Origin of the sequence: Zobellia uliginosa (assembly GCF_900156625.1) — a bacterium.
GTDB lineage: Bacteria > Bacteroidota > Bacteroidia > Flavobacteriales > Flavobacteriaceae > Zobellia > Zobellia uliginosa.
This window is the reverse complement of sequence record NZ_FTOB01000004.1, coordinates 1-230,686: the sequence shown is the minus strand read 5'-3', so window position 1 is coordinate 230,686 and position 230,686 is coordinate 1. Positions and strand designations below refer to the sequence as shown.

The 230,686-nt window shown below is 43.8% G+C and carries 191 protein-coding genes and 3 tRNA genes (1 of these 194 cut by a window edge); 96 read left to right on the top strand and 98 right to left on the bottom strand.

Annotated features, from left to right (window positions below; translation table 11 throughout):
* From BW980_RS13525 to ruvB, 18 genes are all read right to left on the bottom strand, one after another.
* Positions 1-994 carry the 5' portion of an ABC transporter permease gene (locus tag BW980_RS13525; RefSeq protein WP_076455753.1) on the bottom strand. It extends 251 nt beyond the left edge of the window, so 994 of the gene's 1,245 nt are visible here — the first part of the coding sequence; its start codon is at positions 992-994; the stop codon falls past the left edge of the window.
* 98 nt (positions 995-1,092) lie between these two features.
* Positions 1,093-1,326: a hypothetical protein gene (locus BW980_RS13520; protein ID WP_076455752.1), complete on the bottom strand. Its 234-nt coding sequence runs from the start codon at positions 1,324-1,326 to the stop codon at positions 1,093-1,095.
* Between the two features lie 37 nt (positions 1,327-1,363).
* Complete coding sequence (locus BW980_RS13515) at positions 1,364-1,897, bottom strand: DUF420 domain-containing protein (RefSeq protein WP_076455751.1); 534 nt, start codon at positions 1,895-1,897, stop codon at positions 1,364-1,366.
* The gene (locus BW980_RS13510) at positions 1,898-2,620 is read right to left on the bottom strand and encodes an SCO family protein (protein ID WP_076455750.1); all 723 of its coding nucleotides are present in this window, start codon (positions 2,618-2,620) and stop codon (positions 1,898-1,900) included. It abuts the gene before it with no gap.
* 26 nt (positions 2,621-2,646) lie between these two features.
* Positions 2,647-3,282 carry a hypothetical protein gene (locus tag BW980_RS13505; protein WP_076456263.1) on the bottom strand — a complete coding sequence of 212 codons (636 nt, stop codon included), beginning with the start codon at positions 3,280-3,282 and terminating at the stop codon, positions 2,647-2,649.
* A gap of 104 nt (positions 3,283-3,386) precedes the next feature.
* The gene (locus tag BW980_RS13500; protein ID WP_076455749.1) at positions 3,387-3,770 is read right to left on the bottom strand and encodes a cytochrome C oxidase subunit IV family protein; all 384 of its coding nucleotides are present in this window, start codon (positions 3,768-3,770) and stop codon (positions 3,387-3,389) included.
* Positions 3,771-3,826: 56 nt separating this feature from the next.
* Positions 3,827-4,816 (bottom strand): cytochrome c oxidase subunit 3, encoded by a 990-nt coding sequence (locus BW980_RS13495; protein ID WP_076455748.1) that lies wholly within the window; start codon positions 4,814-4,816, stop codon positions 3,827-3,829.
* 96 nt (positions 4,817-4,912) lie between these two features.
* Positions 4,913-5,494, bottom strand: coding sequence for a cytochrome c oxidase subunit 3 (locus tag BW980_RS13490; RefSeq protein WP_076455747.1), 582 nt, complete (start codon positions 5,492-5,494; stop codon positions 4,913-4,915).
* Between the two features lie 4 nt (positions 5,495-5,498).
* On the bottom strand, positions 5,499-6,398 hold the full coding sequence (gene cyoE / locus BW980_RS13485) for a heme o synthase (protein ID WP_076455746.1): 900 nt from the start codon (positions 6,396-6,398) through the stop codon (positions 5,499-5,501).
* A gap of 173 nt (positions 6,399-6,571) precedes the next feature.
* Positions 6,572-7,276 (bottom strand): energy transducer TonB, encoded by a 705-nt coding sequence (locus BW980_RS13480; protein ID WP_013993733.1) that lies wholly within the window; start codon positions 7,274-7,276, stop codon positions 6,572-6,574.
* A gap of 53 nt (positions 7,277-7,329) precedes the next feature.
* The gene (locus BW980_RS13475) at positions 7,330-7,731 is read right to left on the bottom strand and encodes a VanZ family protein (protein ID WP_076455745.1); all 402 of its coding nucleotides are present in this window, start codon (positions 7,729-7,731) and stop codon (positions 7,330-7,332) included.
* Positions 7,724-8,104, bottom strand: a complete 381-nt coding sequence (gcvH, locus tag BW980_RS13470; protein ID WP_013993731.1) for a glycine cleavage system protein GcvH — start codon at positions 8,102-8,104, stop codon at positions 7,724-7,726. The genes BW980_RS13475 and gcvH overlap by 8 nt, the downstream gene beginning before the upstream one ends.
* Positions 8,105-8,249: 145 nt before the next feature.
* On the bottom strand, positions 8,250-15,425 hold the full coding sequence (sov, locus tag BW980_RS13465; RefSeq protein WP_076455744.1) for a T9SS outer membrane translocon Sov/SprA: 7,176 nt from the start codon (positions 15,423-15,425) through the stop codon (positions 8,250-8,252).
* A gap of 5 nt (positions 15,426-15,430) precedes the next feature.
* The gene (gene ruvA / locus BW980_RS13460) at positions 15,431-16,012 is read right to left on the bottom strand and encodes a Holliday junction branch migration protein RuvA (RefSeq protein ID WP_013993729.1); all 582 of its coding nucleotides are present in this window, start codon (positions 16,010-16,012) and stop codon (positions 15,431-15,433) included.
* A gap of 55 nt (positions 16,013-16,067) precedes the next feature.
* A complete protein-coding gene (locus BW980_RS13455; RefSeq protein WP_076455743.1) occupies positions 16,068-18,365 on the bottom strand; it encodes an NADP-dependent malic enzyme in 2,298 nt (765 codons plus the stop codon).
* Positions 18,366-18,478: 113 nt separating this feature from the next.
* Positions 18,479-19,804, bottom strand: a complete 1,326-nt coding sequence (locus BW980_RS13450; protein WP_076455742.1) for an MFS transporter — start codon at positions 19,802-19,804, stop codon at positions 18,479-18,481.
* A gap of 121 nt (positions 19,805-19,925) precedes the next feature.
* Positions 19,926-20,846 carry a tRNA epoxyqueuosine(34) reductase QueG gene (queG, locus tag BW980_RS13445; RefSeq protein WP_076455741.1) on the bottom strand — a complete coding sequence of 307 codons (921 nt, stop codon included), beginning with the start codon at positions 20,844-20,846 and terminating at the stop codon, positions 19,926-19,928.
* A 1-nt stretch (position 20,847) separates the two neighbouring features.
* Complete coding sequence (gene ruvB, locus BW980_RS13440) at positions 20,848-21,870, bottom strand: Holliday junction branch migration DNA helicase RuvB (protein WP_076455740.1); 1,023 nt, start codon at positions 21,868-21,870, stop codon at positions 20,848-20,850.
* Between the two features lie 119 nt (positions 21,871-21,989).
* Between ruvB and BW980_RS13435 the strand changes: the two genes are divergently transcribed.
* Positions 21,990-24,254, top strand: a complete 2,265-nt coding sequence (locus BW980_RS13435) for an acyl-CoA dehydrogenase family protein (RefSeq protein ID WP_076455739.1) — start codon at positions 21,990-21,992, stop codon at positions 24,252-24,254.
* Between the two features lie 21 nt (positions 24,255-24,275).
* Here the strand turns inward: BW980_RS13435 and BW980_RS13430 are convergent, their stop codons facing one another.
* The 9 genes from BW980_RS13430 to BW980_RS13390 form a co-directional block, all read right to left on the bottom strand.
* Entirely contained in the window at positions 24,276-25,097 is an 822-nt protein-coding gene (locus BW980_RS13430; protein WP_076455738.1) for a GIN domain-containing protein, read from the bottom strand.
* 156 nt (positions 25,098-25,253) lie between these two features.
* Positions 25,254-27,083 carry a cytochrome c oxidase subunit I gene (locus tag BW980_RS13425; RefSeq protein ID WP_076455737.1) on the bottom strand — a complete coding sequence of 610 codons (1,830 nt, stop codon included), beginning with the start codon at positions 27,081-27,083 and terminating at the stop codon, positions 25,254-25,256.
* 66 nt (positions 27,084-27,149) lie between these two features.
* Positions 27,150-28,262 carry a cytochrome c oxidase subunit II gene (locus BW980_RS13420; RefSeq protein ID WP_076455736.1) on the bottom strand — a complete coding sequence of 371 codons (1,113 nt, stop codon included), beginning with the start codon at positions 28,260-28,262 and terminating at the stop codon, positions 27,150-27,152.
* A 30-nt stretch (positions 28,263-28,292) separates the two neighbouring features.
* Positions 28,293-29,621, bottom strand: coding sequence for a quinol:cytochrome C oxidoreductase (locus tag BW980_RS13415; RefSeq protein WP_076455735.1), 1,329 nt, complete (start codon positions 29,619-29,621; stop codon positions 28,293-28,295).
* Between the two features lie 16 nt (positions 29,622-29,637).
* Complete coding sequence (locus tag BW980_RS13410; protein WP_076455734.1) at positions 29,638-30,198, bottom strand: c-type cytochrome; 561 nt, start codon at positions 30,196-30,198, stop codon at positions 29,638-29,640.
* 2 nt (positions 30,199-30,200) lie between these two features.
* Positions 30,201-30,731: a DUF3341 domain-containing protein gene (locus BW980_RS13405; protein WP_013993717.1), complete on the bottom strand. Its 531-nt coding sequence runs from the start codon at positions 30,729-30,731 to the stop codon at positions 30,201-30,203.
* 2 nt (positions 30,732-30,733) lie between these two features.
* Complete coding sequence (gene nrfD / locus BW980_RS13400) at positions 30,734-32,485, bottom strand: NrfD/PsrC family molybdoenzyme membrane anchor subunit (protein WP_076455733.1); 1,752 nt, start codon at positions 32,483-32,485, stop codon at positions 30,734-30,736.
* A gap of 33 nt (positions 32,486-32,518) precedes the next feature.
* Entirely contained in the window at positions 32,519-35,680 is a 3,162-nt protein-coding gene (locus tag BW980_RS13395; RefSeq protein ID WP_076455732.1) for a TAT-variant-translocated molybdopterin oxidoreductase, read from the bottom strand.
* A 34-nt stretch (positions 35,681-35,714) separates the two neighbouring features.
* The gene (locus BW980_RS13390; RefSeq protein WP_076455731.1) at positions 35,715-37,085 is read right to left on the bottom strand and encodes a c-type cytochrome; all 1,371 of its coding nucleotides are present in this window, start codon (positions 37,083-37,085) and stop codon (positions 35,715-35,717) included.
* 235 nt (positions 37,086-37,320) lie between these two features.
* Here BW980_RS13390 and BW980_RS13385 point away from each other — a divergent pair, with 235 nt between their 5' ends.
* Complete coding sequence (locus BW980_RS13385) at positions 37,321-37,692, top strand: SPOR domain-containing protein (protein ID WP_076455730.1); 372 nt, start codon at positions 37,321-37,323, stop codon at positions 37,690-37,692.
* Between the two features lie 59 nt (positions 37,693-37,751).
* Here the strand turns inward: BW980_RS13385 and infB are convergent, their stop codons facing one another.
* The 3 genes from infB to rimP all read right to left on the bottom strand — a co-directional run bounded on the left by infB (position 37,752) and on the right by rimP (position 42,431).
* Positions 37,752-40,598 carry a translation initiation factor IF-2 gene (gene infB / locus BW980_RS13380; RefSeq protein WP_076455729.1) on the bottom strand — a complete coding sequence of 949 codons (2,847 nt, stop codon included), beginning with the start codon at positions 40,596-40,598 and terminating at the stop codon, positions 37,752-37,754.
* A 122-nt stretch (positions 40,599-40,720) separates the two neighbouring features.
* Positions 40,721-41,953 carry a transcription termination factor NusA gene (gene nusA / locus BW980_RS13375; protein ID WP_076455728.1) on the bottom strand — a complete coding sequence of 411 codons (1,233 nt, stop codon included), beginning with the start codon at positions 41,951-41,953 and terminating at the stop codon, positions 40,721-40,723.
* A gap of 16 nt (positions 41,954-41,969) precedes the next feature.
* Positions 41,970-42,431: a ribosome assembly cofactor RimP gene (rimP, locus tag BW980_RS13370; RefSeq protein ID WP_076455727.1), complete on the bottom strand. Its 462-nt coding sequence runs from the start codon at positions 42,429-42,431 to the stop codon at positions 41,970-41,972.
* A 192-nt stretch (positions 42,432-42,623) separates the two neighbouring features.
* Here rimP and BW980_RS13365 point away from each other — a divergent pair, with 192 nt between their 5' ends.
* Positions 42,624-43,991 carry a cation:proton antiporter domain-containing protein gene (locus BW980_RS13365; protein WP_076455726.1) on the top strand — a complete coding sequence of 456 codons (1,368 nt, stop codon included), beginning with the start codon at positions 42,624-42,626 and terminating at the stop codon, positions 43,989-43,991.
* 47 nt (positions 43,992-44,038) lie between these two features.
* On the opposite strand, the gene BW980_RS13360 is transcribed toward BW980_RS13365, so the two are convergent.
* Positions 44,039-44,110, bottom strand: a tRNA-Gln gene (locus BW980_RS13360).
* Positions 44,111-44,408: 298 nt separating this feature from the next.
* Between BW980_RS13360 and BW980_RS13355 the strand changes: the two genes are divergently transcribed.
* Complete coding sequence (locus BW980_RS13355) at positions 44,409-47,795, top strand: glycosyltransferase family 117 protein (RefSeq protein ID WP_076455725.1); 3,387 nt, start codon at positions 44,409-44,411, stop codon at positions 47,793-47,795.
* Between the two features lie 130 nt (positions 47,796-47,925).
* On the opposite strand, the gene BW980_RS13350 is transcribed toward BW980_RS13355, so the two are convergent.
* From BW980_RS13350 to BW980_RS13340, 3 genes are all read right to left on the bottom strand, one after another.
* On the bottom strand, positions 47,926-48,222 hold the full coding sequence (locus tag BW980_RS13350; protein WP_013993707.1) for a thioredoxin family protein: 297 nt from the start codon (positions 48,220-48,222) through the stop codon (positions 47,926-47,928).
* Between the two features lie 96 nt (positions 48,223-48,318).
* A complete protein-coding gene (locus BW980_RS13345) occupies positions 48,319-49,542 on the bottom strand; it encodes a metallophosphoesterase (protein WP_076455724.1) in 1,224 nt (407 codons plus the stop codon).
* Between the two features lie 48 nt (positions 49,543-49,590).
* Positions 49,591-50,313, bottom strand: coding sequence for a copper homeostasis protein CutC (locus BW980_RS13340; protein WP_076456262.1), 723 nt, complete (start codon positions 50,311-50,313; stop codon positions 49,591-49,593).
* 63 nt (positions 50,314-50,376) lie between these two features.
* On the opposite strand from BW980_RS13340, the gene BW980_RS13335 reads away from it, so the two are divergent.
* The 7 genes from BW980_RS13335 to tsf all read left to right on the top strand — a co-directional run bounded on the left by BW980_RS13335 (position 50,377) and on the right by tsf (position 58,323).
* Positions 50,377-51,366 carry an isoaspartyl peptidase/L-asparaginase family protein gene (locus tag BW980_RS13335; RefSeq protein WP_076455723.1) on the top strand — a complete coding sequence of 330 codons (990 nt, stop codon included), beginning with the start codon at positions 50,377-50,379 and terminating at the stop codon, positions 51,364-51,366.
* 58 nt (positions 51,367-51,424) lie between these two features.
* Entirely contained in the window at positions 51,425-54,256 is a 2,832-nt protein-coding gene (gene polA / locus BW980_RS13330) for a DNA polymerase I (protein ID WP_076455722.1), read from the top strand.
* Positions 54,257-54,358: 102 nt separating this feature from the next.
* Positions 54,359-54,706 carry a T9SS type A sorting domain-containing protein gene (locus tag BW980_RS13325; protein WP_076455721.1) on the top strand — a complete coding sequence of 116 codons (348 nt, stop codon included), beginning with the start codon at positions 54,359-54,361 and terminating at the stop codon, positions 54,704-54,706.
* Between the two features lie 368 nt (positions 54,707-55,074).
* Complete coding sequence (gene rplM / locus BW980_RS13320; protein WP_076455720.1) at positions 55,075-55,530, top strand: 50S ribosomal protein L13; 456 nt, start codon at positions 55,075-55,077, stop codon at positions 55,528-55,530.
* The gene (gene rpsI, locus BW980_RS13315) at positions 55,530-55,916 is read left to right on the top strand and encodes a 30S ribosomal protein S9 (RefSeq protein WP_013993700.1); all 387 of its coding nucleotides are present in this window, start codon (positions 55,530-55,532) and stop codon (positions 55,914-55,916) included. The genes rplM and rpsI overlap by 1 nt, the downstream gene beginning before the upstream one ends.
* 258 nt (positions 55,917-56,174) lie before the next feature.
* A complete protein-coding gene (gene rpsB, locus BW980_RS13310; protein ID WP_076455719.1) occupies positions 56,175-57,248 on the top strand; it encodes a 30S ribosomal protein S2 in 1,074 nt (357 codons plus the stop codon).
* Positions 57,249-57,357: 109 nt separating this feature from the next.
* Positions 57,358-58,323 (top strand): translation elongation factor Ts, encoded by a 966-nt coding sequence (gene tsf, locus BW980_RS13305; RefSeq protein WP_076455718.1) that lies wholly within the window; start codon positions 57,358-57,360, stop codon positions 58,321-58,323.
* Positions 58,324-58,472: 149 nt separating this feature from the next.
* Here tsf and BW980_RS13300 read toward each other — a convergent pair whose 3' ends face one another.
* Entirely contained in the window at positions 58,473-60,341 is a 1,869-nt protein-coding gene (locus BW980_RS13300) for a M61 family metallopeptidase (protein WP_076455717.1), read from the bottom strand.
* Between the two features lie 180 nt (positions 60,342-60,521).
* Here BW980_RS13300 and pyrH point away from each other — a divergent pair, with 180 nt between their 5' ends.
* The 6 genes from pyrH (at position 60,522) to BW980_RS13270 (ending at position 67,987) form a co-directional block, all read left to right on the top strand.
* Complete coding sequence (gene pyrH, locus BW980_RS13295; RefSeq protein ID WP_013993696.1) at positions 60,522-61,229, top strand: UMP kinase; 708 nt, start codon at positions 60,522-60,524, stop codon at positions 61,227-61,229.
* 44 nt (positions 61,230-61,273) lie between these two features.
* On the top strand, positions 61,274-61,828 hold the full coding sequence (frr, locus tag BW980_RS13290) for a ribosome recycling factor (protein ID WP_076455716.1): 555 nt from the start codon (positions 61,274-61,276) through the stop codon (positions 61,826-61,828).
* Positions 61,829-61,964: 136 nt separating this feature from the next.
* Positions 61,965-64,361, top strand: coding sequence for an efflux RND transporter permease subunit (locus tag BW980_RS13285; RefSeq protein ID WP_076455715.1), 2,397 nt, complete (start codon positions 61,965-61,967; stop codon positions 64,359-64,361).
* A 78-nt stretch (positions 64,362-64,439) separates the two neighbouring features.
* On the top strand, positions 64,440-65,873 hold the full coding sequence (gene asnS / locus BW980_RS13280; RefSeq protein ID WP_076455714.1) for an asparagine--tRNA ligase: 1,434 nt from the start codon (positions 64,440-64,442) through the stop codon (positions 65,871-65,873).
* 48 nt (positions 65,874-65,921) lie between these two features.
* On the top strand, positions 65,922-67,382 hold the full coding sequence (gene rpoN, locus BW980_RS13275) for an RNA polymerase factor sigma-54 (RefSeq protein WP_076455713.1): 1,461 nt from the start codon (positions 65,922-65,924) through the stop codon (positions 67,380-67,382).
* Entirely contained in the window at positions 67,382-67,987 is a 606-nt protein-coding gene (locus tag BW980_RS13270; protein WP_076455712.1) for a hypothetical protein, read from the top strand. Before rpoN ends, BW980_RS13270 begins: the two co-directional genes overlap by 1 nt.
* Here the strand turns inward: BW980_RS13270 and BW980_RS13265 are convergent.
* The 8 genes from BW980_RS13265 to BW980_RS13230 form a co-directional block, all read right to left on the bottom strand.
* A complete protein-coding gene (locus tag BW980_RS13265) occupies positions 67,982-68,668 on the bottom strand; it encodes a porin family protein (protein WP_076455711.1) in 687 nt (228 codons plus the stop codon). The genes BW980_RS13270 and BW980_RS13265 overlap by 6 nt on opposite strands.
* Positions 68,669-68,750: 82 nt before the next feature.
* Entirely contained in the window at positions 68,751-69,233 is a 483-nt protein-coding gene (locus BW980_RS13260) for an ExbD/TolR family protein (RefSeq protein ID WP_013993689.1), read from the bottom strand.
* A gap of 21 nt (positions 69,234-69,254) precedes the next feature.
* Complete coding sequence (locus tag BW980_RS13255; RefSeq protein ID WP_076455710.1) at positions 69,255-69,881, bottom strand: ExbD/TolR family protein; 627 nt, start codon at positions 69,879-69,881, stop codon at positions 69,255-69,257.
* A 15-nt stretch (positions 69,882-69,896) separates the two neighbouring features.
* Positions 69,897-70,337: a hypothetical protein gene (locus BW980_RS13250; RefSeq protein WP_013993687.1), complete on the bottom strand. Its 441-nt coding sequence runs from the start codon at positions 70,335-70,337 to the stop codon at positions 69,897-69,899.
* Between the two features lie 25 nt (positions 70,338-70,362).
* On the bottom strand, positions 70,363-71,109 hold the full coding sequence (locus BW980_RS13245) for a MotA/TolQ/ExbB proton channel family protein (protein ID WP_013993686.1): 747 nt from the start codon (positions 71,107-71,109) through the stop codon (positions 70,363-70,365).
* Positions 71,110-71,359: 250 nt separating this feature from the next.
* A tRNA-Ser gene (locus BW980_RS13240) sits at positions 71,360-71,447 on the bottom strand.
* Between the two features lie 110 nt (positions 71,448-71,557).
* The gene (locus BW980_RS13235; RefSeq protein ID WP_076455709.1) at positions 71,558-72,589 is read right to left on the bottom strand and encodes an asparaginase; all 1,032 of its coding nucleotides are present in this window, start codon (positions 72,587-72,589) and stop codon (positions 71,558-71,560) included.
* Positions 72,590-72,620: 31 nt separating this feature from the next.
* The gene (locus BW980_RS13230) at positions 72,621-73,388 is read right to left on the bottom strand and encodes a TatD family hydrolase (RefSeq protein WP_076455708.1); all 768 of its coding nucleotides are present in this window, start codon (positions 73,386-73,388) and stop codon (positions 72,621-72,623) included.
* A gap of 37 nt (positions 73,389-73,425) precedes the next feature.
* On the opposite strand from BW980_RS13230, the gene BW980_RS13225 reads away from it, so the two are divergent.
* Positions 73,426-73,866 carry a retropepsin-like aspartic protease gene (locus BW980_RS13225; RefSeq protein ID WP_076455707.1) on the top strand — a complete coding sequence of 147 codons (441 nt, stop codon included), beginning with the start codon at positions 73,426-73,428 and terminating at the stop codon, positions 73,864-73,866.
* 93 nt (positions 73,867-73,959) lie between these two features.
* Here the strand turns inward: BW980_RS13225 and odhB are convergent, their stop codons facing one another.
* Together odhB and BW980_RS13215 are read right to left on the bottom strand one after the other, a co-directional pair.
* Positions 73,960-75,177: a 2-oxoglutarate dehydrogenase complex dihydrolipoyllysine-residue succinyltransferase gene (odhB, locus tag BW980_RS13220; protein ID WP_076455706.1), complete on the bottom strand. Its 1,218-nt coding sequence runs from the start codon at positions 75,175-75,177 to the stop codon at positions 73,960-73,962.
* Between the two features lie 48 nt (positions 75,178-75,225).
* Complete coding sequence (locus BW980_RS13215; RefSeq protein ID WP_076455705.1) at positions 75,226-78,039, bottom strand: 2-oxoglutarate dehydrogenase E1 component; 2,814 nt, start codon at positions 78,037-78,039, stop codon at positions 75,226-75,228.
* A gap of 97 nt (positions 78,040-78,136) precedes the next feature.
* Here BW980_RS13215 and BW980_RS13210 point away from each other — a divergent pair, with 97 nt between their 5' ends.
* On the top strand, positions 78,137-78,673 hold the full coding sequence (locus BW980_RS13210) for an alpha-ketoglutarate decarboxylase (protein WP_076456261.1): 537 nt from the start codon (positions 78,137-78,139) through the stop codon (positions 78,671-78,673).
* Here the strand turns inward: BW980_RS13210 and BW980_RS13205 are convergent.
* From BW980_RS13205 to BW980_RS13195, 3 genes are all read right to left on the bottom strand, one after another.
* Positions 78,670-79,023, bottom strand: a complete 354-nt coding sequence (locus tag BW980_RS13205) for a hypothetical protein (RefSeq protein WP_076455704.1) — start codon at positions 79,021-79,023, stop codon at positions 78,670-78,672. The two genes, BW980_RS13210 and BW980_RS13205, sit on opposite strands and share 4 nt — an antisense overlap.
* A 79-nt stretch (positions 79,024-79,102) precedes the next feature.
* Positions 79,103-80,119, bottom strand: coding sequence for a UDP-glucose 4-epimerase GalE (gene galE / locus BW980_RS13200; protein ID WP_076455703.1), 1,017 nt, complete (start codon positions 80,117-80,119; stop codon positions 79,103-79,105).
* 106 nt (positions 80,120-80,225) lie between these two features.
* The gene (locus BW980_RS13195; RefSeq protein ID WP_076455702.1) at positions 80,226-81,380 is read right to left on the bottom strand and encodes a DegT/DnrJ/EryC1/StrS family aminotransferase; all 1,155 of its coding nucleotides are present in this window, start codon (positions 81,378-81,380) and stop codon (positions 80,226-80,228) included.
* A gap of 91 nt (positions 81,381-81,471) precedes the next feature.
* On the opposite strand from BW980_RS13195, the gene BW980_RS13190 reads away from it, so the two are divergent.
* Together BW980_RS13190 and BW980_RS22930 are read left to right on the top strand one after the other, a co-directional pair.
* A complete protein-coding gene (locus BW980_RS13190; RefSeq protein ID WP_076455701.1) occupies positions 81,472-82,707 on the top strand; it encodes a 3-deoxy-D-manno-octulosonic acid transferase in 1,236 nt (411 codons plus the stop codon).
* Between the two features lie 220 nt (positions 82,708-82,927).
* Positions 82,928-83,056: a hypothetical protein gene (locus tag BW980_RS22930; RefSeq protein ID WP_262507931.1), complete on the top strand. Its 129-nt coding sequence runs from the start codon at positions 82,928-82,930 to the stop codon at positions 83,054-83,056.
* A 73-nt stretch (positions 83,057-83,129) separates the two neighbouring features.
* On the opposite strand, the gene BW980_RS13185 is transcribed toward BW980_RS22930, so the two are convergent.
* Together BW980_RS13185 and BW980_RS13180 are read right to left on the bottom strand one after the other, a co-directional pair.
* The gene (locus tag BW980_RS13185) at positions 83,130-84,473 is read right to left on the bottom strand and encodes a Gfo/Idh/MocA family protein (RefSeq protein WP_076455700.1); all 1,344 of its coding nucleotides are present in this window, start codon (positions 84,471-84,473) and stop codon (positions 83,130-83,132) included.
* Positions 84,474-84,482: 9 nt separating this feature from the next.
* Positions 84,483-85,334 carry a sugar phosphate isomerase/epimerase family protein gene (locus tag BW980_RS13180; protein WP_076455699.1) on the bottom strand — a complete coding sequence of 284 codons (852 nt, stop codon included), beginning with the start codon at positions 85,332-85,334 and terminating at the stop codon, positions 84,483-84,485.
* 445 nt (positions 85,335-85,779) lie between these two features.
* On the opposite strand from BW980_RS13180, the gene BW980_RS13175 reads away from it, so the two are divergent.
* Positions 85,780-86,973 (top strand): fumarylacetoacetate hydrolase family protein, encoded by a 1,194-nt coding sequence (locus BW980_RS13175; protein WP_076455698.1) that lies wholly within the window; start codon positions 85,780-85,782, stop codon positions 86,971-86,973.
* Positions 86,974-86,999: 26 nt separating this feature from the next.
* Here BW980_RS13175 and BW980_RS13170 read toward each other — a convergent pair whose 3' ends face one another.
* Positions 87,000-87,554, bottom strand: coding sequence for an RNA polymerase sigma factor (locus BW980_RS13170; protein ID WP_076455697.1), 555 nt, complete (start codon positions 87,552-87,554; stop codon positions 87,000-87,002).
* Between the two features lie 95 nt (positions 87,555-87,649).
* Here BW980_RS13170 and BW980_RS13165 point away from each other — a divergent pair, with 95 nt between their 5' ends.
* Positions 87,650-88,816, top strand: coding sequence for a FecR family protein (locus tag BW980_RS13165; RefSeq protein ID WP_076455696.1), 1,167 nt, complete (start codon positions 87,650-87,652; stop codon positions 88,814-88,816).
* Positions 88,817-88,862: 46 nt separating this feature from the next.
* The gene (locus BW980_RS13160; RefSeq protein WP_394333499.1) at positions 88,863-91,820 is read left to right on the top strand and encodes a TonB-dependent receptor domain-containing protein; all 2,958 of its coding nucleotides are present in this window, start codon (positions 88,863-88,865) and stop codon (positions 91,818-91,820) included.
* Between the two features lie 157 nt (positions 91,821-91,977).
* Here BW980_RS13160 and BW980_RS13155 read toward each other — a convergent pair whose 3' ends face one another.
* The 5 genes from BW980_RS13155 to BW980_RS13135 all read right to left on the bottom strand — a co-directional run bounded on the left by BW980_RS13155 (position 91,978) and on the right by BW980_RS13135 (position 96,545).
* Positions 91,978-92,451, bottom strand: a complete 474-nt coding sequence (locus BW980_RS13155; RefSeq protein ID WP_076455695.1) for a DUF4625 domain-containing protein — start codon at positions 92,449-92,451, stop codon at positions 91,978-91,980.
* 60 nt (positions 92,452-92,511) lie between these two features.
* Positions 92,512-93,288, bottom strand: coding sequence for a DUF4625 domain-containing protein (locus BW980_RS13150; protein ID WP_076456259.1), 777 nt, complete (start codon positions 93,286-93,288; stop codon positions 92,512-92,514).
* A 41-nt stretch (positions 93,289-93,329) separates the two neighbouring features.
* Positions 93,330-95,699 carry a TonB-dependent receptor gene (locus tag BW980_RS13145; protein WP_076455694.1) on the bottom strand — a complete coding sequence of 790 codons (2,370 nt, stop codon included), beginning with the start codon at positions 95,697-95,699 and terminating at the stop codon, positions 93,330-93,332.
* Positions 95,700-95,926: 227 nt separating this feature from the next.
* Positions 95,927-96,169, bottom strand: a complete 243-nt coding sequence (locus tag BW980_RS13140) for a hypothetical protein (protein ID WP_139327680.1) — start codon at positions 96,167-96,169, stop codon at positions 95,927-95,929.
* Between the two features lie 294 nt (positions 96,170-96,463).
* Positions 96,464-96,545 (bottom strand) — tRNA-Leu (locus tag BW980_RS13135).
* Positions 96,546-96,659: 114 nt separating this feature from the next.
* Between BW980_RS13135 and BW980_RS13130 the strand changes: the two genes are divergently transcribed.
* Positions 96,660-98,048, top strand: a complete 1,389-nt coding sequence (locus BW980_RS13130) for a dipeptidase (protein ID WP_076455692.1) — start codon at positions 96,660-96,662, stop codon at positions 98,046-98,048.
* A 40-nt stretch (positions 98,049-98,088) separates the two neighbouring features.
* On the opposite strand, the gene BW980_RS13125 is transcribed toward BW980_RS13130, so the two are convergent.
* Positions 98,089-98,667 (bottom strand): PhnA domain-containing protein, encoded by a 579-nt coding sequence (locus tag BW980_RS13125; RefSeq protein WP_076455691.1) that lies wholly within the window; start codon positions 98,665-98,667, stop codon positions 98,089-98,091.
* 291 nt (positions 98,668-98,958) lie between these two features.
* Between BW980_RS13125 and BW980_RS13120 the strand changes: the two genes are divergently transcribed.
* The 3 genes from BW980_RS13120 (at position 98,959) to BW980_RS13110 (ending at position 102,239) form a co-directional block, all read left to right on the top strand.
* Positions 98,959-99,324, top strand: a complete 366-nt coding sequence (locus tag BW980_RS13120; protein ID WP_076455690.1) for a BlaI/MecI/CopY family transcriptional regulator — start codon at positions 98,959-98,961, stop codon at positions 99,322-99,324.
* Between the two features lie 2 nt (positions 99,325-99,326).
* The gene (locus BW980_RS13115) at positions 99,327-101,012 is read left to right on the top strand and encodes a M56 family metallopeptidase (RefSeq protein ID WP_076455689.1); all 1,686 of its coding nucleotides are present in this window, start codon (positions 99,327-99,329) and stop codon (positions 101,010-101,012) included.
* Between the two features lie 126 nt (positions 101,013-101,138).
* Positions 101,139-102,239, top strand: a complete 1,101-nt coding sequence (locus BW980_RS13110; RefSeq protein WP_076455688.1) for a DUF4407 domain-containing protein — start codon at positions 101,139-101,141, stop codon at positions 102,237-102,239.
* A 10-nt stretch (positions 102,240-102,249) separates the two neighbouring features.
* On the opposite strand, the gene BW980_RS13105 is transcribed toward BW980_RS13110, so the two are convergent.
* The 15 genes from BW980_RS13105 to BW980_RS13035 form a co-directional block, all read right to left on the bottom strand.
* On the bottom strand, positions 102,250-102,594 hold the full coding sequence (locus BW980_RS13105) for a hypothetical protein (RefSeq protein WP_076456258.1): 345 nt from the start codon (positions 102,592-102,594) through the stop codon (positions 102,250-102,252).
* 250 nt (positions 102,595-102,844) lie between these two features.
* Positions 102,845-103,846, bottom strand: a complete 1,002-nt coding sequence (locus tag BW980_RS13100; protein ID WP_076455687.1) for a metal-dependent hydrolase — start codon at positions 103,844-103,846, stop codon at positions 102,845-102,847.
* Positions 103,847-103,870: 24 nt separating this feature from the next.
* Positions 103,871-105,643 (bottom strand): MutS-related protein, encoded by a 1,773-nt coding sequence (locus tag BW980_RS13095; RefSeq protein ID WP_076455686.1) that lies wholly within the window; start codon positions 105,641-105,643, stop codon positions 103,871-103,873.
* Positions 105,644-105,692: 49 nt separating this feature from the next.
* Positions 105,693-106,049, bottom strand: a complete 357-nt coding sequence (locus BW980_RS13090) for an MmcQ/YjbR family DNA-binding protein (protein WP_076455685.1) — start codon at positions 106,047-106,049, stop codon at positions 105,693-105,695.
* Positions 106,046-106,597, bottom strand: a complete 552-nt coding sequence (locus BW980_RS13085) for a GNAT family N-acetyltransferase (protein WP_076455684.1) — start codon at positions 106,595-106,597, stop codon at positions 106,046-106,048. The genes BW980_RS13090 and BW980_RS13085 overlap by 4 nt, the downstream gene beginning before the upstream one ends.
* A 4-nt stretch (positions 106,598-106,601) precedes the next feature.
* Complete coding sequence (locus BW980_RS13080; protein WP_317042197.1) at positions 106,602-106,928, bottom strand: Dabb family protein; 327 nt, start codon at positions 106,926-106,928, stop codon at positions 106,602-106,604.
* Positions 106,929-107,029: 101 nt separating this feature from the next.
* Positions 107,030-107,653 (bottom strand): DUF4230 domain-containing protein, encoded by a 624-nt coding sequence (locus BW980_RS13075; RefSeq protein WP_076455683.1) that lies wholly within the window; start codon positions 107,651-107,653, stop codon positions 107,030-107,032.
* A gap of 1 nt (position 107,654) precedes the next feature.
* Positions 107,655-108,005, bottom strand: coding sequence for a DUF4260 domain-containing protein (locus BW980_RS13070; RefSeq protein ID WP_076455682.1), 351 nt, complete (start codon positions 108,003-108,005; stop codon positions 107,655-107,657).
* Positions 108,002-108,754 (bottom strand): cyclase family protein, encoded by a 753-nt coding sequence (locus BW980_RS13065; protein ID WP_076455681.1) that lies wholly within the window; start codon positions 108,752-108,754, stop codon positions 108,002-108,004. The genes BW980_RS13070 and BW980_RS13065 overlap by 4 nt, the downstream gene beginning before the upstream one ends.
* A gap of 85 nt (positions 108,755-108,839) precedes the next feature.
* Positions 108,840-109,973: a radical SAM family heme chaperone HemW gene (gene hemW / locus BW980_RS13060; protein WP_076455680.1), complete on the bottom strand. Its 1,134-nt coding sequence runs from the start codon at positions 109,971-109,973 to the stop codon at positions 108,840-108,842.
* Between the two features lie 147 nt (positions 109,974-110,120).
* Positions 110,121-110,675, bottom strand: a complete 555-nt coding sequence (gene ruvC / locus BW980_RS13055) for a crossover junction endodeoxyribonuclease RuvC (protein ID WP_076455679.1) — start codon at positions 110,673-110,675, stop codon at positions 110,121-110,123.
* Positions 110,676-110,685: 10 nt separating this feature from the next.
* Positions 110,686-111,156 (bottom strand): hypothetical protein, encoded by a 471-nt coding sequence (locus BW980_RS13050; protein WP_076455678.1) that lies wholly within the window; start codon positions 111,154-111,156, stop codon positions 110,686-110,688.
* A gap of 128 nt (positions 111,157-111,284) precedes the next feature.
* Positions 111,285-112,424, bottom strand: a complete 1,140-nt coding sequence (locus BW980_RS13045; protein WP_175609894.1) for a tetratricopeptide repeat protein — start codon at positions 112,422-112,424, stop codon at positions 111,285-111,287.
* Position 112,425: 1 nt separating this feature from the next.
* On the bottom strand, positions 112,426-114,393 hold the full coding sequence (locus BW980_RS13040) for a M56 family metallopeptidase (RefSeq protein WP_175609893.1): 1,968 nt from the start codon (positions 114,391-114,393) through the stop codon (positions 112,426-112,428).
* A gap of 11 nt (positions 114,394-114,404) precedes the next feature.
* Positions 114,405-114,794, bottom strand: a complete 390-nt coding sequence (locus BW980_RS13035; RefSeq protein WP_076455675.1) for a BlaI/MecI/CopY family transcriptional regulator — start codon at positions 114,792-114,794, stop codon at positions 114,405-114,407.
* 211 nt (positions 114,795-115,005) lie between these two features.
* On the opposite strand from BW980_RS13035, the gene BW980_RS13030 reads away from it, so the two are divergent.
* Positions 115,006-115,515 (top strand): DUF456 domain-containing protein, encoded by a 510-nt coding sequence (locus BW980_RS13030; protein ID WP_076455674.1) that lies wholly within the window; start codon positions 115,006-115,008, stop codon positions 115,513-115,515.
* A 17-nt stretch (positions 115,516-115,532) separates the two neighbouring features.
* Positions 115,533-116,852 carry a serine hydrolase domain-containing protein gene (locus tag BW980_RS13025; protein ID WP_076455673.1) on the top strand — a complete coding sequence of 440 codons (1,320 nt, stop codon included), beginning with the start codon at positions 115,533-115,535 and terminating at the stop codon, positions 116,850-116,852.
* 14 nt (positions 116,853-116,866) lie between these two features.
* On the opposite strand, the gene BW980_RS13020 is transcribed toward BW980_RS13025, so the two are convergent.
* Both BW980_RS13020 and BW980_RS13015 read right to left on the bottom strand, forming a co-directional pair.
* Positions 116,867-117,421: a nitroreductase family protein gene (locus BW980_RS13020; RefSeq protein WP_076455672.1), complete on the bottom strand. Its 555-nt coding sequence runs from the start codon at positions 117,419-117,421 to the stop codon at positions 116,867-116,869.
* 43 nt (positions 117,422-117,464) lie between these two features.
* Positions 117,465-118,349, bottom strand: a complete 885-nt coding sequence (locus BW980_RS13015) for a LysR family transcriptional regulator (protein WP_076455671.1) — start codon at positions 118,347-118,349, stop codon at positions 117,465-117,467.
* Positions 118,350-118,429: 80 nt separating this feature from the next.
* Here BW980_RS13015 and hutH point away from each other — a divergent pair, with 80 nt between their 5' ends.
* Genes hutH through hutG form a run of 4 tightly spaced genes read left to right on the top strand, consistent with a single transcriptional unit; the run spans position 118,430 to position 124,277 of the window.
* Positions 118,430-120,010 carry a histidine ammonia-lyase gene (hutH, locus tag BW980_RS13010; RefSeq protein WP_076455670.1) on the top strand — a complete coding sequence of 527 codons (1,581 nt, stop codon included), beginning with the start codon at positions 118,430-118,432 and terminating at the stop codon, positions 120,008-120,010.
* A gap of 35 nt (positions 120,011-120,045) precedes the next feature.
* Positions 120,046-121,284, top strand: coding sequence for an imidazolonepropionase (hutI, locus tag BW980_RS13005; protein WP_076455669.1), 1,239 nt, complete (start codon positions 120,046-120,048; stop codon positions 121,282-121,284).
* A gap of 9 nt (positions 121,285-121,293) precedes the next feature.
* Positions 121,294-123,297: a urocanate hydratase gene (locus BW980_RS13000; protein ID WP_076455668.1), complete on the top strand. Its 2,004-nt coding sequence runs from the start codon at positions 121,294-121,296 to the stop codon at positions 123,295-123,297.
* Positions 123,298-123,299: 2 nt separating this feature from the next.
* Positions 123,300-124,277 (top strand): formimidoylglutamase, encoded by a 978-nt coding sequence (gene hutG / locus BW980_RS12995; RefSeq protein WP_076455667.1) that lies wholly within the window; start codon positions 123,300-123,302, stop codon positions 124,275-124,277.
* Here hutG and BW980_RS12990 read toward each other — a convergent pair.
* The gene (locus BW980_RS12990) at positions 124,256-125,413 is read right to left on the bottom strand and encodes a homogentisate 1,2-dioxygenase (RefSeq protein ID WP_076455666.1); all 1,158 of its coding nucleotides are present in this window, start codon (positions 125,411-125,413) and stop codon (positions 124,256-124,258) included. The genes hutG and BW980_RS12990 overlap by 22 nt on opposite strands.
* Before the next feature lie 279 nt (positions 125,414-125,692).
* Here BW980_RS12990 and BW980_RS22925 point away from each other — a divergent pair, with 279 nt between their 5' ends.
* Positions 125,693-125,818, top strand: coding sequence for a hypothetical protein (locus tag BW980_RS22925; protein ID WP_262508143.1), 126 nt, complete (start codon positions 125,693-125,695; stop codon positions 125,816-125,818).
* A 207-nt stretch (positions 125,819-126,025) separates the two neighbouring features.
* Here the strand turns inward: BW980_RS22925 and BW980_RS12980 are convergent, their stop codons facing one another.
* The 3 genes from BW980_RS12980 to BW980_RS12970 form a co-directional block, all read right to left on the bottom strand.
* Positions 126,026-127,303, bottom strand: a complete 1,278-nt coding sequence (locus tag BW980_RS12980) for an NAD(P)/FAD-dependent oxidoreductase (protein WP_076455664.1) — start codon at positions 127,301-127,303, stop codon at positions 126,026-126,028.
* Positions 127,304-127,461: 158 nt separating this feature from the next.
* On the bottom strand, positions 127,462-128,364 hold the full coding sequence (locus tag BW980_RS12975) for a universal stress protein (RefSeq protein WP_076455663.1): 903 nt from the start codon (positions 128,362-128,364) through the stop codon (positions 127,462-127,464).
* Between the two features lie 87 nt (positions 128,365-128,451).
* Positions 128,452-129,087 (bottom strand): Crp/Fnr family transcriptional regulator, encoded by a 636-nt coding sequence (locus BW980_RS12970; RefSeq protein WP_245800048.1) that lies wholly within the window; start codon positions 129,085-129,087, stop codon positions 128,452-128,454.
* 177 nt (positions 129,088-129,264) lie between these two features.
* Between BW980_RS12970 and BW980_RS12965 the strand changes: the two genes are divergently transcribed.
* The 17 genes from BW980_RS12965 to BW980_RS12885 all read left to right on the top strand — a co-directional run bounded on the left by BW980_RS12965 (position 129,265) and on the right by BW980_RS12885 (position 144,539).
* Positions 129,265-131,661: a heavy metal translocating P-type ATPase gene (locus tag BW980_RS12965; protein WP_076455661.1), complete on the top strand. Its 2,397-nt coding sequence runs from the start codon at positions 129,265-129,267 to the stop codon at positions 131,659-131,661.
* Between the two features lie 114 nt (positions 131,662-131,775).
* Positions 131,776-132,210 carry a DoxX family membrane protein gene (locus BW980_RS12960; protein ID WP_076455660.1) on the top strand — a complete coding sequence of 145 codons (435 nt, stop codon included), beginning with the start codon at positions 131,776-131,778 and terminating at the stop codon, positions 132,208-132,210.
* A gap of 200 nt (positions 132,211-132,410) precedes the next feature.
* Positions 132,411-132,620 carry a cbb3-type cytochrome oxidase assembly protein CcoS gene (gene ccoS, locus BW980_RS12955; RefSeq protein WP_076455659.1) on the top strand — a complete coding sequence of 70 codons (210 nt, stop codon included), beginning with the start codon at positions 132,411-132,413 and terminating at the stop codon, positions 132,618-132,620.
* Positions 132,621-132,622: 2 nt separating this feature from the next.
* Positions 132,623-134,827, top strand: a complete 2,205-nt coding sequence (ccoN, locus tag BW980_RS12950) for a cytochrome-c oxidase, cbb3-type subunit I (protein WP_076455658.1) — start codon at positions 132,623-132,625, stop codon at positions 134,825-134,827.
* A 5-nt stretch (positions 134,828-134,832) separates the two neighbouring features.
* Positions 134,833-135,024 carry a cytochrome cbb3 oxidase subunit CcoQ gene (locus BW980_RS12945; protein ID WP_013993612.1) on the top strand — a complete coding sequence of 64 codons (192 nt, stop codon included), beginning with the start codon at positions 134,833-134,835 and terminating at the stop codon, positions 135,022-135,024.
* Positions 135,021-135,974, top strand: a complete 954-nt coding sequence (locus BW980_RS12940; RefSeq protein ID WP_076455657.1) for a cbb3-type cytochrome c oxidase N-terminal domain-containing protein — start codon at positions 135,021-135,023, stop codon at positions 135,972-135,974. Before BW980_RS12945 ends, BW980_RS12940 begins: the two co-directional genes overlap by 4 nt.
* 45 nt (positions 135,975-136,019) lie before the next feature.
* The gene (gene ccoG, locus BW980_RS12935) at positions 136,020-137,438 is read left to right on the top strand and encodes a cytochrome c oxidase accessory protein CcoG (protein WP_076455656.1); all 1,419 of its coding nucleotides are present in this window, start codon (positions 136,020-136,022) and stop codon (positions 137,436-137,438) included.
* Positions 137,439-137,457: 19 nt separating this feature from the next.
* Complete coding sequence (locus tag BW980_RS12930; RefSeq protein WP_076455655.1) at positions 137,458-137,904, top strand: FixH family protein; 447 nt, start codon at positions 137,458-137,460, stop codon at positions 137,902-137,904.
* Positions 137,905-137,911: 7 nt separating this feature from the next.
* The gene (locus BW980_RS12925; protein WP_076455654.1) at positions 137,912-138,616 is read left to right on the top strand and encodes a sulfite exporter TauE/SafE family protein; all 705 of its coding nucleotides are present in this window, start codon (positions 137,912-137,914) and stop codon (positions 138,614-138,616) included.
* A gap of 27 nt (positions 138,617-138,643) precedes the next feature.
* On the top strand, positions 138,644-139,141 hold the full coding sequence (locus BW980_RS12920; protein ID WP_076455653.1) for a GTP-binding protein: 498 nt from the start codon (positions 138,644-138,646) through the stop codon (positions 139,139-139,141).
* Positions 139,142-139,197: 56 nt separating this feature from the next.
* Positions 139,198-140,652, top strand: a complete 1,455-nt coding sequence (locus BW980_RS12915) for a vanadium-dependent haloperoxidase (protein ID WP_076455652.1) — start codon at positions 139,198-139,200, stop codon at positions 140,650-140,652.
* A gap of 132 nt (positions 140,653-140,784) precedes the next feature.
* Positions 140,785-142,053 carry an acetyl-CoA hydrolase/transferase family protein gene (locus tag BW980_RS12910; protein ID WP_076455651.1) on the top strand — a complete coding sequence of 423 codons (1,269 nt, stop codon included), beginning with the start codon at positions 140,785-140,787 and terminating at the stop codon, positions 142,051-142,053.
* A gap of 24 nt (positions 142,054-142,077) precedes the next feature.
* Entirely contained in the window at positions 142,078-142,473 is a 396-nt protein-coding gene (locus BW980_RS12905) for a group III truncated hemoglobin (RefSeq protein WP_076455650.1), read from the top strand.
* Positions 142,474-142,553: 80 nt separating this feature from the next.
* Positions 142,554-142,988 (top strand): RrF2 family transcriptional regulator, encoded by a 435-nt coding sequence (locus tag BW980_RS12900; RefSeq protein ID WP_076455649.1) that lies wholly within the window; start codon positions 142,554-142,556, stop codon positions 142,986-142,988.
* A gap of 67 nt (positions 142,989-143,055) precedes the next feature.
* A complete protein-coding gene (gene ric, locus BW980_RS12895; RefSeq protein WP_076455648.1) occupies positions 143,056-143,775 on the top strand; it encodes an iron-sulfur cluster repair di-iron protein in 720 nt (239 codons plus the stop codon).
* 61 nt (positions 143,776-143,836) lie between these two features.
* Positions 143,837-144,184: a hypothetical protein gene (locus tag BW980_RS12890; RefSeq protein WP_076455647.1), complete on the top strand. Its 348-nt coding sequence runs from the start codon at positions 143,837-143,839 to the stop codon at positions 144,182-144,184.
* Between the two features lie 22 nt (positions 144,185-144,206).
* The gene (locus BW980_RS12885) at positions 144,207-144,539 is read left to right on the top strand and encodes a 2Fe-2S iron-sulfur cluster-binding family protein (protein ID WP_076455646.1); all 333 of its coding nucleotides are present in this window, start codon (positions 144,207-144,209) and stop codon (positions 144,537-144,539) included.
* A 15-nt stretch (positions 144,540-144,554) separates the two neighbouring features.
* Here the strand turns inward: BW980_RS12885 and BW980_RS12880 are convergent, their stop codons facing one another.
* From BW980_RS12880 to BW980_RS12840, 9 genes are all read right to left on the bottom strand, one after another.
* Positions 144,555-145,763, bottom strand: coding sequence for a hypothetical protein (locus BW980_RS12880; RefSeq protein ID WP_245800046.1), 1,209 nt, complete (start codon positions 145,761-145,763; stop codon positions 144,555-144,557).
* Between the two features lie 15 nt (positions 145,764-145,778).
* On the bottom strand, positions 145,779-146,561 hold the full coding sequence (locus BW980_RS12875; RefSeq protein WP_076455645.1) for an ABC transporter permease: 783 nt from the start codon (positions 146,559-146,561) through the stop codon (positions 145,779-145,781).
* A complete protein-coding gene (locus tag BW980_RS12870; RefSeq protein WP_076455644.1) occupies positions 146,554-147,264 on the bottom strand; it encodes an ABC transporter ATP-binding protein in 711 nt (236 codons plus the stop codon). Before BW980_RS12870 ends, BW980_RS12875 begins: the two co-directional genes overlap by 8 nt.
* Positions 147,261-148,499, bottom strand: a complete 1,239-nt coding sequence (locus BW980_RS12865; RefSeq protein WP_076456255.1) for a nitrous oxide reductase family maturation protein NosD — start codon at positions 148,497-148,499, stop codon at positions 147,261-147,263. Before BW980_RS12865 ends, BW980_RS12870 begins: the two co-directional genes overlap by 4 nt.
* A 243-nt stretch (positions 148,500-148,742) precedes the next feature.
* Positions 148,743-149,204: a pyridoxamine 5'-phosphate oxidase family protein gene (locus BW980_RS12860; RefSeq protein WP_076456254.1), complete on the bottom strand. Its 462-nt coding sequence runs from the start codon at positions 149,202-149,204 to the stop codon at positions 148,743-148,745.
* Between the two features lie 13 nt (positions 149,205-149,217).
* A complete protein-coding gene (locus BW980_RS12855; RefSeq protein WP_076455643.1) occupies positions 149,218-149,664 on the bottom strand; it encodes a nitrous oxide reductase accessory protein NosL in 447 nt (148 codons plus the stop codon).
* Positions 149,661-150,305, bottom strand: a complete 645-nt coding sequence (locus tag BW980_RS12850; RefSeq protein ID WP_076455642.1) for a hypothetical protein — start codon at positions 150,303-150,305, stop codon at positions 149,661-149,663. Before BW980_RS12850 ends, BW980_RS12855 begins: the two co-directional genes overlap by 4 nt.
* Before the next feature lie 114 nt (positions 150,306-150,419).
* Entirely contained in the window at positions 150,420-152,381 is a 1,962-nt protein-coding gene (nosZ, locus tag BW980_RS12845) for a Sec-dependent nitrous-oxide reductase (protein ID WP_076456253.1), read from the bottom strand.
* Positions 152,382-152,446: 65 nt separating this feature from the next.
* Positions 152,447-152,959 (bottom strand): c-type cytochrome, encoded by a 513-nt coding sequence (locus BW980_RS12840; RefSeq protein ID WP_076455641.1) that lies wholly within the window; start codon positions 152,957-152,959, stop codon positions 152,447-152,449.
* Positions 152,960-153,137: 178 nt separating this feature from the next.
* Between BW980_RS12840 and BW980_RS12835 the strand changes: the two genes are divergently transcribed.
* Positions 153,138-154,529 carry a Gfo/Idh/MocA family protein gene (locus BW980_RS12835; RefSeq protein WP_076455640.1) on the top strand — a complete coding sequence of 464 codons (1,392 nt, stop codon included), beginning with the start codon at positions 153,138-153,140 and terminating at the stop codon, positions 154,527-154,529.
* Positions 154,530-154,602: 73 nt separating this feature from the next.
* Here BW980_RS12835 and BW980_RS12830 read toward each other — a convergent pair whose 3' ends face one another.
* The 8 genes from BW980_RS12830 to BW980_RS12795 all read right to left on the bottom strand — a co-directional run bounded on the left by BW980_RS12830 (position 154,603) and on the right by BW980_RS12795 (position 164,915).
* Complete coding sequence (locus BW980_RS12830) at positions 154,603-155,424, bottom strand: universal stress protein (protein ID WP_076455639.1); 822 nt, start codon at positions 155,422-155,424, stop codon at positions 154,603-154,605.
* Between the two features lie 30 nt (positions 155,425-155,454).
* Positions 155,455-156,816, bottom strand: coding sequence for an oxygen-independent coproporphyrinogen III oxidase (hemN, locus tag BW980_RS12825; protein ID WP_076455638.1), 1,362 nt, complete (start codon positions 156,814-156,816; stop codon positions 155,455-155,457).
* 95 nt (positions 156,817-156,911) lie between these two features.
* Positions 156,912-157,121, bottom strand: coding sequence for a hypothetical protein (locus BW980_RS12820; protein WP_076455637.1), 210 nt, complete (start codon positions 157,119-157,121; stop codon positions 156,912-156,914).
* Between the two features lie 18 nt (positions 157,122-157,139).
* The gene (locus BW980_RS12815; RefSeq protein ID WP_076456252.1) at positions 157,140-157,640 is read right to left on the bottom strand and encodes a DinB family protein; all 501 of its coding nucleotides are present in this window, start codon (positions 157,638-157,640) and stop codon (positions 157,140-157,142) included.
* A 153-nt stretch (positions 157,641-157,793) separates the two neighbouring features.
* Positions 157,794-158,918: a glycerate kinase gene (locus BW980_RS12810; RefSeq protein WP_076455636.1), complete on the bottom strand. Its 1,125-nt coding sequence runs from the start codon at positions 158,916-158,918 to the stop codon at positions 157,794-157,796.
* A gap of 10 nt (positions 158,919-158,928) precedes the next feature.
* On the bottom strand, positions 158,929-160,533 hold the full coding sequence (locus BW980_RS12805; RefSeq protein WP_076455635.1) for a sodium:solute symporter family protein: 1,605 nt from the start codon (positions 160,531-160,533) through the stop codon (positions 158,929-158,931).
* A gap of 297 nt (positions 160,534-160,830) precedes the next feature.
* Positions 160,831-162,141, bottom strand: a complete 1,311-nt coding sequence (locus BW980_RS12800; RefSeq protein ID WP_076455634.1) for an amylo-alpha-1,6-glucosidase — start codon at positions 162,139-162,141, stop codon at positions 160,831-160,833.
* Between the two features lie 95 nt (positions 162,142-162,236).
* Positions 162,237-164,915 carry a TonB-dependent receptor gene (locus BW980_RS12795; RefSeq protein ID WP_076455633.1) on the bottom strand — a complete coding sequence of 893 codons (2,679 nt, stop codon included), beginning with the start codon at positions 164,913-164,915 and terminating at the stop codon, positions 162,237-162,239.
* A gap of 196 nt (positions 164,916-165,111) precedes the next feature.
* On the opposite strand from BW980_RS12795, the gene BW980_RS12790 reads away from it, so the two are divergent.
* From BW980_RS12790 to BW980_RS12650, 28 genes are all read left to right on the top strand, one after another.
* A complete protein-coding gene (locus BW980_RS12790) occupies positions 165,112-166,137 on the top strand; it encodes a LacI family DNA-binding transcriptional regulator (protein WP_076455632.1) in 1,026 nt (341 codons plus the stop codon).
* A 148-nt stretch (positions 166,138-166,285) separates the two neighbouring features.
* Positions 166,286-167,254: a helix-turn-helix transcriptional regulator gene (locus BW980_RS12785; protein ID WP_076455631.1), complete on the top strand. Its 969-nt coding sequence runs from the start codon at positions 166,286-166,288 to the stop codon at positions 167,252-167,254.
* A 199-nt stretch (positions 167,255-167,453) separates the two neighbouring features.
* Positions 167,454-168,344: a nucleotidyltransferase family protein gene (locus BW980_RS12780; RefSeq protein ID WP_013993578.1), complete on the top strand. Its 891-nt coding sequence runs from the start codon at positions 167,454-167,456 to the stop codon at positions 168,342-168,344.
* Entirely contained in the window at positions 168,329-169,411 is a 1,083-nt protein-coding gene (locus BW980_RS12775) for a phosphotransferase enzyme family protein (RefSeq protein ID WP_245800044.1), read from the top strand. The genes BW980_RS12780 and BW980_RS12775 overlap by 16 nt, the downstream gene beginning before the upstream one ends.
* A gap of 145 nt (positions 169,412-169,556) precedes the next feature.
* Complete coding sequence (locus BW980_RS12770) at positions 169,557-173,672, top strand: hybrid sensor histidine kinase/response regulator transcription factor (protein ID WP_076455629.1); 4,116 nt, start codon at positions 169,557-169,559, stop codon at positions 173,670-173,672.
* Between the two features lie 368 nt (positions 173,673-174,040).
* Positions 174,041-177,136, top strand: a complete 3,096-nt coding sequence (locus BW980_RS12765) for a SusC/RagA family TonB-linked outer membrane protein (protein ID WP_076455628.1) — start codon at positions 174,041-174,043, stop codon at positions 177,134-177,136.
* Between the two features lie 17 nt (positions 177,137-177,153).
* The gene (locus tag BW980_RS12760; protein WP_076455627.1) at positions 177,154-178,956 is read left to right on the top strand and encodes a RagB/SusD family nutrient uptake outer membrane protein; all 1,803 of its coding nucleotides are present in this window, start codon (positions 177,154-177,156) and stop codon (positions 178,954-178,956) included.
* Positions 178,957-178,984: 28 nt separating this feature from the next.
* Positions 178,985-179,449 (top strand): DUF5018-related domain-containing protein, encoded by a 465-nt coding sequence (locus BW980_RS12755; RefSeq protein WP_076455626.1) that lies wholly within the window; start codon positions 178,985-178,987, stop codon positions 179,447-179,449.
* A gap of 60 nt (positions 179,450-179,509) precedes the next feature.
* Complete coding sequence (locus BW980_RS12750; RefSeq protein ID WP_076455625.1) at positions 179,510-181,054, top strand: sulfatase family protein; 1,545 nt, start codon at positions 179,510-179,512, stop codon at positions 181,052-181,054.
* Positions 181,055-181,066: 12 nt separating this feature from the next.
* Positions 181,067-182,575: a sulfatase gene (locus tag BW980_RS12745; RefSeq protein ID WP_076456251.1), complete on the top strand. Its 1,509-nt coding sequence runs from the start codon at positions 181,067-181,069 to the stop codon at positions 182,573-182,575.
* Positions 182,576-182,607: 32 nt separating this feature from the next.
* Positions 182,608-184,173: a sulfatase-like hydrolase/transferase gene (locus BW980_RS12740; RefSeq protein WP_175609892.1), complete on the top strand. Its 1,566-nt coding sequence runs from the start codon at positions 182,608-182,610 to the stop codon at positions 184,171-184,173.
* A 17-nt stretch (positions 184,174-184,190) separates the two neighbouring features.
* Complete coding sequence (locus BW980_RS12735) at positions 184,191-184,943, top strand: GDSL-type esterase/lipase family protein (protein WP_083690478.1); 753 nt, start codon at positions 184,191-184,193, stop codon at positions 184,941-184,943.
* Between the two features lie 118 nt (positions 184,944-185,061).
* Positions 185,062-186,669 (top strand): glycoside hydrolase family protein, encoded by a 1,608-nt coding sequence (locus BW980_RS12730; protein ID WP_076456249.1) that lies wholly within the window; start codon positions 185,062-185,064, stop codon positions 186,667-186,669.
* Between the two features lie 7 nt (positions 186,670-186,676).
* Positions 186,677-188,119 (top strand): twin-arginine translocation signal domain-containing protein, encoded by a 1,443-nt coding sequence (locus BW980_RS12725; RefSeq protein ID WP_076455624.1) that lies wholly within the window; start codon positions 186,677-186,679, stop codon positions 188,117-188,119.
* 158 nt (positions 188,120-188,277) lie between these two features.
* Positions 188,278-189,801 carry a sulfatase family protein gene (locus tag BW980_RS12720; RefSeq protein WP_076455623.1) on the top strand — a complete coding sequence of 508 codons (1,524 nt, stop codon included), beginning with the start codon at positions 188,278-188,280 and terminating at the stop codon, positions 189,799-189,801.
* Positions 189,802-189,817: 16 nt separating this feature from the next.
* The gene (locus BW980_RS12715; RefSeq protein ID WP_245800043.1) at positions 189,818-191,320 is read left to right on the top strand and encodes an alpha-L-fucosidase; all 1,503 of its coding nucleotides are present in this window, start codon (positions 189,818-189,820) and stop codon (positions 191,318-191,320) included.
* A 34-nt stretch (positions 191,321-191,354) separates the two neighbouring features.
* Positions 191,355-193,067, top strand: coding sequence for a GMC oxidoreductase (locus BW980_RS12710; protein WP_076455622.1), 1,713 nt, complete (start codon positions 191,355-191,357; stop codon positions 193,065-193,067).
* Positions 193,067-193,630, top strand: a complete 564-nt coding sequence (locus BW980_RS12705; protein ID WP_076455621.1) for a gluconate 2-dehydrogenase subunit 3 family protein — start codon at positions 193,067-193,069, stop codon at positions 193,628-193,630. Before BW980_RS12710 ends, BW980_RS12705 begins: the two co-directional genes overlap by 1 nt.
* Before the next feature lie 50 nt (positions 193,631-193,680).
* Positions 193,681-194,601, top strand: coding sequence for a hydroxypyruvate isomerase family protein (locus BW980_RS12700; protein ID WP_076455620.1), 921 nt, complete (start codon positions 193,681-193,683; stop codon positions 194,599-194,601).
* Between the two features lie 208 nt (positions 194,602-194,809).
* A complete protein-coding gene (locus BW980_RS12695; protein ID WP_076456247.1) occupies positions 194,810-196,324 on the top strand; it encodes a sulfatase family protein in 1,515 nt (504 codons plus the stop codon).
* A 590-nt stretch (positions 196,325-196,914) separates the two neighbouring features.
* Positions 196,915-200,034 carry a SusC/RagA family TonB-linked outer membrane protein gene (locus tag BW980_RS12685; protein WP_083690477.1) on the top strand — a complete coding sequence of 1,040 codons (3,120 nt, stop codon included), beginning with the start codon at positions 196,915-196,917 and terminating at the stop codon, positions 200,032-200,034.
* Between the two features lie 16 nt (positions 200,035-200,050).
* A complete protein-coding gene (locus tag BW980_RS12680; RefSeq protein ID WP_076455617.1) occupies positions 200,051-201,589 on the top strand; it encodes a RagB/SusD family nutrient uptake outer membrane protein in 1,539 nt (512 codons plus the stop codon).
* Between the two features lie 179 nt (positions 201,590-201,768).
* The gene (locus tag BW980_RS12675) at positions 201,769-203,244 is read left to right on the top strand and encodes a sulfatase family protein (protein ID WP_076456246.1); all 1,476 of its coding nucleotides are present in this window, start codon (positions 201,769-201,771) and stop codon (positions 203,242-203,244) included.
* Between the two features lie 25 nt (positions 203,245-203,269).
* On the top strand, positions 203,270-205,075 hold the full coding sequence (locus tag BW980_RS12670; protein ID WP_076455616.1) for an alpha-1,3-galactosidase-related protein: 1,806 nt from the start codon (positions 203,270-203,272) through the stop codon (positions 205,073-205,075).
* The gene (locus BW980_RS12665; RefSeq protein ID WP_245800042.1) at positions 205,072-206,964 is read left to right on the top strand and encodes a right-handed parallel beta-helix repeat-containing protein; all 1,893 of its coding nucleotides are present in this window, start codon (positions 205,072-205,074) and stop codon (positions 206,962-206,964) included. The genes BW980_RS12670 and BW980_RS12665 overlap by 4 nt, the downstream gene beginning before the upstream one ends.
* 31 nt (positions 206,965-206,995) lie before the next feature.
* On the top strand, positions 206,996-209,122 hold the full coding sequence (locus BW980_RS12660; protein WP_076455615.1) for a sulfatase-like hydrolase/transferase: 2,127 nt from the start codon (positions 206,996-206,998) through the stop codon (positions 209,120-209,122).
* 16 nt (positions 209,123-209,138) lie between these two features.
* Complete coding sequence (locus BW980_RS12655; RefSeq protein ID WP_076455614.1) at positions 209,139-210,479, top strand: sulfatase; 1,341 nt, start codon at positions 209,139-209,141, stop codon at positions 210,477-210,479.
* A 16-nt stretch (positions 210,480-210,495) separates the two neighbouring features.
* The gene (locus BW980_RS12650; RefSeq protein ID WP_245800041.1) at positions 210,496-211,989 is read left to right on the top strand and encodes a sulfatase-like hydrolase/transferase; all 1,494 of its coding nucleotides are present in this window, start codon (positions 210,496-210,498) and stop codon (positions 211,987-211,989) included.
* A gap of 73 nt (positions 211,990-212,062) precedes the next feature.
* Here BW980_RS12650 and BW980_RS12645 read toward each other — a convergent pair whose 3' ends face one another.
* A complete protein-coding gene (locus tag BW980_RS12645; RefSeq protein ID WP_083690476.1) occupies positions 212,063-214,792 on the bottom strand; it encodes an outer membrane beta-barrel protein in 2,730 nt (909 codons plus the stop codon).
* Between the two features lie 299 nt (positions 214,793-215,091).
* On the opposite strand from BW980_RS12645, the gene BW980_RS12640 reads away from it, so the two are divergent.
* Genes BW980_RS12640 through BW980_RS12630 form a run of 3 tightly spaced genes read left to right on the top strand, consistent with a single transcriptional unit; the run spans position 215,092 to position 220,391 of the window.
* Positions 215,092-216,564 (top strand): arylsulfatase, encoded by a 1,473-nt coding sequence (locus BW980_RS12640; RefSeq protein WP_076455612.1) that lies wholly within the window; start codon positions 215,092-215,094, stop codon positions 216,562-216,564.
* Between the two features lie 40 nt (positions 216,565-216,604).
* Positions 216,605-218,878: a sulfatase-like hydrolase/transferase gene (locus BW980_RS12635; protein ID WP_076455611.1), complete on the top strand. Its 2,274-nt coding sequence runs from the start codon at positions 216,605-216,607 to the stop codon at positions 218,876-218,878.
* Positions 218,879-218,885: 7 nt separating this feature from the next.
* Complete coding sequence (locus BW980_RS12630; protein ID WP_083690475.1) at positions 218,886-220,391, top strand: sulfatase family protein; 1,506 nt, start codon at positions 218,886-218,888, stop codon at positions 220,389-220,391.
* Positions 220,392-220,415: 24 nt separating this feature from the next.
* Here the strand turns inward: BW980_RS12630 and BW980_RS12625 are convergent, their stop codons facing one another.
* Positions 220,416-221,174: a hypothetical protein gene (locus BW980_RS12625; RefSeq protein WP_076455610.1), complete on the bottom strand. Its 759-nt coding sequence runs from the start codon at positions 221,172-221,174 to the stop codon at positions 220,416-220,418.
* Between the two features lie 384 nt (positions 221,175-221,558).
* Here BW980_RS12625 and BW980_RS22595 point away from each other — a divergent pair, with 384 nt between their 5' ends.
* The 12 genes from BW980_RS22595 to BW980_RS22335 all read left to right on the top strand — a co-directional run bounded on the left by BW980_RS22595 (position 221,559) and on the right by BW980_RS22335 (position 229,493).
* Positions 221,559-221,714, top strand: coding sequence for a hypothetical protein (locus tag BW980_RS22595; protein ID WP_175609891.1), 156 nt, complete (start codon positions 221,559-221,561; stop codon positions 221,712-221,714).
* Positions 221,715-221,798: 84 nt separating this feature from the next.
* Positions 221,799-223,730: an ATP-binding protein gene (locus tag BW980_RS12620; RefSeq protein ID WP_076455609.1), complete on the top strand. Its 1,932-nt coding sequence runs from the start codon at positions 221,799-221,801 to the stop codon at positions 223,728-223,730.
* Positions 223,731-223,742: 12 nt separating this feature from the next.
* Positions 223,743-224,408, top strand: a complete 666-nt coding sequence (locus BW980_RS12615) for a helix-turn-helix domain-containing protein (protein ID WP_013993543.1) — start codon at positions 223,743-223,745, stop codon at positions 224,406-224,408.
* A gap of 107 nt (positions 224,409-224,515) precedes the next feature.
* Positions 224,516-224,719: a hypothetical protein gene (locus tag BW980_RS12610; protein WP_076455608.1), complete on the top strand. Its 204-nt coding sequence runs from the start codon at positions 224,516-224,518 to the stop codon at positions 224,717-224,719.
* Between the two features lie 260 nt (positions 224,720-224,979).
* The gene (locus BW980_RS22590; RefSeq protein WP_088696398.1) at positions 224,980-225,129 is read left to right on the top strand and encodes a hypothetical protein; all 150 of its coding nucleotides are present in this window, start codon (positions 224,980-224,982) and stop codon (positions 225,127-225,129) included.
* Positions 225,130-225,241: 112 nt separating this feature from the next.
* A complete protein-coding gene (locus tag BW980_RS12605; RefSeq protein WP_076455607.1) occupies positions 225,242-225,586 on the top strand; it encodes a hypothetical protein in 345 nt (114 codons plus the stop codon).
* Between the two features lies 1 nt (position 225,587).
* Entirely contained in the window at positions 225,588-225,812 is a 225-nt protein-coding gene (locus BW980_RS22340; protein ID WP_139327676.1) for a hypothetical protein, read from the top strand.
* On the top strand, positions 225,799-226,017 hold the full coding sequence (locus BW980_RS12600) for a hypothetical protein (protein WP_076455606.1): 219 nt from the start codon (positions 225,799-225,801) through the stop codon (positions 226,015-226,017). The genes BW980_RS22340 and BW980_RS12600 overlap by 14 nt, the downstream gene beginning before the upstream one ends.
* A gap of 358 nt (positions 226,018-226,375) precedes the next feature.
* A complete protein-coding gene (locus tag BW980_RS12595; RefSeq protein WP_076455605.1) occupies positions 226,376-226,780 on the top strand; it encodes a hypothetical protein in 405 nt (134 codons plus the stop codon).
* Between the two features lies 1 nt (position 226,781).
* A complete protein-coding gene (locus BW980_RS12590) occupies positions 226,782-228,044 on the top strand; it encodes an ECF transporter S component (protein ID WP_076455604.1) in 1,263 nt (420 codons plus the stop codon).
* A gap of 4 nt (positions 228,045-228,048) precedes the next feature.
* Complete coding sequence (locus BW980_RS12585; RefSeq protein WP_076455603.1) at positions 228,049-228,957, top strand: hypothetical protein; 909 nt, start codon at positions 228,049-228,051, stop codon at positions 228,955-228,957.
* Between the two features lie 2 nt (positions 228,958-228,959).
* Complete coding sequence (locus BW980_RS22335) at positions 228,960-229,493, top strand: DUF4236 domain-containing protein (protein ID WP_076455602.1); 534 nt, start codon at positions 228,960-228,962, stop codon at positions 229,491-229,493.
* Here the strand turns inward: BW980_RS22335 and BW980_RS12575 are convergent, their stop codons facing one another.
* A complete protein-coding gene (locus tag BW980_RS12575; RefSeq protein ID WP_076455601.1) occupies positions 229,494-230,306 on the bottom strand; it encodes an endonuclease/exonuclease/phosphatase family protein in 813 nt (270 codons plus the stop codon). It abuts the gene before it with no gap.
* Positions 230,307-230,686: the final 380 nt, after the last annotated feature.

Below are 230,686 nucleotides of genomic sequence, written 5' to 3'. Positions count from 1 at the left end.
CTATGGACCAAGGTTTGGCCCCCAATGCCTTTCTTATACCGATTTCCTTGGTACGCTCCCGTACCACGATCAGCATGATATTGCTCACGCCCACGACCCCGGCAATAATGGTACAGATGCCCACGAACCAGAAAAACAAGGCTATGTTATCGGTAAGACTATAATATCTTTTTGCCTCTTCCATAGCACTCCATACAAAAATGGCATTGGTATCATCGGGCGCAACGGTATGCGCTTTCTGCAAATAAGTCTGCAACTGGTTCTTAAACTTGATGGAACGGGCCACCGCCTCTTCAAAATTACCGGCCGGAGGCAAGGTATAGGCCAGATTGTTCAATCGGTCGCCCCCGTTAAAAACTTGCTGGGCCGTTGTCATCGGTATATAGATGCGTTCCTCTTCCCGGTCTTCCGTTTCATTAAAAACCCCGACGATTTTAAAGGGCAGCCCAGAAATTTTGATGAATTCACCTACCGGATTATCGACATCGGTAAAAACGTCATCGGCAATTTTCTTACCGATGACTGCGACTTTCGCCGTGCCCGTTTCGTCTTGGTAATTGAGAAACCTGCCCGCCGACATGTTTTCGTTCTCGATCATCTGGAATTGCCACGACACGCCTTGCACCTGATACACCAAGGCTTCATTGCCGTAGGTAACGGAAACGTTGCGAACAAAAATTCTGGGGGATTTAAATTGAATATCGTCTTCGAGGAGCCTAGCCGAAAACTCGTAATTGGCATTGGTCAACTGGATATTTCTTCCAGGATTCAAACCTTTATATTTCTTTGTGGTAGTACCGGGCCAAACCCAGACACTGGTTGCCGCATCTTGCTCAAACTCATGGGCTATACCATTACGGAAACCTTGACCAAAACCCAATAGAATGACCAATATAAAAATACCGGAAGCTACGGATAAGCCTGTGAGGAATGTTCGTAACTTGTTCTTACGAATAGTATCGAAAATTTCCTGCCACCTCTCGATGTCGAACATGTAGTTGATTTTGATTGATTGATGAATACGATTTATAATCGTACAACTACAAGACTAGAATTGAAGACCTTTGTTACAGCTTAGCTCAAAAAAAAATGTTAAACTTCCTCAGTGGCCCTGTTTTTCATCTTTCTATACACAAAGTAGAAAAGTCCCGCAACAAGAATATACGGTAGAGCCATAAGATAGACTATACCGTTGTTTATACCTTCCGCAGCCTTCATATCACCACTACTTTCAAGGGCGGCCCTACACATGGCACATTGGGCTTCAAGCGTATCGGGCAGCATGAGGCCGATCATTATCACGAATACAAACAAAGTCTTTTTCATTCTACTTTCTTCAAAAGTTAAATGCACCTCTCCCTAATCAAGCCGGATAATAAGGTGAAATCATTAGGTAAACCACTACACCGGTAATCGCCACATAGAGCCATATAGGAAAAGTAAGTTTAGCCCATTTTCTATGCTTTTCAAAATTTTTCAAATAGGCAAAAGCATAGGTTTTAAGCACTAAGGGTATGATAGCTATCGAAAGTACGATATGGGTTATCAATATAAAAAAATAGAGATACCGTACCGCTCCTTCCCCTCCATAAGAGGTAGATTCAGACGTCATGTGATAGGCTATGTACATCAACAAAAACAACACGGAAAGACCAATACAAGAGGTCATAATGTTTTGATGCAGTTCCCGTTTCCCACTTTTAATGGCCCAAACCGCAATCAATAACAAAACTGCGGTAAGTCCGTTTATCGAGGCGTATACAGGAGGGAGAAACCCAAGACGTTCCACATTTGGGATTTTGACCCCGAACAATATGGCCACCACAACGGGCACTATCACCGAAACAATGGTAATCAGTTTATTGAACTTTTTTTCCTGTAGCGCTGTCTGTTCCATCTATTCCGCCAATAATCGTTTAATATCTTCTTTTAGGGCTGAAATCTGTTCTTTCTCCCCATGTTCGTTCACTCCCTTTTTCTCGGTTATAGCCCCCCTGTAATATATAATAGGATTACCGAACTCGTCGGTTCTTGAACGCAGGTAACCTTCCTTATCGACCAATGCAAAAAGTCCAGAATGCTCAAAACCACCTGGGGCATCGGGCATTTCTGCCGCAAAGATGTTGAACCCGTTATTGGCCAGGTCATACACCTGCTCTTTGTCGCCCGTCATCAAGTGCCAATCTTTATCGTGTATACCATACTTTTTGGCATAGGCCTTTAACACCTGTGGGGTATCGTAATCAGGGGTAATTGAAAATGACGCTATACCAAAATTTTCGCTTGTCTTGAACTCCTCTTGCAAGACCACAAGGTTCTCGGTCATTACAGGACATATGGAAGGGCAGCTTGTAAAGAAAAACTCTACAACGAATACCTTTCCCTTGAAATCGGCATTAGACACCCTTATACTATCTTGATTGATAAAGTCAAAGGCAGGGACCTGTTTCTTCTTTCCGTTCAGCGTAATATAGGCCAGGGGTGCCTCCTTAGGTTTCACGTTCATACGATCGTTCTCCACAATGGTTCCTTTGGAAATTCGGTCAACAATCTTAGGAACGAAGATAATTCCAAACACCAGTATTACCAAAGACACCCAAACGTACGTATACTTTTTCATGTTCACTTAGAGATCAACGACCATTATTACTTTGCCCTATCGGCATTATTCTTTTTAAGCGCAAGACGGTATTCTGCCAATATAATTTTAATATCGTCTTCCATCTTGTTGTTCAACTCCGCTACCGAAGTTGAGTCAAAGCCGTATTTTGTACCATCGTCTTCGTCATTCTCCCTACCGCGCAGGTTCAAATCCTTATCTATGATAAAAACATAGGGGGTGCCTAAATTTTCATCGAGGCTTATATCGGTCTTCAGCGATGCGAAAAAATCGGTAATCTGGGCATCATCGGCAAAGACAAAGTTCCATTTTTTCATATCTACCAAGTGTCCCAATTCGCTCTCAAGCGAAGCTACCATATCTTCGGTACCCTTTGGAACGAGCATGACAAACTGAAAATCTTTGAATTTATAGAAGCGCTTGTAGATCTTTTGATTGAGGTTAAAGGCATTCCCCGCCTTGTTATCGAGGTTTTTTCCCAAAAAGCCCACTACGGTAATCTTATCTTTAAACGATACCTTGGCCGTTCCTATATGGGCCACATCATCAACGCCATTGGTCAATATGGGAAGCTTTCCGAAGTTATTAACGCCAGAGGCAAAGAAGAGGTATGCCACGATGGGCAATATGAACAATACGGTCAAGACTACAAACTTTTTCACCTGCATATACGAAGAACTTCAGACAATGAAATTAATACTTACAAAAATAAAAAAGACGGTCGTGAAACCGTCTTAGTATGCTGTTAATTTATAAAAATATTCGCTTAGAAATTCCACTGAATAAATCCATCCTTATACACGTTATAAACGTAGTCGGCCTCAAAAAGAAGAATGAAGACCAAATAGGCTACAAGGAAAATCGGAGTCCATACAATAGCCCTTCTCAAAGAACTTTTTTCATCTCTCAAGTGCATGAAATCCCATGCAATGTAGTAGGCTTTCACCAAGGTTAGAATAATGAATACCCAGTTGAGCAATTTCATCCCCAAAAAGTGTGAATGGGTCAAAACTCTTGGCTTAGCAATACCCAAGGCTACCTCTATAGCGGTAACGATAGACAAAAATATAAGTACGCCCCATATTTTTTGGGTATTGGACTTAAATTTTAGAAGCCCCCTGAAAATCTCTAGTTTGTGTGCGTGTGCCATTTTGTAATGTCAATTTCGTTAGATACCGTTTTACAACGGAAAAGCTATTGTTCTTGTTATACCAGATAGAAAAAGGTGAATACGAATACCCATACCAAATCCACAAAGTGCCAGTACAGTCCCACTTTTTCTACCATCTCATAATGCCCCCTGCGCTCATAAGTACCCAAGACCACATTAAAGAATATAATTACGTTGATTACCACCCCTGAGAAAACGTGGAACCCGTGAAATCCTGTTATAAAGAAAAAGAAATCTGCGAACAATCGGCTTCCGTACTCGTTACGGATCAGGTTTGCCCCTTCTACGACGTATTTACTATCTTTTATCTTTTTTAAGGATTCTTCCCTAGTAAGTAGTGTCTTATGACCTTCGTTCTCACCTTCCTGAACGATGGCTTCGGTACGAATAAGGATGTTCGGATGCGCTTTAAAACCTTCTACCACCTCATTTAAGGAATAGCTAGGCAAATAACCTTCATCAAAAAACCAAACCCCGTTCTTGCGCTCATGCTCGGTACGCTCGGTAGGAATGGTCTTAGCAAAATCCCTAATTGCAGCACGCTCACCGGTTTCGGCATTCACGAATTGCAGGATTCTACCACCATTGGTTTCTACCGCGCCATAATCACCTTTGATAAAAGTGCCCCATTCCCAAGCCTGAGAGCCTACGAATATAGCACCACCGATTATGGTCAAGAACATATACCATATCACGGCGTTCTTCTTCATTTTATGTCCGGCATCTACGGCCAATACCATAGTCACGGAAGACATAATCAAAACGAACGTCATAAACGCCACATAAATCATGGGGTAGTTCCCATGGAAGAAAGGAACGTGCGTAAACACCTCATCGGCAATAGGCCACGTTTCTATAAATTTAAATCTTGAAAAGCCGTAAGCGGCCAAAAATCCTGAAAATGTCAAAGCATCGGAAACGATAAAAAACCACATCATCATTTTTCCATATGATGCACCTAAGGGACTATTTCCGCCTCCCCACACGTTTTCTTCCGCCGTACCAGTTGTTATCGTTGAATCCATATTATTTGTAGTATGGTTAGATTTTGCACAAATTTATAGTTTTCTTATGTATCGTGAAAGTCGAATACTAATGAAAACCCACTTTATTTTAATTTATTATTCCACGAAATACATAAATGCCAGTAAATAAACCCATAAGAGGTCTAAAAAATGCCAAAACGTAGCTCCTAAATCTACCCCTAAGTATTCTTGAGGGGAATATTTTCCCTTAATTTGATTGTACAGCACCACCAATAATGAGATAATCCCCGCCGCAACATGCACAATATGCACCATGGCAATCAAAAAGACATATGATAATTTTATGTTACTTGTCGGGCCGGTAAAATAATATCCGGTAGCGATCATTTCCGAAAAACCATTGAACTGAAACACCACAAAAGCGATACCCAGCCCCAAAGTGACCAACAACCAGTTCGTACCCATTTTCGACTGCCCCATCTTTATGGCTTTTTTGGCCATTATATAGGTAAAACTGCTGGAGATAATGATCGCCGTACTGATAAAGAATGAATTCGGCAACAGCAGGTCACTGATCCAATCTTCACGCGAACTACTTACGATGTAGGCACTGGTCCACCCAGCAAATCCCATGAGCAGGCTAACAATACCGAACCACAGCATCATCTTCTTGGCCCTATCGTTCTTTTCCTTCCCCGTTCCTCTTGTTAAATCCATCTTATTAAATAAACTTATCTATTACGTAAACTACCTGCATTAGGGTTATATAGCTAACACTGGCCAACATTAATTTGCGGGCGGTAACGTTATCCCTCCGCTCATAGAGCAAAAAGGCAAAAACCAACATAACCATACCCATTAGAAATATAATTACCGCGGCCGGTATGGAAAGTTCCAACCTACCCGTAAAACCAAAAGCGGGCACCACTGAAATGACCAACATCCAAATGGTATACATTATAATCTGCAACGCGGTCCCCTTATCCTTTTTTCCGGTAGGAAGCATTTTAAAGCCCCCTCTTTTGTAGTCATCGTCAAGCATCCAGCCCAAGGCCCAGAAATGCGGAAACTGCCAAAAGAACTGTATCATGAACAAGGTTCCCGGCTCAATTCCGAATTCGTTCGTGGCGGCCACCCATCCCAACATAAAGGGAATGGCCCCAGGGAAAGCTCCAACAAAAACGGCCAAGGGTGTCTTGGTCTTCAAAGGCGTATAGCAACTTGTATAAAGAAATATGGAAATAGCGCCGAACATGGCCGTCTTAGGGTTCAATATATAAAGTGAAACCACCCCGAGAACGGTAAGCAAAATAGCGATGAACAAAGCCCTGTTAACAGACATCCTCCCCGAAGGTATGGGTCGGTTTCGGGTTCTTTTCATCAGGGCATCCAGATCTTTTTCAATAATCTGGTTGTACGCATTGGACGCACCTACCATACAATATCCACCGAAAGCCAATAACAACAACGAGACACCTTCTATTTGTTCGGCCCCGAGCAAGTAACCCGCCAAAGAAGAAAAAACCACGCTTATAGCAAGCCTAGCTTTCGTAATTTCTTTAAAATCGGCAATTGCCAGCGCCAAGGTAGGAGCCGTTGCCGTATTTACCGCAGTTTTCATTCATCTTTTTTCGAACGGCAAAGATAGCCTTCACCCTCTATTTTTGCAACCAATTGTACATCTTTATCTTATGTACGGCTACGATATTGAAACCACCCTGCCGCACGTAAAGGTAAAACACAAAAAAACCCGCCTAATTGTAGGCGGGTTTTTAAGTAAACATTGAATATATTTTATTGCAACTTAAAGGTAATAGGAATACTAAATGGAACCCTTACAGCCCTACCACGTTGCTTACCTGGTGTCATTTTAGGAAGCTTGCTGATAATACGTGCAGCTTCTTTCTCTAGGTTTTTGTCCGGACCACGCATTCTAACGTTACCGATGCTACCATCTTTTTGAATGGTGAACATTACACTAACCCTACCTTGAACACCCATTTCTTGAGCGATCTCTGGGTATCTAAAGTTTTTACTGATATGCTTTTGCATCATTTTCTGGAAACAGGCCCTTTTATCGGACTCACCTTCACAACCTGGAAAAATAGGCACATCTTCAATAACCGCAAAAGGCACATCAACATCTTCTACCTCTTCCTCAACGATTACATCCTCTACTTCGATAATCTCTTCTTCTTGACTGGTTTCAGTAGACTCGATTACAGTTTCCTCAACTTCTTCCTCATCTTCTACAACCTCAATTATTTCTGGAGCCGCTGGCGGTGGTGGTGGTGGAGGGGTCTTAATCTGCTCCGTCATAGGAACTTCTTCGTCCAATTCATCGTCAACATTCATTGAAATATCGTAGTCATTGGTTTTATCGTACGTTTTCCATTCTAACGCACCGTAGACCAATGCCATTGTAAGTGCCAGACCAATAACAAAATAGAGCCCGCTATTACGGCCTATATCTGCTTTCGGATTCTTTTTCGGTTCCATATATTTGAATTTTAATGTTTGCTAATTTAATTAAATATTCCTTTAACAAGCAACTAATTTTTCCATTTTAACCACCTTTCCCCTGAAAAAAGGGATTTTGCAATGAACGCCCCGGCAATTGCACCCACACTATTGGCCAATGCATCTAGAATATCGCCATGACGATCAGTTGTTAAACTGTACTGTAATACCTCAATAATTATACCATAAACAATAGCTACCACTGCAGCGTACCAAACCGATTTTTTAAGTGATGTATCGGCCTTGGTCCGTTCCCGAATAAAGAAAACACCCAAAAAGGCGGCCCCAAAATAAAAGCAAAAGTGAACGACCTTGTCGAAATTGGGTATATCGATGTCAACGCTGTCGCTATCCGAAAAAGAAACAAGGCTGGAAACGGTTACAAACACCATCCAGCCCAGTAATGCAATTGTATACTTATAGTTCTTAAGCACCTATAAGAGCCTTGTAGTCATCGGCAGACAAAAGTCCGTCTACCTCAGAAGCATCGCTAAATTTTATTTTCACCATCCAGCCACTTCCATAGGGGTCTGAATTTACGTTTTCCGGAGCATCTTCCAAAGCCTCATTGAACTCGACTATCTCTCCACTCAAAGGTTGAAATAGGTCGGAAACCGTTTTAACGGCCTCTACCGTACCGAACACCTCTTCCTTATCCAAGGTCTCATCAACGGTCTCCACTTCAACATAAACGATATCGCCAAGCTCGCTCTGGGCGAAATCGGTAATACCTACCGTTGCTATATCACCATCGATTTTGACCCATTCGTGATCCTTTGTGTACTTTAATTCTGCAGGTATGTTCATGATCTTATTTTTATGGAAGCAAATGTAAAGTTTTCTGAAGTAGTTTTCAAAAAAACGAGATGAAGTTGACAAGTAATTTTAGAAGGCTCCGCCAACACCTTTCAAACGGTTCCGGAAATCCCATCAAAATAAGAGCTTACCTTGTTTAGTTACCGAAATTATACCTTAAGGTAAAGCCGGTATTTATAGTAGTCTGCGGAAAAGCGGTAGAAACGGCAAACTGCGAGAACGAATGATCATAGAAGAACAAGGCGTTCAAGTTTTTACTCAATGCATAATCCGCAGTAAACTTGATCGACAGCAAGTTTTGACCCGAGGTAATCTGGTTATTGTCGATATCCAAGTTTCTTATAATCGTAATGTTGTCCCTCAAGGTAACATCCGCCTTTAAGTTCAAGTCTCCCTTTAAACGGGTCTTGTTCCCTCCTATGTTGGTCACGAACTTTACATCCTTAAAACGATAGCCTAGCCCTACGGTATATTCCTTACCGTTCATTTCGGTCATCAAATTATTGTCGAAACTAAGCGCCAAGGTTCTGCTGGTTCTCATTTCGGCCAAGATACTGACCGAGTTCTTCATTTCAAAATCAACACGCACCAAGGGGTTGAACTCATCGTTCAAGACCACGTTGTTCAGAATAAGGTCAGACATTCTATCCCCAGTCTCAGGGTCAAGGGTAGACGAGCCCTCATTTTCCAACTGGACTTTCTCGAGGTTGGTCTGAAATGAGTTGATACTATATGCCGCGCGATAGCCATGACTAAGTGAAAACCTTTGGAATTTCTTCTTGAACCACTTATTTCGCATCAGTCCTGTATACTTCAAATTCCAGTTAGGAATAGGAATCTGACGGAAGGCATCTAAGTTCACACGCTCCGCATCCTGCCCCGTATAGGCCGCAAAGAAAGCAGGCAACAACACATCTTGCTGCGTTTTACTGTACTTTTCAGGAAAACCTGTTTCTGGATTTATGTTTGCCACTTCTCCCCTATCCGCTACTAAGCGATTGGCGATGGTAATACGGTTTTGCTTGAACTGTTCAAAAGTCTTTGAATCGAACTCATCGCTTTTATTGAAAATCGTACCGATCATAACCGTAGAGATACTAAAATTACCGTAATCGTTCCCTAAAAGGTTATTGTACTCGAATTCACCGTTCGCATCTTTAGTAACACTAAAGTTCTCTTGATAGCTATTGGAAAACTGCCTATCGGCAGACAAGTCTATGGTCAAATCCTTAATAGGCTGTGCGGTGGCCGTAATGTTCAACTGTCGGTTTACATTCTGAACGAACTGTTCGTTAAACTCCCCAAAGTCCGTCAACCATCCTTTTCTTGCGGCATCGAACCGTACATCGGCCTGACTACCGAACACAAAACCGAAAGACGGTCTCAACGACCCTACGAAGCCGACCGACTGGGTATAGCCCGGCAGCACCTTACCCCTACTTTCATTATAGTTTACGTTCAAGCGTTTCACCATGGTGAGTACATCTACGGCCGTGTTGAACAGTCCACTACTTTTCTTTTTGGTCTTCTCGCCATCCGAAACAGGGTTGCCCGCCTTATCTTTTCGTACCGGGGCCTTACTGGCACTAGACTTCCCACTGCGTTTTTTAAGCCCTAGCATATCGTAGAACTTTTGCATGGTCAAATTGGCCGTAATATTATGCGTACTGGCATTCTGCACCGTATTGATGTCCCTGCCCGTTACTTCCTTCAATGCATCACCGCCACGTTGCCAATCAAAGTTACTGGTATAGCTGTATTGTGAATTTATAAAATCAAGCAATGGAATCTTACTGAAGGGAAGATCATAGTTGAGCTCCAACTGCTGGGCATGCCGGTTGGGTTCCCCTAAATCCCAAAAGCCATCCCACAACCCTAAGGTTTCATCAATAGCAGAGTTAGGGTCGGAAGGATCTTCAAAATAATTACGTACAATATGGTTGTTACTGGCAGTCATGTTCAAGCGCAACGACTTGGTAAGACTATAGTTGACCGCATATTGCCAATTGAACTGATAGTTCCTTTGTTGCAATGTCGGCAAATCTAATTTATCTACCCCTTCTTCAACAACATCCCTAAAACGCTGTTGGTTGAACTGTCGGTCTATATTGGAATTTACAGATACGCTTGTAGGCAGCAGGCTAAGGTTCAACTCCTTTAACCACCTCCAATACCGACTGGTAAACAACGAATCGTTCTTCATAAAAGGAGCCACCTCCACGGGTTTGAAGCTATGGTTGTACACAAAGCCCGCGGCAACGTTCTTATCTTCCAAGGCCGCTATTTCAAAATCCCTGTGATTGGTTTCGTTATAGGAGTAGTTGAACGTAAAGTTCTCGATATCGTAAAAATTGGCCTCGGCCTCTTCCCCCCTATCTTTACGCACCCCAATAAAGTTGATGCTTGTTCTTTTCGTATAATCTTCCGCCTGCTCTTCGATTGCATCCGGATCGTCGTCAACGGCAATTCTATCCTCGAGTTTTAAATCATCGTAAACCGGATCAAACTCAGGGGTTATCATCTGTTCCGACACCCCATAGTTAAACGGTATTTGAATACCCCATTTCTTAGGGAGCAATTGACCTATGTTTACGTTGGTCACCAAATCATAGGAAAGGGCATCTTCACGGGCACGCTCGTTCGGCATTTGATCAATGGCACCAAAACCGGAGGTACTTGTACTTCCCGTTGCAGAGATATTCGCAAAATCGGCAAAATTGGCATCAACGGCGGCCAAAGCGGCCCATCCACCCTCGTTATCCAATCCGGCCAAACGAAGCTCATTGAACCACACCTCAGCACGGGCCGGGAAATCGCTAATGTTTTTCACACCTACCATCATACTACGGATGCTTCCCAAAGAAGGGTTACCCTGAATACCGATACGCAATTGACCCGGTGTTCTCGGAGCAAATTCATTTACGGGAACCACTTCCCCATTGACCACTTCAAAATATCTGATCTCACTTAAATCCGTTCCGGCAATCCAAACCGACTTCACTTTGTTCAAGTCCGCCAACAGAATTTCCATTTGGTTGTTATCGGGCCAAACCGCGGATTCAGAACTAGCCCCAAAAGGTGTAAACTCCAAGGGAATTTCCAACTGATAGAAGTTTTCCGAGAAATCGGTTCCTATCCTAAGAAAACCGACCAAAGGTTCTTCCACATTATAAGTATCCGTTTCCAAGATCTTTTCGGCATGAATGAACATTTTCAGCTTCTCGTACTGACGTATATCTATATCAAGGTTCTTGAACACCCCTCGCGAATCCCTAGGCTCAAGGTTTTCGACCACAAAAGAAAGCGACTGCTCGTTTTGCTGAATGATCGTATTATTATTGTTCAATTGCTCACGACGTACCCCAGGAGGCAAGACATAGGGAATAGGACTCCTATTCTCATTTTCCTGAATGTTAACCGCATTTACGTCTAAGGTAGTAGCATCATCCGTTGCATCGGGATCGTCCTTATCGAGCGACTTTACATAGGTACGCCAATCACCGCGCACCAAATCAAGGGTGGCAAAACGCAAAAGCACATCGCTGGAAAAGCCGGTCATATACATACGCAATGAGCTGATCGACCTAAAATCGTTGATCCCACCAACGGCCGCCGTAAAGTCACTTAACGGAATCTTATATTGGATCCACCTTGTACGCACCGTACTTCCATTCGGAATCCTATTACCTGAAAGCACCAATGAATCGCGAATATCGGTAACGTATTTATCGTTGATGGTCGTATTGGGCTTGATCGGGATGCGATATTCGTAATAGCTGTTCACCGTGTTCATGGTCAGGTCACGGTCCATATCCTCAACATCGGGCAAAGTGGTCGACCCTCTATTATCGTTGGTTACCTGTACCGGTGAGTTGCCCTGTGGGTTATTAAAGTTCAAATAGCGATTTAGTATACTTCCGTCGCGCTGCAAGAAATATTCGTAATTATCCAAGGCGGGATCCTCAGGGTTTTCATTGCCGTAAATAGCCGCTTCGGCCGTATCGTCCAAACCGTCAAAACCAACATCTTGTTGAGCACGGCTCCCTTCATTCACATCAAATGCATAGACCAAGGCCTGGGTTGCCGGAACAGGACCCCAAACAGGATTTTCAGGCTTAACACTTCCCTCACCGTTTATCGGCAATCCGTTTTCATATTGCTTTAGCCCATCAGCCAAAATATCTTCGGAAATGGTACCAAGGTTGAACACCAGCTCACCTTCGCTTGTTGCCGTACCGTCAAGATAAGGATCCATAACCCAAAACTGAACAAACTCCACATTGGCCTGCTCAAAGTTCGTGCTGCTCAACGAACGCATAATACCACCCCATTTATCGTTGGGCGATTCGGTCTGGAAATTCGGGTTGGCATTATAAGGCCCCTTCATTTCAGGGTAGTAGGCCAAGTCAAGTGTAGTCTGCTGACGCGTCTGCCCCTGTGCCTGTTCTACTTTAGGAAATACCTCATCGATATATATTCTTCGCGTGGCATTGGTAGAAATATCGTTATCACTTATACTCGAAGGCCTTTGGTTGGTATAGAAAATGGGATCTATAGTATACCATGCCATTTTCGCCCTATTGAAACCGGTTTCCAAACCTTTTTGGGTAGGCGAGTCTAAAAATTCAACTGGCGTACTGGCAAGGGTCCACCCCAAGGAGGAACGAATATCGATCAATGCCTGAGCTCCCTCGAAATCGTCTAAATAGGTCGTGGTTTCCCCTTCAAAATCGGCATTTTTAGGCGAATTCGGTTTTAACCAGGCCACTTCACCCCGAACCGAAAGGTTTGATGGCACATCGGTATCTATATTAGGAAGCTTATTGACCAGTCGGGTCAGGAAGGGAACCTCGGTAGAAAAGTTTCCATTGATCCCGAATACAGTATTGTTTACCGGCTCGACTCCAAAATTGGACTTTTGTGTCAAGGGGCGTTCGTTCAGGTTCAACAAAGTTGCGCCCAGCACAAAATTCTTATTAAACTGGTGCTCGACGTTGACCCCGGTAAACCGACGTGTTTGCTGCCCAAATACGGCGTTGTTCTCTACGGAAATATTAATAGGGGTATTGGAAGCCTCGAGACTTGGATCTAGAATCTGTACCGTACCCGCCTGATAATTCACGGTGTAATCGATACCCTCTTGCAATTGCCTTCCTCCAGCGGTAACCCGAACCGAGCCCCTTGGCACATTGAAGGCTCCAATGGGTATACCATTGCTTCCCTCCGACTTATATTTTCCCTTTAAAATAAATTTATCCTTTTCAGGGTTCTGTAAGGCTGCTGATTTCGTCAGCTCGTACATATCCCTAAAAACATATTTCTTCTGATTCTCGTTATAGGAGTTTTCAGCACTATAATCACCCCCACCCAAACGGTTGAACAAGTATTCCCCGAAAGGTTCAACCTTTGTAAAGATTATTTGTCCGTTCTCGGTATCCACCGTTATACCCGGTACAAAATCGAAAAAACCATCACCTCCGGGTTGTATATCATTGTAGACATTAAGCCTATCGAAATTAAATATCTCCAGCAGTATACGTTCCTGTAAAGGCTTTCCCCCATCCGTTTGGTTCGGAAAATCCTCTACTGGCGTAATATAGTTTCGTGGCGTCGGGTTTGAATAAAGAATATTCATCTTAAAATCTTCTTGGCTCAACCTAAAGGCGCCCGTAGCGTAGATGTTCTTCATCATCAAATCCCAAATAGGATCCGAAACATTGGTAATATTACTTTTAAGTAGTTTTAAAACCAGTGTATTGTTATTGATCACGGGATTATCTACGGCCCCTGAAATCGAAGTGGCATCTAGCCCCCCGTTGGCGAACTCACCCACTTGATACACTTGGCCGTTGTATGTATATTGAAAGGCCACCGCCAAAACCTCATCATTGCTCAAACGTTGGTTCAAGGAAATATACCCTAGCTGGGCGTTAAATTGAAAATCCCTTCCCTGCTCCAGTTTCCGTGCATTTTCCAGATAGGCGTAATCAAAACCCTGGTTCGGCTGGTATCCGGCTATATTGAAGCCTTGTTCTACGGTAGACACATCGCGAATACTTGAGGTAAGCGCTCCACCCTGACCTATAAGGCTGGGATCGTAATTATTCGCGTTGTTACGCGGCAATTGGTTCGGTTGACCCGATGGATTGGATTTAAAGAATTGCGTCGGGGCATTTTGTGAAATTCGGGTTTTCGCCTCTCCGGCCACCAAGGGGTCGTACTCCCCTAAATCTTGTATACCGACAACATTACGGACATTCAATGTTTGCTGGCTTCTATTGGTAACCCAAACCTCTAAACGCGTAATCTGGACCTGGCTCTTGATATATGGGTAATTGGCCAAGGCCGCATCGTAGTTATCCCTAAAATATTGGGCCAAAAAGAAATGTTTGTCTTCGTCGTACTGTAAGGCCGAAACCGAAAAATCGTTAACGGTACCACCACCTTGGGCCACTACGGTATTGTTTTGTGAACGTTGTTCGGAAAATACCGCGGTCACCATGGTCTTACCGAACTGCAGCTGTGTCTTAACCCCGAAAAGGCTCTGGGCCCCGGTAATCAACGAGCTATTCAACGGCATATTCACATTACCCACCTCAATAGACCGGATGATATCATCTTCGGTGGGCGTATAGTCTAATTTTACAATGTTCTGGAAATCGAAAGTAGCCTCGGTATCGTAGTTTGCCGTTACCTGTAATCGCTCCCCTATTTTACCTAGCATACTCAAACTGATACGCTGATCAAAATCAAAGGATAGATTGGTACGGTTTCGTGGGGATAAGGAAGGGTTATCGTTTTTCTGCCAGATAACCCCAAGGTCCATGGCCACGGAACCCTGTGGAATAACCTCTATGGTGTTGCCTCCAAAAACGGATTGAAAGAAGTTATTATTGACATAAAAGTTGGGCAGTAAGTTTTTCCGAGCCTCTTCACTACCTTCCTTTTTACCCGCGAAGGCATCTGATTTTTCCTTAAAATAATCTTTGATACCCTCTTGGCGCACCAGCTCGTAATACTGGTCAGGAGTTAAAATTACCGGATACCCAATATCAAAGTCACCTACCTTTTCGGAATAGATGTACATATTCAAATTGGGATCGTACTCGTATTTACTCACAATACTTTCAGGATTTTCCATTTTGAGTTTACCCAAAGAAAAACCCGTCTTTACGGAATCCACCTGCTGCTCTTCCTTATCTTCATTTTCGGTTTCCTGGGCATAGGTTATTCCCGTTGAAACAATCAAAAATGAAAATAGGAGAGTAAGCTTAAATATTGATTTAAGAAATAGTTTGGCCCCTGTTTTCAAACTTGTTATAAATTTTTAAGCGCAAGTTTAATTATGTTCTCTACGCTGAGCGAGGGGTCTTGGGCAAGTACTTTATCAACTACCTTTTCGGCGGATCTTCTTACAAAGCCAAGAACCTCTAAAGCAGATAACGCTTCTTCTTTATTTGTATTGTTCGCAGCAGCGGAAACTTCACCTATATCATACACTTTTAGAATCTTATCGCGTAGGTCGAGAATTACGCGTTGGGCCGTTTTGGCCCCAATACCTTTTATCGATTGAATCGTGGCGACGTCCCCATTGGCGATGGCATCCCTAATTTGAGCGGGCTCCAACGACGACAACATGGTCCGTGCGGTACTGGACCCTATACCTGAAACCGAAAGTAAAAGCCGGAAAATTTCGCGTTCCGATCTTTCGGCAAATCCAAACAAGGTGTGAGAATCTTCTTTCACCTGAAGATGGGTGAACAAACTTATACTCTCAGAGTCGCCTACCTTGGCAAAGGTATTGAGCGAAATATTGACAAAATAACCCACCCCTGCACATTCAATTACTACATAGGTCGGGTTTTTCTCCACAAGTTTTCCTCTAAGATGCGTGATCATGTTCGGGTGGTTTTGGGGTTATTTTTGTCCGGCCATTACAGCCGGACCATAGTTATTATTTGGCCTGAGCCTTGGCCTTTCTTCTTTTTTCCCGTTCTTGGGCATCAATAACGGCAACCGCGGTCATATTCACCATCTCATCTACACTTGCCCCTAATTGAAGTATATGGACCGACCTTCTCAGCCCGACCATGATCGGACCAATACTATCCGCCTGGTTTAATTCCTTCAATAATTTATACGTTATGTTCGCCGCTTCTAGATTAGGAAAAATCAAAGTATTGACTTTTTTACCTGCAAGTTTAGAAAACGGAAACTGACTTTGGAGCAACTCTTTGTTCAAGGCGAAATCGGTTTGGATCTCACCATCTACCACAAGGTCAGGATTACTTTCGTGCAAAATACGAACGGCCTCCCTAACCTTTTTGGCATGGGGATGGCTCGATGAGCCAAAGTTGGCGTAAGACAAGAGGGCCAATACAGGTTCAAAACCAAAGGTAGAAGCTACATTGGCCGCGTTCTGGGCTATTTCGGCAATCTCTTCGGCATTTGGATCAATATTGATAGAGGTATCGGCCAAAAACAACGGCCCCCTATCGGTAATCATAATATTGACTGTCGACACCTTTTTCACATTCGACGCCCGACCAATAACTTCAAAAATTGGTTTCACCACTGTTGGATAGGCCCTTGAATAGCCAGAAATCATTCCGTCCGCATCACCCTCGAGCACCATCATAGCCCCGAAATAGTTACGCTCACGCATTCTTATTTTAGCACTGTAAAGAGTAGTACCACTGCGCTTTCTACTTTCCCAAAATTTGGTAGCATAACGTATGTGCTTTTCATCAAATTCCTTCGACGTAGGATCAACGATTTCAATATCGGCATCAAAATCCAATTCCTTTTTCAGCTCGAGGATAATCTCTTTTCTTCCTAAAAGAATAGGTTCGGCAATACCTTCTTCGTGAACGATCTGAGCTGCCTTAAGCACATCAAGATGATCGGCTTCGGCAAAGACGATACGCTTTTTATTCATTTTAGCACGGTTGTGCAACAAACGCACCACCTTATTATCATTCCCTGATCGCTGCAAAAGTTCCTCTCGGTAACGATCCCAATCTTCAATAGGGTTTTTGGCCACACCACTATCCATTGCCGCTTTGGCCACGGCCGGTGGAATCTCTGAGATCAGACGTTGATCGAAAGGTTTAGGTATTATATATTCTTTACCAAAAGTCAGCCTGGTTTCCCCATAGGCAATGTTCACCTGCTCAGGTACCGGCTGTTTGGTCAATTCGGCCAAGGCCTTAACGGCGGCCATTTTCATCTCTTCGTTAATGGTCGTGGCACGCACATCCAAGGCTCCCCTAAAAATAAAAGGAAATCCGAGCACGTTGTTCACCTGGTTCGGGTGGTCTGAACGTCCCGTAGCCATGATAATATCTTTACGTGTCTTGACGGCCAGGTCGTAATCTACCTCTGGATCAGGGTTCGCCATAGCAAACACGATAGGGTTTTCGGCCATTGATTCTAACATCTCGGCAGTAACGATATTTGCAATGGAAAGACCGACGAACACATCGGCATCGACCATAGCTTCGGCAAGCGTATCTATTTTTCTATCGGTCGCAAATTCCTTCTTGGAAGCGGATAGGTTCTCGGCATCTTTTCTAATGACCCCCTTACTGTCTAACATGACAATATTTTCGGCTTTGGCCCCGAAAGCCTTGTACAGTTTGGTACAGGATACTGCGGCAGCGCCGGCCCCACTGATAACGATGCGTGCCTCCTCTATTTTCTTTTCCGATAATTCAAGGGCGTTCAACAAGGCGGCGGCAGAAATGATGGCCGTACCATGTTGGTCATCGTGCATTACCGGAATATCTAGTTCTTCTTTTAGCCTACGCTCTATTTCAAAAGCTTCAGGAGCTTTGATATCCTCTAAATTGATTCCTCCAAAAGTAGGGGCAATCATTTTAACGGTCTCTACGAATTTATCTACATCTTCCGTATCAACTTCAATATCTATACCATCGATATCGGCAAAAATCTTGAACAACAAACCTTTCCCTTCCATAACGGGCTTTGACGCTTCGGGTCCAATATTTCCCAGCCCCAAGACGGCCGTACCGTTCGAGATAATGGCTACAAGATTCCCTTTTGAGGTATATTTATAGGCGTTATCCTTGTCCTTTGCAATTTCAAGACAAGGTTCTGCCACACCCGGTGAGTAGGCCAAGGCCAAATCACGTTGGGTGCTATAAGGTTTTGTAGGAACGATTTTTATTTTACCAGGCTGTGGTTTAGCGTGATAGATCAACGCTTCCCTTCTCTGCTTTTGATTGCCCATAGGATTATTCTGTTTTAAGGAGACAAATTTAAGGGTATTCTTCGGATATGTATAGCCCGTTAAGCGTATAAATTTCTACGAATCACCCCTATTAAAGAGGAAAAACATCTCAACTAGCCCATTTTTTCTTCCCTCTCGCCCTTTACGTTCAAGCGCAAAGAAAACACAGCGGCAAGTACGAAGAACACACCAGCGAACAAAATGGCATTAACCGCATTACCGCCTAAAAGGCTTTTAAAAATAGGCCCGAAAGTAAGGGTTTCTATCCCCATGGGAATAACGATCATCATATTCAAAATGCCCATATAAACCCCACGTCTATCTTGCGGTACGATTTTAGACACCATGGTATAAGGGATACCCATCATTGCCGCCCAGCCGATACCAAAAAACACCATGGGAAACAAAACGTATATGGGGTCGGATATATACGGAATGGCAAACAGTGCCAAACCGGTACCCAACAAACTGGCCGCATAGACCTTTTTACTTCCGATTTTAAGGACCAAGGGTACCAAGGCCAAGGCCACGACCATGGTAGATATATTGTAGGTAGTACTCATTTTTGCCGATTGGGCCGCAGCCGCGGAAAGATCGAACCCCATGGTATGCATAAACAAAGGGGTTATAAACTGCCAATACACAAAAAGCGCATACCATTGAAAAAGATAAACTATGGAAAGCTTCCACATAAAAGGAGGCATTTCTTTGATTGCCTTTGATATTTCCACGAAAGGCATATTGAAACGCTGAGCGAAGGACAGCGCATTATGCTCCTTTATTTCCTTCATTTCATTTTCCGTTGGCGGAATCTCCGGCGTTTTCAATACGGACCAAAGAATAGTGGCCACCGATAAAAAGGCCCCTATAAAAAAGGAATAGTACAACCATTTGGGAATAGACCCCGCCACATCGGCAACGTCGCCGCCCCCAAACCAATCTTGAAACAAGAAAATAGAAGCATTCGCCAAAACAATACCCGCCCCCACGAACAGACTTTGCATTTGATACCCAAGGCTCAACTGCTTTTCGGGGAGCTTATCGCCTACAAAAGCACGATAGGGCTCCATGGCCATATTGTTCCCCACATCTAAAATCCATAGTAGGCCAACGGCAAACCATAAGGCGGGACTCAGCGGAAACGCGAATAAGCACAGACTGCCAATAATGGCCCCGATCAAGAAAAATGGCTTTCTACGACCGAAACGGGGAGACCACGTCTTATCCGATATGGCCCCGATAATAGGCTGTATGACCAGACCCGTAACCGGACCCGCTATATTCAAAATGGGCAACATATCTTCAGACGCCCCCAAGAACAAAAAAACAGGATTGATAGCGGTTTGCTGTAGGCCAAAACTGAACTGAATGCCCAAAAAGCCCACGTTCATATTAAAAATCTGCCAAAAACTTAAGCTTGGTTTTTTTATCAAGTGCATTACAAGGAGGTTTGGTGCTAAAACTACCTAACAAGATAACACAATATATCTTCGGCCCGAAAGAACTTTCACGGAATTTTCAAAAGTTGGCCAACTCTAACGTTTGAGAACTACCTCCCTATTATTTTAAAAAATTGATATTTCGTTGTAAACCAGAAAATTTAGCCCGCTTGACCGCCGATTTTTGAAACACCTTTCGAAATACGTCTTCGGTAATCTCTTGCCAATCTTTTTTTGTCATGGACAATAGCTCGGGATGGGGGTCGAACAGCGGTTCTTGGTGGGGTTTGGAAAAACGGTTCCATGGACACACATCTTGGCACACATCACAACCGAAGGCCCAATCGTCGAACTGGCCCTTAACCTCGGTCGGAATTTCATTTTTTAGCTCAATAGTGAAGTATGAAATACATTTACTGCCATCGACCACATAGGGCTCAACAATAGCTTCCGTTGGGCATGCATCGATACAGGCGGTACAGGTTCCGCAGTGATCCGTAACCCGGTGGTCATATTCCAAATCGACATCTACGATAAGTTCGGCTATAAAATAAAACGAACCTACACGTTGGGTGAGCAGATTGCTGTGCTTACCGATCCACCCCAAACCACTTTTTGCGGCCCATGCCTTATCGAGTACCGGTGCCGAATCTACAAAGGCCCTACCCCCGACTTCACCAATATGCTCCGACATAAAATTCTGCAGTTCGCGCAATTTCGATTTAATGACGTGGTGGTAATCTTGCCCATAGGCGTACTTCGATATTTTGTATGTATCTTCTTTTTGCGTTTCCTTGGGATAGTAGTTAAGCAGTAAGGAAATAACGGACTTGGCGCCATCTACCAGCAAACGCGGATCCAATCGCTTATCGAAATGATTGGCCATGTACGACATTTCACCGTGCATATTCTTATTCAGCCAACTTTCAAGTCTCGGAGCCTCTTCCTCTAAAAAATCGGCTTTGGAAATACCACATGACAAAAAACCGAGGCGTTTGGCTTCGGTTTTTATGAGTTCGGAATATTTCGCCTTGGAGTCCATATTAAAACAACCCGGGCTGCACTCCTCCTTTAAGCTTCCCCAAGTGTTTATAGGCCAAATCGGTAACTTCACGTCCACGTGGGGTACGCATGATAAAGCCTTGTTGTATTAAAAAAGGTTCGTATACTTCCTCAATGGTTTCAGCACTTTCCGAAACTGCGGTAGCCAAGGTTGTAATTCCCACCGGACCACCTTTAAACTTATCAATGATGGTGGAAAGAATTTTATTGTCCATTTCATCCAATCCATGGGCATCGACATTCAATGCTTTTAGGCTGAACTTAGAAATCTCCATATCTATCTTACCGTTCCCTTTAATCTGGGCAAAATCGCGTACACGACGGAGCAAGGCATTGCAGATTCTGGGCGTCCCCCTACTTCTGCCCGCAATCTCTATGGCAGCCTCCTGACTAATAGGCACCTTTAATATTTCGGCACTACGCTCTACAATGGTAGAGAGCAACTCGGTGGAATAATACTGTAAGCGGCTCTGGATACCGAATCGGGCACGCATAGGCGAGGTCAATAGTCCCGAACGGGTAGTTGCCCCTATCAAGGTGAAGGGATTTAGGTTTATTTGAACCGACCGGGCGTTGGGGCCCGTTTCGATCATAATATCTATTTTGTAATCTTCCATGGCCGAGTAGAGGTACTCCTCCACAATAGGGCTCAACCGATGGATCTCATCGATAAAAAGCACATCGCGCTCCTCGAGATTCGTAAGCAGGCCGGCCAGGTCACCGGGTTTGTCGAGCACTGGGCCTGAGGTAATTTTTATTCCCACCCCCAATTCATTTGCCAGAATATGCGCCAAAGTCGTTTTTCCAAGTCCCGGAGGACCGTGAAACAAGGTGTGGTCCAATGCCTCACCCCTTTGATTGGCCGCTTCAACAAAAACCTTTAAATTTTCCAAGACCTGTTCTTGCCCCGTAAAATCGTCAAAACTTATGGGGCGCAAGGCTCTTTCTATATCAAATTCCTCTGGGGTAAAATTCTCCCCTACGGGGTCTAGGTACTCGTTCATATCAAAACAAAGATAATGGAAAAAGAAACAAGCCCACTATACTTTACAAGGCGAATACATCGTTTTCCTAATGGTCGGATTCCATCTTACCGTGAAAATAATTTTCGTAATTTCATTCTATGCAAGACTCCACTTACTCCTCAGAAATACTCCAGTACATTCCCTTTTTCTATGTCATCTGGTCCGACGACTTGCTCACGGCATCCGAAATCGACGTGGTACAGAATGCTATAGATGCAGACAACTCCCTATCGGAGAAGAGTCGCGCGCAGTTGTTCACATGGCTTAACACCAATAATCCACCAGCCAATTCAGAACTAAAAAAATGGAAACGGACGATTTCGAACTCCTCCGTAAAATTGGTCGAAAGCGAAACCTACCCCCTAACCTCCCTTAGTCAAAAAATAGTATGTCACTACAAGGAAGAGTGCCCATTTAACGACCAACTGAAACACATTGAAATACAATTGGGCATCCAACCCAACCATTACAACCATCTCTTTGATGTGGAAGTAGTGCACAAATCTACTTCGGATTTCTACAGTGCCGATGCCATCGATACTATCTTAAAGGGAAAACACAGCACGGTAGTCGATAACTTTAGAAAGACCTTGACCGAACCTATTTTTAAATGGGAAGTACATCGTGACAAGGAGAAATTCAGGGAAACCGTCTTGAACCAAGTGAAATTTTTGGCGAAAAAGGGCTATGGGGCCATGGCGTACCCGGAAGCCTACGGAGGCACCGGTGACATGGAAGGCTATGCCTATATGTTCGAAAACATGATGTTCGCCGACGGTAGTCTATCTATCAAATTCGGTGTTCAATTCGGACTCTTCGGCGGGAGTATACAAAAACTAGGCACTAAAAAACATCACGACCAATACCTTACAAAGACAGGAAAGACCGAACTCTTAGGGTGCTTTGCCATGACGGAAACGGGACACGGGTCCAATGTCCGTGGAATAAAAACCACGGCAACCTACAATAAGGCGACCGACGAGATCGTAATCCATACCCCTGGCAAGAACGACAACAAAGAGTATATTGGCAATGCCCTGCAGTCCAAAATGGCCACGGTATTCGCCCAACTCATAGTTGAGGGAAAAAACGAAGGCGTACACGCCATTCTGGTCCCGCTTAGAAACAAGGAGCACGAACTTCTGCCCGGGGTAACCGTGGAGGATAACGGATACAAACTAGGTCTCAACGGGGTAGACAATGGTAAAATATGGTTTGACCAAGTTGCCGTACCAAGGGAGAACTTACTCAATAAATATGGAGACATCAAGGAAGACGGCTCTTACTATTCCGAAATCAAAAATCCGAACAAGCGCTTCTTTACCATGCTCGGCACCTTGGTAGGGGGAAGAATTTGTGTTGCACGAGCAGGACTCGGAGGGGCGAAATTCGCCCTGGCCATAGCTATCAAACACGCCTTAAAAAGAAGACAGTTCAATGACAGCGTTAAAATACAGGAAGACCTGTTAATGGATTACCCCACCCACCAATTACGACTTACGCCTTCGGTAGCAAGCGCCTATGTATATCACGTGACCCTTGATAAGATGATGCAGCTCTATTGCGACCCATCAGAACCGGACAAAAGAAAGGTAGAGACCCAAGTCGCAGGCTTAAAATCGATTATCACCTGGTACGCCAACGACACCATTCAAGAGTGTCGGGAAGCCTGTGGAGGAAAAGGCTATCTTCTTGAAAACCGCATCGCCGACCTAAAAGGCGACGTGGATATCTTCACCACTTTTGAAGGCGACAACACCGTTCTTCTTTTATTGGCGGCAAAAGGGGTATTATCCGATTTCAAATCGGAGTTCAATAGCGCAGGATTTTCGGCCGTACTAAAAATATTGGGCATGCAGATCAACGACAAGCTAACGACCATTAACCCGATATACTCCAACAAGGTAGACAAAGATCACTTGTACAATCCGAAGTTTCACAAACACGCCTTGGAATATCGCACAAGACGGCTGACCTACACCTTGGCCATGCGCATCCGCGACTACATAAAACAAGGGGTACCCTCCTATCAAGCCTTCCTTAAAGTGCAGACCCACCTTTTGGCATTGGGTAAGGCCTACAGCAATGAATTGGCCTATAGCACCTTCATTGATTTTACCCAAGACATCGAAGACGACAAAAACCGTACACTCTTTCAGAAGCTAGGCACGCTCCACGCACTTTATACAATCAGGCAGGATGCGGAATGGTACTTGGAACAAGGTTATATCGGTGGAACGAAATCAAAGGCCATACGGCAGCGCGTAGAGCGACTATGCTCCGAACTAAGACCCCATATCGGCGTGTTGGTCGACAGCTTTGGTATACCCGAGCACTGTATGACGGCACCCATTACCCAGTAGAAAAGTATTCTTAGTAATGGTTTACTTTTCCTTATGCAATTCAGAAGTGTCAAGAAAATCGATAATTTCGACCTTTCCTTCACCGAACAGGTAGGTCTTGGCATTGCCGCTAGAAGACAGTTGAATGTTTCGGGTGGGCCGCACTTCGGCCGAAGCCGATTCCTCTATGGTCAAATAAATAGATTCCGCCTCCAACTTCTCGCCCTTCAACTTAGAGTTCTCAAGAAGATTGGCATATACCTCAATGGCCGTTCCTTCAAGAATGGCGCTGGCGTTTTTATACATTTTGATATTGTTCAGATGGGTATTTGCATAAATCTCCACATCGACCCTATCCTTTAGCACTAGGTTCATTTCCCTTCCTGCAATATTGAAATCTCCCGAACTATTCCCTTCCATATTGATATTGAGGATTTCGGCATCGGCGTTTAAGTTGAGCTTTGCCGATTCATGCATATCTACGTAAAGGTCCTTTGAGTTGATGGCCCCGTCCATATCTATCTTTCCATCATACATGGTAATCCCCTCAAGATAAATATAATCGACCGTGATTTCAAGTTTCTTCTTTCTTGTAATATTGTAAAAGGAGCTGATCTGCAAAACACTGTCGATCACCCTAAACCTCAAAACATCGATAAGGTTGTCATCGGCGACAATGGACACTCCTTCTTCAGTTGCATCGTGAAGCTTGATTTCAAGTCCGTCACGCAATTCTATCGCATGAAAAGGGGGTAGGCCCTGGTAGACCTCAATAACACTTTTGTTCCCCTTTATTTTAGGCTTACGTTGGGAGAAACCTTGACAAACGAAAAGAACAACAAATAGAAAAACCAGATCCTTCATCCTAAAACATCATTATTACAGGCAATTAAAAAGAAATAGAATTTTGAAGTGCCCGCAGATTTCAATATCAAAAGTAGTGTAAATGTTAAATATAAGAGTCAAAAAAAATGCCTAACTATAAAAGTTAGGCATTGTACATTTGAGTTAGTCCAGCAATTAGTGCTGAAGTTCTTCTTCATCCTCTTGAAGCGGTACGGTCTGCGGGATAAAATCCTGTCCCGGAATAATGTACTCGCCGTTCTCGTCGACCTTACTATAATCATAGGCCCAACGGTGAACTTCAGGAATGGCACCTGGCCAGTTCCCATGAATGTGTTTCTGTGGAGCGGTCCATTCCAAGGAAGTAGCCCTCCAAGGGTTTTTAGGACCGACCTTACCGTAGAATATACTTCTCACAAAGTTGAATACGAATATAAGTTGTGCCGATGCCGTGATGATGGCGAACACGGTCATCAATACTTGAATATCGGTCAATTCATCGAACATCGGGAAAGCTGTGTTTTCGTAATAACGCCTAGGTACACCGGCCATACCGACAAAATGCATCGGGAAAAATATACCATAGGAACCAACAGCCGTAATCCAAAAATGAACGTAGCCTAGGTTCTTGTTCATCATCTTACCTTCGAACATAATCGGGAACCAGTGGTAAATACCGGCAAACATACCATAAAGCGCAGATATCCCCATTACCAAGTGAAAGTGGGCAATTACGAAATAGGTATCGTGAACGTTGATATCAAGCGTACTATCACCCAAGATAATACCGGTAAGACCCCCAGTAATAAAGGTAGAGACCATACCGATTGAAAACAGCATTGCCGGATTCAACTGAAGGTTACCCTTCCAAAGCGTAGTAATCCAGTTAAAGGCTTTTACCGCAGACGGAATAGCGATCAACAAGGTAGTAAAGGTAAATACCGACCCAAGGAATGGGTTCATCCCGGAAATAAACATATGGTGCCCCCAAACAATGGTCGACAAGAAAGCAATGGCCAAAATAGAGGCAATCATCGCACGGTAACCGAAAATCGGTTTCCTAGCATTTACCGCCATAACTTCGGATACAATACCCATCGCAGGTAAGATTACGATATACACCTCGGGGTGGCCCAAGAACCAGAAAAGGTGTTCGTACAATACAGGCGATCCACCCTGATAGTGCAATACCTCACCTTGTATAAATATATCGGACAAGAAGAAGGACGTACCAAAACTTCGATCCATGATCAATAGCAATGCAGCCGATAACAATACCGGGAAGGAAACAATACCAATAATAGCCGTTACAAAAAATGCCCAAATCGTAAGTGGAAGTCTGGTCATAGACATTCCCTTGGTACGAAGGTTAATTACGGTTACCACATAATTCAAAGACCCTATAAGTGAAGAAGCAATAAATATTGCCATTGCCACCAACCAAAGTGTCATACCCATACCAGAACCTGGTTGAGCCATGGGCAAAGCACTTAAGGGAGGATAGATTGTCCATCCTGCCGCAGCCGGACCCGCTTCCAAAAACAAGGAAGCCAACATTATAATACATGAAACGAAAAACATCCAAAAGGATAGCATATTCATGAAACCTGATGCCATATCCCTTGCCCCAATCTGCAATGGGATAAGCAAGTTACTAAAGGTACCACTCAAACCCTGTGTAAGTACAAAGAATACCATTAAGGTACCGTGTATGGTTACCAAGGCAAGATATACATCGGCATCCATAACACCTTCAGGTGCCCATTTACCCAAAAAAGCTTCGAAAACCGAAAAGGATTCACCCGGCCAAGCCAATTGCATCCGGAACAAAAGAGACATTGCAATACCTATTGCCCCCATAACGAATACACCAAGAATCAAATATTGTTTAGAGATCATTTTATGATCCTGACTAAATATATATTTGGTTACAAAGGTTTGTTTGTGGTGATGCTCATGATCGTCATGTGCATGATCATCAACCTGTGCATTTGCAGTAACAGACATATTTGTTATTCTTTAATTATAAAATTTTCCTTTTCTAACTAGCAAGTACGCCTTCCGTAGAAAGACCTAGTGACTCGCCGTAGCCGTTTCAAGTTTACCAAAATCGTTTGCAGAACCCGCATCGGCCTGCCCCATTACGTTTTGACCGAAAGTTTTTTGCTCGGCGATCCAAGCGTCATACTCTTCTTGGGTCTCAACGATAATTTTCATTTGCATGTTGTAATGCGATTTTCCACAAATCTTGTTACAAAGTAAGACATAATCAAATTCCCAAGGGTCGGAATTGTCTTCACCTTTCGCGGCTCTCTCAGCCCTGATTTCGTTAGTACGCTTTACCTTAGCTGCAACATCGGGATTCTGACGCATTTCCTCTGTTGTGTAAATAGGCGTAAAAGAGAACTCGGTAATCATACCGGGCACACAGTTCATTTGCGCCCTAAAGTGAGGCATATAAGCGGAATGCAACACATCTTGTGAGCGCATTTTGAAGTTTACCTTTCTACCCACGGGCAAGTGCAATTCCTTTACAATGATATCATCGGCAGCATAAGTGTCCGATTCATCCAAACCAAGTACATTGGCCTTATTGATATCGATCATTCTAACGTTGGCCTTTCCTAAGACATTATCGTCACCAGCGTACCTGGCCGTCCAGTTAAACTGTTGTGCATAAAGCTCCACAACGATAGGATCATCCTCGTCATTGACATCCATAATATTGGTCCATGTATACAATCCCCAAAGGATAAGACCTGCCAATACGATTACCGGAATTATAGTCCATATAAACTCCAAACGGTCGTTATCGGCAAAGAAAAGTGCCTTTCTCCCTTTCACCCCTCGGTATTTGTATCCGAAATAATGAAGCAAAGCCTGGGTCAAGGTCTGTACGATGAAAATGATCACCATAGACACCAACATTAGGGAGTCGTAATCGCTACCGTGTTCGGATGCCGCTTCCGGTAGTAAGTATTTACCATAATTCCAAAAGCTGAAAATGGTTATACCATAGATAAAGATAAGAAACGCAAACAGTAGATATCCGTTCGTCTTGTTATCTGAATCGTTAGCTATTTGAGAATTTTCGGCCTTGAGCTGAGACAGTTCGAAAATCTTCGTCATCTGCCAAATCGCTATTGCCACAAGGGCCAAAACCACTAAAGTCAATAATGTAGTCATCGTACGTTCTACTATTATACGTTAAAATTACTAATAATGAAAATGCCTGCTTTCTTCTATAAACGGATTTCGCTTCGGTTGTAAAGGCGCACTGCTCAAGGCACGGAAAACCCAGAAAATAAAGGCTCCAGCAAAGAATAGTATCGATCCTATCTCAGGAATACCAATAAACCATTGATCACCCACCGTAGATGGCATTATCATATTAAAGATATCCATATAGTGCCCTGCCAAAATAACGATACCCGTCAGAACCACAAACCAGTTCAGACGTTTGTAATCACTATTCATCAAGAGCAATACCGGAAATAAAAAGTTCATAGCGACCATTCCGAAAAATGGCAATCTGTAATCGGCAATTCGAGTTACGTAATAAGTAACTTCTTCAGGAATATTGGAATACCAAATCAACATAAACTGAGAGAACCAAAGATAAGTCCAGAAAATACTGATACCGAACATAAACTTTGCCAAATCATGAATATGGCTATCATTAACATCTGGCAGATATCCCTTCGACTTCAAGTATATGGTTATCATAGCGATTACCGTAATACCCGACACGAACATACTGGCGAACACATACCATCCAAAAAGTGTACTAAACCAGTGTGGATCAACACTCATGATCCAATCCCAAGACATGATAGACTCAGAAACCAAATAGAACACCAAGAAAGCAGCAGACCATCTAAAGTTCAATTTAAAGTTTGAATTATCGTCAGATTCATCTTGTCTAAGCGAAAGTTTCCTAGAGTACTCTCTATAGAATATCCATCCTCCTAAGAATATAGCGGCACGAATCAAGAAGAAAGTAGGGTTCAAATACCCTGATTTTCCTTGTAAAAGGTGATCATGCGCCACCACTTCGGGATCCATCCAAACAAATAGGTGGTTCATGTGCAAAACGGAAAGTACCAATATTACAAATACAATTATACCACCAGGCACCAAATAGGCCGTAATTCCTTCCATCACACGAAATAACAGTGGCGACCAACCCGCTTGGGCCGCTCGTTGAATGGCATAGAAGGCCAATACTCCCAATGCGATCATAAAGAAAAAGAATGCCGCAACGTAAAGCGCCGCCCATGGCTTGTTCCTTAATTGGTGAAAAACATGCTCGTCATGCGAGGCGTCGTGCGCTTCTGCCGCTTCACCATGCGCATCGGCAGCCACCGCGGCATGTGCGTCCGCAGCACCATGAGCATCACCGTGTCCGTCACCATGACTGGCAACAATAGCTTTTGCTTCTTCAACGGTACTCGGTGCCGAAATGAATCCGATTGCAATACCAAGTATTCCAAGCGCCATTAAAACAAAGGAACCGATCTTTAATTTGTTTGAAAACGTATACATATCCCTTTTCTAAGTATTATTTCGTTAAGTCTTGTTTCAATTTCATCACGTACTCCGAAACCTGCCACATCTCCTTGGTATCCAATTGGGATGCATAAGACCCCATTGAGTTCAAACCGTACTGAATTGTATGGTAAGCCGTACCTACAGTAATGTTACGTGCCTCATCGGCGTAACTCGGTACCCCTAGAATCTTTTCTCTTTTTACCAATGTACCCTGACCGTCGCCCTTGTCACCATGACAAATCGCACAATAAATGGTATACAACTCGGCACCAACCGCCAAATCAGATTCAATGTTCAATGAATCTAGAGGACTCTTTTGTACCCTGGCCAACTCCTTCCCTTCCGGTGTGTTTTCGTAACCATAAGGAATCCATCCCCGCGAAATCGTATTTGCAGGAGGCACCATGGCCTCTTGCCCGTTTGGCAGAAAATCGACTTCCCCATAGGCTTCATAGCCTACCGGTTCGTACATATTAGGCATATACTGATAGTTGGGACTGTTCTTATCGGCACAAGCCGTAACGCACAGTAGCAACCCGAAAACAATTCCTATTTTGCTAAAACTGTTCATATTTAATGACTGTTTTTTTCCACTATATTTATTTCGACTGCCCCTGTATCCAACAACAGATCTCTCAATTCTTTTTCGTTATCGTGTATATCGATCTCCATTAAAAAATGGTCATCGGTAGTACGCGGATCAGGATTTTCAGCGTCTTTAAAAGGCCACAATCGGCTTCTTAGGTAAAACGTGATAACCATTAAGTGAGCCGCAAAGAATACGGTAAGCTCGAACATAATCGGTACAAAGGCCGGCATATTCTCTAAGTAGCTAAAACTAGGCTTACCTCCAATATCTTGGGGCCAATCTTCGATCATAATGTAATTCATCATCAAAGTTGCCACTGTCAAACCAACACAACCGTAAAGAAACGATGTAATGGCTATACGCGTAGGAGCAAGCCCCATAGCCTTGTCTAAACCGTGAACCGGAAATGGGCAATATACCTCTTCAATGTGATGCTTGGCTGCTTTTACCTTCTTAACGGCAAGCATTAGCACATCATCATCGTCATAATATGCGTGTATCGCTTTAGATGCCATAATTACTGTTTCTTGTTATTTAATAATTTTGCCTGTCCGGCCCAATCGTCTCGTTGTGCCCTACCTGGGAAAGATTCGGTAATTGAATCTAACAAATCGTATTCCTTAGCCGTCATTCTTGCCACCTGGGCAAAAGTAAAGATACCGATTTCATTAAGGGTAGCTTCCATTTGAGGTCCAACACCCTTAATTTGCTTAAGGTCGTCAGCCGTTTCCTTGGTCGCATCGAAAGTACCGATAGTACTCAAAAGTTCGGATACGCTCTCACTAGCATCTTTTTGAGGAACAACATCTCCCATCAACACATCATCCGTAATAACAGCTTCCTTTATTGTAGAGGCATCCATCTTTTTTATCTGATACAAGGGCTTACCAGCATCCCTAAGATCTTTATAACGTTGGCCCGAAGATTTCAAAATCGATTTTACTTCAGCCTGTGCAATTACAGGGAAGGTTCTAGCATAAAGCAGGAACAATACAAAGAAGAACCCAATAGTACCTACGAAGATACCTATATCGACAAAGGTAGGAGAGAACATCGTCCAAGATGATGGAAGGTAATCCCTATGTAAAGAGGTAACGATGATCACGAAACGTTCGAACCACATACCTATGTTCACGACAATAGATATAAAGAAAGAGAACATGATACTGGTACGTAATTTTTTGAACCACATGAACTGTGGAGAGAACACATTACAAGTCATCATTGACCAGTAAGCCCACCAGTAAGGTCCCGTAGCCCTGTTCAAGAAGGCATATTGTTCGTACTCCACACCTGAATACCAAGCCATAAACAGCTCCGTAATATAGGCACAGCCCACGATAGAACCTGTAATCATGATTACGATGTTCATCAACTCAATGTGCTGAACGGTTATATAAGCTTCTAGATGACACACTTTACGCATAATGATCAAAAGCGTGTTCACCATGGCAAATCCAGAGAAGATAGCCCCTGCCACAAAGTATGGAGGGAAAATCGTCGTATGCCATCCAGGAATCACCGAAGTAGCAAAGTCAAAGGATACAATAGTGTGCACGGAAAGTACAAGTGGTGTTGCCAAACCGGCCAATACCAAAGACACCTCTTCAAAACGTTGCCAGTCTTTTGCTCGACCGCTCCATCCGAAACTCAATAAGCTGTATATTTTCTTTTGGAAAGGAAGTACCGCCCTATCACGTATCATGGCAAAATCGGGAAGCAAACCGGTCCACCAGAAAACCAAGGATACAGAAAGGTAAGTAGAGATCGCGAATACATCCCAAAGCAAGGGAGAATTAAAGTTCACCCAAAGCGAACCGAATTGGTTCGGAATAGGCAATACCCAGTACGCCAACCAAGGACGCCCCATGTGTATGATCGGGAAAAGTCCCGCTTGTACCACCGAGAAGATGGTCATAGCCTCCGCAGAGCGGTTAATGGCCATTCTCCACTTTTGACGGAACAATAAAAGTACCGCGGATATCAAGGTACCGGCGTGACCGATACCTACCCACCATACAAAGTTTGTAATATCCCAAGCCCAGTTAACGGTCTTGTTCAATCCCCATGTTCCAATACCTGTTGATACGGTATAAATGATACAACCTACACCCCATAGGAATGCTACCAAGGCAATGGAAAACACAATCCACCAATGCTTATTGGCCCTTCCTTCTACAGGAGCAGAGATGTCCACACTAACATCGTGGTAACCTTTATCCCCGACAACTAAGGGCTTTCGAATAGGTGCTTCGTAATGCGACGCCATAAAATTCTGTTATAGTTGTTTACTTAAATACGATTATGCTTCGTTTGTGTTTCTGACCTTAACATGGTAGAACACATTTGGTTTTGTTCCCACATGCTCCAATAAATGGTACATGCGGTCGCTCTCGGCCAATTTGGCAACTTTACTTTCCTTGTCATTGACATCACCGAAAACGATAGCCCCAGTACTACAGGCAGACGAACAGGCCGTTTGAAACTCGCCGTCTTTTACTAGACGACCATCTCTCTTGGCATCTAAAATGGTTTTTTGTGTTTTTTGGATACACATCGAACATTTTTCGATAACCCCTCTTGAACGAACGTTTACATCTGGGTTCAATACCATTTTACCCAAATCATTGTTCATGTGGTAATCGAACTCATCATTGTTGTTATACAAGAACCAGTTGAACCTTCTTACTTTATACGGACAGTTGTTGGCACAGTATCTTGTACCTACACAACGGTTATACGCCATGTGATTCTGACCTTGACGGCTATGTGATGTTGCAGCAACCGGACATACCGTTTCACAAGGTGCATGGTTACAATGCTGACACATTACAGGCTGAAAGGCCACTTGTGGATTGGCCGCTGGGTGCTCCAACTCACCAAAACCACCCAAAGAACCATTATCTCCGGAAAGACCGTCGAAATTATCCTTTTTGGTATTGTCGTCCTCAAAGGTATCCTCCGAAGAATAATATCTATCGATACGCAACCAGTGCATATCCCTACTTTTCCGCACTTCTTCCTTACCAACTACGGGAACATTGTTCTCTGCATGACAAGCAATAACACAGGCACCACAACCGGTACACGCATTAAGGTCAATGGACATATTGAAATGGTGACCGATAGAACGATCAAAACTATCCCACAAATCCACGGAAGTAGCAGGAACCTCTTTATGGTCTAACGATACCACCGGCTGAACATTCCACTCCGAATGATCCTTGGTGTTGAATATCTCCAAGGTGGTCTCTTTAATGATATCACCCCTACCCATTAAGGTTTTATGCAACTGAATACAAGCGAACTCATGCGTACCAGAAGCTTTTTCTATAGTAGCCGACTGAACGCTCTTAAAATCTTGATACAAGGGATAAGCGTTTACACCGGTCTGCATTTCAGACTTCATACCTACCTTTCTTCCATAACCAAAAGAAAGTCCGATCGAACCTACCGCCTGACCAGGCTGTATAATTACAGGAACATTGCTTACCGTAACACCGTTGACCGTAATATTGGCATAGCTACCATCAAGGCCACCGTTGGCCACATGATAGTTTTCAAAGCCCAATCGTTCGGCATCGGCCTTGGAAACCGTTACATAGTTATCCCAGGAAACCCTTGTTATAGGATCAGGGAACTCTTGCAACCATGGGTTGTTAGCCTGATGACCGGCACCCATTCCCGTTTTTGAATAAAGCTCCAATTCCATACCCCCGCCACTTGTAGCGTTGGCCAAACCATTAATCGCCGCAGTGATTGAAACACTGGAAGCAACAACTTCCTCGGCCTCACTCGCATCGACAATTTCCTTATCTTCTTCCGAAGTGGCCTCATCCTGGGGATCAGCATCGTCACCTGCCGCAAAAGCGACGGCAGCACCCGAATACACACCATCATGAAGCGCTTTATTCCAATCGTTCCCAGCCAATATTGAATTTGACCAAGTCTCCTTAATATAATCGTAATAACTTTTATCACTACCCAACCAGTTCAACAAGGCCGTTTGAAACTGTCTTGTATCGAACAACTCTTGAATAGTAGGCTGCATTAAACTATAATGCCCTTTTTTCACCTGAACATCACCCCACGACTCAAGGAAGTGATTCGCGGCAGCAGTGTACTGCATGACCTCGGTAGTTTCGTTCCAATTGGTAGAAAAAGCAACTGAAAGCCCCACTTTCTCAACACCCTCCTTAAAATCGGCGGCGTTGGGCAAGGTATACATTGGATTGACCCCATCGGTTATCAAAGCACCCACCTTACCGGCCTTCATGTCGGCAATCAACTTCTGAACCGATTTCACGTTACCCTGTCTTACATAACGGGGCGACTTCGCATCAAAAGCCTTACTTCCCAACATTTCGTTGATGGCCAAAACAACGGTCTGTGCATTTATATCATCAAGCCCCGTAACCACTACGGCACCATTTTTATTCTTAGCTATCTGCGCGGCAACATCCTTTATAGCCTTCAACACCCCTTTCGAAAGCTCACCACCAACACTGCTACCGTTCAATTCGGCATACAACTTGGCCAAGGCGATTTTTTGCTGCATTGGAGTCAAAGGAACACGCTTATCGGCATTGGCCCCACTCAAGGTCATGTTCGCTTCAAACTGTACGTGACGCGACATCTTGCCCTTCTTGGGAATTCTACCCTTGGCATAACCCGAATCATAACCACCTCCTTGCCAATCTCCCAAGAAATCCGCTCCGAAGGAAACAATAAAATCTGCCTTTTCAAAATCGTAATCGGCCAATGCACGCTCGCCATATCTCGCCTCGAAAGCACTGGCTGCGGCATCTTCGGCTACGGCATCGTAAACCACATGGTTCACATTGCCGAACTCGGCCTTCATATCGGCTATCAACCTATCGGTAGACGGACTGGCATATGTCTGGGTCAACAAAGCGATTTGCTGCCCCGAACCTTTAAGACTGCCCAACTTGGCTTTTACCGCCGCATCAAGCACCGACCATTCCACAGGCTCGCCATTGGCCATTGGACCCTGCAAACGCGTACTATCGTACAACGAAAGTACAGACGCCTGTACCCTGGCATTGGCAGAACCCGCAACCTTGGCATCTTTATTATTCTCAACCTTTATTGGTCGGCCTTCCCGAGTCTTTACAAGAATACTTGCAAAATCAAAACCATCCGCTATGGTAGTAGCATAGTAGTTCGCAACACCAGGAATAATATTCTCCGGTTGAACCACATAAGGAATGGATTTATGAACAGGACCCTCACAAGCCGCCAATGTGGCCGCTGCCGTACTAAAACCAACGTATTTAAGGAAATCCCTTCTATTGGTAGATGTAGCGGACAAACCTTCTTTATCACCCAAAAAATCATCTACGGGAATTTGCTCAACAAATTCGTTCTGTCTTAGCGTCTCAACAATGGAATCGTTCGGATTTAACTCCGCTTCGTTTTTCCAGTATTTTTTGTTTGATGCCATACGTTTTTATGTAATTAGCTACTTTCTAGTTCGATTAATAGTGACACTTTCCACATTCCAGACCACCCATTTGAGCAGCGGTCAACTTATCCACCCCATACTTCTTGGAAAGTTCGGCATGAATTTTTTCATAGTAAGCATTCCCTTCTACCTTGATATCGGTCTCACGGTGACAGTTCACACACCAACCCATGGTCAATGGCGAATACTGATACATAACCTCCATCTCCTCAACCGGTCCGTGACATTGCTGACACTCAATACCCGCAACACTCACGTGCTGAGAATGGTTAAAGTAAGCAAAATCAGGCAAGTTGTGGATACGCACCCATTTTACAGGCTGACTTTCCCCGGTATACTTTTGATTTTCTTCATCCCAACCAACGGCAGCATAAAGCTTCTTAATCTCTTTATTATAGTCGATACCATACTCCCTTTTACCTTCTTCCAAGGTTTCATCGGCCACTTGATAAATCGACTTATGACAGTTCATACAAACATTCAAGGACGGAATTCCGGAAGTTTTGGAAACCCTAGCGGAAGAATGACAATACTTACATTCTATTTTATTATCACCGGCATGAATACGGTGCGAGTAATGAATAGGCTGAACCGGGGCATAACCCTGATCAACACCCACCTGCATCATCCACCCATAGGCAAAATAAGCACTCCCCAATAACAAGAAGACAACGGTCACCAAAACCAAAAATTGATTTTTAGCAAAGGCCTTCCAAAGCGGAAGTCTTTTTGCCGACTCTTCCTGACTCAAGTCTACACCATTTGCCTCAGCGATCCTTCTTAGCGTTTTGTTCACCAAGAACAGCATCACCACCAACAAGCCAAACACCAAGGCCAAGGCAGCAAGCACCAGCTCATTCGAAACCCCATCACCGGAAGAACCGCTACCCGAACCGGAAGCTTCCCCAGCAGCTGCGGCAGCAGGAGCAGCCGTTTTCGGCGGAGCGGCAGTATATGCCAAAATATTATCGATATCCTCATTCGACAAAGTCGGAAAAGGAGTCATTGCAGCTTGATTGTACTCATTGTACACCTTATTGGCATACGCATCCCCGGAAGCAATCAAGCCCGGACTGTTTTTAATCCAACTGTAAAGCCATTCACGATCCAGACCTTCATCGTCCGACAACCTTGACTCAACATTAGCCAAAGCAGGACCGGTCATTTTTCGAGTTAACGAGTGACATGCAGCACAATTCTGATTGAACAGCGCTTTACCTTTCGCCGGATCCCCAGAGGAATCTCCCGAATCCGCAACCTCGGCAGAAGCCCCCTCAGCGGAACCTCCATCTTGAGCGAATATAGAAACGGAAAATAACAGGAATACAATTAGAGATACACCTAAAACCTTAGAAATCGAATGGCGGTACGGAACCTTTTTCATATGAATCTTATTTCTATCGAGATCTTGGCACGATAATTTCAGTTGCAAGGAACGACACCTTGTTTTTATCAGTGCTAAAATTGATGGCAAAAATACGTAATACACTTTATTCTTTAAATGTTAGCGGATTGATAATTTCTAATTTATAATAGTTCTAAATAAATAGGGAACGCTTTCTATGCCCCTTAATAATTTACTTTTGTATAAAATATTAAAACCCAATTATTTCACGACAATGAAAACATTTTTCACCCTTAGCCTCAGCATAGCATCATTAGTGATTGGCCACGCACAACAGGGCCAAGTTCACATAGAACAAGACCAAAAAATCACCGATCTCATAGAAATTTACAAGACTTCAAACGAAAGTTCGGACTATTACCGCATTCAAGTCGGCTTTGGCTCTTATAATAAAGCCCAAAACATTCAAGCGAAAGTGGAACAAGATTTTCCCGACCTTCCCTCTAAAATCGACTTTGACTCCCCCACCTACCGCGTAAGGGTCGGAAGGTTCGCCAACAAATTAGACGCCGAGCGCAAATTTCGCGAGGTACGGCAAAAATATCCCGATGCCATGTTATTAAAACCAAAAAAATCGACCCGTTAGGTCGATTTTTTTTATTCTTACTATTATCCCGCAGGCCACAGAGACCTACTATAAATAACTTATTTCGTCTTAAGCTTCTTCTTAACAGCTACCTCCCGGAAGGCCTCTACGATATCCCCTTCCTTGATATCGTTGTAATTCTTCACCTGAAGACCACAATCGTATCCTTTGGAAACTTCCTTGACATCGTCTTTAAAACGTTTCAATGAAGACAGCTCTCCAGTAAAGACTACCACACCATCACGTATCAAACGTATACCGGCGTTACGGAAAATCTTACCGTTGGTAACCATACAACCTGCAATGGTACCGACTTTAGAGATCTTAAAGGTCTCCCGTATCTCGGCCGTACCGGTAATCTCCTCCTTGATTTCCGGAGACAACATACCCTCCATCGCATCCTTAAGGTCATTGATCGCATCATATATAATGGAGTACATCCTGATATCGATCTCTTCCTTTTCAGCAACATCCCTTGCATTACCCATCGGCCTTACATTAAACCCGATAATGATTGCATCGGATGCAGAAGCCAACAACACATCAGATTCGGTAATGGCACCTACACCTTTATGAATGATATTCACTTGAATTTCCTCAGTAGACAATTTCTGGAAAGAGTCGGTCAATGCTTCAACAGAACCATCCACATCACCTTTAAGAATGATGTTCAACTCTTTAAAGTCGCCCAATGCGATACGTCTTCCGATTTCATCAAGGGTAATATGCCTTTGCGTTCTAACGGATTGCTCACGCTGTAATTGCGAACGCTTGGTAGCAATTTGTTTTGCTTCCCTTTCATCTTCAAGTACATTGAACTTATCACCGGCCTGTGGCGCACCATCAAGACCCAATATGGATATCGGCGTAGCGGGACCTGCAGTTTTCACGATATTCCCTCGCTCATCTTGCATAGCCTTGACCTTACCGCTATTTGTACCGGCAAGCACATAGTCACCTATCTTAAGCGTACCACCTTGCACCAAGATCGTAGATACATATCCACGCCCTTTATCCAAGAAGGCCTCTACAACGGTACCATTGGCCATCTTGTTCGGATTGGCCTTAAGCTCTAACAGTTCGGCTTCAAGCAAGACTTTCTCTAAAAGCTCTTTTACACCTTCACCTGTTTTTGCCGATATGTCATGTGATTGTATCTTACCCCCCCAGTCTTCGACCAAAAGGTTCATTTGAGCCAATCCTTCTTTAATCTTATCAGGGTTCGCCGTAGGCCTATCGATTTTGTTAATAGCAAAAACTATAGGAACACCGGCCGCTTGGGCGTGGCTTATTGCCTCCTTGGTCTGGGGCATAATATCATCGTCCGCCGCAATAACGATTACCGCTATATCGGTAACCTGCGCACCCCTGGCCCGCATCGCCGTAAAGGCTTCGTGACCCGGAGTATCCAAGAAGGTGATTTTTTGACCATCTCCCAACGTAACACCATAAGCACCGATATGCTGGGTAATCCCACCACTTTCGCCTGCGATCACATTGGCCTCCCTAACATAATCCAACAACGAGGTTTTACCGTGATCCACGTGACCCATAACGGTTACGATAGGCGCTCTTGGCTCAAGATCTTCAGGCGCATCGGCCTCAATTTCTATAGACTCCTCCAATTCCGCAGTCACAAACTCGACCTCATAACCGAACTCGTCAGCTACGATAGACAAGGTTTCCGCATCTAGACGTTGGTTCATGGTTACCATGATACCCAAAGACATACATGCCGATATAATTTCAGTGGTAGACACCTCCATCATGGTAGCGCCCTCACCAACGGTTACAAACTCGGTAACCTTCAGCACCTTACTTTCCAGTTCTTGTTGCTCAAGATCCTTCTCGGTCTGCTGACGGTGTTGATCCCTCTTATCCCTTCTATATTTGGCACCTTTGCCCTTCTTCGATTTACCCTGTAACTTCTCAAGGGTCTCTCGAATCTGTTTTTGCACATCTTCTTCGGTAGGCTCTACCTTAGGAGCACCATAACGCGGGTTACCACCGCCACCGCCTTTTCTAGCGGCTGGGCCCGTACCTCTTTGTCTAGGCGCGTTCCCCGTATTACCGCCTGAATTATTACTTACAATACGTTTTCTCCTCTTCTTACGGTCATTGCCCGCATCGGAACCTGTTTTAGGCTCTTCTTTTTTCTTTTTGGGCTTATTGAACTGCGAAAGGTCAATTTTGGCCGTAATCTTAGGACCGGTAAGCTTCTTGTACTTCGTAGCCAGCACACCGTCATCCTTAGGAGCTTCGGCCTCTGTCTTCTCAGCAGCCTCCTCCTTTTCCGGTTTGGCCTCAACCTTCGGCCCTTCCTTAGGAGTTTCTTTCTCCTCTACCTTTTCCGGTTTCTTCTCCTCTACTTTCTCAACCACCTTTTCAGCCGGCTTCTCCTCTACCTTTTTAGGTTCTTTTGGGCTCTCCACCTGTGGTTTCACTTCTTCGACCACAGCTTTCTCCTCAACCTTCGGCTCTTCCTTCTTAGCAACTGGAGCTGGAGTCGGGGCCGGCGCTTCCTTGGCTTTCTTTCCGCCCTCCAAATCGATTTTACCAATCGTTTTAGGGCCTTGAAGTTCCACCTTGCCAACCAAAGTCTTTTCTGCGGCAGCTGCACGTTTTTCACGGGCCAAACGTCGTTCCTCTTGCTCTTGCTCTAATTGCAATCGCAGGGCCTCCTTTTCTTTACGCTTTTCTTCACCGACTTCCTTAGAGGCAACTTTCTTGCTCTTATCGGTCTGAAATTCCTGTTGAAGCACTTCATAGACCTCGTCAGAAATCTTCGTTGTCGGCCGTGCATCTATTTCATGCCCTTTCGAGGCAAGAAAATCCACAGCCCTATCCAAAGAAATATTAAACTCTTTGAGGACTTTGTTAAGCCTTATTTTTGCAATGTCTGCCATAAATACTTTCTCCTAATTCTCTTTAATCCTTGCTAATATACAGAACCTTGGCCGGGTTTCACAAACCAATACAGAAGCAGAATTTTCCGCTAAAGTATTAAAAACCCCCGATTAGTTCATAGCTATTCTTCCAATTCTTCCCGAAGAATGCGTACAACTTCCGAAATTGTTTCCTCTTCGAGGTCGGTACGCTTAACAAGATCTTCAACATCTTGCTCCAATATACTACGAGCCGTATCCAATCCTATTTTCTTAAATTCTTCTATAATCCACGCGTCGATTTCATCGGTAAACTCGGTCAATTCCACATCTTCCTCGACACCTTCCCTAAATACATCTATCTCATAACCAGTCAACTGACCTGCGAGACGAATATTATGTCCACCCCTACCAATAGCCTTTGACACCTCTTCAGGCCTCAAGTATACTTGGGCGGTCATCTTCTCGTCGTTCAACTTCACAGAAGACACCCTTGCCGGGCTCAACGCCCTAGTTACCATCAACTGAGGGTTGGCCGTCCAGTTGATCACATCGATATTTTCGTTACCCAACTCACGAACTATGCCATGAATTCTCGAACCCTTCATACCCACACAGGCACCTACAGGATCGATACGGTCATCATACGAATCAACGGCAACCTTTGCCTTTTCCCCAGGAATACGAACCGCTTTTTTAATGGTAATAAGTCCGTCGTACACCTCTGGAATTTCCTGAAAAAACAATTGTTCCAAGAACTTAGGGGAGCTCCTGGACATTATGATCGTAGGCTTGCTTCCTTTCAACTCCACACTTTCGATCACACCGCGTACATTATCTCCTTTTCTAAAAAAGTCGGAAGGTATCTGCCTATCTTTTGGCAAAATAATCTCATTTCCTTCATCATCCAACAAAATAATGGCCTTATGACGAATATGATGGACCTCGGCGGTGTAAATTTCACCTTCTAAGTCCTTAAACTGCTTGTAAATAGTAGTATTATCATGCTCGTGTATCTTGGATATCAAGTTTTGACGCAGTGCCAAAATAGCCCTCCTACCCAAGTCTATCAACTTTACCTCTTCGGAAACATCTTCACCGACTTCAAAGTCAGGCTCGATCTTACGCGCTTCGGAAAGGGATATCTCTTCGTTAGGCTCTTCAACCTCCCCATCTTCGACTACTACACGATTTCTCCATATTTCCAAATCGCCTTTGTCTGGATTGATAATGATATCGAAATTGTCATCAGAGCCAAATTTCTTCTTGAGGGCACTTCGAAATACATCTTCCAAAATGGCCATCAACGTTACCCTATCTATGAATTTATCGTCTTTAAATTCCGAAAAAGACTCAATCAGTGCAATATTTTCCATTACGCTACTATTACCATTAAAATTTTAAAATGACTTTTGCTTCCTTGATGTCAGAAAAATTGATTTCCTCTTTTTTCTGAACTGTAACTTTCCCTTTTCCAATGGGTTTGGGTTCCCGTGCCTTCCATTCCAGCACAATACCTTCATCGGTAGTTCCGGTTAAATTTCCTTCAAAGGTCTCCACCTCGGTTCTCACCATAAGCTTTCGACCTATATTCTTAGTATACTGCCGTGGCATCACTATCGGCGATGCCGCACCGGCCGAAGCGACCTCCAATGAAAAATCATATTCATCGCGATCTAAATTATGTTCTATTGCACGACTAATTTTCATACAGTCTTGCACCGTTACACCTTCATCACCATCCAAAACCACTTTTATATGGTTATCGGCAGACATCGAAAAATCGATTAAAAATAACGTGTCATCCGCTGCCAGCGCATCGTCTAAAAGTGCCTTGACCTTGTCCTTCAACATAACATTTAGAAATAAAAAAGAGGACCAAATTGTCCCCTCATGAATACTTTTATATCCTTTCAGTGATGCAAATATACGATTTTTTTATTTCCGACAATATTGCTTTCACTTAAAGAGTTTTATATCACAGTTATTCATATAAAATTAACAATTTTACAATAGATTCAAAACACCCAACCCAATCAACAGCCCATGGAAATCTTATCTTCTTACAACATGATCATTGGAGCCTCGGCCATTGTGATCATATCATTCTGGTTTAACGGCATCTCAAAAAAGACCAACATCCCCTCCGTACTCATGCTGATCGTCTTAGGCGTCCTCTTACAATTCGGACTAAAACACCTAATGGGCACCGAGATCAATTTTGAAAAGAACCTACGCGGAACCCTCGAAATTATCGGAACCGTAGGCCTGATCATGATCGTGCTCGAAGCCGCGCTAGAGCTCGAACTAAAGAAAGAAAAACTGATACCCATTCTAAAATCTATGGCCATTGCCCTGATCGGCCTGGTCGCCTCTGCATGGGTAGCGGCCCTTGTACTCTATCAATTCATCGACGGCATGAGCATGCAATCGGCCTGGCTCTATGCCACACCACTATCGATATTATCGAGCGCCATAATCATACCCAGCGTAAGCGGACTTCGGGAAGACAAAAAGGAATTCCATATTTACGAAAGCACCTTTTCCGACATTCTAGGAATCATGATGTTCTACTTCTTGACCGGAACCTTAGACCCCGAAACCGATACGGGCGCCCTTGCCTTCGGCGGAAACATCGTTCTTACCATTGTCATTGCCATCGTTGCCAGCTATGCCCTAGTACTTATTTTTCAAAAAATAAAAAGCCAGGCCAAGCAATTTTTATTGATCGCCGTACTCTTATTGCTGTACGCCATCGGAAAGAAGATGCACCTGTCTTCCTTGATCATTATTTTAGTATTCGGATTGGTCATAGCCAATGTCAAGCTCTTTTTTCCGGGTAAGACCGCTATTTTTCTCGAAAAGGAAAAAATGCAGCAGATTTACCACGAGCTACACATCATCACCCTCGAGACCGCTTTTGTCGTTCGCACCTTTTTCTTTGTCATCTTCGGCATAACCATTGTGCTTTCTTCACTCTTAAGCATCAACGTCGCCCTAGTCAGCGTATTGATCATCATCTCCATCTACGCCATTCGATACGGCATGCTAAGACTTTTTATCGGCAAGGACATCTTTCCACAGGTTTTTATCGCCCCACGCGGATTGATTACCATTTTACTCTTCTACGCCATCCCTAAAAAAGCAGAAGTGGCCGGTTTTGAATCGGGCATCCTACTCTTTGTGATCATAGCCACCAGCCTGATCATGACCTGGGCCATGATTCGCGATAAAAAGAAAATGGGCACCATGCTAGACGAAATAGACGAAGAGATGCTGGCCCGCAACGAGGCCGAAGACGAACTCAACGGACTTCAAAACGAATCCCTTGAAACGAAAACCCCAGAAGAACACACGTTTGAAACCCCTTACGACAAAAAAGACCCACCAGATTACGGGAACGAAGCGGTTTAACACAAAAAAAAACCGATACTTTGCAGTATCGGGTTTTTCAATTTTAGTTGGCCTACTAGGACTCGAACCTAGAACGACTGGACCAAAACCAGCTGTGTTGCCAATTACACCATAGGCCATTACCGTAATTGTCACTGAAACAAGTTCAGCATTTGAGCGTGCAAATTTAAAACAAAGTTTGGTTTGCACAAACATTTTCTACTACAATAATTCAAAATCTACACAACTTACAGATTTTCAACACCATAAAATCTACAATTTGGTACATTTTTATAAACACAAGACTTGCCCGCAAAGCCTTGACGACGAAGAAATTCGTATTCCTCCTACAAATTGCTTGTTAAAGGTTTATCAAAAATGCCCTTGCATATGTATATTAATTAGTAAATTCGCCACATTGGTTAAACCACGTAGTACATGTTTTCAAAGAACTTCGAAAAATGGGACAATCTTCTTGGATGGTCCGTCTTTTTTATAGCCCTTATCACTTATGCCATTACCGTTGAACCCACAAACAGCTTTTGGGATGCCGGTGAATACATAGCCACTTCGGCCAAACTGCAGGTCGGTCACCCCCCAGGGGCACCGCTGTTACAAATGATCGGCGCATTTTTCGCCATGTTCGCCATCGAACCCGATCAGGTGGCCCGTATGGTAAACTATGTTTCGGGCGTATCGAGCGCCTTCACCATTCTTTTTATGTTTTGGACGATTACCAATCTCACCCAAAAACTTATAAAAGGAAAGGACGATGTCATTACCAACAGTAAGGCCATTGCCATTTTTGGTAGCGGTATCGTGGGCTCACTGGCCTTTACCTATTCCGATAGTTTCTGGTTCAATGCCGTAGAGACCGAGGTATACTCCACCGCGAGTTTACTCATGGCCCTCTTGTTATGGCTCGGATTGAAATGGACCGACGACCTTCAAAACCCTAGGGGCAATAAGTGGCTCGTTCTTATTTCCTTCGTTGTCGGACTTACGTTCGGCGTACAGTTCATGGGCTTTTTGGCCATACCTTCCATAGGACTCCTATACTACTTCAAGACCTACGAAAAGACGACCGTAAAAAACTTTTTAGTGGCAAATATAGCCGTGATTGCAGTATTAATGCTAGTGTACAAGTTTTCCCTGACCTACGTTTTAAAACTTTTCGGCTGGAGCGAAGTCTTTTTTATCAACACTATCGGCCTTCCTTTTAATTCGGGCACCATAATCATGGGGCTTATTTTTATTGCCGCATTCTACTTCGGATTGCGCTATACCCGACAAAACAATTATAAAACGGCAAACACCATCGTGCTTTGCCTAATGTTTCTCTTTTTAGGTTTCTCATCATGGATGATGCTTCCTATCCGTGCGAACGCCAGGGTGGTCATCAACGAGAACAATCCTGAAGACGCCCGTGCCCTATTGGCCTACTACAACAGGGAGCAATATCCCGGGGTAGACAGCCCTTTTTTCGGAACCTACTATTCCAACACCTTTGGTGATGGCGGTGAAGACCAAGACGAAGCCCCCAAATACGAAAAAGACGAAAAACTGGGCAAGTACGTTATCGTAAACCACTACAAAGGTGCGGTACCTGGCGACGACCCCAAACACATTGGCTTCCTCCCCCGTATGTGGAGCGGCCAACATGCCGAAAATTACATGCGCTATTTCGGTCCTTTGGATTTTAAATTGAAACAATCCAACGAAGAACTGAGACAGGCGGCCACCCAAGTAAAGGAGGGGTTTGCCAAAGGCGAAATTGACGCCGAGCAATACATTGGCTTCCTAAGAAGGTTTGGCGACTACCTTGAAGTACAGCCCCCATCGATCTGGCAGAACATCGTTTACATGGTAGAGTTTCAGTTTGGCTATATGTACTGGAGGTATTTTATGTGGAACTTCGCCGGTAAAAACAACGATGTACAAGGCCGCTATAACGGCAATGGCGAATGGCTAAGCGGCATCGACCTGGTTGACAGCGCGCGCTTGGGAAGCCAAAACAACCTGCCCGACGAAGTAAAAAACAACAAAGCCAGAAACACTTATTTTTTATTGCCGCTGATACTGGGTATTGTGGGCATTCTATTTCAGATCAGCAAGAACCCTAAACAATTCTGGGTCTTACTCGTTTTCTTTTTATTCACGGGTCTGGCCATTCAGTTTTACACCAACCCCTACATTTTCCAACCCCGTGAACGTGATTATTCGCTAGTAGGCTCTTTTTATATTTTCGGAATATGGATAGGCTTGGGGGTTTACGGTCTTTTTGACGAAATAAAAAAATACCTGGCCCCAAAAATACTGGCCCCGGCCATAACCATAGTCTGTCTTTTGGCCGTTCCGACGGTAATGGCCGTACAAAACTGGAACGACCACGACCGATCTAATCGGTATACGGCAAATTCATCCGCTAAGGCTTATTTAGACTCCTGCCAAAAAGATGCGGGCGCCATACTCTTTACCATTGGTGATAACGACACCTTTCCATTGTGGTACGCCCAAGAAATCGAAGGGTATCGCACCGATGTACGTATTGTATGTACCAGCCTTTTTGAAACGGATTGGTATATTGACCAAATGAAAAGAAAGGCCTATGAGAGCGAGGCCATACCCTCACAGATTTCCCACGACAAATACCGATGGGGGTCGCGTGACGTTCTGTACTACCAAACGGTAGACCCGCTTTTCAACAAAAAGATATCGGAAAGCCGATGGTCTATTCAAGATTTCATCAAATGGGTAGATAGCGACAACCCGCAAACCAAACTAAAATATATCTTAGAAAGGCAAGAGAACATAGATTTAGACGCCTATTCGGAAAGCAGCCAGAACATTGTTTACTACCCTACGAACAAGCTTCGCATACCGGTAAACAAGAAAAATGTTTTAGAGACCGGCTTGGTCAAAGAAAAAGACTCGGCCCTTATCGTTGATTATATCGATATCGAGTTGCCCAAGAGCGCCATTACCAAAAAGAGCATGATGATGCTTGACATCATTGCCAATAACGACTGGAAGCGCCCGATTTACTTTTCAGGAGGAAGTTTTGACGATGCCGAATTTATTTGGATGAAAGACTACTTACAGCTTGATGGTATGGCCTATAAGTTGGTTCCCATAGAAACAAAGCGAAAGAATTCTTTTGAAATGGGAAGGATAGACTCCGACCTAATGTACGAAGTGGTGACCAACTGGGACTGGGGCAACTCAGGAAGCCCTGACATCTATCACGATCCCCAGACCCGGATCCAAGGCCTATCGTATCGAAGTAACCTGGCAAGGTTAGTGGAACAATTGCTGAAAGAGGAAAAAATAGAAAAGGCGAAAAACATTATCGACATTACCATGAAAAACCTCCCTGTGGAGTATTTCGGGTACTACACCTTTGTTGAACCTTTCGTTGATGGCTATTACAAAGTTGGCGAAACCAACAAAGCCAGGGAGCTTTTCGGAAAATTGAAATACATCTACCAAGACCGCTTGGATTATTATGCCGGCATACCCTTGGATGAGCAGTATAAAAAGATAGATGAAATAATAGGTGACATGGAAGGTTACCGCAGAAACATCGACATCTTGATCGGTAACAACGACCGTGAAATGGCCGAAAAGGAAACCTTGATCTTCAATGAATACATTGAAAAATTCGAACATTTCTATAAAAACAGCCTATTGGAGGAAGACGAACTAGAACCAGGACAGAACCCCGACCTGAAAGACAGCACCCCTATCTCCGACACAACCGCCAAGGATGCGGTAAACGGGGCAGAAACCATAAAAGACACAGTGCTGATACCCGAAACCAATTAATGCGTTTTATATCACTAAAAAAGCCGGTGCGAACAATGTTCACACCGGCTTTTTCCATTTCCGCCATCGACAGAATACCTTAGAGTTTCCTAAGCTGAATTTCAGCAAAACAACACACTATATATAACTTCTATACGTATTCTTTTAGAATACCGATAAGCGTATTGGCATCTTGTTCACCACTTTGGCGCCATACCATTTCGCCCTTTTTGTAAATCATCAAGGTAGGAAGGCCTTTAACACGAAGTGCCTGGGCAAGCTCCTTGTTCTTGTCCACATCGATCTTTATGACCTTTCCCTTATCACCCAAAGCAGCCGCAACATCGCGCAGAACGGCGTGCATGGTATTCGATTGCTCGTTCCAGTCCGCATAAAAATCCAAAAGAACAGGGATTTTCAAATCTATAAGTTCACCAAACTTTGACATACGTTGTTATTGGGTTAGGATCCAAAAGTAAGAAAAAATGTTAAATAGCCACCTATAGCCCAAATTTTATAGACTTTACGCGGCGTTAAAATCGTGTTAAGCCCTCTTTTTAAGTGTAATTACGGTTATTTCCGGCCAGATACCAACCCTTCCAGGATAGCCTAAAAAGCCAAAACCCCGGTTTACATTAATGTATTGGCCCAGCTCGTTATAGATGCCCGCCCAGTACTTGTAACGCCATTTTACCGGGCTCCACTTGACCCAACCGGGAATTTCAATCCCGAACTGCATACCATGGGTATGACCACTCAAAGTAAGGTGATAATGGTAATCATCATGAAGGACCACATCTTCCCAGTGCGAAGGATCATGGCTCATCAAGATCTTAAAGTCCTCTTGATTCACATTGGCCACGGCCTTTTTAAGGTCACCAGCCTTTTTAAATCCGCCACGCCCCCAGTTCTCGACACCGACCAAGGCAATTTTGTCTTCGCCTTTTTGCAAATATCGATTTTCGTTGAGCAATAGATCAAAGCCCATATCGCGCTGTAGGGCCTTAAGGTCTTCTAAATTTTTATGTTTAGCCTCTTCGGTTTCCCAATCTACATAATCCCCGTAATCATGATTTCCCAAAACCGAAAACTTACCATCGGTAGCCTCAAGGGTCGAAAACAGGTCTGACCAAGGAAGCATTTCCTCGGCCTTATTATTGACCATATCCCCCGTAAACAAAATCACATCGCTCTTTTGCTTGTTGATTAGGTCTATGGCATATTCTATTTTTTCCCTATTGTCAAAACTACCACTATGCACATCGGATATTTGGGTAATCTGATACCCATCAAAGGCTTCCGGCAAATCGTCGAACTCTAAATTATACTTCAGCACCTTAAAATTATACTTACCCTTGTACATCCCGTAAAGCAGGGCCCCAAATGGAATTGCCGCCAGCCCAAGCCCTATCATACTCAAAAACTTCCGGCGTTCCGGCAAGGTAAATTCTTTCGACCGACCCGAAAACTTGAAGTAGACACTGGAGAAAAACCGAAAGATATCCTCCGAGAAAAGAAATAAAATGGTGACCAACTGAAAAGACAACACAGTGAGCAAGAAGCCAAAAGCGTAACTTTTTGACCGACTCAAGACCCTACCTTCTTCTTCCCCCAAGGTAAACTGATAAACAAAATTGCCCAATACCAGTACGGCGACCGTTATAAACAGATAGTATACCCAAGGGTATCGGGTTACGGTTTTCAGAGCCTGCAAAGTGTATAGGCCCATTACAATATAAACGACAATAAATATGATCCAACGTAGCATAGCCGCAAAGATATTTCAATCTAACGCCAAGATCGCCCCATTTAGTTTTTATTTAACCCTATTTACAACATCTTCTATAGTATTAGGGTCGGTAAGGGCTATTTCCGTATCGCTTAAAAAGGAGGCCGAGTTCATAGAAACCCTGTCCGATTCGGGCAAGGTCCTGAAAAATTTGGTTCCCGATAAATGCACGGCTTTAAAGCCCTCGGCCATAAAGGTTTCAACATTGGTCGGCTTCACCCCTCCACCAGGCATAAGAACACACTTCGACCCATCTTTTAGGAGAGCTTTCAGCAAGGCCATTCCCTCAACGGCCGATTGCCGCTGCCCCGAAGTCAACACATAGTCCACCCCCAAAGATTGAAGCTGTCCGAAGGCTTCCAAAGGATTCCGAACCCAATCGAAGGCACGGTGAAAGGTAAACTTCAAGTTTCCGGAAGCCTCTATCAGTTGTTTTGTCCGATCCAGATCCAAGGAAAAATCCGTTTTTAAAACCCCTGAAACAATTCCATCAAACCCCAGCTCCACACAAAGGGCAATATCCTCTTTCATGATTTCCAGGTCATCGGAAGTATAAGTAAAATCACCGCTACGGGGACGCACCAAGACATGAACGGGAATTGAAATATTTTCGCGAACCGATTTTAACAGACCGTAGGAAGGGGTAATCCCCCCGACCGCAAGTTCGGAACAAAGTTCGATTCTATCCGCCCCTGCCCTTTGGGCGTTTAGCGCAGATTGCAATGAATTGGCACAGACTTCTACTAGCATTTTACTTATATTTAATGCCCAAACGTTTTTTAAAACTACGCCTAAAATAGAAATCCTTAGACCATGCAAAGAAGAAACTTCCTAAAAAAATCTACCGCGGCTACCGCCGGACTGATTTCAGGTCCCCTATTGGCTTCCCCACAAAATATCACCAGCCCGACCACCGAAAAAAATCATAAGCCGGTAAGGCCTATCGTTATATGTACCTGGAATTTTCTCAATGCATCCTCAAAAGCATGGGAAGTCTTAAAAGAGGGCGGCCCTTCTTTAGATGCCGTTACCCAAGGCGTAATGGTAGAGGAAAACGACACGAGCAACCAGACCGTTGGGGTGGGCGGCAGACCCGACCGCGACGGAAACGTAAGCCTTGACGCCTGTATCATGGACAAGGACGGCAACTGTGGCGCCGTACTGGCCCTACAGAACATTGCCAACCCGATCCTAGTAGCCCGCAAGGTCATGGAGGAAACGCCACATGTGATGCTTGCCGGAAAAGGCGCCGAACAATTCGCCTATGGGATGGGGTTCAAAAAAACCAATCTCCTTACCGAGAAATCAAAACAAGAATGGCTGGAATGGAAGAAGACCTCACAATACAAACCTATCATAAACATTGAAAACCACGATACCATCGGCATGTTGGCCATTGACAAGAAGGGTGATATTTCAGGAGCCTGCACCACCAGCGGCATGGGATATAAAATGGCGGGACGCGTAGGCGATTCCCCAATTATAGGGGCTGGACTTTTTGTCGACAACGAAATTGGGGGCGCCACAGCAACCGGAATGGGTGAAGAAGTCGTACGTACCGTAGGCAGCTTTCTCATTGTTGAATTGATGCGCCAGGGGAAGTCGCCGCAAGAAGCCTGTGAAGAAGGGGTAAAACGCATTATGGCCAAAAACAAAGGTAGGGACGATTTTCAAATCGGGTTTATCGCCATCAATAAAAAGGGCGAAACAGGCAGCTATTGTATTCACCCAGGCTTTACCTTTCGGTCGTATTCGGAAGAAGGACATGTTAATAATCCGTCGGAAAGCTATATCAAATCGTAAAACATTAAAAAGAAATCAAAAACTTGATTAGCTTTGAAATCTTTTGAAAAACTATAAAATGCCAGAACAGAAACGACTCTTCCTTTTAGACGCCTACGCACTAATCTTTCGAGGTTATTATGCCCTTATAAAAAACCCGAGAATCAATTCCAAAGGCATGGACACCTCTGCCATTATGGGGTTCATGAATTCGCTTTTTGACGTAATCAAACGTGAAAAACCCGATCACTTGGCCGTTTGCTTCGATAAGGGAGGAAGTGCCGAACGCACCGAATTATTTCCTGAATACAAGGCCAACCGCGACGAAACGCCAGACGCCATAAAAATAGCCATCCCCTATATACAGAACATCCTTAAGGCCATGCATATTCCTTCGGTAGTCCTCGAAGGCTGGGAAGCCGATGACATTATAGGCACCTTGGCAAAACAAGCCGAAAAAGAAGACTACAAAGTATTCATGGTCACGCCCGACAAAGATTTTGGCCAGTTGGTCTCCGAAAATATATTCATGTACCGCCCTGCCCGAATGGGCAACGGAATCGAAATATGGGGCATTCCAGAAATACAGAAACGTTTCGGCGTTGAACGCCCCGAACAAGTCATCGACTACCTTGGTATGATGGGCGATGCTAGTGACAACATTCCCGGCTTGCCCGGCGTAGGCGATAAAACCGCAAAGAAATTTATCGAACAGTTCGGGTCTATGGAAGAGCTATTGGCCAATACCGATAAATTAAAAGGCAAAATGAAAGAGCGGGTCGAAGCCAATAAAGAACTAGGCTTACTCTCTAAAAAACTCGCGACCATATGCACCGATTGCGACGTAACCTTCAACGCGGAAGACTATGAACTTTCGGTACCCGACAGCGAGAAGGTACAGGAAATTTTTGAAGAACTAGAGTTTAGAAGGCTCAAAGACCAATTCATAAAAATATTTTCGGGCGAAGCGGAAACACCGACCCAAGTTAGCGGTACCGATACCGGTAAAAAACAATCCTCGTCGGCCGGAAGCGGTCAGTTCTCACTCTTCGGTGGCGACGGGGCCTCACCCGCAACCATAAAAGACAGCTCAAGCCGCAAGACCATAAAAGACGTATCGCACGTCTACCAAAGTGTAACACCGGGCATGGCCATGAAGCTCTTTATGCAAAACCTGATGAAACAGTCCTCGGTATGCTTTGACACCGAAACCACATCCTTAAATCCACTTGAGGCCCAACTTGTAGGCATTGCTTTTTCTTGGGAAGCCACCAAAGGGTATTACATTCCCTTTCCCGAAGACAAAGAGGAAGCCCAAGAGCTCATTGAAATACTTCGGCCTTTCTTTGAATCGGAGAACATTGAAAAAATAGGCCAGAACCTAAAATACGACATCAAGGTACTCGATAAATACCATATTAAGGTACGTGGCACTTTTTTCGACACCATGTTGGCCCACTACCTTATCAACCCCGATATGCGCCATAATATGGACGTGCTTTCGGAAACCTATTTGAACTACACCCCTATTTCAATCACCGAGCTTATAGGCAAAAAAGGAAAGAACCAATTGAATATGCGCGATGTGCCGCTGGAAAAACAAACGGAGTACGCGGTAGAAGATGCCGACATCACCTTTCAATTGGCAGAACACTTCAGACCCGAACTGGCCGAGGCAAAAACAGATGTACTTTTTAAAGACATCGAAATTCCCCTATTACGTGTTTTAGCGGATATGGAACTGGAAGGTATCAGACTTGACGAAAAGTTTCTGAATTCCCTTTCCGAAGACCTGAACAACGACATCAAGGCCCTTGAGGAAAAAATCTACCAAGATGCAGGCGAAGAGTTCAACATAGGCTCGCCCAAGCAACTTGGGGAAATACTGTTCAGCAAAATGAAGCTGGTCGACAAGCCCAAAAAGACCAAGACGGGACAGTTCTCCACCTCGGAGGACGTATTATCGTACCTGGCCAAAGACCATGAAATCATAAGGAACGTATTGGAGTATCGCGGATTGGCCAAGCTAAAAAGCACCTATGTCGACGCCTTGCCCGAGCAGGTCGAGCCTTCCACCGGAAGGATCCATACCGACTACATGCAAACCGTAGCCGCAACCGGCCGCTTGAGCAGCAATAACCCGAATTTACAGAACATTCCCATTCGTACCGAAAGGGGACGTCAAGTACGTAAGGCTTTTGTGCCCCGCAATGAAAACTATATTTTATTGGCGGCGGATTACTCTCAAATCGAATTACGCATCATTGCCGCCCTAAGTGAAGAGACCACTATGATCGAGGCCTTTAAAAATGGCGAAGACATTCACGCCTCTACCGCTTCCAAAGTTTTTAACGTACCTATCGAAGAGGTTACCCGCGAACAAAGAAGCAACGCCAAGACCGTAAACTTCGGAATCATTTACGGGGTTTCGGCCTTCGGACTGAGCAACCAAACAGATCTATCGCGTTCGGAAGCCAAAGAACTGATCGACACCTATTACAAGACCTACCCAAAGCTTCGCAACTATATGGGCGAACAGGTCGATTTCGCCCGTGAAAACGGTTACGTACAAACTGTCTTGGGCCGCCGCCGTTACCTAAAGGACATCAACGGAAGCAATCAAGTGGTTCGTGGAGCCGCAGAGCGAAATGCCGTTAACGCCCCCATCCAAGGGAGTGCTGCCGACATTATAAAAATAGCGATGATCAACATCCATAGAAAGCTGACCGAAGGTGACTACAAATCTAAAATGCTGTTACAAGTACATGATGAATTGGTATTCGACATCTTTAAACCCGAATTGGACGAATTGAAATCGCTTATCAAATCGGAGATGGAAAACGCTTACAAACTCTCGGTGCCCTTAGACGTAGAAGTCGGGATCGGACAAGATTGGCTGGAGGCGCATTGACATACAAATCCATCCTTTTCACAACATTTTTTGGATTAAAGGCTTTTTCATAATTACTTTTACAATCCCATTCCACCCGAAACCGGGCCTAGCAACGTTCACATGAAAACCTTCGTATCTTTTATTTGCCTTCTTTTTTTTATCTGCACCGCCCAAGCACAGGACAGTACAGAAAATAATGGGCGCGAAAATACCAGCATTACTTCAACAAAAAAAGTAAAGGTCTTCCCGAACCCCGCCAGTAATGTTGTAAACATACTAGGATTAGAAAACACGGCCAAGGCACACATCTCTATAATGGACATCTATGGCAATACGGTCCTGAAATACGAATGGGAAATCAGGCGCAACGCCATCAACATCCCCATACCCTCTTTAGATTCCGGCGTATACATGGTCACCGTGAATTCAAAAGAACAAAAGGTACGCGTCAAATTCTACAAACAGTAGCCACCGAAACCACCCCTACAACAAACCTTATTCTAACTACCCACGCTTTCCCAATACCCGCTTTCGAATAGGCTTTGCAAGCCTAACAACCGTATTCAGAATTGCAAATTCCGAAGCAAAAAATTTCCCGCTAAAGTTCGGCATACACAAAACAACGGATCACCCCATGCTTTCCCCAAGAGTTACCTTCCCCCTCACTTTGCCTTTAAAGCTGAACCATTATTTTTATTTAAATTTGGCCCAAGAAATTGAAAAAGAGTATTTTTAACTAAAAATAATCGTAAATCACCACTTGTTTTTCAATAGAATTAGTGTACATTTGCAGCCCGTTTGACGGGATTGAAGTGTTTAATTAAAAAGTAACCGTAGTGGATACATTGAGTTATAAGACCGTTTCTGCCAATAAGACGACTGTTGACAAACAGTGGCTGTTAGTTGATGCAGAAGGAGAGACTTTAGGCCGATTGGCTTCTAAAGTTGCCAAAATGCTTAGAGGAAAACATAAGCCAAATTTCACGCCCCACGTTGATTGTGGCGATAACGTTATTGTTATCAATGCAGAAAAAATCGACATGACCGGTAACAAATGGGAAGACAAAACCTATTTGCGTTACACAGGTTACCCTGGTGGTCAGCGTGCAACTAGCGCAAAAGAACTTTTGGCCAAGAAACCTGGGCATATCGTTGAAAAAGCGGTTAAAGGCATGCTTCCCAAGAACAGATTGGGTGCCGACCTTTTCAGAAACCTTAAGGTTTTTGTAGGTCCTGAGCACAACCATGAAGCTCAAAAACCACAGGTTATCAACTTAAAAGAATTCAAGTAATGGAAATCATTCATAAAATCGGTAGAAGAAAGACAGCGGTTGCCCGTGTATATGTTTCAGAAGGAAAAGGAAACATTACCGTTAACCAGAGAGATCTTAACGATTATTTTCCAACAGCTACTCTTCAGTACAAAGTAAAGCAACCTTTTGCCCTTACCGAAAACGAAGATGCTTACGACGTAAACGTAAACGTTTACGGGGGTGGCATTACCGGTCAAGCCGAAGCTATCCGTTTGGCTCTTTCAAGAGCTATCTGTGAAGTAGATGCCGAAAACAGATTGGTTCTTAAGCCAGAAGGCTTATTGACCCGTGACCCGAGAATGGTTGAGCGTAAGAAATTCGGTCAGAAGAAAGCTCGTAAGAAATTCCAGTTCTCTAAACGTTAAGAGTACAATTTTATTGATACCCACCCATCGGTGGGTATCACTTTTATATTTTTTCTTTAATCAAAGTTCATTGAAAGTTCGCATCGAGCGAATAAATTAAAAACTATTTTCCGTTTAGGGAATAGTTATTCGGGAGACCCGAGAACACCTCATGTTCAAAGGCACCGTTAGTTTAGCATCTAAATGCTTGAGGCTTGTCGATTATATCGGTATACCACTTGGGCATTGCCTATTCAAAAGAACGTAAACTAAATTCAAATGGCGAAAGTCGAAGTAAAACAATTATTGGAAGCTGGTGTGCATTTTGGCCACCTTACACGAAAGTGGAACCCTAACATGGCGCCCTACATCTACATGGAGCGTAACGGTATCCACGTTATCAACCTTTACAAAACCGTTGCAAAATTAGACGAGGCCAACGAAGCCCTTAAGAAAATTGCAGCATCTGGACGAAAAATTCTTTTCGTAGCCACAAAAAAACAAGCAAAGGACATCGTTGCCGAAAAAGTAGCGAACGTAAACATGCCCTACATCACAGAAAGATGGCCCGGTGGTATGTTGACCAATTTCGTTACCATCCGTAAGGCGGTAAAGAAAATGGCATCTATCGACCGTATGAAAAAAGACGGAACGTTTATGACCTTGTCTAAAAAAGAACGTCTTCAAGTAGACCGTCTTCGTGCCAAATTAGAAAAGAACTTAGGTTCTATTTCCGACATGACCCGTCTACCTGGTGCCTTGTTTATCATCGATACTATGCGTGAGCACATTGCGGTGAAGGAAGCCCAAAAATTGAACATCCCTATTTTTGCAATGGTGGATACCAACTCAGACCCAAGAGATGTCGATTATTTGATTCCATCTAATGATGACGCCTCAAAATCTATCGATATTATCATGACGCAAGTAACCAATGCTATCGCAGAAGGTTTGGCCGAACGTAAATCGGAGAAACAAGCAGACAAAGAAGGTGCTGAAGAAACCAAAAAAGAGCAGCCTAAAAAAGCTGCCGCAGAAGCCCCTAAAACCGAAGCTCCAGTAGTTGAAGCCCCAGCTGCCGCTACAGAAGCCCCAGCAGAGGCCGTTGACCTTACCAAAATAGAAGGTGTTGGCCCAAAAGCCGCAGAAGCTTTGGTAAACGCCGGTTTTGATTCTTACGCTAAATTAGCCGAAGGTGACCCGGAAAAAATCAAGGAAATCTTGAACGAGGCCAGCTCTAGAATGGCTCATTTAGACCCTACCTCATGGCCAAAGCAAGCTAAAATGGCTGCCGATGGTAAATGGGACGAGCTAAAAGAATGGCAAGACAGCGTTAAAGGAGGGGTAGAATAGATTTCTTTCCTTACTTATATAGCAAACGAAATAATAACATAACATTTGCTTTAAGATAGAGTCGTAAAATGACTCTATCTTGGAGACAAATTGAAAAATAGAACACAAAATGGCAAAAATTACAGCCGCAGAAGTAAACAAATTAAGAAAAGCTACCGGCGCAGGGATGATGGACTGCAAAAATGCTTTGGTCGAAGCTGAAGGAGATTTTGACAAAGCAATTGAAGTTCTTCGTAAAAAAGGACAGAAAGTAGCCGCAAAAAGATCTGACAGAGAGTCATCTGAAGGCGCTGCAGTTTCCAAATTGAATGCCGACCAAACCGTTGGTGTTGCAATCGTATTAGGTTGCGAAACTGATTTTGTCGGAAAAAACGAAAACTTCCTAGCTTTAGCAAACCAAATTGCCGATATAGCTTTGAACTGTGATTCCAAAGAAGCTCTTTTAGATGCTGATTTCGGAGGAATGACCGTTGCTGACAAATTAATTGAGCAAACCGGGGTTATCGGTGAGAAATTGGAAATCACCGCTTTCGAAAAGCTAGAGGCCCCTTACGTTGGAACCTACGTTCACATTAACAAGATTGCCGCTTTAGTCGGCCTTTCTTCTAGAGTAGATTCTGCCGAAGTCCTTGCAAAAGACCTTTCTATGCAAATCGCTTCAATGGGTGCAACAACTTTGTCTTACAAAGATTTTGACCCCGCATTCGTTGCTGCCGAAACAGAAGCCAGAATCGCCGTTATCGAAAAAGACAACGAAGAACTTGGCCGTTTAGGAAAGACGCTTAAAAACGTTCCTAAATACATTTCAATGGCTCAATTAACCGACGAAGTTTTAGCCCAAGCCGAAGAAGATGCGAAAGCACAATTGAAAGCCGAAGGCAAGCCAGAGCAAATTTGGGACAAAATTCTTCCTGGTAAAATGGAAAGATTTATTTCCGATAACACAACTTTGGACCAAGAACAATGTTTATTGGACCAAAACTTCATCAAAGATGAGAAAATCAACGTTGCAAAATACGTTGCTTCTTACGGCGATGTATCCGTTACCGGATTCAAACGTGCTACAGTAGGATAACCCTATATTCAACACATAAAGAAAAACCGCACTAGCTTAACCGTTAGTGCGGTTTTCTTTTTTAACACATACTAGCTTTTAGGTATTTCAAATAAAAAAACCGTGACACCTTTTAACGTCACGGTTTTTTACACTTTAAATGTAACGGTCTAACCTTTCAACCAGGCTTGACGCAATTCCAAAACTTCGTCAGATACATTTTCAACGGGAACTATGGTTTCTACATTTACGGTAGGCACACCAACCTTTCCTTCCAACAATACCTCTTTGCCGTCGCGGTCGACCACCATACTGATTTCGGTATCGGGAGACCAACCAAAACTCTTTCCAATAATGGGCCGAATCGACTCCAAGGTTATCGTAGTTCCGTTAATTTCCTTGATGACATCACCTCCTTCGGCGCCCAGCCCCTTAAAGAAGCTATTCAATTGAATGCCCTTTCGAACAAAAACCACACTCTCATTGCCTTGTTCTACATCTATAAAGGGGTTATCACCATCTAGAAAATAACCGGTTTCCTGCTCAATTAGATCGGCCGACAATCCTACCATACCCAAATAAGAATTGTAATCAATGGGCGTATTGCCAATGACATAGGTATCAAAGAAAGTCCGTATTTCAGGATAGGTCATGGCCACGATTTCATCAATCAGCTTATCATCTTCAAAAGGCGTGTCGTTCCCGTACTTTTTAGAAAGTTCTTGCATCAACCAAAGCACCCCTTTTTCCCCATTGCTCAATTGACGTAACCGAATATCGAGAACCATATTTATTAAGGCTCCTTTTTCATAAACATTGGCATAGTTCTTTTTATAGGGGTCAACCAAAATATTCTTACTCATCTCGGTAAAAGACATGGCATCATCATATGACTTAGAGTTATTGATCTTATCCATCATCCGTTGATAGAACTCCCCTTCATCAATGAGCCCTTGTTGTATTTGAAAAAGATTGGCGAAGTATTCGGTCGTCCCTTCATACATCCACAAGTGTTGTGACATTTTTGGATCGTTAAAATCAAAATACTGCACCTCTTCCGAATGTACGTTCAAAGGAGTAACTATATGAAAAAACTCATGTGAAACCACATCGACCATAGCCTGCTCCAAACGTTCTTTCGGCATGGCTTCGGGCAACACGACCACCGTTGACGTATGATGCTCTAGGGCACCAAAACCGGAAGCATCGTCAGCTTCCATAGTAGACAAATACAGCAGTATGTTGTAAACTTTGGTTCCATCTACATCGCCCAAGAACGTCTTTTGTGCCCCCATCATTTTTTCCATGCGGTCTTTTAAACTTAAGGCCGAATAGATTCCCGATGGCGAATACACACTTAGAGTGACCGTTATACCATTGACCTCAAAGGTTTCGGTATTGGGCTTTGCGTAAAGGATAGGATTATCGATAACATCAAAATACCTGCTTGCCGTAAAGACATCGACATTCGACATTGGCACCTCCGGTACTTTAGGCTTTAATGAGGTGGTAGGCTTTAAAGCTTCCGGCCTAACGACGGACAATTCATAAGGCACTTCTTTCAATCCCCCGAAATACCCAACAAAACCATGAAGGTTGAGCATAAAGGTCTTTCCGGCAATGATATTTGTTCCCGAAGGGGAAAAAACCTTGTCCTTCACTTCGCCTTCCGTATCATAGGTATCGTTGACCCAATACGTCACTTTATCCAGGTTCTTCCCATTGGAAACCTTCCATGTATTGTCGTCCAACTTAGAAAAAGCCAACTCCTTTCCCTCATAATCCAAGGCCTTGAACCCTTCGATATACTGACCGTAATTGTCCGTACTATACGTACCGGGCACCGTTTTAGGAATATAAAACAAAACTTCATCCGTGGTAAAAGCACCAGCATCGACCGTTACGGCAACTTTATCGTCAACCACATTTTTAAGGTCTAATTTGGCCAAGACCGGGACCTTGTCTGCCGTCAACACTGCCTTGGTCGATCCACAGGCGGTCAAAAGCACGGCAAATGCGAGTAATCCTATTTTTCTCATTGTATCTATTTAAACACTTTATTGTAAGTAATCCCTCTAATTTTTAAAGGGTTACAAGATTATAAAATTTAACAGAATACCGCATCATTATTAGGAAATAATTAAGGTTCGCTTAATCTGCACCTTCAAAAACAAACCCTAAGATTTTTTGATTATTTTTGCCCCAACGAAATACTAGCCATGCAATACAAAAGAATACTCTTAAAACTCAGCGGTGAAGCCTTAATGGGCGAAAAGCAATACGGAATAGACTCAAAACGTCTAGCGGAATATGCCGAGGAAATTAAAGAGGTAGCCGAAAAAGGTATAGAAGTAGCCATCGTAATCGGCGGGGGAAACATTTTTAGGGGATTAACAGGTGCCGCAACCGGTATGGACCGCGTACAGGGCGACCATATGGGCATGTTGGCCACCGTGATCAACAGCTTGGCCCTACAGAGCGCCCTTGAAACCATAGGCGTACAGACCAGGGTACAATCGGCCATTCAGATCAACGAGGTCGCCGAACCCTTTATCAGAAGACGGGCCATGCGACATCTTGAAAAGGGACGTGTTGTCATTTTTGGAGGAGGAACGGGAAACCCCTATTTCACTACCGATTCCGCTGCGGTTCTTCGAGCCATTGAAATCGAGGCCGATGTCATTTTAAAGGGTACGCGCGTAGACGGAATCTACACCTCCGACCCCGAAAAGGACAAAAACGCCACAAAATTCGATTCGATCTCTTTTGCAGACGTTCTTCTTAAAGGCCTAAAAGTTATGGACACCACCGCTTTTACGCTAAGCCAAGAGAACGAACTGCCCATCGTTGTTTTCGACATGAACAAAAAAGGGAACTTGAAAAAACTGGTTGAAGGTGAAAACATCGGTACGGTCGTAAATCTTTAAAACAGGTCTACTATATATTTGCACCGTTATATTATATTTGAATTATGAACGAAGAGATACAGTTTATACTTGATTCCGCAAAGGAGAATATGGATGCCGCAATGAGGCATTTGGAGAAAGAATTTATAAAAATACGTGCAGGAAAGGCTAGTCCGGCCATGCTTTCTTCCGTGATGGTCGAATATTACGGCTCGCAGACCCCCCTATCACAAGTAGCCAATATCAATACGCCCGACGGACGTACCCTATCGGTACAGCCTTGGGAAAAGAACATGCTCCATGAGATAGAAAAAGCCATCATGAACTCAAACTTAGGCTTTAACCCTATGAACAACGGTGATTTTGTAATCATCAACGTTCCTCCGCTGACCGAAGAGCGTCGTATTCAGCTGACCAAACAAGCCAAAGCCGAGGCCGAAGATGCCAAGGTAGGTATACGTAGCGCCCGCCAAGATGCCAATAAGGAAATTCGGGATTTAGACATTTCCGAAGATTTACAAAAAAACGCAGAAGTAGACGTTCAGGCCCTTACCGACAAATACATTAAAAAAGTAGACGCCTTTTTGACCGTAAAAGAAGCGGAAATCATGAAGGTCTAATTCTATAACCTTTTATATAAAAATGAAAAAAGCAGCCCTAGGGTTGCTTTTTTCATTTACAGATACGTTAATAAAATATTACATTTTAGGTACACTCCCGATCATTCTATACCTTTGCGCTCGGTAAAATTGAACGATGGCAGCGAAACTTAAACAAGGTTTTTGGGAAAAGACAGCGAGTATAATTCTCCGTAATCGCATTTTAATACTTATTCTAATCATTGCTTTCACCGTCTTTATGGGCATGCAGTGGAAGAATATGCGCTTTAGCAACACCCAGGCCAACCTATTGCCCGACCACCATCCGGTCAACCTTGAATACCGTGCATTTCTAAAAAAATTCGGTGAAGAAGGCAATGCCGTAGTTTTTGCCATTCACGATTCCTCTCTTTTTACCCCAGACAAAATCAATAGATGGAATAAATTCAGTAAGCAGCTTGCCGCTTTTCCCGAGGTTGATTTTGTGCTTTCTCTCGACAATCTTCAAGAACTCAAAAAGGACAACGAAAACCAAAAGTTCGTACTTGAACCCCTTATTCGTTCGCAAATAAAGTCGAAACAGGAAATAGATAGCATAAAGAACCATCTTTTCAACGACCTTCCTTTTTACGACAATTTGCTTTTCAACAAAGAAAGTGGAACGGTAAGAACCGTTGTCAACTTAGACAAGGACATCATCAACACTACGGTCCGTAAAGATTTTATTTTAGAGGACCTGACCCATTTGGTGGAAAAATTCGAAGAGGAAACCGGCCTCGACGTACGTGTATCGGGCATGCCCTACATACGTACCATGAACTCGCAGAACATCATAGATGAGATCGGCAAATTCATTCTGGCCGCCCTTGGGGTCACCTCCTTGATTTTCTTTTTCTTTTTTAGAAGTTTTAGGGCCACCCTAATTTCAATGTGCGTGGTGATCATCGGAGTGATGTGGGCCTTTGGCATTTTAGGCCTCTTACAGTACGAAATAACCGTGCTTACCGCCTTGATCCCGCCTTTGATCATCGTTATCGGTATACCTAACTGTATTTTCTTGATTAACAAGTACCAGCAGGAAGTAAAGAAACATGGCAACCAGGCCCTTTCACTTCAAAGGGTAATTTCCAAAATCGGGAATGCCACCTTGATGACGAATATGACGACGGCTTCCGGTTTTGCCACCTTTATCATTACCGATAGCAAACTGCTCAAGGAATTCGGAATCGTAGCTTCGATCAATATCATTGGTATTTTTATTCTTTCCTTATTGATCATTCCTATCATCTATAGTTTCTTATCCCTTCCCAAGACAAGGCACCTTAAGCATCTCAACAAGAAATGGATCGATGCCTTTGTCAACTGGATGGAACGCATTGTAAGAAACCACAGGATTTCGGTTTATATCGTATCTATTATTCTTTTAGTAGCCAGTATCATCGGCATCTATCAGATCCAGATATCGGGGAGCCCTATCGAAGACATGCCCAAAAATGCGCAATTCTTTAAGGACATCCGCTTCTTCGAGCAAGAGTTCGACGGTATTATGCCCGTAGAAATTGTCATCGATACCAAAAAACCCAAGGGGGTTTTAAAGCCGGCCAACCTCAAACGAATGGACCAATTAAGCGATGTGATCATGGAGATTCCTGAACTATCGCAACCCATCTCGGTCGTTAACCTGGTAAAATATTCGAAGCAAGCCTTTTACAACGGTATCCCAAAATACTACCAATTGCCCACTTCGCAAGAGAACAACTTTATCATGAAAGTGGCGCAAAACTCCGGAGGCAACGGCAACCTGCTCAAGAACTTCGTCGACAGCACTGGTCAAACGGCGCGTATCACCACCTTCATGCAAGACGTAAAGACCGATCGCATGGAGCAAATTGAAGAAAGGTTGAACGAGAACATCAACAAGTTCTTCCCACCTGACCGCTACAACGTTTACATGACCGGTAGCGCCCTTTTGTTCTTAAAGGGTACCAAATATCTCGTAAAGAATTTAGTACTCTCATTGGCCTTCGCCATATTCTTGATAGCCCTTTTTATGGCCTATCTCTTCCGTTCGTTCCGAATGATCGTCATTTCATTGATCCCGAACCTATTGCCCTTGGTAATTACCGCGGGAGTCATGGGCTTTGTAGGCGTACCCATAAAACCGTCTACCATACTGGTATTCAGTATCGCTTTCGGAATATCGGTTGACGACACCATTCACTTCTTGGCCAAATACCGTCAAGAACTGATAGCGAACAGATGGCACATCCGAAAATCGGTCTATGCCGCCTTGCGCGAAACAGGGGTTAGCATGTTCTATACCTCCATTGTGCTTTTCTTCGGATTCTCGGTATTCATCATTTCAAATTTTGGGGGCACCGTAGCCCTTGGAGCCCTCGTTTCGGCCACCTTGATGTTCGCCATGCTGGCCAACCTGATTTTGTTGCCTTCGCTTTTGTTGTCTTTAGAGCGAAATATTGCGAGTAAAAAAATCTTAAAAAAGCCACAAATCAATATTCTACCGCAAGGTGAAGACGAGAACCCTAAAAAATGAGGTTGATTTAACCCCTCATTAGCACGGATTCTTTTGTCCAAAAACTTATCTTTGCCCTTCAATTTTCAAGTGACTCAAATGAAATCGTACAGCGTAAAAGAACTGCTTTCGGAAAATTATTTATTACAAGAGGTAACCGTCAACGGATGGGTCAAAACCTTCAGAAGTAATCGTTTCATAGCTTTGAACGACGGATCCACCATCAACAATATCCAGTGTGTTGTCGATTTTGAATCATTTGACGAGAGTCTTCTAAAGCAAATCAATACGGGTGCTGCCCTTAAAATATCAGGGACCCTTGTAGAAAGCCAAGGCAGGGGACAAAGCGTAGAGATCCAAGTAAAAGACCTAAAGGTCCACGGCGGCGCCGATCCGGAGACCTACCCTATCCAACCCAAAAAACACTCTTTGGAGTTTTTGCGCGAAAAGGCGCATCTACGTATACGCACCAACACGTTCGCTGCGGTAATGCGCGTACGCTCGGCCCTATCTTTTGCCATTCACCAATATTTTCAACAAAACGGCTTTTATTACTTTCACGCACCGATCATAACCGGATCCGATGCCGAAGGCGCCGGTGAAATGTTCAAGGTAAGCACATTGGACGACAAAAATCCACCCCTAGACGAGGATGGAAACGTAAACTATAAAGAAGATTTCTTCGGAAAAGAGACCAACTTAACGGTTTCCGGCCAATTGGAAGCCGAAACCTATGCCATGGCCTTGGGCAAGGTCTACACCTTCGGCCCTACTTTCCGTGCAGAAAACAGTAACACATCAAGGCACTTGGCCGAATTTTGGATGATAGAGCCCGAAATGGCCTTCTTTGACCTAGACGCCAACATGGATCTCGCCGAAGACTTCATAAAAAGCGTTATCAAATACGTTCTTGACAATTGCCAAGACGACCTACAGTTTCTTGAAAAACGTTTATTAGACGAAGAGAAAACCAAACCACAGGCCGAACGCAGTGAGATGGCCTTAATCGAAAAGCTCAAGTTCGTTGCCGAGAACAATTTTATGCGCGTATCGTATACAGAGGCCATCGATATCTTGAGAAACAGCAAACCGAACAAAAAGAAAAAATTCCAATACCCCATTAACGAATGGGGAGCGGACCTACAGAGTGAACACGAACGCTTTTTAGTGGAAAAACATTTTAAATGCCCCGTCATCTTGTTCGATTATCCGGCAAAGATCAAAGCTTTCTACATGCGTCTCAACGAAGACGGAAAGACGGTTCGTGCCATGGACATCCTATTCCCGGGCATAGGTGAAATCGTAGGTGGATCTCAACGTGAAGAACGCCTTGACGTCCTGAAAGAAAAGATGGCGTCACTGGGCATTGACGAAGAAGAACTATGGTGGTACCTAGACTTGAGAAAATTCGGTAGTGCGGTGCATAGTGGTTTCGGCCTAGGATTTGAACGCTTGGTGCTGTTCGCTACGGGCATGGGCAACATTAGGGACGTAATTCCTTTTCCAAGAACACCGCAGAATGCAGAATTTTAGCAAGAATTCGCTAACTTAGAAGGCAGGCAAAACGAATTTTAGACCCCAATGCTAAAACAACACTTACAGTTCAAATTATCGCAAAAGCTATCTCCCCAGCAGATACAGCTTATGAAGTTGATTCAATTGCCTACACAGGCCTTTGAGCAACGTCTTAAACAAGAATTGGAAGAAAACCCTGCATTGGAAGGAGGCAAAGAGGAATCGGACTCCATTGACGACGAATTTGCCGACACTTACGAAAACGACGAGGCCGACAGTGAGATCATATCCACCGAAGACATCAACATCGACGATTACCTAAGCGACGACGAAATACCCGACTACAGAACAAAGGCCAACAACTATAGTGCCGATGACGAAGAAAAGAACGTCCCCTACGCGGCGGGCACTTCGTTCAATCAGTACTTACTGAGCCAAATGAACACCGTATATCTTAGTGATGACGAGTGGAGCATTGCCGAATTTCTTGTCGGTAGCGTAGACGAAAGCGGTTATATCAGAAGACCGCTCTCAGACATAACCGACGACCTAGCGTTTACCCAAAACATATACACCGACGAAGAAACGGTAGAACGGGTATTGAAAATTGTTCAAAAACTCGACCCCCCAGGGGTTGGCGCACGTTCATTGGAAGAATGCCTCATCATTCAACTCAAGAGAAAAGAAAGCTCGCCAAGTATTGAACTGGCGATTACCATTCTCGAAAAGTCGTTTGAACAGTTTACCAAAAAGCACTACAAAAAGCTTATTCAGAAATACAATATTTCAGAAGAGCAGCTTAGGGAAGCCATTAGTGAGATCGAAAAGCTAAACCCAAAGCCCGGCGGCTCCTATTCAGGAAACAACCGCATGGTGGAGCATGTTGTCCCGGATTTCTCCATCCGGATCGTAGACGGTGAACTAGAACTTAGCCTGAACGGAAGAAACGCCCCGGAACTTCACGTATCGAGGGAGTACAGCAATATGCTAAAGGGATATAAAGACGCCAAGAAGAAGTCCAAATCCCAGAAAGACACCGTTATGTTCATCAAGCAAAAGCTCGATGCGGCAAAATGGTTTATTGATGCCATTCGACAACGTCAACAGACCTTGTTCATCACCATGAATGCCATAATGCAGTACCAGTCGGAATACTTTCTTACGGGTGACGAACGGAACCTGAGACCCATGATTCTAAAGGATATTGCCGACGAAATAGAAATGGACGTCTCTACCGTATCGCGCGTAGCCAACAGCAAGTATGTTGACACCCCTTACGGCACCAAACTCATTAAGGAATTCTTTTCCGAATCGATGAAAAACGACCAAGGGGAAGACGTATCTACCAAGGAAATAAAGAAAATCCTTGAAACGGTCATTGGGGAAGAATCGAAGAAAAAACCCCTTACCGACGATAAATTGGCAGCGCTGCTTAAAGAAAAAGGGTATCCGATTGCCCGGCGAACCGTTGCCAAGTACAGGGAACAACTCGACATTCCGGTAGCTAGGCTGCGCAAACAGATTTAATGAAGGTCCTTTTAAAAGCCATATCCTATATTTTCCACCCTTTATTCATACCGGTGGCAGGTACGGTAGCCTATTTTCTCATTACGCCGAAATACACACCCCTGAGCGCTCAAGGCGCCTTCTTTTTCCCCATTTTCGTACTCACGGTAATCATTCCGATAATCACGTATTTTATATTGAGAAACCTCGGTCTGGCCAGTAGTGTTTTTATGAGCGACCTGAAAGAACGCAAATACCCCATGTACGTTCACATCATACTATTGCTCTTTGTCATATATAAAATCATCCCCCACTCCAACATCGTAGAGCTCTATTTCTACTTTGTAGGTCTTGTCATAGCCGCATTGACGGCATTGACCCTTTTATTCTTCAAAACAAAGATAAGCATGCACCTTATGGGTATGGGTAGCCTGGTCATGTTCTTGACCAGCCTTAGCATTCACTTTGAGGTGAACATCACATTGGCCATCAGTATCGCCACACTACTCACCGGTTTAGTGGCGACCTCTAGATTATACCTAAACGCGCACACCCCAATAGAACTTGTTCTAGGTTTTTTTATTGGGCTTCTGTCCCAACTACTGACGATACGTTTTTGGTTATAGGATATAGAAGATAAGTCCTATTCTAAGCGGCTTCGAATTCAAACTTTCGTCACCCAAAACTACCCCATCATTAAAGAGGCCGTTCAATGCGTAATACGCATGCAGATTGAAGGTATTATACCCAAAATTTAAGGTAATACCATAATGAAAATCCCTGATATCATTATTGTAAAAGGAGACTTTAGGAGTATCATTCGGCACGAGTTTAGATCTACCACCGAATACATAACCGAATTTCACTCCCGCATATACACGCCAGAACTTATACTCCGAAGGCGTAGAGTTACGCCACCTCACCTCTAACGGTATCTCCAACATATGGGTCTCGACTTTATTTCGTTTAAAACCATCGCCTATCACACTATAGACCACACCATCGGCCGTCTCGCTTGCCAAAAGGTTACTATAATACGAATAAACGCCATATCCTAGGCCAATTCCAAGCGCGGTAGTTCTACTATGATTAAAGGGAATATCCTTTATAAAACCCGCTTGTAAGCCGTAAGAAAGGTTGCGTTGGCTTACACTCTCAGGCTGGGCCACAAGAAAGTTATAGGTAATACCAATATAAAACTGATCTTCGAGATATCGTTCATCGGAAACTACAGAATCATTGACCGCCTGCGCCGTTACGTTTGCACAGCACAAAAACATCAGCACATAAAAACAAGGCTTCATCATGGGGTCAAAAATAAGCAAATAAAAAACGCTTCGGAAAAGAATCCGAAGCGTTCATATATTCTAACTATAGTTTGAAAAAATACTATTGTAAATTGTTGAAGGCATCACCATCATAAGTCGTATAGTTGACTTTAAGGGCATTAACCTTTCGCAATTCTTGTTTAATATCGGAAATGAGTCCCATATTAGCATTCTTATCTACCTTCAAAGCAGTAGTCAATACATTCTGCAATTCTTGAGGCTTTTTAGCTCTTTCCTGCAAAATATAGTCCCCTACTTCATTAGGCGATGAGAACTTATCGTTCAATTGAATTCTTGCCTCTTCACCGAACTGAGCCTTATACTGAGAAGTTGGTTCCCCAACGTAAATGTATATAACCCTATCTTTCTTTTCCAGTTTCTTGGTCTCACTGGCGTTTGGCAGAGTATTCTCTACTTTCAAGGTATTGTCTTTCATCACCGTTACGGTCATGAAGAAAAATAAAAGCATAAATACAATATCAGGTAACGATGCAGTGTTTACAGCTGGTAAACCGGCGTCTTTTTTCTTTGCAAACTTTGACATATATTTTGTTTTAAGCTCTTATTAATTACTTGAATCGGTCTCCGCCTCGGACAACTTCTGTGGAAACAATTCCTGAATCCGCTTCACCTTCTCTTTAAGATCCTCTTTTCTACTAGATTCGGTTTCTGGATTAAGGTACTCCGCTTCCATATCGGTAAAGTCCCTTTTATAAAGACGTTGTGCCTCACGGTTACGCAACTCATTATACGCCCCTACCAATTCGTTTTGAACTGTTATGTAGGTACCATACTTTGTTTCACGGTCGTTTTTAAGAGATATAATCGCCTTAGTAGGGTTATCCGATGAATCGGATAATCTTTTGCCTTTACAGTAGCTACAGTAGTCAGGAGAGCCCGATGGCGCGCCACCGTTATCGAGAAAAGCGATCGCTTTTTCTCTCAAACTTTTGATATCGGTAAGCTCGTCTTCGACTAACAGTTGACCGTTACGGTTAATGTTGACCGTAAAGATATTCTTCTCCTTAATGATTGGCGGTGCTTCGGTAGGTGGCTCTATAGGTGGCAACATACGATCCAAACCTGCATCCGTTTCAATGGTCGTGGTGACCAAGAAAAATATAAGCAGTAAGAATGCTATGTCTGCCATGGAACCGGCGTTTACCTCTGGTGGTGCTCCTCTTCTTGGCATAGTTTTATCTTTTAATTATTTTATCATCTTTCTCACACCGCCCCAAAGCATAGCTCCTACGGCTACAAGGGTCAATATGAAAAACACATTTATACCAGCTCCGATCTGCTTGATTTCAGACTCATTGGTAGACACACCTCTATCAGCCATTTCCTGAATATTGACATCAGTACCACTGGCCATTACATAGCCGATACCGATTACCAAAAGAAAACCTACGACTACGAAAAGGGATTTCTTTAAGCTAGCAGGATTCGAAAATAGATTCTTAAGGGCGAACACAACGCTGGACACTATGGCTATTCCCAATAGCAACCACGTAATCATGAACATCGCGTTAAGCGCTCCGTTATTGATCGCTTCGGAAGCAGGCATTTCAGACTCTGGAAGCATGAACCACAAGGCAGCGCCTATCAAGCCCACAACGACCAATATAATCTTTATTATTTTGTGCATAATTTAAGGTATTAAGTTGTGCGACTTATTTTTTGTGATCCACCAACATATCTATCAAAACGATAGAAGAATCTTCCATATCATTAACGATGCTATCGATTTTAGCAATGATGTAGTTATAGAAAATCTGAAGGATAATAGCAGTAATAAGACCAAATACAGTTGTCAATAACGCTACCTGGATATCACCTGCAATAAGGGATGCACTCAAGTTACCAACAGCACTAATTTTCTGGAAGGCCTGAATCATACCGATTACCGTACCCATGAAACCAAGCATAGGCGCAACAGCGATAAACAAAGACAACCAAGAAACGTTTTTCTCCAATTGACCCATTTGAACGCCACCGTAAGCAACAACAGCTTTTTCAGCGGATTCAATACTCTCTCCAGCCCTATCCAAACCTTGGTAATAAATAGAAGCAACAGGACCTTTTGTGTTTCTACAAACTTCTTTTGCAGCCTCAACACCTCCGGATGCCAAAGCATCTTCAACTTGTTGTCTAAGTTTAGCGGTGTTTGTAGTTGCCATATTCAAATAGATGATTCTTTCGATGGCCACGGCCAAACCAAGAATCAAACACAAAAGAACAATACCCATGAAGCCGGCACCACCTTGTATAAACATTTCTTTCAATACTTGGGTAAAACCTGCTTCAGCTTCGGCAGGGGCATCTTGTAGCATTGTTGCTGCAGTAGCCATTGCATTAACAGTATTTGTACTCATTACAAACAACCCGCCCACGGCTAGGATAGAGGATAATTTTTTCATTTGTTCAAACTTAAATTAGTTATTTAATAGGGTTAAAGATAAAAAAAAATCACAATAAAAAAAGTAAAACTTCGTTGCATCGGGGAAGTAGGGCCAAATACAGCACAAGACATCCTAATAGGCCTTTCGCACTATTATAGCGACTTGATAGGACCAAGCGCAGACTTCCATTTTACATACAGAAACTAAACTTACAAAATTTCCAGTCTAAACTATTCTATTCTATACTGAAAATTCCTTTTTGTTCTCGCAGAGAGGAAGGGATTCGAACCCTCGATACACTTTTGGTGTATACACACTTTCCAGGCGTGCGCCTTCGACCACTCGGCCACCTCTCTAAATCTAACCCGCCCCGTCCATTTCAAATAAAAAACAGACCAGACAAGATCACCCTTTTTAAGGGGTGCCCAAATAACAAAAAAAATATTAGTTGAAGAAATTAAAATTGCTAATTTTCTTCGATTTCACCGCGCAGGGAGGTCTCGAATATCGATTTGAACAATTTCGGGGAAACATTACAGCCCAACAGATACATCAGCTTGGCCACGGCCGCCTCGGTCGTAATGTCTTTACCATTAATTACTTGCAGCTCTTCCAACTGCTTACTCGTTTCATAGCGCCCCATTGAAACACTTCCCCCAGAGCACTGGGTAACATTTACAATATGAATATTTTTTTCTTTCGCCTCCCTTAAAATATCGATTACCCAAGCTTCCGTTGGGGCATTTCCGGCACCATAAGTCTCCAAAACCAATGCTTTCAAGCCCGGAATACACACTACACTTTGCAAAACGAGCGGCCCAATACCGGGAAACAACTTCAAAATCGCGACATTTTGATCCATTTCCTTGTGTACCGTAAACTTTTTTCGCCCCCTATTTCGCAAAAGATATTCTTCACTCACCTTCAAAAACACCCCAGATTCGATCAACTCGGGATAATTTAACGAGGCAAAAGCCTGAAAATGCTCGGCATTTATTTTAGTGGTTCGGTTGGCCCGATACAGCTTATATTCAAAATAAAGTCCGACTTCCTGAACCACAGGTTTATTTTTCTTTCGCAAGGCGGCAATCTGAATAGAGGTTATCAGGTTCTCCTTGGCATCCGTTCTTAAATCGCCAATAGGCAATTGAGAGCCTGTAAAAATCACGGGTTTCCCCAAATTTTCAAGCATAAAACTTAAGGCCGAAGCCGTATAACTCATAGTATCGCTACCGTGCAACACTACAAAACCATCATGCGAATCATAATGTTCCTCGATCAAGGTAGCGATCTGCACCCAATGCGACGGATTCATATTCGAGGAATCGATCGGCCCCTTAAAAGAAACCGAGTCGACATGACAATCAAGTTGTTTGATTTCCGGGATACTCTCCAGTAATTTATCAAAATTAAAAGCCCTTAACGCCCCGGAAGCATAATCTTTCACCATACCAATGGTACCCCCGGTATATATCAATAGGATGCTACTTTGTTTCATCGACCAACAATTTTTATATTCAAGTAACTTCTCAAACCCCAAAGACACGCTTCGAATTTTCCGTAGTAAGCTCGGCCACCGTCTCAGTAGGAAGCCCATACAAGTCGGCAAGCTTCTCGACCACCTGCATCAAATAGGCACTCTCATTTCTTTTTCCACGATAAGGAACCGGTGCCAAATAGGGCGAATCGGTCTCCAGTACGATGTTTTTTAATGGAATCTCGGCCAAAAAGGTATCGATCTTTCCGTTCTTAAAGGTCACGACCCCACCAATCCCGAGCATCATATTATAACCAATGGCTTTTTGCGCCTGTTCCAAATTCCCGGTAAAACAGTGAAAAACACCGTAGAGTCCGTCGTCCTTTTCACTTTCAAGCACTTCAAAAACCTCATCGAAGGCATCCCGACAATGGATAACTATGGGCAGTTTATATTTTTTGGCCAATTGTATTTGCGTACGAAAGGCCTCTTGCTGTTCCTTGAGAAAAGTTTTATCCCAATACAGGTCCATCCCTATTTCACCGACTGCATAAAACTTTCGCTGGGCCAACATTTCCCCAACATGCCGTAATTCCTCCTTATAGCTTTCCTTTACATGTGTAGGATGGAGCCCCATCATCAAAAAAATATTTTCAGGATGTGACTTCTCCAACTCAAACATGGCCTCGGTATACGTAGAATCGATAGCGGGTATAAAAAACCGTTTAACACCTAGCGCCATGGCCTTTTCAATAACAGCCTCCCTATCTTCATCGAAGGCTTCACTGTATAAATGTGTATGGGTATCCGTTAGTATCATGCTGCAAAAATAGCCTTATCTTTGACAAAAAGAATACATGTCTTCCCTGAAAAGATTTCTTCGGAAAAAAAACTACACCCCGACCACCCTAAAACTTACAAACACCGACCACTTTGAAATATCGGCCAAAATAAACGGTATTTCAGGAAGGTTCATCCTCGACACCGGCGCCTCGAACACCTGCATCGACATAGACAAGATAAGCCGATTCGGACTAGCATCCGAGACTTCGGAAGTAAAAGCGGCCGGAGCCGGGGCCACCAACATGGAGACCCTTATCTCTTCAAAAAATAAAATCGAAATAGGCCAATGGAAAAAGAAAAACCTAAAAATCGTACTCTTTGACCTCGTACATGTTAACGAAGCCCTAAGCGCACAAAACGCATTACCCGTAGACGGTATTATCGGGGCCGACGTCTTAAAACAGGGCAAAGCCATTATCGACTATGAAAAATACTGCGTTTATTTAAGAAAATAGTCATCCCTAGCCGGGCCTTTCAAAACTTCGCATAAAAAAAGCCCCGAAAATGTATATCATCTTCGGGGCCATATCATATAAAGAGCCGTATTCCTACATCTCCAAAGCTTTCTTTACATTACCATCCATCAACAATTCCTCAGGACTCTCCAAGGCTTCCTTGATCGCTACCAAAAATCCTACGGACTCCTTACCGTCAATGATACGGTGATCATATGACAAGGCAACGTACATTATGGGAGCAATGGCTATCCCCCCATCCCTTACGATAGGTCTTTCCACAATGTTGTGCATTCCTAAAATAGCACTTTGTGGCGGGTTGATGATCGGAGTCGACAACATTGAACCAAAAACACCACCATTGGTTATCGTAAACGTACCACCGGTCATTTCATCAACCGTAATCTCACCCTCGCGAGCACGGATGGCCAATCTTTTTACTTCTGCCTCAATACCCCTGAATGTAAGGTTCTCCGCATTCCTGACAACAGGAACCATCAATCCCTTAGGCCCAGAGACCGCAATACTGATATCACAGAAATCGTAAGTGATCATTTCCTTTCCGTCTATCATAGAATTCACGGCCGGATACATTTGTAACGCACGAACCACTGCTTTGGTAAAGAAGGACATAAAGCCCAAACCTACGCCGTGTTTACTTTTGAAGTCTTCCTTATATTGTTTTCTAAGTTCGAAAATAGGCGACATATCAACCTCGTTAAAGGTGGTAAGCATAGCCGTTTCGTTCTTGGCGGACACCAAACGTTCAGCGACCTTTCTACGCAACATAGATAATTTAGAACGACTCTCGCCCCTATTTCCACCTGTTGGGCTACCCATTGAAGGCACGGCCTTGACCGCATCATCCTTGGTTATACGACCATCTTTTCCACTACCTTTTATTGCGGAAGCGTCTATACCTTTTTCACTTAATATCTTTTTAGCAGCGGGCGAAGCCACTCCAGAAGCATAGGTTTCCTTGGCCTGAGCCGGTTGTGGAGCCTTAGCCTCCTCTTGCTTCGGCTGCTCTTTTTTCGGTTCACTTACTTCTTTCTCCGCACCTTCAGGCTTGGCCGCATCGGTATCTATCAAACAAACCACTTCACCAACGGCAACAGCATCACCAACTTCAGCCTTAAGGGTAATTACCCCGCTCGCTTCGGCCGGAAGCTCTAAAGTCGCCTTATCGGAATCTACTTCGGCAATGGCTTGGTCTTTTTCAACGTAATCGCCATCTTCTACCAACCATTCCGCTATTTCAACTTCGGTGATAGATTCGCCCGGAGATGGGACTTTCATTTCTAATATCATGCTATTCTTATTTGCTATGTTATCTAAACTATTTGAACAACCTTTTTCTTACCCCTTGCTTGGCTTGGGCATTGGTTTTGACATATTATCCTTGCTCTTATCGAACACATAATCTATCACTTGCTGATGTCTCATTTTGGAACGAACGGCACTACCCGCTGCTGGCGAAGCATAGAATCTTCTAGAAGCCACCCTGAATTTGTCGGAATCGCTAAAATGCATCATCATATGACTCCAGGCCCCCATGTTTCTAGGCTCTTCTTGGGCCCAGACCAAATCATCGGCCTTCTTATATTTCGCTATCACCTCTTTCATTCTTTCCGATGGCAAGGGAAACAACTGCTCCACACGAACCAAGGCCACATCATCCCTTCCCTGTTCTTCCTTGGCCGCAAGCAAGTCATAATAAAACTTACCCGTACAGAATACCAAGGTCTTCACCTTATCTACGCTGGCCGTAGCATCATCGATTACTTCCTGAAAATAACCCGAAGCCAATTCATCTACCGTAGACACCGCCTTTGGGTGACGCAACAGACTTTTGGGCGTAAAGACAATCAAAGGTTTTCTGAAATTGACCTTCATTTGCCTTCTTAAGATATGGAACATTTGGGCCGGGGTAGACACATCGGCTATATACATATTATCACGGGCACAAAGCTGCAAATATCGCTCCATACGGGCGGAAGAATGCTCTGCTCCCTGCCCCTCATATCCATGGGGAAGCAACATTACCAATCCGTTCTGCAACTTCCACTTATCTTCGGCCGCCGAAATGTATTGGTCGATCATGATTTGGGCGCCGTTGCTAAAATCTCCAAACTGCGCCTCCCAAATGGTCAACGTATTCGGGCTCGCCATGGCATATCCGTAATCAAAACCAACCACGCCGTATTCCGAAAGTAAGGAGTTGTAGATTTGAAATTTAGCTTGCTTTTCCCCAATATGGTTCAACAGCATCACTTCCTCCTCGCTCTCTTCAACCTTCATTACGGCATGTCTGTGCGAAAAGGTACCGCGCTCAACATCTTGACCTGACATACGAACCGCGTAGCCTTCTTTCAACAAGGTACCATAGGCCAATAATTCACCCATAGCCCAGTCTAACCTATCGGTTTCGAAGAACATTTTTTTACGATCGCGCACCAGTTTTTCAACCTTTCTCAAGAACTTCTTGTCGGAAGGAAGTTCTGTGAGTACCTTGGCAATTTTAGTCAGTTCCTTTTTATCGAAAGTCGTATCGACACGCTCCATCATCTCCCACTCCCGAACATTGGCAAAGCCTTTCCATTCATCGGCCATAAACGGGGTAATCTCCGTTTTATCCTCTTTACGCGAATCTTCAAGTTCCTCTTCCAAGGAAGCTTTGTACTCTTCTTCAAGACCTTTGACAAAATCGGCTTCTATAACCCCTTCCTCAAGCAATCTCTCCGCATAAATATCACGCGGATTTTGATGTTTGGCAATGGCCTTGTATAACTTGGGTTGGGTAAAACGAGGCTCATCACCTTCATTATGCCCATATTTTCTATACCCTAATAAATCGATAAATACATCCCTATTGAAACGCATACGGTACTCCAAAGCGAACAAAGACGCATGTACCACAGCTTCGGCATCATCGGAATTTACGTGCAACACAGGGCACAAGGTTACCTTACCCACGTCGGTACAATAGGTAGAACTACGTGCATCAAGGTAGTTCGTCGTAAAACCGATTTGATTATTGACCACGATATGTATGGTACCATTGGTTTTATAGCCATCAAGATTGGCCATTTGCACCACTTCGTACACTAGGCCTTGACCTGCAATAGCCGCGTCACCGTGTACCACTATAGGAAGTACTTTTGAAAAATCGTCAGGAAAATGGGCATCTTGCTTGGCCCGTGTTATACCTTCTACAACCGCACCCACGGTTTCCAAATGCGATGGATTGGGCGCAATATTCATTTTTATTCGATTACCGTTATCGGTCTTGCGTTCCGATGTCCACCCTAAATGATATTTTACATCACCGTCAAAGATTTCCTGCTCGTAATCCTTACCGTCAAATTCACTAAAAATATCCTTGGCGGCCTTTCCGAAAATATTGGTAAGCACGTTAAGTCGACCCCTGTGGGCCATACCCATAACAAACTGCTCTACGCCCAATTCGGCGGCCCGCTCCACAACGGCATCGAGTGCCGGTATCAACGATTCGTTCCCTTCCAATGAAAAGCGTTTTTGCCCAACGTACTTGGTATGCAAAAAGCTTTCAAAAGAGACGGCTTGGTTCAATTTCTTTAAGATGCGACGCTTGTGCTCCGCATTGAATTTCGGATGGTTATCGTTAACATTGAGCCAGTTCTGGATCCATTCGACGCGCTCTGGCTTTCGAATATACATATACTCCACTCCTATGGCATCACAATAAATACGCTTCAGGTGCTCAATAATCCCCCTCAAGCTGTTCGCACCGATACCGATGATTTCACCTGCACTGAAGACCGTATCCAAATCGGCCGGTGAGAGTCCGAAATTCTCGAGATCAAGGCTCGGCTCATATTGTCTTCGCTCGCGAACCGGATTCGTTTTGGTAAATAAATGCCCCCTGCTTCGATAGCCGTCTATCAGGCGAATCACCTGAAACTCCTTTTGCAAGGACTCCGGCATTTGTTGCACCACGCCGTTCTCTCCCGCTTTCGCGGTCATTAGACTTTCCACGTCCAACTCATCAAGAGCTGTTTCGGTTCCAAAATCAAAACCTTGAAAAAAGGCGCGCCAACTTGGCTCTACGCTATCGGGGTTCTTGAGGTATTTATCGTATAAATCCGCAAAAAAAGAGGTATGCGCGGTATTTAGAAAGGAATATTTGTCCATAGAAGATTCTCTGTCATGCAAATAAATGGGTACAAAAATACAATATTTCCTATTTCTGGAACGTATCTTAGTATGCAATATTGAAAAATTAAAGATAATGATTAAAAAACTTTTTAAGACCCCAAAAAATACTTTTTTAGGGCTATTTCTTATAGTTTTCGCAATAAGCGGTTCCGCACAAAACACGAATACACCTACGAATTTCTGGAATAATGTTCGATTTGGTGGAGGATTAGGTCTCGGATTTACGAACGGAGGCTTTAATGCATCGGTATCACCGAGTGCCATTTATCAGTTCAACGAGCAATTTGCCAGCGGGGTGAGCCTAACGTTCAACTATGCTAAATTCGACTCCAATCACCGCTATGCTTACGGCGGAAGCATTTTATCACTCTACAACCCCATTCCCTTTTTACAGATTTCGGCCGAGCTGGAGCAACTTCGCATCAATCAGAACATATCGTATAACGGACTCCCCACGGTCAGCGAAAACTATTGGTCGCCTGGCCTGTTTCTAGGGCTCGGCTATACGGACCAAAACTTTACGATAGGCATACGGTACGATGTGCTGTACGACGACAACAAAAGTATTTATGCGAGTGCCTGGCTACCCTTTGTACGGGTGTATTTCTAGGAGTATTTCGCTTTGAGCCATACCTTTTGCAGTTCTCTTTTCAACACTAAAAAAGAAACTTGGTCGGCCACCTCTACCGCATCGGTAACTTTAATTTCCTTAAAGGCCTTTTCGGGCACATCAATGATGTACAAAAGATTCAGATACTCCGAAAAGCGCTCCATAATCAGATAATATACCTTCTCACGCAACACTGTCACCAAATCGTTCGGGGAAATCCCTTGAAACAGATCTACATGAACATTGGCAAGACTAAAATCCTTTTCCAATTGGGCCACCAACTTGCCGTACAACTGTTGGACCTCTGCATTTTGAAGGAGGTCTTTACTATCGTCAAAATTTAAAACCATGAATTATTTACGTTCCCAATTTGGGTTTTGGTTCGACCTTGACTCCTAAAAAAATGCAAAATCTCGTCTAAACCGTATATCAGCCCCTTATTTTTTGCTCCCAGTCCCAAGCGGACTTCATAGCCTCATCCAAGGTATACTCGGCCTTCCAACCCAAAACTTCATTGGCTTTTTTCGTGTCCGCATAGGCAGAGACCACATCACCGGGACGTCGGTCGACAATTTTATAGTTCAATTTTTTTCCGGATACGCGTTCAAAACTATGAATGACCTCTAATACCGAGCTGCCTTTTCCGGTCCCCAAATTAAAGACCTCGTAGTTCTCTTCGTTTTTCCCTTCCAACAGTCGCTGCAACGCCTGAACGTGGGCCTTGGCCAAATCCACCACATAGATATAGTCACGAATACAGGTGCCGTCTTCCGTAGGATAATCATCGCCAAAAACCGACAACTGCTCCCTCAGACCTACCCCGGTCTGGGTTATGAAGGGCACTAAGTTTTGAGGTACCCCTATCGGCAATTCCCCGATATGACCGCTCGGATGCGCCCCCATAGGATTAAAATACCGCAAAGCGATAGCGTTCAACCCTTGGGTGACCGCACAGGTATCACGAATAATCTCTTCACCTATCTGCTTGGTATTGCCATATGGCGATTCCGCAGGCTTGACAGGAGCGGTTTCACTGATCGGCATCTTGTCGGCCTGACCGTAAACGGTGCACGACGAACTAAAAATAAAGTTCGACGTATTCTTTTTTGAAAGTTCTTTCAACAAATACACCAAGGTGCCGATATTGTTCTCATAGTACAACAACGGTTTCTCCACACTCTCGCCCACCGCCTTGGACGCGGCAAAATGAATAACCCCTTCTATATCTTGGTACTTCTTAAAAAAAGCTTCTACTTTCGACTTTTCCTTTAGGTCAATTTTTTCGAACAAGGGCATTTTTCCCGTAATGGAAGTAATTCCCTCCAACACCTTTTCCGACGAATTTGAACAATCATCGATTACAACCACCTCAAAACCCTTGTCCTGAAGTTCCACAACAGTGTGAGACCCAATAAAACCGAGTCCTCCGGTCACTAATATCTTCATATCTTTAGCTTTTCCACATTCTTAGTACCGCAAGAATGCAATTGTATTATTTATAGTTATTGCTTGGTCGGGACGCCCAATGAAGGGCACAAAAATACGACCTTGCCTATCCGTTCACAAACTCTAATACCGTTTTTGTAATAAAATTTATTTGCTCATCATCTAATTCGGTATGCATCGGCAAGGAAATAACCTCTTTTACCAACTGGTTGGTTACCGTAAAATCAGCTTCGTTATAACGCTCATCCGCATAGGCTTTTTGTCGGTGTAACGGGATAGGATAATACACGCCACAAGGAATATCGTTCTCCGCCAAATGCTTCACAAGTTCGTCGCGTTTGCCATTGGTGATTCGTAAGGTATACTGATGGAAAACATGACAACTGCAATCATCACATATTTCCTTTTCACACTTGACCGTTTGGGGCGTTACTATATTCGGCTGCCCCTTAAAGGCCTGGTTATAACTTCGGGCCGCTGCCCTCCTTCGATCGCAATACCCATCCAATTTCGGCAATTTCGCCCTTAAGACGGCCGCCTGAATGGAATCTAATCGAGAGTTAACCCCTACCACATCATGATGGTACCTTTCGTACATACCGTGATTTACGATACCCCTTAGGGTATGCGCAAGTTCATCATCATTGGTAAAAATGGCACCGCCATCACCATAGGCCCCTAAATTCTTTGAAGGAAAAAAGGAGGTAGCCCCCACATGGCCAATCGTACCGGCCTTCTGCTTCCTACCGTCGTCAAAAATATAATCGGCCCCTATAGCCTGTGCGTTATCCTCTATAACAAAAAGGTTGTGTTTCTCGGCCAATTGCATAATGGCATCCATATTGGCGCATTGCCCGAATAGATGTACTGGCACTATAGCCTTTGTTTTTGGGGTAATTGCCTTTTCTACGGCCTCTATATTGATATTGAACGAATCCATATCGACATCGACCAAGACCGGGGTCAATTGCAAAAGTGCGATAACCTCTACCGTTGCCGCAAATGTAAAATCTGCCGTAATTACCTCATCGCCCGGCTTAAGACCTAGGCCCATCATCGCTATTTGCAAGGCATCGGTACCGTTGGCACAAGGGATAACGTGTTTTACCCCCAGATAGTCTTCCAACTCTTTTTGAAAGGACCGTACTTCCGGACCGTTTATAAAAGCGGAAGTTTCCATAATGGTAGCAATAGCCGAATTAACTTGTTCCTTTATCCCCTTGTATTGGCCGCCCAAGTCGACCATTTGAATTTTTCTCATCGTGATGAATTAAATAGATCACAGCAAAAATACGAAACCAAGCAGTACTATTTTCTGTAAAGAAGCGTAATTTAGCCCAAAATATCGATCAGTGCGCGGCATCTATAATGTGATTGTTCAGATTTCTTGGTACATCTTGAAAGTCTTGTCCCTTTTCAGTTCAAAGCTCAAGCTGTTCGTTGACGGCCGAAAGCAATCTTTTGAGGTGCTCGGCAACGCCATTTCGAAGGAAGACAACACCCTATGGGTCCATGCCGCCTCCTTGGGCGAGTACGAACAAGGGCTTCCTATTATCGAAAGGCTCAAAACCGAATATCCGTCGCACAAAATCGTACTTACGTTTTTCTCTCCGTCCGGATACGAAGTAAAGAAGAACACAACAGCGGCCGATGTCGTAGCCTACCTTCCCATGGATACGGCAAAAAATGCCACACGCTTTGTAGAGGCGGTACATCCTGACCTAGCCATTTTTATCAAGTACGAGGTTTGGCCCAATTATATGTATGCCCTGGAAGGCAAAAAGGTTCCATCTATATTGATTTCCGCCCTATTCAAAAAAAACCAGGCCTATTTTAAGGCCTACGGTGGATTTATGAGAAATACCCTCAAAAAATTCTCGTATTATTTCGTTCAGGACGAAAATTCAAAAACACTACTACAATCTATTGGGATCACCCGTGTTACCATTAGCGGGGATACCCGTCTAGACCGTGTTTCGGAAATATTAGACCGAGACAATAGCTTAGACTTCATGGAGGCCTTCAAAAGCGACAAGCTTTGTTTTGTAGCCGGAAGCACATGGCCGGAAGACGAAGCCATATTGATCGACCACATCAACAACGCCCCAAAAAACCTCAAATACGTTTTGGCGCCCCATACCATTAAAAAGGACAAGATCCTAGGGCTGGCCGGAGCATTCACAAAAAAGACCACACTCTACTCCAACATTGCCGACAACAACTTACGTGATTACGATGTACTGATCATTGACCACATCGGATTATTGACCAAAATATATAGTTACGCCGATATGGCATACGTCGGGGGCGGTTTTTCCACCGGATTGCACAACACCTTGGAACCTGCCGTTTTCGGTATTCCCGTCATCATCGGCCCAAATTATGAAGGATTCAAGGAAGCCGAAGACCTGGTAAAACAAAAAGGCATCTACCCGATCAAAGACCAATGGACCTTCGGCGAGTTACTCAAAAAGCTGCTCGACAACACCGAACTACGCAAACAAACGGGACAGATAAATGCCTCTTACATCTCGAAGAACAAAGGGGCCAGCGTAGAGATTATGGATCATATCCGTAAATTATTGTAAAAAGCAACTTTCTACTTCGGCCCTACCGACGCTATTGCCCATCAGCAAAAAAAACGGCAAGCATCAATATTGCCCCCTCTCCCCACAGTTGTGTTCTTTGTCGATTTTTTCAACACTTCAACTAACGAACATACTAAAAAACAGCCCATTAACTCAAAAAATTCGCGATAAACGGGCTTTATATATATAAATTTCTTAAATTTAAGAAAACCTATAACAAATGGAACGAGAACTAACAACCGGGGTAAAATTGCTCAATGGATTTCTCCGCATCATGATCGCCTGCTTGGTGTTTATCCTTTTAGCCATACCTGTGGCCTTTATTTTAGATTTGATAGGAATTCTATAGCATAGAAGAATCTTTCTTTCATCATAAAACATAAAAAAGCCCCTTAATAGGGGCCTTTTGTCTTTTGTGAACCTTAGAGCGTGGGTTCCCAACCTTCTTCATATTCGCGTTTCCACCAATCTTTCATGACTTTCTCATTGTTGAGTACCTTTCCGGTAGCCGGATCGATTTTCAAGGTTTCCCCAGCATCTTGGGCCATGTTGCCCAAATGACAAAGCATAGTCGATACGCTAGCATCCTTTATATCGGAATGCAAGGATTTATCTTGACGAATCGCCTCAAAGAAGTTACCGATATGGTTGGCATCAAGGTCACCGGCGCCTTGGGTATTTACCGTAGTACTTTGCTTGCCCGCTTCCTTTTCCTCTTTAATAAGCTCACCGTTCAGGTCGAACAATTTATACCCACCACGGCTAAGGGTTATAATCCCTTTACTTCCGTAGATAGTAGCTCCCCTACCCGGTTGGTTCGGTACGATTTTACCACGGCTATGTCCCGTCCAGGTTATAAACTTGTCCCCTGAATACTTGTAGGTGACCTGTTGGTTGTCTACAAATTCCCAATCATCGTCGTAAGCGTATTTCCCCCCAAAGGAAGTTACACTATCAGGAAGGTCTACCCCAAGGGCCCATCGGCAGATGTCAATTTCATGCGTACCATTATTATGGACCTCTCCGGTACCCCAAGTCTTGAACCAATGCCAGTTGTACGGATGTATATTATCCCTGTAATTTTCCCTAGGTGCAGGCCCCTGCCATAAGTCCCAATCCAATGTTTTGGGCACCGTGATCTGCTTGCCCTTACCGATAGAGCCTCTATTGTTCGAATAATAGGCCTCTCCTTTGAACACCTCTCCGATAATACCTTCGCGGATTTCCTTTACGGCCAATATAGACGTTTGGGCAGAACGCTGCTGGTTGCCCATCTGTACTTTTTTCCCGTATTTTTTTTGGGCGGCGACCAACATTTGGTTCTCATAGGGGTTGTGGCTACACGGCTTTTCCACATACACATGTTTACCCGCCTGTAAGGCCATAATAGCCATAGGTGCATGCCAATGTTCCGGAGTCGCGATAAAAACCGCATCGACCTTTTTATTGCTTAAGACCTTTCTAAAATCTTTTTTGACCTTTGGCACATAGCCAATATTTTTTTTACACCATATATTATGCTCCTCTAAAATAACATCATCAACATCACAACTAAAGAGCACCTTGGCATTGGGATCCTTATTGATGGCCATAAAATGTGCCTTGGCCCTACTACGCACCCCGATGACCGCACAATTGATACGATCGTTGGCACCTAAAATTCTTGAATAACTTTCCGCCGACATAGCATTTATGCTTCCTCCAAAGGCCAAGCCTGCTGCACCCACGGATGCTTTTTTAATAAAATTTCTTCTGTCTGAACTCATTTCTATATATTATAATGTTGATAATATTCCTTTTACATAGCCTATAGACTCCATCATACCAGGCAATGGGTCATCTCCTTCGGCCTCATATTCCAAGGCTAGGGTTCCTTGATACCCTAGTTTTAACACTGTCTTTAAAAAGGCGGGAAAATCGATAACCCCCCGGCCAATAATACAGGTTTGCCCATCATGCTCGGAGGCCGTTACATCCTTCAAATGGATATCAAAGACCCGATCAAAAAACTGGGTAAGGTCTTGGGAAGGATCACGCTTTATACGTTGCGTATGCCCGATATCTATACAGAGCCCCATACGCTTATCCCTATCCTTAATTTTGACATAGGCACTTTCGGCACTCGGATACACCTTATCGCCCGGGCCGTGATTATGGATGGCGAGTTTAATATCGTAAGACTTTACCTTTTCTTCTACGTAATCCAATAAATCGTGGCTCGGCACCCCGACAATCATATCCAACTCGGCGGTTTTAGCGTATTCGAAGGCCTGATCCACTTCCGCCTCGGTCTTCATATAGACGACCCCGGCCCCGTATAAAACAACACCTTTCTTCTTACACTGGGCCACGGCTTCCCTTATCGTGTGCGCACCCGAATCTAGCGGAAGATGCATGCTCTTAAAGGTGATCCGATTCAAACCGCACCGCAAAGTCATATCCAAGGCCTTTTCCCTTGTAAATTCCCTAAGGGTATATGAAGCCACCCCTAATTTGAGCTCGGCTTTCATATTTACCGTAGTTTCTTCCGCCATGGCGGCATGCGACATTTCAGGAAAGGACAAGGCCCCGATACCCAAAACCCCGGCCGATGTACGTTTTAAAAAATTTCTTCTGTTTGCTTTCATTTCCCTATATAATCAAATGTCTTTTATTTTTCTTTTTATACAAACCGGGACCGTCTCTTTACGCTCGCAACATCTATTCCTTTCATCATCCTAGACCAGCTATAATTCGCTTTAATCCATAAAACCAAAGCGTCTTTTGGCCCTAAACCCTTACGTCCGAAATGAGAACATTGAAATTTCAAGGGTCAAGCCCCTTAAAAATACCCGTAAATAAAAAGCAACCAAGGTCTTCGGTTCAAATCTATTCTTTTGGCTCGATTTTAATTTTTCAATGACCGAAACCTAAAATTGCGATAACCGCATAAATCTAACAAAATATATACTGTTTTCATCCCTATTCCTTAAAATAAGTGTAACCTTAACACAGAAAAGCGTCAGATACTGACACCACAAACATCTAAACCCCCTTTGAATACGTATTTTAAATGACCACCAATATTGCAAAATGAATTATATCGATTTAAACCGCCTCATACCGGATTTAGCGGAAACAGGCACATGGATAGGCAGGTGTATGGTACCGGCACAAAATGCGTACAAAGGCATAGCCGGACCTCACGTGGTGATGGCCCGTAAGGGAAAAATTTACGACCTATCGGCCCATTTCAACTCCACAAGTGAGCTATTCAACTGTAAGAACCCGGTTTCCCGCTTAAAAGCCTTAAGCGATTTACCGGAGCTAGGCAGCCTGAAAGATGCGTTGAAAAACGCCCTATACTTCAATCGGAATCCACTACTCCCCTACATCATAGCACCAAACGATATACAAGCCATAAAGGCCTGTGGCGTAACTTTTATCAAAAGCTTGCTCGAGAGGGTCATTGAAGAAAAAGCAAAAGGCGATGCCTTAGTAGCGAACGACATACGTCAAACCATTTACGACACCTTGGGCAACGACTTGAGCAAGGTTACCCCTGGTTCACCGGAGACCGAAAAGCTTAAGGAAGAATTACAGAAAAAAGGCCTATGGTCGCAATACCTGGAAGTGGGCATCGGCAAGGATGCCGAGGTTTTCACCAAGGCCCAACCCTTGTCTGCCGTTGGTTTCGGAGCGGAGATAGGCGTATTAAAGAGTTCCAAATGGAACAATCCGGAACCTGAAATCGTGCTCGCCGTATCCGCCTCGGGAAAAATCGTCGGGGCTACGCTAGGCAACGACGTAAACCTTCGCGATTACGAAGGTCGCAGCGCCCTATTGCTCGGTGAGGCGAAAGACCAAAATGGATCTTGTGCCATTGGCCCCTTGTTTCGCTTGTTCGATGAGACTTTTTCCCTAGATGACGTAAAGGATTGCGATGTAATGTTTTCTATGAAGGGAAAGGACAATTTCGCCACTTCCGGAAGCAATAAGATGAAAGAGATTAGCCGAAGTCCTGAAAATTTAGTGGCCCAGGTCATAGGAAAAAACCATCAATACCCAGACGGGCTCGTGCTTTTCTTAGGTACTATGTTCGCCCCTACGGAAGACCGCAATGGAAAAGGTTTGGGTTTCACCCACAAAAAGGGAGATCAAGTCAACATCTCTTCTTCGCATTTGGGCACACTCATCAATTGGGTGAACACTTGTGACCAAATACCAAAGTGGGAATTCGGCATTGGTGCTTTTACGAACTATATTGTAAAACGGAATTTAAAATAGTACTAAGTCGACCGACCGTATGATTCTCACCCGAAAAAGCTTGACGTCCACAACAATACGATTGTGGCATGTTCCCTTATAAAATGAAGGGCCTTAGACATTTGGTTTTCAACCGTTTTAACGGAAATACCCATATCTAAGGCTATTTCTTTGTACTTCTTTTGCTCTATTTTATTCTGCACGAACACTTCCTTACAACGTGGCGGCAACTTGGAAATGAGAACGTTTAAATTTTCGATTTTCACATCGACCTTGTCGCGCTCAAAAGCAGTGTCGGCTATAACTTCCCATTTGATCTTATCCAAGGCATCAAAATCTATTTTCTGCACACGTAGATGCTGCAAAAACTGATGATAACAACATTTGAACAAATAGTTCTTGACCGATCCCGAAATGTATAGTTTGGCCCTTTTCTCCCAAAGATTAACGAAAGTATCTTGAACAATATCTTCCGCCAGGTGTCGGTTGTTACACATTTTAAAAATGTAATTGCACAACCATTCATAGTATTCCAAAAACAAATACCGGTATGCTTCGGCATTGCCGTTCCGCATTTTTTCTACCAGTTTTCGCTCATTCATTTTCAATGGTATTCATTCAAATTTAAATAAAAATCATACATCCATAGGGGTTTTTTATCAATTATGCATCTTTAAGTTAAAAGGTGTAAATATTCATGAATTACCACGAATTAATTTCCAAATGGCTAAAAGGAAGCATCTCTACCGATGAGCGCCAACACTTACAAGCTTGGGTTCATGAGAGTGATGCCAACATGGACCTGTTTAAAAAGTACATTCGAGAGTGGCAGCACCCCCAAAGTCCGAATTTTGACCCACAAACCGGCTTTGCTGGTTTCAAGGCAAAAATTTCGGGCAAAAAACGAAAAAGAAAACGCCTAGTTTCCGCCTTACCCTATGCCGTTGTATTGCTTATCCTTATAGTTTTAGGAATTCAAATAACAGGTTCCCAATCGAACCAAACCGAACCGACAACTTCCCAGACACCAACAAGAGACACCCCAAAAGAAAAGATAACCCTCACCTTGGCCGACGGAAGTACGCAAATCCTTAGCGGCGATGGCAATGAAATATTAACCGACGCCAAAGGAAATATAATAGCCGATAAAGACACCGACGTATTGAGCTTCAATGCATCTCAAGATCAAGACCAAAATTCCATTGCCTATAATGAAATCTACATTCCACATGGCCAAACATTTAGACTTCGGTTGTCCGATGGTACCAAAGTGTGGCTGAACGCCGGCACAAAATTAAAATTCCCTTCCAACCTCAACGGCGAGGCCCTTAAGGCAAGAACCGTCTTTCTAGATGGCGAAGCTTATTTTGATGTGACCAAGAACGAGGAAAAACCATTTTTGGTCCTCACCCAAAATGTAGCCGTAAAAGTGTTGGGCACACAATTCAATCTTTCTTCTTACGATACTGATGAAAACATAGCCACTACACTAATCGAGGGCAAGGTCAGTATGTTTGAATCCGACAGTCCTGATAACGAAATAGAACTGAGCCCTAGTTTTCAGGCAAAATACAAAAAAACCGAAAGCAGCTTTAGTAAGGTGAAAGTCGATACCGAACAGTTTACCGCATGGATGCATAACAAACTGATAATCGACAACCTTAAATTTTCGGAAATCTTGACCAAGCTTGAAAGGCTTCATCAGGTAAAATTCCTGAACAAGGCGGAACATTTGAACAACGAGGTGTTTAAGGGGGAATTCGAGAACGAAACCATAGAGGCCGTACTTAACACCATTTCGCTAAGTACTCCTTTTAATTACACCAGAAACCAAAACCTTATAACGATAGAAAGCAAAAGCTAACAGGCTTTAAAAACAACTATTACTAACAATCAAATACTTTATGATCATGAAAAAAGACCTTGAACACAGCGCCTTGGCCACAAGGCGATTTAAACAGATTAACCTAAAAATAATGTTGAACCTACTTTCCGTCTTTTTTATCGTCTTTCAAGCGAGTGCCCGTACGGGCTCGTCTACGACGATAGAGCTCGACTACGAAAATGTACCGCTTAAACGTATCTTAAAAGACATAAAGGCACAAACAAATTACCGCTTCTTTTACAACGTAAAGGAAATAGACGACACCAAGAAAATTTCGTTTCGTGCCCATAACGAGGCCATAGACCAAGTACTGAAAAAACTGGCCCAAAAAGCCGCTTTCAACTTTGAAATAAACGGAAAACAGATTGTTTTGACCAAAATGTCAAAGCGTACCCACCCTCCACAAGAAAGAGAGATTAAGGGTACCGTAAAAGACGAAGACGGCAATCCGCTCTCGGGCGCCAGTATCGTCATCAAAGGTACCACCACAGGTGCCCAAACCGATTTTGACGGAAACTTTACCCTAAGCCTAGCCGATGACTCGGCCATTATAATCGTTTCGTATATAGGCTTTGAAACAAAGGAAATCAGTGTTGGCAACCAAAGTTCACTAGATATAATTCTAAAGGAAGCTGCCGCGCAATTAGACAACGTAGTCATTGTGGGCTCAAGAAACCCCAATAGAACTTCTACGGAAACCGCAACGGCAGTGGATGTCATTCCCATGGCAGACGTGGTTTCAAAAACCGGTAAAATAGAAGTTAACCAATTGCTACAGTATGCTGCGCCATCGTTCAATGCCAACAAGCAATCAGGTTCCGATGGGGCCGACCATATTGACCCCGCTTCCTTACGCGGACTTGGCCCAGACCAGACCTTGGTCTTGATCAACGGAAAAAGAAGGCACCAATCTTCATTGATCAATGTATTCGGTACCCGCGGTAGAGGTAACACAGGTACAGACCTTAATGCCATTCCCGCTTCGGCCATCAAAAGAATCGAAATATTAAGGGACGGAGCCTCGGCACAATACGGTTCCGACGCCATTGCCGGCGTAATTAACATCGTCTTAAAAGACCGAACCGACGAACTTTCGGGCTCCATCAGCTACGGCGCTTACAACACCAATGCCCAAGGCGATTTTCCCGATGGAACACCTAATACCGACGGCAACCGCCTAGACACGGAAAGAGATGGAAACGCGATTGGCGAGGACCAGAGCTTTGACGGGGGCTCCATAAAGTTCGCCGCCAACTACGGGGTTAAGATCGGTGAAGAAGGTTATGCCAACTTTACTACCGAATACATCGCCAAAAACAAAATACTAAGACCTGGTTTTGATTTTAGGAGAGGATTTGGAGAGGCTGCCATAGATGGATTTAATTTTTTTGGAAACGTAAGTATTCCTGTTTCGGAAAATACCGAATTTTACGCTTTTGGAGGTCGAAACTATAGAGACACCGATGCCTTTGCCTTTACCCGTAACAACCCTACGGAACGAAACGTAGTCAGTATTTACCCTAATGGCTTTACCCCACGTATCACATCTAATATTATTGACAATTCCGTGTCGGCCGGAATACGGACAGAAATGGAAAACGGCTGGAACGTAGATATAAGCAACACCTTCGGAAAAAACTTATTCCATTACTTCATTAAAGGTTCGTTGAACGCCTCCCTTGAGGAAACATCACCTGTCGATTTCGACGCAGGCGGACATAGCCTTAGCCAAAACGTTACGAATTTGGACATCTCTAAATTCTACGAAGATATTATGGAAGGTATGAACCTAGCCTTTGGTGCGGAGTACAAGACCGAAAATTTCGAAATTTTTGCCGGTGAGGCTACCTCGTATGGCACTTTTGATATGGACGGCGCTTTGATTACCAACCCGGCCACCCAGACCATACCTACAGACCCAATTACCGGTAACCAAAGACCAGGTGGTTCTCAAGGTTTCCCAGGGTACAGTCCGGATAACGAAATAGACCGTAGCCGAAGTAACGTTTCACTTTACGGAGATTTAGAATTGGATGTAACTGAGAAATTCTTGGTCAGCGGTGCTGCCCGTTTTGAATATTTTAGTGATTTTGGAAGCACTACCAATGGTAAGTTAGCAGCTAGATATAAAGCTACCGAAAACTTCAATATTAGAGGTTCCGTAAGTTCTGGTTTTAGAGCACCATCGCTTGCTCAAATTTACTACAACCTTAAGTTTACCAATTTTATTGGTGGCGTAGCTTCGGAGTCATTACTGTCACCAAATAATAGCCCTGTTACGGCTTCTTTCGGTATCGGTCCTTTAAAAGAAGAAAAAGCTTTTAATGCAGCTCTTGGGTTTACTGCAAAAGCAGGAAACTTTACGGCCACCATAGACGGGTATTATATCAATATAAAAGACCGTATTGTATTGACCGGTGATTTCCCTGCTCCACAGATTGAAAATGTAAATTCCGCTCAGTTTTTCGTAAATGGCGTGGACACTAAAACCTCAGGTTTGGATGTAATTCTATCGTACAAAAATAGCCTTTCCGAAGACAGTTCGTTCAGTGCCACCTTTTTGGCGAACTTTAATGACATGAAGATTGACAATGTAAATAACGGAAGTTTAGATGAAAGCACATTCTTTGGAGAAAGAGATAAAGCTTTCTTGTTAGCGTCTGCACCTGACAGCAAATTAAACCTAAACCTTACCTATGATAAAAGTTGGTTTGATGCTGCTTTAAGCTTTACTCGCTTTAGCGAAATAGAGTTAGTAGATTATGGCGCAGCCATTGATCATTACGATGCTAAAATTGTTACTGATTTAAATTTTGGTTTTGAACTTTCTGAAAGCCTAAAGTTGAATGTTGGCAGCAACAACCTTTTCAATGTTTACCCTGACCAACAAGATGCAGATTCTGATTCAGGCGGATATTGGGATGCCGTTCAAATGGGTTTTGCCGGGGCTTTCTATTATGCCAGACTTGGTTTTACTTTCTAAGGTAAATCACTGATTATAGATTATTAGCTATATAGTAAAGGCTACTCAACAAAAAGCTGAGTAGCCTTTTTTCTATCATCGTTTTACAATTTAAACGGCCTGTCTCTTCTTACACTTTTGAAATAACCTTTATCGATAAAAGACAGAAATCAAAAAATCACTCTACAATCTTGACATCTACCGCAGTCCTGCCCTGCCACCCCGTAACATCGGTAACCGAGTAGGAACAGTGGTAATCACCGGTATCCACATCTTGGGGTATGGTCAATTCAATAGTGATCTCATAGGAGGTTTTATTGGATCCAATAGCATAATTTTCCATAAAAATCATAGGATTTTCAGCCTCTTTTTTGGCGCTAAGCACACATTCGACACCTTGATCGTCATGGGTGTGGTGGTCAAAATTATGGTGCACATTTAAACTATAGGAAGCCAACCCTACATTATCGCTTACCAAGGCCTTAAAAACATAGGTCTCTCCCCGCTTAAGCTCGGAGCATGATTGTGGAAATCCCCCGACCAAACTAATAGATGGCTTTTCGTCGTCTACATCGGTATCATCCCCGTTTGAGCAGGAGGCCAAAAACAAGAGGCACAGGGCAGACAGAAAAACATATTTTATTGATTTCATAAAATGATTTTTGAATTAAAAATTGGCCACCAAGGGATAACCGCCTGGTAGCCTTAAGTACTAAGGGGCGACTACATCAATATGCTCGTCGTAATCAAAAGTGTTTCCCTCTTCATCGGTAATGGTAAACTTAATATGGTACTCACCTACGGGAGCGCTTACCGGTACATCGATATGTTCGTGAAATTCCACATCGGTCTCCTCATGGTATTTTTCACCATAATTGAATTCACCGTCCCACTCTACTTCCCCATCGCCTACGGTGAGTCCGTGGGCATGCACATCGACCATAAGTTCGTGAATCCCGTGAATCGCACTTATCTGAAATTCGACATGGAAATCTTCCCCTCGCACTACGGACTCATCCATGGAAAAATCGCTTATGGCGATTACATCCAAAATTTGCAAATGGGCTTCCGCCTCGGTACTGTTTCCCATCTCGTCGGTAACGGTTAAGACTATATGGTATTCCCCGGCAGGAATATCCGTAGGCACATCAATATGCTCGTGAAAAGTTGGGTTTTTAACGAGATACGTGGCATCGGTATAGTTTTGTTCAAAATGCCATTCCACTTCGCCCTCTGCAGGCGTCACATCATCAGAATGAATATCGACCGAAATACTTTTTACCACAGCCTCGGCCGTTATAGCGGCCTCCAAGTGTATATCGGAGCCCTTATACGCCACGCGATCAGTCGAGTGTTCACTTCCTGCTCCGTATTCAAAATCGGAAATTACGGGAGCCGCTAGGCCGGGGTTTTCATCATCGCTGCTACAAGCGCTAAAAAATAGGATCAAGGATGCGAAAAAGATTGATAATTTAAAATTTGCTTTCATTTTACTTTTGCTTTGGGTGTTATACTTCATTTGATTAATTATTAAAAAGGAATTGTTATTGATAGCGATATGTTTCTACCGGCCTCTGGCACATCTATAAGCCTGTAAAAACTGGTATGGTCGTAGTATTCGGTATGGAATACATTGTTGAGTTTTACCCGCAATCGGGTAGGCCTCTCGAAGCCGGGCAAGTTCAACTTGGCCGTGGCGGAAAGGTTCAAAACCTGGTAGCCATCGGTGCGTTCCTCGGGAGGGACAATTTTATTTTGTTCGGCCGTAACCCGCAGATCCGCATTAAGGGAAGGCTCGGTCAGAAAGCCCAAATCGTTAAACCGATAATTAACAGAGAACAAGGCAGATAGCGGTGGGGAAAAAGGAAGGGTGAAATTTTTCTTCGGTCCACTGGTCTGTCTCGAGTAGACGTACTCAAGCGAAGCATCGGCACTTAAGGAAGCATTAAGGTCTACGCCTGCACTAAGTTCGCCCCCATAACGGACCACCTTACTTTGCACATATTCATAAACCTGTAGCGACTCGTTGTAACCGGAAGTAGGGTTGAGATAAATAAAATTTCCGAAAAAATTCAAAAAGGGACTTACACCTATGCGATAAGCCCCTCCCTTATGTTCAATATCCGCATCGATTTGGTACGATTGCTCGGGGTCGAGGTCTATATTCCCCTTTTCATAGCGGTACATGTGATAATTGACACCATCGGAAGCAAGTTCGTTCGGCAAGGGCATTCTAAAACTCTTGCCCAGATTCAACTTGTAGGTTGTCTTGCTGCTATGATAGCTCAGGCCTACCGAACCATTGACACTGTTAAAGTCCATGCTCCTTTCCTGCGACCGTTGCATGTACACGTAAGACGTGGTACCATCGGCATTATTGACCGTAGACGGAAACCAATCGCGATACCCTTGGGTGTCCATATGGCCCCAATCGTAGCGTATCCCTCCCTGTAGGTGGAAATTCGTATTAAGCTTATAATGGTCAAATACATATACCCCTACATTGTAGCGTTCGTATTCGGGAATCAAAAAACCCCAGCCGCCAATGTTGTTATTTTGCATCTCACCGTTGAGCCCGAACACGAAACTATGTGCTTCATTGGGCTTATAAGTGGTTTTAGCGTTCAAGGAAAGGGTATTTTTGCTAAATATCCGCTCCCTACTATCGGCTGGCTTGGGCATATAGCCGTGGGGCACCGGCTCGGAATGCTCTTCCCTTTGGTTGTTCTGAAAGCCGAAATCGAGCTGTACGATATGCTTATCCTTAAAAAAAGTGGTGTTGTTAACGACCTTGAAATGGTTCACTTGGTGAAAGGGCAAATCTACATCGCGGCTCGACCCGTCATAATCGATGGCGGAGGTTCTCACCTCTAGGCCATGGGCATTGGCGAAGAATCCATTCTTGGCGAAAACATTGCTAAAAAAGGTTTCCGATTTAATGTCATCTCTGAGATAGCCCAGACTGAAGCTTACATTGGCCTCTTGCCCCGCCGTATTCCTCAAGTGATTATCGTTCAGGTCAAAAATATAGCTCTCATACCGAATTTCATCGGTTGGCACCTTGTAATCCCCGTAGTCCCTCAAGGTGAGTCTCCCGCGGTAAAACCAAGTCTCTTTTCGCCCTTGAACTCCCGTTGAGACTCCCAAGAGGTCGTTATTGGTTTCACCTAACAGGTTCACTTCCCCTTCAAAAGTGTGGGGTATTGGCACACTGGGCGGCTCAATATCCACTACCCCCGAAATAGCATCGGATCCATACAAAAGGGAGGCCGGCCCCTTTATGATATGAACGTTCTCTATACCATACTGGTCGATTTCAAGTCCGTGATCATTGCCCCACTGCTGCGCCTCGTGTTTTACCCCGTTCTGAACCACGCTAACACGGTTAAAACCGAGCCCCCTGATAACCGGCTTTGATTGTCCCGAACCAATGGAAATGGTGCTTACCCCGGGGATTTTCTTAAGGGTTTGCATAAGGCTATTCTCCCTGTTCCCCTCCAAATACGCCTTTGAAACCGCCACGGAAATTGTCGCCAACTCCTGTGCCTTGCGCCCATCCGTTGTTGCGGAAAGCTCAATTCCTTCTAAGTTCGTCACGGCTTCTTGAAGCCTTATTACCCAATGTCTATGGCTACCGTCAACCTCGATTTCAAGGTGCTGTTGTCCATAAGCGATATGACTTATGGTAAAGGTGTATTTTCCTTTGGGGACATCGGAAATTTTAAACTCGCCGTTGTCGTTGGAAATGGCAAAAAAGGGTTTACTGAGGATGTTTACATCCTTGATCGGTTTCAAGGTATGCCCGTCCAACACCACACCTTCGATATCAAAAGTGCTTTGTGCGTGGGCCACCGAACATAGGCTAAAACAAAGCCACATACCCAATAATCTGTACATCATACTGACTGCTAAAAAACTAAAAAAATTGAGAGAACCAGAACGCGGAAACACGCCCTTTTACAGCTGTACACCACTAGTGTCCAAACAGATACACCTCACAAAAACGAAGCATACCGACCACGGATTACCGTAGCAAACCACATATAAACCGACTCAGGATGGGACAAAAACCCACTCAAAACCTATCACCTACGTGGTGTTAGAACTTTAGAAATGTACAGGAAAGATTATAGCCTAAACGGAGGAGGCCTAGAAAAGAGTTGATCGGAATCTAATGTACCGCTAACCACAAAGGTATATATGGTATCGGATCCTTGAAGGGGAATTTCCTCAAAATTGTCTACCTTAAAATCCGCTACATCCGGAGCAATAGCCGGAACTAGATTATGTGCGGTAGTCAAATCACAAACCGTACAATAAACGGCATGGTCTTTATCTTCAGAATGAGACAACACGTGCAGACCTGCCATTTTCACAGAAAGGAAAAGAACAAGTAAGAAATACGAGCTGATATGTTTTACATGGCCCTGAAGCATTTGCGGCAAACTTACTAAAATAATGCCAATGGGGTGTTAATTTACACTTAAAGGAGCTGTTAAACCCGACAAAGCAACCTTATCGTCGATCGACTCCCCGAGGCTCCGCTCGGGACAGGCTTCTCGCCTCTCCTTACTCTTTCACTCCCCCAAACATCGTCCACAAAAAAAGCCCCTCAGTTTCCTGAAGGGCTTCCCGAGGCCATACTCGGGACAGGATTCTTGCTGTACAGGCGGAGAGACTCGAACTCTCACACCTTGCGGCACTAGATCCTAAGTCTAGCGTGTCTACCAATTCCACCACGCCTGCATTTCCAATATCAAATTGGGATGCAAATATAATGCAAAATTTTAATTCTCTAAATTTTCCTTCATATAAAAACGTTCTTTTTCGTATTTTTAAATTACACTCTAAATTTGCTCCATGCAAAACGTACAAGATTACATTCAAAAAAATAAGCAAAGGTTCTTAGATGAACTCATACAACTACTACGCATTCCTTCGGTCAGCGCCGACTCCGCCTTCTCCCAAGATGTTATCGACACATCTGAAGCGGTAAAGACCGCACTAGAAAATGCAGGTTGCGATACCGTAGAAATTTGTGAAACGGATGGCTACCCCATCGTCTACGGAGAAAAGACGATAGACCCAAACCTTCCCACGGTTTTAGTGTACGGCCATTACGACGTACAACCCCCCGACCCGGTGGAGCTATGGAACTCCCCACCCTTTGAACCGGTCATCAAAGAAACCGAAACCCACCCCGAAGGGGCCATATTCGCCCGTGGCGCCTGTGATGACAAAGGACAAATGTACATGCACGTAAAGGCATTGGAATTTATGGTCAAGACCGGCCAATTGCCCTGTAACGTAAAATTCATGATCGAAGGTGAAGAAGAGGTAGGCAGTAACAACTTGGGGGTTTTTGTGGCCAATAACCGCGAAAAACTGGCCAACGATATCATCCTGATTTCCGATACCGGAATGATTGCCAACGATGTACCGAGCATCACTACGGGACTACGGGGCCTTAGCTATGTAGAAGTAGAGGTAACCGGACCTAATCGGGACTTACATTCAGGACTCTACGGTGGTGCCGTTGCCAATCCCATAAACGCGCTTACCAAAATGATCGCCTCCCTCCATGACGAGAACAACCATATTACCATTCCCGGATTTTACGACAAGGTAGAAGAACTCTCCCAAGAAGAACGGGCAGAAATGGCCAAGGCCCCGTTTAGCCTTAAAGCCTATCAAAAAGCACTCGACATTGCATCCGTTGACGGAGAAAAAGGCTATAGCACCAATGAGCGCAACAGCATACGTCCTACATTGGACGTAAACGGAATTTGGGGCGGCTACACTGGCGAAGGTGCAAAAACGGTAATAGCCAGCAAGGCCTATGCCAAGATATCCATGCGTTTGGTACCCCACCAAGATTGGCAAGAAATCACCCAATTGTTCAAGACCCACTTTGAAAGTATCGCCCCCAAAGGCGTTACCGTAAAAGTAACCCCCCATCACGGCGGACAAGGCTATGTTACCCCAATTGACACTATAGCCTACCAAGCGGCATCAAAGGCCTACGAAACTACCTTCGGCAAAAAACCGATCCCGCAACGTAGCGGGGGCAGTATTCCCATTGTAGCCCTATTCGAAAAAGAATTGAACAGCAAAACCATTCTTATGGGCTTCGGGCTCGATAGTGACGCTATCCACTCGCCCAACGAACATTTCGGGGTTTGGAACTATCTAAAGGGTATTGAGACCATACCCTATTTCTACCACTACTTCACGGAAATGAAGCGGTAAAAGAAAAAAGGGAATCGATACTAGACCGATTCCCTTTTTTTTATGTCTTCTTTACGTATTTCGTAATGATCACTATCTGTTGGCCATCGACCTTGCCCTCTATATATTCGGCATTCTCGCGGTCCAATGAAATTCGGCGTACCGCCGTACCTTGTTTGGCTACCATACTCGAGCCTTTTACCTTCAAGTCTTTTACAAGCACCACGTTGTCACCGTTTTCCAAGATAACACCGTTGACATCGCGGTGAATGATTTTCTCGCTTTCCGCAAGACCTTCACCCGTGGCCTTGGCCCACTCCAAGGCTTGGTCTTCCATATACATCATATCGAGCAGGTCTTTGGGCCAGCCCTCTTCCTTCAAACGCGAAAGCATACGCCAGGCCACAACCTTTACGGCATCGTGCTCGCTCCACATGCTATCGTTCAAACAACGCCAGTGGTTGGCATCGGTAGTATCGGGATTTTCAATTTGTCCCGTACAGGTCGCACAGGCCAAAATGCTGCCATCGATTCCTCCTGTAGAAACCGGAGGCACCTCATACACATTCAGTTCGTCAGTGGCCCCACATAGTTCACAGGCATTGCCACTCCTCTTTTTCAATTCTTCAAGTACACTCATAATTGTTAAATATTCGCCAAATTTAACGGTTTCAACCTTAACAAGACATAAACGACCTACACTTTTATAACAGAAATTTTAACAAGGGCGTTCCCCGTAACAAAACGGGGCCGGGCTATACGTTTCAAGTACGCTTCGCCAAAAGCGAATGCGGGCTTTCCACTCCTATCCCTAACGCAAACGAACACCAAATAAGCCCTAATCACAAAAAAAATAAGCACCCCTAGTTACTCTACATTTGTAGAATTTAAATTTTTATTCTATGTTTGTAGAACACAAAGAAGATGCAGCATGAAATTATCGAAAGCAGAAGAAGAACTAATGAACCTCTTATGGAAGCAAAAAAAGGCCTTGATGAAAGACCTTTTGGAAGCCTACCCAGAGCCCAAACCGGCAACAACGACCATTGCCACCCTTCTCAAGCGCATGACGGACAAAGGCTTTGTAGCCTATAACAGTTTAGGACGCTCTCGCGAATACTATCCCCTGGTCAAAAAAAAGGATTATTTCTCAAAGCACGTAAACGGACTCATCAAGAATTTTTTCAATGATAGCCCTGGTCAGTTCGCTTCTTTTTTTACCCAAGAAACCGACTTGAGCAAAGAAGAGTTGGAAGATCTACGCAAACTGATAGACAACGAAATTAAAAAGCGATAGCCATGGTAGTATTCCTTCTAAAATCATCTGCCTGTTTGGCCATTTTTATGGCCTTTTACAAGCTACTACTAGAAACCCAGCCAATGCACGGCTTTAAGCGCCTATACCTTGCTGTGGCCCTCTTGCTGTCGTTCACCATCCCCTCTATTACCTTTGTTGAATATGTTGAGGCCGCACCGCTCACGGTAGAGGCACCTAAGCTCCAAGCTTCCCTTGCCCCGGCAACCCAAACGGCCACCTCCTTTGATGTCGACTATATACTCTGGGCCCTCTACATTTTAGGGGTGTTGGTTCTTTCAATTCGATTTTTGAAAAATTTGGGTCGAATCCTCATCAATATTCGAAACAATCCCAAACTGAGAATGCAATCCTTCATCAATGTGTTGCTGCAAGATGTCACGACTCCGCATACCTTTTTCAATTACATTTTCTTGAACAAACAAAAATATATAGCCAAAGAAATTCCTGAAGAGGTATTACTTCACGAAGCGACACATGCGAAACAAAAACACAGTCTCGATATTCTTTTTGTAGAGGTATTGCAAATCGTCCTTTGGTTCAATCCGCTGATATACATCATAAAAAGCTGGATCAAACTAAACCACGAATTTCTGGCCGACCGCGCCGTTCTAAACCAAGGAACCCCCACCCCCACATATCAAAATATACTTTTAGCGTTTGCCTCATCAACAAACCTTAAAGATAATCAGTCGAGTTTGGCTAACGCCATCAATTATTCATCAATCAAAAAACGTTTTACAGTCATGAAAAAAACAAGCTCAAAAAAATCGGTGGTCTTAAGAAGTGTCGCCGTAGTGCCCTTAATTACCATGCTCCTATTTAGCTTTAGTGAACAGATAAAATTGCCTAAAGAAACATCAGCTGTACAGGCCTATCAAAGCGAAGCCAAAAAGCAAGAAGTGAAACGCTATAATGCGCTGGCCAAAAAATACAATGCCATCCCTAAAGAGAAAAGAAATATAGCTTTAGAAGATTTAAAGACCCTAGAACTTATCTATGGTAAAATGTCAAAAAAACAGCGGAACGAAGCACAACCCTTTCCCGAATGCCAAAACAGCCAAACCCATAACCATGGCGCATGCGCGGAAGAAATAGCCGAATACAATGCATTGGCCAAAAAATACAATAAAATGCTGGCCAAGGGGAAAAGCATACGTATCTTAAAAGCGGACGTGGACCGTATGGTGTATCTATATGCCGAAATGACCACAAAACAACGTGCCAGCGTACAGCCCTTTCCCGAGTTGCCGGAACCACCTACCCCACCGGCCCCACCAGAGGAGACCATCATTATGCCCGTAAACAAAACCGAAGTTGCGGCTTTTGAAAAACGTATAGAGGAGATTATTGAAAATCAAGAAATCTATGATGACGTCAGTATGATAGAACACCTAAACCTCCACATCGGTGAAATCACCCCCAATCTTGTTCCCAATACATTTATACAGGCTATACCTAATCCGCCCGAACCACAGTCCCCTTTAGAGCATGTACGGACACTGGCGGACAAAAATGCGGTATTCTACCTAGACGAAAAGGAAATCAGCTATAAAAAAGCGATTCGATTGCTTGAGGAAAATAAAAGCATCAATATCGATTTGCGCTACAGTACGAACCGGCGGCCCAAGGTCAAGTTATCGGTAAAACCAATAGTAATTACCCCCTAAACTCAACCAAGCCAAGTCTTAAAGCCTTCTAAATAGAAGGCTTTTTTTGTAACAAAAAACGTAACTTACCTACTATTCATCATCAATCGCCCCATTTATGGGAATCATCAAAAAAAATCGAACATCATGGTACAACAATTTTTTATCCTCTGCTCGGGGGCCGACACCTCCATTCTAAAAACCTGTTCTAATGGCGAACAGAACAAATACGCCGGTATTGGCGCCACCGTATTCTTTACGGCCCTTATGGCCTTTATTGCCAGCAGTTATGCCCTCTACACCGTTTTTGACAACGTATACACCTCCGTTTTCTTTGGTTTGATATGGGGACTCCTCATTTTCAATCTGGATCGTTTCATTGTATCGACCATCAAAAAGCGGAACAGTTTCGGCAACGAACTCTTACAGGCTACCCCACGTATTGCATTGGCGGTTATCATAGCCGTGGTCATCTCAAAGCCCTTGGAAATGAAAATTTTCGAAAAGGAAATCAATCAAGTCTTATTGGAGCAAAAGAACGAAATGACCTTGGCCAACAAAAATCAACTCGCCCTGCAGTATACCCCGGCCATTGAAAAACTCAATGCCGATATCACCCAATTAAAGAACGAAATCGCTCGTAAAACCGCAGAAACCGACGCCTTATACGACACCTATATCAGCGAGGCCGAAGGTACCGCCGGCACCCTAAAACTAGGGAAAGGCCCGGTTTATGAAGAAAAGCGCCAAAAACACGACGCGGCCCTGGCCGAACTTCAGCAATTAAAAGAGAACAACAAGCAGAAAATCAGCGCCATCGAAAATCAGATTAAAACTTTAAATGCAGAGTATTCCGATGGGGTTAAAAACTCACAGCCCGTAATCGATGGCTTTGACGGGCTCATGGCCCGCATCAATGCCCTGAACGAGCTGCCATGGCGGCCTTCCTTTTTTATCTTCCTATTGTTTTTGGCCATTGAAACCTCGCCCATTATAGCCAAATTATTGGCCTCCAAGGGCCCGTACGACATAAAACTCGAAGACGAGGAGCATATGGTACACACCTGGGCACAACAAAAAATACAGCAACGCAATGAAATTTTAGCAACCGATGTTGCCCTTAACGAAAAAATATATAGTGAAATAAAACGCGAAGAAACCGTCTACACCTATAAAAAGAGGAAGGCGGAAGAGCTGTTCATACTTCAGGCCGATGCCTTTAAAGACCTCCAGGCCAAACAACTTTGAGCCATTTTTTTTAGATAAACTCCAAGAAGACGTTTATTTTTTTCAACACTTCTTTAAAGTCGTCGTCAAAGACCGTATCCCCTGAGTGTAATCTTTCTTTGTGTTCTTCGGCAAAGAGAAAGGTTTTCTCCATACCCAGAATACTGATCTTGTATTTCAGCTTGTGAACAATCTCGGCAGCGGCCCTAGGCTCGCCTAGCTTGATATGGTACAAATATTTGCCCAGATCCCATGAAAATTCGGATTTCAATAAGGAAATAAATTTTTGTTCAAAATCTAAATCCCTCGCACCTATGAGGTTTTCCACATAGTTCAAACTTGGTCTCTCTAACTTATAGCCCTCAAAATGCTCCATAAAATCTACCACGTTTTAGCACAATCATCCTTTTCCTATTATATTTAAAGGTAAGGATTATACTATCGCCATTTTTTTGTTTGTTGTGAAACCTTAAAAAAATTGAGTTATCGTTTTAAAAAAAGATGTTAGCTCAAAAAAATCTAACATCATTACTGCTATTACGACAGAACCCTTTTTTTATTGTTCAGAAACTACTTTTTAACTCACCTTTATGGTTTCAGCGAAATGAAGTGGGTACCGACCTTTGCTAATTTCCCCAAATTCGTAGCCATAGCGCACCTAGCAAACGCTTGGCATCTTTTCTATATTTGGGTTTTTCATAAACACTTAGCCCCTTATCGGTCGGGATTAGCTCATAAGTAAAGGCAAACCGACTTTCTTTGGGATCTAGACTTATCAGTCCGAATCGAAGATCGTTAAAATAGAGTCTGTCTTCTTTTTTATTTATGGTGTACCACCCTTCGGTCACCTTGATGAGCCGTTCTATCTTTTCGTCGGACCTTAAGTCTCCCAAAAGTTGATGGTTCTTAGCATAGGACCTGAACACGATTTCCTTGGTATCGAAAAAAGAATACTCTCCTATTAAATACGCATCACCGGCATCTACATTGGCCGACCATAAGATGGTGTTGAACGGAGTAGGACGGGTATCTAACTTCTCGTAGGCGATGCCCTGTGCCTCCAAACTATAGGAGAACTGACGATAAGCTACCCATTTCAAGATCAAGGTCGTTACCAAATAGGCCGTACTGACCGTTAGCCCCAACCAGTTGTACCTTTTTCTTTTCGGCGATGTCTTCTTCTGGCGCATGGCCATAATCAGAAACACTATAAAGGGAAGGGTATACAAGGGGTCGATAACAAATATATTCTGAAAGGCCAATCGCATCTCAAAGGGCCAAAACAATTGTGTGCCCCAGGTAGTGAACGCATCGAGGACCGGATGCGTAAACAAGCCCCAGAACATTAACCAACTCCAATCTCTGAAGCTTGCCGGGCCCTTGCGTTCTATTTTTGAAATAAGCCAACCGAAAATGGGCGCAAAAAGGATGGAAAAGAATATAGAGTGACTGAAGCCACGGTGTATTTCGGTAGCGGTAACGGTATCAAAAAAGAAACGCGCCATCACATCCAAATCAGGAATGGTACCCGCAATGGCCCCATAGAGCATGGCCTTATTCCCTACTTTCTTCCCTAAAACCGCTTCTCCAACGGCCGCACCTAAAACTATTTGAGTCAACGAATCCATGTACTGGCAGCTTTAATAAAGTTCCTATTCTACAATTTGCATCTTCTTCAATAGAAAAGAGGCGTTCATGTTCTGGCAGATCCCGTCTTTGAACTTATAGTCAAAGTGAAGCTCATCGTCAATGATTTCCGCATCAAAATAATGGTTCTCTACCTGTGGCAGCTCATGGGCCACCTCACAAAGGCTTAAATCATGGGTGGCGATTATTCCCGTTGACTTCGAAGCCACCAATCGTTCTACGAACTTACGGCTACCTTCGGCCTTATCGGTACTATTGGTGCCTTTTAGAATTTCATCCAAGACAATAAAATAGCGGTCGTTTTGAATTTCGTCCACAATAAATTTCAGGCGTTTCAACTCCGAAAAGAAATACGACTCGTCATCGGTCAACGAATCGGTGGTACGCATACTCGTAATCAATTTTATAGGCGAGTACTCGACTTTTTGGGCACAAAGCGGAAGCCCTACATTGGCCATTACAATTTGCAATGACACGGTACGCAAAAAGGTACTCTTGCCGGCCATATTGGCTCCGGTAACGATAAAGAACTGTTCGCGATCTATCTTAAAATCGTTCAACACACTCTTCTCCGGGTTCAACAAAGGATGTCCGGCCCCTTCCGACCGTAAGACCACGGCCCCATCATTAATCGCCGGGTAATGGTAGTCCGGATGGTTAAAGGCAAAATTCCCCAGACTGTTGTACGCATCGAAATAGGCTATGGCGTCAAACCATTTTTCTACAAAATTACCGTGGGCGGCGATCCATTTCTCTATTTCATAACAGTGGGTCAACGTACGCAGCATAAAGCCATTGGCCAAAAAGAGGTAGATCACGTTGTTGTTTTTGTCGAGACTGTTGAGCTGTTTCGAGAATTGGGCAATGATCAAGGAGGTCTTTTCCCGTTCATGAAGTACATCGCCTTTTAAATCCTTTAAATACTCGGAAGTAAACTCGGTATTTTCGATTAAGGTCAGCAACTTGTTGTACTGCTGAAAAGTACTCTGCACTTTTGAAGCATCGGAACCGAGTTTCGTAATTTTCTTCGTATATACCCCTGTAATGCCCATACCTACCACAAGCCACAAGATCAAGGCCGACTCAGGAGCCAGATCGGCAAAATACAGTCCGAACAACAACGCCGATACCCCTGAAAAGACCATGGGCAGGTAACGCATGATTTTCGGTACGAAAGCCGTATAGTCGGCCAGCCATTTGACAATGGCATCGGTCTTTCCCTCTGTTCTGGTAAGTGAAGCTATGGCCGAAAAATTCTGTCGCCATTCGGGCATTTGGGCCAATTCCTTAATCGCCTCCTGCTTCTGTTCAATCCCTTCAATTTCATTGGCCTTGAACAAAGCCGCAAAAGTCTCGGCTCCCTGCTTTAGGGCGGTGCGGTTGGCATACTGAAAAAAAGAGCCCCTTCCGAACAGATCAATATCTTGACTGAAATAATGCAAGGGATCCTTGAATTCTTCCCCTTGTGGCAAATCGTAAAATCGGCGATCCAATACATCGAGTTCCGTTTCATTGATGCGCAACAAGGCCATCAGCCTATCACGCTGATATTGCAGTCCCGCATGCCTCGTCACTAGAAAAAGGAAAAGCACGATCGTTACCAAAATCACGCCCATAACCCATTTGGAATCGCCAAAAAACCAATAGATGGCGAAGCCCGCCACACCGAATATGGCCAAGCGCAACATACTTGAGGCGAAGAGCTTTTTCTTAATTTTCGCCAATTCTTTGGAGTATTTTTCAATTTCACCACGGTAAAAAGAATTCAATTGCTGCATAGTATCCTACAAGGATTTATATAAAATTATTGGGGTAGCCGTTTTTTTTTTAAAGGGCATCGTACTCCGCCTTAAGCTTTTTGGTGAATTTGGAAATGACCAATGCATATGAATGATCTATAAGTTCGGTTATGAGTTGGGGAGGAAGGCTTTCCAACAGAAGCGTATTCCAATGCACCTTGCTCATATGATAGCCCGGTATAATACGACCATCATATGCTTCCCTGAGGGCAATGGCACGCTCGGGGTCACATTTCAGGTTGACCTGAGACGGTAGCCGCTCTAACGCACACAGGGCGAACATCTTCCCCATAACCTTGAACACCAAGGTTTTTTCATCAAAAGGAAATGCTTCGGTAACGCCTTTTTTGGCAATGCAATAGTCACGAAACTGTTCTATATTCATTTTACCCCATTCTTATTCGAAGATGTTATCACCAACGATTTTATCTCCGGCCAATGATACCTGACTTTCATAATAGGCCTATCGCCAATATCGCACCCTTCCACGGTTTCCATTTCCTCTCCTCCACAGGCCTTGTAAAAAGCATGTGCCGCTTCATTCTGCCGCAACACCCACAGGAAGAGTCCTGATTTCGGATATTGACCAGAGCAAATACCGGCCACGCGAGACATCAATTGCCTACCCACACCCTTGCCCTGTACTTCCCTAGAGACGTGCAGATTGTCAAGCAAGGTTCCGAATAGAGGGTCGTAATCCATAAAGGCACAGGCAAAACCCCTTATCTTCCCTTTATACTCCGCTACCAGAACGACCTGGCCCTCAAAAGGGTCGCGAAGTCTATCGGCCCAAACCTCTTGTCGGTCGTTTAAGGCCTCTCCATCCAAATAACGGTCGCTAAATGCACCTCGATAGTTTTCTTGCCAGCTCTTGGCATGCAATTGCGCAATGGCCAAGGCATCATCGGCCACGGCAGGCCTATAGACCATCATACCTTTATTGTACGCCCATTGAATCGTAAACGATTACCTTGGCCCATAGGTGGCTCGACTCCTCAATAAACACCTTGTGAGGCGCCTCGTCTTGGTACTTTTGCTGGGCTTCGGCCGATTCAAAAGTTACGATCAAGGAATAGGTAAAAGATCCATCTACCACATCACGGCTAGCTTTGGGCGGCCTGCCTATAAAGCTGGTTTTCGCATAGGCCGAATTATCCAAAAACTTCTGTAAGGATTTTTCAAATGCGGCACGGTCTTCTTGGTTATCGGGATTTTTGAACCAGAAGAATACGGTATGGGCAAAATGGGGATCAAACTCTCTCATGTCATTCTTTGTTTGGCCATTAGCGGTAATGGCAAGGGTTAAAAATAATATTACTGTAGTAAACGTTCTCATAATCATTGTATTTATATAAACCATTTAAGCTAGTCTTCGAGCATTTCTTTTTGCTTCTCGGTAATTTTCAAAGCCGTGTAATCAAGTTTCCAACCAATGGTCTCCACTATATTCTCGATCAACAATACGGCCTGAATGGCTTCCTTTTTGGCCGTTTCCATCAATCCGCTTTGCGGGATCTTCTCTCGGATATGTTGTTTGGCTTCTTTGTTCAATAAGGTCAGGTCTTCCGAAGAAAAGAAATTGAACACCCCGCTCTGAATATCGTAAAACTGGATATCGGGCTCGATCGACAAGATTTCCGGCTCTGGAAAATGGGTCAGTATGATCCGCTTGTTCTCCTCATCGGCCTTGATCTTTATTTTTTTCAGGTCATATCCGATATGGGCCTTGGCATTGATGACCAACAGGGCTTTTTTCTTGCTGCTCACTAAGCTCATAAACCGTTCCTTGATATTCTCATAACGGTAGATTTCGGCAAAATCGCCTTCGACCGAAACCAGCTTGCACACGCGCTGTATCTTATCTACAAGTACCGTAGATTGGTGCTTGGTGACCTCTTTCTTCTTTTTCTGCCTCAAAAAGGAATATACCCAGTACATGAGAATAGCACCTAATATCAGGCCTAAGAAGGTATCGAAAATATTATCCATGTTATTTTCCTATTTCCCCCAAGTGGGTAAATTTAAATCCTTTGTCGTACTTCAGGCCGTAACCGAAAACACGATCCATTGCAGCATGCGAAAATAAGATAATCCCTATCAACTGCAATATCGGTTCTGAAATATACGCCCCAATTATATAGATCACAAGGGCAATGCCCTTATGATGGAACAGATTGTAGGTAAAGGCCCCTGCCTTGTTTCCCAAAAGATAGCCGAGCATACCAATATCAGGGGTCAACAATAAAGCCAAAAACCACCACCAAGCATAGGGCAAGAGGCTAAACAGATAAATGCCGAAGAGGAACATGAAGAATTCCTCAACCTTCAAGAGTCTTTTCATTTTTTAATAATTTCATAAAGTACCGGCCTACTGGGGCTAGCGTCGTTCTCAAAAGGCGCCACCTGTAGGTCTAATATGTAAGAGCCATCTCCTACGGAGTTGGGCACATAAATAAATTCCGTTATGGTAGCATTCTTGCGAAGTTTACCATTAAAGTTCCAAAATGCCTTATGGGCGACCAAGGCCCCATTGTCTTTTTCCTTATCTACGGAAGGAAGGTCTACCAGCAAATGCCCGACTCCCTTTTCCACCAAAAATTCGGCCGCTTCCTGCGTAAGATAAGGCGGATTCGAATGCGAGTACTGCCTAGACTTCTTCTGACTCAAATTGGGCAAGGTACGGATGACCAAGGCTTCCCTCTTTTTATTGCCCAAAGCGTATTTTAGCTGCTTTTTTGAAATCACAAAATCGCCATCAAGCATTTCTGGGGCAATGGTAATCACTTCGGCCAAAAAGAAATATTGCTTTAGGTTCTTATTGACGGAATGAAACTCGTCCGTGATATGCCCGACACATTCGGTATGGGTACCATGGGCATGGGGATTGAAGGCAATATCGTTAAAATTAATCGATGCCCCCTCAGACACCTTACCCACAAAACCATCTTCTTCATGTGCCCTAATTTCAGGCGGCGCAACGTACCAGGCAGTTACGTTTTCACTCCCCCCTTTTATAGCGATGGAAATATCCAAGGGCTTGCTAAGGTCTATCGGGTAATTCTTTGTTCTATATTTTATTGTGGCAATCATAAAATGTGTTGAGTTTTAAGGACATCCATAAGCTACGGAAACTCAAAAGGCACTATTTTTCCTTTTCAATGCCATATGCCGACACCTACCCCAAATTTACCATAAAAAGGTCAGATGCGAGGCCGTCTGCCAAAAAACGCCCTTTTTTGGTAGTCAACAAGGTGTCTCCCGCAATATGGAGCAATTCGTCCCTCAGGTGTTTTTCGGCCTGCATCAATGCATACTCACGATAGTTCTCACCAAAATCGGACGCTATCCTTGAAAGCGACACCCCCCAAATGGTACGTAGGCCGGTCATTACATATTCGTTATAGGTATCGGTAACCGACAGGGTCTCCGTCTCCATAGGAAGCTCCCCTTTTTCGATAGCCCTTAGGTATTTCGGATTATTATTGATGTTCCACCCCCTACGCACACCATCATAAGAATGGGCCGAGGGACCTATACCCAAGTATTTTTTCTGTTGCCAATAGGCCGTGTTGTTTTTTGAAAAATAGCCCGGCTTCCCGAAATTGGAGATTTCGTAGCTCTCAAACCCGGCAGCCTCCAAGGTCTCCGATAAAATATAAAAATGCGCCTGCGCCACCTCATCATCTACATTTTTGACCAAGCCTTTTTTTATAAAACTAGCAAGGGCCGTTTGTGGCTCAACGGTGAGGGCATAACTCGAAATATGGGGAATACCAAAGGAAAGGGCTTTGTCGATATTATGCTTCCAACGTTCATTGTCCATATCCGGAACGCCGTAAATCAAATCGATAGAAATATTATCGAAATAGGCGGTTGCCTCCCTTATGCAATTCTCCGCTTCACTGGCATTATGTGCCCGGTTCATCAGTTTTAAATCTTCTTCAAAAAAGGACTGTATTCCAATACTTAAACGATTGACAGGACTCTTAGCAAGGGCCATTATCTTCCCCGTCGACAAATCATCCGGGTTGGCCTCCAAGGTGATTTCAGGATCCCCTGCAACTTTATAATTGTCGTAAACCGAATCAATAATGGATTGTATTTCCTCGGTTTCCAAGACGCTCGGCGTTCCTCCTCCAAAATAAATAGTCTCCACCACCTCATCGTTGAACTCGTCTTTACGCAAGCGCAGTTCTTTCCGCAAAGCCGCAACCATTGCCCCTTTCTTTCCCATGGAGGTCGAAAAATGGAAGTCGCAATAATGACAGGCCTGTTTGCAAAAAGGGATGTGGATATAGATTCCGCTCATGTTTTTTTGGGGTAATTGGTGTTAAGTATACAGTATTAAGTATTTAGCTCTTAAGGCTTTGGGCTATTGTCTTTTTTTGGATGTAGGGAAATAAGGTTTAACGTTCACCGAGTGTTCTTTACCTCATACCCCGCAACATAATTCCCCCTACTTCTTCACCCTAGAACTATTCTGTTTAACAAATGCGTCCCAACCAGAGTAGCTCTTACCGACCTCTACCCTGCCTTCGTTGTAAAAGTGACAAACGGCAGCGGCAAGGCCGTCGGTGCTATCCAAATTCTTGGGCAAGGTTTTTAATCCCAGTAGACTTTGGAGCATTTTGGCCACTTGTTCCTTACTGGCATTACCATTCCCGGTGATGGCCATTTTTATTTTCTTCGGCAAATATTCCGTTATGGGAATTTCACGTGAGAGTCCCGCAGCCATGGCCACACCTTGGGCGCGCCCCAGTTTGAGCATCGACTGTACGTTTTTGCCAAAGAAAGGTGCCTCTATGGCGATTTCATCAGGGTGATACGTGTCTATAAGTTCTATGGTGCGTTCAAAAATGAGCTTTAGTTTTACGTAGTGGTCATTATATTTTTGAAGGAGCAGTTCGTTCATTTGAATGAACTCCATTTTTTTTCCTACTACCTTTATAAGACCGAAGCCCATAATGGTAGTACCTGGGTCAATACCGAGTATAATTTTTTCCGTAGCCAAATGATTTGTTTTATTGCAGTACTATAGGAATTCTAAATTTTGCCCTAACGGGAATACCTCTTTTTAATGCGGGCTCAATTTTGGGCAAACGGTTCAAACATTTTGTAATCTGTTCGTCAAAACCCGGAAGCTGATCGTCGGTAATACCGCCCTTATCGATTTCCAAAAGTGAAATGGCCCCTGAAACTTCCATCAAAAAGTCGACAAAAATAGTATCGTTGACGGCTTCTTCCACCACAAAATCCGATTCTTCCAAAGTTTCTGAGAAGTGCTTCAACAAAGTCGTCATAAAACATTGTTTCTGCTCTTGTTTAGAAGCCGTTTCGTCACAATCGGCGAAAAGAGGGTATTGGTCCACATCTTCCCAGTCGATACCCAATATCTCTTTGTTTACCAATTCTTGGGTTTTCTTCTCCCTTGAAGCCGACCAATTACACGCGGTCAGCACGAATAGAAAGCATAAAAATGTAAGGTTTCGCATTGCCCTGAATTCTAGGCGGAAATTACGATTTTTTAGGGAGGTTTACGCTATGAATAGCGATTCTCAAAGGGAAAACACCTAAAAAATGGATCTTAGCAGCAAAAAAGCAATCTAGAAAACGAGGGGGATTATTTCACATCGTAATGAATTTCCTCCTTTAATTCAGAAATACGCTTGTTTACCATTTTGGACATATAGTCATTTTTATCACCAAATCTCTCGTCAAAGTTTTCATAATACGTTAATTTGATTTTAGGGTCTTTGTAATACTGATCCGCCACTGTACAAACATTGTGATAGACCAGTGCATCATCCGGGTCTTCTTGATGTGCTAATTTGTAGTATTTCAAAGCCGTTTTTATATCGCCTTTACTTCTTGCGATTCCTGCCAGGGCTACATATTCCTTCAACAAAAATGGTTTTTGAACCGCTATGGACCCTTTGATGTAATATTGGGCACTATCTATCTGCCGGTCTTTCCGAAATACCTGACCTAAATTATAATAGGCATCGGCATTTTCATCGTTCAGTTCCAAGACCTTTTTATAGTTGGCTTTTGCCTTTTCAAACTCCCAATCCTTAAAGTAACAATAACCTAATTTCTCGTAGATGTACTCTTTGTGCTCGCCCAACTCTATAAGCCTTTCAAAATAAGGAGATGCCTTGACATACTCATCGTTGTTATAATAGGCCAGTGCTTTTAAGTTTATCAGTGCGACGTCGTTTTCGTAGAAGCCAAGGCCTTTATCGATAAAAGTTAAGGCCGAGTCTTTTTCTCTCTGGCTCACATAATATTTCCCTAATTGAAACAGACTTCTTAAATGTGTACTATCAATTACCACTGCATTTTTGTAAGACACCAGACCACGCTCGGTCTTTTTTTCTTCACGAAAGGTCTCTCCCAAATAAAAATGATACTCAGGGTTGTTACTTGCAGCATGCGTCAGTTCTAAGAATAGGGCCTCCGCATTCGTAAAGTCTTTTGTTTTCAGACAGAGCTTTCCCAGTTCAAATTTTGCAATTTGAAGCCTTGCATCTTGAGACAGCACATTCTGATACTGTGCAATTGCTTTTTCATAATTGCCAATAGCGTTATAGGCCCTGGCAATTTGCAAGGTAGAAGCAACGGAAGCATTTTCGGCATAATGGTTTATTGCCCTTAGGTAGTTACCGGTGGCATAGAGACTATCGGCCACCGGCGATGTGACCGCTTGGGCTTCTGATGTAATATAGATTACCATCAAAAAAATACGAATTATGACTCTCAAGCTATCTAAGTTTAAAGGTGATAGGAACTGAATATGGTACATTTACATTTTTACCCTTATGTTTACCCGGGGACATTTTAGGTAATTTAGAAATAATACGTTCCGCTTCCTCTTCGAAAGATTTATCCGGGCCTCTTGTAGAAATATGAGTAATGTTTCCTGAGGTATCCATTAGGAAAATTACCAGAACCCTACCTTGAATCCCTCTTTCTTGTGCATCCTGCGGATACCTGAAATTCTTGGAAATATGCCGATTTACACTTTTCTGAAAACAGTCTTGTATATTATCCGCATTTTCACAACCCGGAAAAACAGGGGGAATTTCTACTTCTTTAAATGCCACGGAATTCCCATAAGCTATTTGGGCCTCAGCGGATAATTTAGCTATTTCTTCCTTTTGCATTTGCGCATAAATATCGTCAGTACTAGACGGACTAAACCCTGCCTGTTCTAATTTAAAACTGATAGGAATTGAAAATGGAACTTTGACTGTTTTACCCTCGAAAGAACCCGGTGTCATACGCGGCAATTTTTTAATAATACGAACCGCTTCATTTTCTAATAATTCATGGGGACCTCTTTTGCGAATATCAGTAATTAAACCATCTTCGTTTATGGTAAACATAATACTCACCCTACCTTGAATGCCTTGCCTCTGAGCCTCTTCCGGATATTTAAAATACTTGCCAATATGTTCCTGCATATTTTGTTGAAAACAAGCTTTTAAATCATTTTCATTTTCACAACCCGGAAAAACAGGAACCTCGTGGGCATAAGCAAAAGGCACTAGATTTTCTTCTCTATAAATCTTTTTCCAATCGTACGGTTCGCCTGCAGAAGGTATAAAGTTTTTAAATAATTTTGCTCGCCCGTTTGTATTATTTATGGTCATTTTAGCCCGAATTGGTTCGTTGTTAATTCCCGAAACAAATACGTCCTCCTTTGTACTTTCGAACTTCAATGAATTTTGGGAATCTTCTACCTTTAAGCTCCAGGCTTCTTCGGAATCGGCTAGAGACTTCAATCTTGCATACACCTTAGTTTCCTCTTCTTCAGAGAGATTATCTACGCTACTTACGGTTATGATATTTTCATTAACCTCCAGACTATTTTCATCATCGTTTTCGCACGAAGTATAAAACAACATCCCCAAAATCAAGGGCAACAATGCCAAATACTTTAATTTGAAAACCGATTTTGATTGTGATTTTTGTAACATGACGATTCGTTTTTTGATTAATGATGATTTAAAAAAATGATTGATGAACGATATATTTTGAGTTTGAAATACTTGGGAAAGCAACAATTGGTATTGCTCGTTTTTATTGTTTTTCGCAACTTTTGCATCGGCGATGAACTCGTGCAATTCCGATATTCTATTTTGGTAAACGTAGACTAGAGGGTTGAACCAACCTATTATCCGCATGAGCTCAAAAAAGAGCAAATCCCAAGAATGGCCTTGTTTTATATGAACCAATTCATGGTCGATAATATTGGTGTAATCCGTTTTTGAAACCTTATCCCCAATAAAAATTGATTTAAAGAAGGAGAAAGCCATGTTGCTATTGGGAATCAATATTTGTGTAAACTCCTTGAAACTAATCCGGTCTCCTTTTATGCTCAAAAGGTACAGCTGGCGCAGCTTATACGCCAACAGCAATGTAGCTACCAGTGCTCCTGATACAAATAATACCGTTTGCCATGAAATGTCTATTCCGGTAGGCTCCCGAGCTCCAACTACAAGGGCATTATTTACCCCCCAAAGTTGCTCGCCATATTCAATATAGGGCTGTTCTACTGTGGTTTTAAAAGCGTCTATTTTTATAAAAGGCAGCACTAAAGACAACAAAAATGTACCCAAAAGATAAAAGCGGTTCCATTGAAAAAAGGTCTCCCGTTTTAGCAGGGCATCATAAATCACAAGAAAAACCAATTGAAAAGCCATGCTCTCCAGAATATACTGTATCATCAGCGTCAGTTTTATTTATTCTTTTTATTTATCCCTTCCGGCCTGGAAGCCTTTTTAATATCCTGCATTATAGATTCCAATTCAGAAAGACTCATATCGTTCTTCTTCATAAAAAAAGAGACCATACTTTTAAAGGAACCCTGAAAATACCCGTCCACCAGCTTATTGATACTCTGGTTGCTGTAATCCGACTTTTTTACGATAGGAAAGTAGAGATAGCCCTTCCCCTCCTTTTCATGGCCCACAAAGCCCTTTCCCTCTAAAATCCGTACTATCGTAGATACCGTATTATATGCCGGTTTGGGCTCGGGCAAGCGTTCAATAATGGCCGCAACATTACACTTTTCCAACTCCCATAACCGTTGCATCACCTCTTCTTCCGCCTTTGTTAATTGCTTCATTTAACTAAGTATTTAGTTTAACATTAAAACAAATATAACTAAAATTTTAGTTCAAACTATTTTTTTAGTTCAAAAAAAAATAAATCGGTTTTACGCACCATCAAAAGTGCTAACACACTAACAGTCAGGCCTCCCTTTAAAAGTAACAGGAGAGCCCACCGAAAAGATGTAACAAAATGTACTTATCTTCGTCAAACAGCAAATTGATAAAATGGACATTGTACTGCTTGTTTTAGGTTTCATTTTGATGTTCGTGGGAATTTTGGGCAGCTTCTTGCCCGTACTCCCAGGACCTCCGATCAGCTGGGTGGGACTACTATTGCTACACCTCACCAAGGCCGTTCCCCAAGACTGGTTATTTTTAGGTATTACGGCGGCCCTCGCCCTAATGGTATTTGCCCTAGACTACGTAATACCCGCCATAGGGACAAAAAAATTCGGTGGAACCAGGGCAGGGGTTATCGGCACTACCTTGGGACTATTGGTCGCGCTTTTCTTCCCAATTTTAGGTCCTCTTGGCATTATTGTTTGGCCATTTGTGGGGGCCTTGGTAGGGGAATTATTGAATAAAGCCGATGGAAAAACGGCCACCAAAGCCGCTTTTGGATCGTTCTTGGGTTTCTTGACCGGTACCTTTATGAAATTCTTGATTGCCATAATCTATCTCGGACTCTTTCTATCGACGGCCTGGAATTACCGTTTAGAGCTATTTTCGTTTTAAAACCAAAACCCATCCCCATGAAAAGAACAACATTCACATCGGTACTGCTTTTACTGATGGGGCTTTCTGTCTTTTGCCAAGAATCCAATTTCAATAAGCTTGACAGTCTTTTTAACCATTTAGAAAGCCATGATCGTTTCATGGGAAGCCTTGCCCTTTCAGAAAACGGAAAGACGATATACAGTAGATCCATCGGTTATGCAGATATTGATGCCCAACAAGAAATTGACGAAAAAACGAAATTCAGAATTGGGTCCATTACCAAAATGTTTACTTCTGTACTTACTTTTATGGCCATTGAGGAAGGAAAAATATCCCTGGACCAACCTATAGCCGACTTTTTTCCTAACATTAAAAACGCCACCAGTATTACTATTGGTAATTTGCTTAATCACCGAAGCGGTATTGCCAATGTTACCAGCAGACCAGATTACCTTCTATGGAATACGCAACCCAAAACAAGACAGCAACTACTGGAACTTATAGAACAAGGGGGTAGTGTTTTTGAACCTAATAGCAAAGGAGAATACAGCAACTCCAATTATCAGCTATTGACTTTTATTCTGGAAGACGTTCTAAAGGACAGTTACGCCAATCTTATTAAAACAAAAATAACCGAGCCCCTGCAGTTAAAAAATACATATATGGGGAGCCCCATAGACCCCAACAACCATGAGGCCTTTTCATATAATTATGATACCCGATGGAACAAATCTTTTGAAACCCATATGTCCATTCCAATAGGAGCCGGAGCCATCGTCTCTACTCCTACCGACCTTAATACTTTTTCCACCGCTCTACATGAGGGGAAACTTATTACCAACAAAAGTCTAAAACAAATGAAGACTTTTGAAGATGGTTACGGTATGGGATTGTTTGAAATGCCTTATTTCAATAAAAAAGGATTTGGACACAATGGTGGTATAGACGGCTTTACTTCTCAACTAGCTACATTTCCCAAGGACCATATTTCCGTGGCACTCATATCTAACGGAACCCGTTATAGCAATAATGATATTCTTATTGCTGTTTTAGCGGCATATTATGACAAGTCTTTTAACATACCCCATTTCGAAACCATTGAGGTTACAGCAGAAGACTTAGAAAAATATCTAGGCATTTATGGAAGCAAACAACTCCACTTGAAACTTACTATTACCGAAAACGAAGGAAACCTAACAGCACAGGCTACCGGTCAGCCCTCATTTCCGTTGGAAGCGGTAGAAGAGCATGCCTTTGAGTTTCACCAAGCAGGCGTACGCCTGGAATTCAATCCAAAAGAAAATACCATGCTACTAAAACAAGGAGGAAACACTTATATGTACACCAGGGAATAAGCTTTAGACAGGCCTTAATCCATCCAAACTACCTTATCCGCAATGGGACTCCGCTGTCCTTCAGGAATTTCCTCATCGGAATAGCCCATATAGAAAAAGCCCAAACAGGCTTCACCCTCGTTCATTTCAAAAAAATCGTTCATATGCTTTACCAGTCCCGGTGAGCTCCAATAGCAGCCAATACCCATTTCCGTACAGCAGAGCCACATATTTTGAACGGCCATTGCGGTAGCGGCGACTTCTTCCCATTCGGGAATACTTTGGGCGGGATCCCTTTGCATACAGATAGCGATAATTGCGCCCGCACGCTTCGGGTTTTCAATCAGTTTTTTGGCTTTGAACTCCTTCGGGTTGGGATCGTTTTCCAGATATTTCAAGGAAAGGAAAAGTCCCAATTTCTCTTGAGACTCCCCCTGTAAAACCCGAAACCTCCATGGTTCGGTTTTTTTGTGGGTAGGGGCCCAATTGGCCGCTTCCAATATTTTTTCGATATCGGCCTTGGCAATAGGCTTATTATTATACTGCGCTGGAAAAACCGAGCGTCTGTTTTTTATAAGGTCAAAAATCATAGCTTCTTTTTTGAGGTACAAATCTATGAATTTGTTATTACTGTTATCCCAAAATCAAATCCATGCAGTTTTTTAAGACAGGATTTCTATTATCGGATTTCCAAATAACGGAAAGCACCGCTCTTTGGGGGATTTGCTTTAGCTCAATGAACTTTATTTTCATCTTAAAACCATACTGCAAAGACGTTGGCACTATGGAAACACCCAAATTATTTTCTACCAATTTAAAAATGGTCTGCGCATGAACCGACTTATGGGAAACTTTTGGACTAAAACCGGAATCCTCGCAAATACTCACTACAGTATCATAATACAAAGGACTGTATTCCTGTGCAAAAAGAATAAAACTCTCTTCTTTCAATTGCCCCATTTTCTTGAAATTTTCAGCGCTTAACGCATGATTTTCAGGAAGCACTACAGAGAAACTATCCTCTTTTACCGGCATAATTTCAATTCCTTTAGGTACCCGGGCCAAGCGTACAAAACCAATATCTAATTTATCTTTTAAAAGCGCGTCGACCTGGGCACGATTTGAAAGTTCCTCAAGACTCGTTTTTATTCCCGAATATGATTCTTTTAATTGTAACAAGAATTTCGGGATTACTTCTTGCATTGCAGAACCCAAAAATCCAATTCTTACTTCACCTAGATGTCCCTCTCCAATTGTTCTTGATTGCTTTTGGATTAGTTCTAAGTGATTAAGGATAAACTCTACCTCTTCTTTTAAATACATACCCGCCGGAGTCAGCTTCACTTTTTTCTTATCCCGCACAAAAAGTGGTGTATCCAAGATTTCTTCCATTTGTTTGATTTGCCTGCTCAAACCAGGTTGGGAAATAAAAAGTTTTTCCGCTGCCTTTCTAAAATGCAACTCTTTTGCCACAGCTAGGAAATAATTGAAATGACGCAACTCTAATTGATAACTCATGGTTATTGACTATTGACTATAATGGTATCACTGATCATCAAAATTACTCTTTAATTTTATAATCCATAAAAAATAGAAGCATGGCGACTACAAAAAAGACCTTTTGTTTTGGCGAAGATTGGCTAACCGCCGGCATAGCAATTTCAATAGCAGCGGGTAAAACGGAAATGAAACTGACCTCTTCCACTAGAGAGAAAGTCAAAGCAAGCTGGAAAACAGTTCAGAACATTGTTGAAAAAGGCCATCCGGTTTATGGTATCAACACCGGTTTTGGTCCACTATGCACAACAAAAATATCAAAGGAGGATACCAAAATTTTACAAAATAATATTTTGCAAAGCCATAGTGTCGGGGTGGGCGATACCATTGATATGGAAATTGCCAAACTCATGATGATTTTAAAAGTGCAATCGTTAGCTAAAGGATATTCCGGTATTGCAGAATCTACCTTGGAACGTATAATATGGCATATAGAAAACGATGCTATACCTGTAGTGCCTTCCCAAGGCTCTGTCGGGGCCTCGGGTGATTTAGCCCCGCTTTCGCATCTTTTCTTACCTTTAATAGGACTAGGAAAGGTTCACTTTAAAGGTGAAGAAATAGCAGCCGCCACCTTATTGAAAAAAGTAGGGTTAACGCCTCTGAATTTGGGGCCCAAAGAAGGATTGGCCCTAATCAACGGTACTCAATTCATAGCGGCACATGCGGTTAAAGTAGTGCAAAAATTACAAGGCTGCTTAGCCCAAGCCGATGTCATTGGGGCAATGATGATCGAAGGACTTCAAGGCTCCGTCAAACCTTTCTTTAATGAACTTCATGCGCTAAGACCGTACAAAGGGAACATTCATGTTGCCAAACGCATAAAACGATTACTAAAAGGTTCCGAAATATTAGAGGACCATATTGACTGTGAACGGGTTCAAGACCCATATTCCCTACGTTGCATTCCACAAGTACATGGCGCATCTAGAAATGCATGGCTGCACCTTAAAGAGTTGACCGAAATAGAATTGAATTCCGTCACCGACAACCCACTGATTATCAACGAAAAATTAACCATTAGTGGAGGAAACTTTCACGGTCAACCCTTAGCAATGGCTTTAGATTATGTTTGTCTTGCTGCTTCAGAAATAGGAAATATTTCGGATCGCAGAATTTATTTGGCACTTAAAGGCAACAGCCCTGGGGTACCAAAGCTTTTAATGGAAGACACCGGAATAAATTCCGGTTATATGATATTGCAATATACTACCGCTGCCTTGGCTAGTGAAAATAAGGGACTTTGTTTTCCTTCAAGCGCCGATAGCATTCCCACTTCCTTAGGCCAGGAAGACCATGTAAGCATGGGCTCTATTGGGGGAAGGAAGGCTCTTCAGGTCATTGGCAATATAGAAAAGATTCTGGCCATTGAACTTTTGACGGCGGCACAGGCTTTCGAATTTCGAAAACCCTTGAAGTCAGGAATTTTTTTGGATGAAATCCATAAAGAAATTAGAAAAAAAGTGGCTTTTGCCGAAAAGGATAGGGTATTTGCCGACGACATTCAAAAGGGAATTGAAATGATTAAAAACCAGACTATTATTAAAGCAATAGATAAAGTCAAAAAGGAAAAGAATCTCAAATTTGAAATACCTTTCTCAGAGGAATTCGAAACTTACTAAATAGTGTATCCCTACAATATCACAAAATTACAATTATGAAATTAATAGGTCCGTTTAAACAGCTTATCCCTATGACAGGGCTATCAATAAAAGGTCCGCTTTCAGATGATGATATTCTGGTCATGGAAGATGTCGGAATTTTGATCGAAGGAACCAGAATAAAGTCTATCGGTAAATTCAATGAACTCAAAATTGCTTATTGCAAAGTAGAAGTTCACGAATTAAAAGGTGACCACATAGGACTGCCCGGTATTATAGATGCGCATACCCACATTTGTTTTGGCGGCTCACGGGCCGCTGACTATGCTATGCGAAATGCCGGTAAAACATACTTGGAAATCGCCAAAGCCGGTGGCGGAATTTGGGATACGGTAACCCAAACCAGAAAAAGTAGCCAAGACCAACTGATAAAAACAACAATGAAACGGGCCCATCGGCATTTAAAAAACGGAACTACCACTATTGAGGTAAAAAGTGGCTACGGGTTATCTGTTGTCGAAGAATTGAAGATGCTAAGGGCAATTCAGAAAGCAAATGACCAAACTCCGGCCGATTTAATTTCGACTTGTCTGGCAGCACATATGTTTCCTAAAGATTTTGAAGGAAGCCCAGAAGATTACTTAGAGCTAATTAGCTCTACCCTGTTCCCTATTTTAAAGGAAGAACACTTAACGAACCGCATTGATGCCTTTGTAGAAGAAAGTGCCTTTTCTGAGCAACAGATCGCACCGTATTTGAAAAAGGCAAAAGCAATGGGGTTTGACATTACCGTTCACGCGGATCAATTTTCAACGAACGGAAGTAAGGTTGCCGTTGATGTTGGGGCAATCAGTGCCGATCATTTAGAAGCGAGTACCCAAACCGAAATAAATCTTTTGGCCCAAAGTGATATCATTTCAACAGCATTACCCGGGGCCTCATTGGGATTAGGTTGCAATTTCACTCCGGCCAGAAAGATTTTAGATGCTGGTGGTGCCTTGGCCATTGCAAGTGACCACAACCCAGGTTCTGCCCCAATGGGCGATTTATTGACTCAAGCCGCTATTCTTGGATCATTTGAAAAATTATCCAATGCCGAGGTTTTAGCGGGAATTACTTTTCGTGCCGCCGCAGCGTTAAATCTGCAGGATAGAGGCCAATTAAAAGAAGGACTCTTAGCAGATGTCCTTCTCTTTCACTCAAGTGATTACAGAGAAATATTATATCACCAAGGAAGCTTTAAGCCTTGCGTGGTCTATAAGAATGGTGAAAAGGTTTATGACAAACATCAATAAGCATTACGTATGAACTTTAAAGAACAAATACTTCAAGGTATTCCGAAAAAGCTTCCTGCCAAAAAGGAATATTCGTTCGACGCCAATCGAGCCCCTAAACGAAAAGAGATATTATCCCTAAAAGAAAAAAAACTGGCAATCCGCAATGCGCTTCGATATTTTCCGGCTGCATGGCATTCAGAACTATCTACAGAGTTTGCTAAAGAACTCAAGGCCCACGGACGCATCTATATGTTTCGTTTTAAGCCTGCCTATAAACTCTATGCCAGACCTATTAACGAATACCCCTATAAATCACGGCAGGCGGCAGGTATCATGTTGATGATCCAGAACAATCTTGACCCTGCCGTGGCCCAACATCCTGAAGAATTAATTACCTACGGTGGTAATGGTGCCGTTTTTCAGAATTGGGCGCAATACCTGTTAACCATGCAGTACCTGGCTTCAATGACCGATGAGCAAACCTTGCATATCTATTCCGGACACCCTATGGGCTTATTCCCTTCTTCTAAGGAAGCACCAAGGGTAGTGGTTACCAATGGTATGATGATTCCTAACTATTCAAAACCTGACGATTGGGAAAAATACAATGCCTTAGGGGTTACCCAATACGGACAAATGACGGCTGGTTCATACATGTATATTGGCCCACAGGGAATCGTTCACGGTACTACAATAACGGTAATGAACGCGTTTAGAAAAGTTTTAAAAAAAGACGAAACATGCGCAGGAAAAATATTCTTGACAGCAGGCTTGGGCGGTATGAGCGGCGCACAACCAAAAGCAGGAAATATCGCCGGATGTATTACCATTTGCGCAGAAGTCAACCCGGCTGCAGCAAAAAAGAGGTATTCTCAAGGTTGGGTCGATTTACTTATTGATGATATGGACGATCTTGTCTCTCGCACAAAAGAAGCTATCGACAAAAAGGAAATCGTATCCTTGGCATTCATCGGAAACGTGGTAGAGGTATGGGAACGTTTTTATTCCGAGAATATATACATCCATTTAGGTTCCGACCAAACCTCATTGCACAACCCTTCGGCTGGCGGATATTATCCTGTTGATTTAAGTTTTGAAGAATCAAATGAACTGATGGTCGAAAATCCTGAAGAATTTAAAAACTACGTTCGGAAATCCCTTAGAAGACATGCATCTGCCATAAATAAACATACCGCAAAAGGCACCTATTTCTTTGATTACGGAAATGCTTTTCTTTTAGAGTGTTCACGCGCCAACGCCGATGTGATGGCCGAAAACCAAATTGATTTTAAATACCCATCCTATGTACAAGATATTTTAGGCCCTATGTGTTTTGACTATGGTTTTGGGCCGTTTCGCTGGGTGTGCACTTCTGGAAACCCCAAAGATTTAAAAAAGACAGACGCAATTGCCCTTCAGGTCATGAAGGATATAAAAACCAATGCTCCCAATGAAATTCAACAACAGTTGCAGGATAATATAAAATGGATAGAAGAAGCCGAACAAAACAAATTGGTCGTTGGATCCCAAGCAAGAATACTCTATGCCGATGCCGAGGGAAGAACAAAAATTGCCGAAGCTTTTAACCAGGCCATCAATTCTGGTGAGATTTCCCACCCCATTATCCTAGGGCGTGACCATCACGATGTAAGTGGAACGGATTCTCCTTTTAGAGAAACCAGCAACATCTATGATGGCAGTAAGTTTACTGCAGATATGGCTATTCATAATGTCATTGGCGATAGCTTTAGGGGCGCCACTTGGGTCTCAATTCATAATGGTGGGGGCGTAGGCTGGGGAGAAGTCATCAACGGCGGGTTCGGTATGTTATTAGATGGGTCTGCCGAAGCTTCCAAAAAACTCAAAAACATGCTTTTCTACGATGTTAACAACGGCATCTCACGAAGAAGTTGGGCTCGAAACGATGAGGCCATATTTGCCATAAAGAGGGAAATGGAAAGAACTCCTGAACTCAAGGTTACTTTGCCTAATTTAGTGGAAAGCGATGTATTAGAAAATCTTTTCGATTAACCATGGTAAACTATCAGAAACCCGAAACTGCAATTTGGACCGGAAGAAAATCGGGGCAACAATTATATCTTCACGAAAAAGTGCAGTGCATAGATTTAAACGAAAGTAGCTTAGATTCCAACGCCAAAAGTTTTGCACTTTTGGGATACGCCTGTAATGAAGGTGTTAAAAGAAATCTGGGAAGAATTGGTGCTTTTGATGGTCCGGATGTAATTCGGACCCAATTAGGCAAGATGCCCAATCATTTGGGCTCCGAAACAAAGCTCCTTGATATAGGTTCTGTTCAATGCCTTCAAGAGGATATGGAAGCAGCCCAAGAAGACCTATCTGAAAAAGTAAAGCTTATCTTGCAAAGTAAAGCCTTGCCCGTTCTTCTTGGAGGCGGGCACGATATGGCATACGCGCACTACAACGGAATCAAAAAATACTTAGGGAAAAATACCCCCATAGGTATCATAAACTTTGATGCCCACTTTGATTTACGTTCCACTGAAAATGGAAATAACTCAGGCACGCCTTTTTATCAAATAGCAGAAGATTGCAAAAAAGACAATGCTCCTTTTCACTATTTATGCCTAGGCATCCGAAAGGATGCAAATGACAAAGTATTGTTTCAAACTGCCAGAGACTTAGGGGTGAGCTACATTGAAAACATCGTTTTTTCAATGAACGAATTTAAAAAGGTTACACGCACACTTTTAGATTTTATCAAAAAAGTAGACCATATTTATGTAACCATAGACCTTGATGGTTTTTCTTCAGCTTACGCACCAGGAGTTAGCGCTCCTTCCCCCATGGGTTTTACGCCGAAAATGGTTCTTGAAACTTTAAAATTGATTATAGGTTCAAATAAAATGATTTCCATTGATATAGCGGAAATGAATCCAAAATATGATATTGACAATCACACCGCTAAATTAGCGGCCTCTTTAATTCACTTTGTTCTCGATGCTAAAAATTACTCCAACCAGCTTTGGTAATACTTACCGTCATCGATATCCATGGCCTGCTGGGTCAGCTTTAGCGGTTTAAAGGTATCGATCATGACCGCAAGTTCCTCCGTTTTGCTTTTCCCTATACTCGCTTCGTAAGTACCTGGGTGCGGACCATGCGGAATACCCGCCGGGTGTAGGGAAATATACCCTTCATCAATCCCCTTCCTACTCATAAAATCACCATCCACATAATAGAGCACCTCATCGGAATCTATATTGGAATGGTTATACGGTGCCGGTATGGCCTGTGGGTGATAATCGTACAACCTCGGGCAGAAGGAGCACACCACAAAGGCGCTTGTCTCAAAGGTTTGGTGCACTGGGGGCGGTTGGTGAACGCGACCTGTAATGGGTTCGAAATTATGAATGGAAAAGCCATAGGGAAAATTGTAACCGTCCCAACCGACCACATCAAACGGATGGGTGGCATATACCAAATGGTGCAGCTGCCCTTGTTTTTTCACTTTCATCAAAAACTCTCCCTTTTCATCAAAGGTCTGCAGGTTCTGTGGCAGCTTAAAATCGCGCTCGCAAAATGGCGAATGCTCTAAGTGCTGGCCGAACCAATTCCGGTATCTTTTAGGGGTGTATATAGGGTGATAGCTTTCCGTAAGCAACAAGCGATTATCTTCTGTATCAAATTCAATTTGATAGATCATCCCTCTGGGAATCATAAGGTAGTCGCCATATTCAAAAGGAATCTCCCCTAAAAAGGTCTTTAAGGTACCCGAACCCCTATGTACGAACAACAGCTCATCGGCATCGGTATTCTTATAAAAATAATCCGTGACCGACTTTCTGGGGGCGGCGAGCCCCACATGCACATCTGAATTGAAAAGTACCGTCTTTCGGCTCTGTAGATAATCATCTTCAGGCTTTATCTCGAAGCCCTTTAGCAATCTCGATTTTATATTGTATTCTACGGCGGCCCTTGGAGCAATATCCAAGGTTTTACCGACTTCCTTTACCTGTGTAGGCCTATGCAAGTGATAGAGTAAAGAAGACATTCCATCAAACCCAATGGTTCCGAACAATTGTTCGTAATGCAAGCTACCATCGTCTTTTTTGAAGATGGTATGTCGTTTTTGCGGAAACTTTCCGAGCTTATGATATAACGGCATATGTTCTGCGTTTATAAATGTACTCCTAAAATTAGTGCTTTTTTAGCGATATCGCATATTTGCCCTTCCATAAAAACGGATGGAATTATTTTTCATATAAGAAATCCTTAAAATGGAAAAAACGTTTTAATAATGTATTTCAGCGATAAAAAGAGCGCATTTCGTCGTAAGTTTGACCTGTCGTTAAGCTCATAAAATTGAGTGGCATAATCCAGAGGACCATAAATTTGAATCTGGCTTAAAGTACACATAGAAGTTTAAACCTTAGCACCTCGTATCATGGAAAGAACACATCATCAGGTAAAAGCGGAAAGAGCCAAAAAGGCATGGATGCTCATCCAAAACCAAACGACTTCCAAGCAAAACAAACAGGCATCGTTAGAGCGCCAATTGCAAAAAATCTAAAGTTACCCTTCCTAAAATTCTCCCTTCGCCAAAACAGGTCGACTGCCATGTCCGACGTGTTTTCAAATTACCGAAGGGGGCAAACAAAAAAAGCCTTCCAACAAGGAAAGCCTTTCATTGGCCCAAACCTATTCAGGTTCTGGGTCACAACACAACAGCGCAAAGATACTAAAGCATTTGAATTAATTGCAATTTGCCGGCCACAAACTAAGCCTTAGGCTTGAAGCGTCTCATAATAAGCCGCGCAGCCTTATCGTAGTTAATGTAGTTGTAGGCCCAGTTAAAAAATACTACCACCTTATTTCTAAAACCTACCAAGGCCATTAGGTGAACGAACATCCAAATAAACCATGCAAAGAAGCCGGCGAACTTTAGCTTCTTAATATCGGCAACCGCCTTATTTCGGCCAATGGTGGCCATGGTTCCCTTATCGCGATAAGTGAAGGGCTTCAATTCTTTTCCCTGTAGCATGCGCCCTAGGTTATCGGCCAACAACTCCCCTTGTTGAATGGCGGGTTGCGCCACTTGGGGATGTCCTTTAGGGAAGTCTTCGGTTTCCATATAGGCAATATCACCAATGGCAAAAACAGTATCATAGCCCTCAACTTGGTTGAACCGGTTTACCTTATAGCGGTTCAACCGTTCCACAAGTACATGGGTGGCAAAACCTTCAATGGCGGCCCCGGTAACCCCTGCCGTCCAAATAAAATTCTTGGTGTTTAAGGTTGTGCCATCCTTTAGGGTAAGTCGCTCCCCGTCATAATCACTGGCAATCACGTTTAAATGAACACGTACACCGAGGGCCTTCAAAAATTCGGCCGCCCTTTTGGAAGCATTCTCGCTCATTGGGGGCAACACCCTTGGGCCACCCTCAAATAGGTTGATTTCCATTTCATCTACGTTGAGATGCCTGTAATCTTTAGGAAAAACATTGTTCTTCAATTCGGCAAATGCACCGGCCAACTCTACTCCCGTAGGACCTGCGCCCACAATACAAAAATTCAACAAAGCCTTGCGTTCAACCGGATCAAGGCAGTCATCGGCCTTTTCAAAATTCTGTAGCATAAGGCTCCTGATATCAAGCGCCTGGGGAACGGTCTTCATGGGCATGGCGTACCGGGCTATATTCTGGTTGCCAAAGAAATTGGTCTTTGTTCCTGTGGCCAAGACCAAATAATCGTAACCTAGGTTTCCTATATCGGTAAAAACGGTCTGCCCATCAGGATCGATGCGTTGCACCGAAGCCATCCTAAAATAAAAATTATCGAGTTCCTTCAAGACCTTTCGAAGCGGGTATGCAATGGAATCAGGTTCCAAGCCACTGGTAGAAACCTGATATAGAAGTGGCTGAAAGGTATGGTAGTTATGGCGGTCGATCAAGACCACCTGTAAATCAACTTCTTTTAGATTTTTTGCCAGTGATATTCCGGCAAAGCCGCCTCCAATTATCACTATTCGTTTTTGACCAGTATCGGGAAGGTTCATGTCATAATTTTGTACAAAATTAAGAAGAACCAATGCTGCGGGGCATGCGATTAGGAGAAATATAACAGATAATTTTGACCCAATAAAAAAACTGCCCTTTCAAGCAGTTTTGTGTTTTATTTCTAGACCAAGGCCTAATTGACCATGGCTCCAATTTACTAGGAAACGGAAAGGCCTTCCTCGTTTTGGTTTGTCGATTTTTTGTTACACATTCCCAGTTCGGGTATGACCAATAGGGGTATCTGTGTGTGAAATGCCATTTTCTTTACAACAGGTTCCCTTGTAATTTTTTCCATATAGCTATGCTGATAATTAAGCATGGCCAACAGGTGTATGTCCAGTTCATTACTAAAGACCTCCAAGGTTTTTGATACCGAGTTCAGTTCCGATACGGTATGAACATAATGCTCCACATTTTTCAAATACTTTCTAAGCATGTCTAAATTGAATTTCTGCAGTTCGCTCAAGGCATGTATCCCTTGTTGTACATGTACGATACGGATGACCGCACCAAAGGCCCGGCTCATATCGAGCAGGGGCTCGAGTTCAGATTCGGTATAGAATCTATTGAAATCCGTAGCAAAGGCAATTTCATTGGGGCGGACAAAGGGAAAGGATTCAGGCACGGCCAATACCGGGCAATTATTGACCGACTTTATGATCCGTACGGTATTGCTGCCCATAAAGACCTCTTCTAGGCCCGAGGCTCCTTTGGTTCCTGTCACCACCAGATCGATTTCCTTATCTTCTATGGTTTCCTTGACCTCATCGACCAACATGCTGAACGACGATATCACCTGAAAACTATGCTTTGGGTTGTTGAATTGGGCCTTGATACGCGATATGACCTTGGCCAGGCCCGATTCCGAAATTTCCTTGGCCGTATCTTCCAACATATTTCCTTCGAGGGCGGCCGCCATAAAACGACTGTGGGCTATGTGCGGGGTATAGGTATTCAACACGTAAAAAGTACAGGCCTCGTTGGCAAAAAGCTCTATGGCGTAGCATACGGCATTCCACGCATTTTCTGAAAAATCGGTTGGCAACAATATATTCTTCATCTACTTTTTTATTGAAATCTTCAAGGGTAAAAGTAGATGCAAAGCCATAGGTAAACTATGACATATGTCAGTTTTGGAATGTCCGGTTTAGAATCTTTCGGCGAGTTCCAAGAGTTTACGTTCGTCGAGCACCCCTATTTTTTTTCCGGAAGTTTTGATCAAGCCCTTCTTCTTGAACTCCGAAATAATCCGGATACATGATTCGGTAGCGGTTCCTACCACATTTGAATAATCTTCACGAGAGAGCACTAAGTTCAAGAAACCATCGGTATCGTCCCCATAGTTTTTTCTAAGGTATAAAAAGGCCTCGGCCATTCGCTGCTTTACCGTTTTTTGAGACATGTTTACGATAACGTCATCAGCTTCCTTTAGATCGTGAGCCATATGCCGCAAGACCTCAACCGCAAAGTTCGGGTTTTGATCGAGCGTATTGGAAATTACATCCTTTGGTATAAAACAGACCTCCATATCACTTACCGCGATTGCGCTCAAATTGGTGACTTCTTCGGCAATCACGGCACGTTGGCCCATTACCTCCCCCTTACTGGCCAGTTTAACGATCTGGTCTTTTCCGTTCGCACTTAGTTTCGACAGTTTTGAAACCCCGGTCCTTACGCAAAAAACCCCATTAAGCTGCTCGCCCTCCTGAAATAGTGCCTCGCCTTTTTTAAGTTTTTTGGAAACCTTGGAATCGGATACTTTCTTTAATTCCTCCTTGCTCATCGCACGTAACGAATTAAATTGTCGTATTATACAATTTTCACATCTGCTGCTCATACACCATTAATTATACCTGACTATGCAAAGATAACCTTCACCGACCGTGTTAAACCTGATAATTGTCATATTTTTTAACACCTACCTTTTGCATCTTTGCAAATAGGTATTAGCAAGTGTAACATGAAATCTAACAACTGTTTCCATTGCGGCGACGACTGTGGCAATAACCCAATCGCACTAGACGATAAAAATTTTTGCTGCCACGGTTGCAAGACCGTGTACGAAATATTATCGGGCCATGACCTCGATTATTATTACGACTTGCAATCTGCGGCCGGGGCATCCCCGAAATCAATTGATGGAAGATACGATTTTTTAGATTCAACTCCAATCGCAGAAAAACTTATTGAGTTCAATGACGGCAACTTACAGATCGTCAACCTTTATATCCCACATATTCACTGTAGCTCGTGTATCTGGGTTCTTGAAAACCTGAACAAGCTAAACCATTATATCAAGAGCACCCAAGTAAATTTCCCCAAAAAGACGGTACGCATTACATATAGCAGTTCCGATATTTCACTAAAGGAAGTCGTGGTGCTACTGGCCCGTATCGGTTATGAGCCCTATATCTCCCTAGATGATTTCGACAAAAAGAAGAAAAGTGCCGACCGTAGCCTTATCTACAAACTTGGGGTAGCAGGTTTTGCCTTTGGCAATGTGATGTTCCTGTCGTTTCCCGACTATTTTGACCTATCGTCAAGCAATGCATCCGGCGGCGAATACTGGCTCAACAAATACGAACCGGTCTTTCATTGGCTTATATTCTTGTTTTCGCTACCGGTACTTCTTTATGCCGGCAGGGATTATTTTATTTCGGCCTACAAAGGCATCCGTAGTAAAATGTTGAATATTGACGTACCCATTGCCCTTGGAATCTTCGTGCTCTTTGTTCGCAGCACCCTGGATATTGTCTTTGATTGGGGAAGCGGTTTTTTCGATTCGCTTACGGGATTGGTTTTCTTCTTGCTCTTAGGAAAGTTCTTTCAGCAAAAGACCTATTCCTTCCTTTCCTTCGAACGTGACTACAAATCGTATTTCCCTATTGCCATAACCCGCATCACCAAAGACGGCAAGGAAGAAACCGCCCAAGTACACGATATCGAAAGAGGCGACCGCCTACTGATCCGAAGCGAAGAGCTGATTCCCGTTGACGGCATCCTCATTAAAGGACAGGCTCGTATCGACTATAGCTTTGTTACGGGCGAATCGGAACCGGTAAAAAAAGAATCTGGGGAGAAAGTCTTTGCCGGCGGAAAACAACTACAAGGTGCCATAGAGATGGAAGCCTTAAAATCAGTCTCACAAAGTTACCTCACCCAATTGTGGAGCAATTCCGTTTTTCAGGAAGACAAGGCCAGTACGTTTCAGACCCTGACCGACAGTATCGGCCGAAGGTTTACCATAGCCGTGCTCAGCATTGCCTCTTTATCGGCCATTTTCTGGCTCTATTTTGACCCGAGCAAGGCCCTGAACGTCTTTACCGCGGTCTTGATCATTGCCTGCCCATGCGCCATTGCCCTTTCGTCACCCTTTACCCTTGGCAACATGCTCCGAATCTTCGGCCGTAAGAAATTTTATTTAAAAGACACACAAACCATTGAGCAATTGGCCCAAATAGATACGGCTATTTTTGATAAAACAGGTACGATAACCACTGCCCAAAAGAGCACGGCCACCTATGAGGGCATGCCCCTTACGGAAGCCGAGGCCTCCCTATTAAAGAATACCCTAAGGGGGTCGAACCACCCCTTGAGCCGATCACTCTACAACCTATTGGCCGAAGAGAATATCGTTACCCTTGACGAATACGAAGAACACATCGGCAAAGGCGTAGAAGGAACTAAGGACAACGAGCACATTAAAGCGGGATCGGCCGACTTTGTAGGTAACGGAAAAACTACGGATGCCCTTACCACGGCGGTTCATATCAGCAGCAACGACACCTATAAGGGCAAGTATATCTTTCACAATGAATACCGAGAAGGGGTTTCCCAGGTATTCGAAAAAATGTCTAAAAATTTTAATGTAGCCGTACTCTCGGGCGACAACGAAGGTGAAAAGCAGCGCCTTGAAAAATTGTTGCCAAAGCTCACCCCCTTGTATTTTGGCCAAAAACCACAGGATAAGCTCGAATTTATTAAATCCCTACAAGAACAGGGCAAAAAAGTACTGATGGTAGGTGACGGACTTAACGATGCCGGTGCCTTGGCCCAAGCCGAAGTAGGCCTTGCCATTTCTGAGAACATCAATGTATTTTCACCTGCCAGTGATGGCATTATGGATGCCAGCAAATTTAAACAGTTGCACCAATACATCCAGGCCTCTAAAAAAGCCATGAAGGTCATAAAAATGAGTTTTATCCTATCTTTGACCTATAACCTAATTGGACTTTATTTTGCGGTTACAGGGCAATTAGAGCCGGTTATTGCGGCCATCTTAATGCCCCTAAGCTCCATTAGCGTCGTGGCATTTACCACGGTAGCCACTAATTTTATAGGCAGAAATATTGACTGATGTTGTAAGTTATAACGTTCAAATTTGCAACTTCATCGTGAAAAATCTAGACGGATCCGTTTAAAAAGTTAGGTTTGCAAAACCAACAATCCACCAAACTCGTTTTAAGTATAAATGCCAACTTTCAATACCTCTTCGATTTTAAACCATTTTAAAAAAATCTCTTTCCTTCAGATATCGATAGCCATTGTATATCTCTGGTTCGGAGTACTTAAATTCTTCAACGATGTAAGTCCAGCCGAAGAATTGGCCAAAGAAACCATTACATCATTGACCTTTGGCCTTATCCCCCCGAATGTTTCAATTGTACTTCTAGCCCTTTTGGAAGTCGGTATCGGCACATTCCTGCTTTTCGATTTATTCAGGAAGCAGACCGTTATCGTGACCTTATTGCATATGGTCTGTACCTTTTCGACCTTGTTGCTTCTAAACGAGGCCTCTTTCACTTTCAGCCCATTCGCCCCTACATTGCTCGGCCAATATGTTATCAAGAATTTGATTATCGTTGCTGCATTAGTTTCTATCTATCAGGGCGCCAAAAAGGCTTAAGATTTCAAACCTAGGCCCATTTACTCTTTACCTATATCTTTTCAAATATTTTTTTTCAGTAATACGATTATTTTATCTTTTTATAAATCAAATGTTTACATATGATAATTAAGAAACTTTAAGAGAATCGTCAAAACCTGATATAAGTCATATTTAATCGGGTACACACGCCGTAGTTTTACGGCATAATTCAGGTAGGTATGAGTGTTATTTATGTGTTATTGGCCATCAGCGTTCTAGTTGCGGTCTTATTTTTCATTGCATTTATCGTTTCGGTAAAGAGCGGTCAGTACGATGATTCGTATACCCCATCGGTACGTATGCTTTTTGAAGATGAGCTGGTAAAGAAGCAAAAAGATGTCTCCACCAAGAAAAACAAAGAAAAAATCCAACTAAATAAACAGGTATAATTATGGAAGTACAGCAGTTTTATTACGATAACAAAATCGTGAAAAATTTCCTCTATGCAACCATGTTCTGGGGTATTGTGGGTATGTCCGTAGGCTTATTGCTAGCCTTTATGTTCATGTTTCCCAACTTGACCGACGGAATATCATGGTTAAGTTTTGGCCGTTTGCGCCCATTACACACCAATGCGGTGATTTTCGCATTTGTAGGAAATGCTATTTTCGCGGGGGTCTATTACTCAACGCAACGATTGCTCAAGGCCCGTATGTACAGTGACTTCTTGAGTAAATTCAATTTTTGGGGCTGGCAGGCCATAATTGTATCGGCAGCCATAACCTTGCCATTAGGATACACCAGCACCAAAGAATACGCCGAACTTGAATGGCCCATAGATATCGCCATTACCTTGGTATGGGTGGCATTTGGTGCCAACCTTATCGGTACCATGCTCAAAAGGAGACAACGTCACCTTTACGTGGCCATTTGGTTTTATCTGGCAACCTTCGTTACCGTAGCCGTTCTACATATTTTCAACAATCTGGAACTTCCTGTTAGTGCCTTAAAAAGTTATTCGGTCTATGCGGGCGTTCAAGATGCCTTGGTGCAGTGGTGGTACGGACATAATGCGGTGGCCTTCTTCTTGACCACACCATTTTTGGGCCTTATGTACTACTACGTTCCAAAAGCCGCGAACCGACCGGTATACTCGTATAGATTATCTATAGTCCACTTTTGGTCTTTGATCTTTATTTACATCTGGGCCGGACCTCACCATTTATTGTATTCCGCATTACCTGATTGGGCACAAAACCTAGGGGTTGCGTTTTCCATCATGCTTTTGGCCCCTTCTTGGGGAGGTATGATCAACGGACTTTTAACCTTGCGTGGTGCTTGGGACAAGGTTCGTACCGATCCCGTCTTAAAATTTATGGTGGTAGCGATTACCGGTTATGGTATGGCCACTTTTGAAGGCCCTATGCTTTCACTTAAAAACGTAAATGCCATTGCACACTTTAGCGACTGGATCATTGCCCATGTACACGTAGGGGCCTTGGCCTGGAACGGTTTCTTGACCTTTGGTATGATCTACTGGTTGGTACCTAAAATGACCAAGAACAAATTGTTCTCGACCAGTTTGGCAAACTTCCACTTTTGGATCGGTACCTTGGGTATCATTCTATATACCTTACCCATGTACGTGGCCGGATTTACCCAAGCCTTGATGTGGAAAGACTTCAACCCAGACGGCACCTTGGTTTACGGTAACTTCTTAGAGACCGTACACGAAATCATGCCGATGTACTGGATGCGTGCCATTGGTGGAACCCTATATATCACAGGTGCCTGTGTAATGATCTATAACGTGGTCAGAACTATACGTTCCGGTAGTACCATAGAAGACGAATTGGCCGAAGCCGCTGCCTTGACCCGCGTTTCAAAGCACAGAACCGCTGGAGAAACCTTCCATACTTGGTTGGAGCGCAAGCCTATTCAGTTGACCATTTTGGCCACTGTAGCCATTTTGATCGGGGGTATTATCCAGATCGTACCTACACTTTTGGTAAAATCGAACATTCCTACCATAACCAGTGTAAAACCCTATACACCTTTAGAATTGGAAGGCCGTGACCTCTATATCCGTGAAGGCTGTGTAAGTTGCCACTCGCAAATGGTACGTCCTTTCAGAAGTGAGGTAGAGCGTTATGGTGAATACGCAAAGGCAGGTGAATTCGTGTACGACCACCCCTTCCTTTGGGGAAGTAAACGTACCGGTCCCGATTTGCTCAGGGTAGGCGGTAAATATTCCGACAACTGGCACTTGAACCACATGTACGACCCACAAAGTACCTCTTCAGGCTCTATCATGCCCTCATATTCATGGCTAGTGCGCAACAAGCACGACCGCAGTGATATACAGAAAAAAATGAAAGCCATGGTCACCCTAGGGGTACCCTATACCGAAGAGGAAATAGCAAACGCCGATGCCCTTATGGATGCACAGGCAGAACAAATCGAGAAAAACCTGTATACGGATCCCGATTTTGCCAAGAACTATGAGGCCGATAAAGCCAATGCCGCAGAAAACGGCGAAGAGTTCATAGAAATGAGAGACCGAGAAATCGTAGCCTTAATCGCCTACCTACAAAGGTTAGGAACCGATATCAAGGTCAAGGAAACCGGTGAAATATTATCTGACAACAAAAACTAAAGATCATGCTCAAATTTGTAAAAGGTTACATGGAAAGTATCGATGGCGTAGCAACCTACCCCATGATATCGTTACTTATCTTCTTTGTGTTTTTCACATTGTTGTTCTGGTGGGTCTTCACCGCCTCGAAATCGTACATAAAAGAAGTGAGCGAATTGCCCTTGGAAGAAGATAACCAACAAAACCTAGAATTATGAAAAATACATCGACTTGGTGGATTAAAATACCATTGATTTTCTTTTTAATATTTGGCCTGACGGAATTCTTCGTTGATTCAGGAGAGATCCCGGCCTTTATAAAATACCCGATGGTACAGGTGTTTCTCGTATTCATCCTGTTCTTACTTATCGTTATAGCGATAATTACCAGGGCTATTGAAAACGTAATGTTCCAAACGCTTTCTAAAGAAGGCCAAGAGCGCTATATAGCCGCCAAGAGCAAATCGTTCCAATGGGAATGGGGCCAAAGGGTCTACCAAAAATTACTTGGTTCAAAACCCATTGAAAAAGAGGAAGAAATCATTCTTGACCACAATTACGACGGTATTCGCGAACTAGACAACAATCTTCCGCCGTGGTGGGTATATCTTTTCTATGCCTCCATTGTCTTTGCCGTAGTCTATTTGGCACGCTTTCACGTGTTCAACGACTATAACCAAGATCAAGAATACGAGCAAGAGGTGGCCGCTGCGCAATTAGAGATCGAAGCCTACAAAAAAACCGCTAAGGGACTTGTAGATGCCAATACGGTAGAGCTACTTACCGATGCAGGCGATCTTAAAGCCGGACAGACCATTTTTGAGAGCAACTGTATTGCCTGTCATATGGCCGATGGCGGTGGTGGTATCGGACCGAACCTTACCGACCAACACTGGATTTTGGGTGGAGGCATCAAAAACGTTTTCCATACCATTTCAGAAGGTGGACGTGACGGCAAGGGTATGATTGCCTGGAAACAGACCTTAAAACCAGCGGAAATCGCCCAGGTGGCCAGCTACGTACTAAGCTTTCAAGGTACAACACCGGCCAATCCGAAACCCGCCGAAGGTGATTTATGGGTAGACCCCAACGCTACGGAACAGCCAGCACCGGCACAAGAAAACAGTACCGAACAAGTCATCGACTCCACTTCGGTAACCGTGAACTGAATATTGCGGGACCAAGGCCCCGAAAGCTGATAAAGCGAACATAAAATGGCACAAGACCAAGACAATTTCAGAGATTCAATAGGCACCATTAAAGAGGATGGAAAACGCGCATGGGTTTTTCCCAAAAAGCCCAGTGGCAAATTTTACCAATATCGTAAATATGTCAGTTATGTTCTTCTGACCTTCTTGATCGCCTCCCCCTTTATAAAGGTGAATGGCAACCAATTCTTGATGTTCAACGTACTCGAAAGACGGTTCAACATCTTCGGTTTTCCATTCTACCCCCAAGATTTTCATCTCTTTGTTATTTCGATGATTATCGGGGTGGTCTTTATTGCGCTCTTTACCGTGGCCTTTGGTCGCATTTTTTGCGGATGGATGTGCCCACAGACCATTTTTATGGAGATGGTCTTCCGAAGGATCGAGTATTGGATCGACGGAGACAGAGGAGCGCAAATGCGACTCGACCGACAACCTTGGAATGCCGAAAAAATCAGGAAACGCACCCTCAAATGGTTTATCTTTTTTATCATATCGTTCATTATAGCCAATGTCTTTCTGGCTTACCTTATCGGAAGTGACCGTTTGATACAATACATTACCGACGGACCGACCGAGCACCTGAGTACCATGTTGTCCCTATTGATATTCACCGCCGTCTTTTATTTTGTATTCGCGTGGTTTAGGGAACAGGTATGTATTATCGCCTGCCCTTACGGCCGTATGCAAGGGGTGTTGCTCGACAACAAATCTATAGTAGTGGCCTATGATCACAAGAGGGGTGAAGCCGAGAACGGAAGAAAAAAATGGCGTAAGAACGAAGACCGGGAGGCTTTGGGCCATGGCGATTGTATCGACTGTTTTCAATGTGTGAACGTTTGCCCCACAGGAATAGACATCAGAAACGGAACCCAATTGGAATGCGTGAATTGTACGGCCTGTATCGACGAATGCGATACGATTATGGAAAAGGTAAACCTGCCCAAAGGCTTGATCCGTTATGCCAGTGAAGACGAAATCACAAAAAAGGAGAAGTTTAAATTTACGCCCCGTTTAAAAGGGTATACGGCCGTATTGGTCATTTTGACCGGTGTGCTTATCGGTATGATGTTCTTGAGAAATGACCTTGAAGCCAATATTTTGCGGTTGCCCGGTCAACTTTACGAACACAAGGAAGGTAATATTATCAGCAACGTATATACCTATAAGCTCTTGAACAAAACAACCAAATCGGTCGACAACGTGAATTTTAAATTGATGTCGCACGAAGGCCATATCAAACTGGTCCGTAACGAGCATTTTTCCGTACCGCCAGAAGCCTTGGCTGAAGGCACCCTGTTCATTGAAATCAAGGCCTCGGCCCTGAGCGGTGATAAAAACAACCTAAAAATTGGGGTGTACAGTGATGATAAATTGATAGAAACCACAACGGCCCGCTTTTTGGCCCCGCGTAGTTATAAATAGGATTAAAAAAAGGAAAATCATGAAAATAAATTGGGGTACGGGTATCGTAATAGCTTTTATTGGCTTCATCAGTTTTATACTGTTCTTCGTGATACGAATGACCACGAGCCACAATGCCAACCATGATTTGGTAACCGAAGAGTATTACAAGGCCGAACTAAGCTATCAAAAAGAAATCGACGCGGAACAAAATGCCCTTAACGCTAGCGAACAAATAGAATTAAAAAAATCGCCTGACGGATTACTGGTTATTTTCCCTGAAGGATATGACAATACGAACGTATCAGGCAATGTGTCCCTATACAGACCATCCAATAAGCACTTGGATTTCAACTTACCTTTAAGTTTATCCAATTCACATTTGCTCATACCTGACAAACGCCTGTTGGATGGTCGCTGGGACATAACTATATCTTGGAAACACCAAGGCAAGGATTTTATGCACAAGGAAAGTATAACCTTTTAAAAAGACTATGATTTTATCTGCCGTCGTTTTAGGTCTTATGGGAAGCTTGCACTGCGTGGGTATGTGCGGTCCTATAGCCTTTATGCTTCCGGTAGATCGGTCCAATGAATTTAAAAAATTCGGACAGATATTCATTTATCACTTGGGCCGTCTTATGGCCTACGGTATTATTGGGGTGGTGTTCGGTCTTCTCGGCAAAGGACTTTCCATTTTCGGGATGCAGCAGAAACTTTCCATCATCATTGGGGTTTTAATGATCTTGGTCATCTTGATTCCCTATAAAACTTTCAACAAATACAATCTATCGAAACCTATTTACAAAATGGTTTCAAAAGTCAAGAACCGATTGGGAAAGGAGCTCAAGAAAAAATCGCCCGACACCTTCCTGACCATAGGCTTCCTTAACGGATTTTTACCATGCGGCCTGGTCTATATGGCACTCTTTGGGGCCATCGCCATGGGAAATGCCGTACAGGGCGGTCTTTATATGGTATTGTTCGGTTTAGGCACCCTGCCCTTAATGACCGTCGCCATATATTTTAGTGGCCTATTGAAAGGCGGTATACGTCAGAAAATACGCAAGGCCATTCCGGTTTTTGTTGTCATCATCGGTTTACTATTTATTCTTAGGGGCCTAGGCCTGGGCATCCCGTATGTATCGCCAGCACCCATCACGGAAATGGCTTCAAGTGCTATAGAGTGCCAAAACTAACGGCCACGGCCACCAAACATCTCGCTTATGAAACCCTTACCCAACGAAATTGTACTTCGCCCGAGGTTTCAATGGAATGTGCCCGGAGCTAAAGAAGAAATACTTCAAAAATTCGAAACGGCAGAGCACCCTCCTTTTTTGGTAAAGCGCCTAGACGAACATGTATTTATCAAGTTTAACGCCCAAAACAATCATTTTTGGTCGCCCCAATTACATCTGCAAATTGAAGATGTAGACACCACCAATAGCCACCTATATGGCATATTCGGTCCTAATCCTACCTTATGGACCTTCTTCATGTTCATACACTTCACCATAGCCTGTCTTTTCATTATTTTTGGCATTTGGGCCTATTCAAGTGCCTCCTTGAACAAACCCTATCACATTCAGATGGGTCTTATGGGCTTCTTGATCATTCTATGGTTCGTTCTCTATTTTTTTGGGAGGAGTGGCAAGCAAAAAGGGAAACCACAAATGCAAGAATTACAAACATTTACAAGAAAAATTCTTGAGCAAGAAGCCTAGAATTTTTATAGTCTTCCTTATATTTAACGGCTACAAATAACCTAACAACCAATAAAATGAAGCATATTTTAACCTTGGCCCTTACGTTGGGGCTACTATATTCCGGTGTCGGCTTTGCCCAGAAAAACCAAGAAGAACCAAGAGGAACGGAGAATGTTGCCTACCGATGGGGAAAAATGGCCTTAGATGCCACGGCCTCCGATACGGAAAGGTTCAAGCCACGCCCCACCATAACCTCACGCTATCTAGGCTTGATCTTTGTTTCCATTTTTGACGCCTGGTCTCGTTATGACGAAAGTGCCATACCCGTTTATTTGAACGGCGTAGACCGCAGGCCCGCCAATGAGCGTAACCTCAAGAACAAAGAAATCGCCATTAGTTATGCCGCCTTCGGGGCAATGAAGGAGTACTACTATTCAGACACCGAGATGTTCAGAAAGCTAATGACCGACCTGGGGCTTGACCCCGACAATACCTCATTGGACCCGACCACACCCGAAGGCGTTGGCAATTTGGCCGCCAAGGCCACCATTGAGGCCAGAAAAAATGACGGTAGTAACCAATATGGAGAAGCTGAGGGATCAAACGGCGAACCCTATTCGGACTACACTAATTATAGCCCCGTAAATACGGCGGACGAGAACACCGATATCAACAGATGGCAACCCAAGTATTTCTCTGATGGAAAAGGTGGACAATATGCCCCTGGCTGCCTTACCCCTTATTGGCAAAAAGTAAAGCCCATTGCATTAACCTCGGCCGACCAATTTAGACCCGGACCACCGCCCTTGGTAGGGTCCGAACAATTGAAAAAAGAAGTCAAAGAAGTGGTCGATTTGCAGGCCAATCTTTCCGACGAAGAAAAAGCTTTGGTAGAGTTTATGAGAGACGGGCCCCAATCGGTACAACAAGCGGGCCACTGGCTGAAGTTCGCACAAGATGTTTCCCGAAGAGACAACCATACCCTAGACGAAGATGTGAAAATGTATTTCTTGACCGAGATTACGGCTATGGACGCCTTTATTGCTTCATGGGACTCCAAAATGTTCTATGATTACGCAAGACCCTATGCCTTGGTACACGAATATTACAAAGACAAGACCATAAAGGCCTGGGGCGGCCCCGGCAAAGGCGTTATTAAAATGAAAGGACAGGAATGGCGTCCCTATTCCCCAGATATCTTTCTATGCCCTCCCTTCCCTAGCTACACTTCCGGACACAGTACCATTAGCGGGGGCTGCGCCGAAGTACTGCGCCTTTTTACGGGAAGTGAACATTTTGGCGAATCCGTAGAACTCGTAGCGGGCTCTATGACCGAACTCGACTCCGTCCATTATGGAAAAACCGTAACCATACACTTCCCAACATTTACCGAAACCGCAAATATGGCCGGTATGTCAAGGGTCATGGGAGGCTACCACATACAGGCCGATAATGTAGCGGGCTTACAATTGGGGCGTGATGTTGCTTCCCAAGCCTGGAAATTCTACAACAAACACTTGGGCCAATAGAAAATTGAACGTATAAAGAAAAAAGGGGAAGCTCTCACGCTTCCCTTTTTTTATGCTATTTTTTAAAACATGATAATGTTCATATTTTAAAGAAGCCCTATTCTTGATATTTGCATAACAAAACCGACCATTATGAAAATTGTTTCAAAGGAAGAAGCCGTATCGACAATAAAATCAGGAGACCGCGTATTTTTACAGGGGGCAGCAATGACGCCCAATACGCTTATAGACGCTTTATGCGACAGACATAAGGAATTAAAAGACGTTGAAATCGTTTCGATACACACCGAAGGCGAGGCAAAATACGCACGTGAACCCTACAACAAGAGCTTTAGAATGAATAGCTGTTTTGTGGGCGGTAATGTAAGAAACGTGGTCAACAGTACCCAAGGTGATTATATTCCAATTTTTTTGAGTGAGATCCACCTTTTGTTCAGACAGGGCATTTTACCCATTGACGTAGCCATAGTACAGGTTTCGCCGCCAGACCGACACGGGTATTGTTCTTTGGGTGTCTCGGTAGATGTGGCCCTTCCGGCCATTCAGGTCGCCAAAAAGGTCATTGCCCAAATCAACCCCTCGGTACCCAGAACGCATGGAGACGGTATTATCCATATAAAAAATATTGACTGCGCCATTGAAATCGACAGTCCGATCCACGCCCACGACATTGTTTCCATATCTCCCGTAGAGGCAAAAATAGGTAAAAACGTGGCCGGCCTTATCGAAGACGGTGCCACCCTGCAAATGGGTATTGGAAGTATACCTAATGCCGTATTGAGCAATCTGGGCAACCACAAACGCCTTGGCATCCATACCGAAATGTTTTCCGACGGTATACTACCCTTGATCGAACAAGGTGTAGTCACCGGGGAAGACAAACAGATCAAGACCGGAAAGATCGTTACTTGCTTTGCCGTGGGGTCGCAAAAACTATACGACTTTGTAGATGACAATCCCTCGGTACATTTTAAGGAAGCCGCCTATACCAACGATACGGCCATCATAAGAAGAAACCCAAAAGTAACGGCCATAAACAGTGCCATTGAAATAGACCTCACCGGTCAAATCTGTGCCGACACCATCGGCAGTCGCCAATACTCGGGGGTCGGGGGCCAAATGGATTTCATTCGCGGTGCGTCGCTTTCAAAAGGCGGCAAACCTATTTTCGCCATGCCCTCACTTACGGCAAAAGGCGTTTCCAAAATTACGCCCTTTCTAAAACAGGGCGCCGGGGTTACCACAACCAGGGCCCACGTGCACTATGTTGTGACCGAATACGGTGTGGCCAATCTCTTCGGAAAAAACCTAAAGGAAAGGGCACAGGCCCTAATTGCCATAGCCCATCCTGACTTTAGGGAAGAATTGGAAAAGGCCACGTACGAACGCTTCAAGAACTAAAGTTAATAGTGTATTTTTGACGTGATGGAGAAAAAGGAAATCAAAACCCGACAAGATGTACGGCTGCTGGTCGACACCTTTTATGGAAAAATAAGGGAGGAGGAAACCCTTGGCCCTATTTTTAACGGGATTATTTCCGATTGGGAGGCCCATCTTGAGCTATTGACCGATTTTTGGGAAACCCAACTCTTTCTCCAACGCAAGTATCATGGCAATCCGGTTACGGCACATCAGGAAGTAGACGATAAAACAAATCACACCATTACTTCCGAGCATTTCGGGCTTTGGCTCAACCTCTGGTTCGCCACCCTAGATGAACTTTTCGACGGGGAAAGGGTATGGATTGCCAAAAACAGGGCGCAAAAAATGAGTACCATGCTCTTTATGCAAATGTACCAGCACAGGAAAAAAACTAAATAAGCTACACGGATATTTTTAATTCGGATATTTTTATCCTAATTAAAAAAGCCTATCTTTGTAAAGAAATAAACACCATCTGAATGTTTTCAAAAGCATGTGAATACGGTATAAGGGCATCGACCTATATAGCATTGAAGTCGCTTGAGGGTACTCGTGTGAGCCTAAAGGAAATCGCCGATAAAATAGATTCTCCCGTAGCCTTTACCGCTAAAATATTGCAACAGCTATCTAAAAAACAGATTATAGAATCCGTAAAGGGATCCTTGGGTGGTTTTCAGATTTCACAATCGAACATTTCCCAAATAAAGCTCGCACAGATTGTGTACGCTATTGATGGAAACAATGTATACGAAGGTTGTGGCCTAGGCCTTAAAAGGTGCAATAGTAACGAACCTTGCCCCGTACACGACAAATTTATCCAAATACGGGCCGACCTCAAAGAAATGCTCGAAAGCACCAGCCTTTATGATATGACCATGGGCCTTGAAGAAGGGTTGACCCACCTGAAGCGCTAAAAAAATTTAAATACAAATCGGACAAAATTATCCTATTTAATGTATCTAATTATAAAACCAAGAAATCATGACTAAGACCATAGGTGAAATCGTGGCCAAGGACTACCGCACGGCCCAAGTTTTCAAAAACCACAGCATTGACTTTTGTTGCAAAGGCAACCGTAGCCTGGAAGAGGTGGCGAAGAAACACAACTTAAACATAGACCTCCTTTCCGCTGAACTAAACGAAGTACAACAAGCGAGCAAGGGAGACCGCCTAGACTATCAATCATGGCCATTGGACCTTCTTATAGACTACATCGAAAAGAAACACCACAGATACGTTGAAAAGCAAAGTACGGTGTTGAAGCAATATCTCGACAAGTTATGCCGCGTTCACGGTCAAAAACACCCCGAGCTTCATAAAATCAAGGACCTTTTTACTACCTCTTCAGGCGAGTTGGCCATGCATATGAAGAAAGAAGAACTGGTACTCTTTCCCTTTATATGCAAAATGGCAGAGGCAAAGCAATCGGGCACGGCCTTGGGTACCCCACACTTCGGCACCGTGAGCAACCCCATTCAGGCCATGATGCACGACCATGACCATGAAGGAGAGCGTTTTAGAACCATTGCCGCACTCAGCAACGATTATACCCCTCCGGAAGACGCGTGTACAACATACAAGGTGGCATATGCGCTGTTACGGGAATTTGAAGACGACCTGCACCAACACATCCACTTAGAGAACAACATACTTTTCCCCAAGGCCAGTGAACTAGAGTCACAATTATCGGCATTGGTATAAATAGTCAGCTCACTTAAGTGACTTACCAAAAAATAGAATTTTAACCCTAAAAATAATTCCAATGAAAGATTCGACCCTACCTCCCCTAAGCGTTTCAGAAAAACAACACAGAAGCAACCATCTATCAAGGCTGTATCTTAGCCTATTGAATGAATTCAAGCGCGGACAGACCGGATATGCCACTATTGCCATCATCGCCCAAAGCTGTATTGGTTCCGCCGCGGCCATGGTATTGCTCATGGGCAACTTACATGACTTCTCGAAGATGACCTTGGTATTTTTCGTGACCATACTATGTATGGCCTATAACGCTTCGGTACTGGCCCATTTGAAATCCAAGCTTTCGTTCAACCTGTTATTGGCGAGTCTGCTCTTCAGTTGCTCGGTTATTATCGCACACCTTCTTTAACAACAATCTTTTCTAACAAAATATGCCACTAAAGAAGTTGAGCCTTACTTACATTGACGAATTTGGCGAGACCTGCCAGGCTGATTTTAACAACAACGAATACCATAACCTTATGGAACTGTTGTTCGACAAATACCTACAAGATTGGGGCGACTGTAAAGGCCGTGCCTGGTGCGGTACTTGCCACATTCAACTACATAGTAATCGTCATTTGGGAAAAATCGATATCAATGAAGAACATACACTTTCAAATATTACCGGTCGTACCAAAACCAGTCGCCTAGCGTGCCAAATCCCACTCGATTCCAATTTGGACGGCCTTGTTTTTAGCATCTTAAAAGACGATGCGGTCTAGGCCGTTACCTTCGCACTATTTTTCCTCTCCCAGCAATAGGCCCACCAGCGCCAATAATACCGTCAAGCTAGCAATGCCTAAAACGACATCAAACCAAGACGGGAGTTCGAGCCTTTGCCAGTACGCAATCGCCCTATAAAAAATAAGTGCTTCGGTCAGTGCGAACCCTAAGGCATACAAGAAAAAGAACTTTCGGTTCAGTGCTAGCAACTTAAAATAATCGAGGAATAAAAACAGCCCCATAGTAACCACTCCCAAAAACGTCCAATGCAAATATCCAATGGTAAAATCCAAATAGGTGACAGCCAAATCGGCAAAGTACGGCAAGGCACTTAGTAGTTGCAATAACATCTTAATTCCCCATAATAAGGCCACCGCACCCAACAATCTGTACCGAAACGGCGATAACATCTTCATTACCTTGTTTTGTCCTCCCCTAAAAAACCCTAGTAAAACATAGAAAGCACCTAGCTGTAAAACCGCCCCAACTCCACCTAACAGATAATACCCCGGTCCCGGATGGGTAAACAAGGTAGACAGGAAGAAAGAAAAAACGATTCCAAGATTCAAGCTCCAAAAGAAGGTGTTAAACTTCCGCTCGGGCAAAACCACATGTTGCTTTTCAAGAAAAAAGAGAAAAATGGCCACAAGTGCCATTATCATCCATCCGTTGTACAAAAAATGGAGATAGAAATAAATGGCCAATCGATACCAAACGGAGTCGGGGCCAAGGATATTCATTATAGCCCCCAATACCCACGGGCCTATACTGGAAACCAATAAATATACAATAGCGGCCTTGGCACACTTTAAGGATGGTGCTGTCTTGTACCTCCTTGGCACGTTCTTATAAAAAAAGAATGAAAACCAATAAGAGGCGAACAGGAACAAGGTAGAAAAGACAATTGAAAAGACGGCATACCCTTGAAACGGAAAGGTCAACAACATACCGACCAGGGTCAATTGGGTGAACCAAAAGATCCTAGCGTATTTCTTATCGATTCGAAGACCTTTCAAAAACAGCTCATACAGCAAGGTGGTAAGAGCCAAATACACCCAACCCAACAAGGCGATATGGGAATGGGCATGAACGATAAACTTATAGGTAACGGGAATATCGAATACCCGAAAAAACCGAAGTACACAACCCAGGGCGGCCGCTACGACCAAATACACCAAAGCCATTTTACTTTGTTTCCTAAGCGTTGTCATTAATGCGGCCATTGTATCGGCAATGTATTAAAAATCTTTTTTCTTGGCCACGGAAACCAATCGCCAAATAGGCAGAACGGTCCATAAAACGAGCATCAGCATAGAAATAAGCAGGCCTTGGTCCGTACCGAAGAACTTCTTGAACACGGCTCCGGTATATCCTAAGAGAGCGGATATATCCAATTTTAAAAGAATCAAGGTTCGTGATAAGTCTATGGGGTTCAACATTGTCGCGCCCAGCGAAAAACTATCCAAAGGATATTCCTTAAAAAGAATCAAGGACATCAGAAAGAGTCCGTCATAAATCACGGCAAGGAACAACCACAGCAATACGGCATAGCCAAAACCTTTGATCTTGTTCTCATTGGAGAGGGCGATATTAAATGCCAATACCGTAAAGATCAAGGTCAAGAAGGCTCCTGTGACCAAGAGCAGGGTAAAGTCGAAAATAGCATCGCTCTTAAAGAGGCCATAGAGCACAAACGGAATACCGAGCCCTAGCACCAAACTCAGGGTCAAGGAGCCCGCCACACCGAAGTACTGTCCCAAAAATATAGAGGAACGCTTGATCGGTTGCGCTAGCAATAACTCTGTAAATTCCTTTGAATTGTAGAAATACATTATGCCGAAAATGGTACCGATAAGGGGTACGAGCAGAATAATAACGTTCATCAGGGTTATAATGGCCTTTGACACATCGTTGTTCAGGAACAACAGCACAAAGCCCAGCAAAAGGTAAAACAAGAAGTACACGTAGCTCCATCGGCTACGGATCAGGTCGTAAAAACTATATTTGAGTATCTTAAGCATGGCTAGGTCTAGTTGCAATGGCCGCAATGGCGTGTTCTAAATCGGTTTGTCCGGTCTTGGTCTTGAGTGCTTCAATGCTCCCCTTAAAGTAAATATTACCTTCCAACAGGTAGACGATAACATCAGATACTTCGGCAACGAATTGCATAATATGCGAGGTAATCAGTATGGTTTTTTTCATTTCCCGCTGTTCGCGTATAAGCTCTTTTAAATGGATCAAGGAAGCGGGATCAAGCCCTGTGGTAGGTTCGTCCAGAATCAGCAAGGGACTGTCGAACATAAAGGCCAATACAATGTTCACTTTCTGTTTGGTACCCCCTGATAGGGTCGAAAGCTTCTTATCTAAAAAAGGCTCGAGTTTAAAAAGGGCTATCAACCTGTCTTCATCGCTTGGACTTTGCCGAAGGTCTTTGATCATCCGAATAAGTTCGCGGACCTTCAGGTTTCCCGGAAAGTTGGCAATCTGTGGCAGATAGTCGATTTCTTTACGGTACTTCCAATTCTTTTTAATGGGCTCCCCTTGCACGGAAATCGTTCCTTTATCGGGCACCACCATTCCCAATATGCTCTTGATCAAGGTGGTTTTTCCCGAACCATTGGGTCCCAAGACCGCAAAAACCCCCTCCTTATTTATGGTAAGGTCTAGGCCGGAAAGCACCGGGTTCTTTCCGAATTTTTTATGTAAGCCTTCAATATGAATCATTGTACTTTGGTCATTAAGGGATTAGTATCCAACAAATTATCCGGTGTAAACACGGGCGATACCTTTTCGGAAAAATCGATAATATCCATAAAAAGACTACGCAGCAAAACAATGGCCTCCGGAGTTTGGTTTACGATATAGGAAAACAATTTTACGGGACGATAGGGCACATCGCCAATACCGTTCTTATCCAAATCATAACCGGTATACGCGCTCCAATAATTGCCGTCGAAGACATTATCGTTCAACTTGCTGTTATACGATATATCGAAGCTGTTGTACAGAAAATTGTTAGCCCTAAAAGTGTTGGCATAACAAGCCCCCAACACTTTAATGCCCCATCCGTTCTTTACAAAGTTATTCGCTTTATACTCGATACGATTCGATCCTTCAATATGGATACCAATGGTGTTTTCCTCAAAAGTATTACCACTGATTTCGGCATCATTGATTTCCTTCAACAACATCCCGAAGGCGGCGGGCCCCCAATTTTTGCGAAAAGTATTTCCCTTCATTTTAATCCGTTTGGAGAACATGACGGCCACTCCCGCCCCGTTGTTTTCAAAGATATTGTCGGTATACACATCGTCATCGGAAAACATAAAGTGCAATCCGTACCTTAAGTTATTGGTGCTTTTATTGTTATGTATGGTAATGTTATCGGAAAATTCCAAGTAAATCCCATCCCTTGCCCCTTGAACGATATTTTGACTGACCTCAACATGATCCGAATACCAGAGTTGAATTCCGTTCCCTGAATTATACTCGTCTATGGCATCGCCGATAATTTTGTTGTGATAGACTTTCCCATGGTTTGATTTTTCGAGATAAATACCGAAGAACAGTTTTTCAAGAACAATATTCTGAATTAAAAAATTCTTGCTCTTCACCACCCTTATTGCGGCATAATCCGTAGTGTAACTGGTACCTACGTTCACTATAAAAAAACCATCTACGGTAACATTATCGGATACAATCCGTATAATTTCGCCCTGGTCTTCCCCATCGATAATAGGGTAATTTTCACCAATCAAGGTCAGGGGCTTATCTATGAGGATATTGTATTCTTTGTAGGTCCCCTTTTTAACCAATAGGGTATCAAAGTCTATGGCCAAAGCCACTGCTTCCGAAATGGACTTTACCACGCAGCTTTCGCAAACGACAATGGGTTTTGCCCACAGCTCTACCGTAGTAAAAAGTACGAGGACAAATATGAATAATTTTGGGTATTGCATCATCTTTATTTGAGAAGTTTGGCAACCTCGTGGGTTCGTTTGCTTCACCTTTCCCCATAGCGACAAAGGTCGGCGGTAAATCCCCTAGCGAACACTTCCTAAAAACATGGCTTAAAACGACCGAAACGACACCAAGAACCAATAAAATACAGGCCCATAAGTATGAAACGATCGAAACCTACCTCTATCGGTACGATTTCAGACGGTGTATACATCGGGTATGGCGCAAACTGGAAGTAAACCTTAGCTACGCACGGTTCTGAATTTACCCACTATGTCGGAAATATGAATTCGGAAAACGATAGGCAGGGTCTCCATTTCCAATTTGCTCGAGAAATCTTTTATGAATTCAGGCTTCTCACCTTTTGTTCGCAAAATCGTCTCCTGTACACCTTGTGCAAAAGTATGCAGGGCCTTTTTGGCCGTGCTGCCTTTTAATTCCTCAAAACGACCGTTGACCAAAACCGAACGCCATTCAGACATAGAATCGATTTCCTCAACTTGTAGGGCTACATGTTCGTAGCCCCTCATGGAGTTGATCTTATGGCCCATAGCCGAATAACTCAGTATGCTCTTATTTTCTTGATCATAAAAATAGGTTATCGGTACAATGTAAGGGCTCCTGCCCGAAATGTAACCTAAATGGCCGATACTGTGATTACTTAAAAAAGCCATGCACTCCGAAAGCTCTAAATTTACTATCATAGTTTCTTGGGGTTTAAAATGGGTTATCTTTTTCAAATTTAACTCTGAGCTCGGGCCATGAATAAATCATACCCGTATTTCCTGACTGGGCGCTACTCGCTTCTTCTTCATTGGCAAAGGCCGTCAAAAACGCCCCCATGGGGCTGGGTATGTTCTTACTGATCAAATACGTAGCCGTGGTGGCATCGATAAAGACCCCGGGGTTATTGTAATCGTTAACCCGATAAAGGGCCACCGATTCAGGTTCTACGTCTTTCAAGTAGTTGAGCATACACTCTACCGCATCAAAGGAGTAACTCCTTCCTTTCTTCGTCATAAATTGGGCGGCATGTTGCTTATCGACAATGGTCATGCTACAAAATTGGCAGCCCTCACCACCGTATGCTATGGGTTTAGGTTCGCCCTTACAAGCCGAAATTACCAAAAGGCCCATCAAAATGAGTATTTTACAACTTTTCATGGTGTAACCAATTTATGCTTTTTTTCAGATGAAACAGAATTTTTGCTCTTCCGTCCTACAAAAAATGCGATTACCGTCAACAACATACCTATGAACATTAACCATGCTCCCGTGGCCGGCATTGAACTGACATCAAAATTCAACAACTTTTTGTACCCAAAAAGCGGCGGTTTATAGCTCATGGGCGTACCGTCTTCATTGACTACCTTAATAATAGCGTGAGGATCTAGGTTTGAACCGTAATCGGTCAACCATAGATTAAAATCATACATCCCCATGATTCCTAAGATAGACATTAGTAAGAACCAACCCAAGAAAAACCGGTAGTCAATTTTACCAAAAAAACCGAGTATCCCCAATAATGCCCCTAAGAGTACCATGGCGATTATTACTATAGGAAATATATTAAACTCCCACATCTCGTCGGCTTTGGGAATCGTCTTCATACCAATGTAGTGGTTGAGTCCGTCAATGTTTTGAAGGTCGAATTCAGACACCCCTTGAATGCCCGTAATATGGATATTCATACCCAAGGGCTCGGGATATTGCGGTGCGCCCAGCATTATATTCCAAAGTGGAAACTGAAACAGTCCCAACAAACATAAAGACCCCAATATCATTAGTATACTTGCCTTTTTCATCTTACCTCTATCTTAAAATTCACAGCTATTGAACAGGCCGGTATTTTTAAAAAGCAGGCCGGTCTTGGTACACGACCTGCTTTTCGTTTGAACAAATACTCCTGTGCCCTTCCTTTATTCCCCGAGGGACCACGACAGCTCAGTATTTGAACCTGCCGGCGACACTCTTATATAACCTTGCATTTCTTGGTGCAAAGCGGAACAGAAATCGGTACAATAAAATGGCCATACCCCTGCTTTTTTAGGCTCCCATACCAGAGATTTGGTCTGTCCTGGCATAATCAGCAATTCGGAGTTATTCGCACCGATCATGGCAAAACCATGGGGCACATCAAAATCTTGTTCTTGGTTGGTGACATGAAAATACACCTTGTCTCCCACTTTAATACCTTCTATATTATCAGGGGTAAAGTGGCTTCGGATCATAGACATGTAAATATGAACCTCATTCCCTTCCCTTACCACTTTAGAATCGGCGGGGCCGGTTGCGGCAAAGGGATGTTTGTTCTCTGAAAGTTTATAGATTTTCTTAGATTTCGGGGCCAAAAGTTCAGCGGGTATACCCGCTGCATAATGGGGTTCGCCGTGGGTGGGAAAATCGTAAATAAGCTCCATTTTATCTCCGGAGATATCATAAATCTGGGCTGAATGCTCCAATTCGGGACCTGTGGGCAGGTACCTGTCTTTGGTTATTTTGTTCATGGCCACCACGTATTTACCGAAGGGCTTCCTAGAGTTTCCCCCAGGTATCATTAAATGTCCCACGGAATAATAGGTAGGTTTTCTATCGACAACTTCCCATGTACCCAACTTCCACATCACCACTTCAGAGGAAATAAAGAAGGTTGTATAGGCATTTCCTTCTCCATCAAACTCGGTATGCAAGGGACCCAATCCGCCACTTTTCACGGTTCCCGCAAGTACATCTTCGAATTTCAAGATAGGGATGCCATAAGCTTCTCCGTCGAATTTTTTAGCTTCGATCGCTGCCACCATTTTATCGAAGGAATGGATCGTAAGATCGGCCGATAGCTTTCCGTTACCGATGATATACTCTCCCGAAGGATCTACATCTACCCCATGGGGCGATTTTGGTGTAGGCAAGAAGTAAACGGTTCCCGGTACTTTGGTCGGGTCTATGGTCAAGACTTCCTTTTTTAGGGTGGAAGTGGCCGTATGGGTTTCTTCATCGTACACATTGTGGGCATACTCGGCCGGCATCATTGTACCTCCTCCATTGGCCACATACTCTTCAATTTTCTTCCAATTCACCGCAGCGATAAAATCTTTATCGTTTTGCGAAGCGTTTACCTCTAAAAGTGAATTTGCCTCTTCGGTATTGTAGGTAGTAAAGAAAAACCATCCATGGGATTTGCCCCTACCCGGATGTGATAGGTCGTAATTAAACCCTGGCATCAAGATTTGAAACTTCAGGTCCATATGGCCGTCTTCGGGATCAACGCTTATGAAGGAAAGTGAGCCCCTAAAATTACCCTTGTACTCGTTAATCGGCATATCCCTTTGGGGAATAGGCACCGAAAAACGGGTTCCGGCCACTACATACTCGGTATTTTCGGTAACAAAAGAAGAGCTATGGTTCCCCGCACTGTTGGGGACCTCCATAATTTCCTCGGTCTCGAACGTGCTCAAGCTGATCCGGGCAATTCTTGGCGTGTTGTTCCCATTAATAAAGATCCATCTACCGTCTAACTCCCCATTGGTCTGTGAAATATCGGGGTGGTGGGCATCATCCCAAGGAACGAAACCGAAAGATGTGTTCAACATGGGTTTTGTTTCTTCCGAATATCCATAACCCGAGGTAGGAAACTGCGAAAAAACGGGAATCTCTTTGAACATTCTTCCCGAAGGGAGTCCGTAAACCGTAAGGTTACCGCTATACCCGCCCGACATAAAAGCATAAAACTCATCATGCTCTCCAGGGGCAACGTACACTTTTTCCGCATTGTTCGACGATAGTCCACTATTTGAGGACGCCTTGCCGTTCTGGTCACCGCAACTAGAGAGGAACAAGGCCATCCCTAAAATCGCGAATAGGTGAAAGGTATATTTTTTCATTTGTACTGTTTTTGTGGTTATCTTATTTATGCTGTATAAACAGCCGTGGACTTTAATGGCCCACACTACTCGAGCGTTCTAAAAAATTCCAGTACGCTTCGGGCCTGGTCTTCGGTCAAGCCTTGGTTCGACATCGGAGCCCCGTTGAATTCGGCAATAAGCTCTTTTGCCAACGGATCTTCTTTTACCATTACCTCTGGGTTTAGGATCATGTTCATAACCCACTCGGGACTACGTCTTTTTAAAATACCCGTTGGTGCCGGACCTATGAATTTTTTATCGACCCTATGGCAGGCCAAACACATTTGGGTATAGATTTCCTCCCCTTTTTTGGCCAAGGCCTCGTCGATATCGGGAGACAGGGTCACCGATTTTACCGGGCCGACCCCCTTGTTCTCAAGATCGATACGTTGAGATGCCGGTACTGCACTGGTAGCAGGTACCGCCTCGGCCGGCTTTTCCGTTTTTGCCTTTTCACGATCTACACTAAATCCTTCTTTCTTCTTTTCTTCCTTGCCTCCACAGGCCATAAGCAAAAGCGAAAAAATCAGCACTACACTTTTAACTACTATTTTCATTTTGAGTGGTTTAATGATTAAATTTTCAACAAAAATAGGTGCTATACGAGGCGAAAAACATGATATATATCAGTAAATAGGACAAAAATGTCTTTTTTTATTTTCCTCAAAAAGAAATCAGGGATCGGTAGAAAATTGTAAATTCATCGGTTGACCGAACAAAACCCTGACCTATTACATGAAACAAGACAACTCAAGAAGGTATTTCCTTAAAAAAGCAGCCTTAGGTTCCGCAGCAGTGACTTCTGCCCCCTTAATCTTATCGGCATCAAAAGACGAAAGCATCTTAATGCAACGCGAATACGACACCAAGGTGCTCTCCTCAAATGACCAAATACAACTGGCCTTGATCGGAACCGGTATTCAGGGTATTTTCGACACCAAGGCCGCGCTCACCGTTTCCGGCATAAAGCTGGTTGCCGCATGCGACCTTTATACGGGCCGACTCGAAAGGGCCAAGGAATTGTGGGGCGATAATATTTTCACCACCCGCGACTATAGGGAAATCCTCAAAAGAAAAGATATTGACGCCGTGATTATCGCCACGCCCGACCACTGGCACAAACAAATTGCCATAGACGCCCTTAAGGCCGGAAAACACGTCTACTGCGAAAAACCTATGGTACAAGATTGGCAAGACGGACAAGCCATAATAGAGGCCCAAAAAGCTTCTGGCAAGATATGTCAAGTAGGAAGTCAGGGAATGGCTTCCTTAGGCAATGAAAAGGCAAAGCAGCTCTACCAAGAAGGGGCCATTGGAGATATTGTAATGCTCGATTTTTATAATGACCGATACTCGGCAGAGGGTGCTTGGCAATATCCGATCCCACCCGACGCAAACAAAAAAACCGTTGATTTCGATACGTTTTTAGGGCAAGCGCCCAAGGTAAAATTTGAACCGAAACGATTTTTTAGATGGAGAAATTATAGGGATTACGGCACAGGTGTTGCCGGAGACCTCTTTGTTCACGCATTCTCTACCTTGAACTACGTTATCGACTCCCATGGCCCGAACCGAGCCATGGCTACCGGAGGCCTTCGCTATTGGAAGGATGGCAGGGACGTACCTGATGTAAGCATCACCCTTTACGATTATCCAAAGACGGCGACCCACGCAGCCTTCAATGCGGCCTTTCGCATCAACTTCATCGCCGGAAGCGGGGGAGGAAGTGGCTTTAAACTGATCGGGACCGAAGGCGAAATGGAAGTTGGCCAAAATTCCGTTTCCCTAAAACGCTCCAAACTCAACCTAGTACCCGGTGGTTATTCGATGATTTCCTTTCCCGAAGCCATGCAAGAACAAATCAGGAACGGGTATGCCCAACAAAACTTAGACCCCCGTACTTCGGCCTTGGCCACAGGAACAAGCAAATGGCAGGCACCAAAGAACTACAAAGGTGGCCACCACGATCATTTTTATAATTTCTTCACCGCCATTCGCAAAAACGGAAAGGTCGTTCAAGACCCTACGTTCGGACTACGGGCCGCTGGCGCGGCCTTATTGGCCAATGAAAGCTATTACAAAAAAGAACCCGTAAACTGGAACCCCGAAGAAATGAAGATCGGCTAACCCGAACCGGTAAAAAAATAGCCGGTCCGTATGAAACGGACCGGCCTAATAGTTGCATAAAGTTTAAGTGCATCTATATTTTAAACGTAACGACAGGAATCTTGGAGTGGTTCACGATGTCCTCTCCAATACTACCCATAAAGAAATGGGATAGTCCCCTACGTCCATGGGTAGGTATCCCTATGGCATCGGCACTGTTGTTTTCGCTATAATTCAATACCCCGCGTTCTACACTATAATCGTTATAGATCTCTACCTGTAAGGCCTCGTTTACCTTACCGATAAAAGCGTTTACACGTTTGTAGATATCCGCTGAACTTAAAAAATTATCGCCCGGCGTATTGATATACACCAAGTCTAAATCGGCTTTTAATAAATCGGCAAATGCCTTGGCCTTTTTATAGGCCGAGATACTTTCTTCTTTAAAATCGCAGGCAAAAACAAAACGATTTATACTAAAATTAGCGATTTCGTTCTTAATGACCAATACGGGCACTTCAGAATTTCGTACTACCTTTTCGGCATTCGACCCTATAAAGATCTCTTCGAGACCATCGGTACCATGTGAGCCCATAACAACAAGATCGGCCTTGTGCTCTTCGGCTATGGCATTCACCTCACTGAAAACTTTGTAGTGTTTGATGATCGGTGTAACCTTCACACCTTCCAAATAAGGTTTCTTTAAAAATTCATTGAACCTTTTCTCTGCCAGTTTTATCAGAAAAACGGTCTGTTCAGGATGAAAGCCTTCGGAAGAAGTAATCATGGCCTGATTGAGTTCCAGCATGTGTAAGGCCAGTATTTCCGAACCATGCTTTTTTGCCAACGATACGGCAACCTTAAGCGCATATTCAGACTGTTCGGAGAAATCTAGAGGTACTATAATTTTTTTCATAATATTTCTATTTTAGAAGATTAGGGCCTATTAAATTGTCATTGAAAATAATCTTTTTTCCGGTTCCTTTTTATGTAAAAGCACATCAAATGCCATACAAATGTTACGAATGAACGGACGTCCCTTTTCGGTGACCTCTACCCCATCTTCAACGACAAGCACCAAAGCATCCCGTTCCATTTCACGCAACCTTTCCCGCACCTCGTCAATTGCCTCAAAACGCAGGCTCGGCAGCGACCAAGAGGTTTTAAACCCGCACATCAAATTTAAGATGTGCTTTCTTATCACGCGATCTTCATCGGTGAGAATATGACCTCGATACACTGGAATAACGTTGTTTTCCACCAAATGTTGGTACTCTTCGATACCTTTAACATTTTGAGCAAAGCTATACCAACTATCACTGATACTAGAGGCTCCCAAACCAATCATTGCTTGGGTCTTAGAGGCCGTGTACCCCATAAAGTTACGGTGCAATTCACCCGATTGCATAGATTTATACAATGCATCGGTAGGAAGGGCAAAGTGGTCCATACCGATTTCACGGTACCCGACCTCGGCCAATAAGGCCTTACCGGTTTCATACTGTTGGCGCTTCTCTTCGGCCGAAGGCAAATCGGCATCTTTATACCCTCTTTGCCCGTTACCCTTTAACCAAGGCACATGGGCATAGCTATAAAAGGCCAAACGATCTGGGCGCAGTTCCTTGGTTCTCAATATAGTTTCGCGAACGTGTTCCTCCTTCTGAAAAGGAAGTCCGAAAATAATATCATGGCCAATCGATGTATAACCGATCTGCCTGGCCCATTGCGTTACGTTTTTTACATTCGCAAAAGGCTGAATGCGATGGATGGCCTGTTGTACTTTGACATTGTAATCTTGCACCCCAAAACTGACCCGCCTAAACCCTACATCGTACAGTGCCTGTAAATGTTCTTTGGTGGTGTTGTTTGGATGCCCCTCAAAACTAAATTCGTAGTCTTCGGCCCTTTTGGCCATGCTAAATATGCCATTGATCAGGTTCTTGAGGTTCTGTGGAGTAAAGAAAGTAGGGGTACCGCCCCCCAAATGAAGTTCTTTGATTATGGGCCGCTGAGAAAAGAGGTCGCAATACAACTTCCACTCCTTCAACACGGTACGAATATACAGTTCCTCAACCTCATGCCGTTGGGTTATGCGTTTATGGCAACCACAAAACGTACACATACTCTCACAAAAGGGCAAGTGTATGTACAGGCTAATACCTTCTTTCGCATTGCTTTCCTCAAAACTTTGGATCAGGGTCGATTGCCACTTCTTGCTAGAAAAAGTATCCATATTCCAATAAGGAACAGTAGGGTAACTGGTGTATCGCGGACCTGCCACATTGTATTTTTGAACTAGACTGCACATAAATCGTATCTTGTTTTATACAAACTTAACTTTGTTAAGCTGTTTAAAATATGATATATGTCAGGTATGGGAAAATAGCGGGCCGATTTGGCCCGCTAAAGTTCTTCGCAAACATAGCCCTGTCCTTGCAATAGCCGCACTACCGAAGATGGGCATTGACGGGTTTCGACCCGTAGGATATTATCACAATCTTCCAGATCAAAATTCCATCGCCCCTTCGGTTCGACCAATTGGGTCAAGAGAGGTTTGAGCCTTTTTACCTGTTTATTCTTTGAAACGGATGTCTTAAAGACCAATACTGTCATTGCTTAGGCTTTTTACCGTTAATTTCTATCCCAGAACATGGGCGGTTCTATACCTAGGGTTCGCAAATAGACATACCCTTGACCCCGGTGGTGTATTTCATTATCTATAAAATACAGTATGGCCGATTGAACCGTGCCTTCATATTGCCCAAAACTTTTGATTTCATCATGGAAGCGTCCCACTTCAATTTGGGACCAATTTTCATTGATTTCCTCCGTGGTCCTATCCCACAACTCCAAAATTTCGGCCTTTGTCTTTCCCTTGGGCGAGGCTTCATCAAAGGAGGCCGTTTTACCCGTTACGATCTCTTTGGTACCCGGCCCGGCAATACTTAGTAGTTCTTCGACCATTTCGGCAAAGGTTCGCATGCCGCCCAGGGTATACCCAAAAAATTCCTTATCGGGAAATTTCTCTATTAGCTTTCGGGTAAGCACCCTATGGCCTTGCCAATGCGCCAATAGCTCAGAGGGAAGGATAACTTGGTTTACTTTTTCCTTGGGTGTAATTTCGCTGTTCATAAGTTGCACTTTTAAGTTCGTATTGTTTTATAGGAACAAATGTAAAAGTGCCATGTGACAGCCCTTTGTCAGTAGCGAAATAGAAAGGAGTATTTTTTTGACAGCCCCGATTTCAAGGAAGGCCGACAACCGATTCTGAAACGAATACAACCCTTATTTTATCAACTTGGCGAAATTATAACCGGCATTTACCAGATTCGTATAGCTGGAAGCCATGGCTTCGGGCAAGGTAGAGATTCCCCTCACGATGGAATTTACATAGGCCAGCCCGAACCCTTCTTGTTGTTCTATGGATATAGATACCGAACCACAAAGCGCGGCCACCGGAACATTCGCCTTCTTCGCGGAAGTAATCACCCCATCTATGGTCTTGCCCGACAGGGTCTGTTCGTCTAGCTGGCCTTCACCGGTAATCACCCAATCGGCATTTGCGATTACCTCATCAAAACGGGCCAAACCCTTGACCAAATCGATACCGGAAGTGAGCTCGCCCCTTAGAAATACGATAGCCCCTCCGCCAATTCCTCCTGCGGCACCCGAGCCCTGTATTTTCTGTAGGCTTATGTCGTAGGTATCAAAAACGACCTTGGCAAAACTCTTCAAGCCTTTGTCCAACAACTCTATTTCTTTTTCGGATGCCCCCTTTTGTCGGGCATAGATCTTGGCCGCCCCGTTCACGCCATAAAACGGATTGGAAACATCACAGGCGATTTTAAATTTTGCATTGGCCAAGAGAGGATGCACCTTTGAGGCATCAATACTTTTTACCTTGCTCAAATTGCTTCCTACCGGATCCAATTTTTTACTAAAACTATCCTTAAAACGATAGCCCAAGGCATTTGCCATGCCCATACCCCCATCGTTGGTGGCACTTCCCCCTATCCCTAGAATAATTTCCTGGGCCCCACGCTCAAGGGCATCGGCGATAAGCTCACCCGTACCGAAAGTGGTAGTGTTCATACAGTTTCTATCCGCATCGGCCAATAGTTTGAGTCCGGATGCTTCCGCCATTTCAATATAGGCGATGTGGTTTTCCGAAGCATATAGGTAGGAAGCGCTTATAGGCCTAAACAAGGGGTCGTTTACGGTTATACTTATTTTTTCACCGTGTATATAATGCCTTACCACATCGATGGTACCGTCTCCCCCATCGGCCAAAGGCATTTTTACGATTTCGACATCATCGAATACGTACTGCAGGCCTTCCTCTACAGCGTCACAAAACTCAAAACCGGTGAGGGAACCTTTGAATTTATCGGGAGCGATTACAATTTTCATAATTCTGATTTTAATTGAATACAGAGGGGAGCAAAAGACAAGCACAAAGAATGATCACAAAGTAACCGACCAAAATAGCCACTTCTTTCTTCCCAGAATAGTATACCACCTCTAGACCTTCGTTTACCGTTCTCTTGACCGTATAACTAACGGCAAGGGCCACAAGAATGGTGACCAAACACCCGAGGGCATTCCACCAGAACCAAAATATTTGCGGCACGTACAACCAAAGGTAAATATTGAACAGTACCCCGGCAACAATACCGATGTTGGCCCCAAGGGCGTGGGTTCGTTTCGTCAAGATCGCCAAAATAAAAGCGGCCAGGATAGGACCATAAAACACCGAACTGATCTTATTGATGACCTCGATAACGGTACCCTCGATATTTCCCGCAAAAAAAGCGAAGAACAAACAGACCAATCCCCAGAAAATGGAAAGTAATCGTGAGTACGACATATATTGCCTATCTCCCATTTCGGGCTTGAATCGCTTCACAAAATCTTCCATGGTAACGGCAGACAACGAATTGACCGTAGAACTGAGGGTAGACATCGCGGCCGACATAATGGCCACGATCAATATACCGATTACGCCGTTGGGCAAATATTTAATGATGAACACGGGTACCAAGAGGTCGGCCTTTTTTCCCTCCAAAGAAGAAATATTGGCTTGATATACACTTTCCATCTGGTCTTGAAACCCCAAATCTTGCATCAACAAGGTACCTAACACCAAGCCCATAATACAATAGGTCAAGGTAAATGGAAAACGCAACAGGCCGTTGGCCATCATCAATTTCTTTAGATTGGACATACTGCTCGATGACAACAGACGCTGCGACTGGGTCTGATCCGTACCGTAATACGACGCGTATAAAAAGAAACCGCCGATAACCATGGGCCAAAATCCGAATTCATCATTACCATCGGCATTGTTGAACCCCCATTTATCAAAATCAATGGCCGTAATGCGGTCTTGATCTACGTTGGCCAAAAAGCTATCGATGCCCCCAAGCTCGCTGAACCCGTAGAAGAGGCAGATGATTATTCCCAAAAACAGAATACTCATTTGAATGACATCTCCCCAAATAACGGCTTTCATTCCTCCTTGAAAAGAGTAGACCATAGTAATGACCCCAATGATCAACACCGATATCCAAAAATCCAATTGTATGGTAGCCTGCAATATCAAGGCCATGGTATAGACCATTACCCCGGTCGCTACGGAGCGACTGATCTGGAATACAAAACTGATCAACAAACGCGAAGAAGCGTCAAAGCGTTTTTCGAGGTATTCGTAAACACTTACAATACCCGATTTATAGAGGGTCGGCAACACGGCCACCAACAGAAATGCCATAGCCAAAGGCACGCCCAGTTCATAGGTGAGCCATTGCATGCCCCCGCCATCTTTCAGGCCCACAAATGCCGGTGCCGAAATAAAACTGATGGCCGAAAGCTGGGTCGCCATGGCCGAAAGGCTCAAAGGCAACCAAGAAGTATTTCTTCCCCCTAGAAAATAGTCACCCCCTGAACTGTTTTCCTTAAACAGAAAACCAAGACCCAAGAAGCCCACTAGGTAAACAACGATTATGATATAGTCTAAATAATTCATGAGTAATTTTACTTTTGGTTTGGTATGTTATCTCCTACCCATCCAATTAGCTGAATGTTCTACGGAACTGTCCCTTTCAACATTTCTTGGTCATCTACGCTCCTTTATTGCACTACTAAAAACAGGGGGGCTTACATCAAATATAAGTGTTTAACCTCCCAAAAATGGCATTCTACATCGTTTTCAAAGGGAGTTTGGGAGCCGAAAAGCCCCATAATCGTCACCCAACAGAAGGAAAAAATAGATTTCCCCACACATTTTAATTCCGCACTCCCAAACCTTCAAAAAACCCCTAATTTAATTTTTTAAAAGATCGATGACCAAGGCCGCACTCCATGAGAAGTTATCGCCTCCATAGCCTTTTCTTGTTTCATCACCGGTGTCTTTTCTACAATCGAAATATTCAAAAAAACCATCGCGCTCTACAAGCTCGATCGAATCATTTTTTACACGCTCGGCAATATCAGTGTACCCATACTGTCTTAAGCCACGATACAACATCCAGTTCATATTGATCCAAACGGGACCCCTCCAATATTTTCTAGGATTGAAACGGTCATCTGTCGGGTCAAAAGAGGCACAGAGGTATTTATCATCACCTCCGAAGCGCTCCATCATGGTATTGACCAAAACCTCGGCCCTTTCTTTACTAGGGATAGCCGCGAACAAGGGCGAAAACGAAGAAGAAGACACATGGCGTATGGGCGTATTGTTTCGCAGGTCATAATGAACATAGGCCCCCAATTCAGTATCCCATAGTTTCTGGTTGAAAGCGGTAATGCTTCTTTCTTGATTCTTTTTCAAGTATGTAATTTTATCATCATTCCCCCCGATCATTTCATAAAGCTCTATCAGCGCTTGGTTCGACTTGATGAGCATGGCGTTGAATAACGGATCTTGCACCAAGAAAGGTGATAATTCGGCTATTTTGGCATCATCGTAATTGTTTTGTTTTGCAATATCGATAATGTACAAATAGTGATCATACTCTCTTTTCGAAGGCCTTTCCGAGGCATCGACATGGGTGGTATCCTTTCGCTCGAAGGTATATTCTGGCGGGTTCATGGTATCCCAAATATCGTCCCATACCGGAGAGTTATCGGTGCCCGACTCCCAATTGTGATAGATGTATACCAGACCTTCGTTTTGCGGGTCGCGGTTTTCGTAAAAATACACATGGTTGTCATACACCTTATCGATCTGTCCTTTGATAAAACCGAGCATATCTTCCTTATCGTCTACAATGCGCAACATATCCTGTAACACAAAGCCGGTAACCGGTGGCTGGGTCATTCCTGTAGATTTATACCGCTTTGAGGAAAGCGGGTGTAAGTCCGACCTGTGGAAATCATGGCCTGGAAAATAAGAATCGTCATCTGTATGAAAAACAATGTGCGGTATAAAGCCGTTATCCCATTGCGCGTTCAACAAGGTCTCTATTTCCTTTTTTGCGTGATCCGTATTGTAATGGGCCAAGCCTACGGCAATAAAACCGCTATCCCATTTCCATTGAAACGGATAAAGTCCTTTACTCGGTATAGTAAACCCTCCTTCTTGAAAATTGGCGTCTAAAACGTCAATTGCCCTATGGATTAAATTTTCTTTCATAACATGCATAAAATAAAAACACATTGGCAGCAAATCCACCACCAATGTGTCTTTGGATTCAACAAACTAAACTCAAACTAAATTTTAAATACCTCTTAGAAATTGAAGGTAGCCGTCAAGAAGAACCTTCTCGGAAGAATAGGACGACCGACAAAGAACTCAGATTCGCTCTGCCCGGCGGCACCTGCCCTTGGGTTTCCTTCGGTAATACCATCACTGTCAAAAAGATTAAAGATGGAAAAACCTAAACGGACGGTTTGGTTTTCTTCTGGCTTCCCAAAAGTGTAACCGGCTCCCAATCTACCGATCGGAATAGCATCTAATTCTATATCATTGATATCGGAAGCGTATTTGCTGCCAGTGTAGTTCACACCAAAGTTGGCGTCGAATTTATTGTTGTCGTAATACGCTCCCAAAGATCCTAAAAAGTTAGGTTGCCTTGCCAATTTGTTCCCTACATTGGCTTCGGTAGACGTACCGTTCACCAAATCAAAATCTGTATTTTTCGTGATTTCGTGACCTTGATAAGTTACTGTACCGCGAAGGTTGAAATTACTGGCCACTTCATAATCGCCCGTAGCCTCTAAACCTATAGTTCTTGTATCTTGCTCAGAACGCGTCTCATCTATCAACTGGCCACCAACAATGGCTTGTTGTATTTTAATTCTGTCTTTTAAAGCTACATAGTAAGCGGCAACCGACCCAGAGAATTTAGGCGTACCAAATTTGGCCCCCGCCTCGAACTGAATAATGTTTTCAGGATCATATGCGTTTTCGGAAATACCCGCTACCGGGGCAAACCCCCTTATTTGCGGAAAGAAATAGCCTTTAGAGAAGTTGGCGTACAGGTTTGTTGCATCGGTCAATTCGTAAAGACCGGCAAAAGAAACGGCCCATCCCGAAGCTTGTATCGATGACCGAATAAAACTACCATCTGCCGTTTGAACATCACTTAATGCAGTAGTCAATTCAGGATTGTCATAAACCGTTGCGCTCATAATGCCCCCTTTACTGTTTTCACCATCGGTATGCTCATATCTAAAACCAACATCAAAACGCCATCGGTCAAAAATCATCTCATCGGTCAGATAAAAGGCCAACCTGTTTTGAGACAGGTAGTTGTTTGCGGTTTGACCGATACGATTGTACAATCCGCCTTCGGAATAAATAACATTGTTACCCCCTGCATCGGCATAGCTCAAGTTCACCAACCTTGGAGCGTTATTGAATTCGGAAAGCACGCGGTATTGGTAATTGACGTCTTCCGCCTCGGTACGGGCGATAAAAGTACCTAGGGTTACGTTGTGACTTCCACCATTCATGGTCTCTATCGTTTTGGTCAAAGAAGCCTCTCCCGAGTAATCGGTCATAGGCCTTAAACGGTCAACATGCAGGTTGTCGACAACCAAGTCGGAACCGTTTATTTGTTGGTTGGGGTTTCCACTTTGGTAGTTCGCCGTATATCCTTGATTTCCTGGAGCGATGCTCTCTACGTAATTATCTAGGGTAATAGGGTTTCCGTTGTTTCCATCACCTCCCACATAGAGGGCAAAATTGTGCTTGTAGTTGGCATATTTTACTTTGGATTTAAACCTTAGGTCATCGGCCAATCTATAGTCAAAATCGGCCAAAAGATAGCCGCCAGTGGTAGAAACACCATCGGCAATGGGACTGTTGTAAGTTCCACCTGGTGTAAGGAAGGAAGTATTGGCCAATTCACCGGTCAACAATTGCTCTACGGGCTCACCGTCATTTCCGTTTATACGCTCCCTACTTCCCCCTTTTAAAGGTATCGGAAGGTAGAACTGGGCCTTATCATTTATGAATTGACCATGTACGGTAAACGTACCTTTGTCAAATTTCTTTTTGATATTAGCCCTGAACTGCACCCCTTTTGTAGGCAGACCCGTATCTATGGGGCCACGATCATGCCTTACAAAACCTGTAAAAGCATAGTAGGTATTAGAATCTTCACCACCCAATTGGCCACCACTGTAGAAGTCGGTCTTTAACCGTCCCATATTGGCAACTTCCAAGTTAACGATGTTACCCGGGTTGGTGTCCCCTGTTTTGCTCGTATAGTTAATGATACCGGCCACAGAACCTGCACCATATAAAATTGCAGAACCACCACGTACAAACTCTACCCCTTTAAAACCAATATCGGGCCTGGCATATACATCATGGGCCGAAGAGTTTAGACCAAAAGTGCTCATTAAAGGCATACCGTCGTATTGTAACGGGTTGAACACATACTGCCCACCTGAAGGAAGCCCCCTAACAAATACGTTTGTTGCGGTTTCTCCACCACCACCTTCAGCGGTAATACCAGGAACACTACGAAGAATATCCGCTTGGCTGTTGGCCGATAGTTTGGTAATTTCCTTCATTTTTACCGAACTGATCGATAAGGGCGCCTGCTTCTGCGACCTAAACGTACTGGAAGCGGTCAAGACCACCTCGTCTAATTGTTGCCCTCCTTCTTGAAGTACAACATCTATGGTCAAAGCGGTATTGTTGAGCTCTACCGGCTTATCTATAGTGGTAAAACCTAGATAGGAAATACGAAGTACATGGTTTCCTTCAAGGTCGGTTGAAAAGGTATAGTTGCCATCAAAGTCAGATGTCGTACCCGAGGTACTCCCAACTATAATAATATTCGCTCCTGGGATGGGTTCCCCAGCACTGTCCGTAATGGCACCGGAAATTTCTGTCTGGGCAAAAGCACCAGTTCCCAAAAATAAACCGATTACCGCAAAAACTAATTTTTTCATAATCGTAGTTTTTTAAGTTGTTTTAACTTGAGTTGTTATTAATTTATCAATACAGAGTCAAAACTATCTGAATATCATACTATTTCGACGAAAAAATTACAAATATGACACGCAAACGTTTGCGGTAACGTTTGCAATTCTTAATTTTATCACAACTACAAGCGTACCGAACTGACAATCAATACCAATTTACTTTATGAGCAAAAGACACAATACCACCTTAAAGGAATTGGCCTTGGCCCTGAACCTATCGATCTCAACAGTTTCCAGAGCCCTTAACGACCACCCCGACATCAATGAAAAAACCAAGGAAAACGTAAAGAAACTGGCCCGGCAAATGAACTATTCGCCCAATCTCTTCGCCAGAAGTTTTCGTTCCCAAAAAACGAATATCATCGGGGTGATCGTCCCCAACATTTCGCATTACTTTACCTCTACAATACTAAAGGGGATTTTAGAGGAAGCCGAAATACAGGGCTACCGTGTCATTATTTCAGAATCGAACAATAGCGAGGCCAAACAGACCGAAATGCTCAATACCATGACCCAATTCGGTGTAGATGGCATTTTGATGTCGCTTGCCCGAAAAACCAGTAAAGTAGACGATGTGCTTCGCACCTTGAGCCGGGCACCTATTGTCCTATTCGACAAAGTGTCTCAAAAAATCCCTTGCACCCAAGTGGTCATCAACGAGGAAGAAGCCGCCTTCAATGCCGTGGAGCACCTTATTGAATTGGGAAAAGAGCGCATTGCCATCATTAAGGAAACCGAAAATTCATACAACTCCGAAAAACGCTACGCCGGCTACCTCCGTGCCTTGGAACACCATGGGATACGCATTCGCGAAAAGATCATATTGAGCACCGAAGACATCTCCCTTATACATGGTAGACGACTGACCAACATTCTCCTGAGCATGAAAAAACGTCCCGATGCCATCTTTGCCATTACCGATGATGCGGCCATAGGCGCCATAAAGGCCCTAAACAAGTTTAAAATAAAAATACCCGAGGAAATAGCCGTAGTAGGCTTTAGCAACTCGGCCAGTTCAAAGATCATTCAACCCGAACTCACAACAGTCGATCAGCCTGGGGATAAAATTGGCCGTACGGCGGTAAAATACCTTATCGACGAAATTGACAGCCCTTCCAACAACATCGTCACCAAAACCGTTGAAATAAAAACTACCCTCGTCGTCAGGGACTCTTCCTTAAGGGCCTAAATTCCCTACTGACACACCCTTGTCACCTCCCCTTCCTTTCTTTGTGGAACATTAGCTCCTATGAATCCGCAAATAGTACAGAATGAAATTCCGAAACCACTCAGGCCATCACCTGAAACATTATCTTTGGAATTTATACCGTAAACTCATGGGATGGGATACCATTAACCGATTTGACCGCATCGTAGCCATACTGATCCAACTGCAATCGAAACGTATTGTAAAGGCCCAAGAATTGGCCGAGCGTTTCAATGTCAGCTTACGAACCATTTATAGGGACATCCGTTCCCTAGAAGCTTCGGGGGTGCCCATTTCAAGTGAGGCCGGTGTAGGTTATTCCATCATGGAAGGATACCGCCTCCCTCCTGTCATGTTCACCCGTGAAGAGGCCAGTAGCTTCGTCGCGGCCGAAAAATTAATGCAAAAGTTTACCGACTCCTCCTTAGGCTCGCACCATCGGTCGGCCATGTACAAGGTAAAATCGGTTTTGAGGGGAAAGGAAAAAGATTGGATCAGCACCTTAGAGTCGCAAGTATTGATAGGCCCCTCACAAAAACCTTTTGACGAAAACATTCCGAACGCCTTAGAAATCCTATTTGAAAGTATAGCCGAAAAAAGAAAGGTTTTTTTAAAGTACCACTCGCTCAATGCCGAACATCCTACGGAACGGTTTATTGAACCGGTAGGACTTTTTCATGAAAACAATTTTTGGTATGTGCTCGGCTATTGTCATTTTAGGTCTGATTACCGACAGTTCAGAACCGACAGGATGCTCAAGATCCAAAGGACCGAACAAGTCTTTACCTTAGAACACGGCTCGCTCGACGAGCACCTGAACACAAATCCGGAAAAAGAAAAGACCAAAATCGTAATTTCCATAGATAAAGATATCGCCCGTTATATTTCCGTTGGAAGCAAACAATATGGTTTCGTTTCCCAAGAAAGGAAGGCCGACAAGGTCGTAATGACCTTTATGACTTCCGATCTGCAGCACGGTTTCCCCCGTTGGTATCTGATGTTTGCCGATTATGCCGAAATTCTCGAGCCCGAAAGCCTAAAAACGCGGGTCATGGAAATTCTCGAGGAAGCCCAAAAACGACTTTCCCGTAAAAAATAGGCTTAATTTCCATAACGCCAAAGCGTCCTGTATCGCCCCTCCTTTCAAATATAACATCAAAGGCAAGCACTCCTCGATCGATAGAACCACCAGAGCTCGGCAACCCACAAGATGTCAAAAAATTGTTATGTAAATAGAAATGACCTACAAGTTTTCATGTGAAAACCTTATTTTAGCGGCTCTCTAAAAAAAGAAAAACATGACCTTATTATTAATGGCCGCTGGTAGCGGTAGTCGATACGGAAAACTAAAACAATTTGACGATTTAGGCCCTAACGGGGAATTCTTAATGGAGTTCGGCATTTACGATGCCCTTAAAAACGGTTTTGACCATATAGTACTTATTACTAAGAAGGAAAATGTTTCTTTGGCAGAAGACCACTTAAGACCAAGAATTCCCGCCAACATCAAGCTAGATGTCTTGGCACAGGAAATTACCGATTTACCGGAAGGATGTTCTTTTTCGGGTGAGCGTAAAAAACCTTGGGGTACCGCCCATGCCGTTTGGACCGCCAGAAACGTAATCAACGGACCTTTTGCCGTTTTGAATGCCGATGATTTCTATGGACAATCAGCCTACGCCAATGCTGCAAATTTTGCACGTGAGCACAATAACGATAATACGTTTGCCCTTGTAGGATACACCTTAAAGGATACCTTGTCGGAACACGGTTCCGTTTCAAGAGGGGTTTGCCAAGTAAACGGAGACGATTTGGTCTCTGTTGACGAACGCCTAAAACTTGAACCCAAGGACGGCAAAGTATTAGACCTTGATTCTGGGAACGAATACACGGGAGACGAGCAGGTGAGCATGAACTTTTGGGTATGTCAGCCATCGATTTTCGAAAAAATAGAAAGCGAGTTCAGAAATTTTCTTGCCGATGAAAACCTGGCCACAACAAGTGAGCTTTATATTCCAAAGACCGTTCAAGAAATGTTGCAGGCCGGCGAAATAAAGGTAAAAGTTGTACCGTCCGGTGGTGACTGGTTTGGAGTCACCTATGCCAGCGACCGTGAAAAGGCCGTGGCAAACCTCCAAGAAAAAACCGATGCCGGCAAGTATCCTTCCCCACTTTGGCCAAAACAATAATGGACAGCTATTCCCAGGAAAAGCTTAACACCCTATTAGGGCATTTTTCGGTGCCCAAAAAGAATTATTTGATCAAACCGTTGACCGACGGTTTGATCAATGATACTTTTTTGGTTTTTGACGCTTCCACACCCTTATACATATTACAACGGGTAAACCATCTTGTCTTTACCGATGTGGACGGCCTAATGAACAACATCCATCACGCCTTTCGTTATTTGCACGATACCGATTACACTAAAATTACCTTGGTCAAATCGAATAAGGACAATAGTTACCACCGCACCGAGACCGGAGATTATTGGCGGGTGATGACTTATATTGACGGAAGTACGGCGTTTAACACTACCGAAAACCCAAATATAGCCTATGAAGCGGGAAAGATAATCGGAAAGTTCAATTCACTGCTTCAACAAGCCCATCTTGACGATTATATCGACACCATACCTCGATTTCATGATATCAGCTTGCGCAAAGCCCAATTTGAATCCGCCATCGCAAGTGCCAACCCCGAAAAGCTGAAGACCGCGGAAAAAGCCGTCGATTTTACGTATAAGGTCTTAGAAATCCTGATGGCCCTCGACCTAAGCCAACTACCCCTTAGGGTCTGCCATAACGACACCAAGCTCAACAACATCCTGTTCTCAAAAGTAACCGAAAAGGCCCTTTGCTTGATCGACTTGGACACCCTTATGAAAGGCTATTTTCTTTTTGATTTCGGTGATGCCATACGCACTATAGCCAATACGGCGGCCGAAGACGAACAAGACCACGGTAAAATTGTTTTTGACGAGACCTTGTTCGAAGCTTTTGTTGACGGCTTGGCCGAGAACGGTGCTTTCTTGACCCAAAAAGAGATCGAACTGCTTCCTTGGGGAGCCGTACTTATGCCTTTTTTACACGGCATACGGGCTTTGACCGATTTCCTCAACAACAACATCTACTATAAAGTGGCTTATGAAAACCAGAATTTAGACCGCGGCCTTAGCCTTTATAACTTTACCCAAAAGGCCCTTGACCGTATCGGTTATATGGAAAAGGTTCTGGATGAAAAATTAAAAAAATAGGAAAACCCATCCTATAAAAAAGTTCTTTCGTGAAGTAACCACTGCAAAAAATAAAGCTCATTTAACTTCGTTACTAAGCTTGAACTATTGTATTTTTAGTATCTTGAAATTTAGTTTCTAAATCAACCACCTGGTTTCTGGCGGTATGTCCAAAAACATTTACTCCACATTCATCTGCCTACTTTTCTTTCTATGTGCCCTAGCACAAGAGAGCCAACCTCGGTATTCCCAAAACTATACTATTTCAAACGGACTGGCGCACAACGGGGTCACCTCTATCCTAGAAGACTCTCGAGGCTTTATATGGGTCGGCACCTATGAAGGTCTGAACCTATTTGATGGATATGAATTCAAGACTTTTAAAAACACGGTAGACCATGATCTTTTTGTAAGCAACCGCATTCGTTCGCTACAGGAAGACAGCAAAGGCAATATTTGGATCGGTACCGACGAAGGCATATCCGTATACGACTACACCACACAAAGGTTCACCAATGTCTATTCGAACCAGCTCGTCAAGAAAGCCGTTAAAGGCCCGGTTGTCAGAGATATTGTCGTTAATGAAAATTTAGGAATCATTCTATGCGCTACCGAAAAGTACGGCGTATTGATTTTTAGCGACGACTACACCTTCAAAGACGAATATTCACCTACGGCTTTTTACAGAAACGGAGCCGCCGAATTTTACGGCTCTACCCTAATAGATGACAGTACCTATCTATATGCCACTTCGGTCGGCCTACTTTCACTCGACCTGAAAAATCATCAATTCTCAAGGGTTTTACCAGAAGAAATCCGCTATTGCCAATCACTTTTACGCATTGACCCTTCTACCTTTTTGGTCACCCTTAAATCGGGCGTTCTTATATTTTCTTATAGAGTAAAGGGAGAGGGCTATGATTATACCTTGGTACAAGATGGAATTTTACCGGAACACAATTTTAACAGCTCGGCCTTTGACCGTGAAAACCACCTGTGGTTGGGCACCCTGAACAGTGGGGCCATGCGTATAGACGACATCAACGCATTACGACACGGTTCCCAGACCCAGTACACCCCCTTTAGTTTTGAGAACAAACAACTTCGAATGAGTTGTTTCGAGAGTACCAAAGACCATGGTTTTTGGGTAGGATCCTTTGACAAAGGGCTTTACAGGTTTGATTTAAAGAAAAACCCTTTTAAAGAATTTAAAGGAAGTAGCCCCTTCGAATTTGGTGTAAGTGACAGACACCTGATCAATATTTCACCTTTAGACGACCATCGGGTGTATTTGACGAAAAATAGAGGAGGACTCGCCCTGTTCAATACGGAGCAACAAGAATTCGACCCCCTACCCTTTTCTTTTGACCAGCAATACGGTTCCCGAATCTCATCGGTATATGTCGATGCCCAAAAAAGAACTTGGCTAAAAGTGGCCCAAGAGGGTTACTTTCTTTTAAAACCGGGAGAGACCGAACCCCAACGCATAGATATAAGCACCTATCCCGAGTTTTCACAAGTAGACCCCTATAAAATAACGGAAGACCAGAACGGGAACCTATGGTTAGGTTGCAAACAGGGTGTGTTCAAGGTAACGGTCGGCGAAGAAGGAAAAGTCCTTCGGATCGAAGCCTTAAATGACAACCCCTATTTCGAAAACTCTAAAATAACCTTGGCCCGCTATGTTTATGCCGACCCCCTACACCAATTCATATGGGTGGGAACGGCGGAAGACGGTCTATTTAGGGTAGACACAAAAAACACCCCCAGCTTATCAAAGGCCAAAATCACCCATTTCAGGGCCAATAAAGAGAAAAACGGACTTCCGAACAATTTTGTTTCGGCCATAACCCGAAGTCCTGAAGGCGACTTATGGATAGGTACCGAAGGTTCGGGTATCTGTAAGGTGAAATACAGTGAAAGCGTCCCTAGCTTCGTTTCTTTTTCAGAGAAGGACGGACTATCGAACAATGTGGTCAAAAGTATCAATATAGACGAGCTAGGCAACCTATGGGTCGCCACGAATATCGGACTGAACAAATTCTACCCAAAAGAGAAAAAATTCAGGAAATTCGGAAAACAAGACGGCCTACCTTTTGAAGATTTCTGGTACGCTTCAGCCCATCTTAAGAACGGTTCCCTCATTTTGGCGGGCCTTGAAGGTTTCTCTTTTTTCAGCCCGAAATCGATAACCGATTCAGAGGTACTGCCCATATTGCGATTTGGCGATTTCAAGATTTTTAACCAAACCATACGTCCGAACGACACGGTAGCCGGTAGGGTCTTACTGAACGAACGCTTACATAACGGGCAGACCCTTAATCTAAAATACAATGAGAACGTATTTAGTGTAGAAGCCCTATCCCTGCATTTTGCATCACCGAAAAACCACTTTTTAAAATACCGTTTACTCCCCGTAGACCAAAACTGGTTCGAGACCACTTCCGATCAACGCCTGATAAACTATAACCGTCTTCAACCTGGGGAATATAGCCTAGAAGTGGCCGCATCGAACTCTATTGGTGAATGGACCCCACCCAAGACCTTGCACTTTGTCATCTCCCCTCCGTTTTGGAAAACACCTTGGGCCTATTTACTATATGCCTTGTTAGTGCTTCTTATCTTGGGAACCGTACTGTTCTATATCATAAAGGTACAATCGTTACGCTATAACATTCAACTGGAACAAATTGAAAAAGACAAGGTAAAGGAAGTCAATGCCGCAAAATTACGCTTCTTTGCCAACATATCGCATGAACTAAAGACACCCCTCAACCTCATCGCAAGCCCCATAAAGCAACTGTCAGAACGCTATAGAGACAATCCTGATTCCCAAGAAAAACTCCATATTGTCGCGCGTCAGTCCAAAAAAATAAGCCAGCTCATCGACCAGATCCATGATTTTGAACGGGTCGATGCCAATTTGATGGAGATGGACTACTCAAGGTTCTACTTTGATGAGTTTTTAGACAAGCTTGTACCCGACTTTCACTTCTTGGCCTACAACAGTGATAAAAAGCTGGAGATCATTGCCAAGAACAAAAATATTGTGGTATCGGCGGATCGCGACAAGCTAGAGAAAGTCTTCAACAACCTATTGAGCAATGCGTTCAAATACACCGGTAAAAACGATGTCATTACCATTACCTATGAAAGTGACGACAAAGACCTAATGGTTTCGGTAACGGATACGGGAAGGGGCATCGATGACGACGACCTACCGCATATTTTCGAAAGGTTCTACCAGTCTCGAAAAAGGGAAAACGTCCATTCCACAGGTTCGGGAATAGGCCTCGCCTTTTCAAAAAAGATGGTCGAAATGCACTATGGCTACTTAGAAGCTGCAAGTGAAATAGGAGTAGGTACTACAATCAGTGTGCGCTTGCCCGTGGTCAAGAAAGAATCGGCAGACGACCAAGCCACAAAAGAAAAGGCCATTATAACCGCCGAAAAAGAGTTTTCAAAGGCCGAAACCACGATTGAAAAGACCGAAATTTCAAAAATCAAGGCCAGCGGCGATTATTCCGAGAGCCTTATCTTTTATGTAGAAGATGATCTAGACATGCGGCTCTATGTTAGCAAGGTACTGTTTAAGTTCTTTAAGGTAAAAACCTTTACTAACGGCCGGGAGTGCCTAGATGCCATGGAAGACCAATGGCCCGACTTGGTCATTAGCGATATTCAAATGCCCATAATGAACGGCCTAGAGCTATGTAAGCGCATAAAGGCCGACATAAAAACAAGCCATATTCCAGTCATCTTACTAACGGCCTTGGCCGATATAGAAAACCAGATCCAAGGTATAAAGGATGGTGCCGACGCCTATATCAAAAAGCCCTTTGACGCCCGTCAATTAGTCGCTCGAACCGAGGCCTTGCTCGAAAACAGAAAGCGCCTAAGGGAGCGTTTTGAAATCGGCATAGCCCTGACCAAGGACAACAACGCCAACAATAGAAACGATAATGCCTTTCTGGAAAAACTGTACCACCTTATGGCCGAAAATCTAGACAACCAAAACTTGGATATGGACCAATTTGCGCGTCAACTCTATCTTAACCGCACCCATTTCTACCAAAAAGTAAAGGCCCTAACGGACAAAACCCCCTTTGAACTGCTAAAAATGTACCGTTTAAAGAAGGCCGCCGAACTATTGGCGCACCAACCCGAACTATCGGTAAACGAGGTCTATACCATGACCGGTTTTAAAAGCCGAACCCACTTTAGCAAGCTCTTTAAAGAAATGTACGGTGTTTCACCGGGCAAGTACAAAGGCTCAAAATAAGCATACCCCCTTCCAGACCCCGAATATCCTCGGCATACGAATAGGTTTTTATGCCCTAAAGAAGTCAGCCCCTTCGTCCTGATTTCCCGAACAAAAAAAGCACGACGCCCATTTATTTTTCTATTGGGAAAAAACCATCAAACCACTTCGCTCGGCCCCCTTTTTCCCTACCAACTACATGCTCCTCACATCAGTAACAAAGTGTTACAGGCTAGGCGTATTGATCTATAAATACATAAAATTTACCTACAGCTACACCTTTACTATCCTGAAAAATACCTTTGATTCCGCGAATGTCGAAAAAGCCCATAGAACACTTTTTTTCATTCGAAACTCACACACAAGTATCTAATAACTTAACTCAAACCATGAAAAAAGACAAACCTAAACTTTTCAGGCGGTGGCTCTTTCCACTATGCATTCTCAACATGCTCATATGCGGTGCCGCATATGCACAAACCACAGTGAACGGAACGGTAATTAGCACGGAAGACGGCATGCCCCTACCCGGTGCAAACGTACTCGTAAAGGGCACTACAGTGGGTATCGTCACCGATTTTGACGGAAATTATTCCATTGAAGTACCCGAAGGTTCCAATATTTTGATCTTTAGCTATATCGGTTATAGCACACAAGAAGTAGCTATCGATGGAAAAACAACTATAGACATTTCCCTAGATACCGACTCCGCCAAGTTAGACGAGGTGGTAGTCATCGGTTACGGAACCTCTACCAAACGAAAAATGGTAGGGGCCGTAACGACCCTAGCACCCGAAAAATTGGAACAGACTCCCTTTAACAACGTGGGCGAAGCGCTTCAAGGGCAAGTTTCAGGTCTGATCGTCGAAAACAGTGGCGGTGCTCCCGGTAGTTCGCCGGCTATTTCCATTCGTGGCGGTGGCGCTCCTTTATACGTTATTGACGGGGTCATTACGGAACAGCAAGATTTTAACACCATCAATTCCAACGATATTGAAAGCATAAGCTTCCTTAAAGATGCGGCCGCTACGGCCGTATACGGCTCAAGGGCAGGAAACGGTATTGTCTTAGTCACCACCAAACGCGGAAAGGATGGAAAAATCAATGTCAACTATTCGTACAACTACCAAATGAGTCAGCCTACCATCCTTCCTGAAATGATGAATTCTTATGAATTCGCCCAAGTTCAGAATGCGGCCAGTGCTTATGAAGGTATACCGGTTCCCTACTCCCCAGACCAATTGGAGACCATCAGGACGCATGCCGACCTCGATACCTATCCCGATAATAACTGGCCAGACCTGACCTTAAAGGAATTTGCCCCCGAACAACGCCATAACCTTTCGCTGTCGGGCGGTGATAAAAAGACCAACTATTTCGTTTCCCTCGGATATATTGACGAAGGCAGCCTATTAAAGGCAGACGTAGTGAATTATGACCGGTTCAATGTTAGGAGTAACGTTACCACCAAATTTGAAAAAATAGGTCTTGACGTAGGTATCAACCTCAACTCGAGTATTGAAAACTACCAAGAACCATCATCAGGAATGTACGGCGTATGGCGTGCCGTAAACCAAAATACCGACCCACTTTACAGGGGGTATAACCTAGACGGCACCTTGGCAGGAGGCGGCAACGGCGACAACCCGCTCGCCCTAACCGACAAAGACGCCGGTTACAACAAAACAAGGGATAAGTTTATCAATGCCCAATTAGACCTAAAATGGCAAGTTCCGAACGTAGAAGGCCTAAAACTAGGCATGATGGCCAATTACCGCGATGGTGACGGTTGGGGGAAATTGTGGGAATACAACGTGCCCCTCTATATGCAAGACGGTTCGCTCATGGCACAAACACCCCCGGCACTAAGCTTAAGTTCTTACTACAGCAACAGATTGTATTTTGAATCTAGTGCTTCGTACTCCAGAACCTTCGGCATGCATGGTCTTGACGCTACCTTTGTTTACAATCAGACCACCAGCAACTATGCCAATTTAGCAGCCTCGAGAAGAAACTACCTATCGGGTGCGGTCGATCAACTTTTTGCCGGCCCGGCCGTAGGAAAAGACAATGATGGCAGCGAACGTGAAGCCGCCAATGCGGGTTATGTTTTCCGCTTGAAATACGACTTTGATTACAAATACATTATTGAGCTAAGTGGCCGATACGATGGCAACGACAACTTTGCCCCTAAAAAAAGATGGGGTTTCTTTCCGGCCATGTCATTCGCCTGGAATATTGCCGAGGAGAATTTTATGCAAAAGCTAAAGGAAGACAACATCGTCAACTCCTTAAAACTACGAAGCTCTTATGGTAAAACCGGGGTTTCCGAAGGAGTAAACCGATTCGGCTATATTCCAGTCTACAACCTTGAATCGGGCGTTTATACTATTGGCAATTCCTTGGTGAACGGCTATTCGGAAGGCAACTTGGTCAACCCCGACGAGCTCACTTGGTACAATAGGGAATCGTTCAACTACGGATTGGACTTCTCTACCTTTGGCGATAAGTTCAGCGGTACCTTGGAATATTTCTACTATCTCACCTCCGGATTTTTGGTGAGTCCGCAAAATGTATATTCCCAAGCTTTAGGCAAACCCTTGCCACAAATCCGTTCCGGATCAAAACAGCGCAGGGCGGGATACGAAGTTTCGCTTCGCTACAAGAGCCATATCAACGAGTTCAAATTCGGATTGGGCGGAAACGTCTCTTATTTCAATCAATTATGGGAACAATTAGACACCGAAGACGAGGCAACCCTCAAAAACCCATACACAAGGGAAACCCATAGGACCGATTACTGGCAAGGTGGGAAGATTTTTGTCACCGACGGATTGTACCAAAATGACGAAGATATCTTGAATACGCCCCGTCTACTAAGTTCTACCGAAACACAAGGCGGTGATATCCGCTATGTCGACTCTAACGGAGATGGAAAAATAGACGAGCAAGACAAACGTTTGGTAGGCCTTCCTTCCCAACCCCACCTGACCTACGGTATCGATTTTAACATGAGTTACAAAGGATGGTTCATGAACGGCCTCTTTCAAGGTGCCGGAAACCGATATATTGGTTTTGACCGTTTTATTGCCGCGGAAGCCAAACGCCTCACCTATGTGTATCAATTGGACTACTGGTCCCCAACAAATCCCGATGCCACATATCCAAGACCGGTTACCTCTGTAGCCGTAAATGGAGGCAATAACGATATTGTTAGCAATCCTTCGGATTACTTCTTAAAGAACGCCAAATACTTCAGGTTGAAGAACATTCAACTGGGCTACGATCTTAAAAAATCGATTTTGGCCGAAAACAACTGGATTTCTTCCTGCAAAATATTTGCAAGTGGCACCAACTTGTTCACCATTTCCCCCGTGAAAGACTTTTTTGATCCCGAACAAGTACAGGCCGACAACAATGGGATCAACAGCTACGGCTACCCTGTTCAACGCACCTATTCATTTGGTGTAAACCTTGGATTTTAATTCAAAAAAAGTTAGCAATGAAGAACATATATATAAGCTTATTTTCCATTTCGATCGCCCTCATGAGTTTCTCATGTAGCGACGACCTATTAGATACCAAACCCCTAGATAAATACACCGAACAAGATGTATGGAGCGATGCCAATCTTGCCCAAGGTTTTATCTTCAACACCTATAATTCGGTCTTACCTGAATTATTGGTCAACCCCGAAGACCCAGACCCAAAAGGCGGTGGTGCCGGTAACGATGACTTTACCGATAACACGGTCTTGGTAAATGCCAACAAAGTGGCCCTAGACCTTATTGACCAGTTTTATGATGCGGGTTGGGCCAAGAACAATTCTTATTACTTCTATGGCAAGGCCCCACTAGGACTTAAAGCCCCTATCAAGAAAAATTCCTTTGAAGTTATCAGGGACTGTAACTTGATCATTGAAAAAGTCGCTGCCTCAGAAGGCATTCCTGAGAACATCAAGCCCAAATTGATTGCACAGGGCAAGATGTTACGGGCATTGATCTATTATTCAAAAGCGCGTTTGTTCGGCAAATACGTCATTGTCGATAGAGTGCTTACCCCTCAAGACGATTTAAAGCTTCCTCGAACCGAAACGATTAGAGAGACCTATGATTTCATCATCAAAGATTTGCAGGAAGCGGCCCTTGACCTACCTGTTGCCAATAATGCAGAGGTCGGCGAACTTACCAAAGGGGCGGCCTACGCCATGTTGGCCGAAATTGCCTTGCACGGTGCCGCATATATAGAAAGCGGAAAACAAGACTATTACAACATCTCAAAGAAAGCCAGTGAAGACCTATTTGCCCTAGGCTATGCCCTAGACCCCAATTACGGTGAACTATTCAACGATTACGATCGTGCCTTGAGCTCTTCGGAAATCATATTAGGGCTATACACCAATATAGATGCCACCCTTTGTGTGCTGACCCCAATGCAACGTATTGTACCCAATATGGAGGTGGCCAAAACCGAAGGTACCCCCAAGCTCAACGAATCGTTCCTAGGTTGGACAACGGCAATGCCCTCAACAGACCTCGTCGATGATTACTTGGTTACGGATACCGACGGCGTGGCCAAAAGGTGGAATGAAACCTCGTATTACCAAGATTTTGAAACGAGCGGCGGTTTTCTTTCCGACGCCATCTATAACGAGCATCGCGATGCCCGCTTCTTCGCTTCCATCGTACAAGACTCTTCTCAACTCTTCACGAATACCGTAACGACAAGAATAGGGGGCAACATGCATTACGCCCAAAGTACAAAGGGAACCGAGGCTTCTACCATATCGGGCTATTTTATAAGAAAGGGCATCTACGACATTGAAGGGTACAAGGCCGTAAACTTCACCAATTACCATCAGGTCATCACCAGATTGGGCCGCGCCTATTTGAACTATGCCGAAGTCATGCTCCGTATGAACGATGCCGAAACGGCCGTGCAGTACATCAACAAAACACGGGCACAACACGGTAAACTCCCCGAACTTATGGCGGGTATGACCCTAGATCAAGTTTGGGATTGGTATAAAATAGAGCGTCGCGTAGAATTATTTTTTGAAAACGACCGCTACTGGTCCCTACTGCGATGGGGTAAAGAAGCAGGCGGCGGTGTTATCCCTGAACTGAACGACAAAGAATATACCTTCTTTGAAATTTCCGCAGATGGAAAAAGCTTTGAAAGCAAGCCCGTTGTCCTCAAACCTGGTAACCAAAAGAAACGTTTTTCCACAAGACGCTATCTATTTCCCGTACCGGAAAACGAACGGGTACTCAACGAAAAACTAGACCAGAACCCAGGTTGGTAAATTAACGCACAATACAAAATCACATACGATGAAAAAACATATACAATACTTGATGTTCCTGTTTGTAGGTCTTACAATGACCTCTTGCCTGAAATCCGATCTAGAGGAGCTACCTGCATTCAGCGAAGCCGAAATCACCAATTTCAGATTTGAATATAGATGGATCGATGACACCCAAGACTACAATCGCCTCCAAGTGGTTCAACTTGATACGGAAGCGACCATAGACACCGTCAATCAAAAAATCGCCTGTATTATATCGGTTCCCCCTGCCAATGGCGATTTCCCAGAGGAAATCCGTTCGCAAGTAAGCCTATCGTCCATTGTCGGTTATGCCGACATATCCACTGCGGCTACATTGGCCCCTTCAAATAGTGCCCCCGCCCTCGGTGAAATAGCCGATTTCAGCAAAGGCGACATGAACTACGAAGTTACCGCAGCGGACGGCACCAAGGCCATCTGGAGTTTGATCATTTCGGAATTCAATAAGTAGTTAACCCATTGAATCCAATCGCTGTAAACAATTTGTAACTTACCTGTAAAAAACGGGCCCATGATAACATATACTTTTCAATTTTTGCAATCGATCTTCAAATTCGGTGTTGTCGGGATGCTCTCACTTAGCGCGAATCCGCCAAGTACACCGCCAGAACGTCCTAACATCTTATTCTGTATTGCTGACGATGCCTCCATGAAGAGTTTTGGCGCCTATGGCGACACCTTCATCAACACCCCGGCCATTGACCGCTTGGCCAAAGAGGGTGCGGTTTTTGAAAATGCATATAACGGCAATCCCAAATGTTCGCCGGCGCGGGCCTGTATTTTAACGGGCAAGTACAGTTGGCAGCTGAAAGAGGCCGCGGATCACAACGGGCGTTTTCCGCTGGAATTCAAAACCTATCCGCAGTTGCTGGCCCAAAAAGGCTATCGCGTAGGGTATACGGGTAAAGGCTGGGGACCCGGCGTTTACGACACCAAAGACAACCCCGCCGGACCGGAATACAACACCATCAAACTCGAGCCGCCCTATAAGGGAATCACCAATGTTGACTATGCCTCAAATTTCGAGGCCTTCCTTAACGAAAACCCTAAGAACGTTCCCTTTTGTTTTTGGTTGGGAACCAAAGAGCCCCATCGTTTTTACGAATTGGATTCTTGGAAAAAAGCCGGCCGCAAACTAGAGGAAGCCGACGTTCCCCCTTTTTACCCTGACAACGAAATTATTCGCGGCGACCTCCTCGATTACGCCAATGAAGTGGAATGGTTCGACACCCATGTAGGGAAGGCCATAAAGATCCTAGAGGAAAAAGGACTCTTAAAAAACACCTTGGTTCTTATCACCTCTGATCACGGCATGCCCTTTCCAAGGGTAAAAGGCCAGATTTACGAAGAAGGTTTCCATGTTCCACTCATCGCGTATTGGAAGGGCAAGATTATTTCCGGGCGTACAGTAAGCGATTTCGTCAGCTTTTCAGATTTGGCCCCTACCTTTATGGAAGTGGCCGGGGAAAGGCCCCATCCGCAAATGACGGGAAGCAGTATTGCAAAACAACTTTTCGATTCTCGATCCGGTCGGATCGATTCTAGTAGAGACCACGTTCTTTTAGGTAAGGAACGCCACGATGTGGGCCGGGCCAATGAAGATGGCACCGACCTTGCCTATCCCGTTAGGGCCATTAGAAACGACTCTCTCTTATACGTTCACAACATCAAACCCGAAAGATGGCCCGTTGGCAATCCGGAATACGGTTTTATGAATACCGACGGCTCCCCTACCAAGAGTTATATCACTTCCCTAAAACCGGACGATAACGAATATCACTTTTTTGAGATGAATTTTGATAAGAGACCGGAGCACGAACTTTACAATATTCAAAGAGACCCCCATTGCATCGATAACCTGGCCGACCGACCAGAAAATGCAGAGGTCATTACAAAGCTTCGTACCCAAATGGAAACTGAACTCATAGCACAGGGAGACCCCAGAACACTGGGGCAAGGAGATATCTTTGACCACTACATCTATTATGGTAAGCGACTGGACTACAAAACAGGCAAACGTATCGCCCCGCTCAAGTACATTAAAAAAACCGAATAAATGTTTGGCACCATGCTTCTAAAAAAGGGCTCTTTTTATATTTTATCGCTATTTCTAATGTCGTTTGGGTTCAACTGGGCCCAAGAAAAACGACCCAATATCATTTTTGTTCTTGTTGATGACCTAGGTTACGCCGATGTGGGCTTTAACGGCTCCACCTATTTCGAGACCCCTGCACTAGATGCCTTGGCCAAAGAGAGCTTGGTATTCGATAATGCCTATATGTATCCTACCTGCTCGCCTTCAAGGGCCGCCCTTTTTACAGGAAAACAATCATTCCGGACCGGGGTGTACACCGTTCCCGTATTGGAGAAAGGTGATGCCCAAGAGAACATCTTCTCTCGTTGGACGGTCGGAAAGGAACACCCCATCTATGCAGAACCCCTTGCTGCCGCAGGCTACAAATCCATTCACTTAGGGAAATGGCATATTGTGGGGCCCTATCCTGAAAAAGAACTGGCCATGGACTGGCCCATACAGCAAAAATTGAATCAACCTCGCCCCGGGGATTTCACTTGGGTAGAAAACCATAAGACGCCAGCCGTAAAAAAATACTACCCCGAAGGCAGGGGCTTTATCAAAAACGTCGGCGGCACATTTCGTGGGGACCCGGCCCTAGAAGAAGGGGGATACAAAAGTGAACGTGGAGGATATCGTGCCCCGTTCAGCAATCCGTTTATATCTCCAAAACCCGATGACGAATGGCTCACGGACCGACTAGCCAGCGATGCCATTGAATTTATGAACAACCATAAAAACGCCCCGTTCTTGGTCAACCTTCATTTCTATGCGGTACATCGCCCCATAAAGAACAGAAACGATGAGCTTTTTGATAAATACATGAACAAAGCCGGCGATCCCATAACGGGACAAGGTATCGGCAAAAACAAAAAACGGATGGCCAGTTACGCCACCATGGTACAGTCTATGGACGAGAATATCGGTAGAATCATGGCGTATCTTAAAAAGAATAATTTAGAAGAGAACACATTGATCATTATCACCTCCGACAATGGCTATCACAGCATTGCTTCCGAGAATTTAAACCTAAGGGGCTCCAAAGGGGAAATTTATGAAGGGGGAATAAAAGTTCCCGCTTTGATCCATTGGCCCGGCAAGGTAAAAGCCAGAAGAACGAAGATTCCCATTTCGGTTACCGATTATTTTCCGACACTAATGGATGTTGCCCATGTAGATTACACCGGGCAACTAGACGGAAATTCCCTTACGCCCCTATTTCAAAAAGACAAGAAGAATTTTAAAAAACGTCCCTTGTTCTGGCATTTGGCCAGCCAATACAAGCATGGTACCTGTTCGGTAATCCGTAAGGACAAGTACAAACTGATCCAATTTTTGGCCGATGGAAGGCTCGAGCTATACGATTTACAGAAGGATCCAAGGGAAGCGAACAACTTGGCCAAGGAACAGCCAAAAACCGCCAAGGCCCTGCTCGATGAACTCGTGGCCTGGCGTAAAATAAATAGGGTGCCCCTGCCTCCGAATTCCAGTCTCTCAAAATAGTTTGAATCCCTAATTTATAAAAAGTGGCTTCCATGCGCATCCCCAAATTTCTCATAAGTACGGTCCTTATTCTTTTAATCGCATCGGTATGTGGGGCACAAAAGAAATCGGATAAAAAGCCCAACATAGTCTTAATTTACGCCGATGACCTCGGCCGTGGTATGTTAGGCACCTACGGACAAAAGATGTTGACCACGCCCAATATCGACAAGTTAGCGTCACAAGGCATGCAATTTGAAAGGGCCTACGGTGCTATGTATTGTGCCCCTGCAAGGGCCAGCCTATTGACCGGAATGCACGATTGCCATGGAGGTGACGCCATGACCATTGTAAAAGCGGGCATCTATAAGGAACTGGACAATGGGCTTACCCTAGATGAAATCAAGGCTAAAATCCATAAGGTGGCCCTTCCGGCCGAAAAAGACGAAGTGTTCTTAGGAGAAATTGCACAAAAGGCAGGCTATACCACGGGGCAGTTCGGAAAACTGGAATGGGGTTTCGCCACCACGCCCGAACGTATGGAACGCCATGGTTGGGACCATCATTTCGGGTACTATGATCATGTTAGATGTCATGGTTTTTACCCCCCTTTCCTTTTTGAGGATGGCAAAAAAGTCGACATCCCAGGAAACACCCATGTCGATTGTGCCAAAACCACGGAATACGACTCTCCCGAAAACTTTAAGGATCGGTGGAATATGGAAGGAAAAGCGGTCTATTCAGAGCATATCATCATGGAAAAAATGTTGGGTTTTATGGAAGCCAACCATCCCAAAAAAACAAACAAACCCTTCTTTATCTATTTCCCTACACAGTTGCCCCACGGGCCGACCATGGTTCCCGAGGTACATCCTGAATTAGCCAATAACCCCAACTTGACCCAATGGGAAAAAGAATATGCTTCTATGGTAAAGATGTTGGATGACGATGTGGGCCGGATTTATACCAAACTCGAAGAAATGGAAATTCTAGATAACACTATCATTGTCTTTACCTCCGACAACGGACATGAAATTTATTACCCCGAAAAAGGGCGTACCTCAAAAAACAACGTCAATGTAAAAGGAGAAGAATTTGACAATATCACCACACGTTTCAACAGTCGTGTTGCCGGTGATATTTTCGACGGTAATGACGGTATGTCGGGAAAAAAACGCGACAACTGGGAAGGCGGGGTTCGTGTTCCCCTGTTCTGGTACTGGAAAGACCACATAAAAGCCGGTACGGTTTCGGACCAAATGGTAAGCAACTATGACTTTTTAAATACACTTGCCGAAATTGTGGGCACCCCGCAAAGAAGAGAAAAAGATGGAATTTCGTATGCAAAAGCTCTTTTTGGAGGTAAACCCAAATTACGCGATTACACTGTTTACTCTTCAAAAATGGGTCCAGCTTTGGTCACCCAAGATGGTTGGAAGCTCAGGTATTATTTAAAAGAGGATGTATTTCAACTTTATTACCTACCAGATGATTATGAAGAAGAGAAAGATCTAGCCAAGGACCATCCACAAAAAACAGAAAAACTAAAAGCCATTCTATATAAAGAATGCAATCAAGACTGGAAAAATGGGATAGGGCCCGTACAAAAAAGAGTCTAAAACCAAGTTGAAGTATTATGGCCAAAACACCCAAACTAAGTTACACCTTGCTCCTTTTGTTTACAGGCATACTCTTATCATGCTCCAGCACTAAAGTACCTCCAAAAAAGATAAACCCCGCAGCGCAATCCGTTCAACGAGACGGTGAATGGTGGATTCAAAGGCATGAGACCATAAAAAGCCGCCTCAAATCTGACCCTGAATTGATTTTGGTGGGCAATTCCATTTTTCACACTTTGGAAAAAGAGGACAGAAAAGAGGTTTGGACCAAATACTTGGACCGGTACCGCACCGTAGATATGGGCATCAGTGGTGACCGTACCGAGAATGTCATATGGCGCATCGAAAATGGCACCTTAGAAGGTATAAACCCCAAAGTAGCGGTTGTTCTCATAGGTACGAATAACACGGACGGGAACCATTACCTGAACATAAGCACCCCAGAAGAACTGGCCGATGGTATTTACAGAATATGCAGCCTGTTAAACCAAAAACTACCGAATACCGAGATTCTCCTCATGGGTATTCTTCACTATGGCTACAAACCCAATCACAGAGATAACATCAACAAAGCAACGAATAAACTTATTTCTACTTTCCCAAAAAAGCACTCAAAAATCCACTATATCAATATTGGACATACATATATTGATGGTAATGGAAAGGTCAACAAAGAACTTATGCCCGATTACCTGCACCCCAATGCAGAAGGGCATTTACTAATGTTTGAAGCGCTTGATGCCGACATTCAAAAATTGATTTCAGAATAGAAACACCTTTAAAATGAAAACCAGCTACCTTTTACTTGTCCTAGCCTTTCTTAATCTCTCGTCAATTCAATCTCAACAAAACACAAAACCGAAGAAACAAAAAAAAGAAGCCCACGAAATGGTCGTAGAAAGAGAGCGCCCTGCCGAGTGGGGCAAACTTGTTCTAGGCGGCCGTTTTATGGACCGGTTTCTACCCATGCCCGATCTCGGGGGAATGACTTCCGATACTTGGGGATCCCCCAGTGTCATCCCTAGAGACATCAACAATGGCGTTGAAAGTCCGCTTTGGTCTTATTGGGGAGGCAATACCTTGCTCGAAAAGGAAGATGGAAAATACCACTTGTTCGTTTGTCGTTGGCTAGAAAGTGCAGAAAAAGGACATATGGCCTACCATGATAGTCGTGTTGTACACGGCGTTTCGGAATCGCCTTTTGGACCTTTTAAAATTGCTGGCGAAGTGGGCCACGGCCATAACCCCACATGGTACGTTACCAAAAAAGGAAGGTATGTACTTTACGTAATCGATAAATATTATGTGGCTCAACACATTAACGGTCCATGGCGAGAAGGCCAATTTGAATTTGACAAACGGGACCGCAAAACCTCAAGTGCTTCCAATTTTATGCACAACTGCACCTTTGCCCAACGCGAAGACGGCTCCTTTTTAATGGTAAACCGCCATGGCTACCCTTGGTTCAGCAAAGATGGACTGGCCACCTGGAACATGGTAGGCGAAAAATCGGTTTACCCACCCGTGGAAGGCAAATATGAAGACCCCGTAGTCTGGAAAGACCATGTACAGTACCACCTCATCGTAAACGATTGGTTGGGCAGGATGGCGTGGTACCTACGTTCAAAAGATGGCGTGAACTGGAAGGTAGACCCCGGGGAAGCCTATATGCCCGGTATTTCCGTGCATGAGGACGGTACCAAGGAAGATTGGCATAAATACGAACGTATTAGAATATTACAGGATGAAAAAGGAAGGGCCATTGCCGCCAATTTTGCCGTAATAGATACCCTAAAATATGAAGACCTCCCCAATGACAATCATAGTTCTAAACTCATTGTTGTTCCGTTGGCAAAAGAAAAACTGCTCACCGTTTTAAATGATAAAAAAATTACTTCAAGTACAAAGGAAATTAAACTTAAAATTGAAGCGGAAAACGATTTTAACCCTCATACTGATATTGATTTAGGCTCCTTACGCTTTGGTGCTTCGGAACAGGTAAATTTTGGAAAAGGAAGCAAAATAAAACGAACCGAAAAAAACGGTAAAGACCTCATCCTCATTTTTAATGGTAAGGGCAATGGCCTTACTGATGATAATTTTGCGGGAAAACTACTGGGGAAGGACAAAAACGGGAAGCTGCTCTTTGGCTATACACGCTTACCGGAAGTTGAATACATCGCCCCCATTCTTTCTTCTCGGGCCCCGGTCTTCACAAAAACCACAAAAGGATACGGCCTAAGCGTAAAAGTCGAAAATTTCGGGCAAGTCGCATCCTCATCTGCCCATATCGCCATAACCCTTGTTGAGAACGGAAAAGAAACGGAGTTGGCCTCAGGAGCGCTAGTTCCTATAAAACCCTTTCAATCTACAACAGTTAGCCTCACGACCAAGGCCCATCTGCAAAAAGGGACCACCTATACCCTAAAAAACACCATCAGCTCAAACGGACGTACCGTTGAAACTTTTACCCAAACCCTGACACTTCAAGAATAGCACAAACATGGACAACCGAAGAGATTTTATAAAAAAAGCAGGTATGGGCATTGCCCTTGCCGGAGTATCAGGTCCACTAGCGGCACAAGCTGCCACTACACACTATGAGGTTTTGAACAAAAAGGGTAAGATTGAAGGAGAACAGGTAAAAATAAAAGTCACCAAACCATTGTTTTGCCCCTATAACAGCAATGGCACCGCAGCCCAAAAAGGCGGTGACGCCTATTACTTTCAAAGCGATGCCTTTACCCACAATCCCTTCACCATTCCGGCTAGTGGAATGAGCGGTTCGCCCGTTATACTAGACGCTGCCGGTAAGTTCATAGGCTTTATGACCACCTTCGGTTTTGAAAATTCCACCTTCAGTTTCGACGGAAAAGAAACCCTGACCATAAACGTTCCCGAGGGACAGGAGCTGTTTGTGGATGAAAGCGGTAAGCACGATGAAGCTTGGAAAACGTACAATACCCAAATGATGCAGCGTCTGAACATTCAACCTTATAAAGTGTATCCTCACTTTTGGGCCGATGTGGAGTATTGCACTTGGGTAGAGCAGAAGATACAATCCAATGTTCCCAAAGGGCATTTTAATCTACTGAATCACGACTTTGTAGCGAAGTATTTAGACAAAATCATAGAATACGGATATCCCAAGGGAAAAATGACCTTAGATCACGGTTGGGGCCAATTTCCCGACGGCAGTCTAAATTCCGGTTACGGCTCATGGCATCCCGACCCCAAAAAATTTCCCGATTTCAGGAAGACCATGGACCTTATAAACGAAAAAGGGTTTACGCCCGGCCTATGGATAGGCTTTCCTAAAATACACGCCTCCAGTATTGCGGCCCAGACCAACCCGAACCTCTTAGGAGCCTATCGGGCCCAAGGCAAAACGGAATACGACAAAGGCGTACGATGGTTGAACCCCAAGGCCGACATTTTCGAATACGCTTCGGAGACCATTCATCGCTTTCATAAAATGGGGGTACGGAAATTTAAAATTGATATGTCGTACAACACCAAATCAGACATGCTACACATCCATAAGGAATTGTACAAAGCAGCAAAAGGCATTGACCCTACCATTGAAATGGAATTCCACGTCCCTGATATTTTCTTTACCAAATTCACCGATGTCACCCGCACCAACGATGTGTGGCTCAACGATAAATACGACTGGCCCGCACGTGTAAAGACACATTACGAAATCTCATATAAATCTTCCCCCGGTCGTGGTATAAACCTAGATCATATTGGTGGCAATGCCGAAAAAGACATCACGGAAGAAAAATACCTAAAGCACTTGGAAATGTTCAAATCCAAAATAGGCTATCCTTTAGTTTCTGTACTTCCCCATCATATTAGTCAAAAGTGCGTAGAGGCCACCGGCAATTATTTATGGGATTATGAAAAAGGGGCCAAACACATCATTTCCGATTTTTATTCGTAAGATCCGAAAAGCCTCGAATGTACCGAGAGAGACAACAGATAAACCGATACATACATAAGTCCGCCCTATTTCTATTTTATTTGATTTACAGATAATATGCGCTAATGATTCCTTCCTTTAAAAAAACTGTGTTCCCCATTTTATCTTTTTGCCTTCTTATGTTCGCCTCCTGCGGAGAGACGCCAAAAAAGGCCCAAAAGGAAACGAACGACACCCGCCCCAATATCTTATGGATTACCATCGAGGATTGGAGTCCTGATCTTTCCTGTTATGGCACAAAAGGCATTTACACCCCTAACGTTGACCAATTGGCGGCCGAGGGCATTCGCTACAACAAGGCCTTTACGACCTCTCCCGTTTGTTCGACCTCACGCTCGGCAATGATGACCGGTTTTCATCAAAATTACATTGGAGCCAACCAACATCGTGAGCATAACAAACAACCCCTACCCCATGGTATAAAGCCCATTCCTAAACTCTTGGAAGAAGCCGGATATTTCACCACGCTAATGAGTTGGAAAACCGACATGAACTTTTTGCCCGACACCAAGGAAGAGCTCTTTATGAATACCAATGATTGGGCAGACCGCCAACCGGGACAACCCTTCTTTGCGAGAATCACTTTTGGGGGCACCCACAGATCTTGGAAGCGCGATCCCGAAAGACCTATCGACATTAAAAAGGTTGAACTCCCTCCCTATTATGCCGACACGCCCTTTGTTCGACGTGATTGGGCCAATGGCCTTGAACAAATGCAATTGGTAGACCGGGAAGTAGGTGCTTTGTTAAAACGACTTGAAGACGAGGGATTGGCCGATAATACCATTGTATTTTTTATAGGCGATCATGGCCGTTGTCACATACGAGGTAAACAATTTTTATACGATGGCGGAACCCGTATCCCCATGATTATGCGTTGGCCGGGCCAAGTAGAACCTGGGCAAGTAAATGACGACCTGGTCATGTCTTTGGATATTGATGCCACCATACTCGATGCGGCCCATGTTACCCCACAGGTTCCCTTACACGGAAAAAACCTTCTGGGGGAAGCCATCAAAAAACGAAAATACCTTTTTGCCGCCCGTGATAAAATGGACGAAACCCATGATGCCATGCGTTCCATACGATCAAAAGACTACAAGCTCATTCTCAATTTGATGCCTGAAAGACCATACTTACAGTACAACCAGTACAAGGAAAACGCCTACCCCGTATTGGCCGAAATGAGCATCATGTACCTAAAAGGCGAACTTACGCCCGAGCAGGCCGCCTTCTTTGCTCCCGTAAAACCTGAAATCGAGTTATATGATCTACAAAAAGACACATTTGAGGTAGTCAATGTAGCCGATAATCCCGAATATGGCTCCGTGAAAAAAGAGCTGTTGGCCGAACTACGGAACTGGCGCACAAATGTCATCAAAGACCAAGGTGTTAGCGAAGAGTTCAGGGCCATTGGCGTTTTTCCTGATAAAAATCCATTTTCAACAGTGGACGAATGGGTAGCCAAAAATCAAACGAACTACGATTTTAACCGTATAGGCTGGCCTGCATGGTATCCTACGAAAACACTTCAAGAATGGCAAAAGGCCCGCAAAAAATGGGAGCCTTACGTTATGAGAGGGGCATCGGAAAATATACCTCGTCCTGAAATTGGCATTATCAAAAAGAAGAAAAAGAAATAAAGCCAAAACATTCAGAATGACAACAAAAAACAAATTTGTAAGCCAAGTAGCCATGACCCTTTTTATGTTCATGGGGATGACCGCACTACACGCCCAACTTAAACCGAAAAAATTCCAGCCCGAATGGGAATCGATACGCGCCGGATATGTGATTCCCGAATGGTTCAGGGATGCCAAATTCGGTATATTTTTACATTGGGGCCCTTACGCCGTACCCGCTTATAGCAGTGAAAAATACCCTAGAGGTATTTATGACGAAAAATGGTCAAAAGGCGGCAAAAAACCTTACACCTACCATAGGGCCCATTATGGCGACCCCTCGAAATTCGGCTATAAAGACTTTATACCCGATTTTAAAGCGGAGAAATTTGACGCAGAGGAATGGGCCACCCTATTTAAAAATGCAGGGGCACGCTATGTAGTACCTGTTGCCGAACACCATGACGGCTACGCCATGTACGCTTCTAAGCACACGCGCTGGAACGTTAAGGATACAGGCCCGAAAAAAGACGTTATGCGTATGTTGTCGGATGCGGTCAAGGCCAAGGGAATGAAGTTCGGGGTATCTTCCCACTTTGCTCGCCACAGGGTCTATTACCGTAAGGACGACCCGACCTGGGACACCAATAATCCGGAATTTTACGACCTATATGGAGAGCCTATAGGCAATGACACCCTACCCACTAAAAAATTCCTGAACCTGTGGTGGAACCGTACCACCGATATCATTGACAATTATGAGCCCGATTTGCTCTGGTTCGATTTCGGATTGGACAAACCCGGTTTTGAGGTCGTGCATAAAAAAATACTTGCCTATTACTATAACAAGGGCGAAGAATGGAACAAGGGCGTTGTTTTTCAAAACAAGAACATGAGAAACAAATCCTTCCCCGAAGACCTTATTGTATTAGATATTGAACGCGGCCGTATGGACGGGATCTTCAAATATCCGTGGCAGACCGATACCTCCATAGGAAAGATTTCTTGGGGCTATGTCACCAATGAAGAATACAAGACTTCAAACTACCTCCTTGACGAATTGATAGACATCGTAAGCAAAAACGGATGTTTGTTGTTGAACATAGGCCCGAAGGCAGATGGTACCATTCCCTATGAGGCACAAAAAATATTGAACGAAATGGGCGAATGGTTAAGTCTTAATGGCGAAGCAATTTACGACACCCGACCGTGGACCATCTTTGGCGAAGGCCCAACTAAGGTCGAAACGGGACATCACTCCGAAAAGAACAACAAGGAATCCGGACCGGAGGACTTTCGCTTTACCACCAAAGGAAAAACCTTATATGCCACCGCCTTGGGCTGGCCGAAAGATGGCTCCTTCATGATCAAATCCCTAGCAAAGAACAATCCCAATACATCAAAACGAATTAAATCGGTAAAATTCATAAGCGGCAAAAACAAGATTAAATGGAAGCAGACGCCTAAAGGTCTATCCATTTCCGTTGATGGCCAAAAGCCTTGCGAGGCGGCCTACGTTTTTCGTATCGGCTTAGAATAAAACGAATCAAAACCTCTTTTTCAAAACATAGCAAATGAGCAAATTTTATTTTAACGAAGAACAAAGTTCCTATGATGCCATTGTTGTAGGCACCGGTATCAGCGGAGGCTGGGCCGCTAAGGAATTGTGCGAAAACGGACTAAAGACCTTAATGCTCGAAAGGGGCAGAATGGTGGAACACATAAAAGACTACACTACGGCCCATATGGACGATTGGGACTTTGAATTTGGCGGCGAGCTTTCTATTGCCGAAAAGGCAAAGCGCCCCAAACAAAGCCGAACCAACAAAGGCAGAAGTGCAGACTCGTACAAATGGTTCGTAAACGACCTTGAACACCCGTATAACGAAACCAAACCCTTCAACTGGATGCGGGGCTACCACGTGGGGGGAAGATCCATAACATGGGGGCGCCATAGTTACCGCTGGAGCGAAATCGACTTTGAAGCAAATAAAATTGACGGCCATGGGGTCGATTGGCCCGTTCGCTATAAAGACATCGCCCCTTGGTACGATAAGGTAGAAAGCTACATTGGTGTATCGGGTGAAAAAATGGGACTGAGACAACTGCCCGACGGTCAATTTTTACCGATGATGGAATTGAACTGCGTGGAACAGCACTTTAGGGACCAAGTTTATGAAAACCTAGACGGAAGGGTGGTTACCTCAGGTCGGATCGCACATATTACGGGCGACAAGGAATTTGAAGGGCGTACCAAATGCCAGTTCAGGAACCGTTGTTCCAGAGGATGCCCTTTCGGTGGATATTTTAGCAGTAACTCTTCTACCCTACCGGCCGCGGAACGCACCGGAAACCTGACCCTAAGGCCCAACTCCATCGTCACCGAAGTGATATACGACCCCGACACAAAAAAAGCGACCGGAGTCAAGGTCATCGATCGCTTGACCAAAGAAGAGTTGGTATTTAATGCCAAGGTCATTTTCTTGTGCGCATCGGCCATTGCATCGGCCTCTATTCTTCTACAATCGAAATCGGACCGTTTTCCGAACGGAATGGGCAACGATTCGGACCAAGTAGGCCGAAATATCATGGATCACCACCTAGGAGCAGGAGCCAATGGCAAATTCGATGGCTTTGAGGACAAATATTACAAAGGACGAAGACCTGGCGGCGTATACATTCCCCGTTTCAAGAACATCGATGCCAAATCGAAAAGCACGAACTATCTGCGCGGTTTTGGGTATCAAGGTAGCGCAAGCCGTAAAAACTGGAAAGATGCCGTAGCAGAACTTACCATGGGCCAAGAATTGAAAGAAGCCATCTTAAAACCAGGGGGATGGACCATGGGCGTAGGTGGTTTTGGGGAAATACTTCCGTACCAAGACAACCGCATGACCCTAGACTATGACAATCTGGATGGATGGGGACTTCCGACCGTGACCTTCAATGCTGAAATAAGGGACAACGAATTAAAAATGCGTGAAGACATAGTGGTTCAGGCCGCCGAAATGCTAAAAAAAGCCGGTTTTCGCGATATCAACACCCATAACAGCGCCTATAACATGGGACATGGTATTCACGAAATGGGAACGGCACGCATGGGAAGGGACCCCAAAACCTCCGTGCTCAACGGCCATAACCAAATACACGCAGTACCGAACGTATACGTAACCGATGGTGCCTTTATGGCCTCATCAAGTTGTGTCAACCCTTCATTGACCTATATGGCCTTCTCGGCAAGGGCCGCCAATCACGCAGCACAAGAACTCAAAAAAGGAAATATATAATGGATAGGAGAAAAGCATTGATGCAGATAGGAATGTCAATGGGTTACGTATTGGCCGCACCGACATTCATGAGCGTTTTACAGAGTTGTAACGACAAAAAGGAAACCATTTGGGTCCCTAAATTCTTAAACCAAGACCAAGGCACCATACTAATTGGCTTGGTCGATAGTATACTTCCCAAAACGGACACCCTTTCGGCCTCTGAAGTAAACGTCCATATATTTTTAGACCATTTCGCCAAGGAGGTTATGCCTCCCAAGCAGCAAGAACAATTTAAGGCCACCCTGAACCAATTGGCCCTCTACGCCTTGAAAAGTTCTAAAAAAGAGAAGATAGGCGACCTTACCGCCATTGATCTGGCCCCTGAAATGAAGAAGGCCCTTACCGACAAAAAAGCCAAGGACGTACCCTTTGCCAAAAAGATAAGGGAGCTGACCATTTGGGGCTATAAATGTACGGAGTACGTAGGCGAGGAAGTACTGGCCTATGATTCCATTCCCGGACAATATATTGCCTGCGGCGACCTAGAAGAATTGACGGCAGGAAAAGCCTGGTCTATTTAAACCAAAATACACCTTATACCACCGACCCACACCATAGCAAGCAAACCAAAATGAAGAGACGTAATTTTATACAAAAAGCAGCATTGTCCACAGGGGCGATTACCATGGGTTCCGGGCTATCTTATGCCTCCACCCCAACACATCTAAAAGCCTCCAATAAATTCAAGCTGAAATATGCCCCTCATTTGGGCATGTTCGAACACCATGCGGGCAAAGACCCCATAGACCAATTGAATTTTATGGCCGACCAAGGTTTTACCGCCTTTGAAGACAATAAAATGCGCACCCGTGATGTCGCCTTACAGGAAAAAATGGCGCAAACCATGCAAAAAAGGGGTATTGAGATGGGCGTTTTTGTAGCCGTCTTTTTAAAGGAAGGCCATGTAGCTTCCGGTGACCCGGAAAAAAGAAAGGCATTTTTAGCGCACTGTAAAGAATCGGTGGAAGTGGCCAAACGGGTCAATGCGAAATGGATGACCGTCGTTCCCGGCAACCTCGCCCCTAAAATAAAGAAAGGCTATCAGCAGGCCCATGTAGTAGAGACCCTAAAGCAGGCCTCGGCAATTTTTGAACCCCACGGTCTCACCATGGTGCTCGAGCCCCTTAACTTTTTCAATCATCCGGGAGCCTTCCTGACCGATTCGCCACAGGCCTATGACATCTGCAAGGCCGTAGACTCCCCTTCGTGTAAAATTTTATTCGACATCTATCACCAACAAATACAGGAAGGAAACCTCCTTCCGAATATGGAAGCCTGTTGGGACGAAATCGCCTATATACAAATGGGCGACAACCCAGGCCGAAATGAACCTACGACAGGAGAAATCAATTACTGGAATATCTTGAAGTTCATTCACGAAAAAAACTACAATGGCATTTTAGGAATGGAACACGGAAACTCAAGACCCGGAAAAGAGGGAGAGCAAGCTGTTATAAATGCGTATAAAAACGTAGATAGTTTTGCGCGTTAAACTTATAGAACATTGCCCCTATCTCCAGTATTTGGGGTAGGGTAAATTTTGTCAAGAAACAGCTTACACTTGGTAAAGCATTCACAATTTTATTTTTGTTTTAATTGTTGAGTTCATTTGAAAAAGCCGGAAAACCCATTTGTCTTCCGGCTTTTATGCTACTTCCAATATTTGTAGTACTTTAAACATTATTTTTAAGACCGACCCTATGAAAAGATTGCCCCTATTAATACTTGCCCTATGGGGCCTTACAAATTCTCCCTTAGCTGCCCAAAAACCCAATATCGTTATTATTTATGCCGATGACATGGGCTATGGAGATTTACAGTGCCAGAACAAGGATTCTAAAATACCTACTCCCAACCTAAACCAACTGGCCTCTGAAGGCATGCGCTTTACCGATGCACACAGTTCTTCGGGAATTTGCTCCCCCAGTAGATATGCGTTACTTACAGGAACCTATCACTGGCGAAGACAGCATGATATCGTAAATTCTTTTGGCCCTCCATTTTTTAATGAGTCGGATGTCACACTTCCTGAACTCCTGAAAAACAACGGCTACAAAACCGCTGCTATCGGAAAATGGCATTTGGGTTGGAACTGGAAATTCAAGAACGAAGCTACGGGCGAGGTTTTTCAATGGAACAAAATGCGTAAGTTCTACAAACCCGAAGATATCGACTGGAGCGAACCGCTTTCCGGTGGGCCTCTAGATCAAGGTTTCGACTATTATTTTGGAGATGGAACCATTAACTTCCCCCCATACGCATGGATTGAAAACGATAAATTCGTTGAACTTCCAAAGGAAGTAATGGATGTACATAACGTAGGCTTTGATGTCAACGAAGGCGAATGGGAATTTAGGCCGGGCCCCAAAGTTAAAGGCTGGAACCCATACGAGGTACTTCCAACACTTACCAAAAAAACGGTCGCCTACATTAATCAGCAGAAGGCGGGCAAGCCGTTCTTTCTTTACTTGGCCCTTCCTTCCCCCCATGCCCCGATAATTCCGAACGAAGAATTTATCGGCAAATCAAAAGCAGGCCCCTATGGCGATTATATGTTTCAAACCGATTGGGTGGCCGGTCAGGTCATGAAAGCCTTAAAAGACAAAGGCCTTGAAAAAAATACCATCGTTATTTTCACTGCGGATAACGGTCCGGAAAAATACGCTTTTGAGCGTGCCGAAAAATACGAGCACTATAGTATGGGAGATTTTAGAGGCCTAAAACGTGACGTCTGGGAAGGTGGTCATCACGTGCCTTTCATCGTTAAATGGCCAGAACAGGTCAAAGCTGGAACCGTTTCAAAGGAAGTCATTTCACAAGTAGATATTATGGCTACTCTGGCAGAAATTACAAACGCTACAATTCCTAAAAATGCGGCACCGGATAGTTATAATTTACTAGACCTTCTAAAAGGCAAAAAATATAGCACTCCATTGCGGGAAGCAACTGTACACAATACATACAACGGTATTTGGGGTTTGCGAAAAGGGAAGTGGCTATACATTAACAAACCTTCTGGCGAACATTCAAAAATGCCCGATTCTTTTAAAAAGTTGAGAGGTTACAAAGATTTTGATACACCTGCCCTATTATTCAATATGGAAGAAGATGCTGAACAAAGAAATAATATTTTTGAGGCGCACCCCGATGTAATCCAGGAAATGGCCACGATTTTAAAAACCTATAAAGACCAAGGGTATTCGGTAAAACGCTAGATAAAACTTCCTAATCGTTCAATTGCCCTTGAAAGAGGCAATACGATATGGATCAAAGTAATTTCAAATGCATTTTGTATGGAAGCGTATGATTACCAATTCCTATAAAAATATAGGACAAGTCTATCTTAAAATATTCCCGCTTAAAAAAAGGCTGCCACGGCAGCTTCTTTTTCGTTTACCCTTAACCGGTTCCGATTCAACTTTGGGTTTTTATTCCATTTTCTTCTTCATTATTGCAATCGACCCCATTATTCTTTTGTACGTATAAAGCGTACATATTAAAGTGTTTGGCCCAATACAGAATCTGCGACCGACCGATTTCCCCCCTCAAAAAAACGGGAATACCCCCTCTCTAAAATATTTGATTTACTGAGAGATACAAAAAATATACTCTAAAAGACAAAACCTCTTTTTTTAGTAATATTTTTACTAAGTTTCACATATATTTAACTTTTTTATTGAATATTTAACACGTAGTCTAAAGATTTTTCATTCGATAAAATCACGATATTTCTGAAACAAAATAAAAACCAAACCAACCATCCATCTTTATTTTAACATTTTAAAATCAACTTAAAAGTTCACTTATGAAGCGAGATCAACTATTTATTAATTGGAAACATACGCTTAGGATAAGCGTATCATTCTTGATGTTATTTCTTATAACATCAACTATTTATGCCCAAGACACTACCGTTAGTGGTACGGTGGTAGACCAAACCGGTTTACCCTTACCCGGGGCCAACATCTTGGAACAAGGAACCTCAAACGGTGTAACTGCCGATTTTGACGGAAATTTTTCCATAACCGTTAAAAGCCCCAATGCCGTATTAACGGTATCATATATAGGGTTCTCAACACAACAAATCGCCACACAAGGCCAAAAAACCCTGAAAATAGTAATGCAAGAAAACGCTGCAGGGCTAGATGAGGTAGTGGTAGTAGGTTATGGTACACAAAAGAAAAGCGACCTTACCGGATCGGTAGGTTCTATTTCCGCCAAAGATCTACTCAAGGCGCCCATTACCAAAATCGGGGCAGGTCTACAGGGGAAAATCAGTGGAGTAAATATTCAACAAACCACTGGAGCCCCGGGACAAAAAATGAAAATACGTATCAGAGGGGGAAGTTCCATAAACTATGGCAACGAACCTTTATATGTAATCGATGGTTTTATAGGGGCAGATATTTCAACCATTAACCCCAACGACATCGCTACGATCAACTTTCTAAAAGATGCATCCGCAACAGCCGTGTATGGATCAAGAGGTGCCAATGGCGTGGTCTTGATAACGACCGTTGCACCAAGGGAAGGTCCGCTAAATGTTACCTTTGACACTAACATCGGTATGAGTTCTATGGTCAACCAATACGAAATCTTACCCATCGACGAAATGGCCGAACTTATGAACGAGCAGCAAGCTTCACTCAACAAATCCCCTTACTTTTCAGCTGCGGACATTGCAGGTTTTAGGTCTAAAGGCGGAACCGACTGGGTCGACCTAATTACCCGTCAGGGATATAAACAAAACTATTCCTTGAACCTTACGGGCGGCTCTGAAAATTTAAAATACTTTTTCTCCGCCAACCATTTAAACGATGAAGGTGTTATAAAAAATTCATTTTATAGAAGAACTTCCATCCGTTCCAATATTTCAGGAAACATTGGGGAACGCATCCAGTTTAAATTTAACACCTATGGAACCCACATAGAATCACAGGCCAATGGCAGAGGTACCGGTGGTACCGGTAATCCTATCGGAAACGCCGTAATATTTCCTCAAATGTGGGAGTCGCGCGATGCAAATGGAGATTTTATAGATGGAAGCACCTATAACAGCTATAACGGGGCTTTTCTTGTGGGAAGACTTGTAAACCCAGAAATGCAGGTGAGGCAAAACCAAGAAACCCTCAATGACAAGATCACTTCCAACATTGACCTTAACATCGATGTGGCCAACCATTTGACCTTATCGCTAAGTGCCGCCGGAAGCCTCTCTATGAACTATCATGGCCAACGAACCCTACCGGACTTTATCAATATAAGCAGAGATAACGTTACCGCCCAGCAAGCCTACAGAAGAAACAATAGCTGGTTGGCCAACAGTATTCTTACCTATGAAAACAACTTTGGCGATCACAACCTGAAGATATCGGGCGTATATGAGTTTTCAAAATCGATAAACCGAAACAATACGGCCACCGTCGGCAATCTTTCCACCTTAGCCAACGAATGGCACCTTTTGGCCAATGGCTCTCCCTCCTCACTTAATTCAGGCTATGGTACAGGTAAACTCCGTTCGTATATGGGTCGTCTTAATTATAGTTTTAAGGACCGTTATCTACTCACAGCTTCTATGCGTGCAGATGGATCGTCTCGATTTAACGCCGACAACAGATGGGGTTATTTTCCCTCAGCTGCTTTTGCATGGAGGGCTTCCGAAGAAAATTTCCTAAAAACCTCCGACTTCGTAAGCAACCTGAAATTTAGGTTAGGTTTCGGTTCCGTGGGGAACCAAGCGGTCGGTTATGGAACCATTCAACAAACATTTGCAGCTTCCGATAGTGGAGACGGCCGTAATTATGGTTGGTACCAATTAGACAATGGGGAATCCGTTCAAGGGGTCGTGCCCGGCTCCATTACCGATAAAGATTTAAAATGGGAAACCACCACTTCCTATAACGCAGGTATCGATTTCGGTATTTTAGACAACAGGTTAACGGGTACTATAGACGTGTATTCAAAAAAGGCTACGGATGTCATTATCGCAAAATCCATACCCCGATATACCGGTCAATCCTCCATTACCGACAATTTTGCCGATATAGACAACAATGGTATTGAAGTGGGGCTAAATTGGAATATCATGAGCAAAGATGATTTTCAATGGAGTGCATACGCCAATTTCTCAAAAAACAAAAACATTGTTCAGAACCTGGGCCAATCGGGAGGTGAACCCGTAGAAGAAATTTTTATCGCCAACGAAGAGCCCATAGGCATATGGAGCTTAGTTGGGGGCAATAATAAATTCATTGTCAGAAAAGGTGAATCTATGGGCTCGTTCTACGGATTGAAGGCCATAGGTATTTGGCAAGAAGACGAAGCTGCAGAAGCCGATTCATATAGCTCTAGGCCAGGTGAAGTGCGCTATGAGGACATAGACAACGATGGAGCCATATCGGCCGAAGACCGACAAATTATCGGTAACGCTTCTCCCGATTTCACGTATGGACTTGGTACAAGCATCGCCTACAAAGGCCTCGACCTGTCCATTCAATGTATTGGAACCGTAGGTAATGACATCTATAATTGGACGGACAACAGATTGAACTATGGTATTCTTTCAACAGATTACAGAAATAGATGGTCCCCGACCAACACCTCATCTACCCAACAGGTGATGCCATATGGAACCGACTACTCCCTTACCTATGTCGTAAGCCAGTATATCGAAAAAGGCTCCTTCTTCAAGATCAGTAACATGACCCTTGGGTACAACATACCCGATAGCACAACCGATGCCCTAGGGCTCAGCAGTATCAGGCTATACGCTAGTTCAGACAATATTCTGACTATCACCAATTACTCCGGTCTAGACCCTGAAGGTTCGAGTACGGCACTATCCAGTGACTCCCAATCAGGTGTCGATGCCTTTTCATACCCATTAACAAGAACTATTTCCCTCGGACTCAAAGTAAGTTTTTAATCAAAAAACAAAGAAAATGAAACGAATTTATAATATATATACAGTACTCTTTGCCTTCATTATCCTTCTAGGATTTGGAAGTTGTGAAAAGTTAGACGAAGGATCGGACGGGGTAGTTGCCTCATCCACGTTCTATTCGGACGAAAACACATTAGATGCCGGTATAATAGGCATCTACGGCACCCTACGCAGAAACACCTGGGGCTTAGATAATTATGCCCATTTCACGGGAGCGGATGACCTAACCTCAAGATTGGGCAGCAACAAATGGGTCGTTCTTGAATCTGACCAATTTGCAAGAACTGCAGGTAACTCATGGGCTACCAATGATTACAATGGCAACTATCAAGCCATTCTTGCCTGTAACAGTTATATCGCAGATGCCCATCCGGAAGACGTAGAAGAATCCGTAATAAACGCAGCCCATGCCAACGCCTATTTTGTTAGAGGCCTGTGCTATTTTAGACTTGCAACAAGTTTTGGTGATGTGCCTATGCCACTAGACCCAATTCCAGACCTCGAAATTCCATTAACTCCCAAGAGAGAGGTTATGGCCCAAGCCATCAAAGATTTTGAGTTCGCCATTAAATGGGCCGTTAACGAGAGAGACTCCAACCCTTTAGCCTCTAATGGTAGGGTTTCAAAAACTGCGGCCAAGGCCTTCTTGGCAAAAACATATATGCAGTTGACCGGCTATCCCTACAATGAAGCGGATAAATGGGAGCAAGTAAAACAACTTACTGGTGAAATCATTGCCGATGGAGTTTATTCTTTGACCGATGACTTCGCCTATAACTTCCAAGACCCACATCAAATTAATAAAGAAGTAATTTATGCACACATAATGTCTAACGAATCTTGGCCAATAATTACCCAAAATAGGGTTTATGGCTTTAGATGGGCCAACTGGATGGATCTGTACATGGAGTGGACCTACTTCAATAATTTCCCTGATGGATATAGAAAAGAATTCTCTACCGCAACTACAGGTAATCCGTACTTTGAAGAATTTAAGAACCCTGTCGTCACTAAATTTACTTGGGGTACCAAAGCTCCTAATTCAACGGATCCAATAGACCACGTTTTTGAAAATACATGGCAAACTTCTAATGACCGGATTGCCATGCGGTATGCGGAAGTTTTATTGATGCATGCCGAAGCCGCCGCAAATACAGGAGACCTAGCTACGGCCTTGGAAGACTTGAACAGGGTCAAGAGAAGGGCCTATGCCAAAGGAGCGACCAAACAAGCCGAAGTAGCCGCTTTGGAACCCGGATTTTGGATGACTCCCGACCCGGCCATCGACTATACCCTTGCCGAACTTTCAACTCCCCAGTTGATGATCGATGCGATCGTTAACGAAAGGGCCTATGAATTCTTAGGGGAAATTAGCGGCAACCGTTGGTTAGACTTGGTCCGTTTAGAAAAAGTTGCGGAAGCAAATGCCTCGCGTGATGCAAGGGAGGTTCCCTTAATCGGAGATCCCGCCGATAAAAACCTATGGTTTACCCCTATTCCCGCTACCGAAACTACACTAAACCCTAACCTGAACTAAGGTCTTAGCCTTTACCCTATTTAGTCTAAAAAGTCATTCCTTTCATCGGGAATGACTTTTTCTCTATAACCACATTTGTACTCCCAAATACATTTCATAAACCCTTGCATACATAGAAATCAAGAATATATATCTACTTTGTACGGCAATGCCTTATGTTTCAAAATCAAAGACATATCATGACCACAAAACTTTTCACACCTGCCCTTATCTTTCTTTTACTATTTGTTGGCTGTACCACCAAAGACAAAACAAAAGACCTTGCTAAACAAGACGCGAAAAACACATCGCCCAATATCATACTCTTTGTTGCCGATGACCACGGTTTGGATGCCATTGGCGCCTACGGGAACAAAGTCATCAAAACCCCCAACCTCGACCAACTGGCCGCCGAAGGCGTACGCTTTAACAATGCCTATTGCACCAGTGCAAGTTGTGCCGCCAGCCGATCGGTCATACTCACCGGTCTGTACGGCCACGCTACCGGTTCGTACGGACATGTACACGACTACCATCACTTTAGCAGCTATGACAATGTAAAATCATTGCCCGTCTTACTAGAAAAAGCAGGTTACGAAACGGCTCGAATAGGAAAATACCACGTGGCCCCCGAATCGGTTTACCACTTTCAAAAAGTCTTGGAGGCCAACCCACGGAATACGGTAGAAATGGCCGGGAAATGCAAGGACGTCATTAATTCCGACAAACCTTTCTTTCTCTATTTCTGTACCGATGATCCGCACCGTGGCGCCCCCTTTGAGTCGGAACCTTGGAACCTTCCCAACAGCTTTGGCAATAAAAAGGAAGGCTATAAAGGTGTCGAAACCGTTACCTACGACCCAAAAGATGTAATTGTACCTGACTTTCTCCCTGACAGCAAAGAAAGCCGTGAGGAAATCGCCCAATACTATCAAAGTATCTCGAGAATCGACCAAGGTTTCGGAAAGCTTATGAACATGCTGAAAGCGAGCGGTAAGGACAAAAACACCGTGGTCATCTACATTTCGGACAACGGCATGGCCTTTCCCGGCGCTAAAACGACCGTTTACGAACCTGGTATCAAGCTGCCCTGTATCATCAAAGACCCGCTTGCAAACCTCAAAGGAGGTTCCGTCAACAATGCCCTTATTTCTTGGACGGACCTTACGCCTACCATTCTGGATATGGCCGGTGTCGATTACGACTCAAACGCCTTCCATGGCAAATCGTTCAAAAAAATACTCGGCAAGGAAAACCCCAAGGGATGGAATGAAATATACGCTTCCCACACTTTCCACGAGATTACCATGTACTACCCCATGCGGGTGGTCAGGGACAAGAACTTCAAACTTATCCGCAATATCGCATGGCGTCAAGAATATCCTTTTGCCTCGGATCTTTGGGCCGCATCTACTTGGCAGGAAGTATACCGAAGCGAAAAAGAATACTTTGGAAAACGCAAGGTCAAAGACTACCTCTTCAGGCCTGAATTTGAATTGTTCGACCTGTCAAAAGACCCCGGTGAAAGCCATAATTTGGCGAATGATGAAAACTACAAAGACGTTCTAGAGGGCTTAAAAGCCAAAATGAAAGCTTTCCAAAAAGAGACCAAAGACCCTTGGCTCATAACATGGGACCACGACAACTCCCTACAAGGCACCGGCGTTAACCTATAAGCTCAAGACATATCAAATTAAACCTATGAAAAAACTGTCCCTGTTCGCCCTGTTCCTTTTTGGGCTGTTCCATCTTTCGGCACAACAGACCATTCACTTAAAACCTGAAGCGGAAGATATGACCCCCTTGGTACGCAAAGCCCTAGAGAATGCGACCGATAAAAATCTGACCTTGGTTTTTGAGACAGGAGTTTATACTTTTTTACCCGATTATGCTACCCAACGATATTCGTACATCACCAATCACGGCAATGGATTAAAAAATATTATTTTTCTGTTGGAGGATTTTGATTCGATAACGATCGAAGCCAAGGGTTCCGAATTTATCTTCCACGGCCAAGTGGCCCCTTTTCAGTTTAAAAACTGCAAGAAAGTCACGATAAACGACCTCAGCATAGACTGGGATATCCCTTTTACCTTTCAGGGTGAAGTAGTTGCAGTGAACGAAAAGGAAGGCTGGCGTGATATCAAACCTTTTACCAAGGGCTATTCATGGAAACTGAACAAGGGGCGGATCCTTTTTCCGGATATAGACGACTTCGTCTTTCCCGAAATGGGAAGCACCCTTGCCTTTGACCCTGAACACAAACGGGTGGCCCATGGCGCTTGGGACATGAGCAGTAGACCACGTTGGGTTGAAAAACGCCCCAATGGAGTGCTTCGTTTTTACGAACATTTAAAACAATACCCTTCTGTAGGCTCCATCCTCCATTCAAAGGGAGACCATGACCATAACCGATATGCCCCGGCCTTTCAGGTGACCTCATCACAAAACATTCTCCTAAAAAACATAAAGGTCCACCATGCCCTTGGAATGGGCTTCTTGTTCGAACGAACCGAAAACATTACAATCGACAATTGCGGCGTATATGTACGAGAAGGGTCTGACCGCATGGTCTCAACCATTGCCGATGCCACCCATTTTGCCAACTGCAAAGGTGATATCCTTATAGAAAACTGTACCTTTAAACACATGCTTGACGATGGTACGAACGTACATGGCACCTATGTGGTCGTCGACCGGATCATTGACAAAAGCACGGTAAGGGTAGCACTCCAACATTTTGAGCAAATGGGTTTTGAATTTGCCGCTCCCAATGATGAAATCTGGTTTATACATCAACCGAACCCCAAAAGAGGTGCGGTTCGTACCGTGGCTTCGGTATCGGTAGTAAACGACAAGTATACCGACCTTACCTTTAACGACGGACTCCCCCCGGAATTGGCCGCGGGCGATATTCTCGAGAACAAAACATGGAACCCTACCTTCACCATGCGCGGCTGTACCATCAAAGACCACAGGGCCCGAAATATTGTACTGAAGACCCCTTTAAAAACGGTTATTGAAAACAACAATTTCTCTTCTATGATGTCTTCCGTTTTCTTTCGTGGAGAAACCTTTTTCTGGTTCGAAAGCGGCGCGGTACGAGACGTACTCATCCAAAATAACAATTTTGAGTATTGCGCCTATAGTGGCATGGAGCACGCCGTTCTCTATATTACCCCACGTCTAGGCAAGGGCTTTGACCAAAATATCCGCTATGACCAAAATATCCGCTTTGTGAACAACCGTATACAGACCTTCGGAAACCGTATCGTATGGGCCGATCGGGCAGACGGGCTGGAAGTCTCGGGCAATACCATTATTCAAACCAAGGATGCCCCCGAGCTATACCCGAACGCCCCCATGTTCGAAATTACCAACGGCAAGGCCACTAAAATCATAAAGAACAGCTATTCGGGCACGAACAAGAACATCATCAAAAGCGATGAGACCTCGACCAAAACCCTACAAACAAAAAACAATAAAGGCTTTAAAATCAAAAAATGAAGAATACATCACCGTATAAAAACCTTATCACCCTAACCCTATGTCTTGTGGGTATAATGGGATTTTCACAATCGGCATCCCTCAACGAAAACGTACTTTTTAAAAGCGATATTGCCGATGATGCCACCCCTGCCGTTCTAGCCCGCATACGCCAGGCAAAAGACCATCCTATTTCCGAAATAAAATTTGAAAAGGGCACCTATCACTTTTATCCCGACAAGGCTTTTGAACGCTTTACCCGTATCTCCAACCATGACGACGTAATGGCCAAAACGGCCATGCCCCTTCTTGGCTTTGAAAACCTGACCATCGATGGCCAAGGCTCCGTATTTATTTATCACGGTAGAATGATTCCCTTTCTTATCGAAGGATCAAAAAACATTACCGTTAAAAATGTTACCATTGATTGGGCCATGCCCTTTCACAGCGAAGGCACCATAGTAGCTAACGACGAAAAAAACAACACTTTTGACATCCATTTTTCAGATAAATATCCGTACGAAATCAGGAACGGGCAGTTGATTTTTGTTAAGGAATACTATGAACACACTTTGGGGCAGTCCATTCTCTACGACCCGGAACGAAAGGCCATTGCCTTTGATACCGAAGCCTACACTCCCATTGTAACCTCCCGTAAATCAAAGGTGCAGCATAACCTAGACCGAATTCAGTACAAATACAAAATTGACCCACGTTCTAAAGTTGAAAAGGTACGAGGGAAAGAGGAAAACCTACGTGTAGAAGAAATAAAGCCGGGTACGGTACGCATATACAACCACAGAAAAAAACTGCCGCCCATAGGTATGATATTGGTCTGCAAGGGAGACCAAAGCCTTAACCGTTTGGCTCCGGCATTCCGAATAACGGGCACGGACGGTTTCCACGCCACCAATGTAACGGTACGGCACGCCGGGGGCATGGGCTTGATCGCCGAAAATTCATCCGACCTTATTCTAGACGGCTTTCATGTAAGGCCTTCGGAAGGAAGAATGGTATCGACCACCGCAGATGCCACCCATTTCGTCGGATGTCGCGGTAAAGTAGTACTAAAAAACTGCACCTTCAATAATCAGCTGGACGATGCCACGAACGTACACGGCACCTATCAAGAAGTAATGGATATCTTAAGTGAAAACAGCATTGGGGTCAGAATGGGGCATGCACAGCAACAAGGTTTTCCTATCGGTAGCCCAAATGATACCATAGGCCTAGTTCGCCTGTCCGATTCCTTTTTTGCCTATGACCACATGACCCTGAAAGCCATTGAAAACATCAATGGACGGTATCAGGTCGTTACCTTCAATGAAAAGATTCCCGCTAACCTTAAAGTGGGCGACCTTATCGAAAATTTGGAAGGCTACCCCGACCTACTGGTCCAAAATTGCAACATTAGCCGTAACAGGGCACGTGGATTATTGATTTCCAACCCCAAGAATACTTTGATAGAAAATAACTTTTTCAGTACGGAAATGGAGGCTATCTTAGTACCCGTAGAGAGCAGCCATTGGTTCGAGTCGGGCAATGCCGCCAATTTGGTCATCAGGAACAATATCTTTCAAGACAACCAACATAGCGGTTTCAATAGAGGGGTTATCCGTTTCGTGACCGATGATGACAATGACAACATTGCCTTTAAAAATATTGAGATCACCAACAACACCTTTAACCAATTCGACAATCTGATCCTTGAGATTTCAAATGTAGACGGATTATTGTTCGAAGGGAACAGAATCACCAATTCGGGGACCTTCCCTATGCTACATCCCGAGAATCCGGCGATAAAGGTAAAAGCCTCAAAAAACATCGTGTTCAAGAAAAACGATTACAAGGCCAAGGCCAAGCCTGTTTTGGAAAAAGACGACAGCCAGCCAAAGTTGAAGTTCAAATAAAACAACACTTACATAGAATTAAGAACAAAGCATGTTATTACAAAAACTTTCAGTTCAACTCCTATCGGTCTTGATTTTTGCAACAAGTCTGTCTTCTTGTGCCGAAAAGAAGCAACAAGAAAAAGCGGACCAAACGGCCGGACCAAAAAAGAAACCGAATATTATCTACATTCTTACCGATGATTTGGGCTACGGAGATATCGGTGTGTTTTTCCAGAACCAGAGACAAAAAGAAAACGACCGTAGCGAACCCTGGGCCTTGACTCCCCAGTTGGACCAAATGGCCTCGGAAGGCGCCATGCTTACCCATCATTATACGGCGGCACCGGTATGTGCCCCTTCGCGTTCCTCCTTATTATTGGGGGTCAGCCAAGGCCATGCCAATGTCCGCAACGGACAATTTGACAAGGCCCTGGCCGATAACCACACTTTGGGCAACCTTATGCAACGGGCGGGCTATACCACCGCCGCTATAGGCAAATGGGGACTCCAAGGCTCCAGCAGGTGGTCGGAAAATGGCGATTCGTGGCCGGCACATCCCAACAATAGAGGCTTTGACTACTATTACGGCTATATGCGCCATAGGGATGGCCATGAGCATTATCCCGTTGAAGGCATTTACCGCGGTAAAAAAGAAGTTTACGAAAACAAAAAGGAGGTGAGCGAAGGACTGGATAAATGCTATACGGGCGATCTATGGACGGCCGTAGCCAAAAAATGGATCATCGAGCAAGTAAAGAACAAAAAGGAACAAGAGCCCTTCTTCATGTATTTGGCTTTCGACACGCCCCATGCCGTCCTCGAACTACCTACACAAGCTTACCCTAAAGGAGGTGGTTTGAACGGAGGTTTACAATGGGTCGGCCAACCCGGGAACATGATCAACACCGCATCAGGCCAGGTCGATTCGTACATCCACCCCGATTATGCCAATGCCACCTATGACCACGATAAAGATCCGGAAACCCCCGAAGTCGCTTGGCCCGATGTATACAAACGCTATGCGACTAGCACCCGTAGAATCGACAATGAAGTGGGAGATCTACTGCAACTCTTGAAAGATCTAAACATTGATGAAAACACCTTGGTCATTTTCAATTCGGATAATGGCCCATCTATAGAGTCCTATCTGCCCGAAGAAGAATATGCCGCCGACTTTTTCAACAGTTTCGGCCCCTTCGACGGAATAAAAAGAGATGTGCTCGAAGGAGGCGAACGCACCCCGTTAATAGCCCGGTGGCCCGGCAAGATCCCTGCCGGCCAAGTGATCGACGCCCCAAGTATTTCCTATGACTGGCTTCCCACCTTTACGGAAGCCGCAGGCTATGCACCACCGGCCAACACCGATGGGGTCTCCTTATTACCCATCCTGACCGGAACGGGCGAACAAGAGGAAAGTCTTATCTATGTAGAGTACAACCAGGGCGGAAAGACTCCTGAATACGAAGAATTCGCCCCCAATAACCGGGGAAGGCTACGAAAACAGATGCAAATGATGCGCATGGGCGATATCGTCGGTTTACGGTACGACATCCAAAGTGCCGATGATGACTTTGAACTTTACGATGTCACAAAAGACACCCAACAAACTGAAAACCTAGCAGACAAACCCGACATGACGGCCCTACAAGCAAGAATGAAAGAACGCGCATTACAAGTGCGAATGCCCGATACTGCCGCTGCAAGGCCTTATGACCCGGCCATGGTTTCCGCCCTTCCCGTACAAAAGGTAAGCAAGGGGCTAAAGTGGTCCGCATTCAAAGACAATGCACCCTGGCTACCTAAAGTCGATGGTCTAAGCCCCATAGCCAACGGCACTTCGCAGACCCCTACATTGCAAAACATCGAAGAAAAAGGAGAGGTCTTTCTATTTGAAGGCTTTATTAAAATACCTACGGACGGCAATTACACCTTTTCCCTGACTTCTTCCGGCAAAGCCTTTATACGCATTCACGAAGCGAGTGTAATCGATGCCGATTACGGCTACCGGGCAGGCACCTTAAAAGAGGGTAGCATGAATTTAGAAGCCGGTTACCATCCTATTCGAATCTACTACAAAAAGAAAACAGGAACAAAGCATACTTTAGACTTACAGTGGAGCGGGCCCACTATAGAAATGAGTCCAATCCCTGAGTCGGCATTTTACTCCATCAATTAAAAAGCACCAAAGTCAAATGAAAAATACCCTTCTTTTAGCGGCGCTCTTTATCAGCATTTTTAAAGGTATAGCCCAAGAACGACCGAACATCGTATTGCTTTTTGTAGACGATTACGGCTGGGCCGATGTCGGTTTTAGAAATCCTAAATTCCACACGCCCCATATAGACCAACTTAAAAAAGACGGTTTCAATTTTAACCGGGCCTACATCGCCACGCCAACCTGCAGCCCAAGTCGGGCCTCGCTATTGACAGGTAAGGAACCCGTTCGCTTTCAAATGGTACGCCACATTATCGATAGTAAGGAAAAGGCTGCAAAGAACAATATGGCCGGAGGAGAGTTCAACCTATGGCCTACGGACCCGGTACAAATGCCCTCGAGAAATTGGTTGCCCCTAGAGGAAGTTACCTATGCCGAGCGACTTAAAGAATTCGGATATTACAATATGTTTATTGGGAAATGGCATTTAGGAAGCGAAAAGTACCACCCCATCCACCAAGGTTTCGATGCCCAATACGGCACCGGAGACCATGGCCACCCCGGAAATTATTATGCGCCCTTCTTCAAAAAAGGAAATCCGCTACCCGATTCCCCCGAAGGCACCTACCTCACCGACGTTCTAACCGATGGCGCTGAAAAGTTCATAAGCGAATACAACAAAGAACAACCCTTTATGCTATCCCTTTGGTATTATAACGTACACGGGCCACATATAGGTCGAAAAGACTGGGTAGAGCGCTATAAAAAGGAAGGCTTAACCGGTAAGGACGCCGAGTATGCCGCCATGGTCAGTGCTATGGACGAATCGGTTGGCAGGGTGAGAAAGGCCATCGAAGCGAAAGGAATGGCCGACAATACCGTTATCATATTGCTATCGGACCAAGGCGGTTATTTTAGCAATGCCCCCTTATCGGGAGGAAAAACAGGAGGCAATACCCTCGGTGAAGGCGGGGCACGGGTTCCGTTTATCGTTCACTATCCCGGGGTGACCATGCCAGGAATTTCATGTGATGTACCGGTGCAATCCATTGACCTTTTTCCCACTTTGGTAGAGATCGCTTCGGGTAAAAAAACAAAGACAAAGGATATTCAAGGCAAAAGCCTGATGCCCCTGCTTCAAGGCAAAAAGTTCAAAGAACGGAACCTGTTCTTTTTCCGAAGTTATGAAGACCAATATACCGCCATTATGAACGGCGACTGGAAAATGGTCAAATACCACAGTGGCAGACACGACCTATTCAATATTAGAACGGATAGGAGCGAATCGAAAAACCTTATCGATATAGAGGTAGATCGGGCCAAGAAGATGAAGAAGCAACTCGAAAAATGGGAAAAAGAGGCGGTACCTGAATTTTGAGCCCTAAAAAAGACCAATGATGATGAAAAAAAACACGATAAAAAAAACGCTTGCAGCCGGCATCTACCTTTTGTTCAGCTGTATGCTCTTCGCCCAGGAAAAGCCCAATATCATCTGGCTCATGGCCGAAGATATGAGCCTTGACCTTGAGTGCTACGGTATGAAAGGTGTAAAGACCCCCAACCTCAACAAAATGGCCGAGGAAGGCGTCAAATTCGAAAATTGCTTTGTAACCAACCCCATCTGTTCGCCCAGTCGTTCGGCCATGCTGACCGGCACGCATCAGGTAAAGATCAATGCCCATCACCACAGGAGCAACAGGGACCTTCCCCTCGACGAAGGGTTTAAACCTTTTACCTATTGGCTACGAAAAGCCGGTTATACCACTATTTTGGGCCATCACGGCGTAATGGGCAAAGGCCGTAAGATCGATGCCAATTTCAAGCACGAAGCCATCGGTCCTTGGGACGGCAAAACGCAGTTCGGCCTCTTCGACAAATACGACACCTTTGAAAAAGGAGACCAACCCTTCTTTGCACAAATCCAACTTGTGGCCAGCCACAGGGGCGATTGGTGGGACGAAGTCCGTGAAAACTCCAAACACCCCGTGGATCCAGCCGAAGTAGAGCTGCCCAAATTTATGGCAGACGACCCCGTCATTCGTTTGGATTGGGCCAAATACCTGGACCAAATCGAATTTTTGGACAACGAGGTAGGTATGATCTTTAAAGAATTGGAAGACAAGGGAATGGCCGACAACACCGTGGTCATTTTTATTGGTGACAACGGCCGTTGCAATATACGGGGCAAGGGGTATCTTCAAGATCCGGGACTCCACATACCCTTAATCGTGTATTACCCCAAAGACCTAAAAGCCGGACAAGTGAGAAAAGATGTCGTTTCCGCTACCGACATCACCGCGACCATATTGGATTTTGCCGATGTAAAAATTCCCGACTACATGACCGGAAAGCCCATATTCGATAAAAACTTCAAACGCGAATACGTTTACGGCGCCCGTGACCTCTGGGACGAGGTAGAAGAGAAATCGCGTGCCATTACCTCAGGCGAATGGAAATACATCCGCAACGACATGCCCGAAGTACCCTTCGACGCCCATCAGGCCTATTTGGAATTCTACCGCCCTGCGGTACACCGGATGCGGGCCCTGAAAGCCGAAGGAAAGCTGAACGAAAGCCAAAAATTGTTCTTCGCACCCCGCAAGGACAAAGAAGAATTGTACAACTTAAAAAACGACCCCCAAGAATTGAACAACTTGGCCGAAGACCCTAAATATGCCGGGGTGCTTCAAAAGATGCGCCAAAAGACCTTAGAGTTTGATCGGCAAATGGAACCCGTAAGCTCGGTTTACCATCCGGTACACCCCATTTCCGTAGATGTTCTCGAATGGGTAAAAAAAGAAAGGCCCGAAGACTACCAAAGAATGTTAAACGGGGAAGAGATTGGCTTTAAAAAAGCCGTAGAAGGCTATAAGGCCAGTCTTAAGTAGGAATCTAGAACATACTGAATTCGGTTTTACCTCAAAAAATCCCTAGTGTCTGCACTGGGGATTTTTTGTTCCTTTATCCCTTTCTTGGCCGGTTGTTCAGCTTGTGCATATAACTCACTATAAAGTAACGGCCCAAGCTTTCGGAGGTTGTTTCCTCAAAATAGTTGGTCGTACTGCGCCTGTAGATATCTATATTTTTATCGAGCAGGTCAATGAACAACAGTTTTAAGACATGGCTTTTCTCTTTTGTAAAGGCATACGACACCGTGGCATTCCACAAGGGTATATTCTCGTTTGAGGCAAAGGCATTATCGGTATAAATAAAATAATCGAATTGGGTATTGAAATTCACTTTTTCGCCCAAATCGCAATCGAGCATTGAAAAATATTGCTGCTTGGTATACTTCCGATCCAAATCGTGTTCTATGGAAAAAGAGGTGTTGTTAACACTATAGGTAGCTCCGGCCTTAAGGTCAACCATACTTTTATTATTGTTCTCTAGGCTTGCACTTACCAGAAAATCTCGGGAAGTCACCTCATTGAGCTGAAAATTGATAATAGCATTGTTCGTATTGAAAAAGTTACGGTTGCGAATGGAGTATCGTAGCCCCAGACCTTTAAGTTTTTGGCTAAAGCCCAAGGAAGTGTTCAGCCGACGTTTGATACCGTTGTTTTGGTAGCTGAGGGTTCTAACGTAGTCTTCATCCACATCAACACTTTTTATAATGGCATCTTTGGTGTATTGGTACTGTACCCGTGTATTAAAACTCAAAGAAGACTTAAAATCATGAACAATGGCCGATACGGTAAGGGCATCCATCTTTTCGGCCACCAGGTCGGGGTTTCCCTTTCTAATGGAAAAGGGATTTAGGTCGTTGACCACCGTCGAGCTTTCGGTAGGTCGTGGCCTACGGACGTTCCTTTTATAGCTCAATCTATATTTCCGTCCCCTTTTTGGGATGTATTGAACCGTTGCCATCGGATTGACGAACAAGCGGTCCGTGGTCATCGACGCTTCATTGACCACGCCGAAAGAACGTACGACGTCTTGCAGTTCCATAGCCGCATAGGTATTGATTTTCCCTACGTTATAACTATGTGCCAAGCGGGTCTGATAATTGTTTTCGCTATGATCGTAGTCGTATTGTAAAATCTCTTCTTTGTTATTGGAAGTAATGGTCGTTTTATTCTGATAGACATTTTCCCTATCGATTTTATTCCCCATATACGACTCCAACTTCATATAATGGTTTCCCCCAAGGGGCTCGGTATATTTAAAATTGAAATTGATGACCGATGTATTCAGTTTTTGGTCCCGTAGGGTATTCAGCTCCTTCACCGATTCCTTAGGGGTATTGACCTGCCTTGTGATCAAGGTGCTTTGGTCGTTCTTCATCGTAGACTGATTAAAGGAAGTTTTCAGTGCAGTCGCTAGGCTCCGCCCCTTTTTACCGAGTTTTTGATAGAAATTAAGACTCATATTGCCCCTTTTTCGATCCCTATCGACCGTAGATAGGTTGTCGTTTTTAGTGCTTAGTTCTTCCTCCTTGAAATAACGCCCCATACGGTTGGAATAGCTATTGACCTCATCTGAGATCAACTGGCCTTTTACGATAAGACTATTGTTGGGGTTCGACTTGTTTTTGTAATCGAGGTTCAGGTTGTGGTTGTTCTTGGTATTGATGTATTCGTTTTCGGCCTCATAATCAAAGTTATTGGCATTCGAAAAAGTGATACGCTTAGAAAGGGAGCTACCATCATTCTTAGAATAGTTATAGAAGTAATCGCCGTTCAACGATTCCTTTTCCTTGAACTCGTGTCCCACGTTCACCCCGGCCACGGCCGTAGTCAGATATCCGCTTAGGCTTTTGGTCTTTTGTGCCGAGTTCTGCTCTTCTTCATCGTCGCCATCGCCATCCACACCGTCGGCATTTTTTAAAAAATCTTGGATATTCGATCCAGTTATATTGATGTTATTGATTTTGCCGATAACCGAAAACTGGGTTTTAGAGGTAAATTTGTTGTAATTCAAATTCCCAAAATACCGATTATCCAATCCGCCCCCGGCAGAGATCTTTCCGAAGCCGTTATTTTTTCGCGACTCTTTCAAGGTGAAATTGATGACCACCTCCTTGTTTCCGTCCGCCACGCCCGTGAGTTCCGATTCATCGCTCTTCTTATCGATGATCTCAACATTGGCAATGGCATCTGCGGATAGGTTCTTAAGTACGATGGAAGGATCACCTCCGAAGAATTCCTTCCCATCGATCATAATTTTGGTCACCTCGTTGCCTTGGGCATTGACCTTTCCATCGGAATCGATTTCCATACCCGGAATTTTATTCAACAATTCCTCTAAATTATCGTCGGAATCGACCTTAAACGAATTGGCATTAAAGGCTATGGTATCTTGCTTTATTTGTACCGGCACCACGGCGGTCAAGGTCACCCCTTCGAGTTCATAAGTGTCTTCCCTTAAAATGAGATCGCCAAAAGCAATGGCCTCCCCTGTGTACGACAGATCCTTATATACCGAAAGGTATCCTAAGGACGAGATATTAAGGATGTAATTTCCCTTGGGTACCTCGCTTATGTTGAAATTCCCATTCGCGTCGGTAATGGTATAATCCACATAGGTGGAATCCTTTACCCCGAGCAATACCACGGCTACAGCTTCCAAGGCTTCCTTTTCCTCCGAAAGCACCCTTCCCGAGATAGCACCGGAGGATTGCGATTGCATTGAAGTAAGCGATAAGAAGAAAAGAACGAGCACAAAACCATACCCGAATTGCAACTTGACCATCAAATTTTTATTGAATTATAATTCGAAATGAACAAGGCTAAAGGTAATTTGAAAGAAATGAACTGGTGTACATAAGAATACAAGAAATGTATCACGGAGTACAAAATCTATAGATCTAATGATTAATTTGCTATAATTATGCAACATATGATCACGGTCTAGAACTATACGAGGTAAAATCAGTACATTGCTTGGCACCTTTTTCCTTTAGCATATAAAACGAACCCTATAGCTATATTCAATAGTCATCGACCCTAAAAAATTGATCATAGCATTTTAAAACCTAAATGAATACCACTATGAGATTACGTTTTACCCCCAAACTATCCTTTCTTTTTGTTATTTCCCTTTTATTAAGCTTAGGTGCGTGCAAAGAAGAAGCCAAAACCGTAACTGCAACCACGGCGAACACCGAACAAAAACCGAATATCATCTATATTCTAGCCGATGACCTCGGTTATGGCGACTTAAGTTCGTACGGCCAGAAAAAATTTGAAACGCCCCGTATAGACGAATTGGCAACAAGGGGCATGAAATTCACCCAACATTACAGCGGTGCGCCCGTTTGTGCCCCGGCCCGCTCTTCCCTCATGACCGGACAACATACCGGTCACACCCCCATAAGGGGCAACAAGGAGCTGGAAGGCGAAGGTCAAACGCCCCTACCGGGCCAATCGCTCACTATTGCCGAAATGTTGAAAAAAGCCGGATATACCACAGGGGGCTTCGGAAAATGGGGCCTTGGCTTCATCGGTACCGAAGGAGACCCCATAGCCCAAGGCTTTGACGAATTCTACGGATACAACTGCCAACGTATGGCGCATAGATATTACCCGCCCCATCTATGGCACAACGATGAAAAGGTACTTCTTGAAGGAAACGATTGGACCAAGGCAGAAACCTATGCTCCCGACAAAATTCAGGAGGCCACTTTGAATTTTATCGAAGCGAACAAAGAAAAGCCCTTTTTTGCCTACGTACCCTTTATTTTGCCCCATGCCGAACTGATTTCCCCTAAGGATTCCATCTACGAAAAGTTTAAGGACCAATACGAAGAAACCCCGTATACCGAAGAGAACTCCTATACCTCCGATTACGGTCCCGATATGGTGCCCCAAGAATATTCGTCAACACTTCAACCCCATGCTTCCTTTGCCTCAATGGTATACCGTATGGATGTTTATGTGGGACAGATATTGGATAAACTAGATGAGCTCGGTATTGCCGACAATACCATCGTAATGTTCACCAGTGACAACGGCCCACATGCCGAAGGAGGTGCCGATCCCGAATTTTTCAATAGCGGCGGAGGTCTAAGAGGCATTAAGAGGGACCTCTACGAAGGAGGTATTCGCTCGCCTTTTCTCGTAGTTTGGCCTAATAAGGTGAAGGCGGGCACCATATCCGACCATGTTTCCGCATTTTGGGACCTTATGCCTACCTTGGCCGATATCATCAAGGTAGATGTTCCGGCCAATAGTGACGGTATTTCCTTTTTACCGACACTGTTAAGTCAAGATGACCAAAAGCAACACCAGTACCTCTATTGGGAATTTTCCATTCAAAACGGCCGTAAAGCGGTTCGTAAAGGGAATTGGAAAGGTGTGATCTACAATTTCAACAAACAACCGCAAGGCCCATTCGAACTCTATAACCTGGTCGATGACCCTGCCGAAACCCATAACCTTGCCGACCAACACCCAGAAATCGTTACGGAAATGAAGCTGATCATGGAAAATGCCAGCGAAGAATCGGAACTGTTTCCCTTCTAAGCCTAATTTTATAAAGCAATAACCCACCCATCGCCACCCTATGAAAACCATTTATTTTTTACTTTTCACATTCTTCCTGTCCTTTTCATGTTACGCCCAAAAAGGGGGCAGCGGTGGCGACAAACGTCCGAACGTGATTCTGATTATGGTCGATGACCTAGGTTACGAAGGTATTGGCAGCTACGGTGGAACTTCCTACCACACCCCCAACATCGATAAACTTGCGGCAACGGGCATGCAGTTCGATCAGGCCTATGCCCAACCCCTCTGTACCCCCACACGTGTAAAACTTATGACGGGGCAGTACAACTTTCGGAACTGGGAAGCCTTCGGGATCTTAAACCCCAAACAGAAAACCTTTGGCCATATCATGCAAGATGCAGGCTACGCCACTTGTATGGTGGGCAAATGGCAACTACAAAGTTATGATCCGCCCGGCTATCCCGGAGGCGAACATAGAAGAGGAATCGGTATGAAGGTCGAAGATGCCGGCTTTGACGAATACAGCATGTTCCACGCCTTCCACACTGAAGATAAAGGCTCTCGTTTTGCCAACCCGACCATTTATCAAAACGGTGAGTTTTTGAAGGATACCGAAGGAAAATACGGTCCTGATATTTTCTCAAAATACGTAAATGACTTTGTTGACCGCCAGGCCGATAAGCCCTTTTTTGTGTATTACCCCATGGCATTGACCCATGGTCCATTCAATCCTACCCCAAACAGTACGGATTGGAAACATGCCGAAAAGCGATTGAACGACGAGACCGTATATTTTAAGGATATGGTGGAGTACTTGGACAAGATTATAGGCGACATCGTGGCCCATCTTGAGGAGAAAGGACTTCGTGAGAACACCCTGCTCATGCTGTATTCCGATAACGGTACCCACCAAACCATATTTTCAAAAATGGGAGACCGAACGGTACAAGGCGGAAAAGGCCTGACCACCGAAGCGGGCATCAAAGTACCGTTTATTGCCAACTGGCCGGGACACATTAAGGCAGGAAGCACATCGAACGAATTCATCGATGCCATCGATTTTATGCCGACCATCCTTGAAGCGACCCAGACCCCAAAGCCCCAAGGCCTCCATACCGATGGCGAAAGCTTCTTGGCCGTTCTCAAAGGAGAACCCGTACAACGCAGAGATTGGGTATTTATGAGCTACGACCCCAAACCGGGCTGGGACAAAAAACAATTTGCCCCCGCAGAATTTGTATTAAACGAAAACTATAAACTTTACGGTGATGGGCGTTTTTACAATACAAGGAAGGACGTATTGGAAAAAGAGGAATTGACCGATGCCAAGTTGTCTCCCGATGAAATACGATTGAGGGAAAAATTCAAGCTCGTCTTAGATTCCCTAAAAAAATATCCCACTTACGGATGGATCGAACGTTTGGCCCCCGAATTCGACTCACTGGTATCGCCACATGCCCGTATTGAACTCGTGGCCGAAGGCTTCAATTGGTCAGAAGGCCCCGTATGGCTTCCGAAAGAGCAAAAACTCATTTTCTCCGATGTTCCCGAAAACAAAATTTACCAATGGCACGATATAGACGGGCTGAGCCTATACATGGCGCCTTCCGGAGGTACCGGAATCCCTAACGGCAATACGGGAAAGGGTTCTAACGGACTCATTCTCGATCCACAGGGAGATTTGGTGATTTGCCAAGTAGGCGACCGCAGAATCAGTAAGCTTACCAGCTTGCGCGATTCACTACATCCGAAGTTCGCCCCTATAGTAACCGGCTATAAAGGCCAAGTCTTTAATTCGCCCAATGACCTCGATTATGACACTCACGGAAACCTCTATTTTACCGATCCGTCTTTCGGACTGGGCAAGGGCAAAAGTGCCATCGGCTTTAACGGGGTGTATTTCTATGGAAAGGACAAAGAAGTGGTGCTCTTAGACGATTCGATAAAGGCCCCGAACGGCATTGCGGTATCTAACGACAATAAAACCCTCTATGTTGCCGATTCTTTTAAAGAACAACCGAAGATCCTGGCCTATGATATTATTGGGGATGGAAAAGTAAGCAACAAGAGGATATTTTTTGATGCTACCGCGCTTCACGATGCAAGCATTAGCAAACAATCGCCCGATGGTATGAAGATTGACAAAAAGGGAAATATTTTCTTGGCCGGACCCGATGGGGTTTTGGTGATTTCCCCTGCGGGAAAGCATTTGGGAACGATCAGAACCGACAAAAACACCGGCAATTGCGAATTCAGTGATGACGGTAGATATTTATTCATCACCGCCGACGATTCCCTTTTAAGGGTTAACCTAAGACCTTACTCCAAATAAAACCACCATGCGCAAAAGTCATATACTGCCCTTATTGATCTCAAGTCTTTTATGGGTCTGTTCCTGTACCGAGAAGAAAAAAGAGGAAGCAAAGCCTGCCCAAGAACGCCCGAACATTGTTTTTATCATTGCCGATGATATGGCTTGGGACGATAGCGGCGCCTATGGCCACCCCAATATACAAACGCCCAACATCGACCAACTGGCCAAAGACGGTATGCGTTTTGACAATGCCTTCTTGACCACCAGTTCGTGCAGCCCCAGTAGAACCAGTATCATCACCGGTCTCTACCCCCACAATACCGATGCGGAACAACTGCATTGGCCCTTACCGACAAGCAAGGTCACCTTTGTCGAGCAGCTGAAAAAATCGGGATATTGGACGGCACAAGCGGGAAAATGGCATTTGGGCGATTCCATAAAAACGCGCTTCGACCTGGTAAAAGACGTAGGCACCCACGGTTTTCAACTATCGCCCACCGGCGAAAAAACAAAACAGAAGGGTGACGGCAGCGGTTGTGAGGAATGGGTTCCCGTGCTTCAACAAAGGCCCCAAGACCAACCTTTCTTTTTATGGTTGGCAGCGGTCGACCCACACAGGCCTTATGACGATGATATCATTGCGAACCCCCATGCCCTAAACGACGTGGTACTCCCTCCCTACTTTCCCGACACCCAGGAAGTACGTGAAGATTTTGTCCATTATTACAACGAGATTGCCCGGCTCGACAATTATGTGGGACAAGTAGTGGCCGAACTAGACAGGCAAGGCGTTTCCGACAACACCATGATCTTGTTCATTAGCGATAACGGCAGGCCCTTCCCCCGCGATAAGACGACCCTTTATGACGGCGGAATAAAAACCCCATGGATCGTAAAATGGCCCAAAAAGGTAAAGGCCAGTTCCGTTAACACCAAGTTGGTAAGCTCGATAGACATTGCCCCTACCTTCCTAAAGCTTGCCGGACTGGAAGCCTTACCGAGTTTTGAAGGGAAGGATTTCTCCCCTCTACTAAAAGACCCCAAGGCCAAAATCAGGGATTTGGTCTATGCCGAAGACCATTGGCACGATTACGAAGACTATACACGGGCCGTACGTACGGAAGAATTCAAGTACATACGCAATTTCTATACGGACTTGCCCAATACCCCTTCGGCCGATGCCTTCGTTGGCGGCACCTTTCAATCGATGCGCGAACTAAAGAAAAGAGGCGAACTCAACGAGGCACAGTTGGCCTGTTTTGTAAGCCCGCGGCCAAGCGAGGAACTCTACGATGTGGTAAAGGACCCTTACGAACTTAAAAACCTGGCCCTAGACCCCGATTATCAAAAGACCCTAAAAACACTGCGCTCAGAGATGAACCGTATTAGAAAGGCATCAAAAGACAGCCTACCCGATTTTAGGACGCCCGACGAGTTTGATCGCGAGACCGGCAAATCGAATGCCTTCAGAAAAAGACCCCGACCATCAAAGGTGGAGATGGAGAAGATCATCAGGGCCATGCCCCATTAAACTTTTGGGCCTACACCGGCCTTTTTACCGAACAAAAGAATCTTCCCGGGTACTATGCAGCGGAACGTACTTCTGAATGATATAGGGAGTAATTTTACGCAAGGTCTCTCCATTGGTGGGGTGCAGGCCCGGGGCCGTATAATACTCCATCCTACCGTCCTTATTCTTAAAATACCAGATCAGGGGTTCGCCCGTATCTTTTTTAAAGAAGGGGTACGATTGGGTAACCTTGACCTTTTTGAAAGTGGCCAACCTCACCGGGTCCAAGGGTTCTACCACGGTACCCTTTGGTGAAAACGGAATGTGGTTACAATCGACCTCAAGATATAGGGAGTCGGCCCAAGTCATACACAGCTGGTTCGAGCCCTTATAGCTTCCTATTTCGGGAATAGCGACAGTGTAGGCCATCCAAACAAGGCCTCCCATAGCGATTATCGCTATGGCCCCATACATCCATGTTTTTGAAAACCCCTTTCTTCCATCATCGATTATCAAGTTTTTTTTCTCCCTTTTTTTCCGTGAACTGTAGTTCCGGTCCACATAATCGGCATAATCTTTATATCCAATATATCTACATAATTCATCAATGGTTTCTTGACTTTGCGGGCCGAGATTTTCCCTTCCATTGATATAACGATCATAAGCCCGTTCTAAAGTTCTGTAACTAAGGTTTACCTCTTCCCCTATCTGTTTTGCCAAGGCATATTTTGCTTGTGATACGGATTTCTCCCTTGCCTTGTCAAAAGCCTCTTGAACAATTTTCTTGATCCTATTATCGTCCATAATCCTAAAAATACAAATTTTAGATAGATCCGCCCCTAACACCAACCTCTGTGAACCCCCGATTTTATTGGTGTCTAAAACATGTCGAACACAAGTCCGATCCGTGTCTGCAATCACCTCCCCAGCTTCCATTTAATTTGCCCCAAGAATGATAACCGCTATGCTTTGCTAACATAGTCTTTCTATAGAAATCATTTTTACGGAAATCTATAATGCGGCAAGAATTAAGTCGAATGGAAAGCGGCTTAAGACCTCCGCATAAGATTTCCACTTTCCAAAAACCCGGGGGACGCCCCTTCATTTTTCCGCACCCTTAATCCGGTGCCCATCAAACCAAATACTAATCTGGACAGCCACAGCTATGTCCAAAAAACAACAAAACAGATGAAAAAAGTGTATATAGCGACCTTGGTCGTAATCATGAACGGGTTTTTATTTTCATGCTCCAGCCCATCTACAGCAGACACCGATGAGCTCTACCATATCCAAGCAACGGAAGGGGATGATGCCGATCCGCCAACAGACCCTCCAAGAGGATAAGGAAAATAACGATTAAATTCAGTAATTTAAGCCATACTTTCGGGTATGGCTTTTTTTATGTTCAATTATTAATACTTCCCACCATTGAATAGGTTTGCACTCATTGTGTTCTGTTTTTTGCTTTTCGGCTGCACATCAAAGCATGATAAACCCCTCTCCCAAGAGGGCAAGGATATCGACAGTGCCTTATTTCACTATAAGCGAGCCAGGGAAAAAACACTTTCCGTAAAAGAACGCTACCAGGCCATCAACCGATCCTACCAATATTTAAAAAACGACCTTGAAGACAGTCTGTACGGCCCTGTACTCTTTCAAAAGAGCCTGCTCCATCTGCTTTCAAAGGAATACGACAGCTTACGTATATACCACGATCAGCTGGCAAACCATGCCCCGAAAATCAAGAAAGTATCGCTCCTGGCAGAACAATACTATCTAATGGGCTATTATTTCTCAGAAGTGGAACACGATTACCACAAGGCCATTGAAAACTATTCCCTCTCAAAAGAATACTATACACAGTTGAAGGATAGTAGTAGAATTGGCATAAACCTGCTGAACATAGGTACCATTCAAAAAAACAACAATGATTTTTTCGGAAGCAAAGAAACCCTGACCGATGCCTTAAAATTTTTAAAAAAACCCAAGAAAGTAGCCCATTGCTACAACGCTTTGGCTACCAACCATAGAAAGCTACTGAACTTTTCCGATGCCATAGACTACTATCAAAAAGCCATACACATTGAAGAAAGTGCCCATGACCGCCTGCTTTACAAGAACAATTTGGCAGCCACGTATATCGACAGCAAGTCCTTCGACAAGGCCATGGAACTCTTGAACAAACTTGTAAAGGACAGCACCTTGGGCCGAAACCAAAAAGAATACGCCCGGGTCTTGGACAATCTGGCCTATGCCCAATGGTTATCAGGGCTTCCTATAGAAGAAGAGGCCTTTAAAAAACCCTTGTCCATGCGAATTCAAGAAAAAGACAAAAGGGGGCAGATCGCCAGTTATACCCATTTGGGGGAATTCCATAGTAAAAGCAATCCCGTAAAGGCCCGTTCTTATCTCGATTCGGTCATTCAACTGTCCAAATCGCTAAAAATACCACGGGCGGAAAAAGATGCCCTGAAACAGCTGATGCAACTCGCTCCCAAGGCTATCGGAATAAGGGACCGCTATGTGTTTTTACAGGATAGCCTTTACGACCAAGAATTAAAGGTAAAGACCCAATTTGCCAAATACAGGTACGACGACAAGCTAAAGCAAGAATCCATTCTCCATTTAGAAAAGGAGAGTGCCGAACACCAATTGGAAGCGGCCAAGCAACGCAACCAAAAAATTATATCCTACTCGGGCCTGGCCTTGATCGTGCTCGTTTCGGTTTTCGCGGGCTTCTTTTCCGTTCAGCGCGCCAAACGCCTAAAACAGGAAAATAAAACCGCAAAAATAGAAGCCACCTATGCCACCGAAGCAGAACTGTCAAGAAAATTACACGACGATTTCGCGGGCAAACTAAACCATGCCATGGTATTGCTGCAAAACGGGGCGCCCGATACCGAGGTACTGAACGTCATCGATGGCCTCTACAACCAAAGCAGGAACTTTTCAAGGAAAATCAACGACATCGACACTGGCCCAAAGTTCAAGGAAATCCTTTTCGGTATGCTGAGCAGCTACTGTAGAAACACCCAATTGATCGTCACCGGAAGTACTGAAATCGATTGGGACAAACTGCCGGAACTCAGCAAAAAAACCTTGTACAAAGCGCTTCAGGAACTTATGATCAATATGCAGAAGCACAGTGGAGCCACAATGGTCTCGATACACTTTGAAGCCTTGAAAAAAAAGCTAAAAGTCAACTACACCGACAACGGCAAAGGTGCCTCAAAAAATAATTTAAATCATAAAAATGGACTATGGAATACGGAAAAGCGTATTCTAGCCATCAATGGAAGTCTTACTTTTGATTCAGAAAAGGGTGATGGTTTTAGCGCCCAAATTGAAATTCCGAATTAAATAGTGCAGACTATGTTCAAAAAAATACTGATTGCAGAAGACTTCCAAGACACGAACAAAGGCATCGTTAACGCCCTTGAAAATCGACTGCAGATTGAAGAAATACAAGAAGAACTTTATTGCGACAAAGCGTACAACAGGTTTAAGTTAGCCTTTAACGAAGGGGAGCCCTATGAGCTTTTAATAACCGACCTTTCGTTCAAAGAAGGGCCAGCGGCCCGTAAACTGACTTCAGGCCAAGCCCTTATCAAGGCGGTCAGGGACATCGACCCGAACATAAAGGTCATTGTCAATTCCATGATAGACAATCCGGTCGAGATCAACCCGCTTTTTACCGATCTGAAGATAAACGCCTATGTCTGTAAAGGCCGTAACGGACTCAACGAACTGGTGACCGCCATACAAGAGGCCTATCAGAACAGGACCTATGTTTCCCCCCAGATCAACCTGAATAGTGCCAACACTATTTTTGAACTGGACAAGTACGACCGTATGATCTTGCAAGACCTTGCCGAAGGCTTGACCAAAAAAGAAATCTCGGAAAAACTCAAACGTCAAAATATTTCGCCCAATAGCGAAAGTACCATCGACAAAAAAGTAAGCCGCTTATTTGACGCCTTCGGGGCCAAAAACATCCAACACCTTATAGCCAAACTGATCAAGGAAGGCAGGATATAGCACGACTGTATCATAAATTTCTAACCGCCCGACCAATTTTTTAATCCCTTACGGAAATCCGTAAGGGATTATCTATTAATGGTATTAGTTTGGCCGAAAATTACCCGATGATCAAATATTACGTAAACAACACCAGACAAAGCAACGGCAATTACGAAGTACACAAACACGACTGTAATCTGCTTGCCTTTATCTTAAGCAAGACCGACCTAGGCTTTCACCCTACCTGTCAGGGGGCGGTCATGGAAGCCGGCAAAATGTACCAAAAAACCAGCGCCTGTATCCGTTGTTGCAAAGAATGCCATAATTAAACATAAGGCCGGCCCGCCTATGAGGTGGTTGGGGGATCATCAAATTTGCGGGTTCGGTCTTTAATAATATAAGAAAACCCCTCGTCCATAGGGACAGCCAAAACATGGTTAACCCCTTGTTATAGCAGGGATCCGACAGAAGGGAGCCCCACCCTTTTTACAATTTATACGAAACAATTTTCGCCCTTTACGGTTTTACGTAAGGAATTGTCTACCAACGGTTTTACATTTAAACATCACTAAGTAAAACCAAAAATACCATGCCAGTAAAGCACATAGCCACAGGAGAGATCCACCAAGGATTAAAAGGAGGAACTACGGGATGCGGTTTTGATACGACCGAGCGCCCCAGTCATTGGACAAATACGAGCAAACCTATCACCTGTAGCAAAAACGGCTGTAAAAACTAGCCTTTTATAAGCCTCAAAAATGGAAGGTGAAAAACCATTTGAAAATTTTAAGGAAGGAAGTCGATAAACGTAAACAAGAAAACTTTTCACTTTATCAAAAAAAAACAAATCAATGACTACGATAGAAAGAGTGTTCGAGGTTGCAGAGCATTACAACCATGCTATTAGCGCGTTTGAAAAGAAGTTAGGGCTGTCAAATATGACTTTGGTTGCCGCTAAAAAAAATAAAGCCTCAGTAAAGGATACGGTGCTCAATAAGGTGTTTGAGGTGTTCCCAGAAGTAGACCCTGTGTGGCTGTTAACTGGTGAGGGTAAGATGCTAAGAAGGAACAACAAGCAAGATGTTCCGGTTATTGTTGACTATACTAAGGAGTTTGACAGAATAGAAAAAGCACTAGCTAGACTAGTACTTGATGTTGGTGAGATTCTAGAAAATCAAAAAAAGAAAAAGGATTAAGTTGATACAAATCGCCCACAGGGACACCCAATCATACTTTGGCATCTTATTGGACGACAACAATAGAAAACCGCTTTGTAGACTTCATTTTAACGGCACCACCAAATACTTGGGCCTGATCAATGAAGACAAGAGCGAAACCAGGCAGGCCCTAGGCGCCTTGGAAGACCTATATCAATTTGAAGAAGCCCTATGGCAAACCGTAGATTTTTATGAAAATGAATAAAGTTCTTTTAGCACTATTGCTTTTGTCTTTCGGGCCCTCTACGCCAAGCGAAACCACCGTCTATATCTGCAAGGGAAAGGGAAGCAAAAAATACCATTACGTAAAAAACTGCCGCGGATTGTCACGCTGTTCCACACGTATTTACGAAGTACCGCTCCACCAAGCCAAGGAAATAGGGCGAGGCTTATGCGGCTGGGAAGATTAAACACCATACCGACCTTTCTTAAAAGAACGGCCCCGTGCCGTTCTTTTTTGCATTACGGATATCCGTAAGGAATTGTCCGCCAATGGTATTAGGTTTGAAAAACCAAGAACATCCAACCACAAACCGATGGGCTACAGAAAAGGATACTACAAAAAAGATGGCACTTACGTTCAAGGCCATTTTGTAAACAAAAGTTCAAAAAACAAAAAATCAACACCTAGCAATAAGCGTCAGGGTTGCCTAAAATTTGTACTCCTGCTAATAACAATTTCAGGCACAATTTACCTTGAACTATTATGCTAGTTGTTCTAGACAAAGGAAACCATATATCAAATCAAAAAAAACCAATATTAAAACTATGGATAAATTAAATGTATCGACCGTACTAAAAAGTCATTTCCTAAGGCTTTATCAAATGGCATTTGCCGACGATAATTTTGATATTCAAGAATTAAAAATGCTTTACAATTTTGCAGAAGAAAGAGGGCTCAGCAAAGATCAATTAAACGAGATACTGCTAAATCCTTCCCAAAACTCGGCAATTCCAGAATCTTTAGAAGAAAAAATAGAATACCTCTATGATTTGGCATTAATGATCTGGGCAGATGGCATCGCAACTGAAGACGAGACAAATACCTTAAAAAAGTATTGTCTAAAATTTGAATTTTTAGAGGAGAATATTGATGACATATGTGAATTTCTTCTTGAGAATGCAAAGGCAAAAATTTCCAAAAAAGAATTAATCGCTAAAATGCAAGACTGATATGAGCGCAATAAAAAAAATATTCTCCGTAAAAAAGACTGCCCCTCAAAAAATAGAGAAACCGAAAGAGGAAGACTCAAAAAAAATCAAACTTACTTTTTTTGAAAGCGGCTACGGTTCATCAAAACAAGCAGCGGGCAACCACATGATATTTAAGGCGTGTTTGCAAGATGTTTATATGGATTATAAAGGTAAATGTAGGGAAGACGAAAAGCTCCAAAAAGAATTGAAAGAACCCTACGTTCAAGAGAAGAGCAAATTCGAAATTGAACTAAAAAAAAGAAAGACCGTCAAGGGCATTATAGAAGAAGGCATCACTAGTTTGGAAAACAAAATTTCAATCTTTAAAAACGAAATAGCCGATGTCAAACACAACCCCGAAAAATATGTGGAAGATGCCGACAAAAAACCCAAGGCGCAATTTTACCTAGGTCTGATTGTCATCATTCCAATTACGTTTTACCTATTAGTTTTCTATATCTCGGCTTCCTATTCCGCATTTTTCAAAACATTTGACACGGAACAACTCACCAACGCCATTTTCGATGCCAACGCCCTTACCAAAGCCATCAAAGATGGTTGGCTTGAAGGGGTTTTTGTAGCTACGATTCCCTTCGCATTTATGGGGTTAGGATATCTCATTCATATGTTTCAGAAACACAAAAATTGGCTGTCTTATGTAAAAATAGGAACGCTGTTTATAATCACTTTTATTTTTGACGCAATACTTGCCTATCAAATAGAAAAGAAGATATATGACATAGAAAAAACCCTGAATTCTCCAGATTTCAACGTACAAATAGCTTTTATCAAGGCGGAATTTTGGGGCATAATATTCGCAGGTTTTGTGGTATACATTATTTGGGGGTTGGTATTTGATTTCATTATGAAAGAATATGACAATTTCGACAAAATAAAAACCTTCATTAGGTCCAAAAGAGAAGATATAAAAAACCACGAACAAGAGATATTGAACCAAACAGAGAAGCTAAGCCCAATAAAGGAGGAAATCTCAGGAATCGAAGGCAAAATAAATGACCTGCAACGTACAATCGATGGTTTTGTGTTTTCCAATAAACATTACCTCACCTATCATGCCGAATACGTAAAAGGATGGTTCTTGGGCATAGCAGATAATTTTGATGATTTAAAAAGGAGGGATCAACTATTGTCCCTTTGCTCTATTGAAGAAAAAAAGCACTTAGAGGAGCACGATATAGCCGATGAAAGTTACGAAGGACGATTATATAAACTAATAAATTAACAAGATGAAAAAATATTTCCTAACCCTTACGATATTGGCACTAATACCTGTTGTCCTTAGTTCTTGCAAAGAGGACCCCAAGTCAGAAGAGCCCATGCACGACCACGAATTTCCAAAAGTTACTGCGAATAAGAACTTAAACATTAGTGTACTTTTAGATTTATCAGACCGAATAAATCCAAAAAAATATCCTTCTCCCGCAATGGAGTTCTACCTGAGGGATGTTGGTTACTTAAAATCTATTGCTGAGAATTTCGAAGCTCATATCATGAATAAAAGAATGATAAAAATAGATGACAAAATCCAAGTTTTTATAGACCCAGAACCTTCCGATAAGACCCTAAATAAAAAGCTCGGAGCCCTTAAAATTTCTTTCAACAGAAATAATGTTACAAAAGAGGATATACTAATGACTTGCAAAAAATACGATAGTATTTCAACCCTTATTTATGAAGCAGCCATCAACGATGACCATTATGTTGGATCCGATACATGGCGTTTCTTCAAAAACAAGGTGAACGACTATTGTATTGAAGATAATCACAGAAATATACTAGTGGTTTTGACCGATGGTTATATCTATCATAAGGACACTAAAATCAAGGAAGGGAACAGAACAACCTACCTGACCCCTCAAGATGTAAAGCGTTTTGGATTTAATAAACCTGGATGGAAAGACAAATTTGAACAACAAGACTTTGGTTTTATAGTCCCAAATAAAGATTTATCCAATTTAGAAGTGTTGGTTTTAGGTATCAATCCCGATGACAAAAACCCTTACGAAGAAGACATCATCAGGGCATATTGGTCCAAATGGCTCAACGAAATGAATGTTAAAAATTTCGAGATCAAACAGGCCGATTTGCCTTCGAATATGGAAAAAGTGATACAAGGATTTATTTTAAAGGAATAGTTATGGCCTTCAGGTTCAACAAAAGGATAAAATTGATAAAAGGATTGGGAATTAATGTCAGTAAGTCCGGAATTACACCAAGTTACAGGACCAAAAGGGGAAGCCTTAGCTCCAAAGGATATTCCATAAGAACAGGAATACCAGGCTTAACCTATCGAAAGACATTCAGTAAAACAAAAAGCAGTGGATGCTTGGTTGTTATATTTATATCTTCATTGGTTCTCACCTTGATTTCCTGTACGAGCAGCGATAGCGAAAAAATTGACAACATCAGCAGCAGCACGAATGACTGTAGGGATACAAATTGTGCCAATTACACCTCTCAAGCTGCGGCACAGGCTGCCTATGATGCGGATCCCGAATGCAGGAATGACCTAGATGCAGACAAGGACGGTATGGCATGTGAAGAGCCCGGCAATAGCATAAAAAACTGCGCTACGACATCAAATTGTGGTTGTTCTAACAAGAACAAAGCTCCATGTCAAGCGGACCCTTGTTGTAAATGGATAGTTGGCAAGGGGTGTAAGTGCGGTTAACTACTCCAATCGAAACCTCAAAAAAACAGGCAAATGATCCGATAATCGTCTTGCCATTTCAAGGTTGTCGCAAATACGTATAAAATCGAGTACCCCGCTATCGGTTTTTAGGATGTCTTCGGAATAAAACATATTATCAATAGGGTGATTGAGGTAGTCATACCCATTACACACCCTTTTCAGGGTGGTCTTCGTATCGGAAATGCAGGCGCGGTAGCCGTTTTCTTTAAAAGTGTCAAAAACCGACATGGCCTCGTTAACGTTAAAATCCCCTGCTAGAATGGTAGGGTTCGTAAAATTTTCGCTGATGTAATGGGTCAGGGCCTTTATTTCCCCCTCCGGTCTTTTATTATAGGGCCTAGAATGAAAATTGATCAGGCTCAACTTTTTGTCCCCAATAAAAAAGTCTACCAAAAAAGGCTCCCTATCGACAAGGCTATCCAATTCCTGAATGAGTTTCCCCCGGTTTTTGATCTTAATGTGTTTCGTCTTCCAAATAAAGGCATAGCGCTCCGTGACGTATTTAGGACTGTTGGTAGGATTGCTGATAAGGTAGTCCCATTTAGCGCCCTTTCGGTTCAGGATATCCGATAGTTTGGCTACGGCTTGGGCACCGCCATAACCCGCAACTACCTCTTGAATAGCGAGAATATCATATTCCCTGACCAGCTCGGCCATTTGCTCTAGCTCTTCACTACTCTTGGTCTTACCAAAGTCTTGAATGTTCCATGACACCAGTTTGATCTCACTTTTTTGTGCAACGACCGTCAGCGAAAGGAAGCATATGGCAAAAATTATGATTTTTCTAAACACGGGACGAGTTTTGGTGAACTACAAATCTAGATAAAGTCCCGCTTTTAAGTTTACGGAAATCTGTAAAGAAGGAGATAGTGGTCAGTACTAAGAAAAATAATCCTATACCGAATACAGCCAACGACATAGGAGTTACGGATAAAGATTGAGTTTCTACTTTGGTGGTGGTTCAATGCCCCCTGTAGTAGGCACGGTGGGAAGCCGAATAGATTATATACGAATGAAGGGGACAGCTACGGTTTTCTTTCAAATATCCAAGAATGGCGCATCCCTTGCCCATAAACCGGCTCAACACAAAAAGTTGTGGAGAGGTTAAAATTGGCCGATCTTTGAATCCAAAAAGTTAAATGCTTTCAGATTCACTATCATCTATAGCCAAA

Coding starts and splice junctions, on each gene's coding strand:
- BW980_RS13520 (WP_076455752.1), bottom strand. CDS start 1,326: ATGAAAAAGACTTTGTTTGTATTCGTGATAATGATCGGCCTCATGCTG.
- BW980_RS13515 (WP_076455751.1), bottom strand. CDS start 1,897: ATGGAACAGACAGCGCTACAGGAAAAAAAGTTCAATAAACTGATTACC.
- BW980_RS13510 (WP_076455750.1), bottom strand. CDS start 2,620: ATGAAAAAGTATACGTACGTTTGGGTGTCTTTGGTAATACTGGTGTTT.
- BW980_RS13500 (WP_076455749.1), bottom strand. CDS start 3,770: ATGGCACACGCACACAAACTAGAGATTTTCAGGGGGCTTCTAAAATTT.
- BW980_RS13495 (WP_076455748.1), bottom strand. CDS start 4,816: ATGGATTCAACGATAACAACTGGTACGGCGGAAGAAAACGTGTGGGGA.
- BW980_RS13490 (WP_076455747.1), bottom strand. CDS start 5,494: ATGGATTTAACAAGAGGAACGGGGAAGGAAAAGAACGATAGGGCCAAG.
- cyoE (WP_076455746.1), bottom strand. CDS start 6,398: ATGAAAACTGCGGTAAATACGGCAACGGCTCCTACCTTGGCGCTGGCA.
- BW980_RS13480 (WP_013993733.1), bottom strand. CDS start 7,276: ATGGAACCGAAAAAGAATCCGAAAGCAGATATAGGCCGTAATAGCGGG.
- gcvH (WP_013993731.1), bottom strand. CDS start 8,104: ATGAACATACCTGCAGAATTAAAGTACACAAAGGATCACGAATGGGTC.
- ruvA (WP_013993729.1), bottom strand. CDS start 16,012: ATGATCACGCATCTTAGAGGAAAACTTGTGGAGAAAAACCCGACCTAT.
- BW980_RS13455 (WP_076455743.1), bottom strand. CDS start 18,365: ATGGGCAATCAAAAGCAGAGAAGGGAAGCGTTGATCTATCACGCTAAA.
- BW980_RS13450 (WP_076455742.1), bottom strand. CDS start 19,804: ATGCACTTGATAAAAAAACCAAGCTTAAGTTTTTGGCAGATTTTTAAT.
- queG (WP_076455741.1), bottom strand. CDS start 20,846: ATGGACTCCAAGGCGAAATATTCCGAACTCATAAAAACCGAAGCCAAA.
- ruvB (WP_076455740.1), bottom strand. CDS start 21,870: ATGAACGAGTACCTAGACCCCGTAGGGGAGAATTTTACCCCAGAGGAA.
- BW980_RS13435 (WP_076455739.1), top strand. CDS start 21,990: ATGCAAGACTCCACTTACTCCTCAGAAATACTCCAGTACATTCCCTTT.
- BW980_RS13430 (WP_076455738.1), bottom strand. CDS start 25,097: ATGAAGGATCTGGTTTTTCTATTTGTTGTTCTTTTCGTTTGTCAAGGT.
- BW980_RS13425 (WP_076455737.1), bottom strand. CDS start 27,083: ATGTCTGTTACTGCAAATGCACAGGTTGATGATCATGCACATGACGAT.
- BW980_RS13420 (WP_076455736.1), bottom strand. CDS start 28,262: ATGACTACATTATTGACTTTAGTGGTTTTGGCCCTTGTGGCAATAGCG.
- BW980_RS13415 (WP_076455735.1), bottom strand. CDS start 29,621: ATGTATACGTTTTCAAACAAATTAAAGATCGGTTCCTTTGTTTTAATG.
- BW980_RS13410 (WP_076455734.1), bottom strand. CDS start 30,198: ATGAACAGTTTTAGCAAAATAGGAATTGTTTTCGGGTTGCTACTGTGC.
- BW980_RS13405 (WP_013993717.1), bottom strand. CDS start 30,731: ATGGCATCTAAAGCGATACACGCATATTATGACGATGATGATGTGCTA.
- nrfD (WP_076455733.1), bottom strand. CDS start 32,485: ATGGCGTCGCATTACGAAGCACCTATTCGAAAGCCCTTAGTTGTCGGG.
- BW980_RS13395 (WP_076455732.1), bottom strand. CDS start 35,680: ATGGCATCAAACAAAAAATACTGGAAAAACGAAGCGGAGTTAAATCCG.
- BW980_RS13390 (WP_076455731.1), bottom strand. CDS start 37,085: ATGAAAAAGGTTCCGTACCGCCATTCGATTTCTAAGGTTTTAGGTGTA.
- BW980_RS13385 (WP_076455730.1), top strand. CDS start 37,321: ATGAAAACATTTTTCACCCTTAGCCTCAGCATAGCATCATTAGTGATT.
- infB (WP_076455729.1), bottom strand. CDS start 40,598: ATGGCAGACATTGCAAAAATAAGGCTTAACAAAGTCCTCAAAGAGTTT.
- nusA (WP_076455728.1), bottom strand. CDS start 41,953: ATGGAAAATATTGCACTGATTGAGTCTTTTTCGGAATTTAAAGACGAT.
- rimP (WP_076455727.1), bottom strand. CDS start 42,431: ATGTTGAAGGACAAGGTCAAGGCACTTTTAGACGATGCGCTGGCAGCG.
- BW980_RS13365 (WP_076455726.1), top strand. CDS start 42,624: ATGGAAATCTTATCTTCTTACAACATGATCATTGGAGCCTCGGCCATT.
- BW980_RS13355 (WP_076455725.1), top strand. CDS start 44,409: ATGTTTTCAAAGAACTTCGAAAAATGGGACAATCTTCTTGGATGGTCC.
- BW980_RS13350 (WP_013993707.1), bottom strand. CDS start 48,222: ATGTCAAAGTTTGGTGAACTTATAGATTTGAAAATCCCTGTTCTTTTG.
- BW980_RS13345 (WP_076455724.1), bottom strand. CDS start 49,542: ATGCTACGTTGGATCATATTTATTGTCGTTTATATTGTAATGGGCCTA.
- BW980_RS13340 (WP_076456262.1), bottom strand. CDS start 50,313: ATGCTAGTAGAAGTCTGTGCCAATTCATTGCAATCTGCGCTAAACGCC.
- BW980_RS13335 (WP_076455723.1), top strand. CDS start 50,377: ATGCAAAGAAGAAACTTCCTAAAAAAATCTACCGCGGCTACCGCCGGA.
- polA (WP_076455722.1), top strand. CDS start 51,425: ATGCCAGAACAGAAACGACTCTTCCTTTTAGACGCCTACGCACTAATC.
- BW980_RS13325 (WP_076455721.1), top strand. CDS start 54,359: ATGAAAACCTTCGTATCTTTTATTTGCCTTCTTTTTTTTATCTGCACC.
- rpsI (WP_013993700.1), top strand. CDS start 55,530: ATGGAAATCATTCATAAAATCGGTAGAAGAAAGACAGCGGTTGCCCGT.
- rpsB (WP_076455719.1), top strand. CDS start 56,175: ATGGCGAAAGTCGAAGTAAAACAATTATTGGAAGCTGGTGTGCATTTT.
- tsf (WP_076455718.1), top strand. CDS start 57,358: ATGGCAAAAATTACAGCCGCAGAAGTAAACAAATTAAGAAAAGCTACC.
- BW980_RS13300 (WP_076455717.1), bottom strand. CDS start 60,341: ATGAGAAAAATAGGATTACTCGCATTTGCCGTGCTTTTGACCGCCTGT.
- pyrH (WP_013993696.1), top strand. CDS start 60,522: ATGCAATACAAAAGAATACTCTTAAAACTCAGCGGTGAAGCCTTAATG.
- frr (WP_076455716.1), top strand. CDS start 61,274: ATGAACGAAGAGATACAGTTTATACTTGATTCCGCAAAGGAGAATATG.
- BW980_RS13285 (WP_076455715.1), top strand. CDS start 61,965: ATGGCAGCGAAACTTAAACAAGGTTTTTGGGAAAAGACAGCGAGTATA.
- asnS (WP_076455714.1), top strand. CDS start 64,440: ATGAAATCGTACAGCGTAAAAGAACTGCTTTCGGAAAATTATTTATTA.
- rpoN (WP_076455713.1), top strand. CDS start 65,922: ATGCTAAAACAACACTTACAGTTCAAATTATCGCAAAAGCTATCTCCC.
- BW980_RS13270 (WP_076455712.1), top strand. CDS start 67,382: ATGAAGGTCCTTTTAAAAGCCATATCCTATATTTTCCACCCTTTATTC.
- BW980_RS13265 (WP_076455711.1), bottom strand. CDS start 68,668: ATGATGAAGCCTTGTTTTTATGTGCTGATGTTTTTGTGCTGTGCAAAC.
- BW980_RS13260 (WP_013993689.1), bottom strand. CDS start 69,233: ATGTCAAAGTTTGCAAAGAAAAAAGACGCCGGTTTACCAGCTGTAAAC.
- BW980_RS13255 (WP_076455710.1), bottom strand. CDS start 69,881: ATGCCAAGAAGAGGAGCACCACCAGAGGTAAACGCCGGTTCCATGGCA.
- BW980_RS13250 (WP_013993687.1), bottom strand. CDS start 70,337: ATGCACAAAATAATAAAGATTATATTGGTCGTTGTGGGCTTGATAGGC.
- BW980_RS13245 (WP_013993686.1), bottom strand. CDS start 71,109: ATGAAAAAATTATCCTCTATCCTAGCCGTGGGCGGGTTGTTTGTAATG.
- BW980_RS13235 (WP_076455709.1), bottom strand. CDS start 72,589: ATGAAACAAAGTAGCATCCTATTGATATATACCGGGGGTACCATTGGT.
- BW980_RS13230 (WP_076455708.1), bottom strand. CDS start 73,388: ATGATACTAACGGATACCCATACACATTTATACAGTGAAGCCTTCGAT.
- BW980_RS13225 (WP_076455707.1), top strand. CDS start 73,426: ATGTCTTCCCTGAAAAGATTTCTTCGGAAAAAAAACTACACCCCGACC.
- odhB (WP_076455706.1), bottom strand. CDS start 75,177: ATGATATTAGAAATGAAAGTCCCATCTCCGGGCGAATCTATCACCGAA.
- BW980_RS13215 (WP_076455705.1), bottom strand. CDS start 78,039: ATGGACAAATATTCCTTTCTAAATACCGCGCATACCTCTTTTTTTGCG.
- BW980_RS13210 (WP_076456261.1), top strand. CDS start 78,137: ATGATTAAAAAACTTTTTAAGACCCCAAAAAATACTTTTTTAGGGCTA.
- BW980_RS13205 (WP_076455704.1), bottom strand. CDS start 79,023: ATGGTTTTAAATTTTGACGATAGTAAAGACCTCCTTCAAAATGCAGAG.
- galE (WP_076455703.1), bottom strand. CDS start 80,119: ATGAAGATATTAGTGACCGGAGGACTCGGTTTTATTGGGTCTCACACT.
- BW980_RS13195 (WP_076455702.1), bottom strand. CDS start 81,380: ATGAGAAAAATTCAAATGGTCGACTTGGGCGGCCAATACAAGGGGATA.
- BW980_RS22930 (WP_262507931.1), top strand. CDS start 82,928: ATGGAACGAGAACTAACAACCGGGGTAAAATTGCTCAATGGATTTCTC.
- BW980_RS13185 (WP_076455700.1), bottom strand. CDS start 84,473: ATGAGTTCAGACAGAAGAAATTTTATTAAAAAAGCATCCGTGGGTGCA.
- BW980_RS13180 (WP_076455699.1), bottom strand. CDS start 85,334: ATGAAAGCAAACAGAAGAAATTTTTTAAAACGTACATCGGCCGGGGTT.
- BW980_RS13175 (WP_076455698.1), top strand. CDS start 85,780: ATGAATTATATCGATTTAAACCGCCTCATACCGGATTTAGCGGAAACA.
- BW980_RS13170 (WP_076455697.1), bottom strand. CDS start 87,554: ATGAATGAGCGAAAACTGGTAGAAAAAATGCGGAACGGCAATGCCGAA.
- BW980_RS13165 (WP_076455696.1), top strand. CDS start 87,650: ATGAATTACCACGAATTAATTTCCAAATGGCTAAAAGGAAGCATCTCT.
- BW980_RS13160 (WP_394333499.1), top strand. CDS start 88,863: ATGAAAAAAGACCTTGAACACAGCGCCTTGGCCACAAGGCGATTTAAA.
- BW980_RS13155 (WP_076455695.1), bottom strand. CDS start 92,451: ATGAAATCAATAAAATATGTTTTTCTGTCTGCCCTGTGCCTCTTGTTT.
- BW980_RS13150 (WP_076456259.1), bottom strand. CDS start 93,288: ATGAAAGCAAATTTTAAATTATCAATCTTTTTCGCATCCTTGATCCTA.
- BW980_RS13145 (WP_076455694.1), bottom strand. CDS start 95,699: ATGATGTACAGATTATTGGGTATGTGGCTTTGTTTTAGCCTATGTTCG.
- BW980_RS13140 (WP_139327680.1), bottom strand. CDS start 96,169: ATGGCAGGTCTGCACGTGTTGTCTCATTCTGAAGATAAAGACCATGCC.
- BW980_RS13130 (WP_076455692.1), top strand. CDS start 96,660: ATGCAAAACGTACAAGATTACATTCAAAAAAATAAGCAAAGGTTCTTA.
- BW980_RS13125 (WP_076455691.1), bottom strand. CDS start 98,667: ATGAGTGTACTTGAAGAATTGAAAAAGAGGAGTGGCAATGCCTGTGAA.
- BW980_RS13120 (WP_076455690.1), top strand. CDS start 98,959: ATGAAATTATCGAAAGCAGAAGAAGAACTAATGAACCTCTTATGGAAG.
- BW980_RS13115 (WP_076455689.1), top strand. CDS start 99,327: ATGGTAGTATTCCTTCTAAAATCATCTGCCTGTTTGGCCATTTTTATG.
- BW980_RS13110 (WP_076455688.1), top strand. CDS start 101,139: ATGGTACAACAATTTTTTATCCTCTGCTCGGGGGCCGACACCTCCATT.
- BW980_RS13105 (WP_076456258.1), bottom strand. CDS start 102,594: ATGGAGCATTTTGAGGGCTATAAGTTAGAGAGACCAAGTTTGAACTAT.
- BW980_RS13100 (WP_076455687.1), bottom strand. CDS start 103,846: ATGGATTCGTTGACTCAAATAGTTTTAGGTGCGGCCGTTGGAGAAGCG.
- BW980_RS13095 (WP_076455686.1), bottom strand. CDS start 105,643: ATGCAGCAATTGAATTCTTTTTACCGTGGTGAAATTGAAAAATACTCC.
- BW980_RS13090 (WP_076455685.1), bottom strand. CDS start 106,049: ATGAATATAGAACAGTTTCGTGACTATTGCATTGCCAAAAAAGGCGTT.
- BW980_RS13085 (WP_076455684.1), bottom strand. CDS start 106,597: ATGATGGTCTATAGGCCTGCCGTGGCCGATGATGCCTTGGCCATTGCG.
- BW980_RS13080 (WP_317042197.1), bottom strand. CDS start 106,928: ATGAGAGAGTTTGATCCCCATTTTGCCCATACCGTATTCTTCTGGTTC.
- BW980_RS13075 (WP_076455683.1), bottom strand. CDS start 107,653: ATGGATAATATTTTCGATACCTTCTTAGGCCTGATATTAGGTGCTATT.
- BW980_RS13070 (WP_076455682.1), bottom strand. CDS start 108,005: ATGAAAAGACTCTTGAAGGTTGAGGAATTCTTCATGTTCCTCTTCGGC.
- BW980_RS13065 (WP_076455681.1), bottom strand. CDS start 108,754: ATGATTGCCACAATAAAATATAGAACAAAGAATTACCCGATAGACCTT.
- hemW (WP_076455680.1), bottom strand. CDS start 109,973: ATGAGCGGAATCTATATCCACATCCCTTTTTGCAAACAGGCCTGTCAT.
- BW980_RS13050 (WP_076455678.1), bottom strand. CDS start 111,156: ATGCGAAACCTTACATTTTTATGCTTTCTATTCGTGCTGACCGCGTGT.
- BW980_RS13040 (WP_175609893.1), bottom strand. CDS start 114,393: ATGATACAGTATATTCTGGAGAGCATGGCTTTTCAATTGGTTTTTCTT.
- BW980_RS13035 (WP_076455675.1), bottom strand. CDS start 114,794: ATGAAGCAATTAACAAAGGCGGAAGAAGAGGTGATGCAACGGTTATGG.
- BW980_RS13030 (WP_076455674.1), top strand. CDS start 115,006: ATGGACATTGTACTGCTTGTTTTAGGTTTCATTTTGATGTTCGTGGGA.
- BW980_RS13025 (WP_076455673.1), top strand. CDS start 115,533: ATGAAAAGAACAACATTCACATCGGTACTGCTTTTACTGATGGGGCTT.
- BW980_RS13020 (WP_076455672.1), bottom strand. CDS start 117,421: ATGATTTTTGACCTTATAAAAAACAGACGCTCGGTTTTTCCAGCGCAG.
- BW980_RS13015 (WP_076455671.1), bottom strand. CDS start 118,349: ATGAGTTATCAATTAGAGTTGCGTCATTTCAATTATTTCCTAGCTGTG.
- hutH (WP_076455670.1), top strand. CDS start 118,430: ATGGCGACTACAAAAAAGACCTTTTGTTTTGGCGAAGATTGGCTAACC.
- hutI (WP_076455669.1), top strand. CDS start 120,046: ATGAAATTAATAGGTCCGTTTAAACAGCTTATCCCTATGACAGGGCTA.
- BW980_RS13000 (WP_076455668.1), top strand. CDS start 121,294: ATGAACTTTAAAGAACAAATACTTCAAGGTATTCCGAAAAAGCTTCCT.
- hutG (WP_076455667.1), top strand. CDS start 123,300: ATGGTAAACTATCAGAAACCCGAAACTGCAATTTGGACCGGAAGAAAA.
- BW980_RS12990 (WP_076455666.1), bottom strand. CDS start 125,413: ATGCCGTTATATCATAAGCTCGGAAAGTTTCCGCAAAAACGACATACC.
- BW980_RS22925 (WP_262508143.1), top strand. CDS start 125,693: ATGGAAAGAACACATCATCAGGTAAAAGCGGAAAGAGCCAAAAAGGCA.
- BW980_RS12980 (WP_076455664.1), bottom strand. CDS start 127,303: ATGAACCTTCCCGATACTGGTCAAAAACGAATAGTGATAATTGGAGGC.
- BW980_RS12975 (WP_076455663.1), bottom strand. CDS start 128,364: ATGAAGAATATATTGTTGCCAACCGATTTTTCAGAAAATGCGTGGAAT.
- BW980_RS12970 (WP_245800048.1), bottom strand. CDS start 129,087: ATGAGCAAGGAGGAATTAAAGAAAGTATCCGATTCCAAGGTTTCCAAA.
- BW980_RS12965 (WP_076455661.1), top strand. CDS start 129,265: ATGAAATCTAACAACTGTTTCCATTGCGGCGACGACTGTGGCAATAAC.
- BW980_RS12960 (WP_076455660.1), top strand. CDS start 131,776: ATGCCAACTTTCAATACCTCTTCGATTTTAAACCATTTTAAAAAAATC.
- ccoS (WP_076455659.1), top strand. CDS start 132,411: ATGAGTGTTATTTATGTGTTATTGGCCATCAGCGTTCTAGTTGCGGTC.
- ccoN (WP_076455658.1), top strand. CDS start 132,623: ATGGAAGTACAGCAGTTTTATTACGATAACAAAATCGTGAAAAATTTC.
- BW980_RS12945 (WP_013993612.1), top strand. CDS start 134,833: ATGCTCAAATTTGTAAAAGGTTACATGGAAAGTATCGATGGCGTAGCA.
- BW980_RS12940 (WP_076455657.1), top strand. CDS start 135,021: ATGAAAAATACATCGACTTGGTGGATTAAAATACCATTGATTTTCTTT.
- ccoG (WP_076455656.1), top strand. CDS start 136,020: ATGGCACAAGACCAAGACAATTTCAGAGATTCAATAGGCACCATTAAA.
- BW980_RS12930 (WP_076455655.1), top strand. CDS start 137,458: ATGAAAATAAATTGGGGTACGGGTATCGTAATAGCTTTTATTGGCTTC.
- BW980_RS12925 (WP_076455654.1), top strand. CDS start 137,912: ATGATTTTATCTGCCGTCGTTTTAGGTCTTATGGGAAGCTTGCACTGC.
- BW980_RS12920 (WP_076455653.1), top strand. CDS start 138,644: ATGAAACCCTTACCCAACGAAATTGTACTTCGCCCGAGGTTTCAATGG.
- BW980_RS12915 (WP_076455652.1), top strand. CDS start 139,198: ATGAAGCATATTTTAACCTTGGCCCTTACGTTGGGGCTACTATATTCC.
- BW980_RS12910 (WP_076455651.1), top strand. CDS start 140,785: ATGAAAATTGTTTCAAAGGAAGAAGCCGTATCGACAATAAAATCAGGA.
- BW980_RS12905 (WP_076455650.1), top strand. CDS start 142,078: ATGGAGAAAAAGGAAATCAAAACCCGACAAGATGTACGGCTGCTGGTC.
- BW980_RS12900 (WP_076455649.1), top strand. CDS start 142,554: ATGTTTTCAAAAGCATGTGAATACGGTATAAGGGCATCGACCTATATA.
- ric (WP_076455648.1), top strand. CDS start 143,056: ATGACTAAGACCATAGGTGAAATCGTGGCCAAGGACTACCGCACGGCC.
- BW980_RS12890 (WP_076455647.1), top strand. CDS start 143,837: ATGAAAGATTCGACCCTACCTCCCCTAAGCGTTTCAGAAAAACAACAC.
- BW980_RS12885 (WP_076455646.1), top strand. CDS start 144,207: ATGCCACTAAAGAAGTTGAGCCTTACTTACATTGACGAATTTGGCGAG.
- BW980_RS12880 (WP_245800046.1), bottom strand. CDS start 145,763: ATGGCCGCATTAATGACAACGCTTAGGAAACAAAGTAAAATGGCTTTG.
- BW980_RS12875 (WP_076455645.1), bottom strand. CDS start 146,561: ATGCTTAAGATACTCAAATATAGTTTTTACGACCTGATCCGTAGCCGA.
- BW980_RS12870 (WP_076455644.1), bottom strand. CDS start 147,264: ATGATTCATATTGAAGGCTTACATAAAAAATTCGGAAAGAACCCGGTG.
- BW980_RS12865 (WP_076456255.1), bottom strand. CDS start 148,499: ATGCAATACCCAAAATTATTCATATTTGTCCTCGTACTTTTTACTACG.
- BW980_RS12860 (WP_076456254.1), bottom strand. CDS start 149,204: ATGATAGTAAATTTAGAGCTTTCGGAGTGCATGGCTTTTTTAAGTAAT.
- BW980_RS12855 (WP_076455643.1), bottom strand. CDS start 149,664: ATGAAAAGTTGTAAAATACTCATTTTGATGGGCCTTTTGGTAATTTCG.
- BW980_RS12850 (WP_076455642.1), bottom strand. CDS start 150,305: ATGAAAAAGGCAAGTATACTAATGATATTGGGGTCTTTATGTTTGTTG.
- nosZ (WP_076456253.1), bottom strand. CDS start 152,381: ATGAAAAAATATACCTTTCACCTATTCGCGATTTTAGGGATGGCCTTG.
- BW980_RS12840 (WP_076455641.1), bottom strand. CDS start 152,959: ATGAAAATAGTAGTTAAAAGTGTAGTGCTGATTTTTTCGCTTTTGCTT.
- BW980_RS12835 (WP_076455640.1), top strand. CDS start 153,138: ATGAAACAAGACAACTCAAGAAGGTATTTCCTTAAAAAAGCAGCCTTA.
- BW980_RS12830 (WP_076455639.1), bottom strand. CDS start 155,424: ATGAAAAAAATTATAGTACCTCTAGATTTCTCCGAACAGTCTGAATAT.
- hemN (WP_076455638.1), bottom strand. CDS start 156,816: ATGTGCAGTCTAGTTCAAAAATACAATGTGGCAGGTCCGCGATACACC.
- BW980_RS12820 (WP_076455637.1), bottom strand. CDS start 157,121: ATGACAGTATTGGTCTTTAAGACATCCGTTTCAAAGAATAAACAGGTA.
- BW980_RS12815 (WP_076456252.1), bottom strand. CDS start 157,640: ATGAACAGCGAAATTACACCCAAGGAAAAAGTAAACCAAGTTATCCTT.
- BW980_RS12810 (WP_076455636.1), bottom strand. CDS start 158,918: ATGAAAATTGTAATCGCTCCCGATAAATTCAAAGGTTCCCTCACCGGT.
- BW980_RS12805 (WP_076455635.1), bottom strand. CDS start 160,533: ATGAATTATTTAGACTATATCATAATCGTTGTTTACCTAGTGGGCTTC.
- BW980_RS12800 (WP_076455634.1), bottom strand. CDS start 162,141: ATGAAAGAAAATTTAATCCATAGGGCAATTGACGTTTTAGACGCCAAT.
- BW980_RS12795 (WP_076455633.1), bottom strand. CDS start 164,915: ATGAAAAAATTAGTTTTTGCGGTAATCGGTTTATTTTTGGGAACTGGT.
- BW980_RS12790 (WP_076455632.1), top strand. CDS start 165,112: ATGAGCAAAAGACACAATACCACCTTAAAGGAATTGGCCTTGGCCCTG.
- BW980_RS12785 (WP_076455631.1), top strand. CDS start 166,286: ATGGGATGGGATACCATTAACCGATTTGACCGCATCGTAGCCATACTG.
- BW980_RS12780 (WP_013993578.1), top strand. CDS start 167,454: ATGACCTTATTATTAATGGCCGCTGGTAGCGGTAGTCGATACGGAAAA.
- BW980_RS12770 (WP_076455629.1), top strand. CDS start 169,557: ATGTCCAAAAACATTTACTCCACATTCATCTGCCTACTTTTCTTTCTA.
- BW980_RS12765 (WP_076455628.1), top strand. CDS start 174,041: ATGAAAAAAGACAAACCTAAACTTTTCAGGCGGTGGCTCTTTCCACTA.
- BW980_RS12760 (WP_076455627.1), top strand. CDS start 177,154: ATGAAGAACATATATATAAGCTTATTTTCCATTTCGATCGCCCTCATG.
- BW980_RS12755 (WP_076455626.1), top strand. CDS start 178,985: ATGAAAAAACATATACAATACTTGATGTTCCTGTTTGTAGGTCTTACA.
- BW980_RS12750 (WP_076455625.1), top strand. CDS start 179,510: ATGATAACATATACTTTTCAATTTTTGCAATCGATCTTCAAATTCGGT.
- BW980_RS12745 (WP_076456251.1), top strand. CDS start 181,067: ATGCTTCTAAAAAAGGGCTCTTTTTATATTTTATCGCTATTTCTAATG.
- BW980_RS12740 (WP_175609892.1), top strand. CDS start 182,608: ATGCGCATCCCCAAATTTCTCATAAGTACGGTCCTTATTCTTTTAATC.
- BW980_RS12735 (WP_083690478.1), top strand. CDS start 184,191: ATGGCCAAAACACCCAAACTAAGTTACACCTTGCTCCTTTTGTTTACA.
- BW980_RS12730 (WP_076456249.1), top strand. CDS start 185,062: ATGGTCGTAGAAAGAGAGCGCCCTGCCGAGTGGGGCAAACTTGTTCTA.
- BW980_RS12725 (WP_076455624.1), top strand. CDS start 186,677: ATGGACAACCGAAGAGATTTTATAAAAAAAGCAGGTATGGGCATTGCC.
- BW980_RS12720 (WP_076455623.1), top strand. CDS start 188,278: ATGTTCGCCTCCTGCGGAGAGACGCCAAAAAAGGCCCAAAAGGAAACG.
- BW980_RS12715 (WP_245800043.1), top strand. CDS start 189,818: ATGACAACAAAAAACAAATTTGTAAGCCAAGTAGCCATGACCCTTTTT.
- BW980_RS12710 (WP_076455622.1), top strand. CDS start 191,355: ATGAGCAAATTTTATTTTAACGAAGAACAAAGTTCCTATGATGCCATT.
- BW980_RS12705 (WP_076455621.1), top strand. CDS start 193,067: ATGGATAGGAGAAAAGCATTGATGCAGATAGGAATGTCAATGGGTTAC.
- BW980_RS12700 (WP_076455620.1), top strand. CDS start 193,681: ATGAAGAGACGTAATTTTATACAAAAAGCAGCATTGTCCACAGGGGCG.
- BW980_RS12695 (WP_076456247.1), top strand. CDS start 194,810: ATGAAAAGATTGCCCCTATTAATACTTGCCCTATGGGGCCTTACAAAT.
- BW980_RS12685 (WP_083690477.1), top strand. CDS start 196,915: ATGAAGCGAGATCAACTATTTATTAATTGGAAACATACGCTTAGGATA.
- BW980_RS12680 (WP_076455617.1), top strand. CDS start 200,051: ATGAAACGAATTTATAATATATATACAGTACTCTTTGCCTTCATTATC.
- BW980_RS12675 (WP_076456246.1), top strand. CDS start 201,769: ATGACCACAAAACTTTTCACACCTGCCCTTATCTTTCTTTTACTATTT.
- BW980_RS12670 (WP_076455616.1), top strand. CDS start 203,270: ATGAAAAAACTGTCCCTGTTCGCCCTGTTCCTTTTTGGGCTGTTCCAT.
- BW980_RS12665 (WP_245800042.1), top strand. CDS start 205,072: ATGAAGAATACATCACCGTATAAAAACCTTATCACCCTAACCCTATGT.
- BW980_RS12660 (WP_076455615.1), top strand. CDS start 206,996: ATGTTATTACAAAAACTTTCAGTTCAACTCCTATCGGTCTTGATTTTT.
- BW980_RS12655 (WP_076455614.1), top strand. CDS start 209,139: ATGAAAAATACCCTTCTTTTAGCGGCGCTCTTTATCAGCATTTTTAAA.
- BW980_RS12650 (WP_245800041.1), top strand. CDS start 210,496: ATGATGATGAAAAAAAACACGATAAAAAAAACGCTTGCAGCCGGCATC.
- BW980_RS12645 (WP_083690476.1), bottom strand. CDS start 214,792: ATGGTCAAGTTGCAATTCGGGTATGGTTTTGTGCTCGTTCTTTTCTTC.
- BW980_RS12640 (WP_076455612.1), top strand. CDS start 215,092: ATGAGATTACGTTTTACCCCCAAACTATCCTTTCTTTTTGTTATTTCC.
- BW980_RS12635 (WP_076455611.1), top strand. CDS start 216,605: ATGAAAACCATTTATTTTTTACTTTTCACATTCTTCCTGTCCTTTTCA.
- BW980_RS12630 (WP_083690475.1), top strand. CDS start 218,886: ATGCGCAAAAGTCATATACTGCCCTTATTGATCTCAAGTCTTTTATGG.
- BW980_RS12625 (WP_076455610.1), bottom strand. CDS start 221,174: ATGGACGATAATAGGATCAAGAAAATTGTTCAAGAGGCTTTTGACAAG.
- BW980_RS22595 (WP_175609891.1), top strand. CDS start 221,559: ATGAAAAAAGTGTATATAGCGACCTTGGTCGTAATCATGAACGGGTTT.
- BW980_RS12615 (WP_013993543.1), top strand. CDS start 223,743: ATGTTCAAAAAAATACTGATTGCAGAAGACTTCCAAGACACGAACAAA.
- BW980_RS12610 (WP_076455608.1), top strand. CDS start 224,516: ATGATCAAATATTACGTAAACAACACCAGACAAAGCAACGGCAATTAC.
- BW980_RS22590 (WP_088696398.1), top strand. CDS start 224,980: ATGCCAGTAAAGCACATAGCCACAGGAGAGATCCACCAAGGATTAAAA.
- BW980_RS12605 (WP_076455607.1), top strand. CDS start 225,242: ATGACTACGATAGAAAGAGTGTTCGAGGTTGCAGAGCATTACAACCAT.
- BW980_RS12600 (WP_076455606.1), top strand. CDS start 225,799: ATGAAAATGAATAAAGTTCTTTTAGCACTATTGCTTTTGTCTTTCGGG.
- BW980_RS12595 (WP_076455605.1), top strand. CDS start 226,376: ATGGATAAATTAAATGTATCGACCGTACTAAAAAGTCATTTCCTAAGG.
- BW980_RS12590 (WP_076455604.1), top strand. CDS start 226,782: ATGAGCGCAATAAAAAAAATATTCTCCGTAAAAAAGACTGCCCCTCAA.
- BW980_RS12585 (WP_076455603.1), top strand. CDS start 228,049: ATGAAAAAATATTTCCTAACCCTTACGATATTGGCACTAATACCTGTT.
- BW980_RS22335 (WP_076455602.1), top strand. CDS start 228,960: ATGGCCTTCAGGTTCAACAAAAGGATAAAATTGATAAAAGGATTGGGA.